Here is a 230,076-nt window from a genome sequence, read left to right as displayed (position 1 = left end):
TCGGCAGGAGGACGTAGAGCAGCGCCACCATTTCGGTGAGCGGAAAGAGGATGGTTGCGCAGAAGACCATCACCGCGACGATCTGCATGTCCTCGTTCCACAGCACCACGAGCGCGCCAAACAGGCTCGACTCGGACGTGATGCCATTGGCGTCGAGCTCGATGATAGGAAACGACTGGGCGATGATGAACGTGACGAGCGCGGCGACCGTCATCGCGCAGATGCGGTCGAGTTGTGCCGAGCTGCTCTGATAGAGGGTGCCGCCGCAGCGCGAACAACGCGCGGACTGTCGCCCAAGGAGGCGAGGCTTGCGGTAGAGCGCGTCGCATTCGTGACACGCGATCAGATTGTCCGGGGCCATGCGGTCGGATGACGCAAAACGACGTGAACGGGGACGAGCAGCGCCGGCGCGGCTGCGCGGTGGCTTCAAACGGGCCTGCGGCGGCCTTGGCGGCCATGTTACCAAAGCCAGAAAGCGGCACGCGTTTGCGACGCCAGCACCGTGGCTGCTCGACGGGTCGTGGAGTGTGCCATGTTTGCCGCACCGGCGTATGCGAGTCCGGCAGGCCAAGCCGGTTAGCGCAAATACGCGCGCGAAATTCCGCCAGGCTTCACGGCCTGCGGCGGCTTGTGCTCGTTTGCAGCCGTTCGGTTATCTTTGTGCTTTGGGCGGCCGTTTGTCGGGCTCGCCTCAAGCGCACCCTCGCGGGCGGGGGCGCGCGCCGACGTACCACGCGCCCGGCTCGGGGATGGTCATGAAAGCAGGAACCAGGCTCAGGCTGGCGAAATCGGCCAGCATCGCGTGCGCGGCGTTTGCCGCGCTGGCGGCGGGCACCGTGGCTACGGTGGGTACGATGGGCATTGCGTGGGCGCAACTCGACACGGGCAAAAGCACGCTGGTGGCGATTTCGCGTCAGCTGGGCGTGTCGGTGGAGGGCAGTTTCACGAAGTTCGACGCGCATATCGACTTCGATCCGGCCAGACCCGACGGCGGCACGGCGCGCCTGACGGTGGACACCGGCAGCTACGATCTGGGAGATTCGACCTATAACGACTCGGTGCGCGGCCCCGCGTGGTTCGACGCGAAGACGTATCCGCAGGCCACGTTCGTCTCGACGGGCGTCGCGGCGACCGCGCCGAATCAGTACAGCGTGAGCGGCAACCTGACGATCAAGGGCCATACGGAAAGCGTCGCCGTGCCCGTCGTGCTCACGCAGCAGGGTGCGACGCAGACCTTCGACGGCACCTTGCCGGTCAATCGACTGTTGTTTGGCATCGGCACGGGCGAGTGGAAAGACACGTCGAAGGTCGCGGACGAAGTGCTGATCAAGTTTCACATCGTCGTCGCGGTGCAGCATGCGGCGCGATAGCGTTTTCTTCGCGATTTTCCTCGCGTTGTCCTCATCACCACCACGTAGCGAAGCAAGGAGGCGTACTTGAACCATCTTGTGTTGAGAAGCGTCATGACCGCCGGGGCCGCCGCGCTGTCGGTCGCCGCATCGTTCGCCCCGTCGATGGCGCAGGCCGCCGACACCTACCAGCTCGATCCCAACCACACGTACCCGAGCTTCGAAGCCGATCACTTCGCCGGGCTCTCAGTCTGGCGCGGCAAGTTCACGAAGACCACGGGCACGGTCACGCTCGACCGTGCAGGCAAGACCGGCACGGTCGACGTGAGCATCGATCCGGCATCGGTGCAGACCGGCAATACCGAACTCGACAAGCATCTGCGCAGCGATGAATTCTTCGACGTCGCGAAGTTTCCCACTGCGACCTACAAGGGCACGCAGATCGTGTTCGACGGCGACACGCCGAAAGAAGTGGTGGGCACGCTCACGCTGCATGGCGTGACGAAGCCGCTGAAGCTGGAGATCGATTCGTTCAAGTGCATGCCGCATCCGATGCTCAAGCGCGAAGTCTGCGGCGTAGAAGCCGAAGCCGAGTTCAATCGCGACGACTTCGGCATGGACATGGGCAAGAAGTACGGCTTCAGCATGAAGACGAAGCTGCATATCCAGGCCGAGGGCATCAAGCAGTAAGCCTGCGCCCGCAGCATCGGGACGAAAAAAAAGCCCCGCGACATTCGCGGGGCTTTGCCATTCGACGAAGGCCAGGCGTTTAAACCTGTGCGCCTGCGTTCGGATCGTTCGGGTCGATCTTGTCCTTCTTGTCCTTGATGAGGTCTTCGCGCTTCACGCCGAGCCACATCGACAGCGAGGCCGCCACGAACACCGACGAGTAGATGCCGAACAGGATACCCACCGTCAGCGCCAGTGCGAAGTAGTGCAGCGTCGGGCCGCCGAAGAAGAACATCGACAGCACCATCATTTCCGTACAGCCGTGGGTGATGATGGTTCGCGACATCGTGCTCGTGATCGCGTGGTTGATGACTTCGACGACGCTCATCTTGCGCTCGCGCCGGAAGGTCTCGCGGATCCGGTCGAAGATAACGACCGACTCGTTGACCGAGTAGCCGAGCACGGCGAGCACCGCCGCGAGCACGGACAGCGAGAACTCCCACTGGAAGAACGCGAAGAAGCCCAGAATGATCACCACGTCGTGCAGGTTGGCGATCACGCCGGCGACGGCGTATTTCCACTCGAAGCGGAACGACAGGTAGATGATGATGCCCGCCACCACGCAGGCGAGCGCGAGCAGGCCGTCGGTGGCGAGTTCCTTGCCCACCTGCGGGCCGACGAATTCCACGCGCTGCAACTGCACTTGCGGATTGTCGGTCTTGAGCGTGTTCATCACCTGGTCGCTCTGCTGCGCCGACGAAAGCCCCTGCTTGATCGGCAGGCGGATCAGCACGTCGCGCGAGGTGCCGAAGTTCTGCACCTGGGCATCGCCGTAGCCGATCTTGCCGAGCGAGTCGCGCACGGGTTCGAGCGGCACCGCCTGCGGATACTGCACTTCGATGACCGTGCCGCCCGTGAACTCAATCGACAGGTGCAGGCCGCGGTGGAACAGGAAGAACACCGCCGCGATGAACGTAATGAAGGAGATCGCGTTGAAGATCAACGCGTGCTTCATGAACGGGATGTCCTTGCGGATGCGGAAAAATTCCATTTTCTAGTCTCCGTATCAGCGGGACGAACCGGTGTTGTCGGGGCTGCTGGGGTCGTTCCGGCGGCGAACCGTCGGCTTCGCGCGCGCGCCGCCCTTGGCGCCGGCCTTCGCGGCCTGACGCTTCGCTGCGCTGGCTGCGTTCGAGGCGAGCGCACGGCCCGTGTCGGTGTCCGTGTCTTCGGCGCTCAGCGCAGGGGCGCCAGCCGTTTCCGGTTCCGGACGCCAGACCTGACCGACGGCCAGCGACTTGAGCTTCTTCTTGCCGCCGTACCAGAGGTTCACGAGACCGCGCGAGAAGAACACCGCCGAGAACATCGACGTGAGAATGCCGATACAGTGCACGATCGCAAAGCCGCGCACCGGGCCCGAACCAAACGCGAGCAGGGCGAGACCGGCGATGAGCGTGGTCACGTTCGAGTCGAGAATCGTCGCCCAGGCGTGCGCGTAGCCGTTCTGGATGGCCAGTTGCGGCGGCGCGCCGTTGCGCAGTTCTTCACGCACACGCTCGTTGATCAGCACGTTCGCGTCGATCGCCATACCGAGCGCGAGCGCGATAGCGGCGATACCCGGCAGCGTCAGCGTGGCCTGCATCATCGACAGCACGGCCACGAGCAGCAGCAGGTTCACCGACAGGCCGATCATCGAGATCAGGCCGAACAGCATGTAGTACGCGAGCATGAACACGGCGATGGCGGCAAAGCCATACACCACCGAGTCAAAGCCCTTGCGGATGTTGTCCGCGCCGAGGCTCGGGCCGACCGTGCGTTCTTCTATGATGTCCATCGGCGCGGCGAGCGAACCGGCGCGCAGCAGCAGCGCGAGATCGGTGGCGGCTTGCGGCGTGGGCTGGCCCGTGATCTGGAAGCGGTCGCCCAGTTCCGACTGGATCGTCGCCACCGTCAGCACTTCGCCCTTGCCCTTTTCGAACAGCACCATGGCCATCGGCTTGCCGATGTTGTCGCGCGAGACTTGGCCCACTGCGCGGCCACCGGCCGAGTCCAGACGGATGTTGACCGACGGACGCTGGTGTTCGTCAAAGCCCGCCGACGCGTCGATGATGCGGTCGCCGGTGAAGATCACCTGCTTGCGCAGCAGCACCGGCGCGGCGTTGCCTTGCGTGAAGAGCTCGTCGCCCGGCGGCACGGGGTCGCCCGGATTCGGATGCAGACCGTTCGGATCGGCGAGGCGCGCTTCGAGCGTCGCGGTACGGCCGATGATGTCCTTCGCCTTCGCGGTGTCCTGCACGCCCGGCAGTTCGACCACGATGCGGTCGTCGCCTTGCTGCTGGATCACGGGCTCGGACACGCCCAGTTCGTTCACGCGGTTGTGCAGCGTCGTGATGTTCTGCTTGAGCGCGGCGTCCTGCACGGCCTTCTTGACCGCCGGCGTGAACGAGCCAACCAGCTGCACGCCGCCTTCAGGATTGTTCTGCGTCGCCCACGTCAGCTCGCCGATGCCGCGCGTGCCCGACAGCGTCTGGAGCGCAGCGCTGGCAACCGACGGATCGGCGAAATTGATCACCACCGTCTGGCCGACGCGGTTCACGCCGCCGTCACGGATATTCTTGTCGCGCAGGAGCGAGCGGGCGTCCGAAGCATCGGAATCGAGCTTCTTGTTGAGCGCGCCGTTCATGTCCACCTGGAGCAGGAAGTGCACGCCGCCGCGCAGGTCCAGACCGAGGTACATCGGCAGTGCGTGCAGCGCCGTCAGCCAGCGCGGCGAGGCGCTTTGCAGGTTCAGCGCGACGATGTACTGCGGATCGGTCGGGTCGGCGTTCAGCGCATGGTTCAGCGCGTCCTTCAGACGCAGCTGGGTGTCCGTATCGGCCACGCGCACGCGGATATTCGCGTTCATCGACGAGTTGTCGAAGGTGACGTCGTCGGCCTTGATGCTGGCGGCAGCAACCGCTGCCTCGACCTGTGCGAGCGTGCCGGAGTCCAGCTTCACGGTGGCTTTACCGCTCGACACCTGGACCGCGGGCGCTTCGCCGAAGAAATTGGGCAATGTGTACACGAGGCCGATGGCGAGCGCCACGACCATCACGACATATTTCCAGAGGGGATAACGGTTCATTGGTTGGCCCAACGGGGGAGGGGAGTTGCCATCTCGATGCGCGCGCGTCCGGCGAGGCCTTCGTGCCGCCCGCTGTGGGTGCAATCAGGGGCCGGGCCGGACGCGCAAGGCCGCAGGGTTAGCCGCGGCCTGAAGTGATCGATCGTCTCGCGCTTACAGCGACTTGATCGTGCCCTTCGGCAGGATGGTCGTAACCGACGACTTCTGCACGGTGACTTCCGTGCCGTCGGCGATTTCGACGCCCACATAGGCTTCATTGACCTTGGTGACCTTGCCGACGATGCCGCCGCTGATAATGACTTCGTCGCCCTTGGCCATGGCGGCGAGCATATTGCGGTGTTCCTTCTGACGCTTCATCTGCGGACGGATCATGATGAAGTACAGCACGGCGAACATCAGGATCAGCGGCAGGAAGCTCATGAGGCTCGATTCTGCGCCGCCTGCTGCGGGTGCTGCGAAGGCATTCGAAATTAACGATAACGACACGTTGGTCTCTCCGTTTATACGATCGGTACGATCAAAGATACGATCAAAAGCGAGCCGGTTATTCTACCACCGGCAACTAACGCGACGATGGCGTCAAATAGGCTTCCCGATCAAGCTGTTAGCCGCATCGCCCCTGCTTTGCCCGCTTGTGCGGGCGAGGCGGGCGCAGCCCTCGACGGTCAGCCGCGTATGACGCAGGGTCGTCGCGAAAGGCAATTGTAAAGTGTGACGGCTTTAGCGGTGGTGCGCCATCGGAAAGCTTCTAAAGCTTGCCGGCGCGCACCTCGATCCCCATTGCCTGGGCTCCCTGGGCTCAGTCCACACCGCGTGCGCGGTTTTCGGCGAAACGCTGACGGAAGGCCGTGAAGGTCTTCGTCTCGATTGCCGTGCGGATCTCGCTCATCAGCTCCAGGTAGTAGTGCAGATTGTGGATCGTGTTGAGCTGCGCGCCGAGGATTTCGCCCACGCGGTGCAGGTGATGCAGGTAGCCGCGCGTGAAGTTGCGGCAGGTGTAGCAGCCGCACTGTTCGTCAAGCGGACGCAGCGAATTCTTGTGCGTGGCGTTGCGGATCTTGATGTCGCCGAAGCGCGTGAAGATCCAGCCGTTGCGCGCATTGCGCGTGGGCATCACGCAGTCGAACATGTCGACGCCCGCGGCCACGCCCGCCACCAGGTCTTCCGGCGTGCCTACGCCCATCAGGTAGTGCGGCTTGTCGGCCGGAAGCTTCGGCGCGATGTGCTCCAGCACGCGCATCATGTCTTCCTTCGGCTCGCCGACCGACAGCCCGCCGATGGCATAGCCGTGGAACGGCATCTGCGACAGGCCAGCCAGCGATTCGTCGCGCAGGTCTTCGAACATGCCGCCCTGCACGATGCCGAACAGCGCATTCGGATTGCCCAGGCGGTTGAATTCGTCGATCGAGCGCTGCGCCCAGCGCATCGACATGCGCATGGAGTCGGCGGCTTCCTTGTGCGTGGTCGGCACGCCCTTGCTCTCATAGGGCGTGCATTCGTCGAACTGCATGACGATGTCCGAGTTCAGCACCTTCTGGATCTGCATCGACACTTCGGGCGAGAGGAACAGCTTGTCGCCGTTCACGGGCGAGGCGAAGCGCACGCCGTCTTCCGAAATCTTGCGCAGGTCGCCGAGCGAGAACACCTGGAAGCCGCCCGAATCCGTGAGGATCGGCCGGTTCCAGCCCATGAAGCGGTGCAGGCCGCCGTGCGCCTCGATCGTTTCCAGACCCGGGCGCAGCCAGAGGTGGAAGGTGTTGCCGAGGATGATCTGCGCCTTCATTTCCTCCAGCTCGCGCGGCTGGGTGGCCTTCACGGTGCCGTAGGTGCCCACGGGCATGAAGATCGGCGTTTCGACCACGCCGTGATTGAGCGTGACGCGGCCGCGGCGCGCGAGGCCGTCGGTGCCGAGCAGTTCGAATTTGAGGCCGTTTTGCGGGCGTTCGCCCAGATAGGCGCCGTGTTCGGCGCGTGCGTTGCTTTGCTGACCGTCGGTCATGCGGTTGACTCCTGTGCTACCGGAAAACAGTCCGGCGCAGATGGTGAAACGCCGCCGCGCTTTATCGACGTCTAATCGACGTTTTATCGATATCGCGCGGCGGCCTGAAATTGGGCGATTTACTGGTTGAGCGCGTCTTCCGTGCGCGTGAGCAACATCGCGTCGCCGTAGCTGAAAAAGCGATAACGCTCGGCAATGGCGTGTTTGTACGCAGCACGAATCGTTTCGATGCCTGCGAACGCGGACACCAGCATCAGCAGCGTCGATTTCGGCAAATGGAAGTTCGTGACCAGCCGGTCGACCACGCGGAACTGATAGCCCGGCGTGATGAAAATATCGGTTTCCGCCTGGGTCGCCGCGAGTTCGCGGCTCTCGTTCGCGGCGTCGCGCGCGGCGGCTTCGAGTGCGCGCATCGACGTCGTGCCCACGGCGATCACGCGGCCACCGCGTGCGCGCGTGGCGGCGATCTTGTCGACGAGCGACTGCGGCAGCTGATACCACTCGCTGTGCATCTTGTGCTCGGCGATGTTTTCCACGCGCACCGGCTGGAACGTGCCCGCGCCCACGTGCAGCGTGAGTGTCGCGCGCTCGACGCCCATCGCGTCGAGTCTGGCGAGCAGCGCGTCGTCGAAGTGCAGACCGGCGGTCGGCGCGGCGACCGCGCCCGGATTCTGCGCGAACACGGTCTGGTAGCGCGTTTCATCGCCGGCGTCGGCGTCATGCGTGATGTAGGGCGGCAGCGGCAGGCGGCCGAACTGCTCGATCAGCGTCAGGCAGTCGTCGGGGAAGTGCAGCGTGTAGAACGGCTCGACGCGCTCGCCGACCGTCACGTCGAATGCATCGGCCAGACGCAGCACCGTGCCGGGAGCGGGGCTCTTGCTCGCGCGGATCTGCGCGAGCGCCGTGCGTGCGCCGGTCAGGCGCTCGACCAGCACTTCGATCTTGCCGCCGCTGGCCTTCTGGCCGAAGAAGCGCGCCTTCAGCACCTTGGTATCGTTGAACACGAGCAGGTCGCCGGGTGCGATGCAGGCGGGCAGGTCGGCGAACGTGCGGTCGGTCAGCCGCGCGGGCTGAACGGAGTTATCGACTTCCAGGAGACGGCTCGCGCTGCGCTCGGGCAGGGCGGTCTGCGCGATCAGCGCTTCGGGAAGCTCGAAATCGAAATCGGAAAGCTTGAACATACGGCCTGATAAAACGGTAAGGCGCCGACGATACGGCGCGGCGACTGGCGGGCGGCGCGGGCGCGTGATGAGCGTGGGCGTCCGCAAACGCCGGACGGTTGCGCCCCAAAAACGGCCTGGATGCCCGCTCGGGCGAAGCGAGCAAGTATGATTGCGGAACCGGCCTGACGGGTGCATCGACACCAGCAGGCCGATGCGCGGACGTGCCGCGCCATGCCGGAAAGCCGATATTGTACTTGTGAAGCAGCCAATGCCCTCGTCCGTTAGCCGAATGATTGCCGAATCCGATCCCGCGAGCGTCCCTGATGACGAAATGCGGGACGAAACGCGCGATGAAGCGCGGGATGACACTCAGCCGGACGCGCGCGCCGAAATGAACGCCGAAATGAACGCAGGAGCGCACGCAGAAGCGCACGACGCCGCGCCGCAAGCGAAAGTGCCGCGCAAGCGTGCGAGCGCAAAGAAAGCCGCTGAAAAAACCGCTGAAAAGGCGGACGACAAGGACAAGCCCAAGCTCACCAAGACCGCCGACCGCCTGGCCAAACTGGGCCTGAAGAGCGCCATCGACCTCGTGCTGCATCTGCCGATGCGCTACGAGGACGAAACCACGCTCACGCCCATTGGCGAGTTGCTGCCCGGCGGCGTCGAGCAGACCGAAGGCGTGGTGTTCGACAACGAAGTCGCCTATCGCCCGCGTCGGCAGCTGGTCGTCAAGCTGCGCGACCACAACGGCGACGAACTGCATCTGCGCTTTCTGAACTTCTACGGCTCGCAGGTCGCGCAAATGGCAGTGGGCAAGCGCCTGCGCGTGCGCGGCGACGTGCGCGGCGGCTTCTTCGGCATGGAGATGGTGCACCCGGCCGTGAAGGTCGTCGAAGGCGATGCGCCGTTGCCGCAGGCGCTCACGCCGGTCTATCCGTCGACGGCGGGCGTGAGCCAGGCGTATCTGCGCAAGGCCATCGACAACGCGCTCTCGCGCGCGCATCTGCCCGAACTGCTGCCCGAGCCCATCGCGCAGGAATTCCTCGCGCCGCTCAACGTGCCAGGCCTCATGGATGCGGTGAAGACGCTGCACCACCCGCCCATCAACGCCGATCAAAACGAGCTGATCGACGGCACGCATCCCGCCTGGACGCGCATCAAATTCGACGAGCTGCTCGCGCAGCAGCTATCGCTCAAGCGCGCGCACGAGGAGCGCCGCACGCGCGCCGCCCCCGCGATGGCGCGTCATGTTGCGGGCCGCAAGAGCGAAGAGACGCTGCTCGCGCGCCTGCGCGAAGCGCTGCCGTTCAAGCTCACGAATGCGCAGGAGCGCGTGGTCGGCGAGATCGCGCAGGACCTGGAAGCGCCGCACCCGATGCAGCGTCTGCTGCAAGGCGATGTGGGCGCGGGCAAGACCGTGGTGGCCGCGCTCGCCGCCGCGCAGGCCATCGACGCCGGTTATCAGGCCGCGCTCATGGCGCCCACCGAAATCCTCGCGGAGCAGCACGCGCGCAAACTGCGCGGCTGGCTAGAGCCGCTGGGCGTGCAGGTGGCGTGGCTCTCGGGCAGCCTCAAGGCCAAGGAAAAGCGCGCTGCGCTGGAAGCCGCGGCGCTCGGCACGGCGAAGCTCGTGATCGGCACGCACGCGATTATTCAGGACGCCGTGGAATTCGCGCGGCTTGGCCTCGTGATCGTCGACGAGCAGCATCGCTTTGGCGTCGAGCAGCGGCTCGCGCTGCGCGCCAAGGCGCAAAACGCGAAGTCGCCCGACGACGCCGCGCGCGAGTTCCAGCCGCATCAGCTGATGATGACGGCGACGCCGATCCCGCGCACGCTCGCGATGACCTACTACGCGGATCTCGAAGTCTCCACCATCGACGAACTGCCGCCAGGCCGCACGCCGATTCTCACCAAGCTCGTCTCCGATGCGCGCCGCGAGGAAGTGATCGCGCGAGTGCGTGCGGCAGCGCTGACGGGGCGGCAGGTGTACTGGGTGTGCCCGCTGATCGAGGAAAGCGAGACGCTGCAACTGCAGACCGCCGTGGAGACCTACGAGACGCTGGTGGCCGCGCTGCCGGAGCTGTCCGTCGGCCTCGTGCACGGGCGGCTCGCATCGGCGGACAAGGCGGCCGTGATGGACGCGTTCTCGCGCAACGAAGTGCAGTTGCTGGTGGCGACCACGGTGATCGAAGTGGGCGTGGACGTGCCCAACGCGTCGCTCATGGTGATCGAGCACGCCGAGCGCTTCGGCCTCGCGCAGTTGCACCAGTTGCGCGGGCGGGTGGGGCGCGGCACGGCGGCGTCGGTGTGCCTGCTGCTTTACACCGGGCCGCTCTCGCTGACCGGGCGCCAGCGTCTGCAGACCATGCGCGAAACCACCGACGGCTTCGAGATCGCCCGCCGGGACCTGGAAATTCGTGGCCCCGGCGAGTTCCTCGGCGCGCGCCAGTCGGGCGCGGCGATGCTGCGTTTCGCGAACCTTGAAAACGACGCATGGCTGATCGAGCCGGCCCGCGAAGCCGCCGAACGCCTGCTGCACGAGTATCCGCACGTGGTCACGCAGCACCTCAATCGCTGGCTCGGCGCGCGCGAGCAGTATCTGAAGGCGTAGGAAACAATCCATTGCCGCCTCGCGCACGCCATCTGCGGAACCTGCGCGCATTCTCACCGTCTGACCCTGTTCATGATCGCGCCCCCGATAGGGGCGTTGATTATTGGCGAATCGCCGCCATAGGTGTATAAGTACAAGCTATTGATTCACCCTTTTCGATTAGTCCCCAATGAAATGACGCTCACTGAATTGAAATACATCGTCGCGGTTGCCCGCGAGCGCCACTTCGGACGGGCCGCCGAAGCCTGCTTCGTGAGCCAGCCGACACTGTCGGTCGCCATCAAGAAACTCGAAGACGAACTGAACGTGCAGATCTTCGAACGCGGCACGAGCGAAGTGAGCGTGACGCCCATCGGCGAGCAGATCGTGACGCAAGCGCAGCGCGTGCTGGAGCAGACGCTCGCGATCAAGGAAATCGCCAAGCAGGGCAAGGATCCGCTGGTCGGGCCGCTGCGTCTGGGTGTGATCTACACGATCGGGCCTTACCTGCTGCCCACGCTGGTCAAGCAGATGATCAAGCGCGTCCCGCAGATGCCGCTGATGCTGCAGGAGAACTACACGCTCAAGCTGATCGAACTGCTCAAGCAGGGCGAAATCGACGTCGCGATCATGGCGCTGCCGTTCGCCGAAACCGGGCTCACGCTGCGTCCGCTCTACGACGAGCCGTTCGTCGTGGCGCTGCCGTCGGGCCACATCTGGGAACAGCGCGACAAGATCGACCCGGAAGATCTCAAGCAGGAAACCATGTTGCTGCTCGGGAGCGGCCACTGCTTCCGCGATCACGTGCTGGGCGTGTGCCCGGAACTGATGCGCTTCTCGCAGAACGCGGACGGCATCCAGAAGACCTTCGAAGGATCGTCGCTGGAAACCATTCGCCATATGGTGGCGAGCGGCGTCGGCATTACGGTGCTGCCGCGCATGTCGGTGACCGAAGTGAAGCCGCACGCTGGCGGCGTCGATTCGGGACTGCTGTCCTACGTGCCGTTCGACGAGCCGGTGCCCGATCGCCGCGTGGTGCTGGCATGGCGCAAGAGCTTCACGCGCATGCCGGCGATCGAGGCGATCGTCGACGCAATCAACGCGTGCGACCTGCCGGGCGTGAAGAAGATCGAGGCGCCCGCCGAAGCGGCCTGATGCCTGTCTAGCTGGATGCGCCGCGCTTCATGCGCGGCGTTTTCGTTTCTCTGGTGCGGCGTTCGCCCGCCTGCTTCCCTGTCCTGATCCTTTGCTGCGGCTGTATTAAGGCCCCGATAAGCCACACCTATTCGATAGATATAATAAATTAATTTATATTTATCGATAGCTATTGATAGAGTCTCACTCAACCGCGAATAACAACCGCAGGCAGAAGCAGGGAGCCGCGGCGGGGCGCAGACCGCCTCGCCGCACCAGACATCCAGGCAACTAGGCAAACCTAGGCAAACCTAGGGAAACGCAGGAACCGCAAGGAGCACGATCATGACCAGAACGATGACGATGACACTCAAGACCGTGGGCGCGGGCCGTGGCGCCGACATGGCGCGTTCGCGTGCGGAAGGTACGCAGATCGTGCGCCGCGTGATTGGCTTCGCGATCCTGTCGAGCGGTTTCGTCGCGATTCTGACGCAAATCCTTGCGCACATCGCGGGGCACTAAGACGAGCGTGCTGCAGAGCCGATCGGCGGGCACGCACGGTGCTTGATCCAGTTGGATTGCGGGGCCGGATGCCCCGGTTTTCTGGCACCGATAAGATAAACTGACGCCCAGTCGAGCGAACGCGCAGCCTTCACCGGCATTGGCTCGGTGATGCGGATAGTGCTTCGTTCCGGATGGGTAGTCTCACTGCAAAAGGAGTCGTCATGGCCAAAAAATCTGCTGTGCAGCACGTGAATATCGGCATTACCGACAAGGATCGCAAGAAGATCGCGGACGGCCTCTCGCATCTGCTCGCTGACACGTACACGCTGTACCTGAAGACGCACAACTTCCACTGGAACGTGACGGGGCCGATGTTCAACACGCTCCATCTGATGTTCGAGACGCAGTACAACGAGCTGGCGCTGGCCGTGGACGCAATCGCCGAGCGTATTCGCGCGCTGGGTGTGCACGCACCGGGCACCTACAAGGACTTCGCGCGGCTCTCGTCGATTCCGGAAGCGGACGGCGTGCCGGCCGCCGAAGACATGATCCGCCAGCTGGTGGAAGGTCAGGAAGCCGTGGTGCGCACCGCGCGCGCGATCTTCCCGGCGACGGAAGCCGCCCACGACGAGCCGACTGCCGACCTGCTCACGCAGCGTATGCAGACGCATGAAAAGACGGCGTGGATGCTGCGTTCGATGCTGGCTTGAGGCTGGCTTGAGCCTGAATTGATTGCTGATTCGTTGAAAAGCCCGCTGGCTGGCCCAGCGGGCTTTTTGTTTCTGGCGCGCCGATATTGCCCGATTTCCCGCGCATCGGGCGGGCGAAGCTGACGGCGGCCTGCCGCATGCGTGGCCTACAATAGCGCATCGACTTTTCCGCCTTTTGCGCTTCTACTGCCCCGAACATGCTCGCCCGACTTCCGCTCTATCTGCGCCTCGTCCGCATGGACAAGCCGATCGGCAGCCTGCTGCTGCTGTGGCCGACGCTCAACGCGCTATGGATCGCCTCGAACGGCCATCCGTCGCTTTCGCTGCTGGTGATCTTCACGCTCGGCACCGTGCTGATGCGCTCGGCGGGCTGTGCGATCAACGATTACGCCGACCGCGACTTCGACCGCCACGTCAAGCGCACGGCGGAGCGGCCCATCACCTCGGGGCGCATCCGGGCGTGGGAAGCGGTGGCGATTGCCGCGGGTCTCGCGATCGTCTCCTTCCTGCTGATCCTGCCGCTGAACGCGCTCACGAAGGAACTGTCGGTGGTCGCGCTGTTCGTGGCGGGTTCGTATCCGTTCACCAAGCGCTTTTTCGCGATTCCGCAGGCGTATCTGGGCATCGCGTTCGGCTTTGGCATCCCGATGGCGTTCGCCGCCATTCAGGATCATGTGCCGATGCTCGCGTGGATCATGCTGATCGCGAATGTGTTCTGGTCGGTGGCCTATGACACCGAATACGCGATGGTCGATCGCGACGACGATATCAAGATCGGCATCCGCACCTCGGCGCTCACGTTTGGCCGCTTTGACGTGCTCGCGATCATGCTCTGCTACGCATTCACGCTCGGCATCTACGTCTGGGTGGGGCTCACGCAGCAATTCGGCGTGCTCTACTGGCTCGGCTGGGCGGCGGCCGCGGGCTGCGCGGTCTATCACTACTCGCTGATCAAGGATCGCGAGCGCATGCCGTGCTTCGCCGCGTTCCGTCACAACAACTGGCTGGGCGGTGCGCTGTTCGTCGGTATCGCGGCGCATTACGCGGCGGCGGGCATGTAAGCCTCGTCATCGCAGGTTCCAGATGTGAAAAAGCGCCGGGTTCGATCAACCCGGCGCTTTTTCATTTCAGCCGAAACCGCACTTATTGCGCGCCGAATTCCTTGCCCATTTCCTTCGCGCGCGCATCGGCGGCGAGCGCGCCGCGCACGATCGCGTCCTTGATCCCCGATGCGTCAAACGAGGCGAGCGCCGCCGCCGTCGTGCCGCCCTTGGACGTCACGCGCTCGCGCAGCACGGCAGGCGGTTCGTCAGAATTGAGCGCCAGTTGCGCCGCGCCCGTGAAGGTCGCGATGGCGAGCGCGCGGCCCTGTTGCTCGTCCATGCCGAGCTGACGCGCGGCTTCTTCGAGCGCCTCGATGAAATAGAACACATAGGCCGGGCCGCTGCCCGAGATCGCCGTGACGGCGTCGATCTTGCCTTCGTCGTCGAACCATACCGTCTGGCCGACCGCACCCAGTACGTTCGATGCGAGTTCGCGGCCTGCCTCGTCCACGCCGTTGCTCGCGACCAGACCCGTCGCACCCATGCCGATCAGCGCAGGCGTGTTGGGCATCGTGCGCACGACGCGCGCGTGGCCGCCGAGCCAGCGCGACAGATCGTCGATACGGATACCGGCCATGATGCTGATGACGACCTGGTGCGCGCCCAGATGCGGCGCGAGGCCTTCGGCAACTGCCTTGGCGATCTGCGGTTTGACCGCGATCAGAACCGCGTCATAGGCCGCGAGCGCACTGTCCGCTGCTGCGCCCGTTTGCACGCCGAACTGGTCGGCGGTGCGCTTGCGCGCGTCTTCGTTCGGATCGATCGCATACAGATTCGCGGCCGGGACGCCCTTGCGGATGAGGCCGCCGATGAGTGCAGCGGCCATGTTGCCGCCGCCGATGAAGGCAATTTTCATGGTGTTGGAGTGCGTCAGTGAATCGGTGGGTCAGTCGGTAAATCAGTGAGAGTAATCGCGTGCGCCGAAGATCGCGGTGCCGACGCGCACGATGGTCGCGCCTTCGAGCACCGCTGCTTCGAGATCCGCCGACATGCCCATCGAGAGCGTGTCGAGCGCGAGGCCGTCGGCGCGCAGCGCTTCGAACAGCTCGCGCAGGCGGCGATGTGGCGCGCGCTGTGCGTCGAGCGTCTGCGCCGGTTCGGGAATCGACATCAGCCCGCGCAGGCGCAGATTGGGCAGCGCGGCGATCGCATGCGCGACCTGCGCGGCTTCTTGCGGCGCGACGCCGCTTTTGGAGTCTTCGCCGCTCACGTTGACCTGCAGGCAGACGTTGAGCGGCGCCATATCGGCCGGGCGCTGCTCGGACAGGCGTTGCGCGATCTTCAGGCGGTCGACCGAATGCACCCAGTCGAAACGCTCCGCCACGGGGCGCGTCTTGTTCGATTGCAGCGGCCCGATGAAATGCCATTCGATGTCCGCCCGCAGGTCGGCGAGCGCCTCGATCTTGTCCACGGCTTCCTGCACATAGTTTTCGCCGAACGCTCGCTGGCCTGCCGCGTGGGCGGCGCGCACGTCCCCGGCCGGGAAAGTCTTGGACACCGCAAGGAGCGCGACCGACTCCGGCGCGCGCTGCGCATTGTGGGCGGCAGCGTCGATGCGTTGCAGGACGGCTTCGAGGTGGTGGGCGAGATCGGTCATGTGAATTCTGGCCGGCCGCGCTGCGCTGCCCGCGGCCGCGCACTGGGTTAGGCGCACTGAAAACGAACGAGGCCAATTATACGGACTGCGTGCGGCGCGAGGCGTGCGCCAAAAGTCATAGGCCGAATGGCCGACTGTCGGGGCGCGCGGCGTTCCGTTAGGCTCGGGATGTTACCGGGGGACGGTAAAAGTGCAACCAGGGTTCAGCCGGGGTGCAACCCGCCTGACCCGCATGTCCATGTTCGTCAATTGGCCGCCAGCATATGCTCAACCAGCTCGATCCAGTGCGTGACCGGAATCTTCGTGCCGCTTTGCAGATGCGCGATGCAGCCGATATTCGCCGATACGATCACCTGCGGCTCCAGCGCCTTGAGCCGGTCGACTTTCTGGTTGCGCAGCGTGTAGGAAAGACGCGGCTGCGTGATCGAATACGTGCCGGCGGAGCCGCAGCACAGGTGACTGTCGGCGGGCAGGCGCACCTCCAGGCCCAGCGCGCCCAGCACTTTCTCCACGCCGCCGCGCAGTTGCTGGCCGTGCTGCAACGTGCAGGGCGGGTGGTACGCAACCGTATGAATGCCCCGTCGGCGCGTGGCCGCCACCAGCCTTTCTTCGAAGGCGGGCAGGATTTCGCTGAGATCGCGCGTGAGGCTGGCGATGCGCTGCGCCTTGCTCGCGTAGGCCGGATCGTTGCGCATGAGGTGCGCGTACTCCTTGACCGTCGCGCCGCAGCCCGAGGCATTCATCACGATCGCTTCGGCGCCTTGCTCGACATAGGGCCACCAGGCGTCGATGTTCGTGCGCACGTCGTCGAGCGCATCGTCGGTGTAGCCCATATGCAGACGGATCGCACCGCAGCAGCCTGCCTGCGGCGCGACGAGGGTTTCGATGCCAAGCGCGTCAAGCACGCGCGCCGTCGCCGTGTTGATATTGGGCATCATCGAAGGCTGCACGCAGCCCGCGAGCATGAGCATCTTGCGCTCGTGCTTTGCGCTCGGCCAGGCGAGCGGGCGCTGACGCACCGGCACCTTGTCGCGCAGGCGCCTGGGCAGCAGGGCGCGCACCTGCTGGGCCACGCGCATGGCGGGCGAGAACAGCATCCGGCGCGGCAGGAAGCCCGCAAGGAAGCGGCGTGTCAGGCGCTGGCGCAGCGGGCGCGGCACCAACTGCTCGGCATGCTTGCGGCCGACCTCCACGAGCCGCCCGTACTGCACGCCGGACGGGCAGGTCGTTTCGCAGCTGCGGCAGGTCAGGCAGCGATCCAGATGAGTGAGCGTACTCTTCGTCACCGGCGCGCCTTCCACCATCTGTTTCATCAGATAGATGCGCCCGCGCGGGCCGTCCAGTTCGTCGCCGAGCAACTGGTAGGTCGGGCAGGTCGCGGTGCAGAAGCCGCAATGCACGCACTTGCGCAGGATCGCGTCGGCTTCGTCGCCGTCGGGGGTGTTGCGAATGAAGTCCGCGAGGTTCGTCTGCATCGCCGCGTGAAGGTCTGGTCAGAAGTCGGAATACAGGCGGCCGCGATTGAAGATGCGGGCCGGGTCGAACGCGGCCTTCAGGCCGCGATGGATCTTCATGAGCGGTGCGGGCAGCGGCGTGAACACGCCCGCGCTGCGGTCGTAGCCGCGGCCGGTGCGGAAAATGGTTGCGTGGCCGCCCGCCTGTTTCGCGGTGATGCGCACGGTCTGTGCATCGGTTTCGGTGATCCACCAGCGCTGCGCGCCGCCCCATTCCATCAACTGCGCGCCGGGCAGCTGCAGCGGCTCGGCGATCGATGGCAAGGCGAGGCGCCAGAGCGCGGCGTCGGGCGCGATCGAGGCGAAGAACGGATCGCTCTGCTCGCGCAAGCCGGCCCAGAAGCGTTCGGCCTCCACGGCGTCGACGACTTCGCCGCCAAGCGAGGTTCGCGCGGCTTTCACGCCGGCTTCCGCGCCGGCCAGGCGCACGGCAAGCGTGCCGTTGCGCCATGCGCTGCCCGTGATAGGCAGCGGGCGGCCGCCCCATTCGTTGAGCTTGCGCACGGCGTCGGTGCCGTTCATGTCGAAGCGCAGCGTGGCTTCGGCCTGCGGCACCGGCAGCACTTTGACGGACAGCTCCAGAATCAGGCCGAGCGTGCCGAGCGAACCCGCCAGCAGGCGCGAGACGTCGTACCCAGCCACGTTCTTCACGACCTGGCCGCCGAAGTGCAGCACCGCGCCGTGCCCGTTCATGATGACGGCGCCCAGCACGAAGTCGCGCGCGGCGCCCGCACTTGCGCGGCGCGGCCCGGCCAGACCCGCCGCGATGCAGCCGCCGAAGGTGGCCTGCGGGCCGAAGTGAGGCGGCTCGAAGGCCAGCATCTGGCCATGCGTGGCGAGCGCATGTTCGATTTCGAGAAGCGGTGTGCCCGCGCGCGCCGTGATTACCAGCTCCGCAGGGTCGTACGCGATGATGCCCCGATGCGCGCGCGTATCGAGCACCTCGCCTTCGAGCGCCTGGCCGTACCAGTCCTTGGTGCCGCCGCCGCGTATGCGCAACGGCTTGCCGTCGGCGCTCGCGGCGCGGACGCGCTCAGACCAGACCGCGACGATGTCGTCCTCTTGCATGCTTCCCATGGCGTGTTTCTTGGCGCGTTCGTTCAGGCGCTAGCTGGCGCGGTTGTCGTTGTGGCTCGTTCGATTGTACTGACGCGTCCCGTGCTGACAACCAGGGGCACGCCCGCATGGCGGCGCGCGCCGAAAGCGGGCGCAACGCCCGCGCGACGCGTCGCGACGCACGCGATAACGCACGTCACACCGCGCGCCGCTCATAGCGCAACGCGTGGTGCGATCGGGCGAGAATCAGAAACGCGGAATATCGGGATGTGGCAGCAGATTGCCGCGCACGTGCATGCGCCCGTACTCGGCGCAGCGCGCCCGCGTGGGAATACCCTTATCGGGATTAAGCAGCCTGGCCGGGTCGAACGCGTGCTTCACAGCATGGAACGCGTCGCGCTCTTCCGGCGAGAACTGCACGCACATCGAATTGATCTTTTCGATGCCCACGCCATGCTCGCCCGTGACCGTGCCGCCCAGCTCGACGCAGGTTTCGAGAATGTCCGAGCCGAAGGCCTCCGCGCGGTGCCATTCGTCCTGGTCGTTGCCGTTGAAGAGAATCAGCGGGTGCATGTTGCCGTCGCCCGCGTGGAACACGTTGATGCAGCGCAGCTTGTACTGCTGCTCCATCTCGTGGATGCGAGCAAGCAGCGGGCCGATTGCGCGGCGCGGCACCGTGCCGTCCATGCAGTAATAGTCGGGCGAGATGCGTCCGGCGGCGGGGAACGCGTTCTTGCGGCCCGACCAGAAGCGCAGGCGTTCTTCCTCGGTGCGCGAAATCTGGATGCGCGTTGCGCCATGCTCGCGCAGCACGGCGGTCGTGCGCGCGATTTCCTCGGCGACTTCTTCGGGCGTGCCGTCGGCTTCGCACAGCAGGATCGCGGCGGCGTCGAGGTCGTAGCCCGCCTTGACGAACTCTTCGACCGCTTGCGTGGCCGGTTTGTCCATCATCTCCAGCCCCGCAGGGATGATGCCCGAGGCAATGATGCCCGCTACGGCGTCGCCGCCTTTCACGACATCGTCGAAGCTCGCCATGATGACCTGCGCGGTCTGCGGGCGCGGGATCAACTTGACGGTGACTTCGGTGACGATTGCGAACATGCCTTCGCTGCCGATCATCACGGCGAGCAGGTCGAGGCCAGGCGCATCGGGTGCGAGCGAACCGAATTCGACGATCTCGCCGTCCATCGTGACCGCGCGCACGCGCAGCACGTTATGCACGGTGAGGCCGTACTTGAGGCAATGCACGCCACCCGAGTTCTCGGAGACATTGCCGCCGATCGTGCAGGCGATCTGCGACGACGGATCGGGCGCGTAGTAGAGGCCGTAGGGCGCGGCGGCGTCGGACACCGCGAGGTTGCGCACGCCCGGCTGCACGGTGGCCGTGCGCGCGTAAGGATCGACTTCGAGAATGCGCCGGAAGCGCGCCAGCGACAGCACGATGCCGTGGCGAATCGGCATGGCGCCGCCCGACAGGCCCGTGCCCGCGCCGCGCGGCACGACCGGCACGTCCAGGCGGCGGCAGATCTGCACGATGCGCTGCACCTGCGATTCGGTTTCCGGCAGCGCGACCGCAAGCGGCAGGCGACGATAGGCGGCGAGGCCGTCGCACTCGTAGGCGACCGTGTCTTCCTCGCGGTGCAGCAGGCAATGCGCGGGCAGCACGGCCATCAGCGCCTGCACGACTTCGCGCTGGCGCTGCGCGAGGGCTTCTGGCGTGAGTTCCGGGGCTTCGCCGGGAATCATTGCCGTGTTCGCATCCGGTGCGTTCATGTCTGCTCCTCGTTGACTGTTTCCGGATCAGGCGGCCCAGCTGAAAATCTTGCCCGGATTCATGAGGTTGTGCGGATCGAGCGCGTGCTTGATGGCGCGCATGGTGTCGATCGTGTCCGCGCCGTGTTCCTCGATAAGGAAGTCCATCTTGTGCAGGCCCACGCCGTGCTCGCCCGTGCAGGTGCCGTCCATGCGGATCGCGCGCTGCACGATGCGGTGGTTCAGGCGCTCGGCTTCGTCGATTTCCTCGGGCTTGTCCGGATCGATCAGGATTGCCACATGAAAATTGCCGTCGCCCACATGGCCGACAATCGGGCAAGGCAGCGGCGACGCCATCAGGTCGGCTTCGGTTTCCACCACGCATTCAGCGAGGCGCGAGATCGGCACGCATACGTCGGTCGTCACCGCGCGGCAGCCAGGCCTCAGTTGCAGCATCGCGAAGTAGGCGCTGTGACGCGCGTTCCACAGACGGCTGCGGTCTTCGGGGCGGGTGGCCCATTCGAAGCCTTCACCGCCGTTTTGCGCCGCGATCTCCTGCACGAGCTGCGCCTGTTCGGCGACACCGGCTTCGGTACCGTGGAACTCGAAGAACAGCGTGTGCTTTTCGCGCAGCGTCAGGTTCGAATGCTTGTTGATTGCACGCACCGCGAGCGCGTCGATGAACTCCACGCGCGCGATCGGCACGCCGATCTGAATGGTTTCGATCACGCTGCGCACGGCTTCGGCCATCGACGGGAATGCGCAGATCGCCGCCGACACTGCTTCCGGCTGCGGATAGAGCCGCACCGTGATTTCGGTGATGATGCCGAGCGTGCCTTCGGAGCCCACGAACAGCCGCGTGAGGTCGTAGCCCGCCGACGACTTGCGTGCGCGCGTGCCGGTCTTGATGACGCGGCCGTCGGCGAGCACGGCGCTCAGGCCGAGTACGTTCTCGCGCATCGTGCCGTAGCGCACGGCGTTGGTGCCCGAGGCGCGCGTCGCCGACATGCCGCCGATGCTCGCGTCCGCACCCGGATCGATCGGGAAGAACAGGCCCGTGTCGCGCAGCGCTTCGTTGAGTTGCTTGCGCGAAATGCCCGGCTCGACCGTGACGGTCAGGTCTTCAGCGTTGATCGCGAGCACGCGATTCATCTGCGAAAGATCGATCGAGACGCCGCCCTGCACGGCCAGCAGATGGCCTTCGAGCGACGAACCGTTGCCGTAGGGGATGATCGGCACACCGTATTGGGCGCACAGTTTGACGATGGCCTGGACTTCTTCGGTGCTATGCGCGTAGACGACGGCGTCGGGCAGTTGCGGGTCGAAGCGCGATTCGTCGCGGCCATGATGGGCGCGCACGGCTTCGGAGGTGGAGACGCGCTCGCCGACGGCGTTGCGCAGGCTGTCAAGGAGATCGGCGGGGAACGGGCGACGTTCGAGCGTCGGCGGCGCGGGATGATTCACGCGGGGGTCTCCTTATTGGACATGATCAGGACATGCTCTTTGGCGCACTGCTTCGAACGGTCGATTCTACGCTCAACGTTCCGGCCTGAGAGGCGGGGACAGCCCGGGGGGGCGCCGCATTGCTGCGCTGCACGATTCGCGAGGGGCCCGCACGCGAGACAATCGCATCTTTGCTGCTTTACGATTCTGGATTCTGGAGAGACACATATGGGCAATCGCCTGAGCAAGATCGCCACGCGCACCGGCGACGACGGTACGACCGGCCTCGGCGACGGCAGCCGCGTGCGCAAGGACGATGCGCGCATCGCCGCGATCGGCGACGTCGACGAACTGAACTCGAACATCGGTGTGCTGCTTTGCGAGACGTTGCCCGACGACGTGCGCGCCGCACTCACCGCGATCCAGCACGACCTGTTCGATCTGGGCGGCGAGCTTTGCATGCCCGGCCATACGATCGTCACGGACGCGCACCTCGCGCGGCTCGACGACTGGCTCGCCGGGTACAACGCGACGCTTCCGCCGCTCAAGGAGTTCATCCTGCCCGCCGGTTCGCGCGCGGCGTCGCTCGCACATGTCTGCCGTACGGTCTGCCGGCGCGCGGAGCGGGCAATCGTTGCGCTGGGTGCGGAGCAGGACGACGCCGCCTCAGGCGCAGCGCTCGCGCAAACGCCGCGCCGCTACGTGAACCGGCTTTCCGATCTGCTGTTCGTGCTGGCGCGCGTGCTCAACCGCGCGGCGGGTGGCAGCGACGTCCTCTGGCGTCATGATCGCGGCCTGACGGACGAGCCGTCCCGCAACGAATAAAAGGGCGCAATTATGGCGCAGCGGCCCAAAAGCGCTGCGCCAGCGCATTTGCTGGGGTGCGACAAATTGCCCGGACAGCCTGCCTCGTTAAAGATGTATCTTATGTGCATCTTTAACGAGGAGAAGCCGCAATGACCGCGCTCACCGCCGACCAGATCGCCCGCGTCAAGGCCACCGCGCCCGTTTTCGCCGAGCATGGCCCGACCATCACGAAGCACTTCTATCAGCGCATGTTCAATGCGCATCCGGAGCTGAAGAACCTCTTCAACCAGACGCACCAGCAAAGCGGCAGCCAGCCGGAAACGCTGGCGCGCGCGGTCTACGCCTACGCGGCGAACATCGACAATCTGGGCGCGCTGGGCGGCGCGGTCACGCATATCGCGCACAAGCACGCGAGCCTGAACATCCGCCCGGAACACTATCCGATCGTCGGTCGTCATCTGCTTGGCGCAGTGGTCGATGTGCTGGGCGATGCCGTCGATCAGCCGACGCTCGACGCGTGGACGGTGGCGTACGAGCAGCTCGCGCAGATCATGATCGGCGTGGAAGCGAAGCTCTATGAGGCGGCGCCGTGGAGCGGTTTCCGTCCGTTCAAGGTCGTGCGCAAGCAGGTCGAAAGCGACGAGATCACCTCGTTCTATCTCGCTCCCGCCGACGGCTCGCCCGCAGGCGGTTTCGAGCCGGGCCAGTATGTGAGCGTGACGCGCTTCGTCGACAAGCTTGGCGTCGATCAGCCGCGTCAGTACAGCCTGTCCGACGCGCCGCATGGCCGCTGGCTGCGGATTTCGGTGAAGCGCGAAAAGGGTGGCAGCGGTTCGGGCGCCGTGCAGCCGGGCCACGTGTCGAACCTGATGCACGACGGCGTCGAGCAGGGCGCGATCGTCCACGTCAGTGCGCCGATGGGCGAATTCAAGCTCGATCGCCAGAAGACCACGCCGGTCGTGCTGATCAGCGGCGGCGTCGGCATTACGCCGATGGCGTCGATGCTGGCAACGCTGATGGCCGAGCGCAGCGAACGCCAGGTCACGTTCGTGCATGCCTGCCGCAATGGCCGCGTGCATGCGTTCCGCGACTGGCTGCGCCGCAGCGCCGCCGAGCATCCGAACCTCAAGCGCGCGGTGTTCTTCGAGGCCGTGGGCGCGGACGATCAGCCGGGCCAGGATTATGACTTCGAAGGCCGCGTCGATATCGCGCGCATCGAAGCCGACGTGATGCTGCCCGATGCCGATTACTACATCTGCGGCCCGGTCGCCTTCATGCGCGCGCAGCGCGAGGCGCTGGTGGCGCGCGGCGTGGACGCATCGCGCATCCACACGGAAATCTTCGGTTCGGGGATGCTCGATTGAGCGCGAACAAGTGCGATTGATCGCGACCGAGCGCCCATGAGCAGTCGCAAAAAAGCCCGGCCAGGGTAAAAACTGGCCGGGCTTTTTCACGTCATCACGCTTCTAGCGCAGCCGGTCAGTTGCCGCTGCCGCGCGCAATCCGGCGCTGCTTGACCGCTTCGGCGAGCCCTTCGAGCACGCCCACGCTTTCGTCCCAGCTAATGCACGCATCGGTGATGCTCTGGCCGTAGGTCAGCTCGCAGCCTTCCTTCAGATCCTGGCGGCCCGCCACGAGGTGCGATTCCACCATCACGCCGACGATGCGCTCGTCGCCGCCCGCAATCTGGCGGCCGATATCGGCGCAGACGGGGATCTGGTTTTCGTGCTTCTTCGAGCTGTTCGCGTGGCTCGCGTCGATCATCAGACGCGCGGCGAGACCCGCCTTGCCGATGTCGTTGCACGCCGCGTTGACGCTTTCCGCGTCATAGTTCGGCGTCTTGCCGCCGCGCAGGATCACGTGGCAGTCCTCATTGCCTGCGGTCGACACGATGGCCGAATGGCCGCCCTTCGTCACCGACAGGAAATGGTGCGGCTGCGACGCGGCCTTGATCGCATCGACGGCGATCTTGACGTTGCCGTCCGTGCCGTTCTTGAAACCGACCGGGCAGGAGAGACCCGAGGCCAGTTCGCGGTGCACCTGCGACTCGGTCGTGCGCGCGCCGATCGCGCCCCACGAGATCAGGTCGGCGATGTACTGCGGGCTGATCATGTCGAGGTATTCGGTGCCCGCCGGCAGGCCGAGTTCGTTGATCGACACGAGCAGCTCGCGCGCGGTGCGCAGGCCGTCGTTGATCTTGAAGCTGTTGTCCATGAACGGGTCGTTGATGAGACCCTTCCAGCCCACCGTCGTGCGCGGCTTTTCGAAGTAAACGCGCATCACGATTTCCAGCTCGTTCTTGAAGCGTTCGCGCTCCTGCACCAGCTTCTTCGCGTAGTCGATCGCGGCCTTGGTGTCGTGGATCGAGCACGGGCCGATCACCACGACGAGGCGGTCATCCATGCCGTGCAGGATGCGATGCAGCGCGCGGCGCGATTCGAAGATCAGCGTGGAAGCGGCTTCCGAGCACGGGAATTCGCGGATCAGGTGTGCGGGCGGCGTGAGTTCCTTGAGCTCGCGAATGCGGACATCGTCGGTGTTGTGCGGGGGCATGTTGTTTTCTCCTGATCCTGTGTAGCGTGCTTCGCGAGGCGAAACGGCGGCAATCTGCTAGATGAAAGTGAGGCTCGTATGAGTGAAGGCCAAAGAAGCCAGACGAAAAAAAACCGCCAGGCTTTGCTGGCGGTTTCTCGTTTGTTCGGGGTCCTGCGCGTACTATCAACCCTCTCGATCCGCCAGCGGTCTGAGATACCAAAAGAAGTAAAAGTAAAACTTCGTGGCGAACATGGCGAAATCGGTTCGTTGCGTCGAAAAGGGTGATTGCCTTTATAACCCGGCCTTCTTCAGGCTGGCAAGCGGGTTGCGCAGAAAAAGCGGGTGATTCGCGAAAAATCCAGTCTCGATGCAGGAATCCCGCATGGCGATGCGGATTTCCCGCATCGCCATGCATGAAGCCTGCGTATCGGCTTCACGCCGACCGGCCAGATAAAAGCGTCAGACCGTGCCGCCGACCGTCATGCGGTCGATGCGCAGCGTCGGCTGGCCGACGCCCACCGGCACGCTCTGGCCCTCCTTGCCGCACACGCCCACGCCCGAATCCAGGCGCATGTCGTTGCCGATCATGCTCACGTACTTGAGCGATTCCGGGCCGCTGCCGATCAGCGTCGCGCCCTTCACGGGGTAGGTGATCTTGCCGTCTTCGATCATGTAGGCCTCGGAGGCCGAGAACACGAACTTGCCGTTGGTGATGTCCACCTGGCCGCCGCCGAAGTTCACCGCATACAGGCCGTTTTTCACCGATGCGAGAATTTCCTGCGGATCCTTGTCGCCGTTGAGCATGTACGTGTTGGTCATGCGCGGCATCGGCAGGGCGGCGTAGGATTCGCGGCGCGCGTTGCCGGTCACGGGCATCTTCATCAGGCGCGCATTGAGCGAGTCCTGGATGTAGCCCTTGAGAATGCCGTCCTCGATCAGCGTCGTGCACTGCGTCGGGTTGCCTTCGTCGTCGATGTTGAGCGAGCCGCGGCGGTTGGGGATCGTGCCGTCGTCCACCACCGTGACGCCCTTGGCGGCCACACGCTCGCCGATCTGCCCCGCGAACGCCGACGAACCCTTGCGGTTGAAGTCGCCTTCCAGACCGTGGCCGATCGCCTCGTGCAGCAGCACGCCGGGCCAGCCCGGGCCGAGCACGACGGTCATTGCGCCTGCCGGAGCCGGACGCGCTTCGAGGTTCACGAGCGCCGCATGCACGGCGTCGTCGACGTACTTCGAGAGCACGTCGTCGGTGAAATAGCCGTAGTCGTAGCGACCGCCGCCGCCGCCGTTGCCGATCTCGCGGCGGCCGTTCTGCTCGGCGATCACCGTGACGGACACGCGCACGAGCGGGCGGATATCGGCCGCCAGCACGCCGTCGCTGCGCGCGACCAGCACGACGTCATATTCGCCGGCGAGCGCGGCCATCACCTGGGTGATGCGCGGGTCGCGGCTGCGCGCCATCTGCTCGACGCGCTCAAGCAGCTTGACCTTTTCGGTGGCGTCGAGCGAGGCGAGCGGATCGGACGGCAGGTACAGATCGCGGCCCGCCACGCCCTTGAGCGAAGTGGCCACCTGGATCTTCTGCTTGCCGCCGCCGGCCTTGGCGATCGAGCGCGTGGCGATGGCCGCCTGGCGGATCGCTTCGGGCGAAAGATCGTCTGAGTACGCGAAAGCGGTGCGCTCGCCGGACACGGCGCGCACGCCGACGCCCTGGTCGATGCTGAAACTGCCCGACTTGACGATGCCTTCCTCCAGGCTCCATGCCTCGCTGCGGGTGGCCTGGAAGTAGAGATCGGCGTAATCGACGCGGTGCGTGAAAATCTCGCCGAGCGTGCGCGTGAGCAGCGCCTCGTCGAGGCCGTAGGGCGCGAGGAGCACTTCCTTCGCGGTCGCCAGATTGCGGATGCCGGGTTCGATGATGTTCATGCGCTCAATATGGAAGTTTCGGATGGCTGGGTTCGGCTTATTCGGCAGATTCGGGCGCGGTACGGCGAAATCAAGACGCCCTGGGTCGCTGAGTAGTGGTGTCGTTGTTGGCTTGAATCGATGCTTGCTTGAATCGATACGTCAGTTGCAGTCCAGCACGCGATGCCGCCACGCGGGCAGGCTCGCGCGTACGGCGGCGATGCGATCGAGGTCGATATCGCCGATCACGACGCCGGGATTCTCGTCGAGCACATCGACGATTTCGCCCCATGGGTCGATCAGCATGCTGTGGCCCCACGTGCGGCGGCCGTTCTCATGCGTGCCGCCTTGCGCCGCGGCCAGCACATAGCACTGGTTTTCGACGGCGCGCGCGCGCAGCAGCGTCTGCCAGTGCGCGCGGCCCGTGGTGTAGGTGAACGCCGACGGCACGACCATCAGCGCGCAGTCGCCCATGCGCCGGTACAGCTCGGGAAAGCGCAGATCGTAGCAGACCGACAGTCCGGTCTTGCCGAACGGCGCGTCGAAGGTGCTGACCTCCGTGCCGGGGCGGATCGTGCGTGCTTCGTCGAACGATTCGGCGCCTTTCTCGAAGCTGAACAGATGGATCTTGTCGTAGCGCGCGCGCTCGGCGCCGCTTGGATCGAACACGAGCGTGGTGTTGAGCACGCGGTTCTCTTCGGGCGCCTTGAGCGGCAGCGTACCGCCGATGATCCACACGTTGTGACGCTTTGCGGCATCGGCGAGAAAGTGCTGGATCGGGCCGTCGCCGTACGGCTCGCGCACGGCGAGCTTGTCGCTGTCCTTGTGGCCCATGAAGCAGAAGTATTCGGGCAGCAGCACGAGCTGTGCGCCTTGCGCGGCGGCATCGGCGATCAGACGATCGGCGTCGGCGCGATTGCGCGCGACGTCGGGCGTGCTGACCATCTGCAACGCGGCGACCCGGAACGGCGTGACCGGGGCGCTGCGCGCTGCGGAAGAAGAAGTTTCGCTCATCGACGGCTCTTGATTGGACTGAAGATGGGGCCCGGAGCGGCAGAGCAGGGCGCTGCGCGATTCGCCTCATGAAGCCGCATCACGCATGCCCGTTGACGACGATCAACTGCATTAACAGACGATCTGGAACTCAATGCGCCGCCGCCGGAACCTGCGCGTCCATCTTACCCTGATCGCCATGCAGTCGCTCGACGTGCGGTTTGGCCCACGAACCGGTGATCGCGTAGTCGCGCGCGAACGCCGTCTCGACCGTGTGGGAGAGCGCCACGTCGCCGATCAGCGCGCCCAGACCCAGCAGCGGATTGATGATCGCCGCCACCACCACGCCCGCGCCCGCGCTGACCGTCGGCACGACGTGCACGCGCAGGTCCTGGGTTTTCTGCGCGAGGTCGACGCTGCCTGCCATCTGCGCGCGGCCCGGCGCGGTCACCAGCTTGAAGTCGTTGGTGCGGCCGATGCCGTTCTGGATCTGCGCGTTGCCGGTGACGCTCGTGAACGGCAGGCCTTCGCCGATCACGTCGCGGAAATCCATGCTCGCGTAACGCGCGAGGCTTTGCAGGCTCAACACACCGAGCAGCGTCGCCACGCCCTGGTGGATCTTGAGGATTTCGCCGTGGTGCAGATCGAGTGCGAGGCTGCCGTTGAGCGTCGGGAAATCGACCTTGTTCGGGCCGCCGCGCCATTCCAGGTTGCCGCTCAAGGTGCCCTTGCCGCCCTTGATCGCATGCTCGACGCCCGCGCGTTCGAGCAGGTCGCCCGCATCTACGATGTCCAGATGGAAGTCGAGCGCGGTGCGGCGCGGCGTCTGCGCAAGGCCGCCGGCGGTGTCGGCGGGCGCGGTTTCGTCGCCGATGGCGCGCCAGTTCTCGGTCGCGGTGAAGTGACCGCCCGGATTGACGATGTCGAGCGTGTCGAGTTGCCAGACCGGCACGCCGTTCTCTTCGAAGTTGTGCGCATTGATCTGCAGGCGGCCGAAATCGCGTCCGCGCACGATCAACTGGTTCACGATCAGGTCGATCGACGGCATGTTCTGCGCGGGCTGCGAGACGGCCTGGCCGAGCAGGTCGTTCTCGGTGGCGGCGGGCACGATGAGGCGCGCGAGCCGCGCTTCGAGCGTGCCGGGCGAGCCTGGCACCGCGCCCGGCTTCCACGAGACGTGGCCGGAGACCTGGTTCGAGGCGACATTGGCCTGCCACTGGTTGGCGTCACGCGAAGCACCGACGATCACGTTTTCCCAGTGGCGCTTGAGCAGCGTGAGCGTGCCGACGTGAACCGCGAAGCGCGACGGCACGTAGGACGCGAACGCGCCGCCAGGGGCGAGCGGCGACGAAGCCGCTTGCGGCGCGCTGGCGGCAGCAGTTGCCGCGGCAGTCGCCGAAGCCGCGGGTGCGCTAGCCGCAGCGGCAGGAACAGCGGGATTGGCCGCGGCCGTGCCGCGAAGCTCCTGCACCACGCGCCGCCACGCATCGGCATCGAACGACGGCAGGTCGACCGCTGCGGTCACGCCGTCGGAGGGCAGATCGGCGGGCTTGTTCATGCCGATCGCGCCGCGCACGACTTCAGGCACATGACCCGGATTGCGGCGCAGCACATACCGCGCGGCTAGCGGCCCGAGCGTGAGTTCGGCGTGCTGGAACGCGGCGGCGTCGCTGGCGGCCAGCATCGCCGAAGCCGGATCGTCGCCGGGGCCGGGCTGCAAGGCGAACCGCAGCGGCATCGGCGTGCCTGCCGTCTTGCCGAACGGCGCGGGCAGGTCGATCGCAAGATCGGTGAGATCGGAGCTGGCCTTCACGTCGGGCAGGTGGCCGCGCGCGCCCGTCACCGACAGCGAATAGGGCGCCGCGCCCGAGAAGCGGCCGAGCACCGCCGCCGCCGTGCCGTGCAGGTTCAGGCCGCGCGCCGCATCCACGGCCACGTCGCCCGCCACGTTGACGTCGTAGCGTCCGTCCTCGCGCATGCCGCCGCTCGCGCGCAGGTCGCCGCCGAGGAAGCGACCCGTCAGGTGCTCGACCTGGGCGCTGCGGTTCGTGAAGCGCACCCGGCCGTTGAGGTTCGACAGCGGCGGCACGTTGTGCGCGGCGAGCGTGTTGTTCTCGAAGCCGATCGCGCCCGCCACCGCCACCTTCGGCATGGGCTTGCGCGGGATCGTGAGCTTGAGCGCGAGCGTGGCCGGCCCTTGCGCCTCGATCTTCTGCGCCGCGTGTTTCGACATCGCGCCCAGCGAGCTGTTATCGGCGTAATCGAGCAGGTCGGCGAGCGGCCCGCGCCCTGCGCCTTCGATCACGAGATCGGAGCCCTTCACGCCCAGCTCGTCGATGCGCCCGCTCACGTCGTTCAGCACGAAGCGGCGGTAGTGGCCGCGCGTGACGTCGAAACGCAGCTTGTTTTCCGCGAGCTTGAAGGTGCCGTCGATGCCGTCGAACGCCGGCCAGACATTGGGCGCGCCGTTGCGCATTTTCTTCGGCGGGAACGGCGACGGGTCGAAGCGCCCGTTCGCGAACGGCGCGACGATGCGGAACTGCCCGGCGCCCGGGTCGCGCGAGTAGGGGAAGAGGGCGAGGTCGCCGTGAATCTCGATGGTCGCGCCCTTCGAGATGCCCGCTTGCAGGCCGTGGCCCAGGTAGGTGCGGGTCTTCTCGCTGATGCTGGTGGGCAGGTAGCGCGGGATCGCCTTGACCTGCGCCTGGTCGAAATGCGCCACGAGGTCGAGCGCGCCGCGTCCGTGGCCGGGGTTGCGGTAGTGCGCGGTCATCTTCGCGCGGGCGTCGGCGTTCTGCACGCCCAGCTCCGTCACGTTGACGTCGAAGGCCTTGAGCTTGTCGCCGGGCTGGCGCTGCGCCGCCACCGTCCATCTGGCCGCGCCCCACAGGCGGTCGAAACGCAGGCGCGGATCGTCGAACACGCCGGGCAGCGTGATGGCGGCGTCGGCGCTGTCGAACTTGATTGCGCCTTGCGATTCGTCGGCGTCAATGCGCCCCGAGAGGTTTTCGACGCCCGGCAGGCCCGCGCGCGGGTGGTTGCGCGGCGTGAGGCCCGGGCCCGGCTCCTGGGCCGCGACGCTGAAGCCTTGCAGGTCGCCGTTGAAGCGGTAGTGCAGCAGCGGCTCGGCGCTGGTGCTGCGTTGCTCGGCGGCGGCTTCGCCCGATTCGGGTTTGGCGCGCTCCATCGCCAGATCGTAGTTGGCGACGAGGCCGCGCGGATTGAAGCGCACGAGGGCAGTCTGCACGCGGCCCGGCAGGGGCACGGCGCGCATGAATTCAGCGAGGATGCCCAGGTCGATGCGGTCGCCGCTCACCGAAAAGAGCTGGCCGCTTTGCAGCGTCTGCTGGCGGAAGTGCGCGTCGAGGTGATCGAAGGTGAGCGAGCGCGTGAGCGGCGTGCCGTCGTCGAGCGGCGGCTGGCCCAGTTCCGCGCGCAGGTCGCGCAGTTGCAGCGTGTAGTCGCCGGGTGCGAGACCCATGCGCCAGTTGAAGTTTGCAATCGGCAGATCGAGGCGCGGCTGGGTCGGCTTCACGCGCAGCGCGACGTCGTTGCCGCTGAGTACGCCGTCGGCGGACACAATGCGGCCGTTCTCGAAGTTCGCCCAGATGGCGTTATCGATGCGGCCTGCATAAGTCGTGATCGGCAGCGGAACGTACTGGGCGAGCGTCGGAAGGTCGACGGGCCCGGTCGAGATATAGGCGCTGCCGCTCCAGGTGTTCGGCTTGCCCGCGGGCGCAAAGCGCGTGTGCTTGAACTGCGCGCGGAAGTCGAGCGGCCCGTGCAGCACGGTGCCCTCGGCGGGCGCCTGCAAGGCGAGGTGATGGTCGTAGCCGTCGTTGAGGATCGCCAGGCGGATGTTCGACAGGCGCAATTCGGGCACGTCGCGTGTGGCGTCGCGCCAGCGCAGCGTGCCGCCGCGCAGCACGATGGCCTGCTGGCGCATCAGCCAGGTCGTGAAGGTGGCGTTGCCGGTGTGGGCGGTCGGCACCGGCACGCCGGCGACGGTCAGGGTGCCGTCGTCCTCGCGCGCGATCGACACGTCCGGGTTCTCGACGATCACGCTCGACAGCAGCGGCTCCAGCATCACCGCCGAGCGCCAGGCGACCGAGGCCGTCGCGTGCGGGACGTTCAGCGCGAGATTGCCGTGGCGGTCGCGGATCGTCAGGTTGGCGACGTCGATGCCGGGCTGAAAGCCCGACCAGTGCGGCGAGAGCTTGCCGATGCGGAAATCGGCGTGAATCTTGTCGGAGACGAGCTTTTCGATGCGCGGACGGAAATCGTCCACGTGGGGCAGCACGACATAGCGTAGCCCGAGCAGCAGCACGGCGACGATGAAGTAGAAGACGAGCGCGATGCACGCCAGTACGCGCAGCGTGTGGCGCAGTACCGGATGATGATGTTGCGGGCCCGCGTCTGCGCTTTCCCGGCTGGCATGTCCGGTATGAGGCGGGCCGGCGGGTTCGTTGCGCTCGGACATGCTGCGGCGGGTGGGGTATGGTAGCGTTGCGTTCTGACGTCGAAATGTATCACACGGGGCCGTGGGGCCGGCCATCCGGGGAAGCCGGGATGGCTGCCGGCGAGGCTTTGCAGGCCGCCGCACACACGAAAAAATTGCACGTCGGCATGACGATCAAGCGCGTTCGGCGCGCGATGGCCGCTATAGCCGTCATCGACAGGCCTGCCGAAATTTCTTGCCTTCCATTCCCCGCGCGGTTCACCGATTTTCCCGCCTGGCTAGAGCCTTCATGACTGACATTCCTCTCCTGAGTTCCAGTTATTCGCGCTATGCGGCGCGCGTCTACGCCGCCCGTCCCGAGTTGGCCAACGAGGTCGCGTCGCTTGCCGTCGCGCCGATCACGCGCGAGCGCATCGTCGCGCGGCTCGACGCCTTGTGTGTGCAAGCAAGCAGCAATCCTGACGCGCGCGACGCTTCCACGGCCCCCGCGCTCACCGACGAGCAACTGAAGAAAGCGCTGCGTCAACTGCGCGCCGAAGTGATCTGCGCGGTGATGGAGCGCGACCTGGCCCGTAGCGCCGATGTCGGCGAAGTCACGGGCACCATGACCGATCTGGCCGAAGTGACGATCCAGCGCGCGCTGGAGGTCGTCAGCGCTGACCTGGAAGCGCTGTTCGGCGAGCCGCGCGGCCCCAACGGCGAGCGCCTGACGCTCGGCGTGGTCGGCATGGGCAAGCTCGGCGGGCGCGAGCTCAACGTCTCGTCGGACATCGACCTGATCTTCGTCTACGAGGACGACGGCGAAACCACCGGCGCCCAGCGCTCGCCCATCGCCACCCAGGATTACTTCACGCGCGTGGGCAAGCGGCTGATCGGCGCGCTGTCGGACGTGACGGCGGACGGCTTCGTGTTTCGCGTCGACATGCGCCTGCGCCCGAACGGCGATTCGGGGCCGCTCGTGTGCAGCCTCGGCATGCTAGAAGAGTATTTCTACGTGCAGGGCCGCGAGTGGGAGCGCTACGCGTGGATCAAGGGGCGGCTGGTTTCGGAGCGCGAAAGCGACAGCGCCCAGCGGCTCGCCACACAGCTCGACGCGCTGGTGAAGCCGTTCGTCTATCGGCGTTACCTGGATTTCGGCGTGATCAGCGCGATCCGCTCGCTGCATGTGCAGATTCGCCAGGAGGCGCAGCGCCGCGCCATGATGCGCCCCGACAAGGCCGACGACATCAAGCTCGGACGCGGCGGGATCCGCGAAATCGAGTTCAGCGCCCAGGTGTTCCAGCTGATTCGCGGCGGCCAGGACGCGGGCTTTCGGGTGCGCCCGACGCTTGCCGTGCTCGGCTACGCGGCCGCGCGCGGACTGATTGCGCCCGAGGTCAGCCACGACCTCACGCTCGCCTACAACTTCCTGCGCGAGCTCGAACATCGCCTGCAATACCGCGACGATGCGCAGACGCACGCGATGCCCGTCGATGAAACCGAGCGCGCGGCGCTCGCGCAGTCGATGGGTTACGCCGATTACGCGGCGCTGATGGCCGTGCTCGAAGCGCACCGCGAGAAGGTGGAGCACCAGTTCGTCCAGATTTTCTCCGACAAGGTCGGCGGCGAAAGCGGCTGCGGCGCGCCCGAGGATGGCGTGGCGGCCTGGGTCTGGAGCGGCGCGCTCGCGGAAGAGGGCGCCGACGGCGACCTGCTCGCGCGCCTGGCGGAACTCGGCATCGACGACCCGGCGCCGTTGCTCGCGCGCCTGCGCGGGCTGTGGCAGTCGTCGCGCTACACGGGCCTGCCCGAGAAAAGCCGCGAGCGCTTTGACAGCGTCGCGAAGCGTGCGCTCGAAGCCGCGCGCACGATGGAGCCGCGCGAGCGGCGCGGCGACACGCTCGCGCGCATGTTCGACCTGCTCGAAGCCGTGATCCGGCGCGGCGCGTACCTCGCGCTGCTCACCGAATACCCCGACGCGCTCAACCGGGTGCTCAAGGTGCTGGGTGCGTCGCGCTGGGCCGCGGGCTACCTGATCCGCCACCCCCAGCTGCTCGACGAACTGCTCGACGACGAAGCGATTTCCTCGCCGTTCGACTGGCCGGAGTTCTCGCGCCTGTTGCGCGCGCGTCTGGCCGCCGCCGCCGACGTCGAGCAGCAGATGGACTTGCTGCGCCACGCGCACCAGGCCGAAGTGTTCCGCATCCTGCTCAACGACCTGGCCGGGCGGCTGTCGGTGGAGCACGTGAGCGACCGGCTGTCCGAGCTCGCCGATGCAGTGCTCGACGTCACCATCGAAACGGTCTGGAAGCAGTTCGCGAAGCGCCATCGCGAGGTGCCGCGCTTCGCGGCGATCGCTTACGGCAAGCTGGGCGGCAAGGAACTGGGCTACGCCTCGGATCTCGACATCATCTTCCTCTACGACGACGAGGACGAGCGCGCCGCCGAAATCTACGCGGCGTTCGCACGCCGCCTGATTACCTGGCTCACCACGGCGACGGGCGCGGGCACGCTGTTCGACGTCGACCTGCGCCTGCGGCCCAATGGCGAATCGGGGCTGCTCGTGACCGATCTGGACTCGTTCCGCCGCTACCAGTTGCGCGAGGGCGATGCGGCCAATACGGCGTGGGTGTGGGAGCACCAGGCGCTCACGCGCGCGCGCTTTTCGGCGGGCGACGTGGCCATCGGCGATGCATTCGAGGCGATCCGCGTGCAGGTGCTGACGACCCCGCGCGACGCCGCGCCGCTCGCGCAGGAAATCGTCGAGATGCGCCAGCGCGTCGAGGACGGCCACCCGAACCGCACCGCGCTGTTCGATCTCAAGCACGACCGCGGCGGCATGGTCGATATCGAGTTCACGGTGCAGTACTGGGTGCTGCTGCACGCCGCGCAGGATCCGGAGCTGATCCGCAACACCGGCAATATCGCGCTGCTGCGCGAGGTGTCGCGCTTCGGGCTGATGAGCGAAGCGGAAGCCGACGCCGTGGGTTCGGCGTATCGGCTGTATCGCAAGCTCCAGCATCAGCTGCGGCTGGACGGGATGGAGACGGCGCGGGTCGATCCGGCGCGCGTGGAGGCCGAGCGCGAGGTCGTGCTCGCGCTGTGGAAGCGGGTGTTTGGGGAAAGCTGAGGGGCTGACGCCGGAGCGCTCGCTCAATGCAAAAACGGCCTCTATGCGAGGCCGTTTTTTATGTCCAATTGCTCCAGTTCCGCGAAGACGTCGCTAGCCGGAATCACGCGCCCAGCTTCGATTTCCTGACGTCCCAACGCGAGAAGTTTCAGCAATGATTCGCGTTGCTCCGCTTCTCGTACCTCGATTCCGAAGTTGCCGCTCGCAGCGTCGATGTCCTGACCGTTGAGCGGTTTGATCTGACCTGGTTTCATCTGGACTCTCCCGGCTATCAAGCCGCCAGCATCTCCTTCGCATGTCGCCGCGTGGTCGCGGTGATCTCCAGGCCGCCCAGCATGCGCGCGACTTCCTCGACGCGGCTCGTCCTGTCGAGCGCCGTGACCGCCGAGACCGTGCCGCCGTTGCCGTCGCCGGCCTTGGCCACCTGGAAGTGCTGGTCGCCGCGCGCCGCAACCTGCGGCAAGTGCGTGACGCACAGCACCTGGCGCGCTTGCCCGAGCTGATGCAGCAGGCGCCCGACCACTTCGGCGACGCCGCCGCCAATGCCGGTGTCCACTTCGTCGAAGATCAGCGTGGGCGTGGGGCTGGCGGCGCTCGCGATCACCGCGAGCGCAAGACTGATACGCGCGAGTTCGCCGCCCGAGGCGATCTTCGCGAGCGGACGCAGCGGCACGCCCGCGTGGCCCGCAACGCGGAATTCGATCTGCTCCAGACCGTGCGCGCCGCCGACCGGCTCGCCGTTGCCGCTATTGCCGCCGAGCGGCACCAGCGCGACTTCGAAACTGCCGCCCGCCATCGAAAGTTCCTGCATGCCCTGCGTGACCGCCGCGCCCAGCGCCTGCGCGGCGCCCGCGCGCGCGACCGAAAGCTGGCGCGCTTCGACCATATACGCTTCGTGCGCCTTGTCGGCGGCGGCGCGCAGCGCGTCGAGATCGGACGCGGCGTCGAGCAGCGCCAGTTGCTGGCGGCGCGATGCGTGCTCGGTGGGCAGCGCTTCCGGTTGCAGGCGGAATTTGCGCGACGCCGAATGCAGTGCGTCCATGCGCCGTTCGACCTGCGCGAGCCGGTTCGGGTCGAGTTCGAGCCGCTGCGCGTAATGCGACAGCGAGTAGGCCGCTTCCTGAAGCTGGATCGTCGCCGGTTCGAGCGCGGCGAGCGCGTCGCCTAGCGCGCCATCGACTTCGGCCAGGTCGCGCAGCTTCGAGACGATGGAGTTCAGACTCGAAATCATCGCGTCGTCGGATTCGGACAGCGCGACGAGCGCGCCTTGCACACCTTCGATCAGGTTCGCGGAATTCGACAGGCGCGTGTGCTCCGCGCTCACGTCTTCCCATTCGCCGGGCTGCGGTGCGAGCTTGTCCAGTTCGGCGAGTTGCCAGGCGAGCCGCTCGCGTTCAAGTTGCTGTTCGCGCTCGCGTGCTTGCGCGGTCTGCACGGCGAAGCGCGCATCGCGGGCGTCGCGCCAGGCGCGCGTGACGCGCGAGGCCAGTTCCAGCAGGCCCGCATGCGTGTCGAACAGTTCGCGCTGGGCGTCCGGGCGCATCAGCAGTTGATGGGCATGCTGGCCGTGAATGTCGACGAGCCGCTCGCCGATGTCGCGCAGCTGCGCGAGCGTCGCGGGCGTGCCGTTGATGAAGGCGCGCGAGCGCCCGCCACTGTCGACCACGCGGCGCAGGATCACGCCGTTTTCGGCATCGCTGTTGGCGAGCGCCTGCTCTTCGAGCCAGGCCGCGACGTGCGGCGGCGCATCGAATTCGGCGGTGATGTCGGCGCGGCTCTCGCCCGCGCGCACCACGCCCGCGTCGGCGCGCGCGCCCAGTGTGAGCGCGAGGGCGTCGATGAGGATCGACTTGCCCGCGCCGGTCTCACCGGAAAACACGGTGAAGCCGCTGTCGAATTCGAGGTCGAGCGCGGCGACGATCACGAAGTCGCGAATCGAGAGATGACGGAGCATGGCGTCTTGAATCTGGCGGTTGGCGATGGCGCCGGGTCGATGGTTCGTAGCTTGTGCGGGTTGTCGCGGCTGCGGGAAAAACGCGCGCGGCGCGACAACTTCAGTGCATCAGTCCTGCGGTTCGCTCGGCAGGTTCTGCAGTGCGGGCGGCTCGTTCCAGTGCAGCTTCTGGCGCAGCGTCCGGTAGTAGCTGTAGCCGACCGGATGCAGGAACGGCACGGTATGGCGCGAGCGGCGCACTTCGATCACGTCGTTGAGTTCGACTGCCGTGAACGACTGCATGTCGAAGTTCACGTTGACGTCGCGGCCCGCGACGATCTGGATGCTCACCTTGCAGTCGTCGGGCAGCACGATCGGGCGGTTCGACAGGGCGTGCGGCGCGATCGGCACGAGCACGATGCCTTGCAGCTGGGGATGCAGGATCGGCCCCTGCGACGACAGCGCATAGGCGGTCGAGCCGGTAGGCGTCGCGACGATCAGGCCGTCCGAGCGCTGGTTGTACATGAAACGGCCGTCCACATGCACGCGCAGTTCCGCCATGCCCGAAAAGCCGCTGCGGTTCACGACCACGTCGTTGAACGCGAGCGCGTGGTAGATCGGGTCGCCGTCGCGCATGATGCGCGATTCGAGCAGTGAGCGCTCCTCGCGCTCGAAGCTGCCTGCGAGCAGTTGCGGCACGATCTCCTGCATATCGGAGAACGGGATGTCGGTGATGAAGCCCAGGCGGCCGTGGTTGATGCCGATGAGCGGCGTGCGATAAGGCGCGAGCTGGCGGCCGATGCCGAGCATCGTGCCGTCGCCGCCCAACACGACGGCCACGTCCGCGCGCGCGCCGATTTCGGCGATCTGCAGCGTGGGATAGCCGCTTGAGCCAATCTCCTGGGCGGTCTGCGCTTCGAATACGACGTCGAAGCCGCGCTGGGAGATGGTCTGGGCGAGCGCCGTCAGCGGCTCGCCAATGCCTTGCGTATTGCTGCGCCCAACGAGCGCAACCGTTTTGAACTGGCTCTGGATCTTCTGGATCTGCATGCCCGCATTACACCATAGTCAGTGCACGAAAAGAACCACACAACCGCGCTCATGCCCAATGGGCGCGGGCCAGGCCGCCCGGACGCAGACGGCGGTGACACGGCGTTGACATCTGCGTGACCTGTAGATGACCGCGCGGCACGCCTGCGCCCGCGCGCGTACTCGCCGCCAACCCGGCATTAGGCTAGAATTTTCAGTCATGCTAGATCCCCGCGCACAAACCCTCCTCAAAACGCTGATCGAGCGCTACATCGCCGAAGGTCAGCCGGTCGGCTCGCGCACGCTGTCGCGTTACTCCGGGCTCGAACTGAGCCCGGCGACGATCCGCAACGTGATGTCCGACCTGGAGGAGCTGGGGCTCGTCTCCAGCCCGCACACCTCGGCGGGGCGCGTGCCCACGCCGCGCGGCTATCGTCTGTTCGTCGACACCATGCTCACCGTCGAGCCCACCGCCGACGAGGACGCCCTCACGCGCGCGGTCAAGACGACGCTGCGTCCAGGCGAGCCGCAGAAGGTTGTCGCAGCGGCGGCCAGCGTGCTGTCCAACCTTTCGCAGTTCGCGGGCGTGGTGCTGACGCCGCGCCGCAGCCACGTATTCAAGCAGATCGAGTTCATGCGCCTGTCGGACAAGCGCATCCTGCTCATCATCGTGACGCCCGAAGGCGACGTGCAGAATCGCATCATGGCGACCCAGCGCGACTTCACGCCTTCAGAGCTGATCGAAGCGTCCAATTACATCAACGCGCATTTCGCGGGCCTCTCCTTCGACGAGGTGCGCCGCCGCCTGCGCGAGGAAATCGACGCCCTGCGCGGCGACATGACGACGCTCATGCACGCGGCCGTGACCGCGAGCACCGAGGAATCCGATACCGGCGAGACCGTGCTGATTTCGGGCGAGCGCAACCTGCTCGAAGTGGCCGATCTTTCGTCGGACATGGCGCGCCTGCGCAAGCTTTTCGACGTGTTCGACCAGAAAACCAGCCTGCTGCAACTGCTGGACGTGTCGAGCCATGCCCAGGGCGTGCAGATCTTCATTGGCGGCGAGTCGCAGCTCGTGCCGATCGAGGAAATGAGCGTGGTGACCGCGCCGTATGAAGTCAACGGCAAGATTGTTGGCACGCTGGGCGTGATCGGCCCCACGCGCATGGCCTACAACCGCGTCATTCCGATCGTCGATATCACCGCGCGCCTGCTGTCGCTCACGCTCAGCCAGAACTGAGTGCCTGTCTCAACCCGTCTGCACGCATCATCGCCCGAAGCGCTGTCCCGCGCCATTAGCCAAATGGCCAACGCGGACGCGCGCGAGCCGGGGCAGGCGACGCCTGGCCCGCCCGCTATAATGCGCACTTGTGCAACCGTTGCCGCGCCCCGCGCGTGGCGCCCCTGATCGCCTATGCGTTTCGACCTCGAGCGGCCCTTGCAGTCCGCTGTCGCGCATCGTGTCGCGGTGCTGCTCATCAATCTCGGCACCCCCGACGCGCCCACGCCGCGCGCCGTGCGCCGCTATCTCGCGCAGTTTCTGTCCGACCCGCGCGTGGTCGAGATTCCTGCGCCCATCTGGCAGGTGATCCTGCGCGCGCTGATCCTGCCGCTGCGCGGCCGTTCATCGGCGAAGAAGTACGCGGCAGTCTGGACGCCCGAGGGCTCGCCGCTGCGCGTCCATACGCAGAAGCAGACCGACGGCCTGCGCCATCTGCTGCAAATCAACGATTACACCGTGCTCGTCGATTACGCGATGCGCTACGGCACCCCCGACATCCCCGCGATCCTCAATCAGCTCAAGCTGGCGGGCGCGGAGCGCATCCTGCTCATGCCGATGTACCCGCAGTACTCGGCCTCGACGACCGCCACCGCGTTCGATGCCGCGTTTGCTGCATTGCGGCGAATGCGCAATCAGCCCGAAATCCGCACGGTGCGTGGCTACCACGATCATCCGGCCTATATCGGCGCGCTGGCGGCCCAGGTGCAGCAGTACTGGCAGGCCCATGGCCGTCCTGATTTCGCATCGGGCGACCGTCTCGTGCTGAGCTTCCACGGCGTGCCGAGCCGCACGCTCGATCTCGGCGACCCGTACCACGATCAATGCCAGCAGACCGCTTCGCTGCTCATGCACGCGCTGGGTCTCTCGACGGTCGAGTGCAGGGTGACGTTCCAGTCGCGCTTTGGCCGCGCGCAGTGGTTGCAGCCGTACACCGCGCCCACGCTCAAGGAGCTCGGGCAGGGTGGGGTGCGCCGCGCCGACGTGTTCTGCCCCGGTTTCACGGCCGATTGTCTGGAAACCATCGAGGAAATCGGCATGGAAGTGCGCGACGAATTCCTGCACGGCGGCGGCAAGGAGTTCCACCGTATTCCGTGCTTGAACAACTCGCCGGCGTGGATTTCGGCGCTGGGAGAGATCGTTGCGCAGAACCTGCAAGGCTGGCCGGTGCAGGCGCCTGCACACGCGGGCGCCGCGGCCTGACAGGGCGCCGCTGCACGGGATTGCCGCAGAAGGAATGTCAGCAGGAAGTCACGAATGAACTACAAGATTTCGACCGAACCCGGCGCGCGCCTGCGCATCGACAAATGGCTCTGGGCGGCGCGCTTTTTCAAGACGCGCTCGCTTGCAACCGATGCGGTCGGCAAAGGCCACGTGCGCATTGGCGGCGAGGCGGTCAAGGCGTCGAAGGACGTGCGCGTGGGCGATCGCGTCGAAGTCGAAATCGATCACGTGCGCTGGGAAATCGACGTGCTGGGAATCTGCGAAGTGCGCGGCCCCGCGAGCATCGCGCAGTCGCTTTATGCGGAAACCGAGGCAAGCCGCGTGGCACGCGTGGCGGAACAGGAGCGGCGCAGGCTCTTTCGCGAGCCGGCCTCCGCGTTGCACGGCAGGCCGACCAAGCGCGACCGGCGCACTATCGACAAACTTTCGCGTGAGGATTGAAGAGCGCTTCCATCGTGGCGTGAGCGCTCCCATATTCCGTGGTGTTGTCGTTCACGGCGCCCGACATGCAGATGGTGGTGGTTCCGGCGATGAGTACCAGAGCGACCACCGAGATGGCAAAGGTCAGTTTCACGGTACTCCCCAGGGGATCGCAGCAAAACGGCCAGTCATATGACCCGTTGTGGTGCGTGCGGGCCGGTTCGGTGGGGTGCTGAAAGCTTCGGGTAAACACCCCGTGAGCAGCACCTGTTCCTGAGTGTAGGTCAGCCGCGCGACGCACTCAATTCGATTTTTTGCGCGGTGCAGTAATGGTTGTAACCGGCGGTTTCGGCACTTTGACGTTTGTCTAAAAAAGCCCCCCGAAGCCCTTGAAACAAGCGAGCCGGCACCCATGTGCTGTCGCAATGTACGAAGCATCTGTCGCGCTGCTGCAACACGCCGCGCACAGCAGGATCGGACGATCCGCGCTTCGTCCCTTTTTACTATTCAACGACGTTCAGCGACATGGAAAACACGCAAGAGAACCCGACGAGCCAGAACCCCACGCCCGCGGACGAGGCGTCGCAAGCCGCTGCCGCCGCCCAGCAGCAGGCAAACGAAGCCGGCGCGCCGGCACCGGAAGGCGCGGACGCCGCGCTGGCCGAAGCCCAGGCGAAGATCGCCGAGCTGCAGGACGCGTTCATCCGCGCCAAGGCCGAGACGGAAAACGTCCGCCGCCGCGCGCAGGAAGACGTCACCAAGGCGCACAAGTTCGCGATCGAAAGCTTCGCAGAACACCTGCTGCCCGTGGTCGACAGCCTGGAGGCCGCGCTCGCGCACGGCTCGGACGACCTGGCCAAGGTCAACGAAGGCGTCGAGCTCACGCTCAAGCAACTCTCCGGCGCGCTGGAGAAGGGCAAGGTTGTCGCGATCAACCCGGTCGGCGAGAAGTTCGACCCGCATCGCCACCAGGCCATCTCGATGGTGCCGTCCGAGCAGGACGCCAACACGGTCGTGACCGTGCTGCAAAAGGGCTATGTGATCGCCGAGCGTGTGCTGCGCCCGGCGCTGGTGACGGTTTCCCAGCCGAAGTAAGCACGCGTAGCACGCAGCCGGAAATTTCGGCCGTCGCGGGCAGGCTAAATAACCTGCCCGGATTGGTCGATAACTGCCGTAACCGGCCGCCCGAATACCGCTTCAAACGGCCTTCATGAAAGGCATTCGAAAGCGAAAGGTGGCGCATGGCTCCGAACATCGCGAAAATGCGCCGCCGAATGCAGGAAATTGAAAAAAATTAACGAACGCATAGCCCAAAGCTCTTGAAAACGCCGTCTCGGCACTTATTTGGGCAGCAGTTCTGAATTTATTGAGGCGACACGCCAGCCACTGGATGAGCGGCGGCCGCCACAGCGGATCAAATTGGAGAATTGAGAAAAATGGGCAAAATCATCGGTATCGACCTCGGCACCACGAACTCGTGCGTGGCGCTGATGGAAGGCAATCAGGTCAAGGTGATCGAGAACTCGGAAGGCGCCCGTACGACGCCGTCGATCATCGCCTACATGGACGACAACGAAGTGCTGGTCGGCGCACCGGCCAAGCGCCAGTCGGTCACGAACCCGCGTAACACGCTGTACGCAGTCAAGCGCCTGATCGGCCGCCGCTTCGACGAAAAGGAAGTGCAGAAGGACATCAACCTGATGCCTTACCAGATCGTCAAGCACGACAACGGCGACGCATGGGTTGCCGCGCACGGCCAGAACCTCGCACCGTCGCAGGTTTCGGCAGAAGTGCTGCGCAAGATGAAGAAGACCGCTGAAGACTACCTCGGCGAGCCGGTCACGGAAGCCGTGATCACGGTTCCCGCGTACTTCAACGACAGCCAGCGTCAAGCGACCAAGGACGCAGGCCGCATCGCCGGTCTGGAAGTCAAGCGCATCATCAACGAGCCGACCGCAGCCGCACTGGCTTTCGGCCTGGACAAGGCTGAAAAGGGCGACCGCAAGATCGCCGTGTTCGACCTCGGCGGCGGCACGTTCGACATCTCGATCATCGAAATCGCAGACGTGGACGGCGAAATGCAGTTCGAAGTGCTCTCGACCAACGGCGACACGTTCCTCGGCGGCGAAGACTTCGACCAGCGCATCATCGATTACATCATCGGCGAATTCAAGAAAGAGCAGGGCGTCGATCTGTCGAAGGACGTGCTCGCGCTGCAACGCCTGAAGGAAGCGGCTGAAAAGGCCAAGATCGAACTGTCGTCGGGCCAGCAGACCGAAATCAACCTGCCGTACATCACGGCAGACGCATCGGGCCCGAAGCACTTGAACCTGAAGATCACGCGCGCCAAGCTGGAAGCGCTGGTCGAAGACCTGATCGAGCGCACCATCGAGCCGTGCCGCGTCGCGATCAAGGACGCAGGCGTGAAGGTCGGCGACATCGACGACGTGATTCTCGTCGGCGGCCAGACGCGTATGCCGAAGGTGCAGGAGAAGGTCAAGGAGTTCTTCGGCAAGGATCCGCGCCGTGACGTGAACCCGGACGAAGCCGTGGCCGTTGGCGCCGCGATTCAAGGCCAGGTTCTGTCGGGCGACCGCAAGGACGTGCTGCTCCTCGACGTGACCCCGCTGTCGCTCGGTATCGAGACGCTCGGCGGCGTGATGACGAAGATGATCAACAAGAACACCACGATCCCGACCAAGCACGCTCAGGTCTACTCGACGGCTGACGACAGCCAGTCGGCCGTGACGATCAAGGTGTTCCAGGGCGAACGCGAAATGGCAGCGGGCAACAAGCTGCTGGGCGAGTTCAACCTCGAAGGCATCCCGCCCGCACCGCGTGGCGTGCCGCAGATCGAAGTGAGCTTCGACATCGACGCGAACGGTATTCTGCACGTCGGCGCGAAGGACAAGGCGACCGGCAAGGAAAACCGCATCACGATCAAGGCGAACTCGGGTCTGTCCGAAGCCGAAATCGAGAAGATGGTGAAGGACGCCGAAGCGAACGCGGAAGAAGATCACCGTCTGCGTGAGCTGGCCGACGCGCGCAACCAGGGCGATGCGCTGGTGCACAGCACGAAGAAGGCCGTGGCCGAGTACGGCGACAAGATCGACGCGTCCGAAAAGGACAAGATCGAAGCCGCGCTGAAGGAGCTCGAAGACACGCTGAAGGATTCGTCGGCTGACAAGGCGACGATCGACGCGAAGGTCGAGGCGCTGTCTACGGCTTCGCAGAAGCTCGGCGAAAAGATGTACGCCGACATGCAGGCACAGCAGGCAGGTGCCGCGGGCGCGGCAGGTGCGGCTGGTGCAGGTGCAGCCGGTGCCGAGCAAGGCGCGCAGAACCACGCCGACGACGTCGTCGACGCCGAGTTCAAGGAAGTCAAGAAGGACTAAGTGTCCACCTGCTTCGGTCACGGCCTCACGGTTGCGGCCGAAGCGGCAAGGACGGCAGCGGCCGCATCGGTTACGATGCGCTCTGCATTGCAGCGCCTGGCGAGCCTTCACGGCTCTCCGGGCACATTTGTTTTATGGAGGCCGTTCTTTTTCAGGGGCCGCAAGCGCGTAAAGATCGCGTGCGCGGGGTTCAAAAAGAGCGGCTAACGGGTCACGAGATCCAGCATTCAAGAGGAGCCGGCGTGCGCGCAGCGTGCGCCCGGCGTTGAACCGATATGGCGAAACGGGATTACTACGAGGTTCTGGGCGTCGCGAAGAACGCGAGCGACGACGAAATCAAGAAGGCGTATCGCAAGCTGGCGATGAAGTACCACCCCGACCGCAATCCGGACAACAAGGATGCGGAAGAGCATTTCAAGGAGGTCAAAGAGGCCTATGAAATGCTGTCGGACTCGCAAAAGCGCGGCGCTTACGACCAGTACGGCCATGCGGGTGTCGATCCCAACATGGGCGGCGCGGGTGCGCAGGGCTTCGGCGGTTTCGCGGACGCCTTCGGCGACATCTTCGGCGATATCTTCGGCCAGGCAGCAGGTGGCCGCGGCGGCCAGCGCAGCGGCCCGCAGGTGTATCGCGGCGCAGACCTGCGCTACAGCATGGAAATCACGCTGGAGCAGGCGGCCCACGGCTACGAAACGCAGATCCGCGTGCCGGGCTGGAGCAGCTGCGAAGTCTGCCACGGCTCGGGCGCGAAGCCCGGCACCAAGCCGGAAACCTGCCCGACCTGCCATGGTTCGGGTTCGGTGCGCATGTCGCAGGGCTTTTTCAGCATCCAGCAGACTTGCCCGAAGTGCCACGGCACCGGTTCCTACATCCCCGAGCCCTGCACGTCGTGCCACGGCGCCGGCAAGGTGAAGGAAACCAAGACGCTGGAAGTGAAGATTCCGGCGGGCATCGACGACGGCATGCGTATCCGCTCGGCTGGCAACGGCGAGCCGGGTATCAACGGCGGCCCATCGGGCGACCTGTACGTCGAAATTCACATCAAGCAGCACGGTGTCTTCGAGCGTGACGGCGACGATCTGCATTGCCAGATGCCGATTCCGTTCGCGACGGCGGCGCTCGGCGGCGAGATCGAAGTCCCCACGCTGGCGGGCCGCGCGACCTTCCCGGTTCCCGAAGGCACGCAGTCGGGCAAGACCTTCCGTCTGCGCGGCAAGGGCATCAAGGGTCTGCGTTCGAGCATCGCGGGCGACCTGTACGTGCACGTCCAGGTGGAAACGCCGGTCAAGCTCACCGAGCACCAGCGCGAGCTGCTCCAGCAGTTCGAGAAGTCGCTCGTGGAAGGCGGCTCGCGTCACAGCCCGCAAAGCAAGAGCTGGTTCGACCGCGTGAAGAGCTTCTTCGATTGATGTGCGGTTTTCGGGGCGCGCTGGATGGCCCGCGTGCTCCGGATCGCTGGCAGTACAGGTAGTCAAACAATGGCAGTCAATCCAGGCGGCGCGGTGTTCGCGCTGCTCGACGATGGCGACTCGACGGCGGCGAGCCGTTCGAGCCGGCTTTATACGGGCTTCGTGCGCGAACTGGCGTGCGAGCGTCCGGCCGATCTCGACGCGGTGAACGAGCAGGTGCGTGCCGCGCAGAACGCGGGGCTGCATAGCCTCGTGCTCGGCGACTACGACTTCGGGCGCGCGCTTGTGCTCGGTGCGCAGAATGCCGTCGCTTCGTCCTCGTCGTCCGTTTCATCTTCAGAAACGCAGCCCGGCCATGCCGCGCTGCGTTTTTTATTGTTCGAACGCTGCGAGACATTCTCGCGCGACGAAGCCGACGCGTGGCTCGCCGCGCGTGAGGGCAACGGGGCAGTCTGCGATACGCCGCACCCGGCAGGCATTGCAGGCGTGACGATGGGCGTCGACCGCGAGCGCTTCGAGCGCGATATCGGCTCAGTGCAGGACGCGCTGCGCATCGGCGACTCGTACCAGATCAACTATACGTACCGGCTCGGCTTCGAGGCGTTCGGCTCGCCCGTCGCGCTTTATCGGCGTTTGCGCGAGCGTCAGCGCGTGCGCTTTGGCGCGCTCATCGCGCTGCCGGGCGACCGCTGGGTGCTGTCGTGCTCGCCGGAACTGTTCGTCGAGAAGCGCGGCGAAACGTTGCGCGCGAAACCGATGAAGGGCACCGCCGCGCGCTGGGCCGATCCGGCCGAGGACGCTGCCGCCGCGAAGTTTCTCGCCAACGATCCCAAGAATCGCGCCGAAAACGTGATGATCGTCGACCTGCTGCGCAACGACATTTCCCGCGTGGCGCAGACGGGCTCGGTGCGCGTGCCGGCGTTGTTCAGCGTCGAGCCTTACGCATCGGTTTGGCAGATGACGTCGACGGTCGAAGCGAAGCTGCGCGACGGCACGACCTTCGCCGACGCAATGCGTGCGCTGTTTCCCTGCGGCTCGATTACGGGCGCGCCCAAGCACCGCACGATGGAGCTGATCGACGCGCTGGAGCATGGGCCGCGCGGCCTGTACACGGGCACGATCGGCTGGCTCGACGCGGCGCGTGAAGGCGAGGCTTGCGGCGATTTTTGCCTGTCGGTCGTGATCCGCACGTTGACGCTCGAAGCCGCCGATGCCGGCGGAAGCGAGATGCGTCGCGGCGAGATGGGCGTGGGCGCGGGCATCGTGCTCGACAGCGTGGCCGCCGACGAATACGAGGAGATGCGTTTGAAAGCCCGTTTCCTGACCGGGGCCGATCCCGGCATCGAACTGTTCGAGACGATGTACGCGACGCGCGCCGAGGGCGTGCGCCACCTCGAACGCCATCTCGTGCGGCTCGCATCGAGCGCGGCGTGGTTCGGCTTTGCGTGCGATGTCGAAGCCTTGCGCGCGCGGCTGGCGCAGGCGTGCGGCGAATGGCCGGATGAGCACGCGCCGCATCGCATGCGCGTCGCGCTCGCCAAGAGCGGCGAAATCACGCTGACGTCCGCGCCGCTCGCGCCACTGGCGCACGACACGGTTGGCGTGCTGCTCGCGCCGGATCACGGCTTCGCGCCGGTCGCGTCCGCCGATGCGCTGCTGCTGCGCAAGTCCACGCGCCGCGCCGAATTCGACCGCGCATGGCGAGAGGCCGAAACACAGGGCGCCTTCGACATGCTGTTTTTCAACGAACGCGGCGAGCTGACCGAAGGCGGGCGCTCGAATGTGTTCGTGAAGCTCGACGGGCAGTGGTTCACGCCGCCGCTCGCTTCGGGCGTGCTGCCGGGCGTGATGCGCGGCGTGCTGCTCGACGACGAGGCGCTCGGCGCGCAGGAGCGCGTGCTCACGCGTGCCGATGTGCTCGAAGCCCAGGCGCTCATGCTGACCAATGCGTTGCGCGGAGCCGTAGCGGCCAGGCTGATCTAACGCCCGACGTCGCCACCGGCAGTCGAGCCCAACAAAAAGCGCGTGCCTCAAAGAGGTCACGCGCTTTTTTCACATCTGCACGAAGCGAAGCGTTCAGCTTCAGAACACGTGCTCGGGGCCCGGGAACGTGCCTTCCTTCACCGCCTTCACATAGGCGCGCACGGCCGATTCGATATTCGGCTGGCCTTCCATGAAGTCCTTCACGAAGCGCGGACGCTTGCCGGGGAAAATGCCCAGCATGTCGTGCAGCACCAGCACCTGACCCGAGCAGTCGAGGCCCGCGCCGATGCCGATGGTCGGAATGCGCAACTGCTTCGTGACTTCCGCGCCGAGCGCCGAGGGCACCGCCTCGATCACCACGAGCTGCGCGCCCGCGTCCTGCAGCGCGATGGCGTCGCGCACGAGCTGGGCCGCTGCCGCATCGGTCTTGCCCTGCACCTTGAAGCCGCCGAACGCATGCACCGACTGCGGCGTGAGGCCGATGTGCGCGCACACCGGCACGGCGCGCTCGACCAGCATCTTGACGGTGGGGGCGAGCCATTCGCCGCCTTCGATCTTGACCATCTGCGCGCCCGCGCGCATGAGCTTCACCGAGCTGGCGAAGGCGTCTTCGGGCGTGCCGAAAGTGCCGAACGGCAGGTCGGCGATGATCAGCGCCTTCGTCTGCGCGCGCGCCACCGACGCCGTGTGATAGGCGATGTCGTCGAGCGTGACGGGCAGGGTCGTCGTGTGGCCCTGGAGCACGTTGCCGAGCGAGTCGCCGATCAGCACGGTATCGACGCCCGCGCGGTCGCACAGCGCCGAGAAGCTGGCGTCGTAGCACGTGAGCATGGCGATCTTTTCGCCCGCGTCGCGCATGGTCTGGAGCTTGGGCACGGTGACCGCGCTGCGGCTCGTTTCCTGCAGGTAAGTCATGGGGAAATCCTGGGGTGATCCTTGTGAGATCCGTTAAGGATGGAGAAACCGGACGGGTGTCGGCCTGGCGAGTGTCAGAGTGTCAGAGCGACATGCCCTTGACGAACGATTCCTTGCGCCCGCGCATCGTTTCGATACGTTCGGCGATCAGCGCAAGGTCTTCGTCGGAGTCGAGCGGATTCAGATTTTCGACGCCGACGGTCAGTACCGGCGCACGGTCGTAATGATAGAAAAATTCGTTGTAGCTGTCGCACAACCCACGCAGGAAGGCGTCGGAGATGTGCTGCTCCACCGGCACCGCGCGCTTCTGGATGCGCGCGAACAGCGCTTCGGGGCTCGCCTGGAGATAGACCACCAGATCGGGCGGCGGCGCCTGTACGGGCAGGCGCGCGGCGAGCGCGCGGTAGAGCGGCAGCTCGTCCTCGGACAGCGTGAGACGTGCGAACACGTCGTTGCGCTCGGCGAGGAAGTTCGTCACGAGCGGCACACCCGCCCCGCGGCGCGCGGCCACGTCGTGCGACAGACGCTCGCGCTGCAACGCGACGGCAAGCTGCGCGGCCAGCGCGTGATGCGAGGCGTCGCGGTAGAAGCGTTCGAGAAAAGGGTTGTCGGCGTGCGACTCGATCAGCGTCTGCATCGACCAGCGTTCGGCGAGGCGCGTGGCCAGCGCGGTCTTGCCCGCGCCGATCGGCCCTTCGATCGCGATGTAGTCGAGTGCCGGACGCGCGGCGCGGGCGGTGACGATGGGCAGGGGCGTGCTCATCGGCAGGTGCCGGCTTTTTTGCCGCCTTCGTCGCTGACGCCGGCGTCGTTGCCTTGCGCGTCGCCGCTATCGGGCGCGCTGCCCAGACACTGGCAGAGCGGCCGGAGCTTTTCGATGCGCTGGTCGGCGACGCCGGGCAGGAACGTGCTGACCACGCCGTGGCCCGGAATCACGAGTTCGGCGTCGATCTCGGCGAGCGGCGCGAGCACGAACGCGCGCACCGTCATGCGCGGGTGCGGCACGATCAGGTCGGGGTCGTCGATCATGGCGTCGCCGAACATCAGCACGTCGATGTCGAGCGTGCGCGGGGCGTTGCGAAAGGGGCGTTCGCGGCCGAAATGATGTTCGATGCGCTGGCACAGGGCGAGCAGATCGTGCGCCGTGAGGCACGTTTCGAGCTTCACGACGCAGTTGAAATAGTCGTCGCCGCCCGCGTCGATCGGCGCGGTGCGGTACAGACTCGATTTGGCGACGATGGTGATGGTGTGCTGTTGCGCAAGACACACCACCGCGTCTTTGAGGGTCTGGCGCGCATCCCCCAGATTTGCGCCGATTCCCAGCCAGGCAAGCGTCATGGCTTCACTTCCTGCGGCTATCGTTGCAAAGGCGCTTGGACTGCGCCCACACTACGCTGCGCCTGCATGGCGTCAGTCCTCGTACGGGCCGTCGTCGCCCCGGTCGTCGTGCGCCGGTTCTGCGCCGGCACTCTCCGTTCCAGCGGCGGCTTCGCCCGTTTTACGGTTTTTTGCGCCGCCACGACGGCGACGCTTACGCGGCGAGCGCTCGCGATTGCTGCCAGCGTTGAGCAGCGTTTCGCGCGCGGTGAGGTCTCCGCTGATGAAGTCAGTCCACCATTGGCCGATTTCGGCGTCGAGCTCGCCCGATTCGCAGCGCAGCAGGAGGAAATCATACCCCGCTCTGAAGCGCGGGTGTTCCAGCAGCTTGATCGCGCTGCGGCCACGCTTTTCGAGGCGCAGTTGCAGGCCCCAGATCTCGCGCATATCGGACGAGAAGCGGCGATGGATCGCCAGCTTCTCAGTCTGCACGTCGATCACGTCGTCCATCGCGCGATTGAGCGCGGGAACCGGGAATTCGCCTTCGGCCGTGTACTGCTGCAAGCGTTGCTGCACGTCGTGCCACAGCAGCGTGGCGAACAGGAAGCCCGGCGAAACCGTCTTGCCCGCGCGCACGCGCGCATCGGTATTCGACAGCGCGAGCGTGATGAAGCGCTCGCCTTGCGGCTGTTCGAGCACCACGTCGAGCAGCGGCAGCAGGCCGTGATGCAGGCCTTCCTTGCGCAGCCAGCGCAGGCATTCGAGCGCGTGGCCCGAGAGCAGCAGCTTGAGCATCTCGTCGAACAGACGCGCCGCAGGCACGTTGTTGATGAGATCGGCCATTTCCTGAATCGGCGCACGCGTGTGTTCTTCGATCTCGAAGCCGAGCTTGGCCGCGAAACGCACCACACGCATCATGCGCACCGGATCCTCGCGATAACGCGTGGCCGGGTCGCCGATCATGCGCAGCAGGCGCGCGCGCATGTCGGCCATGCCGTTGTGGTAGTCCAGCACCGTCTGCGAGGCCGGATCGTAGTACATCGCGTTGATCGTGAAGTCGCGGCGCGTGGCGTCCTCGTGCTGCTCGCCCCAGACGTTGTCGCGCAGCACGCGGCCGCTGGCGTCGACGTGATGGGTCTTGCGGTCGAGTTCGTCGCGGCGCATGCGTTTGGCCGGCGCAGCGCTGGGCGCCGCAGCGGGCGGTGCATCCACCAGCGCGCGGAAGGTCGAGACTTCGATGATTTCCTGGCCGAACTGCACGTGCACGATCTGGAAGCGCCGGCCGATGATGCGCGCGCGGCGGAACAGCTTCTGCACCTGGTCGGGCGTGGCGTCGGTGGCCACGTCGAAATCCTTGGGCGCGACGCCTAGCAGCAGGTCGCGCACCGCGCCGCCGACGATGAACGCGCGAAAGCCCGCTTGCTGCAGGCCTTCGGTCACGCGCACGGCGTTGCGGGAAATCAGCGACGGGTTGATGCCGTGCACGTCGGCGGAAAGAATCACGGGCGCGGTCGGATCGGCAGCGCCTTTGTCACCTTTGGCGCCGCGCGGTTTCGTTTCCTTCTTGACCGTGACGGTCTTGCGGCGCGTGCGGGTGGCGGTGCCGACGGCGGCGTCGCCGTCTTGCTGGGCCGCTGCACGGGCGTCGTTGCCGGATTCGCCTTGAGTCTCAAGGGTGTCGGCGTCGTCCTGGCCGAACAGCTTGCGGATGAATTTCTTGATCACGATACCTGGAACAAATCGAGGATGCGCCAGCCTGCTTTTTGCGCATGGGCGCGCAGGGTGTCGTCGGGGTTGGTCGCGATCGGGTCGGTGACTTTCTCGAGCAACGGAATGTCGTTGTGCGAGTCGCTGTAGAAGTAGCTGCGATCGAAGTCCGACCACGTCTTGCCGAGCGAGGCGAGCCAGGCTTCGACGCGCGTGATCTTGCCTTCGCGGAAGCTCGGCGTGCCGGTCGGGCGGCCGGTGAATGCCGATTCCGGATGGCCGTCCACGGTCTCGACCTCGCACGCGATCAGCTTGTCCACGCCGAAGGCTTCGCCGATGGGCGCCGTGATAAATTCGTTGGTCGCCGTGACCATGCAGACGAGGTCGCCCGCGGCCTTGTGCTCCTGCACGAGTTCGATCGCCACCGGCAGCATGGCCGGCTTGATGACTTCGTGCATGTACTGGTCGTGCCAGGCCTTGAGCTGCTCGCGCGAATGCTTCGCGAGCGGCGTGAGGGCGGCGACGAGATACGCGTTGATGTCGAGCGTGCCGGCCTTGTACTGGCCGTAGAAGAAGTCGTTCTGCTCGGTAAAGCGCTCGGCGTCCACGAGGCCGAGCTTCACCATGAAGCGGCCCCATTCGTGGTCGCTGTCGGTGGGGATCAGCGTGTGATCGAGATCGAAAAGTGCGAGATTAGCCATGGGCGCTCATTTTACTTGAAGCGGGTGAAGCCGTTGCCGGTGCCGGTGTGAGCCGGTGGGGCGGGCTGCTTATCGGATGTGGAATCGGGTGCGGATTCGGCTGCGCCGGGTTTGACTTCCTTTTCAGGCTCGTCGGGGGCGTCGCTGTCCGGTCGGCCGGGCGCTGCCGCAGCGTCGGGCTGCGCTTGCGTCGCCTCGGGCGGGCGGTTCGGATCAACCGGATCGACGGGCACGGCCGGCGGGTCGAGGTCGCCGTTCAGTTCGCCGCTCATTTCGTTGCTGACGTCGGCGTTGACTTCGCCTTGCAGCTCCGTGCCCAGTTCGCGATGCACGACGTGGCGGAATTTGACCCCAAGCTCGCCATCGACGTTGTCGGTCGGCGGCTGGAAGGGCTTGTCGCGCATCGGCTCGCGCGCCTGCAATGCCGGAGCCTTGGGCGCTTCGTAGGCCGGCTCGGCGGATTCCTGCTGCGCGGTGTCCTGCGCCGTGTCCTTCGCGTTTTCCTGCGCGTTTTCCTGGGTCGGGAACAGTTCGAGTTCGACAGTGGCGGGCGTCGGCGCGGATTCCGGGGGCGTATCGTCTTGCCCTTCGCTGAGAGCGGAGAAGTCAGGGACATCAGCCTCTTGCGGCTGCATCGCGAACAGCGCCGCGTCGTCGCCCGCGAGCGCTTCGGGGCTCAGCGGCCCTTCGCCGTTGGCGAGCATCGTGCGCAGCAGCGGCAGCGTCACCGCGCGCTTTTGCTCCAGCGAAAAACGGTCGAGCGCGTCGAGCAGGCGCATCAGGCTCGGCATGTCGCGGCGGAAGTGCGTGAGCAGGTAGGCGGGCACGTCGTCGGCGAGGTTGATGCCGCGCTCGCGCGCCGCCTGCTTGAGCACGGCGGCCTTGCCCGCGTCCGAGAGCGGCGCGAGATGGAACACCAGTCCCCAGCCCAGACGCGTGCGCAGATCCTCGCGCACGGCGAGCCCCATCGGCGGCGCATTGCCGGTGGCGACGAGCGCCGTGGCCGGATGCGAGCGCACCTCGTTGAAGAGGTTGAACAGGGCGATCTGCTGCGCGCCCGAGAGCGAATCGCAGTCGTCCACGGCGTAGATCGTCACGCGCGGATCGAACGTGAAGGCGGCGAGGCCGCTTTGCGGCCCGAGGTAGCGCACGTGGCCCGGCGGCGCTTCATAAGCCAGCGAGCGCAGCAGATGCGAGCGGCCATTGCCGGGCTCGCCCCAGACGTAGAACGTGCGGTCGGCCTTCGGATCGACGCCCGCGGCGAGCGCGGCATCGAGCCCGCGCAGGCGCGCGACCAGCTCCGCGTTGGCGCCGGTGTGGAAGTTGTCGAAGGTCGATGGCGGCGGAGTGCCGAGATCGAGCGTTAGCTGTCGCTGCACGGTATGTCTGGCCGAAGTCGCGGGTCTCTCAGTTTTTGCTCGGTGCCTGCATCAGTTGCGATAGAGCGCGCTGGCGAGATAGCTGCGCCGCAGTTCGCGCAGGGCGATCGAGAGGATCGCACTGGCTGGCAGCGCGAGCAGCACGCCGAAGAACCCGAACAGTTGCCCGAAGGCGAGCAACGCAAAAATCACCGCGAGTGGATGCAGGCCGATGCGCTCGCCAACGAGGCGCGGCGTGAGGAAAAAGCCCTCGAGCACCTGGCCCACGCCGTAGATTACGGCCACTGCGCCAAAACCATACCAGCTACCGAACTGCAGCAGTGCGGCAACCAGTGCGAGCACGAGGCCCGTTGCGTAGCCCAGGTACGGAATCAGTACCGCGAGGCCCGTGAACACGCCGACCGGCAGCGCCACTTCGAAGCCCGCGATCGACAGCGTGATCGCGTAGAACGCCGCGAGAATCGCCATCACCAGCAACTGGCCGCGCAGATATTGCGCCAGCATGCGATCCATTTCGCCGGCCAGCTCCATGGTGCGCGCGAACCAGCGGCGCGGCACGAAGGTCTGCACGCGCGCAAGCATCGCGTTCCAGTCGTACAGCAAATAGAACAGCACGAGCGGCACCAGCACGGCGTTCGAGACGACTTCGATCGCCACGTTGCTGCTGGTGCGGATCGACGTCCACGCGTAGAGCGCAATGGTCTGCGCGCTGCTTTCGACGCGGCTCGTGATCAGGTCGCGCAGGCTCTGGAAGTCGAGCATCTCGTCGCTCACGCCAAGAAACGCGAGCTTGGGCGCGAGCCAGTCGTGCAGATGCGTAATCATCGCGGGCACCTGCTGCTTGAGCTGCGGCCCTTCCTTCTGGATCACGGCGAGCAGCAGCACGACCAGCATCGTCACGACCAGCGCGAAGAACAGGATCATCGTGAGCGCGGCCACGCCGCGCGGCACGCGCCGGCGCACGAGCCACGCGACGCCCGGCTGCAGCACGTACGCGAGCAGGCCGCCGAGCAGAAAGGGCGTGAGCACGGGGCGCAGCAGCCACAGCACGATGCCGAAGGCGAGCGCAAGCGCGGCCCAGATGAAGGCCTGACGTTGGTACGGCGTGAAGATCGGTGTGTTCTGCGACAAAACGTTGTTTTCCGGTTGTAGGGGCGGGCTGGCGAAGTCGTGCGTCGCCGCCGTGTTCCGGCTGGCTTCGGCCGTGTCTCCTGCCCGTTCTGGCGCGCCGCAGCGCGCTTCTCATCCCTGCGTCGTCCCTGCTGTCGCCCCTGTTGTCATCGCGCGCGCCATGCTCGTACCAAAATACTCACCGAGGGCGCGGCGGCGGGGCGTCGTCAATCGGTTAAAATCGCATTTTACCGACCTTCTGGCGCTTCCCCATGAATCAACCGAAATCCGGCCCCGCTAATCAGGAACAAGGCCTCTCCTACGCCGACGCTGGCGTCGACATGGTCGCGGGCGACGCGCTCGTCGATCGCATCAAGCCGTTTGCGAAGAAGACCCTGCGCGAAGGCGTGATGGGCGGCATCGGCGGATTCGGCGCACTGTTCGAAGTGCCCAAGCGTTACAAGGAACCCGTGCTGGTTTCGGGCACGGACGGCGTGGGCACCAAGCTGCGCCTCGCGTTTCATCTGAACAAACATGACACGGTCGGCCAGGATCTCGTCGCGATGAGCGTCAACGACATCCTCGTGCAAGGCGCCGAGCCGCTGTTCTTCCTCGACTACTTTGCCTGCGGCAAGCTGGACGTCGATACGGCGGCCACCGTCGTGCAGGGCATCGCACAAGGTTGCGAACTGTCGGGCTGCGCGCTGATCGGCGGCGAAACGGCCGAAATGCCGGGCATGTACCCGGACGGCGAATACGATCTGGCTGGCTTCGCGGTCGGCGCGGTCGAAAAGAGCAAGATCATCGACGGCAGCACCATCACCCCGGGCGACGTGGTGCTGGGCCTGGCATCGAGCGGCATCCACTCGAACGGCTTCTCGCTCGTGCGCAAGATCATCGAGCGCGCGAACCCGGACTTGAACGCCGACTTCGACGGCCGCTCGCTGGGCGACGCGCTGATGGCCCCGACGCGCATCTACGTGAAGCCGCTGCTCAAGCTGATGGAAACCATCACTGTGAAGGGCATGGCGCACATCACCGGCGGCGGCCTGGTCGAAAACATTCCGCGCGTGCTGCGCGACGGCCTCACGGCTGAACTGGATCACAGCGCATGGCCGCTGCCGCCGCTGTTCTCGTGGCTGCAGAAGGAAGGCGGCGTCGCCGACGCGGAAATGCACCGCGTGTTCAACTGCGGCATCGGCATGGTCGTGGTCGTGGCGGCCGATCAGGCTGACGCGGCAGCAGCGCAGCTGGCCGCAGCAGGCGAGCAGGTCTGGAAGATCGGCTTCGTGCGCGAAAGCAAGGAAGGCGAAGCGCAGACCGTGGTGGTCTAAGCGTTCGCGTCTCACGCATCAAAAAGCCCGCCTGAAGCGATTCAGGCGGGCTTTTTTTCATGGCGCGCGCAAAAAAGCGTCAAAGCACCGTGCGCACGTGCCAAAGCTCCGGAAACAGCACCACATCGAGCATCTTGCGCAGATACGGCGCGCCGTTGGTGCCGCCCGTGCCCTGCTTGAAGCCGATGATGCGTTCCACCGTCGTCACATGGCGGAAGCGCCACTGCCGGAACGCGTCCTCCAGATCGACGAGTTCTTCGGCCATTTCGTAGAGATCCCAGTGCTTCGAGGGATCGCGGTAAATCTCCAGCCACGCCGCTTCGACCGTCTTGTCGTGCTCGGTTGCCTGGCTCCAGTCGCGCGAGAGGCGCTCGGGCGCGATCGCGAAACCGCGCCGCGCCAGCAGGCGGATCACCTCGTCGTAGAACGACGGCGCATCGAGCGTCGCCTTCACCTGCGCGTGAATTTCGGGCCGGTGCTCGTGCGGCTTGAGCATCTGCGCGTTCTTGTTGCCGAGCAGGAACTCGATCATGCGGTACTGGTACGACTGGAAGCCCGAGGACGCGCCCAGGTACGGGCGCATCGCCGTGTATTCGGACGGCGTGAGCGTCGACAGCACGCTCCACGCCTGCACCAGCTGCTCCAGGATGCGCGAGACGCGCGCGAGCTGCTTGAACGCGGGCGGCAGCTCGTCGCGGTGCACGTTGGCGAGCGCTGCGCGCAGCTCGTAGAGCGCGAGCTTCATCCACAGCTCGCTGGTCTGATGCTGGACGATGAACAGCATCTCGTTGTGATCGGGCGAGAGCGGATGCTGCGCGTTCAGCACGGCATCGAGGCCGAGGTAATCGCCGTAGCTCATCGACTTCGAGAAGTCGAGCTGCGCGTCGTGCCAGCCGTCGCCTTTTTCTGCATCGGCGTGAGCGGGCTGCGCCGCTTGAGCCGATGGCGTCATCGTCGCGCCATGGCCAAACGGACAACCGCCGCGCGGCGTCTCGTTTGGCGTGCGCTGGGCACTCGTATCGTCAGGCACGCCCGGAATCTGCATATGGTCGGTCATCGCGCGCTCCTCAGGTCACCGCGCCGCGTGCGGCGAATTCGGGCTTGCGCCAGTACTCGGTCGCGAGCACGTCGCGCAGCGTTTCCACGGCGTCCCAGACATCGACGTAACGCACGTAAAGCGGCGTGAAGCCGAAGCGCAGCACGTGCGGCTCGCGATAGTCGCCGATCACGCCGCGCGCGATCAGCGCCTGCATGACCTCATAGCCATGCGGATGCTCGAAGCTCACATGCGAGCCGCGCTGCGCGTGCTCGCGCGGCGTGACGAGCGTGAGGTCGAGCCCGGCGCAGCGCGTCTCCACCAGTTCGATGAAGAGATCGGTGAGCGCGAGCGACTTGCGGCGGATCGCCTGCATATCGGTTTGCAGGAACACGTCGAGACCGCATTCGATCAGCGCCATCGACACGATCGGCTGCGTGCCGCACAGATAGCGGCCGATGCCGTCGTCGGGGCGGTACGTCGGGTTCATTTCGAACGGCGACTTGTGGCCCCACCAGCCCGACAGCGGCTGCGAAAAAGTGTTCTGGTTGCGTTTGGGCACCCACACGAAGCCCGGCGAGCCGGGGCCGCCGTTCAGGTACTTGTAGGTGCAGCCGACTGCGTAATCCGCGTTCACGCCGTTCAGGTCGACCGGCACCGCGCCCGCCGAGTGCGCCAGATCCCACAGCGCTAGCGCGCCTTGCGCGTGGATGTGTTCGGTGAGTGCGCGCATGTCGTGCATCTCGCCGGTGCGGTAGTTGACGTGCGTGATCATCGCCACGGCCACGTCGTCGCGGATCGCGGCGGGCAGCTCCGACGGATCGTCCACGAGGCGCAGCTCGTAGCCACGGTCGAGCTGCTCGATCAGGCCTTGCGCGATGTACAGGTCGCTCGGGAAATTCGAGCGCTCGGAGACGATCACGCGGCGCTTCGGGTCGCGCTCGTTCTGCACGCGCAGCGCGGCGGACAGCGCCTTGAACAGATTGATCGAGATGGTGTCGGTGACGACCACTTCGTCTTCGGCCGCACCGATCAGCGGGGCGAGCTTGTTGCCAAGGCGCCGCGGCAGCGCGAACCAGCCCGCCGTGTTCCAGCTGCGGATCAGGCCTTCACCCCATTCGCCGCCGATCACGGCCTGCGCCCGCGCGGCGCAGGCCTGCGGCGGCACGCCCAGCGAGTTGCCGTCGAGGTAGATGGTCTCGGGGGCGAGCGTGAATTGCTCGCGCAGAGGTGCGAGCGGGTCGGCGCGGTCGGCGGCCAGGGCGTCGTTACGGTTGTTCATGTCGGTGCTGATACCTGAAGTTGTCTCGGGCGATTACGGTGCAATGGGCGCGCAATCGGTGTTTTTGGTGCGTTATTTATTGCGGCAGGGTGCGCAGCACGGCGCGCACGGGGCTGGCGTCGAGCGTCGCGAATTTCAGCGGCAGCGCGATCAGCTCGTATTCGCCGGGCGCGATGTCGTCGAGCACCACGCCTTCGAGGATCGCCATGCGATGCGCGCGAATGCGGTGATGCGCGTCCATCGTCTTCGACTCCTGCGGGTCGAGCGAAGGCGTGTCGATGCCGATGAGCCGCACGCCGTGCGCGGCGAGCAACTCGATCGTCTCAGGCGCGACCGCGCAGAACGCGCTGTCCCAGCGATCCTGCGGCGCGTGCGCATAGGTGCGCAGCAGCACGCGCGGTGGCACGCCGTCGAGTGCAGTTTTTACATGGTCGGGCAGCACCAGCGGCGACGCGCCGATGCAATGAATCACGCGACATTGGCCGATATAGGTATCGAGCGGCACCTCGCCGATGGGCGCGCCTTCGGCGTCGTAGTGCAGCGGGGCGTCGGTGTGCGCGCCCGTGTGCGGCGACAGCGTCACGCGCGCCACGTTGACCGGCGAGCCGGCTTCCATGCGCCAGACACGTTCGACGTTCACAGTCGTGTCGCCCGGCCAGACGGGCGTCGCGGGGTGGATCGGGGGGGAAATATCCCAGAGCGTATTCATCTCGATGACAGGGGTGTCGGTGTATTTTTCGAATGATAGGCAACCCACTGCGAAATGTGCTTGCGAAAAAAACGCCTTAGGCTACAGTTCTTGGCACATAATTTGTTACAAGAGGGGAAAGGGGACCAAATATGAACGCTATCTCGCTCGACGCAACCGATTGCCGGATTCTTTCCGTTCTTCAGAACGAGGGCCGCATCAGCAACCTCGATCTGGCCGAACGCATTTCGCTGTCGCCATCCGCGTGTCTGCGGCGGCTACGCCTGCTGGAAGAGCAGGGCGTGGTCGAGCGCTACCGCGCCAGCCTGAACCGGGAGATTCTCGGCTTCGAGATGGAGGCTTTCGTGCAGGTTTCGATGCGCAACGACCAGGAGAGCTGGCACGAGCGCTTCGTGACGGCGCTGCGCGACTGGCCCGAGGTGGTGGGCGCGTATGTGGTGACGGGGGAGACGCACTATCTGCTGCGCGTGCTCGCGCACAACCTCAAGCACTACTCGGATTTCGTGCTCAACAAGCTGTATAAGGCGCCGGGCGTCATGGATATTCGCTCGAATATCGTGCTCACGACGCTCAAGGTGGAAGCGGGCGTGCCCGTCGACCTGATCGCGCAGCGCGGCGAACCGAAGGCGAACTGAGGTTTTTTCGACGGCTTGAAGTTGTCCGGCCGTCTGGCCGCCCGGCGTGCGCCGGGCTGGCCGCGATCAGGCGCTCAAAGCGGTTCGATCTGATGAAAGCCGCCGCCATGGAACACCAGCGGCGAAGCCTGATCGAGGTCTTCGCGCACGCCGCAGCGCTCCACTTCGCCGACGAAGATGACGTGATCGCCTTCGTCGTAGCGGCTGCGGTTGTGGCACTCGAACCAGGCGATGGCGCCGTCGAGCACCGGCATGCCGCTGTCGCCGGCCGCATGCGAGACGCCTTCGAAGCGGTCGCCCTTCACAGTCGCAAAACGCTTGCACAGGTCGAGCTGCGACGCGGCGAGCACATTCACCACATAATGGCTGTTGCTGCGGAACACCGGCATCGACGCCGAACGCGTCGCGAGGCTCCAGAGCACGAGCGGCGGATCGAGCGACACCGAGTTGAACGAACTGGCCGTAATGCCGATGAGCTGGCCGTCGGGCGCGCGCGTCGTGATGACCGTCACGCCGGTCGCGAACTGGCCGAGCGCGCGGCGGAAAGCGGCGGCGTCGAAGTTGGGCGGGCTGGCGCGGCGGGTCATGGCTGCACGCCCTCTGTCGTTGCGGAAGTCGGAATGAACGTCATGTGGAATTTCGGCGAATTGCCCCAATTTTAGCGAAAAGCGGCGCGCGGCTGGGTTTATACCCACTCGCGCAGCGGTTACCGCGAAATGCACGCGCGGCGCGCACGGCGCGAGCGCCATTGTCAAAGGAGAGTTGAGCATGAGTCAGACGATCGAAACGGCCACCCTGGGCGGCGGATGTTTCTGGTGCCTGGAAGCGGTCTATCTGCGTGTGGACGGCGTGAGCGCGGTGGAATCGGGCTATGCGGGCGGCCAGACGCTCAATCCGACCTACGAGCAGGTGTGTGACGGCGTGACCGGCCACGCCGAAGTCGTGAAGGTCGACTTCGATCCCGCAAAGATCAGCTACCGCGAGATCCTCGACATCTTCTTCGCGATTCACGATCCGACCCAGTTGAACCGTCAGGGCAACGACGTCGGCACGCAGTATCGCTCGGCGATCTTCACGCATTCGCCGCAACAGGCGGAAATCGCGGAGCAGGCAATCCGCGAACTGGCCGCCGAAGGCGTCTACGACGGCAAGATCGTCACCCAGGTGCTGCCGCTCGACGGCAACTATTTCCCCGCCGAGGCGTATCACCAGAACTACTTCGCGCAGCATCCGGATCAAGGCTATTGCGCGTTCGTGGTCGCGCCGAAGGTGGCGAAGTTCCGCCAGAAGTTCGCGCATCGGCTCAAGGCCTGAGCGCCTTGTGCGTCGATAAGGCCAGGTAGATTGCAGTAGCGGGCGTGGTTCGAGACATCGGGCCACGCCTTTTTTATTGCCCGGACTCTTCGGCTTCCGAACGCAGCCGCGCCATTTCGTCGGCGATTGCGCGTGCGAGCTTCTGGCAGGTCAGCGGCGCCGATCCTTCGGCCTTGTTGTTGGTCGTGATCAGCACGGGCTGGCCCGCGATCGCGTAGCGCGCGGCCAGTTCGGCGAGCGTGTCGCGCGTGTGCGGGTCTTCGTCGACCAGCTTGTCGAACGGTTCGTAGCGCGCCTTGGCCTGTTCGTACTTGAAGCCGCTGTGCAGGCTCCAGCGCACGATCAGCGGCCCGGCGGGCGCTTCGCCGTCCATCAGCGCGAGCGCGGCCGCCTGGCGCAACGGGTCGGGCATGCGCGCGTGCAGCCCGACGCAGTAGCGCACGCCCGCCGCCCGCAGCGCGCGCACGAAGCGCGGCGTAAGCAGGATGCCGTCGCGGATCTCGACGGCGTAGCAGGTCGCGTCGCCGGGCGCGGCGTCCGGCGGCGGCGCGGGCAGCGGCGGCAGCGCGGCGAGAAACACCGACAGCCGCTCGACGAACACGGCGGGATCGGCGAGCAGCTGATCGGGCAGCGGCGGAAACTGGAACACCAGCGCGCCCGCCTTCCGGCCGAGGCCCGCAAGGCACGGCTCGACGAATTCGCGCGCGGCCATTTCCGCGTTCAGGAAGCACGGGTTGGCCGAAACCGGCTCGCCGCGATCGCCGCGCACGCTGGCGTCGGTGATGAGCGCGGGCGCCTTGACGATGAAGCGGAAGTGATCCGGCACCTGCTGGGCGTAACGCAGATAGTCGGTGACGGTGAGCGGCGCGTAGAACGAGCGGTCGATGCTCACCGAACGCAGCAGCGGATGCACGCCATACGCCGCGAGGCCGTCGCGCGCGAGCTTCGAATTGCTGTAGTCGTCGCCGTAGACGATGCCGTTCCAGCCCGGAAACGACCACGACGAAGTGCCCAGACGCACGCTGGCGGGCAGATCGGCGGCGAGGTCGAGCACGTCCTGCGTGGGCTCGGCGGGCAGGACGCCGCGCGCGCGGCGCTTCGGGGCGGCAGGGTCGGTCGATTTCTGCGGGTTCGCGGGGCGTTCGGCCGTGTCCGCTTCGGCAGATGCCGCGCGTGCGGCGCGCTTTGGCGGCGGTTCGGGCGGCACGAAGCCGAACAGATCGGTTTGCGCTGCCGGTGTTTGCGTCGGGCGCTCGACCGGTGCCGCACGCCTCGACGCCGTCCGTGTCGCATTGCGCGCGGCACGCGGCGCCGCGGCTTCGCCATCATTGTCCAGCGCCCCGAAAAGGCCGTCGTCGCGTTCGTTCATGCAGGTTTCAAAGGGGCGGGTGAGGGCCGTGGGGCGAACTGATCGAACCGGCCGCCCGCCTCACTCGCCGGGGTGCATCAGAGCGGCTACTCGTGCTTCTCGTACATGTAGCGGCGCGACCAGGGCAGCGTCGTCGCGCTGCGGCCGGCCTTGCGGCAGACGATCTGGTAAATCGACACATCGTCGTGCTCGAACGCGTAGGCGCAGCCTGCCAGATAGACGCGCCAGATGCGGAATTTCTCATCGTCGACGAGCTGTTTCGCTTCTTGCGCGCGCGCCTCGAAGTTGTCGGCCCACAGGTCGAGCGTGTGCGCATAGTGACGGCGCAGGCTCTCCACGTCAACCGCTTCCAGGCCGCCGCGCTGCGCCGCTTCAAGCGCCAGGCTGATATGCGGCAGCTCGCCGTCGGGGAACACGTAGCGGTCGATGAACTCGCCGCCGCCGAGCGCCGTCTCGCCGCTCTGCGCATCCGACGACGTGATGCCGTGGTTCATGGCGATGCCGTCGTCGGCGAGCAGCTCGCGCACTTTCGTGAAGTAGCCGGGCAGGTTCTTGCGCCCGACGTGCTCGAACATGCCCACGCTCGTGATGCGGTCGAACTGGCCCTGGACGTCGCGATAGTCCTGCAGGCGGATTTCGATGCGATCCTGCAGGCCCGCGTCCTTCACCCGCTGCGTGGCGAGATCGAACTGGTTCTGCGAAAGCGTCACGCCCACGCAGCGCGCGCCGAACTTCTGCGCCGCGCGCAGCACGAGCGCGCCCCAGCCGCAGCCGATATCGAGCAGCGTCTGGCCTTCCTTCAACTGGATCTTGGTGAGGATGTGGTCGATCTTCTTGATCTGCGCAGTGGCGAGATCCTCGTCGCCGTTCTCGAAGTACGCGCACGAATAGACCATGTTCTCGTCGAGCCAGAGCTTGTAGAACTCGTTCGAGACGTCGTAGTGATACTGGATGGCTTTTTTGTCGGTGCTTTTCGAGTGCGTGAAGTAGCGGCGCACACGCGCGAGCTTGCTGGCGCTCGTGACCGTGCTGCGCGCGAGCGAGTAGCCGATGTTGATGATGTCGGCGACCTTGCCCTCGATATCGATTTTGCCCTTCACATAGGCCTCGCCGAGATTGTCGAGGCTCGGTTCGAGCAGAAGCGGCAGCGCCGACGCGCTATTGACCTTGAGCGTGACCTGCGGCGCGGCGAAGTGGCCGAAATCGTATTGCTGGCCGCTCCACAGCACGAGCCGGGCGGGCAGGTTGGCCTTGCTACGCACTTCGTCGACCCACTGTGCGAGTTTTTTCTCCCAGAACATGCGTTTCTCTCCGTGTCGATTGAACGGCAACAGCCGAAAGACAAAAGCGAATTGCGATGCGTGATACCAGGTAACCAGGCAAAATTCAGGCAAAAACGAAGCAGGACTGCGACTGACGCGACGCTGGCCAGCTTCGAGAAGCGGACAGTGCGCTTGAATCGGGTGATGCGGGTGAGGCTACGTATTGCTGTTAAAGCAGAAAACACCGCGGCGCACCCGGCAGGCGCGCCGCTGGAACGGCAGGATCAGGGCGCGAGCCGTTCGATGTTCCACGCCGCGCCTGGCTGCGCGCTGTCACGCGTGTAGCGCAGGCGATCGTGCAGGCGCGACGGGCGGCCTTGCCAGAATTCAATGGCGCTCGGCACGAGGCGATAGCCGCCCCAATGCGGCGGGCGCGGCGGCGCGTCGCCATACTGTGCGCTGATTTCGCGCTCGCGCGCTTCGAGCTGCGCGCGGCTGTCGATCACCGTGCTCTGCTCCGATGCCCACGCGCCGATGCGCGAACCCAGCGGGCGCGACTGGAAGTAAGCGTCGCTTTCGGCATCGCTGGTTTTTTCAACGCGGCCTTCGATACGGACCTGGCGCTCCAGCTCGATCCAGTGGAACAGCAGCGCGGCGTGCGGATTGGCGCTCAGCTCGCGGCCCTTGCGGCTCTCGTAATTGGTGAAGAACACGAAGCCGCGTTCGTCCACGCCCTTGATCAGCAGGATGCGCGCGGCCGGACGGCCTTCGGCGTCCACGGTCGCGACGGTCATCGCGTTAGGTTCAGGCAGTTGCGCGTCAAGGGCCTGGGCAAACCAGGTCTGGAACTGGCGGATCGGGTCGGCGTCGACGTCGGCGGCGTCGAGCGAGCCGAGCGAATAGTTCTTGCGGAGATCGGCGAGGGAGGTCATTTTTTATGCAGACGCTTCAGTGCGGACAAGTATAACCAGAATGCGGGGCCGGATGCGGCGGGCAGGCCGGGCGCGCGGGGCCAGGTGGAGCCTGGGCCCAAGTCGGCGCGATCAGGCAAAATACGGGTCTTGCCAGGGCCGTGACAGTCTGCGATCGGTCCGCTTTCGATCGATTACCGTCATGTCCAGTACACCGCTTTCCGCTTCGACCGCCTCGTTCACACCTGCGGCCGAACCCGCCGATCTTACCGCGCCCGACGCGGCCGATGTCGCCGACCGGGCGCGCCGCTTCGGCGGCGTGGCGCGGCTTTACGGCGCACCCGCGCTTGAGGCGTTCGAGCGCGCGCATGTTGCCGTCATCGGCATTGGCGGCGTGGGCTCGTGGATCGCGGAGGCGCTCGCGCGCAGCGCGATCGGCACGCTCACGCTGATCGACCTCGACAACGTGGCCGAGAGCAACACCAACCGCCAGATCCACGCGCTCGACGGCAACTACGGCAAGCCGAAAGTCGAGGCCATGGCCGAGCGCATCAAGCTCATCAATCCGGATTGCGACGTGCGCCTCGTGGAGGATTTCGTCGAGCCGTCGAATTTCGACGCGCTGCTCGGCGGCGGCTTCGACTATGTGATCGATGCGATCGACAGCGTGCGCACCAAGACCGCGCTGATCGCCTGGTGCGTCGAGCATCGGGTGCCGCTTATCACCGTGGGTGGCGCGGGCGGGCAACTGGATCCGACGCGCATTCGCATCGACGACCTGGCGCTCACGATTCAGGATCCGCTGCTGTCCAAGGTGCGTGGGCAACTGCGCAAACACCACGGTTTTCCGCGCGGCCCAAAGGCGCGTTTCAAGGTGAGCGCCGTGTACTCGGACGAACCGCTGATCTATCCGGAAGCGGCGGTGTGCGATGTCGATACCGAGGCTGAGCACGTTACGACGTCGCCGGGTCATCACGGCCCGGTGGGGCTGAACTGCGCGGGCTTTGGTTCGAGCGTGTGCGTGACGGCGAGCTTTGGTTTCGCTGCGGCGGCGTACGTGCTGCGCACGCTGGCGCATCAGGCGAATTCGCGTTGAGAGGAGTTGGCGCGCATTACCGGCACTAACGGTTTTGCGCCGCGCAAGAAGTTTGATCTCGCAAAGCTTTTGATGCTTCGGAGTTCTGTGTTGTTCGCGAAATGGACGGTGGCGTCGTTGTAGCATCGTGCGACGCGCTGAAACTTACTTCGCAGGCGTGCGAACCTTTTGACCCGCGTTGTTGGGTTCGATCAGGCTTAAGCAATGGCACGCCATGTCTACAACTTCTTCGTCCGCGTGTTGATCTACGTGCTGCCGTTCTGGCTGGCAGGTTTTGAATACACGGTTCATCAGTCGCTGAAGGAACGCGATCCCGAAGCCTTTCTCGCGCCTGCGTTGATGCTTGGCGCTATTGCTTTGCTGATACCGCTGTGTCTCGCGCGCAAGGAGCCGCATCGACGCGAGTCGTGGTTCGTACGCTTCAAATATCGTTGCGACATCGTTTTGATTGCGCTTGCTGCGGCGCTGGCGCTATTCGGTATGCCGCTGTGGCACCATATCCTTGGCGTGTCGCTCGGCGCAACGTTCGAGGTATGGCCAACCTTGATGCTGTGTGGGTGGACCGCCGCGAAGTCGGATTCGATGGTCTATTATTTTTCCGCCGTTGGATTAAGCGAACTCAAGCGACTAACAACATGATGACGAATCTCGTGTGGAATTTTTCGCATAACTACGGCGTGCTGATTATCGCCGGTATCACTTTCTGCATTGTCCAGGCGCTCTCGTATCTGTTCCGGCGCTATGCCGCCGTGCATGAACGCCGCGCATCGGTGATTCACGTGCCGGTGGGAGCGGGGACCGACGTGATCGTACGTGAAGAGTTCGATCGTACCGTCAAGGCGCTTGTCGCAGTCATGCGCAAGCGGGAGACGGCACGCAGCAAGCTACAGGCTCAGTTCAAAGGACGCACGGGTTACGCTGCGCATCACGGCGTGCAATCGGCGGCTTACGTCGGCAGCCTGCGGCATAGCCGCAAAACACGCCCCGGCTGAACGCGATTTCCGCAGCGCCCAGAAAAAAGCCCGCTAAATTCGCGGGCTTTTTTGCTTGGTCGGCTGGGCGGATCAGTTCAGCGTCGCGCTCAACTTGCGTCGCCATTCGCTCACCAGTTGCGGCTGGTGTTCGGCTAGACCGAACACCGACAGCATGGTCTTGCGACCGATGTCGTCGCGGAACGTGCGATCGCGCTTCACGATCTCCAGCAGATGCTCCAGCGCGCCAGCGTACTTGCGGCGCGCAATCAGTGCGCTCGCCAGATCGAAGCGTGCTTCCAGGTCATCGGGATGCGCGCTCACCTGAGCCTCCAGCGCGTCGGTGGGCGGCAAGTCCGCGGCGGCGTCCAGTGCGTCCAGGCGCGTCTTCAGCGCGTTAAAGCGCGCGTCGATGCCCTGCGTGGTCTTCGGCGAAAGCAGCTCGACTTCCTTGTGCGCTTCGTCGGCGCGATTGTCGGCGAGCAGCATCTCGATCAGATCCATGCGCGCTTCGTCGAAACCCGGATCGTAGGCAAGCGCCGCTTGCAGCGCTTCATATGCGTCTTCGCGTCGGCCATCGGCGAGCGCGTCCTGCGCGGCGATGCGCGCGGCCTGGGCCGAATCGGGGATCAGGCGGTCGAGAAATTCGCGCAGCTGGCCTTCGGGCAGCACGCCGATGAACTGATCCACGGCCTGGCGATCCGCGAACGCGACGACGTGCGGAATGCTGCGCACCTGGAAGTGCGCAGCCAGTTCCTGGTTTTCGTCGACGTTGACCTTGACGAGCTTCCATTTGCCCGCGTATTCGGCCTCCAGCTTTTCGAGCATCGGGCCCAGCGTCTTGCACGGGCCGCACCACGGCGCCCAGAAGTCGACCAGCACGGGCGCAAGCGCCGATGCCTCGATCACGTCCTTTTCAAAAGTGGCCAGAGTGGTATCCATTGCGTCCTCGTTAGGAAAATTCCGTCTCGCGCGAAGATGGGGGCGAAACGCTGCGCTTCAATGCGCCGTCAGTCGCCTTCAGCGCTTCGTCGGTGCATCGTCGGTGCGTTGTCAGTGCGCGGGCTTTTTCTCGGGTAGCGGAATCCATTCCGTCTCGCCCGGCACCTGCCCCATTTTCTGGCGCGTCCAGGCGGCTTTCGCGGCTTCGATCTTTTCGCGCGAGCTGGCCACGAAATTCCATTCGATGAAGCGCTCGCCCGCGAGCTTTTCGCCGCCGAGCAGCATCACGCGCGCACCGTTCGTGCTCGAAAGCGTGACGGTTTCGCCGGGCACCAGCACGGCCATCGTGTGCTGTTCGAGCGGCGTGCCGTCGATCGACAGATCGCCTTCGACGAGATAGACGCCGCGCTCCTCGTGCTCCGCATCGAGCGCGATGGCGCTGCCCGGCGCGAAATCGGCGGCCACGTAGAGCGTGCCGGAGAACGTCTTGACGGGCGCCGTCGCGCCGAACGCGGTGCCCGCGATCACGCACATCGACACGCCGTTGCGTTCGAGCTTCGGCAGCGTCGCGGCTTCGTGGTGGAAGAACGACGGATCGGTGTCCTCGTGCTCAAGCGGCAGCGCGACCCAGGTCTGGATGCCGTGCATCGTCAGGCTGCCGTCGCGGCTTTCCTCGGGCGTGCGCTCCGAATGGACGATGCCGCGTCCCGCCGTCATCCAGTTGACGTCGCCGGGCAGGATTTTCTGATTCGAGCCGAGCGAATCGCGGTGCATCAGCGCGCCGTCATACAGGTACGTGACCGTGGCGAGGCCGATATGCGGGTGCGGACGCACATCGACGCCCGCGCCGGCCGCGAGCGTGGCCGGGCCCATGTGGTCGAAAAAGATGAACGGCCCGACGAGGCGCGCGGCCATGGCGGGCAGCACGCGACGCACGTAGAGATTGCCGATGTCGCGCTGGTGAGGCTTGAGGACCGCTTTGATCGATGAGGACATGGACGCTTCCTTGATGAACCGGACGGTACGAATGCGAATGGGGGAATGCCGCAGGCGGCGCAAGCGCTTGAACAACGCGCTGCCGCGCTGGCAGGCGCTCATTCTAACGCTCGATCTGACGGTATGCCGTTAAGCCCGTGTAAGGCCGTGCCCGACGCGGGAGCGACGCAACCGTTAAACTTACAGATTCATTTGACAGAACAATAACCGGAGCTGGAGATGTCGCCGAAGGACCTGTTGCTCGCGCTGGTCGTGGTGCTCGCGTGGGGCGTGAATTTCGTCGTGATCAAGGTGGGCCTGCATGGCGTGCCGCCCTTGCTGCTCGGCGCGCTCCGCTTCACGCTGGCGGCGTTCCCGGCGGTGCTGTTCGTGAAACGCCCGAAGCTGCCGCTGCGCTGGCTGCTCGCCTATGGCGCGACGATCTCGTTCGGCCAGTTCGCGTTCCTGTTCACGGCGATGTATGTGGGCATGCCCGCGGGTCTCGCTTCGGTCGTGCTGCAGGCGCAGGCCTTTTTCACGCTGGTGTTCGCGGCGTTTTTCCTCGGCGAGCGCTTTCGCGCGCAGAACGTCGTCGGCCTGCTGATCGCGGCGGGCGGGCTGGCGTTGATCGGCCTGCAATCGTCGGCGGGCGGCGCGAGCGCGCAGGTCATGACCGTGGCCGGCTTCGTGCTCACGCTCTGCGCGGCCTGCATGTGGGCGCTCGGCAATATCGTCACGAAGAAGGTGGGCAAGATCGACCTCGTGGGCCTCGTGGTGTGGGGGAGCCTGATCCCGCCGCTGCCGTTCTTCGTGCTCTCGTATTTCATGGAAGGGCCGCAGCGCATCGAAGCCGCGCTGACCAGCATCGGCATGGCGTCGATTGGCGCGATCGTCTATCTGGCGTTCATCGCGACGATCCTGGGCTATAGCCTCTGGAGCCGCCTGCTCTCGAAGTACCCGGCTAGCCAGGTCGCGCCATTCTCGCTGCTCGTGCCGATCGTCGGGCTGGCTTCGGCGGCGCTGCTGCTCGGCGAGCGTCTCACGGCCGCACAGGTGGGCGGCGCAGCGCTCGTGATGGCGGGGCTGATCGTGAACGTGTTCGGCGGGTGGGTGAAGCAGCGGTTTTCGCCGGTGCGTACCTGAGCGCGAACGTCGCTAGTTTCGCCAGTTGTGTAAAGAAAAACGCCGCGCAATCCTCGAAGGATGCGCGGCGTTTTTACGTACGCAGCAGCGGGGGCCGCTTACGTCATACGGTTCTTCGCCAGCGGCGGATTGGCCGCGAAATAGCGCTTGATGCCCTTGAGAATCGCGTTGGCCATCTTGTCGCGATAGGCGTCGTCGTTGAGCCTCGACTCTTCTTCCGGGTTGCTGATGAACGCCGTCTCTACGAGGATCGATGGGATGTCAGGCGCTTTGAGCACCGCGAAACCCGCCTGCTCGACCGACCCCTTATGCAGATGGTTGATCTCGCCGACTTCGTTCAGCACGAAGTTGCCATAGCGCATCGAGTCGCGGATCTGCGCGGTCGTCGACATATCGAACAGTGCGCGGTTCACGGCGGCGTCCGCCGTCTGCACGCTGATGCCGCCGATCTGGTCTGACGAGTTCTCCTTGTTCGCCATCCAGCGCGCGGCCGCGCTCGACGCACCGTGCTCCGACAACGCGAACACCGACGAGCCGCGCGCGGAAGGCGTCGTGAAAGCGTCCGCGTGGATCGATACGAACAGGTCTGCGCCCACGCGGCGCGCCTTCTGCACGCGCACGTTCAGCGGCACGAAGAAGTCGGCGTCGCGCGTCATCATCGAGCGCATGTTGGGCTGGGCGTCGATCTTTGCGCGCAGCTTCTTGGCGATATCGAGCGCGACGTGCTTTTCATACGTGCCCGCGCTGCCGATCGCGCCCGGATCTTCGCCGCCGTGACCGGGGTCGATCGCCACGGTCAGCAGGCGCGTGGTGCCGCCCTTGTTCGACTTCGGCGTGGTGAAGCCGTAGTTGTCGTCGCTCTTGTCGTCGCTTTTGTCGGCGTCGTCGTCGCGGTTCTGGGCGACGACGGGCGGCTTCGGCGCGGGCTTGGGCTTCACGATGACCGCAGGCGGCACCGGCGGCGTGGGCCGGGGCGCGCCCGACGCGTCGTTCTGCGCGTAGCGCTGGAAGAAGGCGTCGCTGTTGTCGTGCGCGGGCGGCGTGTTGGGGCCGGCGAGCGCCGAAGGCGTCGAGGGCGCGCTGTCACGCATCGCCTGGTGCGCGTCGAGCTGCTGCTGCTTGTGCTCGGTCTGCGCGAGCAGATCCATCAGCGGATCGGGCGCGACAGCCGGATACAGGTCGAACACGAGCCGGTACTTGTACGAGCCGACCGGCTGCAGCGTGAACACCTGCGGCTTGACCGTGCCCTTGAGGTCGAACACCATGCGCACGACGTGCGGCTGATATTGGCCGACGCGCACCGCCTGGATCTGCGGATCGTTCGGCGTGATCTTGGAGACGAGGTTCTTCAGCGCATCGTCGAGATCGAGGCCGTTCAGGTCGACGACGAGCCGGTCGGGGTTCTGCAGCAGCGTCTGCGTGTTGGTGAGCGGCTGATCGGATTCGATGGTGACGCGCGTGTAATCGCGCGCGGGCCACACGCGCACGCCCATCACCGAGGTCGCCCACGCGAGGCGCGGGGCGGCAAGTCCCAGCACCAGCGACGACGCGCCCGCTTTCAGGATCTGCCGGCGCCGCCAGTTGTGCGTGGCGGTGGCGGCCGACTCGATCGAGCGGAACGGTTTAATTAACATCTTTCTAGACATGCCTTTCCTGATGCGCTGTATGCGTAGGCGGTGAGCACGCGGCCTTCACCGTGCGGGCCGGGTTCGAGCTGAAACACGAGATCCGGCACGCCGAGCAGGCCACCCGCGCGTTGCGGCCATTCGACGAGACAGACCGCGCCTTGCGCGAAATACTCGCGAAAGCCGGCGTCGGCCCATTCGGCCGGGTCGCTGAATCGATACAGATCGAAGTGATAGAGCTGGAGTTCCCGGCCTGACGCGGCGGGCTGCACGGTGTAAGGCTCGACGAGCGTATAAGTGGGGCTGCGCACGCGGCCCGTATGGCCGAGCGCACGCAGCGCGGCGCGCACGAGCGAGGTCTTGCCCGCGCCCAGGTCGCCGAGCAACTGCACGTGCAGGCCCGCGAATCCGGGCGTGGACGCCTGCTCCAGGGCGTCGGTCTGGCTGGGTTCCTGAGTGCGCAGGGCGTCGAGCGCGTGCGCAAAGCGTGCGCCGAACGCATCGGTGGCGGTTTCGTCCGCGAGCTCGAAGCGGCGTTCGAGCAGAGGGGGAACGGCGGGCAAGCTCGCGTTGAGCTGTTCGGGCGTGTCGGGCATTCTCGTAAAATGGCGTGATGAACCCCTTGCTTTCCCCCTCGAACGAGGCGCGCACATTGAACGCAGCGGCCGCATCGAATCCGTCGAACGTGGCGTCAACTATGGCGTCGGGCGCCGACGCGGCTCATCGTGAGCCGTCCGCCGCGCTCGACGAGGCGGCGCTGGCCGCGCTCGCGGCGCGTATCCGTGCATGGGGGCAGGAGTTGGGGTTCGGTGCAATCGGCATCAGCGACACCGACCTGTCCCATGCCGAGGCGGGCCTTGCCGCGTGGCTCGAAGCGGGCTGCCACGGCGAAATGGATTATATGGCCAAACATGGCATGAAACGCGCGCGGCCCGCCGAGCTTGTGGCCGGTACGCGACGTGTCATCACGGCCCGCATGGCGTATTTACCGGCCTCGACGCTCGAAGGCGCGGCCGACGCGAATGCATCGGGAAAGACGCCCGAAAGTGCCTCGCAAGACTGGCGCAGCCGCGAGCACGCGCGCCTGGCCGACCCGCACGCGGCCGTCGTGTCGGTCTATGCGCGCGGCCGCGACTATCACAAGGTCATGCGCGCGCGCCTGCAGCAACTCGCCGAGCGCATCGAAGCGGAAATCGGCGCCTTCGGATTTCGCGTCTTCACGGACTCCGCGCCGGTGCTCGAAGTCGAGCTCGCGCAAAAGGCCGGCATCGGCTGGCGCGGCAAGCACACGCTGCTGCTGCAAAGCGACGCGGGTTCGCTGTTTTTCCTCGGCGAGATTTACGTCGATATCCCGCTGCCGACCGACGCCGACGATCCCGCTTCCGCCGCGCCCGAAACGCCTGGCGCGCATTGCGGCAGTTGCACGCGCTGCATCGGCGCGTGCCCGACGGGCGCGATTACCGGGCCGTATCGCGTCGATGCGCGGCGCTGCATTTCCTACCTGACGATCGAACTGAAGGGCAGCATTCCGCTGGACATGCGCGAGCCGATCGGCAATCGCGTCTATGGCTGCGACGATTGCCAGCTCGTGTGTCCGTGGAACAAGTTCGCGCAGGCTGCGCCGGTCGCCGATTTCGACGTGCGCCACGGGCTCGATCGCGCGAGTCTGGTCGAGCTGTTCGGCTGGAGCGCAGCCCAGTTCGACGAGCGCATGCAGGGCAGCGCGATCCGGCGCATTGGCTACGAAAGCTGGCTGCGCAATATCGCCGTGGGAATGGGCAATGCGCTGCGCAATCCGGCTTCGAGCGATGCGCCCGAGCGGCGCGAAGCCATCGTGGCGGCGCTGCGCGCACGGGCGCATGACGAATCGGCGATTGTGCGCGAACATGTCGAGTGGGCGCTGGAAGCGGCCTGATCCCGGCGGCCCGGATGATTCAAGGAGAGCGGCGATGATGAAAGCATCGGCATCGTATTCACTGTGGGACGACGCGGAAGATGCGGCGATGCGCGAAGCCGCGCATGTGCCTGCCGCAGCGCCGAAGCCCGCGCGCGAGCCCGCACGTGAGCCTAGCCGGCAGGCGTTGCGCAAGATCGCGCCGCGCAACTACAACGCCGTGATCGACGCGCCGTTCGGCAAGGTGGGCATCGTGACGGGCGAGGACGGCGTGCGCGACATCGTGTATTTGCCGGGCGACACGCCGGGCCTGGCGCCCAATTCAGAACTCGCGGAACGGGCCGCCGTGCAGATCGAGCGCTACCTGAACGATGCGGCCGCACCGTTCGATCTGCCGCTCGCGCCGCTCGGCACCGATTTTCAGCGCCGCGTGTGGGACGGCATCTGCTCGATCGGCCTCGGCAGCGTGCTCACCTACGGCGAACTGGCCAGACGCGTGGGCACCATCAACGCGCGCGCGGTGGGGCAGGCCTGCGGCTCGAACTACTTTCCGATCGTGATTCCGTGCCATCGCGTGGTCTCGGCGAGCGGCATCGGCGGCTTCTCGCATCATGGCGGCGATGGATTTTTCCGCGACGTGAAGCGCTGGCTGCTCGCGCACGAAGGCGTCACGATCCGATGAGCGCGCTGAAAACGCCGCGCAACACCCGAACGACATGAACGATCAGCACGAGATACACGAAGACCCCGACGAAGATTTCGCCGACGAGCACCGCGACGAGCACGACGACGCTTTTGCCGATGAACCGGCAGACGCTGCGGACGTTGCCGACGCTGCGGACGACGCGGAACTCACGCCAGCTGCGACGCAGGCGCTCGCCGCAAGCCAGCTTGGCATCGACACGTTCTGCGACGCGATGTGGCTCGAACACAATCTCTCGCGCAACACGCTCGACGCTTATCGGCGCGATCTGCGGCTCTTTGCCGAATGGCTTGCGCGCGTGCGCGAACATGGCCTCGACACCGTGCAGGAAGACGACCTGATCGCCTACAGCGCGCGCCGCAAGGACGACAAATCGACCTCGGCGAACCGGCGGCTGTCGGTGTTTCGCCGCTACTACGGCTGGGGGCTGCGCGAGCAACGCGTGAGCGCCGACCCGACCGTGCGGATCCGCTCGGCGAAACAGGCGCCGCGCTTTCCGACCACGCTCACCGAAGCCCAGGTCGAGGCGCTGCTCGGCGCGCCCGATGTCGCCACGCCGCTCGGCCTGCGCGATCGTACGATGCTCGAACTGATGTACGCGAGCGGCCTGCGCGTGACCGAACTCGTCACGCTCAAGACCGTCGAGGTCGGCCTGAACGAGGGCGTCGTGCGCGTGCTGGGCAAGGGTTCGAAGGAGCGCCTGATTCCCTTCGGCGAAGAGGCGTCGGCGTGGATCACGCGTTACCTGCGCGAATCGCGGCCCGCGCTGCTGGGCGCGCGCACGAGCGATGCGCTGTTCGTCACCGCGCGCGCCGAAGGCATGACGCGCCAGCAGTTCTGGCACATCATCAAGCGCCACGCGCTCAATGCGGGCGTGCACGCGCCGCTCTCGCCGCACACGCTGCGGCATGCATTTGCGACCCACTTGCTCAATCACGGCGCCGACCTGCGCGTGGTGCAACTGCTGCTCGGCCACAGCGATATTTCGACGACGCAGATCTACACGCACGTCGCGCGCGAACGCCTGCGCCTGCTGCACGCGAAGCATCACCCGCGCGGCTGAGGCCGGTTCACGCGCGGCCAGGCGGTATCGTCCGGCGTTGCGCATTAAAATGCGCGCCATGAGCAAATCGAAACACGTCTCCGAAACGCCCGCCACGCAGATGCTGCGCCGCGCGGGCGTCGCGTTCGGCGAGCACCCCTATGAGTACGTCGAGCACGGCGGCACGGAAGAATCCGCGCGCCAGCTTGGCGTGGACGAACATCGCGTCGTCAAGACGCTCGTGATGGAGGACGAACGCGCCAAGCCGCTGATCGTCCTGATGCACGGCGACCGCAAGGTGTCGACCAAGAACCTCGCGCGGCAGATCGGCGCAAAAAGCGTCGAGCCCTGCAAGCCGGAAGTCGCGAACCGCCATTCGGGCTATCTGGTCGGCGGAACCTCGCCGTTCGGCACGAAGAAGGCGATGCCGGTCTATGTCGAGTCGACGATCCTCGAACTCGACCAGGTCTGGCTCAACGGCGGCAAGCGCGGGTACCTGGTGAGCCTTGCGCCCGACGTGCTCACGACGCTGCTGGGCGCGAAGCCGGTGCAGTGCGCGCTGGCTGATTGACGGGATAAAACCCGAGTTCGTTCCCTGGTTTCCCTGGGTTTGCCCCGTATAGCCGGGATTGAGCGCGAAAGCCCGCGCGCGCTTCGGTAGAATGAGCGCCTTCGCGCGCGCTGCGCTTCGTTCCGCTGTTTTCCTCTCCTTCGGGTTTCGTGCATGTACAACCTGTTAGTCGCCGTCGCCGCCTATCTGATCGGCTCGGTATCGTTCGCCGTGATCGTGAGCGCCGTCATGGGTCTCGACGATCCGCGCTCCTATGGCTCCGGCAATCCGGGCGCGACCAACGTGCTGCGCAGCGGCAACAAGAAGGCCGCCATCCTCACGCTGATCGGCGACGCGTTCAAGGGCTGGCTCGCCGTGTGGCTGGCGGCACGCTTCGCGCCGCAATTCGGCCTGGGTGAAACCGCCGTGGCGCTGGCCGCGATTGCGGTGTTCCTCGGCCATCTGTATCCGGTGTTCTTCCGCTTCCAGGGCGGCAAGGGCGTGGCGACCGCTGCGGGCGTGCTGCTCGCCGTGAATCCGGTGCTCGGCGGGCTGACGCTGCTGACCTGGCTGATCGTCGCGTTCTTCACGCGCTATTCGTCGCTGGCGGCGCTGGCCGCTGCCGTGTTCGCGCCGCTCTTCGACGTGTTCATGTTCGGCGCGCACGTGATGGCGCTCGCGATCCTGGCCATGAGCGTGCTGCTGTTCTGGCGTCATCGCGCAAATATCGGCAAGCTGATGAACGGCACCGAAAGCCGCATCGGCGATAAAAAGAAAGCGGCTGCCGCGAGCAAATAAGCGCTGCTTCACGACACTCCGCCTCCCCAATAACGGCCTGCCATTCGCGCAGGCCGTTTTGTTTTTGTCTTTCGATTGGCTTGCGAATAAATGCTCGCCGGATCAAAGGCTTATCTGGCCCCATCTCGACGCGCGCATGCCCTTTTTTGCGCCGCTTCCTACCCCGATAAACCCTACTCAAGTCGCCCGCCGTGGCCGCCGTAAACGCAGGAGTCGCACACGCATCTCATGGCGAGTCATACGGTTTAGCAGTCTGATTCACGTTCATCCACACGGCGCTTTTCCATTCTTTTTCCCACCATGTTTTCCTCCATTCGCGCGCGCATCGTCGCGCTCTGCGTCGTTATCGTCGTCGCGGCGCTCGCAGCCAATACCGCGCTCGACTATTTCGTTGCGAACTCGCACAACAAGGATTCGATCGACGCGACGCTCACCGCCGTCGAGAACAGCCATGCCGAAGGCATCGGCGACTGGGTCGCGACGCATGCGCAAATGATCGAATCGCTCCAGGACGCCGTGCTGCAACCCGATCCCGTGCCGATGCTCAAGCAGATCGCGACGGCGGGCGGCTTCACCAACGTCTACGTCGGTTACGCCGACAAGACCGCGAAGTTCTCCGACGCGACCGGCATTCCGCCCGATTACGACCCGACCGGGCGCCCCTGGTACAAGCAGGCCGTGGCGGCGGGCAAGGGCGTGGTGACGCCGCCTTACGTCGATGTGGGCACCGGCAAGCTGGTGGTGGCGTTCGCCACGCCCGTGATCCGCGACGGCCAGGTCAAGGGCGTGATTTCCGGCGACGTGGCGATGGACAGCGTGATCGCCAACGTGCGCTCGATTCATCCGACGCCGGCGAGCTTCGGCATGCTGGTCGACAGCACGGGCGCAATCGTCGCGCACGACGACGCCAAGCTCACGCTCAAGCCGGTCACGGACGTTGCACCGAGCCTGTCCGGCGATAAGCTCGCCACGCTGTTCGCGGCCACCCGGCCGATGCCGGTCGACGTGAATGGCGACATCAAGCTGATGCGCGCGCAGGCGATCGCGGGCACGGACTGGCGCGTGATCGTCGCGTTCGACCGCGCCGATGCGCTGGCGGGCATGCGCTCGCTGCTGACGGTGTCGCTGATCACGCTGGTGGTGATCGCGGTGGTGGCGGCGCTGGTGGTGGGCGCGGCGACTTCGGTGTCGTTCAAGCGCCTCTCCAGCGTGCGCGATGCGATGGACGCGATCAGCGCAGGCGAGGGCGACCTCACGCAGCGCCTGCCCGTCACCGGCAACGACGAAGTCGCGCAGATCGCGCGCTCGTTCAACGGCTTCATGGACAAATTGCGCGACGTGATGCGCCATATCCGCGATGCGAGCCAGTCCGTGCGCACCGCGAGCGACGAGATCGCGGCGGGCAACGTCGACCTGTCGGGCCGCACCGAATCGGCGGCGGCGAGCCTCGAAGAAACGGCGGCCTCGATGGAGGAAATCACGGCGACGGTCGCGCAGTCGGCCAATGCGGCGCAACAGGCCGATATCACGGCGAATTCGGCGTCGACGGTGGCGTCGCGCGGCGGCGCGGTGATCAGCGACGTGGTCGATACGATGGGCGCGATCGAAAAGGCGTCGGTGAAGATCGCCGACATCATCGGCGTGATCGACGGGATCGCGTTCCAGACCAATATTCTCGCGCTCAATGCGGCGGTGGAAGCGGCGCGCGCGGGCGAGCAGGGCCGCGGCTTCGCGGTGGTCGCGGGCGAAGTGCGCAGCCTCGCGCAGCGCAGCGCGCAGGCGGCGCGCGAAATCAAGGGGCTGATCGAATCGACGGTGGCGAGCGTGAACTCGGGCTCGCAACTCGTGCGCCGCGCGGGCGAAACGATGGACGAGATCGTGGCGAACGTCTCGAACGTGACGACCATCATTTCGGAAGTGACCAACGCGGCCGGCGAACAGACGCGCGGGATTCAGGAAGTGAACCGCGCGGTGAGCCAGCTCGACGAGATGGTGCAGCAGAACGCGGCGCTGGTGGAGCAATCGACGGCGGCGGCTGCGGCGCTGCGCAGCCAGGCGGTGAATCTCGCCGATGCGGTGGGGCAGTTCAAGCTCGACTGATGAGCCCGGGAGGGCTGGCGAAAGTGGAAAAACGGCGCTGCGGCGCCGTTTTTTTTCGCTTGTTGTGGGCGGGTGGGTTGGGGCTGGCGTTGGCCGTCTGGCCGAGGTTTCAGGCGATTCGCGAATGCTTATGCTGGGCTTCGATCGCGTTTGTCTTAGGCTTTGTTCCAGCGCAAATAGAGGCTGTGGCTTTGGCGGGACGGGACGCTCCAGCAACCCCGCATTCGGTTAATTTCGAAGACCCCAATGCCGATAGTTCTTCGTATTTCAGGCGCGTGTGTGCGAATCCATTCGAATGACCATGATCCGCCCCATGTTCATGTCGAGACTTCGGACGGCAAGTGTGTTCTGGATCTCAACTGCCCGGACGGGCCGCCGGTTTTGCGCGATCGCACGCCGCTTACACCTCACGGCGTCGGGCGCTTCATTAAGGCCCTGCAACCGGAGATCGGGCACCTTTGCTGGCACTGGAAACAAATAGACTTCAGGAGATCTCAAACATGGCTCTCTTCACACGTGAGCAGTACGAAGCCGCAGGGCGCGCGGGAGAAAGAGTTCCGGTCGCGGTCGCCGCGCGCTACAACCGCACGAACCGCAAACTCGAAATCTCGTACGCGCACGGCGTAGACATCGCGGTGCCGATCATCCTGATCCAGGAGTTTCACTTCATGCCGACGTGGCCAACGCCGTCGCAACTGGCGAGAATCGAAATCTGGGGCGCGGGATCGTCGATCTACTTTCCGCGTCTGGGCGAAGCGGTCTGGGCACCGGGGCTGCTCAACGGTGCGTACGGATCGAAGATCTGGATGGAGGAGGTGACGCTCGCCACCGCGCCCCTCAGGGCGAAAGCGAGAGCCAGGATCGTGCGCGAAAAGGGTCGCCAGACGGGGCTCTTGCGCCAGAAGTCCACCACGCCGCTGGAGCTTGAACTTGAACGAAGGGCATAACGGCGCCTATGTTCAACTCGTCGATTCGCTGATTTGACGCGCGCGCGAAGCGCAAGGAGACCGCCATGAATCAGGACGCAAACCCAGCAGGCGAATCGCGCTTCGTCTACGTGACCTATATCCGCGCAACCCCCGACGAACTCTGGACGGCGCTCACGAGCCGCGCGTTCACGGCGCGTTACTGGTACGGCATGCATCACGAAAGCGACTGGCAGGCGGGCTCGCCGTGGTCGCTGCATTTCGCCGATGGTCGCGTGGCGGATTCGGGCGAGATCATGGCGGCGGACAAGCCGCATCGGCTCGTGATCCGTTGGCGCAATGTGTTCCGCCCGGCATTGAGCGAAGAGGGCGATTCCCTCTGCACGCTGGAAATCGAGGCGGTGGAGCAGGCCGTGAAGCTCACGCTCACGCATCGGATGGACTGCCCGGGCTCGAAGTTCATCGAGGCCGTCTCGGACGGCTGGCCGCGCATCCTGTCGAACCTGAAGACCCTGCTGGAGACGGGCGAGGTGTTGATGCCGCTCGTCGCGACGGGCGCCTAGTCCCGTCGCAACAGACTCACGCAGCGGCGCGCGACAAAATCAGTCGCGGAAGTTGTTGAAGTCGAGCGGCGTGTCGGTCACGTCCTTGCGCAGCATGGCGATCACGCTTTGCAGGTCGTCGCGCTTGGTGCCCGTCACGCGCACGGCGTCGCCCTGGATGCTGGCCTGCACCTTGATCTTGCTGTCCTTCACGAGGCGCACGATCTTCTTGGCGAGGTCGCCCGAGACGCCCTTCTTCACGGTGATGAGCTGCTTGACCTTGTCCCCGCCGATCTTTTCGATCTTGCCGTAGTCGAGGAAGCGCACGTCCACATTGCGCTTGGCCATTTTCGAAATCAGCACGTCCTTCACCTGGCCGAGCTTGAAATCGTCGTCGGCGAACGCGGTCAGCTCGCGTTCCTTCTGCTCGACGCGCGCATCCGAGCCCTTGAAGTCGAAGCGCGTGGAGATCTCCTTGTTGGATTGCTCGATCGCGTTCTTCACTTCGATCATGTTGGCTTCGCTGACGACGTCAAACGATGGCATTGCTTTCTCCCAAAGGTGCGAGCGCCGCGGTTGGCGTTATTGGGACGCGCCACGCACTCGCTATAATCACGGATCGCGCCATTTTACCGGCGCAGCCGTGTTTGCCCAAGGTTGCACGCCGCGTGCCGCCTGACGCCGTCAGCCTGTGCTGCACGCCTCGATTCGCATTTCTATCCCGTTTCCGTCCCGTTTCCGTCCCGATTTTTCCCGATGTCCGCTTCCCTCGCGACCGCCCATCCGTCCCCCGTCTGGTTCACCGCTGGCTATCCGCTGCGCGCGCATAACACCTTCGGCTTCGACGTGCGTGCGCGTCTGGCGTGCCGCATCGAGCACGAAGCCGATCTGGCAAACGCGCTGGGCGACCCGCGCGCGGCCGGTCTGTCTACGCTTGTGCTGGGCGGCGGCAGCAATGTCGTGCTCACGCGCGACTTCGACGGTCTCGTGCTGCTGGTCGCGCTGGCGGGCAAGCGCGTCGTGCTCGAAGACGACGACGCGTGGTACGTGGAAGCCGCCGCGGGCGAGAACTGGCACGACTTCGTGGCGTGGACGCTCGAAGCAGGCATGCCGGGCCTCGAAAACCTCGCGCTGATTCCGGGCACGGTCGGCGCCGCGCCGATCCAGAACATCGGCGCCTACGGGCTCGAAATGGCCGAGCGCTGCGCGCGCGTACGCGCGATCGAGCTCGAAACCGGCACGCCGTACGAATTCGACGCCGCCGATTGCCGCTTTGGCTATCGCGACAGCTTCTTCAAGCGCGAAGGGCGCGACCGCTTCGTGATTACCGCGGTGACGTTCCGCTTGCCGAAAGTCTGGCGCGCGAACGCCGGTTACGCCGATCTCGCGCGCGAACTCGCGCAACGCGGCCTGACCGAAGCGCGGCACGCACGCGATGTGTTCGACGCCGTGGTGGCCGTGCGCCGCGCCAAGCTGCCCGACCCGCTCGAACTGGGCAACGCGGGCAGCTTCTTCAAGAATCCGGTGATCGAGCCTGAGCAGTTCGACGCGCTCGTGCTGCGCGAGCCGCAGGTCGTCTCGTATGCGCAGGCCGATGGCCGCGTCAAGCTGGCGGCCGGCTGGCTGATCGATCAATGTGGCTGGAAGGGTCGCGCGCTGGGCGCAGCGGCGGTGCATGAACGCCAGGCGCTCGTGCTGGTCAATCGCGGCACCGCGTGCGGCACCGACATCCTCAAGCTGGCTCAGGCGATCCAGGCCGATGTGCTGGCGCGTTTCGGCGTGGAGCTGGAGCAGGAACCGATCAGCCTCTAGGCGTCCTGAAAAACGCCTGATCCGCAAAAGAACGCCGCGTCTTCACACGCGGCGTTTTGCATTTCAGGCCGCGCTGTTCTGCGCGTCGAACACCGGCCCCTGCACGAAGCGCACGTCGTACTGCTGCAATTGTTCGAACTGCTGCAGATCCATTACGCGGTTGAAAATCAGCGGAATGCGCAGCCGCGCCGCATAGCTCACCAGCGGCTTGACCATCGAGTCGCGCAGCGCCGAACTCGCATCCATCTTCACGAAATCGAGCCGCGCCATATCCGACACCGACAGGATCTGCCCGGCGTTGGGCAGGTTGCCCGCCACCTTGAATCCATAGCGCTGATAGCTCTTCGTCAGATAGCCGACGAAGGTGCGATGCGCGACCGCCGCCGCCGGCAACTCGATCACCACGCGCCCGGGATTGAGCCCGAACGACACCAGCACGTTCGAGAAGTGGCGGCCGTGATCGTATTTCACGCTCTTGAGCAGGCGCTCGTGCACGCGCAGGAACAGCAGGCCGTGCTGCTGCGAGCCCAGAAAGTTGATCGTATGCAGCGCCCGCACGCAGCGGTCGAGCGCCACGAGTTCGGGATCGTCGAGCGTGTCGGAGAACGGATCGAAGCGCGCGATCTTGCCGTCGACTTCGCGCAGCGTCACCGCCTGATAACCCAGTTCGTCGCCAAAGCGCGCCGCCGATGCGATATCGGCCGTGAGCGACTGCGCGCCGCCGTGCACGCTGATGTCGTAGATCGGCTCGTAGGCGCTGAGCATTTCCACGCCACGGCGGCGCGCGACGGCTTCGGCGCGGTGCGTGCCTGTCCCCATCGCCAGATGCTCGCCGAGAAAGGGATGGCTGGCGGAGCGGGCAACAAGCTCGGGAATGGTCGGAGCGATCATGACGCGATGAAATAAACCAGGTCGGAAAAAAGAGGCGCGCGGCCACGGGGCCGCATGACTTGATGGTAGCAGCCCAGGACGCCGCAGCATGCACTGATTGGTGATAACGATATCCGCCGGGAAGGCTTGCAAGGCTTGGGCTCGCAGCAAAACGACCGGCTCCCAGGGTTTACGTGCAATTTCACTAATCATAATCCGTTTTACTATTCGTAAATCGTACGACGTTGACGCCAAAGAAGAAGGGCGCGCGCCAGACCCGGATTCCGCAGAGAACATGGAGAGACAGTGATGAACGCACCCTTGCCCGGCCCGTCACAGATGCCGCCGACGCCCCAGACGCTGCGCGCGGGCGTTCAGGGCCATGACGGCTACCTGAGCGGCTTCGCCAACGAATTCGCAACCGAGGCGCTGCCGGGCGCGTTGCCCACCGCGCAGAACTCGCCGCAGCGCTGCGCCTATGGCCTTTACGCCGAGCAGCTCTCGGGCACGGCCTTCACCGCGCCACGCTCGCACAACCGCCGCTCTTGGCTCTATCGCATCCGGCCGGGCGCGGTGCACCAGCCGTTCACGCCGCTCGTGGTGAAAGCGGGCGGTGAGGGTGGCGCGGGCCCGCGCCTCGTCGCCGATTTCGGCGATGTGCCGCCCACGCCGCCCAACCAGTTGCGCTGGGACGCATTGCCGATGCCCACCGCGCCGACCGATTTCATCGACGGCTGGGTGACGATGGCGGGCAACGGCTCGGCGGCGTCGATGAGCGGCTGCGCGATTCATCTGTACGCGGCCAACCGCTCGATGCAGAACCGCTTCTTCTACAACACCGACGGCGAGCTGCTGATCGTCCCGCAGCAGGGGCGTCTGTCGATCGCGACGGAAATGGGCCAGCTCGACATCGAGCCATTCGAGATCGCCGTGATTCCGCGCGGCGTGCGCTTCACGGTCGCGCTGCCCGATGGCGAGGCGCGCGGCTATATCTGCGAGAACTTCGGCGCGCTGCTGCGTTTGCCGGATCTGGGCGTGATCGGCTCGAACGGCCTTGCCAACCCGCGCGATTTCCTCACGCCGGTCGCGGCCTATGAAGACCGCGAAGGCCAGTTCGAACTCGTCACCAAGCTCAACGGCCTGCTCTGGCGCGCGGACATCGGCCACTCGCCGCTCGACGTGGTGGCGTGGCACGGCAATTACGCGCCCTACAAGTACGACCTGCGCCGCTACAACACGATCGGCTCGATCAGCTACGACCATCCGGATCCGTCGATCTTCCTCGTGCTGCATTCGCCGACCGACACGCCGGGCGTCGATGCGATCGACTTCGTGATCTTCCCGCCGCGCTGGCTGGCGGCCGAGAACACCTTCCGCCCGCCCTGGTATCACCGCAACGTGGCGAGCGAGTTCATGGGCCTCGTGCACGGCGTCTACGACGCCAAGGCCGAGGGCTTCGTGCCGGGCGGCGCGAGCCTGCACAACTGCATGTCGGGCCACGGCCCCGATGCCGAGACCTTCGAGAAAGCCTCGAACGCCGATACGAGCCAGCCGCACAAGGTCGGCGACACGATGGCGTTCATGTTCGAGACCCGCACGCTGATCCGCCCGACGCGCCATGCGCTCGAAACGAGCCAGTTGCAGGCGCATTACTACGAGTGCTGGCAAGGCCTCAAGAAACACTTCAATCCGGAGCAGCAATGAACCACCCCACCACCCGTGATCTGCAGGCGACGCTCGATCCGCAGCGCAAGAGCTGGATCGACAGCGCGAACGATGCGGCCTGCGATTTTCCGATCCAGAACCTGCCGTTTGGCGTGTTCAGCACTGCGCAGGACGCGCAGGCGCGCGTGGGCGTCGCGATCGGCGACCAGGTGCTGGATCTGGCCGTGCTGCACGACGCCGGTCTGCTGCGCCTTTCCGCGGGCCAGGGCGCAAATGTCTTTGCACGCGCTGCGTTGAACGACTTCATCGCGCTTGGCCGCGACGCGTGGCGCAGCGTGCGCGTACAGCTATCGTCGTTGCTCGCGACAGAAACTGCGACGTTGCGCGACGACGCGGCTTTGCGCGCCCGCGCGTTCGTGAAGCTCGCCGACGCGAAGCTGCACCTGCCCGTGGAGATTCCCGGCTACACCGACTTCTATTCGTCGAAAGAGCACGCGACCAATGTTGGATCGATGTTTCGCGATCCGAAGAATGCGCTGCTGCCGAACTGGTCTGAAATGCCGATCGGCTACAACGGCCGGGCGTCGTCGGTGGTGGTGAGCGGCACGCCGGTACGGCGTCCTAACGGTCAGCTGAAGCTGCCAGACCAGGAGCGTCCGGTGTTCGGTGCGTGCCGCAAGCTCGATATCGAACTGGAGACGGGCTTTATCGTCGGGCGCGGCAATGCGCTGGGCGAGCCGGTCGCCTGCGAGGACGCCGAGGCGCATATCTTCGGCATGGTGCTGCTCAATGACTGGAGCGCGCGCGATATCCAGCAATGGGAATATGTGCCGCTCGGGCCGTTCAACGCGAAGACCTTTGCGACCACGATCTCGCCTTGGGTCGTGACGCTGGACGCGCTTGAGCCGTTTCGCGTCGCGCAGCCGGTGCAGGAACCGCAGCCGCTCGAATACCTGCGCCACGCGGGCCATCATGGCTTCGATATCGCGCTGGAGGTGTTGCTGCGGCCCGAAGGCGCCAGCGAGGCGACGACGATCGCGCGCACCAACTTCCGCCACATGTACTGGACGATGGCGCAGCAGCTCGCGCATCACACGGTGGCGGGCTGCAACACACGCGTGGGCGACCTGATGGGTTCGGGAACGATCTCCGGGCCGACGCCCGATTCGTTCGGCAGCCTGCTCGAACTCACCTGGAACGCGAAGCACCCGCTCGAATTGAAGACGGGCGGCACGCGCGGCTTTATCGAAGACGGCGACGAGCTGACGCTGGCTGGCTGGTGCCAGGGCGACGGCTATCGCGTGGGCTTCGGTGAGTGCGTGGGCAAGATTTTGCCCGCGGCGCGCTGAGGTCGGCGCGCATTCCGTGACTGAGACATGGCGGCCACTCTGGCCGCCATTTTCATTCCAGACGCCGCTTTGGCGATCAAATCAAAAAATATCGGAGACATTGACGTGAATTCACCCGCCCCCTCTGTCGATATTCCGGCGCTCATCGACGCCAGCAAGCTCAGCCGCTTTCAGGTCTGGATCTTCGTGCTCGTCGGCTTGACCGTCGTGATGGACGGCTTCGACGTGCAGGCGATGGGCTTTGTTGCGCCAGCCATCATCAAGGAGTGGGGCGTGCAGCGCTCGGCGCTGGGCCCGGTGTTTGGCGCAGGCCTCTTCGGCATGCTGGTCGGCTCGCTGAGCCTGAGCGTGCTCGCCGACAAGATCGGACGCCGCCCCGTCTTGCTGGGCGCCAGTCTCTTTTTCGCCGCCTGCATGCTGGCCACCGCCTGGACGACCACCATCACGCAATTGCAGGCGATTCGCTTCATTACCGGGCTGGGGCTGGGCGCGATCATGCCCAATGCGATGGCGCTAGTCGGCGAATACAGCCCCAAACGCAGCCGCGTGACGCTGATGATGCTGGTGTCGTGCGGCTTCACGCTGGGCGCGGTGCTGGGCGGCCTGCTGTCCGCGGCGATGATCCCGATGTTCGGCTGGCGCGCGGTGTTCTATCTGGGCGCGGCCATTCCGCTGGCGATGGCGGTGCTGATGTACCTGCACGTGCCGGAATCGCTGCAGTTCATGGTGCTTCAGGGCAAGCGGCGCGACCAGGTGGCGCACTATCTGCGCCAGATCGCACCGGACTTCGTGGCCGACGCCAGCACGCAATATCGCGTGCCCGAAACCGCCCACAAGGGCGCCCCCGTGGGCGAGCTGTTTCGCGAGGCCCGGGCGCTGACGACCGTGCTGCTGTGGATCGTGAATTTCATGAACCTGCTGAACCTCTACTTCCTGTCCAACTGGCTGCCGACGATTGCCGTGAGCGCGGGGATGTCGACGCAAACCGCAGTGCTGGTGGGCACGGCGCTGCAGGTCGGCGGCGTTCTGGGCACGGTGCTGATGGGGCCGCTGATCGACCGGATTGGCTTCTACAAGCTGCTCGCGCCGTCATTCGGTCTCGCGGCGATCACGATTGCGCTGATCGGGCAGCCCGGCATCGCGCTGCCGATCCTGTTCGTCCTCGTCGTCATCACGGGCTTTTGCATTGTTGGCGGTCAGCCCGCCGTCAACGCGCTGGCCGCCACCTACTATCCGACTTCGCTGCGCTCGACCGGCATCGGCTGGAGCCTGGGCGTCGGGCGCATTGGCTCGATCGTCGGCCCGGTTCTGGGCGGCGAGCTGATTCGCCGCAACTGGTCGAATAGCGACATTTTCCTGGTGGTCGCCGTGCCCGCTGCCGTGTCGGCAATCGTGCTGCTCATCATGGCGCGGGCCGGAAACAGGAAGCCGATCGAGAAGGGCGTCCTGTCACATTGATCGCACTGATCACATTGACGCCCTTCGCGACGCCTCGACGCTGAAGCGCTACGCGCGCGCGGTTCCCACGCCGCGCGAGCGCTCCCAGCGCAACGCGGCGAGAAACACCAGCGCGCAGGCGAACAGCACCCAGAGCATCGAGTCGCGCCCGGCATGCTGCATCAGCGCGCCCGTCACGATCGGGCCGCCGAAACTGGCCGCGCTCCACGAAGCGCTCACCAGCGCACTGGCGGACACCAGTGCGACGCCTTCAAACCGCTCCCCGCACGCCACGATCGCAAGCGTATAGATCGACCCCGCCGCCGCGCCGAGCACGAACAGCAGCGGCCACCGCAGCCACGGCATTTCCACCACGAACGGCAGCAACGGCAACAGCGCTACGACGATCACGCCCATGAGCGCATGCACGCGCTCGCGCCCGAGCCGATCCGCCAGCCAGCCAATCGGAAACTGCATGGTCGTATCGCCGAGCAGCACCACCGAAGCAAACAGCACCGCCTCCTCGCTGCCGATCCCATGGCCGATCGCAAACAGCGGCAGCAACGACAGCGCCAGCGTATCGAACAGCGCGAAAAACCCGGTGGCGATAATCAGCGCGGGCATTTTCGGCAGCACATGGCGCCAGCTGCCGTGCGGCTCGTGCAGGTCGGAAGTGTGGGGACTGGAGCGGATCGCGGCGAGCATCGGCAGCGCGACCAGAAAAATCGCGCCGCAGATCGCAAAACGCCACGCGGTGTAATCGGCGAGCTGGCTCACCAGCACCGGCCCCGACATCTGGAACAGCGTAAAGGTCGTCGCGTAGATGGCGACCACGCGGCCGCGATTGGAGTCGTCGGCGAGTTCGTTCACCCATGCTTCGCCGATCGTGAACAGCAGCATGAGCGCCGCGCCGCAGATCATGCGCAGCACGCCCCACAACCACAGGTTCTCGCAGCACTGCATGAGCGCGGTGGCGACGGCCACGGCCAGCACGGAGCCGACGATCACCTGCCGCGAGCCGAAGCGCGAGGCAATCCACGCGGTCATCGGCACGACGATCAGGCCGCCGAGCGCCTGGGCAGCGGTGAGCAGGCCGACTACGGTCGCGCCATAGCCGGCGTCGGTGAGGGCGAGCGCAGTAAGCGGGAGCGTCGCGCCGGAGCCGAGGCCGACCACGGCCACGCTCAGGATCAGCGCGAGGAAATCGCGGGTGAGGACGGTTTTCATCGGGCGCAATGCTACTACGCCGCTTGTTGCGACCGTGTGGAAAAAGCCTTCTTGCGGGTCAGATCGCCGAGGTCGGGCCAGCCGGCGCCGTGCGGCGGCGCGCGCGCCGGTCGAGCTGTGCCGACACGAACGTGAGGCCAAGCGCGGCCAGCGCCATCAGCAGGCCGACCCACGGCAGCGTCGTGAGCGCGGCGCCCGAGCCGATCGCCACGCCGCCGATCCACGCGCCGCCCGCGTTGCCGAGATTGAACGCGCCCTGATTGAGCGTCGAGGCCAGGTTAGGCGCTTCGCTCGCGCGGTTCACGATCAGCATCTGCAGCGGCGGCACGATGGCGAACGCCAGGATGCCCCAGACGAAGATCGTCGCGCTGGCCATGATCGGGTCGTGCATGGTCGCCGAGAACACCGCGAGCACCACGCCGATCATCGCGAGGAACACGAGCAGCGAGCGCATCAGCTTCCAGTCCGCGAGCTTGCCGCCCAGCGTGCTGCCCACCGTCAGGCCGAGGCCGAACAGCAGCAGCACGAAGGTGACTTCGTGCGGCGAGAAGCCGGTGACGTCTTCGAGGATCGGCGTGATGTAGGTGAACACCGAGAACAAACTCGCCGACGCCAGCACGCTGATGCCCAGCACCATCAGCACCTGCGGGTTCTTGAGCACGCTGAATTCGTGCACGAGGCTCGCCTTCTGCATTTCGATGTGCTTCGGCAGGCAGACCTGCAACGCCAGCGCGGCAAGCAGGCCAATGCCGGTCACGGCCCAGAAGGTCGTGCGCCAGCCGGCCAGCTGGCCGAGCGCGGTGCCCAGCGGCACGCCCAGCACGTTGGCGAGCGTGAGGCCCGTGAACATCAGCGCGATCGCCTGGGCGCGCCGGTTGGGCGCGACGAGCCCCGCCGCCACGACCGAGCCGATGCCGAAGAACGCGCCATGGCAGAACGCCGTGACGATGCGCGCGGCCATCAGGATCGAATAGTTGGGCGCGAGCGCGCATAGCAGGTTGCCGACGATGAAGATGCCGATCAGGCGCATGAGCGCCGCCTTGCGCGGCACGTTGGCAATGGCGATGGCGACGATGGGCGCGCCGATCGTCACGCCCAGCGCATAGGCCGACACCAGCATCCCCGCCGCCGGAATCGACACGCTGAGGTCGCGCGCGACATCGGGCAGCAGGCCCATGATGACGAATTCGGTGGTACCGATACCAAACGCGGCGACGGCAAGGGCGAGGAGGGGCAGTGGCATGGCTGTGTGGCTGGCGTGATCAGACTAGATCGGGGGCTGGATCCCGCACGCGCAGGCGTGTTGCAGGCGCGGCACAGGAGTCAACCCGGAATTGTACTGAAATGCGCCTTGGCGCATGCGACACCCTTTTCTTGCGTTCTTCTTACGCAACACCGCCCGTCTGCCGGTTGCCTTGACGATTTCTTCAGGTTACGTCCATGGCGCGCGGCGGGCGCGGGCCGCACCATGCGTCCACGAACCCGCCTGCGTCCGCCGCCGTGGCCGATGCGCTTTTCGGGGAGGCGGCCGCAGACCCGCCCAGGTTTCAACAGCGTCCCCGCACACTTTCACCCAGCTCCCACGACAGGCCCGTTTCGTCCGCACCGCGCATGGCGGCCGCCTCGCATGCGCTTTCTTCTCCTGGAGCGATGACATGAACACGCTGAATACCGTACGCATCGCGGTGGCCTGCTCGGCCGCCTTGTTCGCAGGACTCGCGCTGGCCGATTCGTCGTCCGATCCGTCGCAGGGCGCCCCTTCGGCTTCGCAGGACGTGGGCGGCACGCCCATGACCAACAGCGCCTCGGGCGCGCCGATGGCGCTCACGCACGCGCAGGTCTATCAGGACCTGGTGCGTTCGGAAAAATCGGGTGAACGCGATCGACTGAACAACGACATCTATCACGGCAACTAGGACGAGCCGCAGGCAGAACGTCTATCCAGGGGCCGGTACGCAGCCCGGTTACTGCGTCCGGCCCTCGCCAACCAGCTGTTCGATTCTTCTCATGCGCCCGCCCGGGCGATAGGGCTGAAACCACGGATTCACGCGCAGCTCGCACAGGCGCGAACTGCGCTCGGCGAGCGCTGCATCGAGCCAGTGGAACATCTCGTCGGGCTGGCCAAGGCGCGCGTAGATTTCGGCGATCAGTAGCGGCGAGGTGTACTGGCTGCGCCGCCTGGCCAGCAGATCGTCGCGATACCAGCGCAGCACCGCGTCGTAGCCGCCCGCTTCCCATTGCGCGCGGATCGTCGCTGCGCGCGCGTGCAGATTGCAGCGCACGAGCGCCTCGACCGTCGCATCGACGGCCTGCGCGTGGAGCCGCTTCACCTCGAAGGCCGTCGCAAGCAACTGGTACGCGAGCGGCGAATACTCCATGTGGCCCGGCGCAAGATAGTCGCTCACCACCTCCTCGTGGCGTCCCGCGAGAATCATGCCGAAGGCGCGCGAGCCCTGAAACGCCAGCGGATCGATGTGTTCGGCGCGCGCCATTTCGACTTCGCCCTCGGCGCGCCGGCCCGCCGACATCAGCAGTCGCGCATAGAGCCGGTGCGCCTCCGGATAGCTCGGGTTGCGCCGCAGCGCCTCCTTGAAGCCGGCTTCGGCGCGTGCCCAGTCCCATTCGAAGAAGTAGCGCACGGCCGCGAGCGCGTGGTGCGCCTCTGGCAGATCGGGGTCGAGTTCGAGCGCGTTATGCGCGAGCGCGCGCGCAATCGGCCAGCCGTCGTCGGGCGAGAACATGCCGTGCACGACCGCCGCGCCGTAGTAGTTCGACAGACCGGCGTAGCCCAGCGCGTAGTTCGGATCGTGTTCGAGCGCGGTTTCGAAATAGGCGCGGCTGCGCGCGAAGTCCTCGCCGTCGATGCTGTGATGCGCGCAGAACGACGCATCGAAATGCACGCGCCGATACCAGAAGTAGCGCCCGCGCACATAGGCGTCGTGCGCGGCGGGATCGACCGGCAGGCGCCGCGCGAGCAGCGAGCGCTGCTGCTCCGAGAGCGTCGTCGCAAGATCCTGCGCGAGCGCGGCGGCGGCCTCCTTGAGGATGTCGAGCGCGCCTGGCGAGACCGGCTCGTGCGCGCGGCTCCAGATCTGCACTTCATCGGCGCAGCGGATCAGGCGCGTGAGGATGCGCGCGCGCGGCCCTTCGCGCGAGAGCGAACCTTCGAGCACATAGTCGAGCTTGAGCTCGCGCGCGATCTCGCCAATGCTTTTGGCGGTGTCGCGATAACGCGCTGCGGTGGTGCGCGCAATCAGGCGCAGACGTTCCGCGCCGAGTGCGCCGAGCGTCGCCGAGATTTCATCGGCGAGCGCGCTGCACAGGTGTTCCTGATGCGCGTCGTCGGTGAGGTTTGCAAACGGCAGCACGAGCACGCGCACCGCACGATGCGCGCGCGGCGCGTCGATGGCGTCGGCGGTTGCGAGGCTCGCGAAATCTGCACCGTCGAACCGATAGCCCTTGCCCTTCACGGTCACGAGATGACGCGGCTTGAGCGGATCGTCGGCGAGTGCGATGCGGATCTTGCGGATCGCGGTGTTGATGCCGTTTTCGGTGTCGCGATAGGGGTTGCCGTGCCAGAGGCGTTCGACGATATCGGCGCGCGAGATCAGCTCGCCGTGACGCGACGCGAGCAGGATCAACAGATCCATCGGCAGGCGTTCGAGCCGGACTTGCTCACCGGCGCGGCGGAGCTGGTAGCGCTCGACGTCGAGTTCGAAGTCCGCGAATCGGATGATTCGATCCGTCGGCATGGAAGATCCCCTGATGCGGCATCATGGGTTGCGCGCGCGGCGGCGTCTTGTCCGGGGGAGAACCCTTCGTGGTGCGGATTGCGCAACGCTTGCGCAGGGTGCGAAGGGGCAAGTTGGGGCGGGCGGCGCGGGCGTTGTTGTTGCTTCGGTAGCGCAGTTATTGCATGCGTTCACGCTGCCACGCACGCGCACAGATACGCGAGGTCTGTCTGATTTAATCTAGCGGCTCGCGCCGCCGCGTTCAAGCCAATCCGCATCAATCGTCGAACGATGTGCCGTGACGGCCCGCGCCCGACGCGAAACGCGCGGCCATCGCGAGACCTTCGTCGAGCACCGCGCGATAGCCGCCCGCGCCTTCGCGGCGCAGGGCTTGCGCCAGGTCGGCAAGCTCGCTGTTTTCCAGCGCCGAGCGGCGATCCGCGAGCAGCGCCGCCTGCGGAAAGGCCGCGAGTCGTGCGGCCAGCGCTTCGGCTTCGGCACGCGCGGCGCCGGGCGGCACCACGCGGTTCGCCAGGCCGAACGACAACGCTTCCTGCGCATCCACGGCGCGTCCCGTGAGGATCAGGTCGAGCGCGCGCGACAGGCCGATCAGGCGCGGCAGGCGCACCGTGCCGCCATCGATCAGCGGCACGCCCACGCGGCGACAGAACACGCCCAGTACGGCGTTTTGTTCGATGACCCGCAGATCGCAGAACAACGCGAGTTCCAGGCCTCCTGCCACGGCGTATCCTGAAACGGCCGCAATCACAGGCTTGTTCAGCAGCATGCGGGTCGGGCCGAGCGGGCCGGGGCCGCTGCCGTCGGCGTGGACTTCGTTGCGGCGCGCATCGTCGTTGAGTGCGCCGAGATCGGCGCCCGCGCAGAAGGTGCCGCCTGCGCCGAACAGCACGCCTGCACGCCAGTGCGGATTCGATTCGAAACGTGTAAAGGCGGCGGCGAGCGCATCGGCGACGGCGCGGTCGATTGCATTGCGTTGCGCGGGGCGGTCGAGCACGACGGTTGCAACATGGCCGCGCGATTCGATGCGTACATGTGGGCCGAATGTTTCGATACGCTGGTCGCAGGAGGTGTCGTCACTGGCGGCGTCTTGAGTGTCCATTAGCGGCTTCCCGGATGAACCCACACTGCGTGCATTCACGCGGCATAGGTCACGAAATAGTCACGAATCCCTCGTAGCTTAGGCCGCTTTTCCTCCCTGCGAGAGCCGCATTACCTGCATGCCGAAGACGTCCATGTCCACGCCCCCCGAGATGCCTTCGATTCCATCGCCGTCATTGCAGACGGCAAGCGGCCCGGTCTGGGTCGTGCCATTGCCAGATCATCAAGCCTTCGACCATGTGCGCTTCAAGCGCGTCTTCACGACCGACGGCACGCGCCACGAAGTGGTGCTCGTCGATCTCCACAAGCTGCTGCTTTGCGCGAACCGCGACGATACCGATTACGTGCTCAAGCCCGTCGACGACTGGCACGTGGGCAAGGTGCGCGGCATCCGCGAGTTCCTCGATCCGCGCAACGAGCGCGTGCCCCAAATGCCTTATGTGACGATCACGAAGCGGCGCGCGGGTGGCCTGGCCGGTTGGCTTGGCGTGGCGCACGTGGGCGTGGTGGCGTTTCGCAACGGCCAGCATCGCGCGCGCTACCTGGCGTGGGCCGGGGCGATCTGGCTGCCGGTGGAGGTGCACGAGCGCGAAGCGCCGCTGCTGCGCGAACTGTGCGGCGCGGTGGGCGTGGACAATGCGCAGGACGATGCGTTGTCGCACGCACGCTGAGCGCCGGTCGACTTGCGACTGAGCGTCGACAAGGAAAAGGGCGCTTGCGCGCCCCGATGCGAGAAAAAGGGCGCTCGCGCGCCCTGGTGCGAAAGCGCCGGTGCGACCTTGCCAGGCTAGCTGTGCATGAGCATGGGCGCGTCGGCGGCCCGTGCGGTATGTCGCGCGAGCGGCGCCGGTTTTTCTTCGCAGGCCTGCTGAAAGTGCTCGATGGTGTAATCGACGAAGCGCAGCGTCTTCGCAGGCAGGTACTGGCGGCGCGGATAGACGATGGCCATGCTGGCCTGCGCGTCCTCGATCTCATAGCTGGGCAACAGGCGCACGAGCGTGCCTGCAGCCAGGTCGTCGGCGACCAGCGGTGCGGGCACGACCGCCACGCCCATGCCCGCGAGCGCCGCAAGCCGCACCATCAGCATGTTGTTGACCGCATAGCCGGGCTGCAGCGTGACCTGCTGCGCGCTCTCGCCGGGCCGCGCGAACAGCCAGCTCACGCTGCGCTCCTCGGGCGGCAGCGTCACGGCTGCGTGCTGTTCCAGTTGTTCGGGCGTGAGCGGTTCACCATGTTCGGCAAGCCAGGCCGGCGAAGCGCAGGGCACGAACGCCGTGGTGCCCAGCGCATGTTCGACGAAATCGCCGGCGCGCGTGGCGCACGCCGCGACGATGCCCACATCGAAGCCGTCTTCGAGCAACTCGGTGTGCTTTTCGGCCAGCGTGAGGCGCACGTTCACGCGCGGATACAGCCGGCGAAAGCCGTCGATGAGCGGCGTGAGCGTGGCGAGCGACAGCGCGCCCGCCGCCATCACGCGCAGCGTGCCGCTGGGCTCGCGCTCGGTGTGGGCGAGCGAATCTTCCAGGTGATCGAGTTCTTCAAGCACGCTCTTGCAACCTTCGAGGTAGCGCAGACCTGCTTCGGTCAGCGAAAGATTGCGCGTGGTGCGATTGATGAGGCGCGTATGCAGGTGCGCTTCGAGCATCGCGATCGAGCGGGTGACGAGCGCATTCGAGACATCGAGTTGCTGGGCGGCGCGGCGAAAGCTCTGCGACTCCGCAACCCTGACGAAGACGCGCATGGCGTGTATCTGGTTCATCGATTTCGCCTCGTATGCTGGTGCGTGTGCCGGTTGAATGGGCGTTACACGGACTTTAAGCGGCTAAAGCCGGGGATCCAATGTAACGCGGAATCCCGATGAGCGGACAGCGATCGTGCACGAAAATAATATTGACAGTCGTTGGGAATTACAATATTTATCTCAAACGGTCGGGCTGTTTCCTGCCTGTTAAAAAATCCAGCAACAACTGGCACGGGAATTGTGAGAGTCGATTTGCCGCGTCATGCCACGATTTCCAGATCACACAAAATGCTGCCGGAAATGGATTGAATTTACGCACATGCGGCCGGGAAAAGACTTTTCATTTGGCCGTTGCACACACTCGCGACAGTGTTTTTCGCAGTCTGCTATTTTGTCCCGCTGAATACGGTTGTTTTCAATCCTTTGTCGTCGTGCTTTGTCTTTGTGGGGTGCAGGGCGGCTTCACATTTTTAACATAAACGGCGGATAAGGATTGATTTGGGCTTTTATTGCGCATTGCGCAAATAAACGGCGGGCGCAAGGTTAAAGGCGTGCATGCCGTACGCATGCTCTTTTAAGCGCTTTTGGGAAGAAAATACGTAAATCGGCAGACCAGACATGATCGTCGAATTGCTGAAGTCGCAACCCGAGATTGCCCTGTTCGTGAGCCTTGCGCTCGGTTATCTAATTGGTTCAATTCGCTTCGGCCCGATATCGCTTGGCGGCGTATGCGGCACGCTGATTGTTGCGCTCGTACTCGGCCAGACGGGCGCGCGCATCGCCCCCGATCTCAAGAACGTGGCGTTCGCACTATTCATCTTCGCGCTCGGCTTCACGGGCGGCCCGCAGTTCTTCGCAAACGTTGGGCGCGGCTGGCGTTACGGACTGCTGTCGATTGTCGAGATCGTCTCCGTCATGACGCTCGTGATGATTGCAGTCGTCCTGATGAAACTCGACGCGGGCACCGCCGCCGGGCTGCTGGCGGGCGCGGCCACCGAATCCGCAGTGATCGGCACGGCGTCTGAAGCGATCGCGAAGCTGGGGCTGTCCGACGCCCAGGTCAGCACGATGCAGGCGCATATCGTCACGGCCTATAGCGTGAGCTACCTCTTTGGCCTCATCACCATCGTGCTGTTCACGAGCCAGGTTGCGCCGCTCATCATGCGCGTGAACCTGCGCGAGGAAGCCGCGCGCCTCTTTCGCAAGCTCGGCGGCGACGGCGTGCTCGACGAGGGCCAGCGGCTCGCGCTGCCCGCGCTCGTGGGCCGCACCTTCGAAGTGGGGCCGGCCGCGGGCACCCAGGTCGCCGCCTTCGAGGCGCGCTTCGGCAACAACGTGACGATCGAGCGCGTGCTGCGCGAAAAACGCCAGCTCGTCGCCGATGCGCAGTTCGTGCTGCAAGCGGGCGATGTGGTGATGATCGCGGGACGGCGCGAATCGATTGTCGAAGCATCCGCGCTGCTCGGCGCCGAAGTCTCCGGCGAGGCCTTCACGAAGCTGCTCGCGCAGCGCGTTGACGTGATGCTCACGCGCCGCGAAGCCAATGGCCTCACGCTTGCCCAGCTGCGCGAGCGCGCTTCGCCCGAGGACGCGCGCGGCATCTATGTGGGCGCGATCACGCGGCTCGACACCACGGTGCCCGCGCTGCCCGGCACGGTCGTGCATCGCGGCGACGTGCTCACGCTGGTCGGCGCGCCCTCCGACGTCGCGCGCGGCGCGAAGCGTCTGGGTTACGTGATCCAGCAGACCCAGAAAACCGATTTCGTGTACCTGGGGCTCGGCGTGCTGGTCGGCATGATGATCGGGCGCCTGGGCGTCAATGTAGGGGGCGTAGCGCTCGTGCTCGGCACGGGCGGCGGCTGCCTGCTCTCGGGCCTGTTCTTCGGCTGGTTGCGCTCGCATTTTCCCGTGGTCGGCTCGCTGCCATCGGCGGCGGCGCAGGTGCTCAAGGACTTCGGCCTCGCCACGTTCATCGCGGCCGTGGGGCTGTCGGCCGGCCCGGACGCCATCAAGCTCGTGCGCGAATACGGTCTCGCGCTGCCGCTCGCCGGCATCCTGATGGTGCTGATTCCGGGCCTTCTCTCTCTCTGGATCGGGCGCATGTTTCTCAAGCTCGAAGCGCCGATGCTGCTCGGCGCGATTGCAGGTCAGCAGTGCAGCACGCCGGCGATCAGTGCGCTCGTCGGCGTCACCGGCAATTCGACGCCGGTGATCGGTTACACGATCACTTACGCGCTGTCGAATATCTTGTTGCCGCTCATGGGGCCCGTGGTGGTCGGGCTCGCGACGAAGTTCGGCTGACGCTGGCACACGCCCGCGCGGTCGTTCTCATGCGGCGGCAACAGAGCATCACACACCTACCCATGCGAGGGCACGATGGAATGGCTACATGACATCTTTCACAAATCCCCTGAAATCGCCTTGTTTCTCTCGCTGGCCGTCGGTTACTGGATCGGCCAGATCAACTTCGGGAAGTTTCAGCTAGGCGGCGTGGGCGGGTCGCTGCTCGCCGCGGTCGTGGTCAGCCAGGTGGGCGTGACGATCGATAACGGCGTGAAATCGGTGATGTTCGCCGTCTTCATCTACGCCGTGGGCTACGACTCGGGGCCGGGCTTCTTCAACTCGCTGAACCGCAAGACGCTGCGCGAAATCGCCATGGCCGTGTTCATGGCGCTCGCGGGCCTCTTCACGGTGCTGGTGTGCGCGAAGCTGTTCCACCTCAACAAGGGCCTCGCTGCCGGTCTCGCCGCGGGCGGCATGACGCAGTCGGCCATCATCGGCACGGCGGGCGACGCCATCGCGCGGCTGGGTCTGCCCGCCGATCAGGTCAAGGCGATGCAGGCCGACGTCGCGATCGGCTATGCGGTGACCTATGTGTTCGGTTCGCTCGGCGCGATCATCGTCTGCGTGAACATCCTGCCGAAGTTCATGGGCCGCAGCCTCAAGGACGCCTCGCAGGACGCCGAGCGCGAAATGGCGGGCGGCGGCGGGTCGTCGGGGCCGGGCCAGGTGACGGCGCTGCCGGAACTGTTCGGGCGCGTGTTCCGCGTCGAAGCCGCCGCGGGCAAGACGGTCAAGCAGCTCGAATCGGCGGAGAACGATTTCGTCGCCATCGAGAAGATCCGCCGCGCGGGCAAGATCGTCGATTCGACGCCGGATTTCGTGCTCAGCCGCGACGACCTCGTGCTGGTCGTGGGTCGCCGCGAGCAGATGGTCGAAGTGGGCGCGCTGATCGGGCCCGAGGTGCCGGATTCGGGCGGCATGAGCCTCGTGCTGCAGACGCGCCAGCTCGTCTTCACGAAGAAGGGCATGAACCACACGACGATCGCCGAAGTCCGCAAGAACGTCGATCACGACATGCGCCACGGCGTCTATATCGAGAAGATCGAGCGCGCGGGCCAGCCGGTGCCGGTGCTGCCGCAGACGCAGCTCGAACACGGCGACGTCATCACGATCTACGGCACGGCCACCGACACCAAGCGCGCCGTGCAGGAAGCCGGTTACGAGCTTGCCTGGAGCAACAAGACCGACTTCATCTACATGGGCGTGGGTCTCGTGCTGGGCCTGCTGGTCGGCCTGATCGTCGTGAACGTGGCGGGCATTCCGCTCACGCTGGGCTCGGGCGGCGGCTGCCTGCTGGCGGGCCTGGTGTTCGGCTGGATGCGGGGCAAGCATCCGATGTACGGCGTGATGCCGCCGGCCGCCTCGCAACTGCTCAAGGACTTCGGGCTTGCGGCGTTCGTGGCGGTGGTGGGGCTGAATTCGGGGCTGCAGGCCGTGGTGACGATCAAGCAGAGCGGCATCACGATCTTCCTGCTCGGCGTGGTGGTGACCATCGTGCCGCTGATCCTCACGATGCTGTTTGGCCGCTACGTGCTCAAGTACAACAACGCGGCGATTCTCGCGGGCGCGCTGTCCGGCTCGCGCAGTGCGAACCCGGCTTTCGGCGGCATTCTCGACAAGGCCGAGAGCGCCGTGCCGACCGTGCCGTTCGCCATCACCTACGCGATCGCGAACGTGCTGCTCACGCTGCTTGGGCCGCTCGTGGTCGGGCTGGCATGAGGTGAGTCAAGGCAATGAAGTCGATGCGGGCCGCGCGCGTCGTTTGAACGCGCGACGGCTTGCCTGAATTGAACAAGTCTTGAACAAGACGCGGGTCGAATCGCGTGCCGTCGCGCAATGAGTGCAATGCGCGCAAAAGCGGCGGCACGCTCAATGTCTTCCACTGGAGAGCATCATGGCAAAAGGTAAAGGCAACGGTAACGGTTCGAAGGAAAAGTCGGGCATCGACGCACTGAGCCCGTTCGAGCTCAAGGACGAACTCATCAAGGCCGCGGGCGGCGGCGCCACCGAGCGCCCGGCCAATCTCGCCATGCTCAACGCCGGGCGCGGCAACCCCAACTTCCTCGCGACGATTCCGCGCCACGGCTTCTGGCAACTGGGCCTGTTCGCGATGCGCGAATCGGAACGCTCGTTCTCCTACATGCCCGAAGGCGTGGGCGGCTTCCCGCAGCGCGACGGCATCGTCGAGCGCTTCGACCAGTTCCTGCGCGAGAACAAGGGCCAGCCCGGCATCGACTTCATCGGCGGCGCGGTGTCGTATGTGCGCGACCAGCTCGGGCTGTCGGCGGGCGACTTCCTCTACGAAATGTGCGAAGGCATCCTGGCCTGCAACTACCCGGTACCTGACCGCATGCTCAAGCTGTCGGAAATCATCGTCGGGCAGTACCTGCGCCGCGAGATGATCGGCAAGCATCCGTTTGTCGGCGAGTTCGACGTGTTCGCGGTCGAAGGCGGCACCGCGGCCATGACGTACATCTTCAACACGATGCGCGAGAACTTCCTGATCAAGGCGGGCGACACCATCGCGCTGGGCATGCCGATCTTCACGCCCTACATCGAGATCCCCGAACTCAACGACTACCAGCTCAACGTCGTGCACCTGGATGCGACGGTCGAGAACAACTGGCAGTACTCGAAGAAGGAACTCGACAAGCTGCGCGACCCGAAGGTGAAGGCGTTCTTCCTCGTGAATCCGAGCAACCCGCCGTCGGTGAAGATCGACGACGAAAGCCTCGAATACATCGCGGAGATCATCAAGGAACGCCCCGACCTGATCCTGCTGACCGACGACGTGTACGGCACTTTCGCCGACAACTTCGTCTCGCTCTTTGCGCTCGCGCCGAAGAACACGATTCTCGTGTACTCCTACTCGAAGTACTTCGGTGCGACGGGCTGGCGCCTGGGCGCGATCGCGACGCATCGCGACAACGTGCTGGACGCCACGCTCGCGAAGCTGCCCAAGGAAGAGAAGAAGATCCTGCACAAGCGCTACGAGTCGATCACGACCGAGCCTGACCAGCTCAAGTTCATCGACCGTCTGGTGGCCGACAGCCGCACCGTCGCGCTCAACCACACGGCCGGTCTGTCGACGCCGCAGCAGGTGCAGATGGTGCTGTTCTCGCTGTTCTCGCTGATGGACACGCCGGACGCCTACAAGAACGCACTCAAGCGCCTGATCCGCAGCCGCAAGCGCGCGCTCTTCGAAGAGATGGGCATTGCCATCGACGAGGCCGATCCGAACCAGGTCGATTACTACACGATCATCGACATGGAGTTCCTGGGCGAGAAGCGCTTTGGCCGCGAGTTCGTCGACTGGCTGCTCAAGCAGGTGCAGCCGAACGAGCTGCTGTTCCGTCTGGCGGCGGAGGCGCGCGTCGTGCTGCTGCCGGGCAAGGGCTTCGGCACGGCGCATCCGTCGGGCCGCGTGTCGCTCGCGAACCTGAACGAATCGGATTACCGCAAGATCGGCCGCGCGATGCGCAAGCTCAGCGAGGAGTACGTGCACCGCTACAACGAGGAAACGGGCAAGAAGCTCGACCCGAGCGCCGTGAAGAAGTAAGGCAGGGCGATAGACGTGTGGCGGCGCTTTCGCGCGTCGCCAGGCGCAAAAAAACCGCATCGGGCTGGCTGCCCGGTGCGGTTTTTTTATGGTGCGGGAATGGCGCTGAGCGTTATTGCGCGTCCGATGTGACCGGCTGGGCGAGCGCCGCTTCGCGCACGCTCTTGCGATGCAGCGAGACGGACAGCGCCACGGCTGCCGCGGCGGCGATGGCGGCGAACAGGAACACCGAGCCGTAGCCGAACACGTTCGCCACATAACCGGCCAGCGGCCCGGTGATGCCAAGCGACAGGTCGAGGAACACCGAGTACGCCGACAGCGCCGCCCCACGGCTTGCGGCGGGCACGAGGCCGACCGCTTCGACGCCCAGCGCCGGGAACACCAGCGCGAAGCCGAAGCCCGTGAGCGCCGCACCGAGCAGCGCAACGTGCGGCGTGGGCGACAGCCACAGCAGCAGCAGGCCGACACACTCGCACGAGAACGAGGCAATTGCCACGCGGAAGCCGCCAAAGGTCTTGATCGTGTTGGCGAACAGCAGACGCGCGCCAATGAACATCAGGCCGAACACCGTCAGCGAAAACGCCGCGTTGGGCCAGTGGCGCGCCGCGTAGAACAGCGTGATGAAGGTGGCGATCGAGCCAAAGCCCGCCGAGCCGAGCGCGAGTCCCAGGCCATGCGGCAGCACGCGCTTGACCACGCTGCGATACGACATGCGCTCGCCGTGCACGAGCGGCACCGGCGCGATCGGGCGTGCGAGCCAGAAGCCCAGCGCCGCGAGCGCGATCACCGACACGCCCAGCATCCAGTAGCCCAGGTAATGCGCCATTTCCACGCCGACCGGCGCGCCCAGCGCCAGCGCGCCATAGGTGGCGATGCCGTTCCACGAAATCACCTTGGCGTTGTGCGCGGTGCCCACGCGGCCAATGCCCCAGAGGATCGCGCCGGTGCCGCACAGGCTTTCGCCGCAGCCGAGCAGCAGGCGGCTCGCGATCAGCAGCGTGAGCGAGAGGCCGGGCCAGTGATCGACGAGCGTGGCGAGCAGCAGCATGACGCCGCTTGCGCCGCAGATCGTCAGGCCGATGCTGACGGTCTTCTTCGGCCCGAGCGTGTCCGCCGAACGTCCGGCCAGCGCCCGCGAGCAGAGCGTCGCGATGTATTGCACGCTGATCGCCGCGCCCGCGACGACGGTGCTGAAACCGAGGTCGTTGTGCACGTAGCCCGGCAGCACGGCCAGCGGAATGCCGATGGTCAGGTAGCAGATGAAGGTGAAAAAGACGACCGGAATGATCTGCATGGTCGTCGACAACCCGGAGCGCGGGAGCGCTGAATCAGCGGACATGGGGAAAACGCGGATAGATAACGGCGGGAAAGGTCAGATTGTCCCATGGAACCGGTTCTTATGCAGACGTTGAAAAGGCTGGGCGTTGGGCGTATCCCACGGTTTTTTCGCGCACTGCCGACGCATATTGCGCGCAGCCGGCACATAACCGGCGTGTCAACAGAGGGACATCCGCGTGAGCGGAAATAGCCGGAGTTGGGCGCGGGTTGGTCGGAATTGAAGCGCAGCGGGCATGAACTACGCTTAAAGAAAGACGGGCTGCCGCTTTATGGTGCACGATCAGGGCGCATTCGATGGCGTATTCGCAAGAAAATCAATGATATGAGCGCAAATCGGCCATTGCGCTATAAGCGCCGCACCACGACGAAGCGCCGATTTATCGCCGCGACGATATATCCCCCATGTACTTGCTGCTATGGGATCTCAATATTGGCGGTGATAGTTTTCGAACCGTCCACTGAAAGAATGCGCGGCGCGCGCTTTGGGCACCTCGGGACGCTCCGCAATCCGCCTCCCGCGCGCCGCAGAAACACGACGAGACAGACATCATGAGTGAGCCGATCCGCTTCTATCACCGCAACGCGATTCGCGAAGTCAGCGACGCGGGCGTCACCCGCAGCGTTCTCCAGTATCTGCGCGAAGATGCGCGCTGCACCGGCACCAAGGAGGGCTGTGCCGAAGGCGACTGCGGCGCGTGCACGGTCGTGGTCGGCGAGCGCAATGCCGAAGGCGGCGTGAGCTTCAAGGCCGTCAACGCCTGCATCCAGTTCCTGCCGACGCTCGACGGCAAAGCGCTGTTCACCGTCGAAGACCTGCGCCAGCCCGACGGCTCGCTGCATCCCGTGCAGCAGGCGATGGTCGATTGCCACGGCTCGCAGTGCGGTTTCTGCACGCCGGGTTTCGTGATGTCGATGTGGGCGCTCTATGAAAAGCATGGTCACGAGCACGCTGGCGCGCCCGGCGGCTGCGCAGGCAAGAGCGCCTGCAGCACGCCGTCGCGCGACGACATCGCCAACGCGCTCACCGGCAACCTGTGCCGCTGCACCGGCTATCGCCCGATCCTGGATTCCGCCGAGCAGATGTTCAAGCTCGAAGGGCCGAAGGCGCCCATCGACGTGAAGGCGCTGAGCAACACGCTCGCGACGATCGAGCGCAAGGACACCTTCCATTACGAGCACAAGGGCCAGCAATACGACGCGCCGCGCACCGTGGATGCGCTCGCCGCGATCAAGGAAGCGCGCCCGGACACGCGCATTCTCGCGGGCAGCACCGATATCGGCCTGTGGGTCACCAAGCAGATGCGCGAGCTGGGCAACGTCGTCTACGTCGGCCAGATCGACGCGATGCGCGAGATCGCCGTGAGCGACGCGTTCATCGAAATCGGCGCGGCCGTGAGCGTCGAGCGCGCGTATGCGGAACTGGCGAAGCACTATCCCGAGCTGGAAGAAATGTGGCTGCGTTTCGCCTCGCTGCCGATCCGCAACGCGGGCACCATCGGCGGCAACGTGGCGAACGGCTCGCCGATCGGCGACTCGATGCCGGGCCTGATCGCGCTGGGCGCACGCGTGGTGCTGCGCGGCGGCGACGTCGAACGCGAGATGCCGCTCGAAGACCTCTATCTGGCGTACCAGAAGAAAGACATGGCCGAGCACGAATTCGTGCTCGCGCTGAAAGTGCCGACGCGCACCGGCGCGCGTGCGAACCTGAAGTTCCGCACCTACAAGGTGTCCAAGCGTTTCGACTCGGATATTTCGGCCGTGTGCGCCGCGTTCGCCTTCATCGCCGATGGCGACACGGTTCGCGAGCCGCGCATCGCCTTCGGCGGCATGGCTGCCACGCCGAAGCGCGCGACCCACACCGAAGCCGTGCTTGCCGACGCGCAATGGCACGAAGCCACGGCGCAGGCCGCGATGATCGCGATGGGCAACGACTACGCGCCGCTTTCGGACATGCGCGCGACCAGCGACTATCGACTCGAAGCCGCGAAGAACACGCTTTACCGTTTCTGGCTGGAGACCCGTCCGCACAATCCGCTCGCCCCGCAGGCGATCAATGTGCGCGCCGTGGCGGCGGAAACCGCTTAAGTCATCAGGAAACGGAAAAAGTTACGGAGAACGAAACCATGAACCAGCAAGCCGAACCGTTCCTGGAAGAAGCCAAGGCGCGTGAACCTTTCGCACAGGTGCACGTCTCGCGCCCGCATGAATCCGCGCATCTGCACGTGAGCGGACGCGCCACCTACACCGACGATATCCCGACCGTCGCGGGCACGCTGCACGCCGCGCTCGGGCTGTCGCAAAAGCCGCACGCGCGCATCGTGTCGATGAATCTCGCGAAAGTGCGCGCGACGCCGGGCGTGGTCGCCGTGTTGACCGCCGAAGATATCCCCGGCGTGAACGACTGCGGCCCGATCATCCACGACGATCCCGTGCTGGCCGACGGCATCGTGCAGTTCGTGGGCCAGCCCATGTTCATCGTCGTGGCGACGTCGCACGATATCGCGCGCCTCGCCGCGCGCCGCGCCGAAGTGCAGTACGAAGAACTCCCGCCGATCCTCACGGCGCAGCAGGCGCGCGCCGCGAACCAGTCGGTGCTGCCGCCGATGAAGCTCGCGCGCGGCGAAGCCTCCACGCGCGCCGCCCGCGCCGCGCATCGCCATGAAGGCGAGATGCTGCTGGGCGGCCAGGAGCAGTTCTATCTGGAAGGGCAGATCGCCTACGCCGTGCCGAAGGACGACGACGGCATGCACGTGTGGTGCTCGACGCAGCACCCGAGCGAAATGCAGCATCTGGTCGCGCACGTGCTGGGCGTGGCCTCGCACAACGTGCTGGTGGAATGCCGGCGCATGGGCGGCGGCTTCGGCGGCAAGGAATCGCAGTCGGGCATTTTCGCGTGCTGCGCGGCGCTGGCCGCGTGGAAGCTGCTGTGCCCCGTGAAGCTGCGTCCCGACCGCGACGACGACATGATGATCACGGGCAAGCGTCACGACTTCCACTACACGTATGAAGTGGGCTACGACGATCAAGGCACGATCGAAGGCGTGAGCGTCGACATGACGTCGCGTTGCGGCTTCTCGGCCGACCTGTCCGGCCCGGTGATGACGCGCGCGGTCTGCCACTTCGACAACGCCTACTGGCTGCCCGACGTGTCGATCTCGGGCTTCTGCGGCAAGACCAACACGCAGTCGAACACGGCGTTCCGTGGCTTCGGCGGCCCGCAAGGCGCGTTCGCGATCGAATACATCATGGACGATGTGTCGCGCTCGCTCGGCCTCGATCCGCTCGACGTGCGCAAGCGCAATCTCTACGGCAAGACCGAGAACAACGAGACGCCCTACGGCCAGACCATCGAAGACAACGTGATTCACGAGTTGATGGACGAACTCGTGGAGACGAGCGGCTATCGCGCGCGCCGCGCAGCGATCCGCGAATTCAACGCGAACAACGAGGTGCTCAAGAAGGGCATTGCGATCACGCCGTGCAAGTTCGGCATCGCATTCAACGTCACGCACTTCAACCAGGCCGGCGCGCTGGTGCATATCTATACCGATGGCTCCGTGCTCGTGAACCACGGCGGCACCGAGATGGGCCAGGGCCTCAACACCAAGGTCGCGCAGGTCGTGGCGCATGAACTCGGCATCGAGTTTGGCCGCGTGCGCGTGACGGCGACGGACACCAGCAAGGTGGCCAACACGTCGGCGACGGCGGCATCGACGGGCAGCGACCTGAACGGCAAGGCCGCCCAGGACGCCGCGCGCCAGTTGCGCGAACGCCTGGCATCGCTCGCGGCCACGACCTGGGGCAAGGGCAAGGTCAACGCAGCGGACGTGCGTTTTGCGAATGACTGCGCAATCGTCGGCGACGAAGTCGTGCCGTTCGGCACGCTGGTGCAGAAGGCCTATCTCGCGCGCGTGCAGTTGTGGTCGGACGGCTTCTATGCCACGCCCAAGCTTTACTGGGATCAAGCGACGCTGCGCGGACGGCCGTTCTTCTACTACTCGTATGGCGCGGCGGTCTCCGAAGTCGTGATCGACACGCTGACCGGCGAAATGCGCGTGCTGCGCGCCGACGCGCTGCATGACGTGGGCGCATCGCTGAACCCGGCGCTCGACGTGGGGCAGGTGGAAGGCGGCTTCATTCAGGGCATGGGCTGGCTCACCACGGAAGAACTCTGGTGGAAGCCGGACGGCAAGCTGATGACGCACGCGCCGTCCACCTACAAGATTCCGACCGTGAACGACACGCCGCCGGAATTCAGCGTGAAGCTGTTCAAGAACCGCAACGCCGAGGACAGCATCCATCGCTCGAAGGCCGTGGGCGAGCCGCCGCTCCTGCTGCCGTTCTCGGTGTTCTTCGCGATCCGCGACGCCGTGGCGAGCGTGGCCGATTACCGCTTCAACCCGCCGATGAACGCACCCGCGACCGCCGAGGAAATCCTCAAGGGCGTGCGCGCGGTACGGACGATGGCGCGCGGTTAAGGCGACGAGAGCGAGAGAGGAGCGCGATATGCGTAGTCATCCGAATCATTGCGTGAATGTCGACAGCCACGGCCGGGTCGTGATCGGCCGGCGCAGCACGCCGGTGCCGCAGTACGGGCCGATGCATGTCGTGCTGTTCGGCGCGGGGCACGTGGGGCATGCGCTCGTGACGCTGCTCGGCATGCTGCCGTGCGTCGTGCAGTGGGTCGACGAGCGCGACGAGCTCTTCCCCGACGAGGTGCCCGCGAACGTGCAGGTCGAGGCGACCGACACGCCCGCGGCCATCGTCGACGAAGCGCCGCCCGGCGCGTACTTCATCGTGATGACGCATAACCACGCGCTTGATTTCGAGCTCTCGGAGCGCATCATGCGGCGGCGCGATTTTGCGTGGTTTGGCCTGATCGGTTCGCAGACCAAGCGCGTGAAGTTCGAGCGCCGCCTGATCGAGCGCGGTGTGGCCGCCGAACGCATGGGCGAGATCACCTGCCCGATCGGCGTGAAGGGGATCGTGGACAAGGCGCCGTCTTCGATTGCCGTGGCCGTGGCCGCGCAGTTGATGCAGATGCGCCTGGCGCTGCCGAACGAAGTGCATCGCGAGACGTTCGCGCAGGCGTAATCGATTCGAAAGAGGACAAAAGAGCAGGCTGGCAAAACGATGCGTACGCCAATGTAGCAAGCGCATCAATTTGCTTTTGGACTTCGCAACAGCTTCAATGAACTGGGCGGCCATGCGTTTTGCGTGGCCGCCCAGTTTGTTTTGTGCTGCTGCATGACGTAGAAGAGGTTCAATATGACAGTCACGCTCGCAAGCCTTGCGTTCGCCATCGCGGCGCTCGCTTCCTCCACGGCCTTCGCCGACGGCACCACGCCGCTCACGCACGACGAACTCCAGCAGCTCATGCCAGGCGCACAGGTGCAGATTACTTACGCGGATGGCTCGACCACGCTCTGGAAAGACGCCGATGACGGCAGCGTCGAAGCGGTCTGGACGTCGGGCTTCACGTCATCGAAGCATTATTCGTCGCCCGGCACCGGCACCTGGAAAATCTCCGACGACGGCAAGTATTGCAGCCATGTTCAATGGCGCAGGAACGTGTCCGACTGGTGCAGCCCGGTCGTCAAGGGCGACGACGGCGAACTCGCGCTCGCGAACCATCCCGACTGGAAAATGAAAGTGTCGAAATGAACGCGAAAGCGTTCGCGTGAAGATTGGTTTGCAATCCGAACGATAGGCGCGGTTGCGAACGACGTCAGGCTTCTTCCTGCGTCGATGCCGAAGCCGAAACGGCCTGCACAACCGGCTTGCTGCGCGTGCCCGAAGCCCCGCGCTTGCTTGCGCCGCTCGCACGCTTGCCGCCGCGCACGGTCAACGACGCCGACACGCCTTCGATCAGGTCGCGCAGCCAGTGCACGTCGCTGGGCCTGTCCGGCTGCGGGTGCCACATCTGATAGCAGCGGATGCGCGGAAACGCGAACGGCGGCTCCGCCACGGCAATCGGCAGCAGGCCCGCGTAGTGCGTGGCGAAACGGCGCGTCGTGGTGAAGATCAGATCCGATTGCAGCAGCACCTGCGGCACGAGCCCGAAGTAGGGCAGCGTCGCCACGATGCGCCGGTGCGCGCGGGCCTTCGCGAAGCCGATATCGATGGGGCTGGCGTTGGCGCCCGTATAAGGCGTGGGCGCGAGATGCCCGGCCGCCAGATAGGCCTCGCGCGTGAGCGGGCCGCGCGCGAGCGGGTGATCGGCGCGCATCATGCACACGATGCGATCCGTGAACAGGTCGCTGCGCGAGAAGCGCGCATCGGGCTTCGGCCAGTTGCCGATCACGATGTCGAGCTCGCCGGCCTCCAGCGCGCCGTAGTGGTCGAGCGTGGGCGACAGCGACAGGATCTCCAGCCGTGCTGCGGGCGCCGCTTCGCGGAACCAAGCGATCAGCGTCGGCATGAAGAAGTCGTTGAGATAGTCGGGCGCGGCCACACGGAAGGTGCGCCTGGAGCGCTCCGGGTCGAAGTCGCCGTGCGGCGTGGCGACGAAATCCACGTCGCGCAGCACGCGCTGGGCGTGCGCGAGCAGCGACTCGCCGTATTCGGTCGGCACCATGCCGGCCTTGCCGCGCACGAGAATCGGGTCGCCGAGGATCTCGCGCAGCCGCCGCAGCGCCGTGCTGATGGCCGGCTGGGTCTGGTTCAGCCGCAGCGCGGCCTGCGTGACGCTGCGCTCGACCAGCAGCGTGCGCAGCACGCGCACGAGCCAGATGTCGAGGGAAAGGGCAGTGTCGTCCATGTAATGCAAAGGTGTGGGGATTCGGCGTGCAGTGCGGCGCGAAGCGGGCGTGAAAAGCCGCGTGGGGAGCGGCTGCCGTGCCGTGCGCGCACGGCTTCAGGCATAACCTTATGCCGCCGCGCGCCGCGCCGCCATAGGGCGCGCCCTATGGCGGCCATCAGGCGCGCCGCCGCGAGCTCGCCCGATGCGGAACCGGCCCTGAATCAGCCCTGAACCGGGCCGGATTCAGCCCTGATTCAAGCGGGTTTGACGCGGGCTTTCAGGCAGCTTCCGGGCTGGCCAAACCCGAAGGCAGCGTGCTGATGCGCTTGACCTCGCGCGAGTCGAGCCAGTTGGGCGTGCGGGCGCAATAGAGCACCATCGGCAGCGCGTCTTCGCCCCAGAACAGCTGCTTGTTCATCCAGAAAGTCGGCACGCCGAACACGCCCATCGAAATCGCGTCGTTGGTGTAGCGGCGCAGTTGCGCGCGCACCGCTTCTTCTTCGATCAGCGCTTCGCCGTGCGCAATGCCCACGCGCTCGCACAGCTGCTCGAAGCCTTCCTCGCTCGACGGGTCGCGGCCTTCGCGCCAGATGAAGCGGAAAATCTCGCGCACGCAGGCGAACTCGCCGCCCGCCGCAATCGCCAGCAGCATCGGCTTGACCGAGTCGAACGGATGCGCGGGCGGCATCTTCAGCGGAATGCCGAGCTGTTCCGCGCGAAAGAGGGCGTGGCGGTAGGTGAAGATGCGCTTGGCGGGAATCGCGCCGCCATAGGGCGTGCCCCAATGGCGATAGAGGTCGCTGAGCAGCACCGGCGTCGGCACGAAGTCGAACCCTGGCCACTTGTCGTACTGCTCCAGCAGCAGATACGAGAACGGCGACACGAAGTCGTAGAACCAGGCCGGCTGGTTGGCGTCGATGCCGCTGATCATGCTGTTCCTCCGAGATGAGCCTCATGCGGGCCGCACCGGCGGCCCGTCGTTCGAGTATTGACTGTATTCGTTTGCGCGTGCTGCTTTTTTGCCTCGGGACTTTCCGCACGTGACGGTTCGAAACATTTGTCCTGCTGCGTTTGTGCGGCCGATCATGACCTGCCGCACTTGTCCTGCTTACGTGCGGATCGCCGGTTCGCTGGCGTCCGGGTTTGTCCCATCCTTGCCGCTGTTTTCATCGCCGCTTTCGCCGCTGTCCTCACTTCTGGCTTCGAGCTTTTCGCGCACGGCCAGCAGCCGCTCGCGCACGAAGCCGATATGTTCGCGCAGCACGTAAAACTGCCCCGCATACGCCAGCGGCATCTTCATGCCGTTCACCGACTCCTCGATCTTGTCGAGCTGGCGCATGAGCGAGCGGCGCTCGTCGGGCGAGTTGTCGGCGAGCGCGGCGCGCTCCAGCGCAATCAGCGAGCCATACCAGCGATAGATCCGCGATTTTACCCGCCAGGCGTAGAGGCCAGGCACGAGACGCAGCCCCGGAATCAGCACCACGATGACCGGCACCAGCACGACCAGCAGCCGGTCGGCGAGGCTCGCGAGCCAGAACGGCAGCAGGCGATACAGGAAACTCTTGCCCGACTTGTAGTAGCGCGCGGCATCGTCGCTGATCGGGAAATCCTGCGCGCGCGGCGCCGGAAATTCGCCCGCGCGCTGCAGCAGCGTCGAGCGGCCATGCACCTCCTTGGCCGCTTCGACGAGCAGGTCGGAGAGCGCGGGATGCAGCGAGTCGCGCGCGACCAGTTCAGCGGTTGGCGCGATGAAGTGCAGCGGCGCGGCGGGCAGGTTGCGCCCGAAGTCGAACGCGCCCATCGGGATCGTGATGGCCGTGAGATACGGGAAGCGGCGCGCGTAGGCGTCGGCCTGGGCGAAGTCGAAAAAGCGCACGCCCGGCATGCGCATGAGGCGGCCCATGACCGGCGGCTGGGCGGAGTCTCCCGCCAGGAACGCCACGTCGATCTTGCCCTCCACCAGCGCGTGCGCGGCGTCGTCGCCGGACATCGGCAGCAGTTGCGTCTTGCCGCCCGGTTCGATGCCGTTGGCCTTGAGCAGCGCGAGCGCGAGTTCGCGCGTGCCGCTGCCTTCCGCGCCGATGGCGAGGCGCTCGCCCTCGAATTGCGACAGGCGCGTGACCGGCGGCCCGTGATAGAAGACCGCGAGCGGCACATAGGCCACGCTGCCCAGCGAGACCAGTCCCTGCGGCACCTTGTTGGTCGCGAGACCGTCCTGCACGAACGCGACATCGACATGCGAGGCCGGGTCTGACAGGCGCGCGAGATTTTGCGCCGAGCCTTCCGATTCGAGCACGTCGAGCGTGATGTTGTTGCGCGCGAGGATCGTCTTGTACTTCTGCGCGGCGTTCCAGAAGGTGCTGCCCTTGGGGCCCGCGCTCATCGTCAGGGTGCTGGGCGGCGCGGGCTGGATCAGCCGCACGGCGAGCCAGATGGCCGCCACGCTCACCAGCAGGATGGGGCCGAACGAGACAGCCAGGTCGCGCCACGAAATCGCCACGAAGCGCGCGACGAGACGTACAGGAGGTTTGCGGCCGGAGGGGGACTTCATCGGGGAGTGGTGGGCCTCGGGAGGTTCGGGTCGTGCGGCGCCTCGGTTTGCCCGCTGCCCGCCGATGTTACATGAGAATGGCGGCTCTAGCGCCATGAAGCGAGGCGTGGCGCGCACGCCGCGCCGGCCGCTAAAAACTTTGCGCTCGGGCCCCGCCCAGGCTAAATTGTGGGTCGCTGCGGCGCGCTCAGGCGCGCGGCGGCCGGAGTCGAGCAAATCGACCGTGACTAGACCGTTACTATCCAGAAGCTGTTCAAGCAGCTCGAAGAAGCTTCACGGCAACCGGTGAAAGTGTCGCTATGTGTGCCAGCGGCGCCGGCGTGTCGCTTCGCACAACCGAATCCTTGCCTCTCGCAGCAGCGTGTCCTGACCATGGCAGTGTCTCGACGCGCGTACGCGCTCGCATGCCTGCCCGTGGGTGTCGTACCGAAGCCGTCAGACTGGGCGGGCCGCAGCACCGCGTCCGGCTCCAGCAAGAGGCGGTCCATTTTCGCCACGTGGCTTGGGCCATGAGCGAAGCAACGTGTGAAGCAACAACGCGATAGTAACAAGGAGAAAATATGAAATCGGTCGCTATTCTGAAGACTCTGGCCGCTGTGGCCTGCGTGACGGTCGCATGCAGCGTGTATGCCCAGGACACCTCGGCGAGCGGCGCGGCCGCCATGACGTCGGCGGCTCCGGCCCCGTCGGCCAAGAAGGTCGACCGCAAGCTCGGCTACACGGTTCGCAAGGCGCTGTCGAAGGCACAAGGCCTCGACGTGTCGAACATCACTGTGCGCTCGCGCTCGGGCGCCGTCACGCTGACGGGCTCGGTTCCGACGCAGGGTCAGATCGACCAGGCAGGCCAGGTCGCGCAAGGCGTGGCAGGCGTGAAGTCGGTGACGAACAAGCTGTCGGTCATGCAGCAGTAATTGCTTCAGGCTGGTCTCGAACCAGCCAGGCACCGCAAGAACGGGCTCCGGCGCATCGCCGGGGCCCGTTTTTTTTGGACTCGTTTTTTCGGACTCGCTTTTTTCGGACTATTTACGCGGGGAATGGCGGATGCGCGCGATAAATGTGAACTGACACACAGCTTTCGCGTGTTTGGGGGTATATCTTGCACTCATGCAGACCCCACGAGTCCTCTTGTGGCTCCTTGCCGGACACTGTCATGACCATTCACACCTACACCGATTTGCCGCTCGTCGATCGCGCGGCGTTCGAGCTGGCCTGCGCGCGGCACGGCTTCGCTCCGATCCACTTCGACGTGAGCGGCGAAACCGATCCCGACGATCCCGAGCATGGCGACTTGCTGATCGTGCGGCGCGGCGCGTGGGCCCAGGCCTACCGCATCGACGCGCGCGGGCAGTGGCTGCGCCAGTTCGAGACCGACCTGAACGGCCGCTTCTTCAGCCGGGCGCCGCACGCCTGAGCCGAAGGTCGTCGATAAAACGGGGAAACACGCGCGGCGCGACGGCCGCGCGGAGTGTTTTTATGCGCTGATCCGGGCGATCAGGCGCATTTCAGGCGCATTTCGGGCCCAGTTCAAGCCAGCACGAGACGCATGCCCACGAGCGTGAGCGTGGCGGCCAGCAGCATGCGCAGCAGCTTTTCAGGCGCGCGCGAGGAAAGCATGCTGCCGATGGCGATGCCGGGCAGCGAGCCGCACAGCAGCGACAGCAGCATCGACCAGTCGATCGAGCCGAGCAGCCAGTGCCCCGCGCCCGCAAGCAGCGTGAGCGGCACCGCGTGAGCGACATCGGAACCGACAATGCGCACCGTCGGCAGCGCCGGATACAGCAGCAACAGCACCGTCACGCCGATCGCACCCGCGCCCACCGAGGTCAGCGACACCAGCGCGCCCAGGATCGCACCCGTCAGGATCGTGAAGAGCAGCGTGCGTTTCTCGCTCGGCCCATGCCGATGGCGCGCCGCGAAGGCCGCCAGTTGCGGGCGAAACAGCAGCGCGACCGCGGTAATCAGCAGCGCCGCGCCCAGCACCGCCTGGATCAGGTGCCCGGCGCGCGGCGTGTCCATGCCGTAGCGGTGCAGCAGGATCAGCGTGATCGTGGCCGCCGGCACGCTGCCGGCCGCAAGCCGTAGCGTCACGCGCCAGTCCACCGAACCCTTGAGCCCATGCACCAGCGTGCCCGCCGATTTGGTCGCGGCGGCGTAGAGCAGGTCGGTGCCGACCGCCGTGGCGGGGTGGACGTTGAAGAGCAGCACGAGGATCGGCGTCATCAGCGAGCCGCCGCCAACGCCAGTCAAGCCGACCAGGAAACCGACCGCGAGGCCGGACAGCGAATACAGCGGTTCGATATGAGGTAGGGACATCGCGGCGGCGCGGATCGCGCGCGGGGCGCGCGTCTCACGGGAAAAGAATGCGGGTCTAGCTACATGCCTCGCGGATGACGCGGCGTCGCGACACGGGCCCATGACCGTCGATCAGTCGATTCACAGTCGATTCGGTCAGGCGCGCGTCAGGCTGGACAGCGGCAAAGTCTGGCGGCGAAAGTCCGCTATTGTCGCAAAACCGGCGGCCTGGCGCAGGGGATCGATGAAATCTTCCTGAAATTTTCTGGTACGGTTTGATTCCCCCGGCGGTCGTGAAGGCTCAGACCGCTGCCGCGAGATGCGTCAATCCAACCCGAACGCCTATGAATTCCGGCATCGCCTACGCCCTGTCCGCCTTCGTCATGTGGGGCCTCTTTCCGGTCTACTTCAAGACGCTGCACCAGATCCCCGCGCTCGAAATGCTCGCGCATCGCATGGCCTGGTCGCTCGTGTTCATCCTGGGCGTGCTGGTCGTGCGGCATCACTGGAGCTGGCTGCGGCCCGCGCTGCGCGACCGGCGTCTCGTCGCGCGCTTCGCCGCGAGCGCCGTGCTGCTGTCGGCCAACTGGGGCATCTATATCTGGGCCGTGAACGCCGGGCACATCGTCGAAGCGAGTCTCGGTTACTTCATCAATCCGCTCATCAATGTCGTGTTCGGCTATGCGTTCCTGCGCGAACGCATGCGGCCGCTGCAATGGTGCGCGGTGGCGATCGCGACGCTGGGCGTGATCTGGCTGACCTGGCAGAACGGTACGCCGCCGTGGATCAGCCTCGCGCTCGCGGCGACCTTCGGCGGCTATGGGCTGCTGCGCAAGACCGCGCAGCTCGGCGCGCTCGAAGGGCTGACGCTCGAAACGGTGCTGCTGTTTCCGGTGGCGCTCGTGTATCTGACGATCATCGGGCTGACGGGCGCGAGTCACTTTGCGCATGCGTCGCTCGGCCTGCAACTGCTGCTGGCCGCCGCCGGGCCGATCACCGCGGTGCCGCTGCTGCTGTTCGCGGCGGCCGCGCGGCGCATCCCCCTGTCGATGCTCGGGCTGATCCAGTACGTCACGCCCACGCTGCAACTGCTCACGGGCGTGCTGATCTACAGCGAGCCGTTCGGGTCGGTGCGCGCGATCGGTTATGGCGCGATCTGGGTCGCGCTCGCGCTTTATTCGTTCGAAGGCTTGCGCGGCACGCTGGCGGCGGCGCGGGCGGCGCGCGTTGCCGACTGACGCGTCCGGGCTGGCGCGATGGCGCAGGCGTATGCGACGATGTGCCGGAAGCAGGCAGAGCAATTAAAGCAATCAAGGCACGAGAACTGGAGACACCCGCGCATGAGCAACGAAGCCGTTCATCGATTCGAAGACGCTTTTGCGCCGCGCATTGCCGCGAAGCTGGCGAAGCATTTCGGGCCGACGGTGCAAGTCGATGTCGTGCCCAATGAAGGTCATGGCCGCCCCACGCGCGTGCGCCTGCGCGGCGAGCCTGGTGAGGCGCGCCACGCCTATGCGTACGCGTTGAACGTGTCGCTGACCTGGGACGTCGACGAGATCGAGCGCCTGATGGAACCCGGCGGCGAGGCGCGTTTCGCGCATTACCTGGAAGCGACGGTGCGCAAGATGGCGGCGTGGCAGACGGCGCGTCCGGTGGACTTCTCGACGCGCACGCAGGGCGAGCCGGAAATCCTGATCGGCGGGCTGGATTTCGAGGGCTGAGTCCGGGGGCTGAATTCGAGAGATGAGTTCGAGGACTGAATTCGAGGGCTGAGCCGGCGTCAGGCCACCAGCGCATGAACGGCCTTCACCGCCATGCCGATTGCCACGCAGCCGGCGAACACCGCGAACGACTGCTGCAAGCGCGCGCCGCTCACATGACGCGCGAAGCTGCGGCCCACGAGCATCCCGGCGAGCGCGCCCGCCGCGAACGGCAGCGCGTTGACCCAGAGCATGTGCCCGCTGGCAGCGGAGGCCGCCACGCCTGAAATCGACACCAGCGCGATCACGGCAAGCGAAGTCGCGACAATGCCTTGCATCGGAATATCGGAGGCGCGCTTGAGCGCCGGCACGATCACAAATCCGCCGCCCACGCCGAGCAGGCCCGAAAGAAAGCCCGCCATCGCCCCCGAAAGCGCGAGCGCCCGCGCACAGGGTGCAGTCCAGTCGAGCTTGCCGCGTTCCAGGTTGAGCCGGCAGGGCAGATCGGAAGGACAAGGTTCGGCGCCACCGTGAAGGTCGTGCGCCGCACTCGCGGCCGGCTGGTTGAACATGCGCCAGGCCACGCGCGTGAGCACCAGCGCGAACACCAGCATGAGCGGCGCGTCCGGCACGCGATGCGCGACCCACAGCCCGGCAGGCGAGATCACCGCGCCCGAGCACGCCATCAGCGCGGCGGCCTTGTAGCGCACCTTGCCCTCGCGCAGCGCGAGCAGCGCGCCAATGCCCGCCGCGAGCGCCACCGCGAACAACCCGATGGGCGCGGCCTGCGCCACGCTCAAGCCGAGGCCGAACACCAGCAGCGGCACCGCGACAATCGCGCCGCCCGCGCCCGTCAGTGCGAGGATGAGCCCGACGACCGAGCCAAGCGCGGCGCTCACGAGCAGGGCGGTATCCATGGTGCGGGGCTCCTTTTTATCGATGTCGGATGCGCGGCGAGCGGCTTAGCCTTGCGTATCGCTGGCCGTCGCGCCCGTGAACCATTCGCGGCCCTTGAGCATGCCGCTCCAGTAGAAGCGCGGCAGCACGCTTGCCTTGAGGAACCACATCAGGCGGCGCGGGCGCGTCGGGTCGAGCGGGAAAGTCGGCAGCAGCTTGCCGCCGTAGCCGAACTCGGCGAGCACGACCTTGCCTTTCTCGACCGTGAGCGGGCACGAACCATAACCATCGTAGCGATAGCGCATCTCCACATGCGCACGCGCGGCCAGCAGGTTCTCGGCGACGATCACGGCCTGCTTGCGCGCTGCCGCACCGGTCTTCGCATTGGGCGCGGAACACACGTCGCCAAGCGAAAACACGTTGGGCCAGCGGGGATGCTGGAGCGTCGCATGATCGACTTCGCACCAGCCCGCCGCATCGGCGAGATCGCTTTCGCGGATGAAGTCGGGCGCGACCTGCGGCGGCACGACGTGGATCATGTCGAAGCGCTTGTCGACGCGCGTGACGTTGCCGTCGGCGTCCTTCACTTCGAAGGTGGCCTTGCGCGCCGGGCCGTCGATGGCGACCAGGTTCGAGCTGAATTCGAGCTGCGCGTTATAGCGCTTCACGTACGCCATGAGCGGCGGCACGAACGTCGGCACGCCGAACAGCACCGCGCCCGCCAGGTCGAATTCGACCTTCACCTTCGGCAGCACGCCGCGCTTCATCCAGTGATCGCAGGCGAGATACATGGCTTTCTGCGGCGCGCCCGCGCACTTGATCGGCATGGCCGGCTGCGTGAAGAGCGCCGTGCCGCTCTGCATTTTCTGCACGAGCTCCCACGTGTAGGGCGCGAGGTCGTAGCGGTAGTTCGAGGTCACGCCATTCTTGCCGAGCGTCTCCTGCAGGCCCGCGATGCGCTCCCACGCCAGACGCAGCCCCGGTGCGACGATCAACTGCTTGTACGCGACGGTGTCGCCGTTGCTCAGGTGCACGAGGTTCTGCGCAGGCTCGACGCGCGCGGCGCCCGCGCGGATCCACGTCGCGCCTTGCGGCATGACGCTGGCCATCGCACGGCGCGTCTTTTTCACGTCGAACGCGCCGCCGCCCACCAGCGTCCAGGCGGGCTGATAGTCGTGATGCTCGTTCGGCTCGACGATGGCGATGCGCAGGTCGCGGCGGCGGCGCAGCAGGCTCGACGTCACGCTGATGCCTGCCAGTCCGCCGCCGATCACGACGACGTCCCAGGGTTCCGGGTCGCTGACCGTGCGGGGAGCCGATGCGGCAACGGGCGCGGCCACGGCGGCCGCCTGCGCGAACTGCCACAGATTGGTCGCGCGGTTGCCGGTGCGGCAGTAGGCGAGCACGGGCGCGGGCAGGTCGGCGAGCAGTTGCGCGAACTGCGCGACCTCGTCGGGGCCGATCTTGCCGGGCGTGACGGGCAGGTAGGCGAACTGGAGACCGAGTTGTTCCGCGGCGGCGCGAATCTCAGCGGATGCCGGCTGCGTCGGGCCGCCTTCGCCGTCGGGCCGGTTGCAGATGAGCGAGCGGAAGCCTGCGGCCGCGATGGCGGCGAGATCGGCGGGCGTGATCTGGTCGGCGCTCGCGAAGCGCGCGTCGTGTTGCACGAGTTGCATAAGCTCGAAAACTCCTGGTGTGGCTGAATGTTTTTCTGCGGCGTGGGGCGCTGGCGTTTATGCCTTGCGCGCCGGGTTTGCCGGGGTTGCCTTCAGTCGGCCGCAATAAAGGCTGGAAAGCGTCTGCATCACCTGGATGACCTCGGTGCTCGCGAGACGGTAGTAGATGTACTTGCCTTCGCGGCGCGTCTCGACGAGGCCTTCCTCGCGCAGCACGCCCAGGTGCTGCGACAGACTCGGCTGATGCACGCCGACGAGATCTTCCAGCTCGCCGACATTGCGCTCGCCCTCGGTGAGCTGGCACAGCAGCAGCAAACGGTCTTCGTGCGCGAGCGCCTTGAGCAGCGCGCAGCACTTTTCGGCGGATTCGCGCAGTGCGGCGAGCGCATCGGGCGTGATAGGGGAGTTCATAGGCGGGTCACCGGAGCGATGAGCAGAGCGATGTGCGACATCATGGAGCAGCGGTCAGTTTATTGACAAACATTATATCGATTCATAATATGTGCCTCAATAGAATATGCGCTACAGGGAGTCACCGATGTCCGCACCCGCCGCCAGATCGCCAGCCGAAGCCGCTACGCTCGTCGAGCCGTTCTTCGACCCGGTCACCTCCACCGTCACTTACGTCGTGCATTCGGGGCGCGGCTCGGCGTGCGCGATCGTCGATCCGGTGCTGGACTACGACCCGAAGTCGGGCCGCACGTCCACGGAATCGGCGCAACGCGTGATCGCTTTCGTGCGCGAATACGGGCTGAGCGTGGACTGGCTGCTGGAGACTCACGCGCACGCGGATCATCTGTCCGCCGCGCCGTTCCTGCGCCAGGAACTGGGCGGCAAAATCGCCATCGGCGAGCACATTCGCATGGTGCAGGGCGTGTTCGGCAAGGTCTTCAATCTGCACGGCGCGCTGGCGGCCGACGGCAGCGAGTTCGACCATCTCTTCACCGACGAAGAAATCTTCCACGTCGGCCCGCTGGAAGCACGCGCGATGCACGTGCCCGGCCACACGCCTGCCGATCTCGCCTATCGGATCGGCGACGCGGTGTTCGTCGGCGACACGATGTTCATGCCGGATGTCGGCTCGGCGCGCTGCGATTTTCCGGGCGGCGACGCGCACACGCTCTACCGCTCGGTGCGCAAGCTGCTCGACCTGCCGGGCGACACGCGCCTCTACATGTGCCACGACTACCCGCCCGAATCGCGCGGCCCGAGCTTCCAGAGCACCGTCAGCGCCCAGCGCGAGGGCAACATCCACCTGAACGACAGCGTGAGCGAGGACGCCTTCGTGCAGATGCGCAGCGCCCGCGACCGCACGCTCGCCATGCCGAACCTGATCCTGCCGTCGATCCAGGTGAATATCCGCGCAGGCCGCCTGCCCGAGCCCGAGGACAACGGCGTGCGCTACCTGAAGATCCCGCTCGACGCGCTCTGATCCAAAGCGTCGTCCAGCATCAAAACGGCCTGCCTTCGCGCAGGCCGTTTGCATGGGCGCTTGCAGGACGCGGCGCGGGCTTTGTCCGAAATTCGAAAGCATCTGTCCACTCAACTGCGTCCTGGCAATCTAGACTGGCTCCATATCGCAAGCAGCCTTCCCACCGATCAGCGGAGTCCACCATGAAAGCCATCCAGTTCAAGACCTTCGGCAAGCCTGACGTCCTCGAACTCGTCGACCTGCCCACGCCCACGCCCGCCGAGGGCAACGCGCTCGTGCACGTGAAGAGTGCGTCGGTGAACCCGAGCGACGTGAAGAACGTCTCCGGCCACTTCGACCACACGGTATTGCCGCGCGTGCCGGGCCGCGACTTCAGCGGCGTGGTCGTGGCGGGCCCCGACGAGTGGATCGGCGCCGAAGTCTGGGGCACGGGCGGCGACATCGGCTTCACGCGCAACGGCACGCACGCCGAATTCATCGAGATCCCGGTCGCGGCGCTCGCGCGCAAGCCGAAGTCGCTCTCGCATGCGCAGGCCGCGTCGATCGGCGTGAATTTTGTGGTGGGCTGGCTGGGCACCGTCGATTACGCGCAGTTGAGCGCGGGCGAAACGATCGCCGTGATCGGCGTGTCGGGCGGCGTGGGCGGGGCGGTCACGCAGATCGCCAAGGCGCGCGGGGCGCGCGTGATCGGCGTCGGGCGCGAGGCGCCGGATGCGGATTCGCCCGCCGCGCGCCTGATCGACGCTTTCGTGCCGATGGACGGCGACACGGCCGCCAAGGTGCGCGAACTCACGGGCGGCGCGGGCGCGGACGTCGTCTATGACGCAGTGGGCGGCGTGGCGTTCGAGCTGGCGCTGTCGCTCGTCAAGCGCCGTGGCCGTGTGGTCGAGATCAGCGCCACGGGCAAGCGCCGCGTGGAGTTCGACCTGATCGACTTCTATCACAACGAAACGCAGCTGCTGGGCGCGGACAGCGCGAAGCTCGGCGTCGCCGAAGCCGCGCCGATCATGCAGGCGCTGGCCGATGCCTTCGATGCAGGCAAGTTCGCCGCGCCCGTCGTGGCCGAGCGGTTCGCGCTCGAACGCGCGCAGGACGCCTATGCGGCTGTGGCGGCGGGCACGCGCGGGCGCGTCGTCATCGACATGGCCTGAGCACAGCTCAAACGCGATTCAGACTGGGGAACCCGCCATGAAGGCTTATCTGGTTTCGTTGGCCGTGGGCGCGCTCGCGGGCCTGCTTTACAGCGTGCTCGACGTCAAGTCGCCCGCGCCGCCCACCATCGCGCTGGTCGGCCTGCTGGGCATGCTCGCGGGCGAACATGCCATCGGCTTCGTGCGCAGCTGCATCGCGCATCTGGCGGGCTGATTTTGTGGGCTGACGCGGGCCGATTCTGCAGGCTGATTTCGCAGGCTCACGACTGGGCGTCAGGTCTGCGCGCGCACCAGCCGCTCGGGGAAGTGCGTGCGCAACGTCCGGGCGTCTAGCAGCGCGAGATCCTTGTCGAGTTCCAGCGTGACGAGGTTCTTCGTCTGCGGGTCGAGCGCCTTGCGCAGCACGCCGAGAAAAGCGGGCGGCGCGGCCAGCACGAGCGTGCCGTAGCGGCCGTCGTTGCGCGCCTTCGTGAGCGTGGTCGCGACCTGCGCGGCGAAGATCGTCGACTGGTGCTCGTGATGGGCGGTATCGGGGTCGCTCGACTGGCGGCCCGCCGTGGAGCGCTCGGTGCGGCCCGAGCGGTCGCTCACGAGGCTTTGCTCAGGCACGCGGCTTTCGGGATGCAGCAGCGTCTCGATTTCCTCGATGGCGCCCAGCGGATTCTCTGTCGTAAAGATGCGCGCGGTGACGCGATTGGCGACGACGACCCAGATCGACTTCGACATGCTTGTCTCCCTGCCGGTGCTTCGGCGTGGCCTGACGAATCACGCAAGCCGTGGTCGAAGCGATGAGTGGACTCGCGCGGCGCGGCGCGAATCTCAAGGGTAGCGCTTTCGCGGCTCACGCCGGCGCACGGTGCACGAACTTTGTTCCTGGGAGCGCGTCGAGCGTCCCTCGATAAAAGGGGGCGCAAAGCGGTAGAAGCAGAAGGGCCGCTCGCGCATCGATCAGGAATCGAGCGGGAGCGGCCCTGGTGGCGTCAGGCGCAGCGAAAGGTTAGTGCTTACTTCGCCTTGTCCGCCGAATTGGTGATGGCGTTGCCGCCCTTCGAGATATCTTCGCCCGCGCCCGCAATGGTGTTGCACGCGGCCAGCGTGACGGCGAAGAGGGCAAGGGCAAACGCAAGGTAACGCTTCATGTGGCTCATGTCGGCTCTCCTTTTGATGGAATCCCCAGCAACGGACACAACGCATGATGCCCGGCACCGCGCGCGGTCATCGAAGCGATTGTACGCGCGAACCGGGGCCACATGCGCCGGCGTGCCGACGTGAGCGGTCAGGTGCGCCGATGCTTGCGCACCACCAGCCACTTCGGCGAACGGAAGCGCACGATGCTCACGTAGAGCCACACGTAAGTGAGCGCGAACACCACCACGAAGCAGAACAGATGCAGCGTGTGGCGCCAGAACAGCGTGGCCGGAATCACGGCGACGAGGCACAGCAGCCACAGATACGGCGACGTCAGCGAATTGCGGCGCGTCAGCTCACGCGCGGTGCGCGCGCCGACCGCCCAGCGCATCAAGCGCTTGTAGACGAGCATGTGCAGATGCACGCCGTCGGGAATGCCGGGCGACATGCCGCGCACGAACTTCTTCCGGTAGATCGAAAAACAGGTCTCGAAGATCGGGTACATGAACAGCAGCACCGGATACCAGGCCGAGACATCGCGATTGCGCATCACCAGCAGGATCGACAGTTCGGCCAGCATGAAGCCGATGAAGTACGCGCCGCCGTCACCGAGGAAAATCAGCCCGGCCGGGAAATTCCACATGAAGAAGCCGAGCACCGCGCCCATCATGATGAACGACGCCGAGAGCACCACCGGATCGTGCACCTGGAACGCCACGTAGGCGAGCGAGGCGAACATCATGAACGCGACCATCGAGGCCAGGCCGTTGAAGCCGTCGATGATATTGACGGCATTGGCGAGCGCTGCGACCGCGAGCACGGTGATGACGCACGAAATCGCCGCGTAGGAGAGCAGGAAATCGAGCGGCGGCACGCTGATGCGCGTGACCGCGATGCCCAGCAGGAAATACGCGAGCGCGGCGGCGGCCATGGTGCAGATCAGGCGCGCGAGCGGCGAGACCTTCTTGGTCAGGTCTTCGACGAGCCCCGAGGCGAACGCGGGCAGCCCGCACGCGACAATGCCCAGAATGCCGCCCGAAACTGCCGGGTACGCGCCATGCAGCTGCGCAGCGGCGACGATCAGCCCCGCCAGGATGCCGGTTCCGCCGATGCGCGGCACGGGACGCGCGTGAAATTTCTGCACGCCTTCGAGATCCGAGTCGACGGAAAACCTTTCATGCAGATGCGCATAACGCACGATCAGCAGCGTGACCAGCAGTGAGACGATGAAGCCAAGTGCGAAACTAAGCATGAAAGGTAAACGCAGGGCGCAAAAGGAGAATGCGGGATTATACAAAGGCGGCGCGACGTGCCAGGTGTGCGTTCGATATGCGTTCGATATGCGCTTGATGTGCAATCGATGCGCAATTGATGTATGCCGACACCGCGCCGGAAATGATTGGACAGCAGGAAGTTTCCGGCATCGCCTCGGAGCCGCCAGGCCCGCATGATAGTATGGCCGCCCGCAGCGTCATGCGTATCGTCATGCGCCTGTCGCGAGCATCGCCAGACTGGCCTTGACGGCTGCGCCAACTCACACGTTCCATGTGCCGCAGCCTGCGTGGCGCGCACATTTCAGAGCCGATGAATCAGGATAACGAACCCGCCGACCAGGCGACACGCGAAGGGCAGGCCGCCCACGAGGCTGCGCGGCCGCTCGTGTCGATGCTGCTGATCACCTACAACCAGGCCGGTGTGATCGCCGACGCCATCGCTGGCGCGCTCGCGCAGACGTATTCGCCGCTCGAAATCCTGATCTCCGACGACTGCTCGACGGACGCCACCTGGGCCGCCGTCGAAGCCGCCACGCGCGACTACCGCGGCCCGCATCGGCTCGTGCTCAACCGCAACGAACGCAACGCGGGCATCACGGCGCATCTCTCGCAACTCGCGGCGATGAGCCACGGCGAACTGCTGGTCGTGACGGCGGGCGACGACATCTCGGTGCCCGAGCGCTGTGCGCGCCTCGTCGAGTGCTGGAATACGCTGGAGCGCCGCGTTGACCTGATCGCCTCCGATCTCGTGGAGATCGACAGCGCCTCGCCGGACGCGGGCCGTATTGCGCCGACCGATCTCGGCCAGTACCGCCACTTCGACGATTGGGAGCGCGAGCGTCCGTGGGTCGTGGGCGCGTCGCACGCGTGGTCGCGACGCCTGTTCGAGCGCTTCGGGCCGATGCTGCCCGGCGCGATGGCCGAAGACCAGATCATGACGTTCCGCGCCGTGATGACGGGCGGCGCTTACAGCCTTCGCGAGCCGCTCGTGCGTTACCGGCGCGGCGGCCTGTCGGGCAAGAAGCGCTTTCGCACGGTCGAGCAGTTCATCGCACGCGTGAAGCTCACGACCGCGTTCGGACTCGCCGAATCGGAGCAGTTCCAGCGCGACGCGCAGATCGCAGGCGTCGCAGACAAAATGCGCGCGCTGCTCGTGCCCAAGCTCGCGCGCGAGCATTACGCGCGTGACGTGTTCGCGAACAAGGGGATTGGCGCGAAGCTCGCTTTGCTGCTGGGCACGAAGGGCGTCAAGATGGGCTTCAAGCTGCGCATGTTCCTCTACGCCGCGTGTCCGTGCGTGTACCGGCCGTTCTTTGCGGTGCGCAATCTCGTGAAGGGCAAGTAACCGAACTCGGCAGCGGGGAGTTCAACCGCCGGGCTTCGGGCTCGACATCACGTCGAGCAGGATCACGTGATCCGGCACATCCAGTGTCATCTTCAGCGGCGCATCGACGTGCATTTGCGGATCGGCGGAAACCGTCGGATCGTAAAGCGCGGCGCTGCGCATCGCATGCTCGAACTCCACCTGCACCTTCACGCTGCCCGCGTTCAGCGGCTTGCCGGTCGCGCGATCCCAGAAGGGCACTTCGTTCCAGAGCGCAAGCAGGTAATGGCCATTGCCTCCGGCGAGCAGCAGGCTGCGCGCGGACTCCGGCATGCCGCGCAATGCGTAGGATGGCGAATCATTCGTCGGCGATCCTGCCGACGCGGCCCGCAGGATCGCCGTGAGGTTGCGGATCGTGCTTGCGGCGGGCTTGGGCGTGTGGTCGTTGCGGAACAGGCCGAAGTGCATCTCGCCGTTCGCATTCTGTGGATCGGGTTTTTCGTCGAGCAATTCGTAGATATAGGTGCGCGTCACGCCCAGGCTTGCGGCATCGAAGAGTCCGTTGAGCACGCCCTTGGCCTGGCTCGGCTCGTCCACGCCGATGCGCACCCAGCCCGCCTGGGCAATGGTGAAATAGCCGAACTCCGTCACCACGAGCGGCAGCCCGAATTTACGCAGGCCATCGAGGCTCCACGCGAACCACTTGTCGCCGTTGGCATTCCACGCCGGTTGCTCGCCGTTTTGCGGATAGACATGCTGGTTCGCGTAATCGGCGGCGCCCGCGCGCGTGCTCACATGCGCGACGTCGTAGCCCGTCAGGTCGTACACGGGCACGTTCGCGAAGCGCGCGTTGCCGTGCACATGCTGATAGATCGCCTGCTGCGCGGCGAAGCCCGCCGGCTCGCCGGTGAGCCCGTTGTAGTGCACCGGAAAGTTGTTGATCTCGTTGAAGCCTTCCACGGCGGCGACGCTGCGGGGCGCGGCGGCATCGAAACGCTCAAGCTGAAGCAGCGAATCCGCGACGTCGGGGCGGATCACGAAACTGAACTTCACGCCCTGCTGCGCGAGCCAGACATAGCTCGACAACGGCGCCGATGTTCCCGGCGTGCCTTCGCGCACGTGCCGTACGCCGATCCACGCCAGATCGGCGGCTACCTTGCGCACGTCGGCATAGGCGCCATCGGTGTAGTCGATGTGGGTGTTCACGGCGATGCTGTCGAGGAAGGCATCCGAGCGCAGCGGCTGCGCATTGGACGGCGCCTGAGCGTGCGCCAACGGCGAACCAATCGAGGCAATCGAACCAATCATCAGCATGCCGAACGATAGGGCCATGGCCCAACGGAAAGTCGTGCCGTTCACGTTCAGTTTCCTTGTGCCCAGCGCCGCGTGACGTTGCGCAGCGAGGCCAGCGCGCCGACGACCCGCGCGAACGCCTGCGGTTCGCTGCGCGCCGTCCACCCAAGCGAGACCGCCGTCATGCCGATCCACGCCGCGATAAAGGGCCAGCTGAGGGGGGCGAACAGCAGCGTTGCGACATACGCCAGGGCGACGATCAGCGCAGGAGCGAGCAGAGGACGGGCAGGGCGGGCGTCGAGCTTCGCGGCATGAAACAGCAGCACGCCGTCGAGCAAGCAGCGCGCGCTCCACGCCAGCGCCGCGCCCAGCACGCCGAAGCTGTGCATCGCCCACCACAGCAGCGCGAAGAACGGCAGCATCTCATAGGCCTGGAAGCGCGCGACGATCCCTGGACGCCCGGTGGCCTGCAAATGGCACGCCGCGATCGATGCGAGGGAGTTGATCCAGATGCCCAGCAGGATCGTTTCGCCCACCGACGCCGCGTGAGACGTGAATTCCTGGCCGACCCAGAGCGTGAGAAACGGATGCATGAGGAACATGCCGAACACGGTCATCGGCGTGAGCGCGGCGGCGAGGCCGCGAATCGTGCTGGCGGAGAGTTCCGCGGCGTGCGCCGCATCGAGCGAGGACAGCCGCGGAAACAGCGTGCGCGTGAGCACGCTCGGCAGCAGTTTCACGCGCCCGGCCAGATTGAACGGCACCTGATACCAGGTGACGGCCTGCGGCCCGAGCGCGCTGCCGATCATGAGACGGTCGGCGGTCTCCAGCAGCGGCTGCGCGAGGCTCGTCACGCTGATCCACGCGCCGTACGACATCAGCTTGCTCACCAGCGCGCGGCGCGGGCCGCCCGCGAAACGCAGCGGAAAAATGCGCCAGACCACCACCGCGTTCAGCGCGAGCGCGGCCATGCCCGCCACCAGCGTGCCGTACACGAGATGGCGCAGGCTCGGCCCGAACAGCAGCGCCGCGCCCAGCGGGACGAGCTGATAGAGCAGCGTGACGGGCATTTGCACCGCATTGAGTGCGCCGAAGCGCTCGCGCCCGATCATCGCGCCGTTGAACACGCTGATGAGATTCGACAGCGGCACGAGGCAGGCCACGACGGGCAGCGCAGGCATCAGTTCGGCGGCGAGCGCCGGGCCCATGTCGAAGTGGCCGATCAGCACTTGCAGCAGGCCGTAAAGCAGCACGCCGCCCGTGACGCCAAGCGCGGCGTTCACGACCAGCGCCGTCCACAGCACCGATTCGCGCTCGGCGTGGGTGGCTTCGGAGAGCTGCGCGACGCGGTTGGACGTCGCGGAAGACAGGCCCAGATCGAGAAAGCCGAAATAGCCCTGCACCATCCAGACGATCGCAAGCACGCCGTAGCGCGCGGCGCCAATGTGCTGGAGGTAGATGGGCGTGGTGACGAGCGCGACCAGCATCGGCAGGAGGCTGCCGACGAGGTTGAACGTGGCGCTGCGTTTGAGGCTGGGCCTGGCGGTCATGATGCGTCCATCGCGCCGTGGGCGCGGTGCTGGGCGCGATCGGGTCGCGCTGTTATGGTCGTGCGGTCCTGTGCGTGGCGGCGCGGCGCATCGCAGTCGATCTGAACAGGCGATCGGGACATACGGGTCGCGTGCGCGCCAACGACGCGTGCCCCCATTCTGGACGCGCGAAGCGGGGGCGTTTGTGCGACGGCGCACGGAGCGGCGCGGGGCTTGAAATTAAATTTCCCTTACGTTGCATTTCCGCTGTATCTGGCGGCCGCATGTCCCGGCACAGCGCTCGCCCCGAGCCGACCCTTGAGCAAAGAGGCATTCCATGAAACCTGTCGTTTTCGAAGGCGCGTTCGGCTGGCTGCATCCCGCTGACGGCAGCACAGGGGTCGTGCTCTGCAATCCGTTCGGCTATGACGCGCTCTGCACGCATCGCGGCTGGCGCAAACTGGCCGAGCGCCTGGCCGCCGCCGGGCTGCCGGCATTGCGCTTCGACTATCCGGGCACCGGCGACGCCGCCGGCATGGAAGACGATCCGGGCCGTGTGGAAGCGTGGCTCGACAGCATCGGCGCGGCCGTGCGCCATCTGCGCGCGTTCAAGGGCGTCACGCGCGTTGCGCTCGTGGGCCTGCGGCTGGGCGCGACGCTGGCCGCCGTCGCCGCGCAACGTATCGGCGCGTCGGGCGAGGGCGTCGACGACCTCGTGCTGCTGGCGCCGCCGGTGACGGGCCGCCGCTATATCCGCGAACTGCGCGCCCATCGGCAAGGCTGGCTGAGCACGTCGGCGGGCATGGGCGCCGTGCCGATCGCCGACGACGCGGCCTATGTCGAGGCGTTCGGCTTCGGCCTGCATGGCGACGATATCGCCGTGCTGTCGGGGCTCGACCTGATGCGCGCGAAAGCTGCACCGGCGCGCCGCGTGCTGCTGCTCGATTCGAGCGGCTCGAATCTCGCGGCGTCGCTGGCGGCGCACTATGCGTCGCTCGGCGCACAGGTCGAACAAAGCGGCTTCGAGGAATCGGATCGCTTTTTTCTCGAAGCGCTGTATAGCGAGGAGCCAGTCGACGCTTTCGCGCACGTGAGCGCGTGGCTCGCGCAAGACCTGGAACGTGCGCCGAAGAGCCAGGCCGCTGCATCGCCCGCTGCATCGCCCGACGCACAGCCTTATCTGCGCCTCGATCGCCACGGCGCGACGGAGCGGCCCGTCAGCTTCGGCCATTGCTTCGGCATGCATTGCGAACCCGATACGCCGCAGCCAGGCGCGCCCGCCGTGCTGCTCATCAACACGGGCGCGGCGCACCACATCGGCGACGGACGCATTGCCGTGCTGCTCGCGCGGCGGCTCGCGCAGCAGGGGATCGCGTCGCTGCGCATGGATATCGGCGGCCTGGGCGATGCGCAGCCGAGCGCGCCCGAGGTCAATCTCGACGTGCTCTATTCGACGGCGCTGCGCGACGACGCGGCCAGCGGCGCGGACTGGCTCGCCGCGCGCGGCCACGCCCGGATTGCGGCGTTCGGCGTATGCGGCGGCGCGTTCGTGAGCCTGCATGTAAGCGGTGTGCACCCGAACATCGTCGCCGCGTATGGCGTGAATCTCCAGAAGTTCACCTGGGACGGCGCGGCGCGCTCGCCTGGCGAGCAGCGCATGGTGTCGTCGAAGACCTACCTGCGCGCCGTCCTGAGCGCCGACAAATGGAAACGCGCCTTGCGCGGCCAGACCGATAGCAGTCCGTTGCGCATCGCCGCCGTGCTCGCCAAACGCATTGCGCGCCGCGCGTTGCGCTCGGCCACGCAGGCCGTCGCGCGCGGCATGGGACGTCCCGTGGCGGCCAACGAGGCCTGCGTGCTGCTGCACGCCATCGACGCGAAGCAGGTGCAACTACGCCTCGTGTACGGCGAATACGACAGCGGGCTCGAAGAAGCGAAGCTGCAACTGGGGGCGTCGCTTGCCGCGCTCAAGGCCGTGCCGAACGTGCACGCGCTGACCTTGCCGGGCCTCGATCATGCGCTTTTCACGCGCGAGGCGCGCAATGCGGTGATCGCCGATTTCGAAGCGTGGCTGGGCGCGGAGTCGATGCGCGAAGCCGTCGCTGCCCCGGCGTCGGCGCAGACCCGCGCGAATGCGATGACCCTGCCGCTCACGGGTGCACCTGCCGTGACGCGCATCGGCTCACCGGCGCGTAGCTGACACCACCGCCGCGCAAAGCAAAACCGCCCGTCGAAACGGGCGGCTTTTTTTGCAATCCGGAAAATGCCTTCAACGATAGAACGTCGCCGCTGACGCATTGATCGCGCGTACCTCGCCGTCGGGCGCGCGCGTGTCGATATCGGCGTCTGCATCGAGTGGAACCAGATCGATCGTGACAGGCCGCCCCGGCGCGAGCGGGAACCAGTCGCGGCGCGCGCGATAGTGCGCATCGGCGATATGCACGCCGCGCGCAAAGCGGCGCGCCTCCACCACCAGTTGCCAGCCGTGTTCGGCGCGCTGCGGCGTCGCCACGATGCCCAGGTCGTGCCGCTCCAGCGCGCGCCGTTCGGGCAGGTGGAAGGCCTCGGAGATCACCGCGCCGCTTGCGGGGTCGCGCAGCGTGACGAGCGTGACGTCGTGCGTGCGCGGCCCGAAGCGATACGCGTGCGTGAAATCGAAGAAGCGTCCGAGCAGGTCGGCGGCGCTCACACGCTGCACGCTGCGCGGCGCGAGTTCGACTTCGCGCGACGCGTGCACGACGCTCACCGCGCCGTCGCGCAGGCAGACGAGTTCGAGCTGCAACGCTAGCGCCTGGTCGCGCTCGTTGACCAGATGAATGTCGAGGCCGTTGAGCCCTTCATCGGTGATGACGGCCTGCACTGGGTTCAGCACCTGCGCGAGCGCATGCCACGCGCTCTTGGGCCGCCCGCATGCGTCGATCACGCCCCAGCCCGCACCCGCGCGCAGATCCTGCAGTTGCCACACAAGGCCGCCGCCGCACGACGATCCGGCGCGGCGCCATTCGGAGAATACGTCGATCATCAGTTCGGCGACCACGGCGCGCGACAAGTCCAGATAGCGCTGCGGATCTTCGTAGCGCACGCTCGACGGTTCGACGCCGAATAGCGTACGCACGTAATGATCGCGCACGTCGTCGAAATCCCAGCCCGCGCCCGGATCGCGCGGCACCGCGTTTTTCCAGCGCGGATCGTGCGCGTGGATCGTGCCGAGCGCATCGTGCAGCGTCGCGTCGTCGGGCACGTTGGCGAATGCAAGGCACTCCGAAGCAAAGCGCACCTGCGAGCGGCGCACGTCGTCGAGCGGGCGCTGATACGCGCTCACGCCGTAGTAGTGCGTGACGCCCGTGCGCGTCGAAAACGGCCAGGTGCCCCCCGACGGCGAGTTTGTCACATACGCCACGTCGGGCCGCTCGCGCGCGACGATGGCGGGCAGCTGCTGCGTGAACAGCGCCTGCTCGCGCATCTCGGGCGGCAGGCCGAACATCGCGCCTTGCTGGTCGGCTTCGCTGCCGCCGCAGACCACGGCAAGCGCCGCATAACGGCGCGTGCGCGCGAGGAACTGCGTGGCCTCGGTTTCGACTTCGGCGGTAAAGGCCGCATCGGTCGGGTAATCGAAATTGGCAAACGCGAAGTCCTGCCACACGAGTACGCCGTAAGCGTCGGCGAGCCGATAGAACGCGTCCGACTCATAGACCATGGTGCCGCCCACGCGGATCATGTTCATGCCCGCGTCGCGCGCGAGCGCGAAGGTGTGCGCAAGCTGCGCCTCGCTGCCCGCGAGCGTGACGAGATCGGCGCTCGTCCAGCAGGCGCCCCGACAGAACACCGGCGTGCCGTTGATGCGCAGCGCGAAGCCCGCGCCGTCGGCGCCGCGATCGACCTCCAGGCTGCGAAAGCCCACCTCGCCGAGCGCGATTTCACGCTGCGCCAGTCGCAACGTCAAAGCATGACGCGTGGGGGAGCCATGCGTATGCGGCCACCAGCGTTCGACCTTGGGCACGCGCAGCGTGCCGCGCAATGTCTGCGCGTCTTGCCAGGCGAGCGAGACTTCCGCGCCCGAGCAATGCAGCGTCGCGGGCTGCGTGCCGTCGTGCGCGTGCACGAATCGCAGCGTCACATCGACGATGCCGTCGTCGCCGTCCATCGTCGTGGCGATATCGGCGTGATCGAAAGCGTCGGGCGCATCGCTGAGCACCTCGATGGGCCGCCACGGCCCCGCCGCGTGCACGGACGGGCACCAGCCCGGCATATGGCCAAGCAGCGTGGTGCGCACGTTGCGCAACGCTGGCGGCGAGACCAGCCGCGGACGCCAGCGCGCCCGCGTGCGCCGCGCACCGAGCGCGGCGTCCAGCGAGCGGAAGCACAGCGCGAGCGTGGCCGTGCCGTGCAATTCGAATTCGAGGTTGTGCGCGACGAACATCGACGCAGATTCGAGCAGCAGTGTGTCGTCGAGCCAGACTTCGGCGATCGACGCGAGACCGTGCAGCCGCAGTCGTCGCGTGCCGACGCCGTCGAGCGTCGTGCGATACCAGTGATCCTGGGAGGCGAGGGGCGGCGCGTGTTCGATATCGAGCTTGCCCGCCGCGCGCAAGGCCGATGCGACCGTGCCGGGCACTGGCGCGTCGAGCCAGTCGGCCGCGTTCGTGCAAGCATCCAGCGCCGATGGCAGGTCGCACGCGCCTGCAAGCGTCGACACGCAACGCCACTGCGCGTCGAGCGGCGCGGGCCACAGATCGTCGCCAGCCTGCAAGCAGGCAGGGACAGACGCGGGCGCGCCTTGCGGCACGTCCGCGCCCAGTTCGTTCGAATCGTTGGGCAGATTTCGCACGCGTTGTCCCCCGGCGGACTTTTTTAGTCAGGCAACTTCAAGACGCAGTTCAAAGCATCAATGCGGCCAGCGGCTCCAGCGTCTGCGCGTAGTTCGCCTCCAGCACGTCGAAGCAGTCGTCGCAGGTGTCGCGGCGATTGCGCGCCATCGCACGCACGAGGCGGAACTGCATCACCATCGCCTCGGACGCCACCTTCTGCGCGGCCTCGGCGATCTCGTGCGGGATCGCCACACCGTTCGCGTCGAGCCACAGCAGGTACTTCGACAGGAACTCGAAGTTCGCGCCAAGCTGCCGCATCAGGTTGAACGAGTACGGATGGAAGAAGCGTTCGCCGCGTTCGAGCAGCATGTCGAGCTGGGCGGGAAACGCCGTGCGCCATTCCGTGACCGGATTGCGCGCGGGCCGCCGCAGAAGATGCGCGCGCAACAATTCGGCGGAACCGTGCGCGAGCGCCTCGCCTTCTAGCGGCGCCCGCACGCGCTTGGCGAATTCCGCATACGGGTAGAGCAGGTCGGCCTGACCGGCGAAGTGCGGCAGCTTGCGGAACACGCCGTCGTAGTCCTCGCCGTCGAGCGTGTGATAGCCCGTGTTGTGGAAATAGCCGAGCCGCTTGCCCGCCGGGTCGATGAAATCGATCCCCACGCTGGTCTTCGGATGCTCGCGGCGGTACGAGGTCGCGCGCGTGTTCGGCAGGTAGAAGCCGTCCACTTCGACGAGCACGGTGTGTCCGCGCTGCGTCTGCGCAAGCACGCGGTCTTCGAGCGAGTCGTAGATCGCCAGCTCCGTCACCTGGGTGCCGTAGAGCCGCTCGATATCTTCGAGCGGGAACTTGAAGAACGTGAACTGATCGCCCTCAAAGTCCTGCGTCACCGTGAAGGCGAGCGCCGCGCGCGGATCGAAACCCATGCCGTGCAGCAGCTCGATCCACAGATCGACGTAGCAGTTGGTTTCGACCCACACGCGCTCGCCCTGGTGCAGCGCGTGCGATGCGTGCTCGCGTGGGGCGGCCGCGGTTCTGGCCTCGGTTCCCACTTCGGTCACCGCGGCGTTGGCGGTGGGCGCGTTCATACACCCGTCTCCGCGAGGCCGCGCTGGATGCGCGCCTGGGTGTCGCCCCACAGCAGCGCGCGCACGTCGTCGGGCCAGGCGGCGACGTCGAGTCCGTGATGGCGGAACAGCGCGAGCGTGATGCGCTCCATGCCGAAGCCGACGCAACCCGTATGCGCAGTCGTGCCGTCCTCGCATTCGATCTTCCAGATGCCGCCGAAGTGATCCATGTGATAGTTGAACGACAGGCATGCCGTCTTGCTATCGGGATTCGCCACGGGGATCAGCAGTTCGAACTTGAGCGCCTGGGCGCGCTGGCTGTCCGCGACGATCTTGCCGCCGCGCCCGAAGAACGGGTCGTTGGCGAGATCGACGTCGACCGGCAGCGCGAGCAGCGACACCAGCAGCGAGCCGCGATCGATCCACATCTGGCGGAACGCCATCACCTGCTCGGGGTTGCCCAGGCGCACATACTCGCGCTGGCGGAACATCTGCATGCGCGCCGGGTCGAGCGACGGCTCGTGACGGAAGCAGTACGAGAGCACGTCGATGGTGCGGCCGTTCGCGGGCAGCGGGCCGCGCCGCGCCATGACCGGATAGATCGGATAGCAGGCCGCCGGGGTCAGCACCACGCGGGTGGGCTTTTGCTGCTCCATCCAGGCGGTGTCGCGGTCGTCGTCGCTCTTTTCCATGGCGTCGTCGAGGCAGCGCAACAGGCGCATCTGGCCCGACTCGTTGCCGCAGAACGAATGGATCGTGCCGGCCAGTTGCGGGAAGTTCTTCAGGTACTCGCTGTCCTCGAAGTCGGTGCGGCGCATCGCGGGCGGAAAGCGCAGCACTTCGGGATCCTGATCGGCGCCCAGGTGCGTGATCGCCACGTTCAGGCGATCGACTACGTCCTCGAACACCTGGCTGCGGCCATAGAGGCCGTTTTCGCCGGTGTCGATCAACAGGCCGCTGGCGATCAGCTCGTCGCGAAAGCTCGGAGCGGGCGCGTCGGTCGACGTCGCGGCTTGCAGCGCGGCGGTTTCGGTCATCGTGTTCATGTCAGGCTCTCCCCGGGCCGGTCGGCCGCTGCGCGAGCAGGAGGCTCGCGGTGTTCTGGGCAATGCGGTCGTTGTTGATCATGAGCGGCGCCGAGTGCAGGTCGCGCAGGTGGCGGCCCACGCTGTATTCGGTGCCGTTCTTGTAGCCGGCCATGCCGCAGATCATCAGCACTTCCTGGACGACGAGCAGCGCCGTCGCCGAAATGCTGGTCTTGAGCGTGTTCATGTCCGACGCGTAGTGCAGCTGGGCGGACAGCGGTGTGTCGGCGTCGCAGCCTGCTGCGCGTGCGAGATGCGCGGCGTGCGCGGCGTCGAGCGCCACCTTCAGGCGCGCCTGCATCATCTGCAGCAGGCCGACCGCTTCGGCCAGACGCATGCCCGCGGGCGGCACCGAACCGGGCTTGGCGCGCGCCTGGGCGCGGAAGAACGCCTTGGCGCGATTCACCGCGTCGCTTGCGACGCCCGTCCACACGGCGGCCCACAGCGTGTGCGAGACGGGCAGCATGGTCTGGTCGGCGATTTCGGCGAAAGGCGTGGGCAGGATCTGTTCCGCGCCGCCTGCGGCGACGAGCCGGAAGCCTTCGCTGCAGGTGCCGCGCATGCCCATCGAGTCCCACGTGCCGCGCTTTTCCAGTTCGAGGTCGCCGAGCAGCGTGACGATCAGCACCTGGTCGGAGGCGGGCGACTCGGCGGTGCGCCGCGCGGTGACGAGAATGCCGTCCGCGTGCGCGCCGTAGGAGATCGTCGGCGCCATCTTTTCGATGTGAAAGCGGCCTTCCTGGACGTCGACCGCGCAGGCGCTCGTGCGCATGCTGCCGCCGATGTTTTCCTCGGACGTCGCCGATGCCAGCAGCCATTGCTGCTCGACAAGCTGCGCGAGCACATGCTGATGCCAGGGCATGTCGGCGCCGTGCTCCAGGATGCAGGCCACCTGGATCTGGTGCATCGCGTAGATCATCGCGGTGGACGCGCAGCCGTGCGCGAGCGTCTCGCACAGTGTCGCGAGTTCCGCGAGCGAGAGGCCCGGGCCGCCAAAGCGCGGCGGCACCATCACGGAGAGCAGGCGTTCGCTCTTGAGCGCGTCGAAGGCTTCGACCGGAAAGCGCGCGTTGCGATCGACGTGATCGGCGTGTTGTGCGGCGATCACGGCGACGCGCTGCGCGGCTTCGCGCCAGCTCGCGGCGGTATCGACCGCGTCGATTACCTGGGAATCCGCAGCATCTGCGCTGGCGGCTTCGGCAAGTGCACGACGTTCCGGTTCGACGGCTGCGTCGGTGAGCGGGGCGTTCATGCTGCCGCCTTCGCCTGTTGCAGCTCGGTCACGGCGGCAGCAAGCGAGTCGATGCTCGAAAAGAGACGGCGCGTGAGCATGCGGTCGGGAATTTCGATCCCGAATTCGTCTTCGATCGCGAGCATCAAGTGCACGGTCGCCAGCGAAGAAAGGCCCGCGGCGTAGAGATCGGCGTCGTCGGCCAGCGTGTCGGCCGGCACATCGAGACGGGCCGATTCGGAAAGAATGCGTCGCAGTGCGTTTTTCATGGAAAAGTGCCCCCTCATGTGAATAGCGCCTCGGTTCGTGCGCGGTTTCGACGGTCCATGCCAGTACGTGAGTCACGCGGCAGTTGCCCGTATTTAACGGAATACCGCGTGTGAGCGTCCGTGCGGCAGCGCACCCAGGAGCGGTTTCGCCACGCGCTGTGCGTGCTGGCCGCGATCGTTGCGAGGGCATTGCCGACGAACGTGAGATTGCGCTCAAAGCGCCCCGAAAGTGTGTGTGCGCCCGTACAGATGCAGCGAGGGCGCTGCGATCTAATGAGCGCCATGCCCGCCGCCACGGGCCGCGAGCGCCTTGTGCGCCGCACCGCAGGCCGCCCGGCGCGCAACCCGCAGCACGCGCGCAAGAGGTCGGCCGCACCAACAGGACTCGCACACGCCGCTTGACTCGTTCCGCTCGCGCACGCGCCGCTTCGGCCGATACGCGACCCAGGGTTTTCCGTACCTCACTGGAGGGGCGTAATGGACATGCATCTGCCGCTTGATCAGGTCAACCAGCGAGCGTGGACGACGCGCGACGCGTTCCGCGAATTCACACTAGAGAAGGCATGGACTGACGCAGGCGAGCAAGCGGCGTTTGCGCGCATCGCGAGCGAATGCCGCGGCCAGCCCTTGCTCGATATCGGTATAGGCGCAGGCCGTACCGTGCCGCTCATGATGCAGATGTCGTCTGACTATACGGGCATCGACTACACCGCCGTGCTGCTGGAAAAGTCGCGCGCGCGCTTCCCGGGCGTCGACCTGCGCCATATGGATGCGCGCGACATGTCGGCGCTGCCCGACGACCACTACGCGCTCACGGCGTTCAGCTGGAACGGCATCGATTGCGTCGAATACGCCGACCGCGAGCGGATCCTGCGCGAAATGCACCGCGTGACGCGCCCCGGCGGCCTCGTGCTGTTCTCGTCGCACAATCGCGGCGGCCCCGGCTTCGACGAAACGCCCTGGCAACTGCTGCCGCGCCCGTGCGTGAACCCGCTGCGTTTTGGCTGGCGCACGCTGCGCGCCGCGCGCCTGATGCCGCTGGCGATCTGGAACTATCGGCGCAATGCGCGGCTGCATCGCGATTACGAGGGCTATTCGATCCGCACGGCCGCCGCGCATTACTTCGGCATTGTGATCGTCTACACCACGTTGCCCGAGCAGCGTCGCCAACTGGAAGCCATGGGCTTCGAGGTGGAGGCGGTCTATGGCAGCTGCGAAGGCGACCTGATCGCCCGCGAGCAGACGACGAGCGACGCATGGTGGCTGCATTTCATCGCACGCAAGGTGCGCTGAGACCGGCTTGTGCCTGGTAGCGTCTGGAAGGAGAACAACCATGAATGCACGCTCACTCGCGTTGAACGAAGCGGTGGCGCCGGAACAACCGCGTGCGGAGGCCGCGCCGCCGCTGTTCGACGAGCGGCGTCTGCGCACGGCGCTCGGTCGCTTCGCGACGGGCGTGGTGGTGATCTCGACGGGCAGCGGCGACTCGCTGCATGCGATGACGGCCAACGCGTTCATGTCGGGCTCGCTGCGCCCGCCGCTCGTGGTGGTGTCGGTGGGCCATCGCGCGCGCATGCACGATCGTCTGATGAGCACCGAGCGCTTCGGCGTGAGCGTGCTCTCCGACGAGCAGGAGCCGCATAGCCGTCACTTCGCCGGTGAGCCGCAAAGCTGGCTCGCGCCGCGCTTCACGGAAGTCGACGGCCTGCAAGGCGTCGTGCTGCTCGAACGCGCGGTCGCGCGTTTCGCGTTGCGCATGAGCGACCGGCACGCGTGCGGCGACCACACGCTGTTCGTGGGCGAGGTGCTGGCTTTCTCGCTCGACGAGCGCGCGCCGCTGGTGTTCTTCGGCGGGCGTTATGGGGGCGTCGCGCAGGCGTCATGACGCGCTTGACTGCTTTTTTCAGGCATCGAAATGACGCAAGGGAAGTAACGGAAAGGCCGCCCGAGGGCGGCCTTGTTCATTGCGCAATTCAGTTCGTCAGATCGCGAGCATCATTAGCACCGCGCACAGGCCGATCACGGCGCAGCTCACGCCGTCCTTGAAGGTGAACACGATCGGGTCGTCGTGCATCTTGCCGCGAAACGCCAGCATCCACATGCGGCTCACCCAGTAGAGCGTGAGCGCGAACACGGCCCATAGCAGCTTCGGATGATGGTAGAGCAGGGCGAGGTCGGGCGAATTCATGTAGAGCGCGAGCACCAGCACGGAAAGATAGGCCGCCGCCGTGCCGAACGAGCGCAGGATCGACATGTCCTGGGTGATATAGCCACGGCCCGCCGCTTCGGTCTTGCCTTGCTGGAGCATCGTTTCGAGTTCGACGTAGCGCTTGAGCATGGCGAGGCTCAGGAAGATCGGCACGCAAAAGAGAATCAGCCAGTAGGACAGCGGAATCATGTTGCATTCGCCGCCCGCGATCACGCGCACCGTATAGAGGCAGGCGAGCGTGAACACGTCGATGAGCGTGAGGCGCTTGAGCACGAACGAATAAGCCACCGTTGCCGCCATGTAGGCGAGCAGGACGGCCATGAACTGCCACGGCAGCAGGGTTGCCAGCCCGAGCCCCGCACCGAGCAGGAGCACGGTGAGCACGATGCCGAGCTTGAGCCGCAGCCTGCCGGACGCGAAGGGCCGCGTGCGCTTGCGCGCGTGGCGGCGGTCGGCGTCCAGGTCGAGCATGTCGTTGAGCAGGTACACCGACGATGCGCTCAGGGAAAACGACGCGAACGCGATGCATGCGGCCAGCACGGCCTGCAGGTCGGTGAAGCGATGGGCCGTGAAAAGCGGCACGAAGATCAGCACGTTCTTGATCCACTGATGCACGCGCATCTCCTTGAGCACGAGCGGAACCAGCCGGCGCTTTTCCTCGAAGAAGATGATTTCCGTGTTGACCTTCTGCGCCGCACGCGCGATCTGGCGGTCGCCCACCACGATCGCCTGGCGTGCGCGCTTCCACACAGGTACGTCGGCGCGCGCGTCGCCGCAGTAGTCGAAGCCCTGTTCGCCGAACTGGTCGACGAGCGCGTTGGCCTTGTTCTGGCCGCGCAGGTTCATGCTGCCGTTGCTCGCCAGCACACCGCTGAAGAGTCCGAAGTGCGCCGCGACTTCGCTTGCAAAGCGCTGGTTCGCCGCGGTGCACAGATAGAGCTGGCGTCCCGCCGAGCGTGCGTCGCGCAGGTATTCCAGCAACTGCGGGTTATAGGGCAGCACACCCACGTCGAGCGTCACGCGCTGCGCGATCTGCTCTTTCATGTAGGCCTTGCCGCGCAGCAGCCAGAAGCAGCACAGAAAGATCGCGAGCGGGTTTTGCTTCAGTAGTACGAAGAAACTTTCGAGCAGGAGATCGGCGCGGGTGAGCGTGCCGTCCAGATCGACGCACAGCGGGATCGTCGGGTTTGACATGGCGTGCCTCATGGGGAGCAGGGCGGCAGTGCGCGCGGCAGGCATGAAGGGCGATGCGGCGCACCATGTTGAACGTACCTCGGTGTTCGATCATCGGCGGCAGGCGCACAGGCGTCTGTTCGCCAGCGCGCACGGCGTGTCTCGTGCGAACACTTCAGGCACACCTCGGGCAAAAACCTCAGGCAAAAACGAAGCGCTTGTCGAGCTGATACTTGGTGAAATAGCCAAGCACGAGCCCGAGCGCACCGCCCGCAAGGCGCGCGATTTCCGTATGAAACAGCGCCTGGGCGCCGAACTCCATCGACCAGAAGATCGCCGTCGTGATGAGTCCCATCGCGACATAGCGCGAGAAGGTTTCGACGCCGTGCGCGACGCTTTGATGCTCGTAGCGAAAGATCCACACCTTGTCGAGCGCGTATTTGATGACGAGGCCCACGCCCGTGCCGACGCACAGCGCGCCCGTGATCGGAAACGGCCCGCTGTAGACGAGCCACACCAGCTTCTGGCTTCCCAGATTGCCTGCCATCGAAATCAGCGCGAACAGCGTGTACCAGGCGACGAGCGAAGTCCGTGAAGCGGCGATCGTGTTCATAGCGATACCCGTTTGAAGACGAAGCGAGGCAACGAGCGGATCAGGAGCATGATCGCGCTCCAGAACCACGGTGTGTAAAGCGTGTCCTTGCCGCGCGCGACGGCGCGCACGATATCGGCGGCGACGCGCTCGGGCGAGGCCACGAGCGGCCGCGGCAACGCGAGGCCCGCCGTCATCGGCGTGGCGACGAAGCCGGGCTTGATCGTCAGCACGCGCACGCCGGCCTTGAAGAGCCGCACGCGCAGGCCTTCGCAGAACGTCGTGACGGCGGCCTTGGCGGCGCCGTACAGGTAGTTCGAGGCGCGCCCGCGCTCGCCCGCCACCGAGGAGATCACGGCGAGCGTGCCGCTGCGTTGCGCTTCGAGGATGGGCGCGATCAGCGTGAGCAGGGCGATCGTCGAAAGCGCATTGGTCGTGAATTCGCGCACGGCCACATTGACGTCGCGCTCGCACAGCGCCTGGTCGGCCAGCGTGCCGTGCGCGATCAGCACAACGTCGATGCGGCCGAGCGCCGCGCGCGCGGCGTTGAGCATCGCCGTGTGCTGTGCGCGATTGTTGACGTCGAATCGGCGCGTATGCACTTCTTTCGCGCCGCGCACACGCAGGTCGCGCGCGACGGCGTCGAGACGCGCCGCCTGGCGGCCCGCCAGAAACAGGCGCGCGCCCTTCAGGGCCCAGCGATGCGCGCAAGCAGCCGCGATGGCGGACGATGCGCCAATGATCAGGATGTTTTTCATGACTGGGTGGTTCGTTGCCAGAAACGCGACATCAGCGCGGGATCGCGATGCCGCTCCAGTTCCTCCCACGCGGGGTAGGCCGCGCGAAAGTGCTCGCTGCTCATATGGGCGTCCTTCGCCGGATACTGGCGGCCGCGCGCTTCGGCGACGATGGCGTCGAGCCGCGCAAAGAGCGCCGTGTTGCGGCGCGCATCCTGAGGAAAGTCGAGCGCGAGCGAGACGCCGCGCATCGGGAACGACAACAGGCCCGGCGAGACCAGCGCGCCGCAGCGCTTGAGCACCGCGAGAAACGAGCCGCTGCCGCTCGCGGCAATCGTCTGCAGGATCGCGTGCAGCGCGTCGCGCGCGTTGGCTTCGGGCAGTACGCATTGATGCTGCTGGAAGCCGCGCCGCCCGTAGAGGCGATTCCAGTTGCGGATGTTGTCGAGCGGGAAAAAGAAGCTTGCCGGATCCACGCGCGCGAGTTCGATGCCGCGCCGCTGCCGCCGGTAGTAAAGCGCATTGAACGCGCGCACCGTGACGCTGTTGATCGGCGAGAGCGGCGGCACGAAGGGCACGTCGCGCGTGCGTTGCACGGGCATCGAAAAGTCGCCGTCGTTCGCGTGGCTGCCGCAGGTGTAGATGCCGCGGCCGAGCGCGGCGCCACGCGCAAGACAGTCCACCCAGGCCACGCTGTATTCGTGTGTGGATTCGCGCCCGCGCGAGAGCGCGAGGAAATCGTCGAGATTGCCGTAACGCATGCGCGAGACATTCAGGTGGCTCGAACGCACCGCCATCAGCTGGATCTCGACCCATTCGATCACGCCGGTCAGGCCGAGCCCGCCGATGGTCGCGCGAAACAGGTTGGCCTCTTCGTCGGCGGTGCATTCGAGTGCGGGGCGATCCGAGCGCAGCAGCGAAAAGCGCCTTACGTGGCGCCCGAAGGTGCCGCGCACGTGATGGTTCTTGCCGTGCACATCGTTGGCCACCGCGCCGCCGAGTGTGGCGAACTGGGTGCCTGGCGCGACCGGCAGCATCCAGCCCTGCGGCAGCGTGATGGCGAGCAGTTCGCCGAGCGTCATGCCTGCTTCGGCGCGCACGACGCCGCTCTCCCAGTCCGCGTCGATGAAGCGCGCGAGGCCCCGCATCGGCAGCACATGGTCGGTGGCCGCGAGACAACTGTCGCCATAGCTGCGTCCATTGCCGAACGGGAGCGTGCTGCCCATACGCTCGCGCGCGTCGTCGAGGCGCGCACGCACGGTGTCGCGCCACACCAGCGGCTCATTCGACTGGGGCGCATTGGGATAGCGTCCCCACGATTGCAACTTCGACGCGCTCATGGACGGCCTGGAAGATGGGCAGCAGATGGACAACGGACGCACAGCACACGCACAGCACATGCACAACGGACGCACCGCGCACGCGCAACCGGTGGACAACGCCTCGCATCGTGGCAGAGTGCTGCACTGCAAACCGTTAGGCAGACCACAAACAAAATTCGCCGGGTGGCGCAGGCCTGCGCGCTTTGCCCTGGCCGTGCGTGGCGAATCGTGCGTCATCCAACAGACGTCGGCAGGCGCGATGCGCAGACTGAGTCGGTGTGATGGATGTTCGCGTCCCGCCTCGTCTCGCTGCGCGGCCACTCTGTGCCGCTTTCGCAAACCGCTGCCGCACGACCCTGCGGCAAACGACATCAAGCGCAATCGACATGGATACTGCTGTCGCCGCCCGCAGACCGGGCATGTGGATCGTCGTGCCCGCGTTGGCGATCGTGCTGCTCGCGATCGATACGCTGCCCTATGTGCCGCTGCAGGACTTCAACGATTGGGCCTACCAGGGCTACATCGTCGCGCAGATGATGCAGGGGCACCTCAACGACGCGTTCTTTTTCGCGCACTATCCGGTGCCCAACAGCACCGTGCAGGCGCTGCTGAGTCTGCTCAATCTCATCCTCTCGCCGATTCCGGCTTCGCGCGTCGTTGCCAGCTTTTATGTCATTGCGGCGGTGGCGCTCGCCTGGCAACTGGCAAGGAAGCTGTCGGCAACGCAGACCGTACGCTACTTCCTCGTGCTGCTCGTGTGCGTCTACTTCAATACGCCGTTCTGGAACGGCTATATGAACTATCAGTTCGGCATCCTGCTGTTTTCGTGGTGGCTGCTGCTCGAACGCCCGACGCGCGCGAAGCCGCTCTGGGTGCTGGCATTTACCGTTGGCGCCTTCTTTACGCATGCCGTGATCTGGGCGTCGATTCTTCTGATGATCGCGCTCGACGCGCTGCGCCGCCGCCGCTTCGCGCCTTGCCTGCCTGCGCTTGTCTCGCTGGGACTATTCGTCTGGTATGTGCTGTGCAAGCCCGCGCCCACCGTGCCCGATCCCGGCCACCACGCCGGACTCGCGCAGGCGCTCGGCTACAAGCTCTATACGCTGGCGAAACTTGGCCCTTACCACAACTTCATCTACGCGAACGGTGCGACCAGCACGCTGGAGTCGCTGGCGTACTACGTCGGCGTGAGTGCGAATTTCGCGGTCGCGGCGGGCCTGCTGTATCTGCTGGGGGCCGTCCTGTGGCGCTCGTTCAGCCGCCGTGTTGCGTGGCCTCATGTGTCTGACGAAACGCTCGGCGCGATGGTGCTGATGGTGCTGTTCGCGCTGATGCCGCAAGTCATGGCCGATGTCGTCAACCCGGGGGAGCGCATGCTGTATCCCGCGATCCTGCTCGTGTTGTTTGGCGTAGGGGAGTCGCGCGCGATGAAATGGCTCGCGTGTTCCGCGCTCGTGCTCGCATTCTGCGCGCTGGGTCTCGTCGCCAACAGCGCGCGCCTGACCTCCGATACGGCGCTTGCCGATGCCGGCCCAGGCGTGACGAAGCGCGTGATGTTCGGCAGCCGCCCCGACGAATTCGCCAATATCCTGCCGATTTCGCAGGGACGCTTGCCGATCCGCACGATCGGCTTCGAAACGAGCTTTCTCTTCAATACGCCCGGCGCGACCGGCGTCGTGCACTGAAACGCGTTGCACCCGTAAAAATCCCCGTAAAAGAGCCGTGTTTTGTGCGCTTGCCCACGTAGGCGCACGACTCGCGCATGGGCGCGCGGCCCGCCCGGCGAGGATCGCAAACCGTTGGTGGGGTTGCGCACGGAATGGCAGCGCCGCTGCCCGTAATTTGTCGATGTGGGCCTGGACATCAATCAATGGTGCCGGGATCCGGGGGCCGAGGACCAGCGTGAATAGCCCCCAGGCATGCTGCGCGAACAGAGGGATCTGCAAGCGGCATCAGGCGCAGGCGAAGAACGGGGTGTAGCGATACCTGTTCTGCGTTTGAACCCGATGGACGTTGCGGACGGCGCGACAGCATCGCACTTGAGAGAAGGGGGCTAACACTTTCACAGTTCACGCCACGTCTTGGGGTAGGCAAATGTCCGAGCTAGTCCATCGTGCGATCGATGTCGCACTTATCGTGCTAGGCGCGTTCGGCGCGCTGCATCTGAATCTGAATCTCCCCGACGTGGGCACGGCGCACCGTCTCGATCCCACGCTCGTCGCTTTCGTCGCCGCGCTCGCGCTGTCTGTGTTTCCCGCGTGCGGCACCTATCCGTCGCGCGGCAGCCGTTCGGTGATGAGCGTGGCGAGCCGCACCGCGTTTGCGTGGCTCGCCGTGCAGCTCTGCGGTCTCGCCCTGCTGTACGCGCTGCATCGCGACCATCTGGTGTCGATGCCGTGGTTCATCTACTGGACGCTGACCACGGGTCTCGCGCTGCTTGCTTCGCACACGTTGTTCGTCGGCTTTGGCGCGGCGCGTGGGGCAGGGGCAGGCGTGCGGACGGGTGGCGTGGGTGGCGTGGGTCGCGACGCGCTGGATGCGCTCGAATTGCCCTCGCGCACCGACGCGCTGCGTCACGCCGTCAAGCGTGCATTCGACGTGGTGGGTGGTCTCGTGCTGATCGTGCTGCTGCTGCCGACGCTCGTCACGATCGGCCTGATCGTGAAGCGCGACGGCGGCCCGGCGATCTACGGCCATACGCGCGTGGGCCGCAACGGCAAGAAGTTTCGTTGCCTGAAGTTCCGCTCGATGGTCGTGAACTCGGACGAGGTGCTCAAGCAGCTGCTCGCCACCGACCCGGTCGCGCGCGCTGAATGGGAACGCGAATTCAAGCTCAAGGACGACGTGCGGGTCACGCGCATCGGCCGCTTCCTGCGCCGCTCCAGTCTCGACGAGCTGCCGCAGCTCTGGAACGTGGTGCGCGGCGAGATGAGCCTCGTTGGCCCGCGTCCCATCATCGACCAGGAACTGGAGCGCTACGGCGCGAACAGCAAGTACTACCTGATGGCGACGCCCGGCATCACCGGCCTGTGGCAGGTGAGCGGTCGCTGCGAGACCGACTACGCGACGCGCGTGTCGCTCGACGTGACGTATGTGCAGAACTGGTCGCTGCATCGGGACATTGAGATTCTCTTCAAGACGCTCTTCGTGGTGATCCGGGGAACCGGCGCCTATTGAACCTGGCGAATCTGGCGTAACGAAACAAGAAAAACTGAAAACGGCGAAGGCCAATCAGGGCGGAGACGGCAGGAGACGGCAGGAGACGGCTTCAGGCAGCAAGCAACATCGAGCAGCAAGCAACACCGCAAAGAAAAACAACTACAGGCAGGGGAAGGCGAGCCGGATCGCTCCGCATGGAGCACCGGTCATCGGGTTTGCCGGCTGGAATCCGTGGCGCGCTGGACGCCACGGGACGGCCAAACGCAATTGGGGGTGGGACGATGTTAATCGGCAAAGCAGGTGGGGCGTGGGTGGGCGCATGCTTGGCCCGTGTGCGCAAGGCGCGCATACGGATGGGCTGGCAGCGCGTGCACGAAAGATTACCGATGGGGCTGGCGTCGGCGCTCGCGGCCGCGACGCTGGCCGGCTGCGCGTTGTCGCCAGGCATGTCGTTTAGCGGCATGCCGTCGGATGGGGGCGCGTATGGCAACGCTAACGCAAGCACTAACGCAGGCGCGATGGCGACCGGGCCGGGCGGCACGAGCGTCGCCGCGACCGCGCTCGCGAAGCAGGGTGTCGATGGCGCGCCGTCCGGCTCGCTCATCGAGATCACGCGCGAGCTGGTCGAGAAGGAGCGGGCCCTGCGGCCGACTGGCGTGCCGACCGACGTGACGCAGATGTTCGCCAAGGCCGCGCCGTACGAGGTCGGGCCCGGCGACATCCTGAGCATCGTGGTGTGGGATCACCCCGAGCTGAACATGCCCGGAGCGGCGGGCGGCGCGGGCCCGGATGCGTCGGGCGCCAATTCGATCGCGCAGGGCTACACCGTCGATACCAACGGCTACATCCAGTACGCCTACATCGGCCCGCTCAAGGTGCAGGGGCTCACCGAAATGGGCGTGCGCGACGCGCTCGCGGTGAAGCTCGCGAAATACGTGCGCCAGCCGCAGGTCACGGTGCGCATCCAGACCTATCGCAGCAAGCGCGTCTATCTGGACGGCGAGGTGAAGACGCCAGGCGTGCAGGTGCTCAACGACATGCCGATGACGCTGCCCGAAGCGATCAACCGCGCAGGCGGCTTCACCGACAAGGCCGATCGCTCGCAGGTCGCGGTCACGCGCGGCGACAACACCGTGGTGGTGGACATGCCCGACATGATCCGCAAGGGCGTGAATCCCGATCGCATCATCCTGCGCGACGGCGACCTCGTGCGCGTCTATTCGGGCGTGGACAGCAAGGTGTTCGTGATGGGCGAAGTGCAGAAGCCCGGCGGCGTGATGTTCAACAACGGGCGCATGTCGCTGAACCAGGCGCTCGGCGACGCGGGCGGCATCAGCCAGGTGTCGGGCGATGCTTCGCAGGTCTACGTGGTGCGCGGGCGCGACGCGGCGAAGCCGGTGGTCTATCACCTCGACGCCTCATCGGCCTCGGCGATGGCCACGGCCGACGCGTTCGAAATGAGGCCCAACGACGTGGTCTTCGTCGATGCGTCCGCGCTCGTGAAGTGGAGCCGCGTGATCGGGTTGATTCTGCCGGCCACCCAGGCCGCGGCTGCGGGCCGCGCGGTGGGCTACTAAGCGAATAACGGGAATTCAGGACGCCTTGCGCCTCGAATGGCAGCACCGGCGTCGATGGAGAGAACAGATGAACCAGCGTGATTACCTGCTCGACGGCCCCGCCGAACCCGGCTTGCCTGCACCGCCCGAGGGCGGTCATATCGGCGGCGTGCTCGACACCCTGTATCAGAGCCGCAAGACCATCGCCATCGTCACGGCGCTGTTCGGGATGGTGGGCGGCGCGTATGCGCTGCTTGCGCGCCCGGTCTATCAGTCCGACATCCTGATCCAGGTGGAGGACAGCCAGAACTCGGCCAAGAGCGCGCTCGCCGACCTGTCGTCGATGTTCGCGGTGAAGACGGCGGCCTCGGCGGAAATCGAGGTGCTGCGCTCGCGCATGATCGTCTCGCGCGCCGTCGAAGCCACCCAGCTTTATCTCGACGTCACGCCGCGCTACTTCCCGGTGGTCGGCCAGTGGATCGCGCAGCACCTGCATGTGTCGAACTGGTCGGGCTGGGGCGGCTACGCGTGGGGCGACGAGGGCATCGACATCGCGCGCTTCGACGTGCCCGACCGGCTGCACGGCGCCCGCTTCAGGCTGACTGCGAAAGAAGACGGCGAGTACACGCTCGAACACAACGGCGTCGAACTGACGGGCCATGTCGGCGTGCCGCTGCATGCGGCCGTGGCGGGCGGGGCGGTCGACCTGCTCGTGCGCGCCATCGATGCGCGTCCCGGCGTGAGCTTCCAGCTCGTGCGCAACTCGGAGCTTGCCGCGATCCAGGCGCTGCAGGCGGGCCTGCTGATCTCCGAAAAAGGTAAGGAATCCGACGTGATCGGCGTGGCGCTGGAAGGCGGCGACCCGGCCAAGACGAGCGCGATCCTCAACGCGATCGGCAGCGAATATGTGCGCCAGAACGCCCAGCGCACCCAGGAAGAGGCCGAAAAGCAGATCGCCTTCCTCGACAAGCAGTTGCCGGAACTGAAGACGCAGCTCGAAAAAGCCGAAAGCGAATTCAACGCGTTCCGCTCGGCGCACGGCGCGGTCGACCTGAGCGCCGAAGCCACGGCGCTGCTGCAAAGCTCGTCGCTCGCGCAGTCGCGCATCGCCGACCTGAAGCAGACGCGCGCGCAGTTGATGGCGCGCTTCACGCCCGACAATCCGGCCGTTATCGCCATCGACGGCCAGATCGACGAGGCGCAGAAGGCGCTCGCGCAACTGGCCGCGCAGACGCGTCAGCTGCCGCCGCTCGAACAGGGCGTGCTGCGCCTGCAGCGCGAGGTGCAGGTCGATACGAACATCTACACGAACCTGCTCAACAACCGCGAGCAGCTGCGCCTGCTCAAGGCCGGCAAGGTGTCGAACGTGCGCCTGATCGACACCGCGGCGACGCCTGAAAGCCCGATCCGGCCGAAGCGTCCGTTCATCGTTGTGGCGGCGCTGCTCACGGGGCTGTTCCTGAGCGTCGCGCTCTCGCTCGTCAAGCGCAAGCTCAATAGCGGCATTGCCGTGGCCGACGAAATCGAAGTGGGCACCGGCCTCACGGTCTACGCCGCCGTGCCGCGCAGCCGCGTGCAGCAGACGCTCACGCGCCGCCTGCCGGTGAGCGCGCAGGGTGCGAACACGGTGCTGGCGCATATGGCCTCGTTCGACGCGGCGGTGGAGAGCCTGCGCAGCTTCCGCAGCGCGCTGGAGTTCGCGCTGGAAGAAGCCACCAATCGCATCGTGCTGCTGGCGGGGCCGACGCCGGTGGTCGGCAAGTCGTTTGTCTCGGTGAACCTGGCGGCGCTGCTGGGCGCGTCGGGCAAGCGCGTGCTGCTGGTCGACGCCGACCTGCGGCGCGGCTCGCTCAATCGCCACGTGGGCGTGCCGTGCAGCCCCGGCATCACCGATATCGTCGAGCACGACGGCAACTACGACGGCGTGATCCATCGCCAGGTCATGCCGGGCGTGGACTTCGTCGCCAACGGCGGCTATGTGACCAACGCGAGCGAGCTGCTCAAGAGCCGCAGCTTCCAGCACTTCACGCAATGGGCCGACGGCGAATACGACGTTGTCCTGATCGATGCGCCGCCGATCCTGCCGGTGGCGGACTCGGGCATCGTCGCCAATCTCGCGGGCACGGTGTTCCTGATCGCGCGCTATGGCGTCACGAGCGTGTCGGAGCTGCGCGAGTCGGTGCGCCGCTTCGAGCAGATCGGCGTGCCGATCCGCGGCGTGATCTTCAACGATATGACCTCGCGGCCGGGCAGGTACGGCAGCGAATACGCGGCCTATGGCTATTCGAGCTACGGCGAACCGCAAGGCGGCATCGTCACCCGGAGCTGATCCCATGAAGGACATCACCGTTGTCATCGGCAATTACAACTATGCGCGCTTCCTGCGCGAAGCCATCGAGTCCGCGCTCGCCAACGCGAGCGAGCGCGTGCGCGTGCTGGTGATCGACGACGGTTCCACCGACGGTTCGCGCGCCATCATCGAAAGCTACGGCGATCGGCTGATGCCTGTGTTCAAGGAGAACCAGGGGCAGTCGTCGGTGTACAACCTCGGGCTCGAACTCGTGCAGACCGAGTACGTGCTGTTCCTCGATTCCGACGACGTGCTCTATCCGGGGGCGCTCGACGCGGTGCTGCGCGCCTTCGAGTCCGGCGAGTTCGCCAAGGTGCAGTTCCCGCTCGACGTCATCAACGAGGAGGGGGCGCGCACCGGCGTGCGCGTGCCGCATTCGACGCCGCCGCGCGATTGCGGCGCGTTGCTGCGCCAGGGCTGGCTCTATCCGTCGCCGCCCGCGTCGGGCAACGCGTATCGCGTGAGCGCGCTGCGATCGGTGTTTCCGATTCCGATGTCCACGCAGCACCGCAAGGCCGCCGACTTCTTTGCGATCTACGGCATCGCGCTCACGGGCGCGATCTGCGCGCTCGACGCGCCGTTCGGCGGCTATCGCGTGCATCGCAAGGCCGCGGACAGGAGCAGTGCGACGCGCGGCCACGCGAGTCTCGCGCTGGGCAACTGCGAGAACGTGAGCGAAGTCGAGCGCTCGTTTCCGTGGCGCTGGGAGACCCTGCGCTTCATGGTGCGCACGCGCCTGCACGAGGAGCTGCCCGCGCGCTTCATCGACTTCTCGTTCGAAAAGAACCGCCTGTGCGTGCGGCTCTACGATGCGCCGACGCTCGAACGCTGGCGCTGGCTGACGTTCGAATCGCGCCGGTACTTTGCCGCGCTCCTGCTCAATCCGTTCTGGGGGCCGGGCAAGAAAATCGCGGCGCTGGGCCTCACGCTGAGCTGCCTCGTGCCGTCGCGCGGGCTCAATCACTACGTGCTGCGTTACATCTCGAACCCGGCCGCGCGCGCGGCGGGCGGCGCCGCGCTGGACGCCGCCGATCCGCACCGCTCCGCGGCTGCGGGCGGTTGAGGAGCGGCGCGATGAACGTTCCTGTCCTGCCGATGCATCTGCAACGCCCGCTGGCGATCAATGGCCGCTTTCTGGGCCGCCGCGCCACCGGCGTCGACCGGTTCGCGTTCGAGACCGTGCGGGCGCTCGATGCGCTGATCGAGGCTGGCGCGCCGCAGGTCGCCGGACTGCGCGCCGAGATCGTGGTGCCGCAGGCGCTCGCGGATCTCGCCAATCCGTTTCGCCATGTCACGCTGCGCGCGAGCGGCAAGGGCGGCGGCCTGCGCTGGGAGCAGTTCGCGCTGCCGCAGGCGGCGGCCGGCCGGCTGCTGCTGAACCTGTGCAACTCGGGGCCGCTGCTGTACCGCAAGCAGGTGACCGTGCTGCACGACGCCGCGCCCGCGCGCGTGCCGGACAGCTACAGCCGGCCGTTCGTGGCGTGGTACCGGCTGATGGCGCCGAGCATCGGGCGCGTCGCGCGCCGCGTCATCACCGTGTCCGAATTCTCGCGGCGCGAACTGTGCGACGCGTACCGCATTCCGCTCGGCAAGATCGGCGTGGTGCAGGAAAGCGGCGAGCACATGCTGCGCGTGAACGAGGCGCAAGCAGCGCACGTGCCGTTCGCCGATGCAGGCGACCCCGCCAATGCACGCCCCTTCGTGCTCGCCGTGGGCAGCACGAACCGGCACAAGAACTTCCAGCTGGTCGCGCAGGCCGCGCAACTGATCCGCGATGCGCGTTTCGACATCGTGGTGGTGGGCGGCGGCGATGCGCGCGTGTATGGCGCATCGGGCGGCAAGCTGCCCGAGTTTGTCAGGCACCTGGGCTACGTGAGCGACGAGGAGCTCGTCTCGCTGTATCGCCGCGCGGCGTGCTTTGTTTATCCGTCCCGTTATGAAGGCTTCGGCCTGCCGCCCGTCGAGGCGCTGGCGCTCGGTTGCCCCGTGATCGCATCGCGTCTGCCCTCGGTGGTGGAAGCGTGCGGCGACGCGGTGCTCTACACCTCGCCCGACGATCCCGCGCAGCTTGCTGCGCTGCTCGAACGCGTCACCGCCGACGCCGCGCTGCGCGACACGCTGCGCGAACGCGGCGCGCAACGCACGGCCGCGCTCACGTGGCGCGCCACCGCTGTCAAGTTGATGGAGGAGATCTCGCCATGGCTCATGTAGTCCACGCCAACGCGGCTGCCAATGTGTTTGCGAATGCCGATGCAGCCGCAGACGATGTGCGCCGCTTCGGCAAGGTGGCCATTGTCCATGACTGGCTCGTCGCCTATGCCGGTTCGGAGAAGGTGCTCGAACAGATCATCCAGATGTTCCCCAATGCCGATCTTTTCAGCATCGTCGACTTCTTTCCCGAGCAGCTGCGCGGCGTGCTCGGCGGCAAGCGCGCGAAGACGTCGTTCATCCAGCGCCTGCCGCGCGCGAAGTCGAAGTTCCGCGCCTACCTGCCGCTCATGCCGCTGGCCGTCGAGCAGTTCGACCTGTCGAGCTACGACCTGGTGATCACGTCGAATCACGCCGTCGCCAAGGGCGTGCTGACCGGGCCGCATCAGGTGCATGTGAGCTACGTGCATTCGCCGATCCGCTACGCGTGGGATCTGCAGCACCAGTATCTCGCCGAAGCGGGCATTCAGCGCGGCGTCAAGAGCTGGCTCGCGCGCAGCCTGCTGCACTACATGCGCATCTGGGACCAGCGCACGGCGCACGGCGTGGATGCCTTCGTCGCCAATTCGGCGTTCGTGGGGCGGCGCATCCGCAAGGTGTACGGCTGCGAGGCCGAGGTGGTCTATCCGCCCGTCGATGTCGAGCGCTTCGGCTTGAGCGCGCATCACGAGGACTTCTACCTGATCGCCTCGCGCATGGTGCCGTACAAGCGCATTCCGCTGATCGTCGAAGCGTTCGCGGCCATGCCCGACAAGCGCCTCGTGGTGATCGGCGACGGCCCGGACTTCGAGCGCGCCAAGGCGCTCGCCACGCCCAACGTCACGCTGCTCGGCTTCCAGCCGGACAGCGCGCTGGTCGACTACATGCAGCGCGCGAAGGCGTTCGTGTTCGCGGCGGAAGAGGACTTCGGGATTTCGGTGGTGGAGGCGCAGGCCTGCGGCACGCCGGTGATCGCGTACGGGCGCGGCGGCGCGTGCGAAACCGTGATCGAGTCGCACGATCCCGAAGCCGCCACGGGGCTCTTTTTCGAGGAGCAAAGCGTGGAGTCGATCGTCGAGGCGGTCGCGCGTTTCGAGGCGCATGCGCCGTTTCGCGCGGACGTGTGCCGCCGCAACGCGCAGCGCTTTACCGCCGAGCGCTTCCGGCGCGATTTCCTCGACATCGTCGAGCGCGCCTTCGAAACGAGCCGCGGCGTGGCCAACGTGCCCGCATTGTTCCGGCGCTGGCGCTCGGCTTGAGCGAGGCGCGCGGCCTCAAGGCCATCAACAGCATTCGACAACCACGCAGTCAACAATATCGGGGTAACGCATGAAGAGGTACGTGATCGTCGCGACCAAAGGCCGGCCGGCCGAAACCGCAACGCTGCTCGATTATCTGTATGACCAGGAAGCGCGGCCGCACGGCGTCTATATCGTCGGCGCGAGTGCGGCCGACCTGCCGGAGGTGGAGGGGCACCCGTTGCTGGCCTGTGCCGACGTCAAGCTGCTGATCGCGCGCGGCTCCGGCCTCACGACGCAGCGCAACGCGGGTATCGACGCGCTGCTCAAGTTCGTCGGCGCGGGGCGGCACGGCGAGGCGACGGGCGAGCCGTGGTTCGTGAGTTTCTTCGACGACGATTTTCGCCCGCATCGCAGCTGGCTCAAGGCCTGCCAGGCGCTGTTCGAGGAGAACCCGGACGTGATCGGCATGACGGGCCAGGTGCTCGCCGATGGCGTGAAGGACGGCGGCCTGAATGAAGACGAGGCGCGTGCGTATCTCGCGGGCGAGCTGCCGCCGCAGGAGCACTGGGCCTCGGGCGCGCAGCGCCGCGAGCTTGGCTGCGCCTACGGCTGCAACATGGCGTTTGTCGACCGGGTGATGCGCGATTGCCGCTTCGACGAGGCGCTGCCGCTGTACGGCTGGCAGGAGGACTACGACTTTACGGTGCGTGCACGCGCGCATGGCACGGCGGTGTACGAACCGACTTGCCTGGGCGTGCATATGGGCGTGAAGAGCGGGCGCACGTCCGGTGTGCGGCTGGGCTATTCGCAGATCGCCAATCCGATCTATCTCGCGCGCAAGCACACCATGCATCCACGGCGCGCGTGCAGTTTCATCTCGCGCCATCTGTGCTCGAACCTCTATCACAGTGTGCGCGGCAATGGGCTGTTCGACTATCGCGGGCGGCTCAAGGGCAACGTGCTGGCGTTCGTGGATATCGTCAAAGGCATCATTCACCCGCAGCGGATTCTCGAACTTTGAGCGCGCACGTGGGGTAACGAACGGCGGCGGCGCGCCAGCCGCCGCAACATCATGCGACGAAGCGCGCTGCGGCGCGCGCACTCGCAGATGGGGGCAGAAGTGGGACTTACCGCATACGGCATCATCGTGTTCATCGCCGGGCTGCTGGCGCTCAATGCTTCGTATCGCTGGTCGATGTACGGGCTGGTGATCTTCAGCCTGCTCGCCTGCGCGTCGGCGCTCGTGCTCGGCGGCATCGGCATCATGCCGGCCAATCTGTTCCTGATTTTCTTCGCGATCCGCGCATTCAATCTGGGCGGCGGCAAGACCCTGCTGGAAGGCGTGTCGATCGGCAAGCCGGGCTTCTGGCTGCTGTGCACCTGCCTGTGGGGCGTGTTCGGCGCCATCGTGCTGCCGCGCGTGCTGGGCGGCAGCACGCTCGTATTCACGATCGACCGCAATGCCGATCCGAACTCAGCGGGGCTGTTGCAGCCGCTCGGGCCGGTCTCGGGCAATCTCTCGCAGGCGGTCTACTGTGTGGGCGATCTTGTGGTGTTCGCCTGCATGTACGTGTTCCTCAAGTGTCGCAATGCCTACGATGTGCTCGCCAAGGCCGTGCTCGCGCTGACCGCGCTCGATGTGCTTGCCGCCGTGGTCGATCTTGGCTCGCATATGGTGGGCATCGACGCGCTGGCCTTCGTCAAGACCGCGGACTTCGCGTATTTCAACGGCTCGGAGCTGGGCGGCATGCTGCGCATCAGCGGCACCTTCAGCGAGACGTCCGCGTTCGCCTATTTCACGCTCCAGCTGTTCGCGTTCTGCACGAGCCTCTGGCTGGTTGGCTATCGCCGCAAGACGGCGGGCGCGCTTGCGGCGATGACCGGCATGCTGCTGCTGATTTCCACTTCGGGCAGCGCTTACGTGGGCCTCGGCGGTTACCTGGCCGTGCTGTTCTTCAGCCGCCCGGGCCGCATTGCGAAGTCCGCCAATGCGCGCAAGGCGCGGATGTGGACGCTGATGGCGTGCCTGGGCGTGCTGGCCGCGCTCTATATCGTGCTGTTCATGCCGGGCGTGGTGCGCGCGCTCAGCGACTTCGCCGAGGCGACCGTGCTGAGCAAGGCCGACAGCCAGTCCGGCGTCGAGCGTTCGAGCTTCAATACCCAGGCGTTCACGAACTTTCTGGATACCTATGGCATTGGCGTGGGGCTGGGCAGCGTGCGCGTGTCGAGCTTCGTGATGGTCGTGCTCGCCTGCCTGGGCGTGGTCGGTTCGCTGTGCTATTCGATTTTCCTCGCGAAATGCACGCTCATGCCGATTCCGCGCGACTATCCGCTTGCCGATCGCGCCGTGAGTTATGCGGCCCGGCACGGTATGTATGCGGCGCTGATCGTGGCGTCGGTGTCGGCGTCGATCTTCGATCTGGGCGTGTGCTTTTACGTGCTGGCGGCAGCGGCGGGCGGTTTGCAGGTGCGTGCGCGCCGCCGCGCGAGTGTGCCGGTGCAGCGGCGCGCCAATGTCATCGACGATCCGGGGCTGGTGACGCCTGTGGTGCCTTTAACGTCTGTGACGCCTGTGACGCCGCAGGCTTCTGCGGCTGCGGTGGCCGCCGCTGGGCGTAAGCCTGGGCGCGGCACGGGTGGCACATTGCGGCGGGGGTTTTCGCGGGGGCGCATGGCGGCTCGTTAGCGCGTCGCGCTTGCAAGGATGAAGTGGGAAGGGCCGTCAGCATCTGGCGGCCCTTTTTCATGTCGACGGCTGCGGCTTAATCGGCGCCAGGGAAACGTCAAGCTTGAAGTCGATGCAGGCGGCTGGCTGGCGACGCGCTGTCGTGGTGGCGGTTCTTCGACGGCGCGTCAGGTGTGCGACCGGTTCAATCGGCTGAATCGGCTTTAATGGCCCAATCGGCCCAATCGGCCCAATCGGCCCAATCGGCCCAATCGGCCCGTCGCGCACACACACGCCTAGCGCGCGGCGGCTTCCGGCATCGGCGTGCCGTCTGCGCGCGCAGCATCGCGCGCTCGTGCGAGCCGTTTGCGAGTCCAGCGGATCGCGGGCCGCTCGACGCCGTGCCACGACAGCCAGGCACACGCGTAAATCACGGGCGCGGCGATCAGCAGCGCGCTCAGATGATCGAGCGAGGGCGCGAGATGCGCGACGCTTTGCTGGATCGGAAAGCCATAAATGTAGATGCCGAACGAGTAGTCGTTGCGCGGCGCGAAGCGATGCAGCAGCGGCGTCGTGCCGAACCACAGCACGCCATAGGCGAAGGCCAGATAGAACACGGGCTGCGCGAGCGGCGTGCCGCGCAGGCCCAGGTAAGCGGCGCACAACGCCGCCGCGCCCCAGCCATTGATGTCCACGCGCTCGCGCCACGCGTACAGCAGCATGCCGGCCATGAAGACCGGCTCCGGAAAGAACGCGTAGCCGCCGGGCTTGTCGGCGAGATTGCGCAGCGACACATAAAAGTGCGGCGCTAGATGCGGATGCACGAGAAACGGAATCATCCCGATCAGCACGGCCACGCACATGCCGCGCCGCGTGCGCAGCAGGCCGAGCATGCCGGTGACGAGCACGACGAAGTAGTAGCGCACTTCGATCGGCAGCGTCCAGAGCGGCTCGCAGATCGAGGTGAAGCGGTTGTGCTCGAACACGCCCGGCGCCTGGATGCGCTTGCCCAGTACGATGGTCGAGAAGGTGTCGAGATTGCCCCACGTCATCGGCGAGGAGAAGTAGCGATGCAAGGGCAGCGTCGTGAAGAGCGGCCCGAGCACGAACATCACGAATAGCGCACCGCCCGCGACGGCGGGCCAGATCCGCGAGGCGCGCAGTGCGAGAAAGCGCATCGGCGAGCGTTGCCGGTCGAAGCTCGCGGTCACGAGCATGCCGCTGAGCAGAAAGAACGCGAAGACGCCAAGGCTGCCCGAATAGTCGAAGCCGAGCAGGGCGGTCGCCAGGTCGGTATGGCCGTCCGGTTGCTGGAGCACGAACGAATGCCCGTACACGACCGCCGATGCGGCAAGCAGGCGAACCAGATCGAAGTTGTTGCGCTCGCGCGCGAGTGCATTCGACAGCAGGGACATACGGCGAGCTCCGGAAGGCGGGGGCAGGGATGCCGAAAACGCGGCTTGTGCCTTGCGCGTAGTGTGCGCGTGCAGCGCGCACGCGACTGTGCGTTGCGCCACGTGGCGCGCGAGCGCGCTTGCCTGCGCCGCCCGCGTGTGCTGCAGCGCACGCTGCGTGCGCAAGCCGCGGCGCGAAGGCGCCGCTTGCGTGAGGTAAGCAACAGTGCGCCAGCGCCACGTCGCTACGATGTGCGGCATTCCGTGGGGTATTCCCATGCAACGTCGATGGCGACGCAACGAGGCGAACGACAATGAGCGCACGACCCGCAACGCCAGCAGGCGCTTCCTCACCCCGCCCGGCTGGCAAGGCAGCGCAGAGCTACCGTCCCGATATCGACGGTTTGCGCGCGCTTGCGGTCGCCGCCGTGGTGGTCTTCCATGCGTTCCCGGATGCGCTCGCGGGCGGCTTCGTCGGCGTCGATATCTTCTTTGCGATCTCCGGTTATCTGATCTCGCAGCACATCATCGAGACGCTCGACCAGAATCGCTTCAGCCTGATCGACTTCTACTCGCGGCGGATCAAGCGCATCTATCCCGCGCTCATCATCGTGCTGATCGCGAGCCTCGCGGCCGGGCTCGTGCTGATGGCTTCGGGCGAACTCGCGCGGCTCGCGCGCGATGCGCTGGCGAGCGTGGCGTTCGTCGCCAACATCTACTTCTATACGACCCAGGACTACTTCACGCAGGGCGCGTCGGCGAGCGCGCTGCTGCATTTGTGGTCGCTCGGCGTCGAGGAGCAGTACTACATCGTCTGGCCAGTCGCGCTCCTTCTGCTGTGGAAATTCACGAGCCGGCGCGTGGCGACGCTGCTCATTCTCGCGGCAATCCTGCTCTCGCTCGCTAGCAGCGTCTACCTGAGCGCGACGCACGCAAGCGCCGCGTTTTATCTCCCCGTCACGCGTTTCTGGGAGTTGCTGTTCGGCTCGACGCTCGCATGGGTCGAGTTTCTTGCGGCGCATCGGCGCGTAGCGGGCCAGCAACCTGGCGCTGCGCACGCGGCGCTGCGCAACCTGGCTGCGCTTGCGGGCCTCGTGCTGATCGCGGCTAGCCTCGTGTTGTTCGATCCGAAGACGGTATTTCCGGGTTGGCGTGCGGCGCTGCCGGCTGGCGGCGCGACCCTCGTGATCGCGGCGGGCGCACAGGCGTGGCTCAACCGGCGCGTGCTGTCGCTGCGCCCGTTCGTCTATATCGGGCTGATCAGCTACCCGCTCTATTTGTGGCATTGGCCGATTCTCGTCTTCGTGCGACTGCTGAGCAGCGGCGCGCCGACGACCGCGATGCTGCTGATGGCCGTCGTGGGCGCCCTCGCGCTCTCGGCGATGACATTCAACTTCATCGAGGCGCCCGCGCGTTTCAGCACGCCCGCACGGCGCTATCCGCTGCGCGTGGCCAGTGCGCTGTTCGCGGTGATGATGGGCATTGGCCTGTCCAGCTATGCGATCTCGCGCGATAACGGTCTGCCCGACCGTTTCCCCGATGCCAGCTATGGCGCGCATCAGGAACACTGGACGTTCACGGATGCGTGCAAGCAGGCGTTCCCGGGCTCCGACTTCTGCATCCAGCCAGCACCGGGGCGTCGCAATGTGGTGGCGCTGCTGGGCGACAGCCACGCGAATCACTACTACGAAGGGCTTCAGAGCGCGCTTGCCGGTGTGGATGCCCACGCAGGCGTGCTTGCGGTCGGCAGCGGTAACTGCCCGCCGTTCTACGGCGTGGACATTCACCTGGGCGGCTACGTGAAGCACTGCGCCGCGCTGTTCGACGGCGTGCTCGACTATGTGGCGAAGTCGAACGATATCCATACGGTGATCCTGTCGAGCTATGCGATCTCTTCGATTACCGGCGGCTTCGACTACGACGCTGGCGGCTATATCAAGCTCGTCGCAACCAGTGCGGCTGCCGACGGGCAAGCTGCGCCGCCGTCGCGCGCCACTGCGAATCTCGACGTTTATCTGGCCGGGCTTGAGCGCACACTCGGCAAACTCACGGCGGCGGGCAAGAGCGTCGTGTTCGTCCTCGACACGCCGGAGCTGGACTTCGATCCGAACACCTGCGTGCGTCGGCCGGTGCAGATTTCGGTGCGCTCGCCCTGTGCGGTGCCGCGTGCGAAGGTCGAGCAACGGCTGGAGGCAACGCAGATGCGCATACGCGCGGTGCTCGCGAAGTTTCCCGCCGTGAAGGTGTTCAACCCGCTGCCGCTGCTGTGCGACGCCAGCAACTGCTACGCGCGCCAGGGCGCGGAGTTTTTTTACGCCGATCGCGACCATCTCTCGTCAGACGGCTCGCGCTATATCGGCAAGTGGCTGCTGCGCGATGTGGAGGCGAGGAACGGCACATGAGCGCTGCCCATGCGCGCAGCGCGCCGGAGCAGAAAGCCCGCAGCGATGCGGGCTTTTCTTTGTGGGCGCTACGGGGTTGGCGCGCGGCTTCCGGCGGCTGATGAAAGCTTTTTGGAAGGAATTTGCCGCGTGCGTTTGGGGAATTCCCTGGGGCGGCGATTTGACATGCTGTTACAAATTGCTGCTCCGGGGTTCGTGTTGATGCGCGCCCGATGAACAGGCTGGGGTGGCGAAGCGGTTATCGCCTAGTGCTTTGTTTTGTCTGGCTTTTTCTGCTTCGATCGTCCCCTCTCCAGGTCTCCCGGACGCCCCCGAACCCTGCTTCGGGGCCCGATCAGCACCCCAAAAAAACCCTTCTGGCCCGTTCTTGAATTTGTCACTACCCGTCCATATAATTAGCACTCACCGCATGAGAGTGCTAACAACGCTCGGTGCAAACATACCGCTGGCTGACGGTTATCGGCAGCCAGGTTTTCTTGAGTCTCTTCAAGTCCAAATCAAGAGAGGATCTATCCATGAACCTTCGTCCTTTGCATGATCGCGTGATCGTCAAGCGCCTGGATCAAGAAACCAAGACCGCTTCGGGCATCGTGATCCCGGACGCAGCGGCAGAAAAGCCGGATCAAGGTGAAGTCCTGGCCACGGGCCCGGGCAAGCGTGACGACAAGGGCTCCCTGATCGCACTCGACGTCAAGGTCGGCGATCGCGTCCTGTTCGGCAAGTACGCTGGCCAGACCGTCAAGGTCGATGGCAACGAACTGCTCGTGATGCGCGAAGAAGACATCATGGCCGTGGTGCAGAAGTAAGCTCAGCCCACCGCACATTCATCAAGAATTCAAGGAGTTAGAAGATGGCAGCTAAAGACGTCGTGTTCGGCGATTCCGCCCGTTCCAAGATGGTTGAAGGCGTGAACATTCTCGCCAACGCAGTGAAGGTCACGCTGGGCCCGAAGGGTCGCAACGTGGTGCTCGAGCGCTCGTTCGGCGGCCCGACGGTCACCAAGGACGGTGTCTCGGTCGCGAAGGAAATCGAGCTGAAAGACAAGCTCCAGAACATGGGCGCGCAAATGGTCAAGGAAGTTGCTTCCAAGACCAGCGACAACGCAGGCGACGGCACGACGACGGCAACCGTCCTCGCGCAATCGATCGTTCGCGAAGGCATGAAGTACGTCGCATCGGGCATGAACCCGATGGATCTGAAGCGCGGCATCGACAAGGCAGTGGCCGCTGCAATCGAAGAACTGCGCAAGCTGAGCAAGCCCTGCACGACCAACAAGGAAATCGCGCAAGTCGGCTCGATCTCGGCGAACAGCGATTCGTCGATCGGCGACCGTATCGCTGAAGCGATGGACAAGGTCGGCAAGGAAGGCGTCATCACCGTTGAAGACGGCAAGTCGCTGCAAGACGAACTCGAAGTCGTCGAAGGTATGCAGTTCGACCGCGGCTACCTGTCGCCGTACTTCATCAACAACCCGGACAAGCAAGTCGCCGTCCTGGACAACCCGTTTGTCCTGCTGTTCGACAAGAAGATCTCGAACATCCGCGATCTGCTGCCGGTTCTGGAACAAGTCGCGAAGGCTGGCCGTCCGCTGCTGATCATCGCTGAAGACGTCGAAGGCGAAGCTCTGGCTACGCTGGTCGTCAACAACATCCGCGGCATCCTGAAGACCGTTGCTGTCAAGGCTCCGGGCTTCGGCGACCGTCGCAAGGCGATGCTGGAAGACATCGCGATCCTGACCGGCGGTCAGGTCATCGCTGAAGAAACCGGCCTGACGCTCGAAAAGGCAACGCTGGCCGAACTCGGTCAAGCGAAGCGTATCGAAGTGGGCAAGGAAAACACGACGATCATCGACGGCGCAGGCGAAGCCGCAAGCATCGAAGCGCGCGTCAAGCAAATCCGCACGCAGATCGAAGAAGCGACGTCGGACTACGACCGTGAAAAGCTGCAAGAGCGCGTTGCCAAGCTGGCAGGCGGCGTTGCAGTGATCAAGGTCGGCGCTGCGACCGAAGTCGAAATGAAGGAAAAGAAGGCACGCGTGGAAGACGCGCTGCACGCAACCCGCGCTGCCGTTGAAGAAGGCATCGTCCCGGGCGGCGGCGTGGCACTGATCCGTGCTCGCGTTGCTGTGACGGGCCTGAAGGGCGCCAACGCAGACCAGGACGCAGGTATCAAGATCGTCCTGCGCGCAATGGAAGAGCCGCTGCGCCAGATCGTCACCAACGGTGGCGAAGAAGCGTCGGTCGTCGTGGCAGCAGTTGCTCAAGGTTCGGGCAACTACGGCTACAACGCAGCGACGGGCGAGTACGTCGACATGGTTGAAGCTGGCGTGGTCGACCCGACGAAGGTTACGCGCACCGCACTGCAAAACGCAGCGTCGGTCGCTGGCCTGCTCCTGACGACGGACGCAGCTGTTGCCGAAATCGCCAAGGAAGATGCACCGATGGCCGGCGGCATGCCTGGCGGCATGGGCGGCATGGGCATGGACATGTAAGCACAGGCTCACGCCTGATTACATCGAAGTGCAGGGGAGCGCATCGCAAGATGCACTCTCCGCCCAAACAAAAAACCCGCAGCGATGCGGGTTTTTTTATGCGCGCGAGAAATAGCCAGTTAGAGCCGGCTAGCGCGGTGCGCTTTTACTTCTCCTTCCCGTAGCGTCGGCGAATCACATAGAGCGGCCTGCGTTTCGATTCCAGATAGATCCGGCCGATGTATTCGCCGATCACGCCAATGCCGATCATCTGCACGCCGCTGAAAAACAGTAGCGACACGAAGATCGACGCATAGCCCGGCACGTCGATGCCGCGCACCAGCGTGCGCACGATCAGGTACGCCGCGTAGAGAAACGCCGTCACGGCCACGAGCAGGCCGAAATACGTCCACATGCGCAAGGGCACCGTGCTGAAGCTCGTAATGCCTTCGAGCGCGAAATTCCACAGCTTCCAGCCCGAAAACTTGGTCTCGCCCGCGACGCGCGAGTTGCGCACGTAGGTGACTTCGGCGGTACGAAAGCCGACCCATGCGAACAGGCCCTTCATGAAGCGGCGCGATTCCGGCAGCGCGTTGAGCGTGTCCACGACCTCGCGCGTCATCAGGCGAAAGTCGCCGACGTTTTCCGGGATCTTCACATCGGCGAGCTTGTTGTGCAGGCGATAGAAGCTCACCGCCGACTGGCGTTTCAGGTACGTGTCCGAGCTGCGATCCGAGCGTTTCGCGAGCACGACGTCATAGCCCTCGCGCCATTTGCTCACGAGCAGCGAGATGACTTCGGGCGGATCCTGCAAATCGGCGTCGAAGGGCACGACGATGTCGCCGCGCGATTCGGTCAGTCCGGCGGACAGCGCGGCTTCCTTGCCGAAGTTGCGCGAGAGATCGATCACGCGCACGCGCGCATCGGCATCGGCGGCGTCGACGAGCAGCGCCAGCGTGCGGTCTTTGCTGCCGTCGTTGACGCACACGATTTCGAAGTCGAGCTCGCTGGTCGCGCCGATGGCTTCGAGCGCCGGGACGACCTCGGCGAAGAAGGCCGGAATGGCGTCTTCTTCGTTATAGAAAGGTACGACCAGTGACAGGAGAGTGCGGGACATTGGTCTGCCGTGAGTAGGGGGTGCCCGTGCCGATCATGACGTGTTGTCTCGCAATTTGCTGCGAGTTTTTACGCGTCTGGGGTTACGCGGGCGGTTTTATCTTTATTTGGAGGCCGGCAGTATACCCCCTTGTAATTATCTGTAATTGCGATTCCCGGTTCCGTGGCGTGAGCCGCCATGCGGCGCAGCGCGGGCGTGACACCCGCATATCTACTCAACGCCGCGAGCCGCGTTGCGTTGCCTTAGTGCCGCGCCTCGCCAGCGGGCGGGGTCTTGCCCGGGCCATCGCCATCGTCGGTGGCGTCTTCGCTGTCCTCGTCGTCGTTGCTGCGCGCCCAGAAGAAGCGGTCGGGCACCCACGCGCCCATGCCGGGGCGGAATGCGCTCTGCATGGCCTGGTAGAGATACTCCTGCGCTTCGCGCACCGCTTCGGGCGGCTCCTGGCCGTTCGCGAGCAACGCCGCAATGGCTGTGCCGAGCGTGTCGGTCACGCCCATCATCGGCTGGTTCGTGCGATCCCAAAGATCCTGGCGGATCTGGCCTTCTTCGCTGTAGAGCGTGTTGACCACGCGATGCGAGCCCGTTTCCATCGACAGGATGTATTCGCAGCCGCTCGCGAGCAGTTGCGAGATCGCGGCGTCGATGCCGGGCGGCTCGGAATCGCCGTCCGGTTGCGCGAGTGCGAGCAGCACGGACACATCGGCGACGAGCAGCGTGGTTTGCGGCACCAGCAGGTCGGTGACGGTCTCGCGCAGTTCGTCGGCGGCCAGCACGTGTTCGTCGTCGAGCGTGAAGTCGGGGGCGAGCACGAGCGGCACTTCGTCGTAATCGGCGACGACTTCGGCGATCGCGCTGACGACTTCGGCACGCGCACCCGCGCCGACCTTGAAGGCCGCCACGGGCATGTCTTCGAGCAGCATGCGCGCCTGGCTCGCGACGGTCTCGGGATCGAGGCCGGTGACTTCGTCGCAACCGGCCGAGTCGCGCACGGTGTAACCCGTGAGCACGCTGACGCCGTGACAGCCCATGCTCGCGAGCGTGAGCAGGTCGGCTTGCAGGCCGCTGCCGCCGGTCGGATCGGAAAGGCCGAAGGAAAGGACGATGGGAGGGGTGTCGCCGGGCATGGACGTTGACGCGAAAAGAAGGGTTGGCTCGTTGCGGCTGCTTGGGTGTTGCTGTTGCGTGACTGGTCGCTTCAATTATGCCGTCTCGGGCGCGCAGCGGGGGACGGATGACCCGCTCGCGGCGAGGGATTTTTCCGCCTTGACCTCGCACCGGGCGAGCGCCATGCCCTTGTCACGGTTGCTAGGCATAAAAACGGCAACACGGTACCATCATGGGTCTTATTACCTGGCAGTTCCCCTGGCAGTTTTCCCGACCGTTCGCGTTCGCTCCACCGAGGGCAGGGCGCACGGTATTTTGGACTTTTCGACGCGGCATAAGAATGGAATATAGAAGCTGGATGTGCCTGATCTGCGGCTGGATCTACGATGAAGAAGCCGGTTTGCCAGACGAAGGCATTGCGCCGGGCACGCGCTGGGAGGATGTGCCGATCAACTGGACGTGCCCTGAGTGCGGCGCGCGCAAGGAAGACTTCGAGATGGTTCAGATCTGAGGCCAGCCTCGATTGCGCCGAAGCGTGGCGCGGTGGGCGTCTCGTGCGCCCCGCGCCTGCTGCTTGAGCTTCGGTTTGAGTGACGACCTTGCCGTGATCCTGCGGTGATGCCGGTGCCAGCCGGTGCATCGGTCAGTCGCTGCATGCGGTTTTCAAACCTCATGCGATGTGGCGTTCGGCGCAAGCGGTGCGCACGCGGCGCGCTAATTGCTATGCGCGTTCTGCATCGCGTGCAGGCGGGGCGGCTGGCCAGCCAGGCGCCTCGGTGATGGGAAATCTGTCATTGTCGGGCGTTGAAGTCACGTTGTCGTCCCCATTGCACAGGATCGTCTGCATCAGTTCGCAACCGTTTCCGGCGCTGCCTTTGTCTCATGACTCCTCATTCCTCGTCAGCTCCCTTCGAAGCGCTGCCTAATCCGCGTGGCGGCCATGTGCCGTTTGCTCATGCCGCGCTGGCGCAGGCCAGTCAGGCGCTCGACGAGCAGCGCGATGTTGCGCGACCCTTGCGCCAGGCGGTGCGTACGCTGCGCGACGCGGGCTGGCTGGCGGCGGCGCGTTTCGCCGATACCTTGCTGCTCGCCTCGCCGCTGGCGCTGGCGGCGAACGTGCCCACGCCGCCGCCGCCCGGCATGCCGCCGCGGCCCGCCCTGGAGCACGACGGCCCCGACGACAGCCGGATCCGCGAGGTGTTTCGCAACGCGTTGACCGACCTGGCGGCTGCGCTGGAGCGTCACAACCTGCGCGAACTGGCGTGTTCGCCGACGCTTTACGCACATCAGCGCACCCTGGTCGAGGCGCTGGCGGAACACGCGCCCGGCGTGTCGCTCGCGTTTGAGGATGTGGCGCTGCATGGCCGTCCCATCGCCGTCGCGACGCTGCACGCGCAGCCCACGCAGCGTCTCGCGCAGGCGCGCGCGCGCTTCGAAGCCGCGCTGCTGCCCGCGCTGAAGATGCGCCAGGGCAACGGCAACCGCACCGCCGATGCACTTGCCGAGGCGGCTTTCGGCGAAATGGACGCCTGTTTCGCCGAACTCACCACCGACGATCCCTACGACTTCTGGCGTCTTGCGTCTGCCTGTGCCCGCGTACTGCGGCGCGGCATGAACTTTTGGGGCGACCAGGATGTGCGCCGTTTCTACGCGCGCTGCAACCTGCTGATCGGTGAGCATGCGCGGGGTTTGCGCGTGGTTCCGCAGTCGTTCGTGCGCACGTCGCTCGCGCTGTTGTGGCGCGATTACGCGCTGTTTGGCGCGGCAGCGGAAGATACCGCCGATGTCGATTTGCTGCACGACTATGGCCTGACCGTGGACTGGCATGTCGCGGGCACGCAGGACTCCGAGGCGCTCTGGGAAGCCGAAAGCGCGCAGGCCGATGCGCTGGCCACGCGTGTCGCGCCGACGCGCGACCTGGGTGCGCTGGTCGTCAACGGCAACGCCTACGAAGATTTTCTGCAGACCGCCGATGCCGCGATGCTCGCGCTCGGCACCCAGGCGCGCGCGCTTTCGCTGCGCCCCGAAGGCACGCCCCCCGATCCGGCGGCGGCGCTGGTGGCGGCGGAATCGGCGTACCGGATCGGCGCTGCGGCCTGGGCGCTGGGGCTGGGCCACGTCGGGCTGCTGGCCGATGCGCTCGGGCTGGCGTGGCGCTGCACCGCGCACGCGGCCGTTGCGGGCAGCAAGCACGCGGGCTCCAATGCCGCGGCGGCCGAGCCGTCGAGCGCCCCCGATTTCGACGCCATCGACCAGGCCAACGAGGCCTTGCGCGCGATGCTGCACAAGGTCGCGGCGGGCGTCGCGCAGCCCGATGCGAGCGCCACGGTGCGCGCGCTCGGCGCCGCGATCGTCCATGGCGCCGGCGGCGCAGCCGGGGCGGCGGTAGCTGCGGCGCCACTCGCGGCGCGCTAGTTGAAAGCGTGGCGGCGATGCCGGCAAGGCGGTGCCCAATCCGCGTTGCAGGCCCGCCGCGCCAGCATGTTAGAGTGAGCCATTCCCCGCGCTACGGTAAGCCCCAGAGGCTGCCGGAAGGCCAGGCAGGCCACCGCCAATCCGTATCGTCTTTGCTAGAATTCAAACCATGTCCAAAAGTAACGATCGCATTAATCTGACCAATCAGTTCCTGATCGCCATGCCCAACATGGCGGATCCCACGTTTTCAGGAACGGTGGTCTACCTTTGCGATCATTCCGAGCGCGGCGCGCTTGGTCTCGTGATAAACCGTCCCACCGACATCGACCTCGAAGCGCTGTTCTCGCGCATCGACCTCAAGCTGGAAATCGAACCGCTGCTGCACGTGCCCGTCTACTTCGGCGGCCCGGTGCAGACCGAGCGCGGCTTCGTGCTGCACGCGCCCATGACGGGCACGAACTACACGTCGTCGATGTCGGTGCCGGGCGGGCTCGAAATGACCACTTCGAAGGACGTGCTCGAAGCGGTCGCCAGCGGCACCGGCCCCGACCAGTTCCTGCTCACGCTCGGCCATGCCGGCTGGGGCGCGGGCCAGCTAGAGGACGAAATCTCGAAGAACGGCTGGCTCACCGTCGAAGCCGACCCGAAGATCGTCTTCGAAGTGCCCGCCGAAGAGCGTTTCGAAGCGGCGCTCGCGCTGCTCGGCATTTCCTCGGCGATGCTCTCGGGCGAAGCGGGTCACGCATGAGCGTGGTGGGGCGCAACGCCGCCGAGGCGACCCTGCTGGCCTTCGATTACGGTGAAAAACGCATTGGCGTGGCGCTGGGCAACGTGCTCACGCGCAGCGCCCGCGCGCTCACTGTGATCCAGAACCGCAGCATCGATTCCCGTTTTGAAGCCGTGGCCGCGCTCTTGCGCGAATGGCAGCCCGACCGCCTCGTGGTCGGACTGCCGAGCCATCCGGACGGCACGCCGCACGTCATGACGAAGCAGGCGAAGCGCTTTGGCAACCAGCTCAATGGCCGCTTTCAGCTGCCCGTCGAGTGGGTGGACGAGCGCTATTCGTCGGTCGACGCCGAGTCGCGCCTGCGCGAGCGCGGCGAGCGTGCCGAGCACGTGGACGCCGAAGCCGCCTGCGTGATCCTCCAGCAATACCTCGACGAACTCCCTTCCGCCTGAGCGCAGTCAAGGTGATGTGTCTACCCCGCTTGACGCGCCGCGCCGCACACCTTTTGAGATTGACCCCGCAAGCCATTCGCGCAGGACTCCAGCAATGAATTCACAGCCCACGCCCGCACCGGCCGCAGCCGCACATGCCGCCGATGCCGCCGACAAGCGTTATCGCTACGGCTTCCTCAAAGGCAATCCGCAGCTCACGAAAAACGGCGAACTCAAGCATCTGCTTTCGATCGAGGGCCTGCCGCGCGCGATCCTCAACCAGGTGCTCGACACGGCCACGCAGTTCGTGAGCGCCACCGACGGGGACATCAAGAACGTGCCGCTGCTGCGCGGCAAGTCGGTGTTCAACCTGTTCTTCGAGAACTCGACGCGCACGCGCACGACCTTCGAGATCGCCGCCAAGCGCCTGTCGGCGGACGTGCTGAACCTGAACATCAACGCATCGTCGACGAGCAAGGGCGAATCGCTGCTCGACACCATCGGCAACCTCTCGGCGATGCATGCCGATATGTTCGTCGTGCGCCATGCGTCGAGCGGCGCGCCGTATCTGATCGCCGAGCATTGCGCGCCGCACGTGCACGTGATCAACGCCGGCGACGGCCGCCATGCGCACCCGACGCAGGGCCTGCTCGACATGTACACGATCCGCCACTACAAGCGCGATTTCACGAATCTGCGCGTGGCGATCGTCGGCGACATTCTGCATTCGCGCGTGGCGCGCTCGGACATTCATGCGCTGACGACGCTCGGCGTGCCGGAAGTGCGGGCAATCGGCCCGCGCACGCTGCTGCCGGGCGGTCTCGAACAGATGGGCGTGCGCGTGTTCCACAACCTCGACGAAGGGTTGAAGGGCGTGGACGTCATCATCATGCTGCGCCTGCAGAACGAACGCATGAGCGGTGCGCTGCTGCCTTCGGCGCAGGAGTATTTCAAGAGCTGGGGCCTCACGCCCGAGCGGCTCGCGCTCGCCGCGCCCGATGCGATCGTGATGCATCCGGGGCCGATGAATCGTGGCGTCGAAATCGACTCGCAGGTCGCGGACGGCCCGCAGTCGGTGATCCTCGATCAGGTGAGTTTCGGCATCGCGGTGCGCATGGCGGTCATGGGCATCGTCGCGGGCGAAAAGATGACTGGCGGCGCGAAAAGCGGCGCTGGTAGCAACACATAACGCGGGGCAGCATGAAGATTCATATTCAAGGCGGCACGCTGATCGACCCGGTCGCGGGCACCGAACAGCAGCAGGACGTTTTCATCGACGCGGGCATGATCGCCGCATTGGGCACGGCGCCCGCGGGTTTCATCGCGGACAGGACGATCGATGCGCGCGGTCTGATGGTCGCGCCCGGTTTCGTCGACCTGAGCGCGCGGCTGCGCGAGCCAGGCTACGAGCACAAGGCCACGCTCGATTCGGAAATGCACGCGGCGCTCGCGGGCGGCGTGACGACGCTCGTGTGCCCGCCGGACACCGATCCGGTGCTCGACGAAGCGGGCCTCGTCGAGATGCTCAAGTACCGCGCGGGCAAGCTCGAACGTGCGCACGTGCATCCGCTCGGCGCGCTGACGGTGGGCCTCAAGGGCGCGGTCATCACCGAGATGGTGTCGCTCACCGAAGCAGGCTGCATCGGCTTCACGCAGGTCGATTCGCCGATCGCCGATACCCAGGTGCTGCTGCGCGCGCTCCAGTACGCGAGCACGTATGGCTACCCGGTGTGGCTGCGCCCGCAGGATCCGTTTCTGTCGAAGGGCGGCGTGGCCGCGAGCGGCGCGCTGGCGTCGCGCCTGGGGCTGTCGGGCGTGCCGGTCAGCGCGGAAACCATCGCGCTCTTTACGCTGTTCGAGCTGATGCGCGTGACGGGCGCACGCGTGCACGTGCAGCACCTGTCGTCGGCGGCGGGCGTGGCGCTGGTGCGCTCGGCCAAGGCTGAAGGGCTGCCGCTGACCTGCGACGTCACCGCGAACCATCTGCACCTGACCGATACCGATATCGGCTACTTCGACGCGCAGTTCCGCCTCGATCCGCCGCTGCGCCAGCAGCGCGACCGCGACGCGCTGCGCGCGGGCGTGCTGGACGGCACCATCGACGCGATCTGCTCGCAGCACACGCCCGTGGACGACGACGAAAAGCTGCTGCCGTTCGCGGAAGCGACGCCGGGCGCAACGGGGTTGGAGCTGCTGCTGTCGCTGACACTCAAATGGGCGCAGGAAGAGAACGTGCCGCTCGCGAAGGCGCTGGCGAGCATCACGTCGGCGCCGTCTGCGGTCGTCGGCAAGGATGCGGGACGCCTGAGCGTGGGCGCGAGCGCCGACCTCTGCGTGTTCGACGCACACGCGCACTGGCAGGTCGAACCGCGCGCGCTGCGCAGCCAGGGGCACAATACGCCGTTCCTCGGCTACGAACTGCCCGCCGTGGTGCGTGCGACGGTGGTGGCGGGGCGCGTCGGTTTCGAGCGCAACGCAGCAGGCCACTGAGAACCCGCAAGCCGACCTCGACTTCGATATCGACCCAGCCATGAGTCTTTTCTTTCGCAAAGCCCGTCTGCTCGGCCATCTGCTGCGCGGCGCCTGGACTGTCGGCGTGCGCTTTCCGCGCGCCACGCCCGCGCAACGCCAGGCGCTGAACCGCGCCTGGTCGCTCAAGATGCTCGCCCTGTGCGGCATGAAGCTCGTTGTGCATAACGACTCGGCGCGGCTGGACGCGGGCGCGCTCGTCGTCAGCAACCATATTTCGTGGATCGACATTTACGTGATCAACGCGTGGCGGCCGACGCCGTTCGTCTCGAAGGCCGAAGTGCGCAGCTGGCCGCTGATCGGCTGGTTCGCGGCGAATCTCGATACCGTGTTCATCGAGCGCGAGAAGCGCAGCGAGGCGCGGCGCATCATGCACGAACTGTCGTCGCGGCTGGAGCGCGGCGAGCTGATGTGCGTGTTCCCCGAAGGCACGACCACCGACGGGCTCGCGCTCAAGCCGTTCCATTCGAATATGTTCCAGGCGCCGGTGTCGGCGGGGCGGCCGGTGCAGCCGGTCTGCATCATGTACGAGGATGCGCAGGGTCGCCAGTCGATCGCGCCGGCGTATATCGACGATCTGTCGCTCAAGGATTCGCTTGACGCGATGCTCAAGGCCGGGCCGATTACGGCGCACGTCTATGTGGGCGAAGCGCTGGAGCCGGGCGACGATCGGCGCAAGCTGGCGGCGCGGGCGCAGGAGTCGGTGGGCGCGGCGCTGGAGGCAATGCGCACCGAGGCGTCGGTGGGCGTCGGCCAGCGCGTCTGAGACGGCGCAGAGCGGCGTAGATCGACTTAGATCGACTTAGATCGACGTAGGGCGGCGCCAGGCCATCATCATCGGATCATCGAAAGCAGGACAGTCATCATGGATCGTACGGAACTCGGCGCGCTCATCGCGGCGCGTCTTGAATCGGAGCGCGCACGGCTGCGCGAGCAATGGACGCAGACGGCGCCCATCCAGCATTTCCATATCGACGATGTGTTGCCGGAATCGGTTGCCCGCGAGATTCGCGCGGGCTTCCCCGATGCGTCGAAGATGATGCTGCGCAAGAGCCTGCGCGAACTCAAGTACGTATCGGCGCAGATGGACGCGCACGCGCCGCTGCTCGAAGAGATCATCTTCGCGTTCCAGGCGCCGCGCGTCGTGGAACTCATCAAGGAGATCACGGGGCTGCGCTCGCTGTATCCGGACGAGCACCTGTACGCGGGCGGCATCTCGATGATGGGGCCGGGCCACTTCCTCAACCCGCACCTGGACAACTCGCACGACAAGGATCGCGAGCACTATCGTGTGCTCAATCTGCTCTACTACGTATCGCCGGACTGGTCGCAGGAGAAGGGCGGCAATCTGGAGGTGTGGCCGCAGGGCACCAAGGCGGAGCCGACCACCATCGTCAGCCGCTTCAACCGGCTCGCCGTGATGGTGACGAACCAGCACTCATGGCATTCGGTGTCGAAGAACGTGAGCGACGAGCAGCGTTGCTGCGTGTCGAATTACTACTTCTCCGATCATCCCGTTGGCGACGATGAGTACTTTCATCCGACGTCGTTTCGCGGCCGGCCCGAGCAGCCCGTGCGCGATGTGGTGCTGCAGGCCGATGCCGCGGCGCGCGGTTTCGTGCGCCGGGTCTTCCCCAAGGGCGTGAAGGCGACGACGCACGTGTACAACAAGAAGCGCTGAGGCGGCGCTTCAGGCGGCTTCAGGCCGATACCGCGCGGCAGTTCGGGCAGGCCACCTGGGTGAGGATGCGCTGATAAGGATCGCTGGCGAGACTCACCGCCGACAGCCGCTCGCCCCACACGCAGCCCGAATCCAGGCCGATGACGTTCTTGCGCAAGGTCAGCCCAAGCGCCGCCCAGTGCCCGAACACGACGGTGATGTCCGAGGTCTTGCGCCCCGGCACGTCGAACCACGGCATATAACCCGGCGGCGCGGAATCCAGTCCGCCACTCGTGCTGAAATCCATCGTGCCGTCTTCGCTGCAAAAGCGCATGCGCGTGAGCGCGCTGCAGGTCAGGCGCAGCCTGTCGATGCCCTTCAGTTCTTTCGACCAGCGATTCGGTTCGTTGCCGTAGAGGCCCGCGAGCGTCTCTTTCCAGTTGTCGCGGCGCAGCGCCTGTTGCAGTTCGTGCGCAAGCTCCAGCGTCAGGTCAAGGCTCCACTGCGGCAACACGCCCGCATGCACCATCAGCATGCCGCGCTCGTAGTGCGCGATCGGGCGATGACGCACCCAGTGCAGCAAATCCTCGGCATCGGGTGCAGCAAGAATGGCGTCGATGGTGTCGCCCTTTTTCGACTTGCGAATGCCCGCCGAAACCGACAGCAAATGCAGGTCGTGATTGCCGAGCACAGCCACGCCGCGATCGCCGAGCGCAATCACTTCGCGCAGCGTCTCAAGCGATGCGGGCCCGCGATTGATGAGGTCGCCCGCAAACCATAGCGGTGTATTGGAAGAGGGGGCGGCCTTGGCGAGCAACTCCCGGAACGGGGTCAGACAACCCTGAAGGTCGCCGAAAGCGAGAGGCGGCGGGAACGGCGCTTGCTTGGTCATTGAATCTGAATCAGTTGCAGTCAATTGCAATTCGATGGCGGAGGATGCCGGGGACAAGAGGGTGACGGTATCACAGGAAAACGATTGCCGCGTGATCGTGGATGACAATCAGAAAGCCAACGCGCGTCGCAGTCAATTGTCTGAAAAATATGGGCGAGAAAGAAAGCAAAGCCGCTTTGTCAAGCTGTTTCAAGATGTTAGAGGTATGGTTTTCGTTCGGTCTGTCCGTATAATTGTCACGATATAACCAGAGCGAAAAGCGTATGCTGCGCGGATAAAAGCGGCATTTCCCTCGCAATAAGTCCATTTTTACAGCATCCTTTCGTGCGTTTGGCTGCCGGGGGCCTTTGGGTTAGACGGCCAGGCGCATTACCATCACACGCCTAAAAAGGAATTCCATGATCCTGGTAACGGGCGGTGCCGGCTTTATCGGCGCCAACTTTGTGCTTGACTGGTTCCGTCAATCCGACGAAGCCGTTCTGAACGTAGACAAGCTGACCTACGCGGGCAATCTCGGCACGCTGCAATCGCTCCAGGGCAATCCGAATCACGTGTTCGCGCGCGTGGACATCTGCGATCGCGCCGCGCTTGACGCGCTGCTCGCCGAGCACAAGCCGCGCGCCGTGCTGCACTTCGCCGCGGAAAGCCACGTCGACCGATCGATCCACGGCCCGGCTGATTTTGTTCAGACCAATGTGGTCGGCACGTTCACGCTGCTCGAAGCCACCCGCCAGTACTGGAATACCTTGCCGGAAGCCGAAAAAGCGGCCTTCCGCTTCCTGCATGTCTCGACCGACGAAGTGTTCGGCTCGCTTTCCGCGACCGATCCGCAGTTCTCGGAAACCACGCCGTACGCGCCCAACAGCCCGTACTCGGCGACCAAGGCAGGTTCCGACCATCTCGTGCGTGCGTATCACCATACGTACGGCCTGCCGGTTCTCACGACCAACTGCTCGAACAACTACGGCCCGTACCAGTTCCCCGAAAAGCTCATCCCGCTGATGATCGCCAATGCGCTGTCGGGCAAGCCGCTGCCGGTCTACGGCGACGGTCAGAACGTGCGCGACTGGCTCTACGTGGGCGACCATTGCAGCGCGATCCGCGAAGTGCTCGCGCGCGGCCAGAGCGGCGAGACGTACAACGTCGGCGGCTGGAACGAGAAAAAGAACCTCGAAGTCGTGCACACGCTGTGCGACCTGCTCGACAAGCTGCGCCCGAAGGCCGCAGGCTCGTACCGCGACCAGATCACCTACGTGACGGATCGCCCCGGACATGACCGCCGCTACGCGATCGACGCGCGCAAGCTCGAACGCGAACTGGGCTGGAAGCCGGCCGAGACCTTCGAAACCGGTCTCGCGAAGACGGTGCAGTGGTACCTGGACAACCAGGCGTGGGCCGACGAAGTCGCTTCGGGCGAATATCGCAAGTGGGTCGAAACCAACTACGCGCAGCGTACGTAAAGGCAGGCGCACGACATGGCACGCAAAGGCATTATTCTCGCTGGCGGTTCCGGCACGCGGCTCTATCCGATCACCCACGCGGTGTCGAAACAGCTGTTGCCCGTGTACGACAAGCCGATGATCTACTACCCGCTGTCGACGCTGATGATCGCGGGTATTCGCGATGTGCTCATCATCTCGACGCCGCAGGACACGCCGCGCTTCGAGTCGATGCTCGGCGACGGCAGCCAGTGGGGCATGAACATCCAGTACGCGGTGCAGCCGTCCCCGGACGGTCTCGCGCAGGCGTTCATCATCGGCAAGGAGTTCGTCGGCAACGATCCGTCGGCGCTGATTCTTGGCGACAACATTTTCTACGGCCACGACCTCGCGAAGCAGCTCGAACGCGCCACGGCGCAGGAATCGGGCGCGACGGTGTTCGCCTATCACGTGCAGGATCCCGAGCGCTACGGCGTGGTCGAATTCGACAAGGGCTTCCGCGCGCTGTCGATCGAAGAAAAGCCCGCCAAGCCGCGTTCGAACTACGCGGTCACGGGCCTGTACTTCTACGACAACCGCGTGTGCGACATCGCGGCGGACATCAAGCCGTCGCCGCGCGGCGAACTGGAGATCACGGACGTGAACTCGCGCTATCTCGCCGATGGCGCGCTCAACGTCGAGATCATGGGCCGCGGCTTCGCGTGGCTCGACACCGGCACGCACGATTCGCTGATCGAAGCGGCGACCTTTATCGCCACGCTGCAAAAGCGTCAGGGCCTGGTGGTCGCGTGTCCGGAAGAGATTGCATATCGCCGGCAATGGATTGACGCAGAACAACTGCAGAAGCTCGCTGCGCCGCTCTCGAAGAACGGCTACGGCAAGTATTTGTTGAACATTCTTACGGACCAGGTCGCATGGCCATCACGGTAACGGCAACGGCACTGCCCGAAGTCAAGATCATCGAGCCGAAGGTGTTCGGCGACGCGCGCGGCTATTTCTACGAAAGTTTTAACGGCCGCGAATTCGCGGAACTCGTGGAGCCGGGCGTGGAGTTCGTGCAGGACAACCATTCGCGCTCGGCGAAGGGCGTGCTGCGCGGCCTGCACTACCAGATCCAGCATGCGCAGGGCAAGCTCGTGCGCGTGGTGGAAGGCGAAGTGTTCGACGTGGCCGTCGATATCCGCAGGAGCTCGCCGAATTTCGGCAAATGGGTGGGCGTGCATCTGTCGACGGAGAACCATCGGCAGTTGTGGGTGCCGCCGGGTTTCGCGCACGGCTTTGTCGTGCTGTCGGAGTCGGCGCAGTTCCTCTACAAGACGACCGACTACTGGTATCCGGAGCACGAGCGCAGCCTCGCGTGGAACGATCCGGCCATCGGCATCGAATGGCCGATCGACTTCGAGCCGCTGCTGGCCGCCAAGGACGCGGCGGGCAAGAAGCTGGCCGAAGCCGATGTCTTTGCGTGAGGACGTGATGGATCAGCAAGCCACCATTCTCGTCACGGGCGTCAACGGTCAGGTTGGCTATGAGTTGCTGCGCACGTTGCAGGGGCTCGGGCGCGTGGTCGGCCTCGACCGCGCCGCGCTCGACCTGAGCGACCTCGACCGCGTGCGCGCGGTCGTGCGCGAGCACAAGCCGTCGATCATCGTGAATCCGGCGGCCTACACAGCTGTGGACAAGGCCGAAACGGACGAAGCCACGGCGCGACGCCTGAACGCCGAAGCGCCCGCGGTGCTGGCGGAAGAAGCGGCGCGCTGCGGCGCGGCGCTGATCCACTATTCGACCGACTACGTGTTCGACGGCGCGAAGGACGGCGCCTATGTCGAAGACGACGCAACGAATCCGCAGAACGTCTACGGGCTGACCAAGCTCGAAGGCGAGCAGGCGATCGCGGCGAGCGGCTGCGCGCATCTGGTGCTGCGCACGAGCTGGGTGTATGGGCGTCGCGGCAAGAATTTTTTGCTGACGATGCTCAAGCTCGGCGCGGAGCGTCCGGAGCTGCGCGTCGTGGCCGACCAGATCGGCGCGCCGACGTGGTCGAATTCGATCGCGACGGTGACGGCGCATATCGTCGCGCAGGGTCTCGCGGCCCAGCGTGGCGGCGACGCCAACTGGTGGCGCGAGCGCTCGGGTGTCTATCACTTCAGCGCGACGGGCGAGACTTCGTGGCATGGCTTCGCCGAAGCGATTTTCGACGCTGCGATGGGTGAGAAGGCGCCGAAGGTGCTGCCGATTCCGGCCAGCGACTACCCGGTGCCTGCAAAGCGGCCTGCGAATTCGCGCATGGCGACCGACAAGCTTGCGCGCACGTTTGGCGTGCAATTGCCGTCATGGGACGAGGCGCTTCGCCTTTGCCTCGCGGATTGATGGACGCGACGGCGGGTGGCAGTGGCGCAGTCGGTACGGTCGTGGTGTTCTATCGGCCGGACGTGGACTGCGTTGTGCGGGCGAACCGTCTGGCGAGCTACGGCCCGTGCGTGGTTGTCGATAACAGCGAGGAACTGTGCGATGCGGCCTCCCTCGGGCTGGATCCGCGCGTTACGTACCTTCCCAACGGTGCAAATCTCGGCATTGCGACCGCGCTCAATCAGGGCGTCGAAGCACTGATCGCGCTGGGTTGCACGAGCGCGATCCTGTTCGATCAGGATAGCGAACCGTCTGAATCCTTGCTCCTTGAACTGCCGGCGCAACTTGCGCGAGCCAATGCAGCAGGCGAGCGCGTGGCCGTTGTTGGGCCCGCGTATGAAGATGCGCGTTTGCGCGGGGTCGCGCCGTTTGTCCGGTTTCAATGGTTCCAGTTTGGACGGATCGAGCCGGTGGGCGATGCGCCAATCGACGTCGATTTCCTGATTACCTCGGGTTCGTGCATCAACCTCAGGTACTGGTCGGCGATAGGCCCGATGGACGATGCGCTCTTTATCGATTTTGTCGATCTGGAGTGGTGCGTACGGGCGAAGCGAAAAGGCTATCGCGTGCTCGGGCTGCCCTGGGTACGCATGCGTCATGAACTCGGTGGCGAGCCTGTTCGCGTGCTGGGGCGTGCGTATCCGATGCACGGCCCGCTGCGTCACTACTACCAGTTCAGGAACGTAATCGCGCTGGTGAAACGCTCCTCGATGCCCGCGAAGTGGAAGAGCGCAGAGCTCATCAAGCTGCCCGTGCGTATCGTGGTCTATTGTTTCTTCCCCAACAAGCGCCGCGAGCATTTGCGCATGGTGTGGCGAGGCGTTCTGGATGGGCTGTCTGGCCGCCTCGGCGCGTATCGACGGCACTAGGCAGGCTGGCGCCGCTGGACGGCGCTTGCCATGACCGTGACCGTTTCAATCGGGTAGCTGCGTGCGCGGCGGCTCGGCGAGGCTGAACGGCAGAACCTGGGTGCTCAACGACAGGTTCGGATTGTAGGCCGGATCATTTTCGAGCTGGCCCTTCCAGCGCTGCTCCATCAAACGGACTTCGTTCGAAAAGCGCCGATATTTCTCCGGCGCCATGTCCGAGCCCCGGGTCGCGGACTCGTAGTGGTAAAGCTCCGCATGCGGCGTCCACACATTGCGGTAACCGGCTTCTCGCACACGCAGGCAAAAATCGACGTCGTTAAACGCGACCTGGAGCGCCTCATCGAGGCCGCCCACCTCGTCGTAGATTGATTTGCGGATGACGAGGCACGCGGCGGTGACCGCCGACAGATTCTGCGTGACCAATGCGCGATCGAAATAGCCCGCGTCGCCCTTCGCCAGCATGTGATGTACATGGCCGCCTACGCCGCCCAGGCCGATCAGGACGCCGCCGTGCTGAAGCCGGTCGTTCGGGTACCAGAGCGCCGCGCCAATGGCGCCATTGCCGGGCTGGCACGCCAGGCCGACCATTTCATCGAGCCAGTCCGGGGAGATGACCTCTGTGTCGTTATTGAGCAGGCACAGATATTCTCCGCTCGCCTGCGCCGCCGCCCGGTTATTGAGCGCGGAGAAGTTGAACGGCGAGTCATCCCTGAGCACGCGCACGTTCGGCAACTCGCTGATCTTTTCGAAATACTCAAGGGTTTCGCGAAGCTCGCTGCCGTTGTCGATGACGAGGATCTCGTAATTCGGATACGTCGTCTTTTCAAGCACGCTATCGATACATTGACGCAACAGGTCGACGCCGTCACGAGTCGGAATCAACAGCGAAACCCTGGGGGCAGGATTCGGGATCGCATAGCGCACCTGCAACACGGCCGGGCTGCCTGAAGTCAGCGACACCGTCGCCTCCACACCACGGCGTTCGAGATGTTCGGCGACCGCGCGAGTCATCTGTTCACCCGGACGTTTCAACGATGGCGGGGCAATCGAATCGGCCGATGGGCTGCGGCGGTGGCAGAGTACGTGTGCAATATGGATCACGCTTGCGTTGCCGACGCGTTCGACACCACGCAGTGCAAGATCGTGATAACGGCAATCCTCGAAACCAGGCCTGAAGCCGCCCATCTCGCGCACCAGCGCCGTGTCGTACACGGCCAGATGTGAACACGCATCCAATGCGAGAAACAGTTCCGGGTTCCAGTCGCTTTTGAAATGCGGCGCCGTGCGCTTGCGATCCGCGCTCAACTGGTCTTCATCGCTGTAGAAGATCCGGCCGTGCGGATACTGGTCGATGGATTGCGCAACCATGAACAAGGCGTGCTCGGGCAGCACGTCGTGCTCGTCGAGGAGAACAACGAAATCCCCGTGGGCAAGTTCCAGCGCGCTGTTATCGACTTCCCAGCCTGCGCGATTCTCTGGATGCACGATCGCCTTGATCCTGGCGTCACGCTGCGATTCGCCGTCAAGAAATGCTCGCACTTGTTCCGCGATGTCTGCGTTGGCGGCGATGCAGAACTCCCAGTTCGGGTAGATCTGCCCCTGAACCGACCGGATCATTTCGCGCAGGTTTTGCAGGTCACCGTCACGCACTGAGACAACGACCGAAAGCAGTGGCCGATGCGTCCAGGCCGACGTGCGCTTGCGCATCTCGTCCCTGATGGCAGGGGTAAGCGTGTCGTATTGGGCGATCCACTTCTGGTAGTCGCGTTGCGATGTCTGGCCGAATCCCGTGCCACTTGCCGCGACGCGGCGCAGTCTCTTCAGGAACCCCGTCAAACCTTCGTCTCGTACGACACGCACACCATAGGCCAGCAGGTTGCGCGGGCCGCCGTGCATGTGAATGAGCCGGCGGCCGGTCTCCACCAGCTTTTGTGGAATATTTTTCGGCGCTGCAGTCGGTGTATCCGGTACTTCGGATTCGGCCGCCGGCGCAGGCTGCTTCGGCGTGTCCACTTCGTACGACTGAGTATGACTGGAGGCTTTCGTGTTTGGATCGTTCGTCATAGTCGTCGTTGGGCGTGCGCCGTTACTGGGTTCAAGTCGCGCGACGCAAAAAGGATGTGTCACGCGTCGGCTCTCGCGCCTGGGGTGTCAAGCTCGGTACGGGCTCACGCCGTTGGCGGGCGCCGCCAGCGTGCGTTCCGGGCCAACGCGCACGTCACGTTTCCTCGATCACTTCCTGTGTGTAGAGTTTGACGTTCGCCATCGGAAGGCCAACGAGGCCGGTCGTGACGCTGGCCGTTTCCGATTTGATGATCAGGGCATCGTGCACGCAGTCCAGTACGACAGGCGTCTCGCCAGCCCTGTCTGCGACGAGGACAGTGATTGCGTAGTCGCCGGGCGGCAGAATCGGCATTTCGAAGAGAAATTCGGCGAAGAGCAGGTCGCTGGCCCCGTTTGCCACCTGGGTTTTGGTGAGCGAGGTATCGTCGCCAAAGAGAGGCTGGCCGAGTCGATCCTTGAGGAAGAAAGCAACGACCGGTGCGCCATGTGCGCCATGCCTCGTGCTGACGCGCAGCAGCACGCGTTCGCGACCGACGACCCAGGTGACTGCTCCGCCTTGCTCGTTGGTCAACTGCACCGACTCGATCAACGTCGTCGTGCGTTGCGTCCCGAGGTCGTGCGGATCGATGCAGAAGTTCGTGATCTTCGTCGCCGTTGCGTCGGGCGTTTTGAGGAATCGTTGTCGCTGATCTGCGCTTTGCGAGGAGGCCGCCGAGGTGGCTGCGATCAGGGAGGCTTGCATACGCTCCGCCGATTCGTCCTGGTCGTTCCGGGACGCGTTCGCTTGTCGCTCGTAGAAGGCCTCGAAATAGCGGGTGCAAACATCCTTTGCAGCACCCATGTCGCGGACGTCGCCGCGATCCAGCCAGATCACGCGTTTGCACAAGCTGCGCACAGCAGACGAGTCGTGGCTCACGAAAAGGACGGTTCCGTTCTGCTGGAAACGGCGCAGGAAGCGCATGCACTTTTGCGTGAAAAACGCGTCGCCTACCGCGAGCGCTTCGTCGATCACCAGAATGTCGGCATCGACGTGCGCGATGACCGCAAATGCCAGGCGCACGAACATTCCGCTCGAATACGTCTTGACCGGCTGATCGATAAAGCGGCCGATCTCGGCGAACTCGATGATCGTTTCAAGGCGTTCGTCGATCTGGTCGCGCGTCAGGCCATGCAATTGCCCGTTGATATAGATGTTTTCGCGGCCAGTGTATTCGGCGTCGAAGCCCGAGCCGAGTTCGAGCAGCGCAGCAATCCGGCCAGCCGTGTGTATCGTGCCCTCGGTAGGGGCGAGCGTGCCGCAAATGATCTGCAGCAGCGTGCTCTTGCCGGAGCCGTTGCGTCCGATGATGCCGACCGTTTCGCCTCGGGCAATCTCGAAGTCCACGCCTTTGAGCGCCCAGAATACGCGGACGCATTCTTGTGAGCGCCGCTGAAAGAAGCGTCGTAGCGGTGAGGCAGGTGCGAGCCTGCCGAGCAGCGCAAATACGCTGCGCTTCAGTCGATCGGAGGGCTTTTCGTAAGACTCGAAGCCCTTCTTGATCGAGTGCGCGCGGATTGCAATGTCAGATGACATCGGCAAATCCTCGTCGGGTCTTCTGGAAACAGGCGAAGCCGATCCAGGCAACCGAGATAGCGATAAGCGAATAGATGGCCCAGTGACCCCACATGATCGACTGGCCCCAGACGAGAACGTCGCGGCCCTGCTCGATCGGGTAGGTCAGCGGGTTCAAGTAGACGAACGGGCGGAAGCGTTCGGGCAACGACGACACCGGGAAGAAGATCGGCGACAGGAACATCAAGCCGGTAATCAGGATGCCGATCGTCTGGCCGATGTCGCGCAGATAGACGCCAGTGGCCGCGAGGATCCAGCTGAAGCCGAGAATGAACACACAAAGCGGTGCAAGCACGACCGGGAACAGGAATGCGGTCGGCGGGACGTGGCCCGCGATCAGCCACTCGGCCAGCAGCAGGATGAAGCCGCTGACACAGAGGTGAAAGAGCGCGGAAAGCAGCGCTACGCACGGCAGTATCTCAAGCGGGAAGACGATCTTCTTCACGAAGTTCGAATGCGAAAGGATCAGCGTCGGCGCCCGGCTGATGCACTCCGAGAAGAGGTTGAACATGATCATCCCGGAGAACAGGACGACGGCGAATTCGCCTTTGGACGCGGTCTGCGTGCCCGTGCCACCCCAACGCGAGTTGAACACTTCGCTGAACACGAAGGTGTAGATGCTCAGCATGAAGAGCGGGGTCGCGAGTGACCAGAAGATTCCGAGGAATGAACCCTTGTAGCGCCCTACGGCGTCGCGCCGCGCGAGATCCAGCATGAGGCGCCGATTCTTCACCAGCGATGCAGCGAGGCATCGCGGCGAAACGCTAAAGCTATGCATATATTGGTGATCGATTCAAGCGAAAGTAGCTACGGGGGAAGGGACACAACCTGATTGCGCGCCCGATGCGTAAGCCATTGATTTTTGACATGTTGGCCGATGCAGCCGGAATCAGACGCAGGCCCTGGGCCAGGCCCTGAACCGGGTCGCTGCGGCATGTGCGTCGTACGCTAGCCATTATCGATTATCTCATACGCTCCGACCGACTAGCCCCGTCTTCGCTGTGTTGTCAAAGTGTAACTCTTGCAATGAAATGCTGGCCCGCAAGGCCCGTCTGGCGCGGTCGTTTACGTTCGCGGGGCACCGTCCCGTGGGACTGAATCGGTCAATCGCAGGCGAATGGGCCCGTGCTCGATCGCGATGCGTCTCATATCGTGAAACGCTCGAATCGTTGTAAAATTATCGCTTTATGTACGCCGCCGCCGAGTGGCTGGTCAATCGCTCGCCAACGCACGCGATAGTGCGGGGGCTATGAAAAAAAGTGCGCCCGGCTGGGGAAAGTTTACATGTCTGAAAATTTGGTGATCGAAGCTTTGGGCGTCAGCAAAGGCTTCCATTCCTACGAGCAACCCGCCGACCGATTGCGGCGCGGCGTGCTGGGGATGGCGGCACGGCTGGCGCCGGGCGCTGCCGCGCGCCGCGCCGCGCTTCGCCGGGCCGATGCGCTGTCGAACACCTTCTGGGCGCTGCACGACGTGAGCTTTACGGTCGCCGAGGGCGAGACGGTCGGGATCATCGGTCGAAACGGCTCCGGCAAGAGCACGCTGCTCCAGATCGTGTGCGGAACACTCGCGCCGTCGGGCGGCACAGTAAACGTTCAAGGTCGCGTGGCGGCATTGCTCGAGCTGGGCTCGGGTTTCGACGTCGAGTACACGGGGCGTGAGAACATCTATCTCAACGCGCAGCTGTATGGCCTGACGCGTGCACAGATTGACGAGCGCTACGACGATATCGTCGCGTTCGCGGACATTGGGGACTTCATCGAACAGCCGGTGAAGACTTACTCGAGCGGCATGTTTGTCCGTCTCGCGTTTGCGGTGATCGCACACGTCGATGCGGATATCCTGGTGATCGACGAGGCGCTCGCCGTGGGCGACGCGTTCTTCAATCAGAAGTGCTTCCGGTTTTTGCATGAATTTCGTAAGCACGGAACGATCCTGTTCGTCAGCCACGATACCTCGACGATCAGAAAGCTCTGTTCGAAAGTGATCTGGATCGATCAGGGCCATGTCATGGCCTCGGGCAATCCCGATGAGGTCTGCGCCGCCTACCTCGAAGCCCGCTACACGGGCACCGGCACGCCGGAGGCTGCGGGGCCGCAGCTGACGTCGCAGCCTCGCGCCGCCGAACTCGACGAGCGCCGCGAACTGATCAATGCCTCCGCGCTGCGTAACGACATCGAGGTGATGGCGTTCAACAGCGATTCGCAGGCGTTCGGATCGGGCGGGGCGCAGATCGCCGACGTCGCGTTGCTCGACGAGGCGAAGCGCAGGCTCGATTGGGTCGTCGGTGGAGAGCCGGTTACGCTGCGGGTAGCGGTGGTGACGCGCGTGCCGCTGGTCTCGCCGATCGTCGGGTTCTACCTGAAGAACGATCGCGGCCAGGATCTGTTCGGCGAAAATACCTTCGTGACATTTGCGGACCAGCCGGTCGAGTGTGCTGCGAACGAGACTTTGTATGCGGAGTTCTCGTTTGTGATGCCCATGCTGCCGGTCGGAGACTTTTCGATCAACGTCGCGGTGGCGGAAGGTACGCAGTACAACCACATTCAACTTCATTGGGTCCACGACGCGCTCCCGCTAAGGGTACATGCGTCCCGGGTGGAGCACGCCCTGCTTGGGATCCCGATGCTTCACCTCGGCATGTCGGCGCAATAGCCGATGAATGGGGAGCTAGCCCGGCTGCGCGACGCGTGCCGGCAGCGAACACCACATGACTTTTGTGTAATCCACGTGCTTGATTCAAGCACCGTCAGCCTGTAGAGCGGAATTTACCTATGACCAAGCAAGTCCGAACGTTTCGGTTCAAGGGCGCGGAGAACGGTCACGAGTTTACCGGGGAGCGATATCTTCCTGGCGTGGCCGGCCCCATCCAGTACGAGCACTACCATCGCTATCTCTTTTCTGCCTTGCTCTGCGAGGGTAAGGAGGTGCTCGATATTGCTTCTGGCGAGGGCTATGGTTCGGCGGTGCTGGCGCAGTCGGCCAAATCGGTCGTCGGCGTGGATATTGACCCGAAAGCCGTCGAGAACGCCCGTGCACGCTATGGCGACCGCGCCAACCTGCGCTACGAGCATGGCAGCGCGACGGCGATCCCGCTCCCGGACGCTTCGGTCGATATTCTCAATTCTTTCGAGACGCTCGAACACTTCCACGAGCATGAAGCCTTCATGAAGGAGGCGCGGCGCGTACTTCGGCCAAACGGGTTGATGATCATTTCGACGCCGAATCGTCCGATTTATTCGCCTGCCGGATCGCCCCCCAACGAGTACCACGTTCGCGAGCTCGACCGGCAGGAGTTCGTCGACTGGCTCAAGACCGGATTCAAGAACTTCGTCCTCTACGAACAGAAGCCGACTGCCGGCTCGATGCTGTTCCGCGAGGGGCGCCAGGGCCCGCGCGAGGTGAGGTACTGGAACGAGACCAGCGTCGGCGAATATCAATCGGGCTCATCGTTGATCGATCCGGTGTATTTCGTCGCCATCGTGTCCGATGGGCCGCTGCCCGATCCCGACGACGATGTGCTCGAAGGCAGCTTCTCTTTCGCGCGCTACGACAACGAGCGTAACGCCCAGATCGGACGCCTGACGGTCGAGACGGTCAGGTTGACCAACGAAGTGCTCAAGCGCGATGACGAAGTCGGTCGACTGACGGTGGAAGCCGTTCGTCTGAACAATGAGATCATCGCCCGCAACGAAACGATTGCCGGGCTGTCGAGCGATCTCTCCAGCCGCAAAGACGAGATTGCCGACCTGAATGGCGAACTGGTCATCCGGAACAATCAGGTCGACGAGCTGAACAACGAGAAGACGCGCTTGAGCAACCTGCTTCATGAGCAGGGCGCAAAGGTCGATGCGATGCGCAGGCAGATGGACGAGATACTGCGTTCCGCGTCCTGGCGCGTGACGAAGCCGTTGCGGTTTGCGTCGCGTCGTCTGCGTCCGGTGCGACGCGGCGCGCCAGCGAGCGCCCAGGACGTGCGCGACAGTGGCAATGCGGCCCCGTCGGTGCGCATGCCGGCGATCCCCAGGTCGTCGGCGCCGTTCGAGCAGGCTGCTCACGCGCGTGCCACCATCGTGGTGGTCGCGTCCGGCGGCGCTGATGATCTGGATCGCTGTCTTGCGGCGTTGAGCGCTTATACGACGAAAATTCCCTATCGCGTCGTGGTCGTTGGCGCATCTCATCCGCAGATCGAAGCGCGCTACGGCGTGCAGGCCTTGTCGGATCGAGACGCAGACAAGTCGCTCGCCGCGCTTCGCGATGGCGTGGGCGCGATCGACAGCGAGTTCGTCGTGCTGCTGTCTGACGACCTGATTGCGCATCCGGACTGGCTCGCTGCGGTCGATGAAGCGTTTGTGCGCTTTCCCGATGCTGCTGCCGTTTCCGCGTTGATTCTCGACGAGTCCGGACGAGTCAAGGCAGCCGGTGCGTCGATCGGCGAAGATGCGCGTTTGCATCCGAACTGCGCCGGGTTGGAGCCGACCGATCCTAAGGTCAATGCGGTGATGCGTGTCGCGTGCTCGGCACCGGGCTTCGTTGCGCTTCGCAAGGCAGCCTGGGAGCGTATCTCGCCGGCCTTCGTCGCTGAAGCGCCGTTCCAGGCCGGGCTCGTCTCGATCGGCTTGCTGTTGGCGGATCTCAACGAGAACACCTATTCGCAGCCCTTTGCGCGCTTCACGCAACTGCCGGCTTCGCGTTCGACGGGTCTTGCCGCTCCGGACGCCTGGGATGAAGCTCATCAGCGCTGGGCATTGCGCCAGCGTTACGAAAGCAAGTTCGCCGGCTCCGGCGTCCATGGCGACGTGGTCACGCTGGCCCAGCGACCCAAGATCGTCATGGTCGACGCGTTCGTGCCGAAGCCCGATCAGGATTCGGGATCGGCGGACGTGTACTGGTATTTGCGGATTTTCCATGCGTTCGGCTTCCAGGTCAGCTTCATCGCTGCGTTCGAGCAGGCGCCGGTCGAGCATTACGCCGATGCGCTGCGGCGTTGGGGCGCTCGCGTGCAGTACGCGACGGATCTTGCTTCGCTCAATCGCCTCGTGATCGAGGAAGCGAAGGATGCCGCGGTCGTGCTGGTGCAACGCGTCATCGTCGCCCGGCACATCGTCGAGCCGCTGCGCACGCAGGCGCCCAACGCCAAGGTGATCTTCGGCACGGTGGATCTGCACTATCTGCGCGAAGAACGTGCGGCCATTCACGCGCGTTCGGCGCAGGCGCTCGACGATGCGCTGATGCTTCGTCGCGAGGAAATCCGCGCGGTGAACCTGTCCGACGCGACGATTGTGGTGAGCCGACTCGAAAGCGATATCGTCAAGAGCTTCGTGCCGTCCGCGAACGTGCATCGCATCCCGATTCCGCGCCTGCCGACGCGTTCGAGCGCCGGATTCGACGAGCGCCGCGGCGTCGTATTCGTCGGTGGTTTCGCGCATCTGCCGAACATCGATGCGGTCAACTTCCTCGTCAAGGAAATCTGGCCGTTGGTGAGAAAGCAGTTGCCCGATGCGGTGCTGACGGTCGTCGGCAGCAATGTCACCCCCGAAGTCAAGGCGCTCGACGATGCGAAGTCAGGCGTGAAGATCGTTGGCTTCGTCGAGAACCTCGACGATGTGCTGGGCACCGCGCGGCTGTCGATCGCCCCGTTGCGCTACGGCGCCGGTATCAAGGGCAAGGTGGTGTCGAGCTTGCTGCATGGACTGCCGTGCGTGCTGACGAAGATCGCGAGCGAAGGCATGGGCCTGGTTGACGGCGAAGAAGTGCTCGAAGGCGAGACGGCCGCCGAACTGGCGGATGCCATCGTCAGGCTTCATGAAGACGCACAGTTGTGGACGCGCATTGCCGATGCAGGTTTTGCTGCCGCCACCGCGGAATATTCGGTCGAGCGGGTGGCTGCGAAATTGTCGGAGCTGCTGGATTCAGTCGGCGTAACCGACAGTTCGCGCGTACTTCGTTCCGACGCCTTCAGTGTGCGTTGACCCTAATTACCCGGATCACCCGTAAAACTCATGTTTCAAACCGTACTGTCGCTTTTCAGGAAGTCACCGCCGCCTCGCACCGATGGCCGTCTGGGTGTCTTGATCGAACTCGCTTCTTTCGACAAAGGGGGGCTCGAGAAGGTCGTGCTCGACTCCGCCATCGCGTTTGACCGGAACCGCTTCGACGTGACCATCGTGACGCCTGGCACGGTCGGCCATCTCGGGGCGGTCGCGAGAAACGCCGGACTGCGGGTGATCGGTTTGCCTTCGCGTAACCCGCTGCCCGCGTACGAGCGCCTGCTCAAGGAATTGCACATCGATGTAGCGATGTCGCACTTCTCGCATACTGGCTATGAGCTGTTTGCGCGCCACCGGATTCCGAACATCACGTTCATCCACAACGTCTACGCGTTCTTCTCGAAAGAGCAGGCCGATGCGTTCGAACGCAACGACCGGTATGTCGACTGCTACATCTCGGTGTCGCAGAACGCAACGCGCTTCGCAGTCCAGAATCTGGGTGTGGATGCGCAAAAGGTCATCACGGTGCCGAACGGGCTCATCATTTCCGAGCACGAAGCGCGCGACAAGAAGCCGGTCAAGCTCACCCGCGCCGAACTCGGTCTTGCTGATACCGACTACGTGTTCGCGAACATCGCGTCGTACAACCTGCACAAGGGGCACTACGTGATGGCCGATGCCATGCGGCATCTGCTGCAGCGTCGCCGCGACGTGAAGATCCTGTGCGTCGGCAATGTTGTCTACCCGCCTCATGTCGAGGCGCTGCGAAACTATCTGGCGGAGCATGGGCTCGAGCAGCACATCCTGATGCCGGGCTATTTCCCGGACGTCGAGGACGTGCATCGCGTCACGGACGCGTTCCTGTTGCCTTCGTTCATTGAAGGGTGGAGTATCGCGATGAACGAGGCGATGTTCTACCAGAAGCCCATGATTCTCACGGATACGGGGGCTTCGGCAGAGGTCATCGAAGACAACGACATTGGCATTCTCGTGCAGAACGAGTACGGCGGCACACCGAACCTGAACTCGAAGCTGCTCGACGAACTGGCCTATGCGCCGCGCAGCTATGCGATCGCGCCTGTACTGGCCGACGCGATGGACAACATGGCGTCGAACCGCGACGCATGGCGTGAAAAGGCGGCCGCTGGACGCCGCAAGATCTACGAGCGATTTGACTTCTCGAATATCGTTAAGCGCTACGAAGAGATCATTGAGACCGTGGTCAAGAAAAGCAGTCGCTAATATTCAAGGGAACACATGCTCGAGCCAGTCAAGCGAGTCTATCGTTTTATCCGATGGCGTTTTAAGCCCGCTCTCTGCTTTTATCTTGGCAATCACCTGTTCATGAACTACATGCCGTACGGGATCAGGCATTGGTTTCTGCGGCGTTTTTGCCAGGTCAGGATCGGGAGTGATTCGAGCATCGCGATGGGGTGCTTCGTAACGGGTTACCACATCGCGATCGGCAACAATACCGTGATCAATCGCTATACCTATCTGGACGGGCGCGTGCCGTTGACGATCGGCAACAACGTCAATATTTCGCACTACACGCTCATTCAGACACTGACGCATGATCCGCAGAACCCGGATTTTGTCTGCCTGTGCAAGCCAGTGGTCATCGAAGACCACGTATGGGTTGGCGCTCGCGCGATCATCAGCCCGGGGGTGCGCATTGGCGAAGGTGCGGTGATCGGCGCGGGCTCTGTTGTCACGCGCGATGTCGAGCCCTACACGATCGTTGCTGGTAATCCCGCTCGTTTCATCAAGGAGCGTTCGCGTGATTTGCGCTACAAATCACGCTACTTTCCGTTCTTTGATACCGATATACAATAGCCGGCATCGGTTGCCCCGCATTCGAATTGCCGCTACCCATTTTTCCGAACATGCCGCTCTTCAAATCACGCCGCGCGTCGGCGCCGTTGACGACCCCATCCATTTCCGTGGTGGTGCCCCTCTATAACCATGCCCGTTATATCGAGGCTGCGCTCGACAGCGTACTGACGCAAACTTCGCCAGCGGACGAGATCATCCTGATCGACGACGGATCGTCGGACAATGGTTTCGAGCTCGCAGAACGGGTATTGGCGAAGGTGCCGAATGCAAAGGCTTACAAGCAGCAAAACGCGGGTGCGCACAACACCATCAATCGTGCGATTGGCATGTGCCGCGGCGACTATGTCGCCGTCCTGAATTCCGATGACGTGTTTGCGCCAACGAAGCTTGAGCGCTGCCGCGTGATCGCTGGCGAGCGGCCTGGAACCGGGCTCATTGCGGGCGCGCCCGGAATCATGGATGACAACAGCGTCAAGCAAAAGGGCGGTGTTGCAATCGACTGGCTCGGGCGTGCGCGACAATTCCTCGATGAAACAAAGCTGCCCCAGCTCGCGTTGCTGAACGAGAACTTTGTTGCGACGACATCGAACATGGTTTTCACGCGTGAACTGTGGGAGGCGGCGGGTGGGTTCCAGCCGCTGCGCTATTGCCACGACCTCGATTTCCTGATGTTTGCGTATGCGCATAGTTCGGTGTTCCTCGACAGCGAACATGAGCACATCGTCTATCGTGTGCACGAGAAGAACACGATCAAGGAAGACCTGAGTGGCGTGCGCGTCGAAATCGCAGCCGTGATTGCACAGGCACTTTACGCCTCCGGCCCCCGCATTTTTTCGGCTGGCCTTGGCGGGAACGATCTGGCGGCTTTTCAGACTTTCCTGCGGAACAAGCAGATGACGGAAATGCTGTGCTTTTTCCAGACCGTCCTGCCCGCGTTCGCGACGCGCGCTGCGTTTTATGAGTACGCGGCAGCCACTTCCAATGCACCGTCATTTCGGGCGGCCGTCACTAGCTGATCGTCGAGCGTCTGTCCGACCGCTGTTCTCCGACTCAATAGATCAATATCCTCATGAACTCGACCGTCCTACCTTCATCGCACGCCGCTGCGCGACCGACCGCCCAGATACCGCTCCAGGCGGTGATTCTTGCCGGTGGGTCGGGAACGCGCCTGTGGCCGCTGTCGCGGGAGCATTTCCCCAAGCAGCTCATCGAACTGCTCGGCGACGAATCGCTGCTCCAGTCGACGGCGCGTCGCCTGGATGCGCTCCAGAACAGCCGGCCAGTCGCAGATGAAGTGTTGGTCGTATGCGGTGAAGAACACCGGTTCACCACGGCGGAGCAGATGCGGCGTGTGGGACGGCAAAGCCGGATCATCCTTGAGCCGGTCGGCCGCAATACCGCTCCGGCGCTCACGTGTGCTGCGCTCGAACTCGTCGAGGGCGGCAAGGATGCGGTCATGGTGGTGATGCCCGCCGACCACGCCATCGTTGACGCAGCAGCGTTTGCTAAAACGGTCGCCGTCGCCGCCGACTACGCAGCAGAGGGCGCGGTCGTGACGATGGGCATTGTGCCGACGCGGCCGGATACCGGTTATGGCTACATCAAGGTCGGAGCAACGGCGGGCGAGCAGGGCGGTTACAGCCTCGAGGGTTTCGTCGAAAAGCCGGGCAAAGAGTTGGCGCAGACCTACGTGAGCTCGGGCGAATACCTGTGGAATAGCGGCATTTTTATCCTTCGGGCGTCCGTCTGGCTGAAGCTGATTGAGCATTTCCGCCCGTTGATCGCAGACGCCGCGCGACGCGCGTTTGCGGCGTCCAGTTCAGACCGCGACTTCCTTCGTCTGGGCCAGAGCGAATTTGTCGAGTGCCCATCCGAGTCGATCGACTTCGCCGTGATGGAGCATCTCGGCGAACTGTCATCTTCCGTCAGCGGCGTCGTGGTGCCTTTGCAGGCAGGCTGGTCGGATGTCGGTTCGTGGGACGCGATCTGGGATCTGCTGCCCAAGGATGCATCGGGTAACGTCGCGCGTGGCCGGGCCATGTTCGAAGGCGCAGTCAATACGTTGACCCACTCCGAAGGGGGCCGCCTGATCGCCTGCGTCGGCACGGAGGATCTCGTCGTGGTGGAAACGCCGGACGCCATTCTGGTCGCGAAGACTTCGGAAGTGCAGCGGGTCAAGAATATCGTGGCGCGCCTGAAGGCGGAAAATGCCGCCGAGGCGCACTACCACCGCAAGGTCTACCGGCCGTGGGGCTACTACGACTCGATCGACGGCGACCGCGGATTCCAGGTAAAGCGTATCGTCGTCAATCCCGGCGGCCGCCTGTCTTTGCAGATGCACCATCATCGAGCGGAGCATTGGATCGTTGTCAGCGGAACGGCGCTTGTCACGCGTGGCGACGAGTCTTTCCTGCTTTCCGAGAACGAGTCCACGTTCATTCCGCTGGGACAGACTCATCGGCTTGAAAATCCGGGCAAGATTCCGCTGTCGATGATCGAAGTCCAGTCGGGCAGCTATCTGGGCGAAGACGATATCGTGCGCTTCGACGATACCTACGGGCGCAAATAAAGCTATTTAAGGGCGCGTTAGACGCGCCCTTTTTTTACAGATAGCCAAAAGCGCTGAGCGCCTCAGCTGCGGTTGCCTCGCAGTGTTCCCTCAGGCGCGGCGCCAGCTCAGTTTGCCAGGAGGTGGTGCGCTCCTGGAGGAAAGGCTTGGCGAGATTGGTGTGGCTTTGGTCGTTGCGCAACATCGGCGCACGCTTGCTGTTGTCCAGCATCGCCTCTTCAAACTCCAGGCCAAGGAATTCCGACGTTTTCGCGAGCGAGTTGCGGGGATCCAGCACGAGATCTTCGTAGCGCACCAGAAGATAGTTAGGACGACCGACCATGGTCTTGTGCAGATGCAGATTCGTGTAATTCCACAAGCGCGGGAAATATTCTTCGATACCCGCCGGCGCCCACGACACTTGATCCAGTGACGAGAGCACACCGCGCACGTCGCGCACGATATGAACGAATTTAATGTCGGAATCAAGCAAGGAGACCTGTTCGAGCTTGCGGATCGACAGTAAGTCGTCCGGCGTCTTGTCGCCGCTGATCACTTTGCCCGCATTGCGCGCGATGCGGCCATAGATTGCATTCAATACGCCGGCCAGCGTCGGCGCTGCGGTTTCAAGCACCTCGCCGACTTCGATCTTGCTGATATAGGGTTCGAGGACTTCTGCGTAGTCGTCGGTCGACGTGATGATTTCAGCAATGAGGCGCCGAGCCAACGGCCAGTCGCTGATGCAGCCAATCACATGAGCGACCGGGCTGATAAAAGTCGTCTGGTTTGGGATAAAAATGCCGCTATGAAGGTTTAGGGATTCCTTGTATAGCGTCGTGCCCGAGCGCGGGGAGCCAAATAAAATGAACATAAAACTTACTCCCTAATAACCTGGCGTCAGGCGTTAAAAGGCGGATTCCGCGAATATGGATAGTGCAATCTATCACAGCGGGCTAGAGCATCGCAGAAGCCGCGGTCGATACGCCTATCAATCTGCTTTCATTTCCTTTCTGCCGCAGAGCGCGGCATTGCCCTGGCGGTGGGTGTTGGCCGCCGCGCGATACGCCTGGCGTGGTATCACGTCGAAACGGTAGCGAAACGGTAGCGAAACGTTACCGAAACGGTTCGTAATGCGCGAGATGGATGCATTGCATTTTATTGTCGAGCGTCGCATGGGCTGAACCTGCTGCCGGATATAATCCGCGGAACCAAGCGCCGAGGCTGATATTGAAAAAAGTTCAAGTCGTCAATGCCGCATTCCTGATTGCTGCTGTTCTCGCCATTGGCGTGTTCGGTGTTGCGACGTGGCTTGCTGTGCAATATGCCACGCAGCCGATCCTCGGATTTCATTCGTTCCGGCAAACGCAGACCGCGTTGACCGCCTGGTCGGCGTGTCGCGATGGGTGGTCGCTGGCATACGGAACGCCCGTCGCCGGCTATCCGTGGGCCATTCCGTTCGAGTTCCCGATCTATCAGTGGATCGTCGCAGGCATTGCCTGCCCGATGGGACTCGCGCTTGATCCTGTCGGGCGCCTCGTCAGCTACCTGTTCTGGGTTCTATGCCTTTGGCCCGCGTGGCTTGTTTGCCGCCGGCTGTTTGCAGCACGAGCGCCGCTCTACTTCTGTACGTTCACCGCGCTCTTCCTGTCTGCACCGCTCTACCTCTTCTGGGGGCGCTCCTTCCTGATGGAGACCGCCGCGTTGTTCTTTTCGCTGAGCTATCTGGCTTACGCGATTGAGATGATTGCCGGCGAGGATCGCTGGCGCGACGCAGTGATGACGTTCGTCTTCTTGACGCTCGCGCTTTTGCAGAAGTCGACAACGGTGCTCCCGCTCATGCTGGTGGGCTTCGTCTATCTGCGTAGCGCCTGGCCGTTGCGGTTGCGCTCCACGATGCTCTGGAAGGGGTTGCTTGCCTTTGGCCTGTCGTTCCTGATCGGTGTCGCGTGGGTGAAATTCTCTGATGCAGTCAAGATGCACAACGCGATGGGTTCGATGTTGACCTCATCGCAAACCACGCTCTGGAATTTTGGTCAGCTGAAGATGCGCTATTCGGCAGCGCTTTGGGGTGACGTGATCTGGAAGCGCGTAGCCAGTGAAAATATCGGCGGCTACGTGGGCGTGGCGGCAATCGCTATCGCGCTGCTCTTCTGCCGTGGGCGGCGCGCGATTATCCTGGTCGGGCTTGGGCTGTATCTGTTGTACTTCATGGTGTTCGAGAACCTCCTGTTCGTCCACGACTACTACCCGATGTCGAACACCGTCTATCTGGTGTTCGCACTGGCAGTGTCGATTGGCGCACTGATGGAGCGAGGAGGAGCAGGCAGTGTGCTCGGCGCGGCGATGCTCGCGGGAGTCGTTGTGATCGGGCTGGCAGGTTATTTCACCGGCCCGCGCTTCGAGGCGGAGCGCCATGTCTACAACGACGACGATCCCATTTTGTCAGTCGCAAAATTTCTTCGTGAGCACACGGCGCCTACCGATCCGATCCTGGTGTATGGCGACGACTGGAGCAGCGAGATTCCGTACTACGGTGAACGGCGCGGATTTGTCGTTCCGCGCTGGTTCCCCGGATATCTGGACACGATCAGGAATCCCGAGCGATATCTGGATCGCGGCCAGAGTGCGATTGTGCTCTGCGGCGCAGCGCGCAATGACGCGCGACTTGTCGGGCAGATGGCGTCGCTCTATGCGAGCTGGCCCAGGGCACATCTTGACCAGTGCGATGTGTATTTGCGTGCCGCGCCGGCGAAGTAGCGCGCAGACTGGCGACCTGCGTGAAGAGCCGCCTCCCGGCGGCCCAACGTCTAGTGCTTGAAGCTGAACTTGCTGTGCCCGATATAGCTGGAGAACACCGGCACGATGACCCCGATAAGGTGAGCGACATCGCGGTCGTGCCAGTGCATACCCAGTTTCGGGAAGACGTACCAGGCGAGTCCCACGCTGACCAGCCACGTTTGCGCCACCGCCACGAGATTGACGAGCGTGAAGAAGAACGCGGATCGATGCGTAGACTGGGTGCTTTCCTTGAAGACGAACAGTTTCGCGAGCACGAACGCCGTGATCATGCCCGTGATGTACGCCACCACGATGGCCGCCGAATACGGCATCCAGTGGTTGTAGAGGATGCGGCTGCTCCAGTTCACGGCAGCCGCGAAGCCGCCGGTCAGCAGGAATATCAGGAATTTCTGCGAAACAAAGCCGTTCCTGACCGGCGCTTGCACATGCGTCATACCATTTTCGCCATCTTGCGCGACAGCCCGATGCTTTCGGAGATGCCGCGGTCTTCCGGGTAGTAGTACGAGGTGTCCGCCACGAGCAGGCCCTTGACTGGCAACTGGATCGGCGGCAGGCGATCGAGATAGCCTGGCTCGCAGATCGGCTGCGCGAAACGATAGCGGCTCGCGCGCACGTCGATGAAGTCGTCCGGCGTGAGCGCGGGATTGATCTTCATGAGGTAGCGTTTCACCTTGTCGGTGAACGCGGAATCCGGTTCCTGATATTTCGGATGCTCGCCCGGCACGTAGAACGGCACGTAGACGATGTGGTGGTCGAGCGGGCGCAGGTTCGTATATTCGACGATACCGGGAATGTCCATCTCGGGGTCGTTCGTATTGAGCCAGAAGTTCTCGGTCACGCGCTTCTTGAGCTTGGCAATCACGCACACGACCGCGACGTTCTTCTTGCTGCTGAACGCGTTCAGGATGTCGGCGGGCAGGTCGGGCATCACGCGCGGCACGTAGGGCAGCGGAATCGTGCTGATAACCTTGTCGAACGCGTGGAACTCGCCGCCTGCCTCGATCCCCTTGACCGCGCCGTTTTCCATCACGACCTTCTGCACCGGCGTCCCGAGACGGAATTCGCCGCCGTTGGCTTCGATGTAGGCGCGCATGCCGTTGAGCAGCGTGTCCGAGCCGCCTTCGAGATAACCCAGCTTCTCGCGGAAGAGGTTGTAGCGCGAGCGCCCGATGCGTCGGATGCGGCTCCAGATCCATGCAGCGGAAAGATTATCGGCGTAGTCGTAGAACTTGTAGTCGAACAGACGCCGCCAGAGCACTTCCCAGGCTTCGTCGCCGATCCAGCGTCGAATCCAGCTCGTGGCTTCGACGTGATCGAGCGGCTTCCAGTCGTTGCGCTTGGTCGACAGGAACGCATGCAGACCGTAGCGGAACTTGGCCGCGAAACTCAGGCCTTTGAACTTGAGCAATGCGACGGGATTGCCCCAGGGCTGCACATGGCCCTGATAGAAGTAGCCCATCTTCGTTTCGCACCACTTCATCTTGTCTTCAATGCCGAGCTCGCGCAGCACTTCCAGGAATGCGTGATCCGAGATCGCATGGAAGTGGTAGTAGCGTTCGATCGACAGGCCGCCGAAATCGAAACACGCGGCCATGCCGCCTACGCGGTCGTCGGCCTCGAAAATAACCGGCTTGCGGCCGTCCTTGACCAACTGGTAGGCGGCCCCCAGGCCCATCGGCCCTGCGCCGAGGACGGCAATGCGATCTGCACTCATCTTTCTTCAGAACTCCAGCGCGATGTGGCTATAGGTGGGGTCATTGAACGTTTCGTCCATGGCGTTGGCGAACGGCGTCGCGCGAATGCCGAAGGTTCCTTCCCAGTCGATCACTTCGAACTCGTCGCCGGCTGTTAGCGCCTTGAGTTGATCGGCGGTGAACGGCGGGTTCTTGTCGAACAATGCGTAGACTTTTAGCAGCACGTAGAAGAGGCCATAAGGAATCTTCACGATCGCGCAGCGTGCCTTCGTTGCGCGCTTGATCTGGCGGATGATGTCGATGTAATCGACGCGCTCCAGGCCGCTGATGTTGTACGCCTGCCCCTTGATGCGCGAGTCGATGCTGCTGATGATCACGTTGCAGAAGTCGCCGACATAGAGCGGCTGGCGCATGTATTTTCCGCTGCCGGGAATGGGGAAGACCGGCACGCGCTGCATGAAGCGTGAGAGCCAGCCAAGGTGCTTGCGGTCGAACCAGCCGAACATCAGCGTCGGACGCAGCACGACGCAGTCGATACCCGACGCAACGACAATTTCTTCCTGTTCGCGCTTGGTTTCCGTGTACCAGTCGTCGCCCACGGAATTCACCACCGACGAGCTGATATGAACGGTGTAAGGAATCTTGTAGCGCTTGATGACATCGAGAATGTTGCGGGTCGACGTGATGTTGTTGCGCACGAAAGGCTCGTGTGTGGGCGCACCGATCTGCGCCTGCAGCATCACGACGACGTCCGCGCCTTCGAAGTGCTGTGCCCAGTCGCCCGGTTCGGCGAGGTCGGCGTAGATCGCCGTGACGTCCGGATGCACACTGCGCAGGATGTCGAGATTCGCCTTGAACTTGTCGATCACGACGAGATTGGTGTAGCCGCGCGCCTTGAGCCGGGCGACCAGGTTCTGGCCGACAAGGCCAGCACCGCCGGGAAGAAGAATGCGAGTCTGGTTCATGCGATTGCGGATAAATAGATGCGCTTCGTGAGATGCCGTGGGTGCGCTTAGAGCGACGCCCGCTTGAAGAGGAATTTTGGTACGGAACGGATGATCAGCATGATCAGCGACCAGAAACACGGCGTGTAGAGCACGTCCTTGCGCTTCTCGATGGCGCGCGTGATGTCGGCCGCGACCTTATCAGGCGTCGCAACGAGCGGGCCCGGCAGCGGCAGGCCTTCGGTCATCGGCGTCGCAACAAAGCCGGGCTTGATCGTCACCACGTGCGCTCCCGCCTTGAACAGGCGGGCATTCAGGCCTTCGCAGAAGGCTGAAAGTGCGGCCTTCGCGCTGCCATACAAATAGTTCGACGGACGGCCGCGATCGCCCGCCACCGACGAGATGACCGCAATCGTGCCGCTACGCTGTGCTTCGACCACGTTCGCGATCGGCGTCAGCAGGCCGATGATCGACGTGACATTGGTGTTGAACTCGCGCATGGCCACCGCAGCGTCGGCCTGGCACTGGGCCTGGTCGGGGAGCGTGCCCGGAGCGACGAGCACGATGTCGAGCGTGCCGAGTTCGGCTTTGCACTGATCGAGCATGGCGGCGTGGCGCTCGACGTCATTGACGTCGAGCTGGTAGCACGTCGCGAGCTTCGCGCCGCGCGAGTTGAGGTCGGCGGCGACCTGTTCGAGCCGTTCGCCGTTGCGTGCCACGAGGAAAAAGCGCGCACCTTGTGCGGCCCAGCGCCGCGCGCAAGCCGTCGCGATCGCCGAGGTTGCGCCAATGATCAGAATGTTCTTCATGTTCGAGTCGTTCTCTCCCAGAACCGCGACAGCATCGCGGGATCTCGCAGGTTCTCCAGTTGCTTCCATTGCGGATAGGCGGCCTGAAAATCGGCGCCGGACATGTGGGCGTCCTTGGCCGGATACAGGCGGCCACGTGCTGCGCGGACAATTGCATCGAGGCGCGTGAAAAGCCGCGCGTTCAGCGCATCGCGCTGCGGAAAATCGAGCGCGAGCGACGTGCCCTCGCGCGGAAACGACAGCAGCCCTGGCGAGCGGATATCCCCGCAGCGCTTGAGCACCGCCAGAAATGATCCGGTGCCGCTCGCGGCGATCGCGTCGAGAATCTCGCGCGTGGCCTCGCGTGCGGCCTCGGGCGGCACGACGCACTGATATTGCTGGAAGCCGCGTCGCCCGTAGATCCGGTTCCACTCAAGCAGGCTATCGAGCGGATAAAAGTACGCATCGTAGCTGACTTTGCTGCGCTTCTCGCCTTGTGGCTGGCGGTGATAGTACAAACCGTTGAAGCTGCGCAGCGTGAGCGGATTAAAGATGGAAACCGGTAGCGTCATGGGCACGGTGCGCTTCTTGCGGCGGTCGACTTCGAGCGGGCCGTCTTCAGCGTGATCGCCCACCATGAAGATACCGCGCCCGAGCGCCGCACCACGGCTCTGGCAATCCACCCATGCGACGCTGTATTCGTGCAGTGGGTCGAGTCGCTCCGAGAGCGCGAAGAATTCGTCGAGGTTCTGGAAGCGCAGCGTGGTGACGTCGATCTGGCTTGAGCGGATCGGCATGAGCTGGATCTCGGCCCACAGGATCAGGCCGGTGAGCCCCAGTCCGCCGATCGTGGCTGCGAAGAATTCGGCGTGTTCGTCAGGTGCGCACTCCAGCATGCTACCGTCGCTGCGGGCAAGCCCGAAGCGACGCACGTGGCGGCCAAATGTGCCGCGCACATGATGATTCTTGCCGTGGACGTCGTTTGCGATCGCGCCGCCGAGGGTTGCGTATTTGGTGCCGGGCGTGACCGGCAGCATCCAGCCGCGCGGTATCGCCACCTCCAGGATCTGTTCTAGCGTGACACCGGGTTCGGCCCGCAGGACGCCGGTAGTCCAGTCCGCTGATATCAGTCGATCGAGCGGCAATGTTTGCAACACGTGCCCGGAAGCCGCAAGACAGCTGTCGCCGTAGCTGCGTCCGTTGCCAAACACGAGCGTGCTGCCGTGCGCGTCGTGCAGTTCGCGCCATGCCGCGGCCGCCCGGTCGCGCCACGCCAGGGCGTGGGCTTGTTGTGCAAAAGCGGGGTAGCGACCCCAGGACATTACTTTGCTCATCGCTCAGGTCGCTGCCCAGAAGACGATGCCACAGAGCAGCACCACGGCGAGGCTCACGCGGTCGCGGGCTGCGAATACGATCGGATCGTCATGCATCAAGCCGCGGTGCGCAATGATCCACGTCCGGCTGACCCAGTAGAGCAGCAGCGGACAGGCGAGCCAGATGATCTGCGCGTGACGATACAGTTTGGCCGTATTGCCATCCTGGATGTACATGGCCAGCACGAGCACCGAAAGGTAGCCCGCACTGGTGCCCAGCGACGAGATGAGCGGCAGGTCGCTCGACACATAGCCGCGCCCGCGTGTTTTGACTAGCCCACGAGCCTGCATCGAATACAGTTCAGCGTAGCGTTTCACGAGCGCAAGGCTCAGGAAAATGAACATCGAGAACGCCAGGAGCCAGAACGTGAGATGTCCCCCGATGGCCGCCGTTCCTGCCACGATGCGAATGGTGTAGAGCATGGCCAGCACGACGACATCGACCATGACCTGACGTTTGAGGTACATCGAGTACGCGAGCGTCAAAGCGTAATAGCCCAGCAGTACGGCGCCGAACCGCCACGGAAGGAAGAGGGCGGTTAGCGCGAAGGCGCCCACGAGCAGGACAGGAAGTAGGGCGATCCCCCACGTGAGGGGCAGCGCGCCTGAGGCAAGCGGACGTTTGCGCTTGGTGGGGTGGTGCCGGTCGTCCTCAAGGTCGAGCAGGTCGTTGAGCAGGTACACGCTCGACGCGCACAGGCCGAACGCCAGGAATGCCACCAATGCCGCCGCGATGAGCGTGGGATGGGACAGTTTGTGAGCCGCAAGCAAAGGCAGGAAAATCAGCAGGTTTTTCAGCCATTGATGCAAGCGCAACGATTTGCTCCACGTCTTGAGCGTGGGCGGTCTCGACTCGATGACGCGCTCGACGTTGCCGATCTTGCGCGCGGCGCGCTCGACGCCGCTTGACGGGTTGACTACGTACGCACGGGCTGCTGATTGCCACACAGCAATGTCGTCATGCGAATTGCCGGCGTAGTCGAAGTTCTTTTCGCCGAATTCGGCGATCAGCTTGTCGCGTTTGCGATGCGCGGAGAGATTGACGCCGTTGGCGGTCGCGAAAGTCTGGTCAAACAGGCCGAGATGATCGGCAATTGCATGCGCATAGCGCTCGTGGCTGGCGGTGGCAAGCACAAGCGCACGGCCGGACTCCCGTTCTTCCCGTAGCCATGTCAGCACCTGCGGGTCATACGGCAAGACAGTCACATCAACATTGGTATTTTCTGCCAGCCCGGCTTTGAGGGCCGGTTTGCCGCCACGCGCGAGCCACAGCAGTGGACGATAAAAGCGATGCGGTGCCGATGTCAGGTAAGCAAAGCCCGATTCAACGAGTACATCGGAACGGATCAACGTTCCATCCAAATCAACAACGAGTGGTCTGTTGCTCATAGCGTCGGTCAGCGGGCAACTTCTAGATATAAATGGGTTGTTGGCAGGCGCGGTGGCGCCAACGTGCGCCCAGGTCGGAGCGGAACCTGCGGAATATACCCGCATCTTTCGGTCCCGTTACATTTGTATCAAGTTATTTGTCGATCACGCCAGATCCCGGGCGCAAAAAAAGTCTTACCAATTGCGACGCTGTTCCCTCGTATTTCGTTGGGGTTAAGCCCAGACAGGGAAGGCAGTCGCTGGAGTTTGCCACCCTTGCAATCAGGGGCCGGGCGCCAGACGTCGGGCTGTCGCGGCATCAAACGACTTGTTCATCGGTATGGCGCAGTAGCGCCCTGGTGCATTTTCGCCGAATGCCTGGATCGTGTCGCCCGAGGGGCGGTTGAAGAATCCGACCCAGCCGCCGTCGCGTTCCTGCGATCCAGTCAGCGCCTTCAGGTCAGGGCGTCGCGCCCCCGTGACGGCCGTTCCGAGCACGTGACCACTCAAGTCGGCGAGCACGATCGATTTGACATACTTGCTGGTTTGGGGATCGAACATCCAGCCTGTGGCGGCAAAGCGGTCAGGTGTATCCGTAGCGTTGATACTATCGATCGCTCCGATGCAGCTTGCGGTTGCAGAAACAGTCGAAGGCGGCACGGCAAAGTCGGTTTGTCCTGCTGAGAAAATCGACAAGCCGCTGGCTTCGGCGGGCATGGCCACCGATTTCAACCCTTGCGGATCCGGATAGAGCACTCGCGTATAGGCCCCGTCATAGACATGGGCGCGCAATGCCAGTCCAGCGATTTGCTTCGCATACCAAAGGTCATGCGACGAATGGAAAACCGTCCGCTGTGCGACTGCGACCATCGCAAAAGCGACCGCAAACGCGCCGGCAATCCACCTGCGCTTGAGGCGCTGTGTTTCGTTGAGCCACAGAAACGCGCCCAGAGCCGCCGTCATCAGCAGCGGCGCGGTGGTGTAACGCGACGATGTCGCCGTCTCGAGTCCGAAGCCGACACGTCCCGCCGCGGTGATTAGCGCGTTCCCGGCGACGAAAACGGCCATTGCAAGCAGGGCGGAGGCGGTCGCGGTACGACCGCGCAATGCCAGCCAGGCCCCGTAGCCGAGTCCGGCGATCAGCACGGCGCCCCAGACGAGGCCCGCAACCGTCCCAAGGCTTGCCCAGGTAGCGGGTGAGCCGACGTAGAGCAACCCATAGGTCAGGACGCCGGCTGGATGATGCAGCAGCGCGTCGCTAATCCCGCCATTCGGCGCAGACGAATGCCAATGCGTGAAGTACGCCAGCCAGATCGCCAGTGTCGCGAGCACAAGAGCCGCGCCACGGGCATACGTCGTGCGCAGATAGGCCGCCTGTGCGACGAGAACCGGCGCGGTAAGGACGCCGCTCGCCATCGACAGGGCCGACATGATCGATGCGCCGATGGCTGCTGCGAACCAGCCGCACGACGCCGTTGTCGCTCCGCGGTGGCGTGCCGTTTCGCTGAGATCCAGTGCGTGAAAGGCACACAGGGCGAAAAGGTAGACGGCGAACCATTGATTCTGGAAGCCCCAGGTAAAGTTCTCAGCCTGCATCCACGAAAAGCTGAAGGCGAGCGCACCGCCCGCGGCAATCATCTGAAACTGGCGCGATTGCCCGGCACGTCGCGTCGCGATGCGATAGAGCAGGAGCGCGAGCAGGGCCGCCAGTACGATATTCGCGGCGAGATCCAGCACATTACGTCCGCCGAAATAGCGCACGTCCGCGAAAAAGATCAGTCGAGAGAAGAACAGCCGGTGTTCGTTATGCAAGCCGAAGAATGCCGTCCATGGATGGTCGAACGCATCCATGTAGAAGCCGAGCGTGCCGTCCCATTGATCGCCGTAGGGAACGGGCGAAAAGTGCAGCACGACGCCGAGACAGGTCGTGATGAACGTGAGGGCGCCAAGCACGAGGACGACCTGCGGCCAGTAATTGCGCTTCTTCGATTTTTGCGATGCCACGGCAAGCTTGTAGTGAGTTATCAGGTTTGGGTTGATAGGCGTCCCAGCTCCCCCTGCGCGGGCCTTGGCGCATAAGGGGCGCGACCCGCAAGCTGCCCCGGGTCGGGCGCTACTCTACATTCGTCATACCGAGGGCACAACCATTCGTTGCGCGCAATGTTCCCGTGCTGTACTGTCCGACCCCGGTAACAAAAGGAAAGCCGGGTTGCCCGAAAGTGTCGTTTTCAAGCACACTAGCTAACTTTTAGCCGACCCCTTTTAAGGCGGATAACGCGCCAGTAGCGCCCAATCGTTGTATTTCCAGATGACAGTGAGTACGGTATCCAGCATGGATCACGGCGTGGTGTCCGTTTCAGTGGTTGTGTTTCATCCCAACCAGCAACTTCTAGCCAGAACGTTTGACAGTCTCGCCAAAGCTGGTGCCGCGTTGGTACGCGCCAGACCGGATCTGTCGATCTGTCTCTTTCTGGTCGATAACGGCGGCATGCCGGACGTGCGCGACAATCTCGCCGTCCTGTCGCAAGCGGGCATCGGCAGCACGGTGCTCAGTGGTCAAGGCAACGTTGGCTATGGTCGCGGGCACAATCGTGCGATCGAGCAGGTGGCGAGCCGCTATCACCTCGTGCTGAATCCCGACGTGGATCTCGAACCCGGCGCGTTGCTGGAGGCGATCGAGTTCATGGACGCCCATCCGGACGCAGGCCTGCTGACGCCTGCCATCGTCGACGACGAAGGTCACCTTCAATATCTTTGCCGCCAGTTCCCGACGATCATCGACTTGTTCGTGCGCGGATTCCTGCCGCGTGCAGCTCGCCGCCCATTCCAGGCGCGCCTCGCGCGTTACGAAATGCGCGCCCAGATCAATGAGCGCGACACGATCTGGGATCCGCCGATCGTCAGCGGCTGCTTCATGTTGTTCCGCACGGACGTGCTCAAGAAACTCATGGGTTTCGATGCACGCTACTTCCTCTATTTCGAGGACTACGACCTGAGTCTGCGTACGCACGATGTCGCACGCGTCGTCTATGCGCCTGCTGTGCGGGTGCTGCATCACGGCGGCGGGGCGTCCCGCAAGGGCATGGCGCATATCCGGATGTTTGCTGCGTCGGCGTTCAAGTTTTATAACCGGTTCGGATGGAAGTGGTTGTGAGCAGCATATTGGTGACAGGAGCGAATGGGCTGGTTGGGCGCGCGTTGTGCCGCGCGCTCGTACGCGAAGGTCACGAAGTGACCGCACTTGTGCGGCAGCGCGCAGCCGACCTGACTGGTGTGCGTGAATGGATCCACACTGGCGCGGATTTCGCAGGGCTTGAGCAAGCGTGGCCGCAGGGCTGCACGCCCGACTGCGTCGTTCACCTTGCAGCGCGCGTCCATGTAATGCGTGACGAGGCGCCGGATCCGCTCGCGGCGTTCGTCGCAACCAACGTCGACGGTACGCTGCGAGTGGCCCGAGCGGCGCTGGCGCGCGGCGCGCGGCGATTCGTATTCGTCAGCAGCATCAAGGCTGTCGCGGAGTCGGATGGCGGTGCGCCGTTGAGCGAATCGACGCCGCCCTTGCCGCTTGATCCCTATGGATGGTCGAAGCGCAACGCCGAAGAGGCGCTGTGGCAGTTGGGTCGCGACACCGGCATGGAGATTGTCGTGGTGCGGCCGCCTCTGGTCTATGGCCCCGGCGTGCGCGCCAATTTCCTGCAGATGATGAACGCAGTGGCGCGCGGCATACCGCTTCCGCTTGGTCTTGTCGATGCGCGTCGCAGCCTCGTCTATACCGATAATCTTGCCGATGCGCTGTTGCGTTGTGCAACTCACGAGCGCGCTGCCAACCTCTGCTTTCACGTGGCGGACGACGAAGACCTGTCTGTCGCCCAGTTGCTGCGCGCGCTGGGACGGCATCTCGCGAAGCCTGCCCGGCTGGTTCCAGTGCCGCCGCGCCTGCTACGCATGGCCGGCGCCCTGGCGGGTCGCTCCGCCCAGATCGAGCGGCTGACGACGAGTCTGCGGGTCGACGCCTCGCGTATTCGCGAGCAGCTCGGCTGGTATCCGCCTACGACACTTGAAGCGGGCCTTGAGGCGACCGTGCGCTGGTACCGTTCGACGCACGAAGTACGCGGAGAGCATAAATCTTGATAGCACATGCATCGAATTCGTTGCTGCTGACGCTGGGCGCGATCTGCCTCGTCTGCGCCACGCTCTGTGTGGTCATTCTTGCGTTCCTGCTCAAGAGCGGGTTGGCCTGGAAGCTTGCCACCGACATTCCCAACGAGCGCTCCCTGCACGTTCGGCCGACGCCGCGTGTGGGAGGGTGGGGCCTCGTCCCTGTGCTTGTCGTGGCGACGCTGCTCATGGCGCCCTCGCTGTGGCTGATCGCGCTCGGCGCGGTCTTTCTCGCAGCGGTCTCGCAAATAGACGACCGTCGCGGGCTGCCAGCGCGTGTGCGCTTCGCCGCCCACTTTCTTGCGGTCTTGATGGTCATTGTGATCTATCCCGCCCCGATTCCCTGGTGGTGCGCCGCGATCATCGCGTTCCTGATGCTATGGCTGGTCAATCTCTACAATTTCATGGACGGCGCAGATGGCCTCGCGGGCGGAATGGCGCTCTTTGGCTTCGGCGGTTACGCCATCGCAGCACTCGCCGGCCCGCATCCGGTCATCGCGCTGAGCTGGGCGAGTGTCGCAGTCGCTGGCGCGGCGCTGGGTTTTCTGATGTTGAACTTTCACCCCGCGAAGATTTTCCTCGGTGATGCAGGTTCGATACCGTTGGGTTTTTTGGCTGGCGCGCTTGGCTATTGGGGCTGGCGCCAGGGCGCCTGGCCTGTCTGGTTTCCGGCGCTGGTTTTCTCGCCCTTTATCGGCGATGCATCGGTGACCTTAATACGGCGGCTCGCGCGAGGGGAAAAATTTTGGCAGGCCCATCGCGAGCATTATTATCAACGCATGGTTCGCCTCGGGGAGAGTCACGCCGCAATGGCAGTGAAGTGGTATGTTGTGATGTTCATCGGCATAATAATTGCTCTTCTGGCTTTGGAGAGTTCCCCGGCCTTGCAGTGGGGAATCGTGGCGGGTTGGGCTGTCGTTCTAGCTCTGTTGGGCGCGGTGGTCGATGCGCGCTGGCGTAACTTTCAGTTCCTTACCAGACAATCTGAGGTCGACGCTGATGCTTCGCAATAAAGCCTCATGGCTCTCTTTCAGCGCCTTTCTGTTCGATGTCGGAGCAGTAGCGGCCGCCTGGCTTGTAGCGTATCTCTTGCGCTTTAACGCAGCCGTGCCTGCGGAGTTCTGGCGCGGCGCCGTCCATACCTTGATCTGGGTGTTGCCGGTTTACGCAGCAATGTTCCGTATCTTCGGCCTGTATCGTGGGATGTGGGTGTTCGCGAGCCTGCCGGATCTGATGCGTATTTCGAAGTCGATCCTGTCGGCGGCGTTGTTCGTGATGATCATATCGGTCATGTTGCAGCCCGCGCCGATCATTCCGCGCTCCGTTCTGATCGTCTCGCCGCTTCTGCTGTTTTTCGTGATGGGCGGCGCACGTGCGCTCTATCGTGCGACCAAGGAGTTCTATCTGTATGGCGGCCTTGTTGCGCAAGGCAAGCCGGTTATCGTCGTCGGTGCAGGGGGCGCTGGGGCGAGTCTCGCGCGCGAGCTCTCGCGTTCGGCCGAATGGCGACTCGTTGGCCTCCTCGACGATGATCCCGCAAAACAGGGCCGTGAGATCTATGGCTACAAGGTGCTGGGCGCCATCGGCGATATCGAGCACTGGGCAAGCACGTTGCGTTGTGAGTTCGCCATCATTGCCATTCCGTCGGCGTCGACCGAAGTGCAGCGCCGCGCTGCCACGCAATGCGTGCGCGCCGGCGTCAAGGCATTGCTGTTGCCGTCTTTGACGGAACTCACGCCGGGACAAGGTTTTTTGTCCCAGATTCGCAATATCGATCTCGAAGATTTGTTGGGACGTGAGGCGGTGAAGATCGACACGCCGCACGTTGAAGCGCTGCTCAGCGGCCGCGTCGTCATGGTGACCGGTGCGGGCGGCTCGATCGGGTCTGAGCTCTGCCGGCAGATTTTGCGTTTTGCTCCCGCACAACTCGTTGCGCTGGACTTGTCCGAATTTTCGATGTACCGGCTCACGGAAGAGATTCGCGAGCGTTTTCCAGAGTTATCGGTTGTGCCGATCATTGGCGATGCAAAGGACGCATTGCTGCTCGATCAGGTGATGGCGCGCTACACGCCGCACATCGTGTTCCATGCGGCGGCCTACAAGCATGTGCCACTGATGGAGGAGCTCAACGCCTGGCAGGCGATTCGCAATAACGTGCTCGGAACCTACCGGGTCGCGCGCGCGGCGATCAAGCATCAGGTGCGCCATTTCGTGCTGATCTCGACCGACAAGGCAGTCAACCCCACGAACGTGATGGGCGCGAGCAAGCGCCTGGCCGAAATGGCTTGCCAGGCACTCCAGCAGGCCAGCGAGCGTACGCAGTTTGAGACGGTGCGTTTTGGCAATGTGCTGGGCAGCGCGGGGAGCGTCATTCCCAAGTTTCAGCAACAGATTGCGAAGGGCGGCCCTGTCACGGTCACGCACCCGGAAATTACACGCTTCTTCATGACGATTCCGGAAGCCTCGCAGCTCGTGCTGCAGGCATCGAGCATGGGGCATGGCGGGGAGATTTTCATTCTCGACATGGGCAAGCCGGTCAAGATCGTCGATCTTGCGCGCGATTTGATCCGCTTGTATGGCTTCTCGGAAGAGCAGATTCGCGTGGTATTTACGGGTTTGCGGCCGGGCGAAAAGCTGTACGAAGAGCTCCTCGCCGACGATGAAACCACGACGCGCACGCCGCACCCGAAGCTACGCATCGCACGGGCACGCGAGGTGCCGGACAACCTTCTCGACGAGTTGTTGCCGTGGCTCATGCAACATCGCGTACCCAGCGACGACGAAGTGCGCCGCGACCTGCGACGTTGGGTGCCGGAGTATCAGCCGGCAGTCAAGCCGACGCTGCAAGCCGTCAGCGGCGGCTCGATCCGCGCAGTGAGCTGAATCGATGCGAGGGCAGCGCATGCCTGGCATGCGTGGCCCTCGTGGCCTGTCTTGTAGATTGGGAGAGGCGGGAGAGTGGGATAGCCGTTGCTCAGGCGACTCTCTGGTCGTCGTGGCTAGCGCTCATGTGATGGACGCGCGCGAGGTATTCGATGATGCCGTCGACGCAACTGTCGACAGACGCACGTTGCGTGTACAAGGTGATATCGGGGCGTTGCGGCGAGTGATAAGGCGAGCCAATGCCCGTGAATTGCGGGATTTCACCTCGACGCGCGCGCTTGTACAAGCCTTTCGGATCGCGCTTTTCGCACACGTCCAGCGGCGTATCGACAAACACTTCCACGAACCGGTTTTCGCCCACGATGCGGCGCGCATTCGCACGATGCTCGGGATCGGGCGATATCGTCGCGGTGACGGCGACAAATCCTTCCTGACAAAACAACGCCGCGACATGAGCGACGCGGCGTAGATTTTCAGTGCGTTCGGCTTCACTGAAACCGAGATCGGAATTGAGACCCAGGCGTAACACGTCGCCATCGAGCATCGTTGCGGGCACAGCAAACGTTTGCAGTCGATCGACAAGTGCGCGGGCAATGGTCGACTTGCCCGCACCGGACATGCCTGTGAACCAGACGACAACACCTGACGTACCGGTTTTCACGCTTTTGAGCCCCATTAAATAAAAATGCCTTAATGGAGCAATTTTAGCGTTGATGTCGTTGTTGTAACGTCGCCGTAATAAAACGCTACAAATTTCAAGGTGTGTAAATGTTTGTGACCCGAGTGACTGCGTAGGGGCTGGTCACTCAAACCCACGCGGATTATTTTCCTGCCAGCGCCAGTGGTCGACGCACATGCGCTCGATACCAAACTGCGCCTTCCAGCCAATCAGCTTTTCCGCCGTCGCGGGGTTCGCATAGCACTCGGCGATATCGCCGGGGCGGCGCGCCACGATCTCATACGGCACCGGCTTGCCCGAAGCCGCTTCGAACGCCTTCACCACTTCCAGCACGCTATAGCCGCGACCGGTGCCCAGGTTCACCGTGAAGCCCTCGTCGCGCGCAACCAGTGCATCGAGTGCCTTCAGATGGCCTTGCGCCAGATCGACCACATGGATGTAGTCGCGCACGCCCGTGCCGTCCGGTGTCGGGTAATCGCCGCCGAACACACGCAGCTTCTCCAGCTTGCCCACCGCGACCTGCGCGACGTACGGCATGAGGTTGTTCGGAATGCCGGCCGGATCTTCGCCGATCAAGCCGCTTTCGTGCGCACCCACCGGGTTGAAGTAGCGCAGCACGGCGATGCGCCACGACGGATCGGAAATCACCACGTCGCGCAGTACCTGCTCGGCGATCAGCTTGGACTGGCCGTACGGATTGGTCGCGGAAAGCGGGAACGTTTCGTCGATGGGCGAGCGCTCGGGCACGCCATATACCGTTGCCGACGAACTGAACACGAACTGCTTCACGCCATGCTGACGCATCACGTCGAGCACGACGAGCAGGCCGTCGAGATTGTTGCGGTAATACTCGATGGGCTTGGCGACCGACTCGCCCACGGCTTTCAGCGCGGCGAAGTGGATCACGCCCGTGATCTTGTGGGCTTCGAAGATGCGCGTGAGCGCCTGGGCGTCGCGCACATCGGCGTTATAGAACGCAACGGGCTTGCCGGTAATGCGCTTGACGCGCGCCAGCGACTCCTCACGGCTGTTGACGAGATTGTCGACGGCGACCACGTCGTAACCGCCGTTGAGCAGCTCAACGCAGGTGTGCGAGCCGATGAAGCCTGCGCCGCCCGTGACGAGGATCGTGCCTTTGGAGTGAGTCGCTGCCATGCTGTATTCCCTGTGCTCTCAATTTATCTAGTTAGAAAGTCGATCCGGTAATGTCCTGGATCAAGCCCCGGTAGCGTTGTACCACAACCCGTTCGTCGAATTCTTTCTCGATTTTTTTCCGTCCGCGCGTGGCCATTGACTCGCGTTCTGAAGGGGACATATCGAGCATTCTTGCCAGCGAGGCCGCGAGCGACGCCGCGTCGCGCGCCGCGCAGAGCAAGCCGTTTTCGCCATCGGCGACGACTTCGCGGCAGCCCGGCACATCGGTGGCCACGATCGGGCGGCCCATCGCGCTCGCCTCCATCAGCGTGCGCGGCACGCCTTCGCGATAAGAGGGCAGGACTACGCAATCGGCGTCGGCGATGTAGGGGCGCACGTCTGCCGTTTCGCCCAGATACTCGATCACGCCTTCGCGCTCCCATGCGGCGACTTCCTCGCGCGTGATCGCGCTGGGGTTGTCGACGCCAACCGGGCCGAGCAGTTTGAAACGCGCCTGCGGATAGCGCGCGCGCAACTGACGCGCGGCTTCGACGTACTCGCCCACGCCCTTGTCCCACAGCAGTCGGCCGATCAGCACGAATGCAAATTCGTTGCGCTGTGGCAGCGGCGCGAAGGCGAAATCTTCGAGATCGACGCCTTCTCCGTGCAGCAGCCGCGCGCGTTCGGGGTGCGCAAGCAGGTTCTCTTCGCGGAAGGCGGTTTCGTCGTCGCGATTCAGGAACCAGACTTCGCGCGGGAATCGAAACGCGAAACGATAAAGCCGCTTGGCGACCTGAGCGGCGCGGCTCTTCTGGATGAACACATAGCCCAGGCCCGTCGTGACCGCCAGCGATGGCACGCGTGCGAGCCAGGCCGCGACCGAGCCGTAGATATTCGGCTTGATCGTGTAGTGGAAGACGACGTCGGGTTTGAGCGCGCGATAGTGCTTGAAGAGCGCGAGGAGCGTGCGCAGATCGTGCAGCGGATTGGTGCCTTTCGAGGCGACCGGCAGGTCGATGCACTCGCAACCCATCTGCGCGAGCGGCTCGAAGGTGCGATCACGCGGCGCGATGATGCTCACCCGTGCGCCGCTTTGCGTCAGTGCGCGCAACAGTCCGCGTCGATAGGTGTAGATCGCCCACGCGGTGTTGCAGACGAGGGCGACGTGGAGACGTCGTGAGTCCGCTGGGATGCGAGCCGTGGTGGCCGTCGGTTTTGCGTTGGCTTGCAAGGGGGCTAGATAGAGAAATGTTGCTGAAAGGGGCGGGCGTGCCCGAACCGCTCATAGTTTACCGGGAAAGGAGCCTACCGCCCGCGAGCGACAGTGGACGCTGGGCGGCAGGCCGAAACGTCCCGCTATCGTCGCTCGATCGTGGAGTCTTCTTCAACGCTCCAATGCACGAAGGACTCGCTCCACGCATTCATCCACGGAGATGCCGTCCGCATTGAGAACCAGATCGGCTTGCTCGGGAGCTTCGTATGCGCTGCCGATTCCTGTGAGATTCGGCAACTGTCCGCTGCGTGACTTTTTGTAGAGACCCTTGGGGTCGCGCTGTTCACAGACGTCTAGCGGCGTGCTTACGTGGACTTCCACGAATCGATCTGCGCCAATCAGCTCACGCGCCATGGCGCGCTCACGACGGAAAGGGGAAATGAATGCAGTGAGCACGGTCAAGCCGGCATCCAGCATCAGTTTTGCGACCTCGGCGATGCGGCGAATGTTCTCTACGCGATCGGCGTCGTCGAAGCCGAGATTCTTGTTGAGCCCCTGACGGATATTGTCGCCGTCGAGAATGTATGTCCGCCGGCCTGCTGCGAACAGCTCCTGTTCAACCGCATTCGCAATCGTAGACTTGCCTGACCCGGACAGACCGGTGAACCAGATGACTTTGCCGGCATAGCCGTTCATTCGTTCGCGGTCTTCGCGCGTAATGCTGAGCGGCTGCCGATGAACATTCTGCGAGCGGCGCAGGCTAAATTGAATCATGCCGACCGCAACGGTGTTCTTCGTGAAGCTATCGACGAGAAGAAAACTGCCCAGCGTCCGCGATGATCCATAAGGTGCGAACGCAACAGGTTTGCCTGTGGCGATGTTGACGACAGCGACTTCATTCAATGCGATTTCGCGGGCCGATTCGGCGGCTTGCGTATCGACGTTGATGCGATGTTTGATCGTCGTAATGGATGCGCTTTGCCATTGACTTGCCAATTTCATCTCGTAATTGCGGCCTGTCAGTCCCGGCTCCTCATGCATCCAGATGATGGTCGCCTTGAAGTGGTCGCCAAGCTCGACAGGTTCCGACGCAAGCGATAGGACATCGCCGCGCGAAACGTCAGTCGCGCGATCCAGAACCAGCGTAATTGCATCGCCCGTGCGAGCCTCCTGTGCATCGCCGTTGAATGTCACGATTGCAGCGACCTTCGCGCACTGCCCCGACGCGGCGATGCGGACTTCGTCGCCACGTCGCACAACGCCCGACGCGACCGTGCCGGCCATGCCGCGAGCATCCGCGGTGGCGCGATTGATCCACTGAACCGGGAAGGCGAACGCAGCTTCGCATGGCGGTGCGGTGTCCAGGGTCTCCAGGCAACCGAGCAGTGTCGGCCCGCTATACCAGCGCATGCGGGTCGAACGCGTCGCAACGTTGTCGCCGTGCAGTGCTGCTAGCGGTATGCAGGCGACTTCCTCAATCCGCAGCGACTGCGCGATCTGCCGGAAATCCTGTTCCACGGCTTCAAACCGGCTGCGCTCGAAACCCACCAGATCCATTTTGTTGACGGCCAGCACCATACGGCGCACGCCGAGCAGCGAAGCGAGCAATACATGCCTGCGCGTTTGCGTCTGGACGCCGTGGCGCGCATCCACGAGCACGATGGCGACGTCGGCCGTTGAGGCCGCGGTCGCCATGTTGCGGGTGTACTTCTCGTGCCCTGGCGTGTCGGCAACGATGAACCTGCGGTGCCGGGTAGCGAAAAAGCGATAGGCGACGTCGATCGTCATGCCCTGTTCGCGTTCGGCCGAGAGGCCATCCACGAGAAGCGTAAAGTCGATGGCGTCACTCGGGCTCGCGCGCATCGCAGATTCAGTTTCAAGGCTTGCCAGCTGGTCGTCGAAAAGCTGTTGCGCATCCCATAGCAGCCGTCCGATGAGCGTGCTCTTGCCGTCTCCCATGCTGCCGCAGGTCATGAAGCGCAGCGTGTCCAACTGTGGCTGCTCGTCGAGCCACGTCTGAATGTCAGTCGTGGGTTCGCTCGCTCTGAGGGGGCGAAGCGGCGTAGTGCCGATTTTGCGTTGGCGAGCCATCAAAAATACCCTTGCTGCTTTTTTCTTTCCATACTGCCCGTCTTTTCCCCGTCGATCTCGCGGCCTTGATGTTCGGATTGCCTTGCGTTGACTAGCTCAAGCAGGACGTCGTCGACGGTGGCGGCGTCGGATTCGATTGCCCCCGTTAGTGGATAGCACCCGAGCGTGCGAAAGCGGATGTTGCGAATCTGGATTTCGTCGTCGGCCAGGATCTGACAGCGTTCGTCGTCGACCATCATGATCATGCCGTCGCGTATCACAACCGGCCGTGGCTTCGCAAAATAAAGCTGTACGACCGGAATGCTTTCTTCGCGGATGTACTGCCAGATGTCGAGCTCGCTCCAGTTCGACAATGGAAAAACCCGAATGCTTTCGCCTCGATTCTTGCGGGTGTTGTAGAGACTCCAGAATTCAGGGCGCTGATTCTTTGGATCCCACCGATGCGTCTCCGAGCGCAACGAAAACACGCGTTCTTTCGCGCGCGATCTTTCCTCATCGCGCCGTGCGCCACAGAACACGACGTCGAAATGGTTCTGCTCGAGTGCCTGTTTCAGGCCCTCGGTTTTCGTGATGTCGATGTAATGGGCCGTGCCGTGATCGAACGGGTTGATGTTCCTCGCTCTCGCTTCAGGATTGACATGCGTGAGCAGTCGCATTCCCGTGGTCTGCGCAACGCTGTCACGGAATTGATACATGGATTGGAACTTCCATTGCGTATCCACGTGCAGAAGCGGAAATGGCGGCGGTGCTGGGTAGAACGCTTTGCGGGCGAGATGCAGCATCACACTGCTGTCCTTGCCGGCCGAATAGAGCATGACCGGATTCTCCGCCTCCGCGACGGCCTCGCGCAGCATGAAGATGCTCTCGTTTTCGAGGCGTCGCAGGTGCGCGGAGAGCGCTCGACGCAGCGGCTTGTCGAGAGGTGGCGTATCGGGGGCCGGCCGGTAGATCTGCGGCACGAATTCGATGGAGGCGTCTGAGGGGGCGTCTCTGAGCAAGCCGGCGAGCGGCCCGGATGGCAGCACGGTGATGCTGCGCTGGATGTGCTGCTGGACGCGCTGCAACGCCTCGCGCGCGCCGCGCGCGTCCGGCTGCGAGGGCAGCGGCAGCCAATAGCGGGCGCCCCGCGCGTCGTTGGCGTGCAGACACGGCTGGCCGTCGGGAAGCGGAGCCAATTGTGCGAAGAGGATGAGGCGACGCTGCCTGCGCGCCTGTTCTACCGCCCAGGTCGCGAGTGGCCCAATTGCGGTTCGTCCCAATTCATCGACGAGGGCATGCGCGTCGAGCTCTGGCGGAAGGATGCGCAGGTCGTGCAGGCGCCGCTCTGCAGTCCGCTTGCTTTCCGTGCCCGTCAGCGTGCTCAGGTGATGAAAGGCGCTTTTTGTGGACCAGACTTGAGAGGCATTCAGGCCAGATAGGTCAATCATTGCTGCTTGTCGTAATGTGCAAAAAATGTACCGATCTGCTTTTTGTCGAACATTGTTTTGGGGATGATATTTTATTTTTTGGAAAATGTGCAAATTGCGTCACATAAAATTCACCGTGCATCTTGACTCGATCAAGTTTGTTGTCGGTGCGCGACGTGAGGAGCCTTTTCCCATGTTTTGCTTCTGATAAGATCTGGACAGTTGTGGTAAGCTTTGGAAAGTTTTGTAAATTCCGATTTTTGCGCGAAATACTTTAAATCGATGTTAAATCGTTCGATTTGTTGTGTCGTGTCAAAAAGACGAAGTTATAAATAATTAAAAGGCTGGCTGGATCTAGCTAAATACGATTTGTTCAAGCTGTTATGGAGCAAACGTCGGGGTCTTCATCTTCGAATTTCATCCTGTTCCCGGACACCTGGGTGCTCCGGGTGTGCAGCGCGACATGAATCCCCGGTATTGCCAATTCGGTTAAGGCTGCTCGCGCACGTTAATTTTTTAATGTTGCGTTTGATCTGTCGGAAAACGTGGTGAAGGTGTTCTTCTGATGCAACAGTTCTCGATTCATCCTCGTGAGCTTGCGGCCAGCCTTTGGCGGAATCGCACGCTTATCAGAGTGTCCGTGAGGCGCGAAGTACTGGGCCGGTACAGAGGGTCGTTTCTAGGCATCTTCTGGTCCTTCTTCAACCCGCTGCTCATGCTTGCCGTGTACACCGTCGTTTTCAGCGGGGTATTCAAGGCGCGCTGGAACTCCGCAAGCACGTCCAAGACCGAATTCGCGCTCGTGCTGTTCGCGGGGCTCATGCTGTTCAATCTCTTCTCAGAGTGTGTCAACCGTGCGCCGGGGCTCGTCATGAGCAACCCGAACTACGTGAAGAAGGTGGTGTTCCCGCTGGAAATACTCCCTTGGGTCAGTATGGGCGGGGCACTGTTTCACGGTGCAATCAGCCTGCTCGTCTGGTTGATCGCCTACTGCATCCTGTTTGGCATGCCGCACGCAACGGTGCTGCTGCTGCCGCTCGTAGTGATTCCCTTTTTGCTTCTCACAATGGGGTTGAGTTGGGCGCTTGCATCTCTTGGGGTGTATTTGCGTGATGTGTCCCAGGTCATCGGCATTGTGACGACCGTTTTAATGTTCCTGTCGCCGATTTTCTATCCGGCGTCTTCATTGCCGGAAGCGTATCGGACATTGATTTATATCAATCCTTTAACGTCGGCGATTGAATCGGTGCGCGATGTGCTGTATTGGGGAAAGCTTCCCGACCTCACGTCGCTCGGTATTTATCTGGTGATCGGGGCATTGAGCGCCTGGTTAGGCTTCGCCTGGTTTCAAAAGACACGTAAGGGATTTGCGGATGTCCTCTGATATCGCGATCAAGGTCGAGAATCTCAGCAAGCGCTATCAAATCTACGATCAGCCACGAGATCGCCTGAAGCAGTTCGTCCTCCCGCGCGTTCGAGGCATGCTAGGCGCGCCGGCGACACAGTATTTCCGCGAATTCTGGGCGCTGCGTGACGTTTCCTTCGAGGTCAAGCGCGGCGAGACCGTCGGCATCATCGGGCGTAACGGCAGTGGAAAGTCGACGCTCCTGCAGATGATCTGCGGCACGCTCAATCCGACCGAGGGCTCAGTGAAGGCGAGCGGCCGCATTGCGGCTCTGCTGGAGCTCGGTTCGGGCTTCAACCCTGAGTTCACCGGGCGCGAAAACGTCTTTCTGAATGCGGCGGTGCTCGGGCTGACGCATGAGGAAGTCGAGGCGTGTTTCGACGACATCGTCTCCTTTGCCGACATCGGCCATTTCCTCGATCAGCCTGTCAAGAACTATTCGAGCGGCATGGTCGTGCGCCTTGCGTTTGCCATTCAGGCGATGATCAACCCAGACATCTTTGTCGTGGACGAGGCGCTCGCAGTCGGTGACGAGAAGTTTCAGCGCAAGTGTTTCGCGCGTCTGGAGGATCTGAAAAGCCGTGGAACCTCGATTCTGTTCGTGTCGCATTCGGCAGCGAGCATCATCGAATTGTGTGAGCGGTCACTTCTCCTGGATTCCGGCCGGCGCATCATGTATGGCGCGGCGCCTCAGTCAGTGAGGGCTTATCAGAAGCTCCTCTATGCGCCGCGCGCCGAATACGAGAGCCTGATCGAGCACTATCTGGCAGCAGACCGCAGTGAGCAACGCGACTCGCAGCAGGTCAGCGAGCAGACGGTGGCGTCCGTTGCGGAAGCCGCAGTCCCCGCTCCCACGGAAAGTGTCGCGACGTTCGATCCGGGCCTTGTGCCCGACACGACGACCAGCTATCCGTCGCAGGGCGCCGAGATTCGTTCGATTGCTTTTCGTGACGCGAAGGGCCAAAAGGTCAATGTCCTGCAGCCCGGCGAAGCTTACGTTCTGGAGATGTCCGGCGCATTCATGCAGGACTTCGCAGGCGTGTACTTCGGCATCCATATTCGCAATATCCAGGGCGCCGTGATAACGGGGCAGAGGTTCCCGGAGGAAGGTCAGTACGTGACCGAGGCGCGCGCGGGCACGGAGTTCAAGGTGAACTTTACCTTCACGATGAACCTGATCCAGGGCGCCTATTTTGCTGGCGGCGGGATCTGGTCCATGGAGGAACCTTCGTGCGCGCATCGCGTCCTCGACGCCATCATGTTCCGTGTCGCTCCCACGGCCAAGCAGAAGTCCTTCGGCTACGTAGACCTTGCGGGAAGTGAGCCGACGCTGAATCTGATGGAGTCCTGCCCGGCATGAACAAGCATCTGGTCGGGCTAGGCGACTCGCATCTCGAAGCGCTTGCATTCGCGGCCGACCTCAACCTGTTGAACGTCGACAGTCGCCACTTCTCCATCGTGCCAGGCGCAACGGCCGTCGGGTTGAGAAATCCCAATTCCTTGACTAACGCGATCACGATATTCAAGGAAGCACTGCAGCGTCAGCCGAAGGATGCCTACATCGTCGTTCACCTCGGCGAGGTGGACTGCGGTTTCGTCATGTGGTGGCGTGCACAGCAGAACGGCGAGAGCGTAGAGGCGCAGTTCCGCGAATCATTGGCCGCCTATCGCGAGTTTCTCGTAGAAGTCCGTGACATGGGCTTCACGAGGCTGTGTGTGACCGGTGCGAGCCTGCCCACCATCGGCGACGGTGTGAACATGGGCGACGTCGCCAACAAGCGCAGCGAGATCTCGGTCAGTTTGCACGACCGCACAGCGTTGACGACTCGCTACAACAAAGCACTTGCGGAGCTCGCAGCCGAGCTCGATCTCCGTTATTTCGACGTCGCAGAGGCGACGCTTGATCGCTCAAGTGGTTTGGTACACGAATTTTTCAAGAATCCCGATCCGACTGATCACCATCTGGACAAGTCCAGGGTGGCCGGGATCTGGGCGCTGAGCTGCAACGCATTCGTCGCCGGATGCCCTTGAAAGTGACAATGTTTTGGGAAGGATTGAGGTACGGGATATGAGTGACGTTGTAGATGAAAAGCTGGCTGGGCAGGAGAAGTTATTCGAGTTCCTGCGTTGGAATAGCTATCGCTCTGAGCGCCGCAAGCTCCTGTATGTAGCGACACCCAAGGTCGCCTGCACCTCCCTGAAATGGTGGTTTGCCGCGCTCGAAGGCTACGCGCAGGCATTGCACGACATCAACGACAGTTCGGAATCCGATCCGGATCTCGTCGTCCACGAATCCCATAAGGTTGCTCCCCACGTCACGGGTCTGGTGAAAGAGCAGCTCATTGGAGCATTGACCTCCGATGAGTATTTCCGCTTTGCGCTCGTGAGAAATCCCTATAAACGGATCTTCTCAGCCTGGCAGTCAAAGCTGGTTCTGCAGGAGCCCCTGCAGGTCGGCCGCTATCTCAGCTTCGACTTTTTCCACTTGCCGATGAAATCGCGGCAGGACATCGCGCCTGCGTTTGAGGCGTTCCTCGAGCATCTCGCCGCTAACGAAGCGCCGTCGTTCTGGGATCATCACTGGGTGCCCCAGGTGTCCATCCTGAGGCCGGACGTCATCGACTACTCGCAGATCGCGAAAATCGAGGATTCGGCGCAATTCAGCAAGACTTTGCAGGGCTGGCTCGGCGATCACACGCCGGATCCCTTCGCGGTACACCGGGCCAACGAGAGCCTGATTCCTTTCCAGCCGGAGTTCCTGACTGCGCGCAGCGCCGAACTGCTGCGCGTCATGTATGCGAACGACTTCGAGGCGTTCGGCTATGACACGCGGGTGCCCGACGCGAAGGAGAGCTTCTCGGAGGCTGAAGCGACGGTCGCATTGAAGGCCGTTCATCTCCTTCGGGCAAGGCACACGCAATTGGGGCAGCGTCTTGGGCATATCGCCCGCCTCCAGGCTGAATCGCAGGATCGCGGGGCGAAAGTCGATTGGCTGCATCAGGCTGTTGCCGAACGCGACGCGCGGATCGGCGAGCTGAACAGCGCGGTTGGCGAGGAAGCCGGGCAGGTCGAAGCGTTACAGCGGTCTATCGCCGAGCGTGACGCGCAGATCGGTGATCTTCACGGCACGGTTGCCGCGCGTGACGCACAACTCGGCGCTGTCCAGGATGCCGCCGGAGAGCACCGCCAACAGATCGACCTGCTTCAGGACGTTGTTGCGCAGCACGTTGCGCATCTGGCGCAGCTCGCCGGGACAATCGCCGAACGTGAGAAGGTCAATCGCAACCTGAGCCGCGCGGTTACGGAGCGCGACGTGCAGGTTTCCAGCCTGAACCGGCAGGTCATCGAACGTAGCGCACAGGTCGTCTCGTTGAACAAGACCGTTGCCGCAGCAGAAAGCAGGATCGCATCGCTCACGCACGACGTGGCGCAAGGCGTTGCGCGTCTCGCAGAGCGCGAAGCGCATGGGGCGCACCTTGAACATGTCCTTCGCGAGCGCGAAGGACATGTTGCTGCCCTGACCGATCAACTGGACGCGAGCAACGCGCTGGTTGCCGCAGAGCGTGGCCGACTGCAGGAAGTTTTTGCTTCACGCACATGGCGACTGGCTGTTGGCATCCGCAAGGGGGCGACTGCTTATCGGCACGCGCTCGGCGCGCTGCCGGTGGCGCGTTTTCGTCGTACTTTGCAGACAAAAGCCGCTGCGCGCACGCTCCGCAACAGTCAACTGTTCGACAGTGCTTACTATGTCGAGCAGAACCCGGACGTGCGTACTGCCGGGATCGATCCGGTTCTGCACTATCTCGCTCACGGATGGCGCGAGCAGCGCAACCCATCGCCTCTTTTCAATACGGCACAGTATCTGGCGGACAGTCCCGATGTCGCGCAGGTCGGCATGGAGCCTCTGACGCACTACCTGCGTTTCGGTCAGGCGGAAGGCCGTAACGTGTGTCGCCTGCTGCCCGCCGAAGGCGAGGCGGACACTCGCACGCCGTCCGTCGAGCAAGAGGTGGCGCAACTGGAGGCCGTGCAGCTGGCTGCCGAGCCCGTTGCGCATGATCCGCATAGTGATCGCATCAACGACGAAGTCGCGGTCATCGAACAATCGGGTCTGTTCGACACGTCCTATTACGCATCGGTGAATCCGGATCTCGCCGGGCTGTCGCCGCAAGCACTGATCCGGCATTACTGCGAGCATGGTTGGCGCGAAGGCCGTAAGCCAGCCGACGATTTCGACACGCGGTACTACCTGCAGACCTACAAGGACATCCAGGCAGCGGGCATCAATCCGTTCTGGCACTACGCGATTGCCGGTGCGAAAGAGTGCCGGCACGCAGCGCCGCCGCTCAAGGATGTCCACGAAGATGAGATTCTCTTCGGCAAGATCGAGCCCGACGTCAAGCTGGTCGCCTTCTATAAGTCATTCGACTGGAGTGCAGTGCGCGCCGGGCGGCCGCTCTTCAAAGGCCACGTGCAGCCTGTTACGCCGAGTGACGTGCTGGGATTCTATGACCCGCAGGATCGCGACGTCATGTTGCGCCAAATGCGGATCGCGCGCGCCCACGGCATCCACGCTTTTTGCTTTGACCTTCGCGCGAGCGAAGACGGCATCGCGCAGGCTGAGCCCGTGGATGGATTCCTCGCAACCGACTGCGCCGATATTCGCTTCTGCGTGAACATCGAAGCCGACATGCCTGATCGCGCCTCGGTGCTGGCAAAGCGTCTTGCGCATGTCGTCGCCGATCGCCGCTACATGCGCTTCGGTGCGAAGCCCGTCGTTCTCGTCAGCATTCACTGCGAATCCCAGGACGCTGCAGCCTTCCTCGCGCGACTGCGCCTGGGGCTGGCAGAGCAGGGCGTACCCGTGCCGTATTTCATCGGTCGCTGGACATCGGCGCGCGATGAGGCTGCGCACGCTGCACTCGACGAAATTGTCGACGCAGCGCTGGATTTGCCCGCGGCGTCGGAGGTCGGGCAGTTCGTTGGGCGCAAGTTCAATGACGTGAACGTGGTTCCCTACAGCGTCGTCGCGGGTGCCGGAATTGCCCGCATCGCGCAATCGACGGGAGAGGTGCACGCGCGCTACCCGGTCGTCACGCTCGCGCGCGACAACACGGCTACGGCGCCGGCGAATGCGGTCGTCTATACCCGGTTCGACGTCAAGGACTATCGTCGCTGGCTTGACGCGGCAATTGAGGGAACCCGGACGTCGCATTCCGACGGTCAACGTGCCGTCTTCCTGGATGCCTGGAATGACTGGAACGAAGGTGTTGCCCTCGAACCCGACAGCAGGACGGGCTTTAGTTCCCTGAACGAGACGTCGCGCGCGCTTACCGGTATTGCGCCGGGCCAGGCTATGCCGAAAGTTTCGGTCATCGTGCCGAACTACAACCACGCCCCGTTCCTGAGGCGGCGGCTCGACAGTATTTACGGGCAGACCTACAAGAACATCGAAGTCCTGCTGCTGGACGATTGCTCTCCCGACGAAAGCCGCGCGGTGCTGGACGAATACGCCGCGGCTTATCCCGAGGTTACGCGTACCCTTTACAACACCACGAATTCCGGCGGTGTTTTCCGCCAGTGGGCGAAGGGGATTCAGGCAGCGAGCGGAAAGCTCGTGTGGGTTGCCGAGAGCGACGATTACTGCGACGAACATTTCCTCGAACGGCTCGTGCGCTGTTTTGACGACGAGGCGGTTCTGCTCGCCTATGGGTACTCGCAGTTCGTGGACCGCGACGAGGACCCTATCGAGGGCGACTTCCATTTGTACCTGAGCGACCTCGAAGGCGCGGACAAGTGGAAGGGCAACTATCTCGAGACTGCGCACAACGAAGTCAAGACGGCACTCGGCATCAAGAACACGATTCCGAACGCAAGCAGCGTGCTGTTCCGTCGACCGGTCGACCTGCCGCTGCTGCAGGACGAGTCGTGGCTGTCGATGCGCGTCGCCGGCGACTGGGTGTTCTATCTCCACGTGCTGCGCGGCGGCAAGATCGCCTATCGCAGCGACGCGATCAACTTCTTCCGGCGCTATCCCGGCAGCACGGCGGATACGACCTATAAGAAGGAAATCTTCTATCGCGAAGTGGGCCTGGCAAGTCGTACTGCTGCTGAACTCTACGATGTTCCGCTGGAAGTGCTCGAACGCTGCCGCAAAGGCTACGAAGACTTCTACTGGAAGATGGTTGGCCGCGATTACGAAGAATTTCTGCGCTGGTATGACTATCTGTCAGTGCTTCAGGCGCGGCAGCGTCGTGTTCCGAACATCATCGTCTCAACGATGGGCTTCAGCCCCGGCGGCGCAGAGATTCTGCCGATTCGCATCGCCAACGAACTCAAGCGCCAGGGACATTCGGTTCTGCTGCTCAACACGGGCCTGATGAGCTTTTTCGACCGGATCCGCGGCATGGTGCGCAACGACGTACCTGTGGTGGAGACGGCGGATCTCGGCGAGACGCGCGAGGTTATCCGGCAGTTCGGCATTGAGGCGCTCAACTCGCATCATTGGCACATCCAGAAGTACCCGTTCCAGGTGCCGGACGTGTTCGATGAACTGCGCGTTCATGTTGCATCGCTGCACGGCATGATTGAGCACGATGCGTTCGGCGTAACGGACGAACAGCTCTTGCAGGCGGATGAGAAGGTCACGAACTGGGTCTTCACGGCCAACAAGAACGTCGTCCCGTTTGCCGACGCAGGACTCTATGACGAGGCCTCCACGCGCTTCGTCAAGATCGCCAACGGCATGATGGCGCCGACGATCACGCCGGTGAGCCGTGCGCAAATGCAAATCCCGGACGATGCCTTTGTATTGTGTTGCGTGAGTCGCGCCATTGAGGACAAGGGCTGGGCCGAAGCCATTGAGGCGGTCGCACGTGCGCGCAAGCTGTCCAGTCGCGACATTCGCCTGGTTCTCGTCGGCAACGGTCCTGTCTACGACGAGTATTGCCAGACAGGTGTGGACGATTTCGTCTACCTGGCAGGCTTTTCGGAAAACTCCGTCGGCCATTATGCGTCTGCGGACGTGGGCATCATGCTCACCAAATTCAAGTCAGAGAGCTTCCCGCTGACGATCGTGGACTGTCTGTTCGCGGGCAAGCCCTATATCGCCTCGGACGTCGGCGATATCCGGAACATGCTGACACAGGGGCAGGACGTTGCCGGTGCAGTTGTCGAGCTTGAAGACTGGGAAGTGCCGGTCGATACGGTTGCGCAGATCATTGCCGCATTCGCCTCGGAGAAACAGAAATACCTGGACGCTTGCGCATTGGTGGGCGATGTCGCGAAGCGCTACAAGATCGATGTCGTGACGTCGAAATACGTCGATCTTTTCAATGCTGCGCGTCATGACGAACGGTTCGGCGCGCACCGCCGTCATCGCAAACTCGTGGTTGAAGGTAGCTGATTGAGTGGTCGGTAGCGTGTACTTCCTCTGCGTAGAGGCGAGGGAGCGTCTGTAACCTGGTTGGGGCGCGTCGGCATCCATGAGATGACGCCGGGCATTCACTCGATGGTAGAAAAACAATGAAGAACTACGTCGTTGCTAAGCAGTCCACGGTGCCCAGGCGATGTCTCGTTTTGGGTGGACGCGGTTTTATCGGTTCGCACCTGACGCGGGCTTTGCTTGCCCAGGGCCACGCAGTGCGTTGCTTCGGCCGGTATGGTTCTGGCGCCCTGGACGATGAGCTCGCGAACCACCCGAACTACGATCACTTCGAGGGCGATTTCAACTCGGCGGCGGATCTGGCGCGTGCGCTGGAAGGGATGGACACGTGTTTTCATCTGGTCTCCACCACGCTGCCGAAGTCGTCGAATGCCGACCCGCTCTTCGACGTGGAAAGCAACGTGCTCGGCACCGTGCGTCTGCTTACGCTCGCGGTGAAAGCGCGCTTGCGCAAGGTCGTTTTCGTCTCATCGGGCGGCACCGTTTACGGCATTCCCGAAAGCGTGCCGATTCACGAGACGCATCCGACCGATCCAGTTTGCTCCTATGGCATCGCCAAGCTGGCCATCGAGAAATACCTCGCGCTGTTTCACGCGCAGCACGGTCTCGACTATGCGGTTCTGAGGCTGGCCAACCCCTATGGAGAAGGTCAGCGTATCGAGTCCAGCCAGGGCGCCGTGGCAGTCTTCCTCGGCAAGATGCTGCGTGGCGAGCCCGTGGAGGTCTGGGGCGACGGCTCGGTGATTCGCGACTACATTCACATTGACGATGTCGTCGATGTGCTGCTGCCCATGTTGGAGTACCAGGGGCCGGAGCGCGTGTTCAACATCGGATCGGGGCGCGGTCACAGCATTAACCAGGTGCTCGACGCGCTGGAGCGTGCAGTGGGCAGCGATGTGGCGCGGCGGTATCGTCCTGGTCGTTCATTCGACGTGCCGGAGAGCGTGCTCAGTATTGAACGAGCGCGACGCGCGCTCGGCTGGTCGCCGAAAGTTGATTTCCAGCAAGGCGTCGAGCGTTTTGCGGCGTGGATGAAAACCCAGCTTGCTGAGCAATTGGAACAGGTGGAGCGAGCTTGAAGTGCAGTGCGTTTCCAGGCGCTGTCGGCATGCAAGATGGCAATTCGATATTGCACGTGATGCCACACCGCAGCGTAGCCTGCCTGCCGGATCCGAATCGATCCGCATGCGTCTGGAGCCGCGCGCGAAGCCGTAGTTAGAGGGGAGGCACGCTGCCGCGCGTGCAATGTTCCTGTAAACTTGGCGGCGCATCGCCAGCTTTCATGCTGCCTGCGCCCCTCGTCCAGCAACGCCCCCGACCATGCTCCGATCCCTTGCCGCCCTGCTGATTTTCCAGTGCCTCGGCGAGAGCGTTTCCTACGTTTTCTCGCTTCCCGTTCCCGGCCCCGTGATCGGCATGTTGCTGCTGTTCGCCTTTGCGATGATGCGGCCCGCCGCCGCCGCGGCGATCGAACCCACCGCGCTTGAACTGCTGCGCCATCTCTCGTTGCTCTTCATCCCGGCAGGCGTGGGCATCATGGTGTCGGCGCAGGCGGTGCGCGGCGAAGCGTTCGCCGTGATCGCGAGTCTCGTGCTCAGCACGACGCTCGGCATCGCCGTTACTGCGCTCGTCACGCGTGCATTGTTGCGTCGGCAACGAAGCCGCAACGTCGAGGAGGGCGCATCGTGAACGCGCATCTGCCGCTCGACAAGCTCGACGCTATCTGGGTTTATCTCGCCGCATCGCCGCTGCTTGGCCTCACGCTCACGCTGGTCGCGTATCTGATCGCGCTGAACGTCTACGCGCGCGCAAAGCACAATCCGCTTGCGAACCCCGTGCTGATCGCCGTGGCGATCGTGGTCGTCGCGCTCAAGCTCACCGATACGCCGTATCGCGTTTATTTCGGCGGCGCGCAGTTCGTGCACTTCCTGCTCGGGCCCGCGACGGTTGCGCTCGCGTTGCCGCTCTATCGGCAGTGGGACAAGTTGCGGCGCACTGCGCTGCCTTTGCTGTGCGGCCTCGTTGCCGGGTCGCTGACGGCGATTGTGTCAGCAGTTGGGATTGCTAAGTTACTGGGCGCGACGCCGCAGACATTGGCCTCGCTCGCGCCGAAGTCGGTGACCACGCCGATCGCGATGGCCGTCGCCGAAAAGGTCGGCGGGATTCCGTCGTTGACTGCGGTGCTGGTGATCTCGACGGGCGTGTTCGGCGCCGTGACGGCGCGCTGGATTCTCAACGCCGTGGGCGTGCGCGAAACCGAAGTGCGCGGCTTTGCAATTGGCGTTGCGTCGCACGGCATCGGCACCGCGCGCGCGTTTCAGGTGAGCGAGGAAATGGGCGCGTTCGCGGGCCTTGGGATGGGCCTGAACGGCGTGTTCACGGCGTTTGTCGTGCCGGTGCTGCTGCCGGTCTTGCTGCGCTGGATCTAGCCACGCGCAAACAGCGCGCGCTTTACCTTCTGCAAGGCGCCATAAGGCGTCACGAAATGCAGCAGGTTTTTAGCAAGGCCGGCCCAGTCGCGCCAGTTCAGCACGTTCAGATAACGCGCCTGCAAACGCAGGGTCGAAACGATCTGCTTGCGCCGCTTCGTCGCGCTGATGCCGCCTTCGTTGAGCTCGTAATAGAGCCCAAGCTCCGGCAGGTTCGCGCAGTCGTAGCGCTCCATCAGACGCAGGAACAGGTCGAGATCTTCGGCGGCCGGATATTGCAGGCGATAGTTGCCCACATCGAGCACCGCATCGATGCGCAACATCACCGACGGATGCACGAGCGGCGAGCGCAGCATGCGCGTCTTGCGCAGCGTGCGTGCGTCGGCGGCGGGGCGCAGCATGAACAGCGGCGCGCCCGCGCGACTGACCACCTGCGTCCACGTGCCAAGCGCTGCAACGCGAGGCTCCGCTTCCATGCGCACGCGCTGCTTCTCCAGCCGATGAGGTGCGGCAAGATCGCCCGCATCGATACGCGCCGCGTAACGAAACCCGCGCTCAGCCAGCGCATTGATACCGGCTTCGAGCGCGCGCTCGATGCCGCCGTTCTTCGCCATGCGCAGCACGTCGATCTGCATGCCCGGCACCTCGGGCGCGACGATGGGTGGCGTGCTGCCGTCATCGACGATCAGTGCATAAACCGGCGCGTCTTCCGCGAACGAGGCCAGCGTGCGCTCGACATCGGCCTGGCCGTTGTAGGCGGGCATGAGCACGGCGACGTCAGCCAGTGAGCCCATGCGGGCCAGGTTCGGAGCAGCGGGGGAGTTCGTCATGAAGCCAGCTTGAAACGGATGTAATAGAAGTTCACGCAGGCCGCCGCGAGATAGCCAATCGCCAGACCTACCAGCGCGCCATACGCGCCCATGCGCGGGATCGCCACGAGGTTCACGACGAACGCCACCGCGAGCGCGAGCAGCCATTTGGCGAGCAGAACGAACTTGGCCTGATATTTGAGCACGACGAGGTTGCCGATCGCCTCGATGCCGGCGGGCAGCGACAGCCACACGGCCCAGCGGAAGATGCCAACCGCCTGCGCGTAGTCCGGCCCGAACACGCGATGAATGATGAAGCCCGCGAGCGCGTCGAGCACGAGCGCGCCCGCCACCATCAGCGCGGCCGTCATCGCGAACAGGCGCACGAGATTGCGCTTGAGCTGCGCGGCCTCCTGCACGCGATAGACGAATGCCGGTGCGATGGTCTGCGAGAGCATCAGCGCGAGCGTGATCCAGTTTTCGTTGAGCTGCTGCGCGGCGGAATAGCGCCCGAGATCGGCGAAGGAAATCGTGCGCTCAAGCATCAGCCGGTCGAGCTTGAGGAACAGGTACATGCAGATCAGGCCGAGCCAGAACACCGTGCCCGCCGTCGCGAAATGCCTGAAAAGCGCGCGGTCGACGTGCCAGCCGAGCTTGCCGCCGTGGCGGCTGCGGTAATAGAGCACGAGCGCCGCGCCAATCGCTGCCGATTCAATCGCCCACAGCCAGCCGAAGCTGCCCGGCGTGAACGCCGCGCGCGCGAGCAGAAACACGAGCAGCGCCTTCACGACGGCGGTGCTCATGCTCGCAAGCAATTGCGGCTTGCTGTACGTCATGCTCTGCAGCCACGCATTGATGACGCCGACAAACGGCTCGCGAAACAGCATGGTGACGGCCAGGCCCGCGAGCATCGCACCGACCATCGGATCGGTCGCGCCCATCGCGATCCCGCCCCATGTCACCAGCAAAGCCACCGTCGATACGCCAATGCGCAGCGCAAACGCGCTGCCGAGCACCGTGCCGGTTTCCTCGCGCGGTTTGTTCACAATGGTGGGCACGAGGATTTCGGCGCCGCAGACCCAGGTGATGGGTGCGAGCACGAGCAGCAGCGTGTTGGCGTACTGCCATTTGCCGAACACGTCCGGGCCGAAATAGCGCGCCAGCACGCCGCTGATGACGATGGCCACGGCGATCTGCGTGATGCGTTCGAGGCCCAGCCAGATGATGTTGGCAAACGCGCGCGCGACGTCGGGATTGGCGAAGCGTTTGAGGCTCAGCATGTGGTGCGCGCGCCGTTGATCGACCGGGCACGCGGCGTGCGCGCGAGGAGCGCCGAACCGGTTTCCGATGCAATATGCAAATCGCGCAGAGCGGATCCCGGGGAGCCGGGAACAGCCGCCAGCGTGCGCGCGGATTTTGTCTTCTGGAAGAAACGGCGGGGCATTAAAATGGGTGCGTAACCTTCGGCGGACGCCGAAAACCCGCAATTATAGTTTGTAACGGATCCCTCTTTTCGTAACTGCCGGTGCCGTTCCGGTATCAAAACATGTTACGAATAGACCCCCGACTTTTCATCGCACGGTGAGCCTCATCATGATTTCTCAATCGATTTTCAAGGCCTATGACATTCGCGGCGTGATCGGCAAGACGCTCGACACGGATACGGCGCGCGCCATCGGCCAGGCGTTTGGCAGCGAGGTGCGTGCGCAGGGCGGCGACGCGGTGGTGATCGCGCGCGACGGCCGCCTGTCGGGCCCCGATCTTTCGGCGGCGCTCGCCGACGGCCTGCGCGCCGCGGGCGTCGACGTCGTCAACGTGGGCATGGTTCCCACGCCGGTCGGCTACTTCGCGGCCAGCGTGCCGCTGAACCTGCCCACGGGCGCGCGCAGCGTCGATTCGTGCATCGTCGTGACGGGCAGCCACAACCCGCCCGACTACAACGGCTTCAAGATGGTGCTGCGCGGCAAGGCCATCTATGGCGACCAGATCCAGGCGCTCTATCAGCGCATCGTCGACCAACGTTTCGAAACCGGCGCGGGCACCTATGCCGATTACGACATCGCCGATGAATACATCGCGCGCATCGTCGGCGACGTGAAGCTCGCCCGCCCGCTGAAGATCGTGGTCGACACCGGCAACGGCGTCGCGGGCGAACTCGCGCCGCGCCTGTTCAAGGCGATGGGCTGCGAACTCGTCGAACTGTTCACGGAAGTGGACGGCACCTTCCCGAACCACCACCCGGATCCGGCGCACCCGGAAAACCTCCAGGACGTGATTCGCGCGCTCAAGGAAACGGACGCCGAAATCGGCTTCGCATTCGATGGTGACGGCGATCGCCTGGGCGTGGTGACCAAGGACGGCCAGATCATTTATCCGGATCGCCAGCTGATGCTGTTCGCCGAGGAAGTGCTCTCGCGCAACCCGGGCAAGCAGATCATTTACGACGTCAAGTGCACGCGTAACCTGGCGAAGTGGGTCAAGGCCAAGGGCGGCGAGCCGCTGATGTGGAAGACCGGCCACTCGCTCGTGAAGGCGAAGCTGCGCGAAACCGGCGCGCCGCTGGCGGGCGAAATGAGCGGCCACGTGTTCTTCAAGGATCGCTGGTACGGCTTCGACGACGGTCTTTATACGGGCGCGCGTCTGCTGGAAATCCTCGCGCGCGTGCAGGATCCGAGCAAGCTGCTCAACGACCTGCCGAACTCGACGGCCACGCCGGAACTGCAACTGAAGCTCGAAGAAGGCGAAAACTTCGTGCTGATCGGCAAGCTCCAGCAAAACGCGAAGTTCACGGGCGCCGACGAAGTCATCACCATCGACGGCCTGCGCGTGGAGTATCCGGACGGTTTCGGTCTGGCGCGTTCGTCGAACACCACGCCGGTGGTCGTGATGCGCTTCGAAGCCGACAACGACGCCGCGCTTGCGCGCATCCAGGCCGACTTCAAGCGCGTGATCCTGGCCGAAAAGCCGGACGCGAAGCTGCCGTTCTAAGGTTTGTCAGGCGCACAAGCGTCTGATCTGAAGTCCCAGCGGCGCCGTGCGGTTTTCCCCGCCCGGCGCCGCGGCGTTTGGGGCAGCCGTTTTGTGGTGGCCACGAGCGCTTCGAAAGGGCAGGGAAGGCAGTTCTGGCGGTTATTTCCGCACTTTTCCCCTGCTTTTTCGCTCAACTTCCCGCGGCGCGCTAAAATTGCGCACCTTTTTTAACCCGTCCGCCGGAATCAACCCGAGTTTGCCTTGAGCGTGCAAAAGATCCTCATAGTGCGCGTGTCGTCGCTGGGCGACGTCGTCCACAACATGCCCGCCATCGCCGACATCCGGCGACGGTATCCCGACGCGCAGATCGACTGGCTCGTCGAGGAAAGTTTCCAGTCGCTCGTCGAGCTGGTGGACGGCGTGCGCCGCGCGATCCCGTTCTCGCTGCGCCGCTGGCGCAAGCGCCTGCTGTCCGGGGCCAACTGGCGCGAGATCGGCGCGTTTCGCCGGGCGCTGGCCGCCGAGAAATACGACCTCGTGATCGACTGCCAGGGGCTCATCAAGACCGCCTGGGTCGCGAGCTGGGCGCGCGGGCCGCTGGTCGGTCTGGGCAACCGCACGGACGGCGCGGGTTACGAATGGCCCGTGCGCTTCTTCTACGACCGCTCGATCCGCATCGAGCCGCGCACCCACGTGGTCGAGCGCACGCGTCAACTCGTGGCGGGCGCACTCGACCTGCCGCCGCCGTCGCCGCAGGACGACATCGAATTCGGTCTCGACACCTACCGCGCCGCGCAGGCGCTGGCGGCCCTCGGCCTGAACCTGCCGGTGCCCTATGTGGTGTTCGTGCACGCAACGTCCCGCGCCGACAAGCAATGGCCCGACGCGCACTGGATCGAACTGGGCCAGGCGCTGGTGCGCCGCGGCGCGTCGCTCGTGCTGCCGTGGGGCAGCGACGCCGAGCGCGCGACGAGCGAGCGCCTCGCGCGCGAATTCGGCGAAGCAGCCATCGTGCCGCCGAAGCTCTCGCTGCCCGCCGTGGTCGGCCTGATCGACGGCGCGGCGGCGACGGTGGGCGTCGATACCGGCCTCGTGCACATCGCGGCGGCGCTGAAGCGCCCGACCGTCGAGTTGTACAATTTCGCGACCGCCTGGCGCACCGGCGGCTACTGGTCGCCGAATGTCGTCAATATCGGCACCGCGGGGCAGCCGCCAACGCTCGCCCAGGTCAAGGGCGCGCTGGCAGGCTTCGGCCTGCTTTGAGGCAACGCAAGACA

Annotated in this window: 189 protein-coding genes and 2 pseudogenes (1 of these 191 cut by a window edge); 103 read left to right on the top strand and 88 right to left on the bottom strand. The window is 64.7% G+C overall.

What is annotated here, in order from left to right:
* On the bottom strand, positions 1-361 hold the 5' portion of the coding sequence (locus tag BBA01S_RS41080; RefSeq protein ID WP_084162104.1) for a paraquat-inducible protein A. The gene continues 536 nt to the left of window position 1, outside the view; the window shows 361 of its 897 coding nt (coding positions 1-361); it begins with the start codon at positions 359-361; its stop codon lies beyond the left edge, outside the window.
* Between the two features lie 493 nt (positions 362-854).
* Between BBA01S_RS41080 and BBA01S_RS13035 the strand changes: the two genes are divergently transcribed.
* Together BBA01S_RS13035 and BBA01S_RS13030 are read left to right on the top strand one after the other, a co-directional pair.
* Complete coding sequence (locus BBA01S_RS13035) at positions 855-1,370, top strand: YceI family protein (protein WP_042297003.1); 516 nt, start codon at positions 855-857, stop codon at positions 1,368-1,370.
* A gap of 93 nt (positions 1,371-1,463) precedes the next feature.
* On the top strand, positions 1,464-2,039 hold the full coding sequence (locus BBA01S_RS13030; RefSeq protein ID WP_027816834.1) for a YceI family protein: 576 nt from the start codon (positions 1,464-1,466) through the stop codon (positions 2,037-2,039).
* Between the two features lie 79 nt (positions 2,040-2,118).
* On the opposite strand, the gene secF is transcribed toward BBA01S_RS13030, so the two are convergent.
* The 5 genes from secF to queA all read right to left on the bottom strand — a co-directional run bounded on the left by secF (position 2,119) and on the right by queA (position 8,322).
* On the bottom strand, positions 2,119-3,069 hold the full coding sequence (gene secF / locus BBA01S_RS13025; RefSeq protein ID WP_027816833.1) for a protein translocase subunit SecF: 951 nt from the start codon (positions 3,067-3,069) through the stop codon (positions 2,119-2,121).
* A gap of 15 nt (positions 3,070-3,084) precedes the next feature.
* Positions 3,085-5,142: a protein translocase subunit SecD gene (gene secD, locus BBA01S_RS13020; protein WP_027816832.1), complete on the bottom strand. Its 2,058-nt coding sequence runs from the start codon at positions 5,140-5,142 to the stop codon at positions 3,085-3,087.
* Between the two features lie 153 nt (positions 5,143-5,295).
* The gene (gene yajC, locus BBA01S_RS41075) at positions 5,296-5,562 is read right to left on the bottom strand and encodes a preprotein translocase subunit YajC (protein ID WP_042296938.1); all 267 of its coding nucleotides are present in this window, start codon (positions 5,560-5,562) and stop codon (positions 5,296-5,298) included.
* A 379-nt stretch (positions 5,563-5,941) separates the two neighbouring features.
* Positions 5,942-7,141 carry a tRNA guanosine(34) transglycosylase Tgt gene (gene tgt / locus BBA01S_RS13010; RefSeq protein WP_027816830.1) on the bottom strand — a complete coding sequence of 400 codons (1,200 nt, stop codon included), beginning with the start codon at positions 7,139-7,141 and terminating at the stop codon, positions 5,942-5,944.
* Between the two features lie 119 nt (positions 7,142-7,260).
* Positions 7,261-8,322, bottom strand: a complete 1,062-nt coding sequence (gene queA / locus BBA01S_RS13005) for a tRNA preQ1(34) S-adenosylmethionine ribosyltransferase-isomerase QueA (RefSeq protein ID WP_027816829.1) — start codon at positions 8,320-8,322, stop codon at positions 7,261-7,263.
* Between the two features lie 250 nt (positions 8,323-8,572).
* On the opposite strand from queA, the gene recG reads away from it, so the two are divergent.
* The 5 genes from recG (at position 8,573) to ubiA (ending at position 14,303) form a co-directional block, all read left to right on the top strand.
* Positions 8,573-10,915 carry an ATP-dependent DNA helicase RecG gene (recG, locus tag BBA01S_RS13000; protein WP_042296936.1) on the top strand — a complete coding sequence of 781 codons (2,343 nt, stop codon included), beginning with the start codon at positions 8,573-8,575 and terminating at the stop codon, positions 10,913-10,915.
* A gap of 174 nt (positions 10,916-11,089) precedes the next feature.
* Positions 11,090-12,049, top strand: coding sequence for a hydrogen peroxide-inducible genes activator (locus BBA01S_RS12995; protein WP_027816827.1), 960 nt, complete (start codon positions 11,090-11,092; stop codon positions 12,047-12,049).
* A 324-nt stretch (positions 12,050-12,373) separates the two neighbouring features.
* Positions 12,374-12,550 carry a hypothetical protein gene (locus BBA01S_RS46800; protein ID WP_156965929.1) on the top strand — a complete coding sequence of 59 codons (177 nt, stop codon included), beginning with the start codon at positions 12,374-12,376 and terminating at the stop codon, positions 12,548-12,550.
* 203 nt (positions 12,551-12,753) lie between these two features.
* Positions 12,754-13,242, top strand: coding sequence for a Dps family protein (locus BBA01S_RS12985; protein WP_027816826.1), 489 nt, complete (start codon positions 12,754-12,756; stop codon positions 13,240-13,242).
* Positions 13,243-13,439: 197 nt separating this feature from the next.
* Positions 13,440-14,303, top strand: coding sequence for a 4-hydroxybenzoate octaprenyltransferase (gene ubiA / locus BBA01S_RS12980; RefSeq protein ID WP_027816825.1), 864 nt, complete (start codon positions 13,440-13,442; stop codon positions 14,301-14,303).
* 82 nt (positions 14,304-14,385) lie between these two features.
* Here ubiA and proC read toward each other — a convergent pair whose 3' ends face one another.
* The 6 genes from proC to BBA01S_RS12950 form a co-directional block, all read right to left on the bottom strand.
* The gene (gene proC / locus BBA01S_RS12975; RefSeq protein ID WP_027816824.1) at positions 14,386-15,201 is read right to left on the bottom strand and encodes a pyrroline-5-carboxylate reductase; all 816 of its coding nucleotides are present in this window, start codon (positions 15,199-15,201) and stop codon (positions 14,386-14,388) included.
* Positions 15,202-15,243: 42 nt separating this feature from the next.
* Positions 15,244-15,942: a YggS family pyridoxal phosphate-dependent enzyme gene (locus BBA01S_RS12970; protein WP_027816823.1), complete on the bottom strand. Its 699-nt coding sequence runs from the start codon at positions 15,940-15,942 to the stop codon at positions 15,244-15,246.
* Positions 15,943-16,187: 245 nt separating this feature from the next.
* Positions 16,188-17,417: a glycolate oxidase subunit GlcF gene (glcF, locus tag BBA01S_RS12965; RefSeq protein WP_027816822.1), complete on the bottom strand. Its 1,230-nt coding sequence runs from the start codon at positions 17,415-17,417 to the stop codon at positions 16,188-16,190.
* An 18-nt stretch (positions 17,418-17,435) separates the two neighbouring features.
* The gene (glcE, locus tag BBA01S_RS12960) at positions 17,436-18,524 is read right to left on the bottom strand and encodes a glycolate oxidase subunit GlcE (protein ID WP_027816821.1); all 1,089 of its coding nucleotides are present in this window, start codon (positions 18,522-18,524) and stop codon (positions 17,436-17,438) included.
* A gap of 234 nt (positions 18,525-18,758) precedes the next feature.
* Positions 18,759-20,285, bottom strand: a complete 1,527-nt coding sequence (locus BBA01S_RS12955) for an FAD-linked oxidase C-terminal domain-containing protein (RefSeq protein ID WP_042296933.1) — start codon at positions 20,283-20,285, stop codon at positions 18,759-18,761.
* A gap of 27 nt (positions 20,286-20,312) precedes the next feature.
* Positions 20,313-21,728 (bottom strand): FAD-binding oxidoreductase, encoded by a 1,416-nt coding sequence (locus BBA01S_RS12950; protein ID WP_027816819.1) that lies wholly within the window; start codon positions 21,726-21,728, stop codon positions 20,313-20,315.
* A 207-nt stretch (positions 21,729-21,935) separates the two neighbouring features.
* Between BBA01S_RS12950 and BBA01S_RS12945 the strand changes: the two genes are divergently transcribed.
* Positions 21,936-22,532: a cob(I)yrinic acid a,c-diamide adenosyltransferase gene (locus BBA01S_RS12945; RefSeq protein WP_027816818.1), complete on the top strand. Its 597-nt coding sequence runs from the start codon at positions 21,936-21,938 to the stop codon at positions 22,530-22,532.
* A gap of 131 nt (positions 22,533-22,663) precedes the next feature.
* Positions 22,664-23,878, top strand: coding sequence for an NO-inducible flavohemoprotein (hmpA, locus tag BBA01S_RS12940; RefSeq protein WP_027816817.1), 1,215 nt, complete (start codon positions 22,664-22,666; stop codon positions 23,876-23,878).
* Between the two features lie 115 nt (positions 23,879-23,993).
* On the opposite strand, the gene aroG is transcribed toward hmpA, so the two are convergent.
* A complete protein-coding gene (gene aroG / locus BBA01S_RS12935; protein ID WP_027816816.1) occupies positions 23,994-25,067 on the bottom strand; it encodes a 3-deoxy-7-phosphoheptulonate synthase AroG in 1,074 nt (357 codons plus the stop codon).
* A 78-nt stretch (positions 25,068-25,145) separates the two neighbouring features.
* Here aroG and BBA01S_RS46795 point away from each other — a divergent pair, with 78 nt between their 5' ends.
* The gene (locus BBA01S_RS46795) at positions 25,146-25,334 is read left to right on the top strand and encodes a hypothetical protein (RefSeq protein WP_156965928.1); all 189 of its coding nucleotides are present in this window, start codon (positions 25,146-25,148) and stop codon (positions 25,332-25,334) included.
* Positions 25,335-25,508: 174 nt separating this feature from the next.
* On the opposite strand, the gene tldD is transcribed toward BBA01S_RS46795, so the two are convergent.
* The 3 genes from tldD to BBA01S_RS12915 form a co-directional block, all read right to left on the bottom strand.
* Positions 25,509-26,975 (bottom strand): metalloprotease TldD, encoded by a 1,467-nt coding sequence (gene tldD, locus BBA01S_RS12925; RefSeq protein WP_027816815.1) that lies wholly within the window; start codon positions 26,973-26,975, stop codon positions 25,509-25,511.
* Between the two features lie 141 nt (positions 26,976-27,116).
* Positions 27,117-27,968 (bottom strand): carbon-nitrogen hydrolase family protein, encoded by an 852-nt coding sequence (locus tag BBA01S_RS12920; protein WP_027816814.1) that lies wholly within the window; start codon positions 27,966-27,968, stop codon positions 27,117-27,119.
* Positions 27,969-28,098: 130 nt separating this feature from the next.
* A complete protein-coding gene (locus tag BBA01S_RS12915) occupies positions 28,099-32,427 on the bottom strand; it encodes a YhdP family phospholipid transporter (protein WP_027816813.1) in 4,329 nt (1,442 codons plus the stop codon).
* Positions 32,428-32,695: 268 nt separating this feature from the next.
* Here BBA01S_RS12915 and glnE point away from each other — a divergent pair, with 268 nt between their 5' ends.
* Positions 32,696-35,515, top strand: coding sequence for a bifunctional [glutamate--ammonia ligase]-adenylyl-L-tyrosine phosphorylase/[glutamate--ammonia-ligase] adenylyltransferase (gene glnE, locus BBA01S_RS12905; RefSeq protein WP_027816811.1), 2,820 nt, complete (start codon positions 32,696-32,698; stop codon positions 35,513-35,515).
* A 41-nt stretch (positions 35,516-35,556) separates the two neighbouring features.
* On the opposite strand, the gene BBA01S_RS41070 is transcribed toward glnE, so the two are convergent.
* The 3 genes from BBA01S_RS41070 to BBA01S_RS12890 all read right to left on the bottom strand — a co-directional run bounded on the left by BBA01S_RS41070 (position 35,557) and on the right by BBA01S_RS12890 (position 38,498).
* On the bottom strand, positions 35,557-35,769 hold the full coding sequence (locus BBA01S_RS41070; protein ID WP_042296929.1) for a hypothetical protein: 213 nt from the start codon (positions 35,767-35,769) through the stop codon (positions 35,557-35,559).
* Between the two features lie 17 nt (positions 35,770-35,786).
* Positions 35,787-37,469, bottom strand: coding sequence for a DNA repair protein RecN (recN, locus tag BBA01S_RS12895; protein WP_027816810.1), 1,683 nt, complete (start codon positions 37,467-37,469; stop codon positions 35,787-35,789).
* A gap of 108 nt (positions 37,470-37,577) precedes the next feature.
* Complete coding sequence (locus tag BBA01S_RS12890; protein ID WP_027816809.1) at positions 37,578-38,498, bottom strand: NAD kinase; 921 nt, start codon at positions 38,496-38,498, stop codon at positions 37,578-37,580.
* 199 nt (positions 38,499-38,697) lie between these two features.
* Here BBA01S_RS12890 and hrcA point away from each other — a divergent pair, with 199 nt between their 5' ends.
* The 7 genes from hrcA to pabB all read left to right on the top strand — a co-directional run bounded on the left by hrcA (position 38,698) and on the right by pabB (position 48,187).
* A complete protein-coding gene (hrcA, locus tag BBA01S_RS12885) occupies positions 38,698-39,717 on the top strand; it encodes a heat-inducible transcriptional repressor HrcA (protein WP_027816808.1) in 1,020 nt (339 codons plus the stop codon).
* 174 nt (positions 39,718-39,891) lie between these two features.
* Positions 39,892-40,959 carry a ferrochelatase gene (gene hemH / locus BBA01S_RS12880; protein ID WP_027816807.1) on the top strand — a complete coding sequence of 356 codons (1,068 nt, stop codon included), beginning with the start codon at positions 39,892-39,894 and terminating at the stop codon, positions 40,957-40,959.
* Between the two features lie 54 nt (positions 40,960-41,013).
* Positions 41,014-41,421, top strand: coding sequence for an RNA-binding S4 domain-containing protein (locus BBA01S_RS12875; protein WP_027816806.1), 408 nt, complete (start codon positions 41,014-41,016; stop codon positions 41,419-41,421).
* A gap of 504 nt (positions 41,422-41,925) precedes the next feature.
* Positions 41,926-42,495: a nucleotide exchange factor GrpE gene (gene grpE, locus BBA01S_RS12865; RefSeq protein ID WP_027816805.1), complete on the top strand. Its 570-nt coding sequence runs from the start codon at positions 41,926-41,928 to the stop codon at positions 42,493-42,495.
* Between the two features lie 341 nt (positions 42,496-42,836).
* Positions 42,837-44,795: a molecular chaperone DnaK gene (gene dnaK, locus BBA01S_RS12860; protein ID WP_027816804.1), complete on the top strand. Its 1,959-nt coding sequence runs from the start codon at positions 42,837-42,839 to the stop codon at positions 44,793-44,795.
* Between the two features lie 275 nt (positions 44,796-45,070).
* The gene (gene dnaJ / locus BBA01S_RS12855) at positions 45,071-46,204 is read left to right on the top strand and encodes a molecular chaperone DnaJ (protein ID WP_027816803.1); all 1,134 of its coding nucleotides are present in this window, start codon (positions 45,071-45,073) and stop codon (positions 46,202-46,204) included.
* 69 nt (positions 46,205-46,273) lie between these two features.
* Positions 46,274-48,187 carry an aminodeoxychorismate synthase component I gene (pabB, locus tag BBA01S_RS12850; RefSeq protein ID WP_027816802.1) on the top strand — a complete coding sequence of 638 codons (1,914 nt, stop codon included), beginning with the start codon at positions 46,274-46,276 and terminating at the stop codon, positions 48,185-48,187.
* A gap of 99 nt (positions 48,188-48,286) precedes the next feature.
* Here pabB and panB read toward each other — a convergent pair whose 3' ends face one another.
* The 7 genes and pseudogenes from panB to BBA01S_RS12815 form a co-directional block, all read right to left on the bottom strand.
* Positions 48,287-49,102 carry a 3-methyl-2-oxobutanoate hydroxymethyltransferase gene (gene panB / locus BBA01S_RS12845; protein WP_027816801.1) on the bottom strand — a complete coding sequence of 272 codons (816 nt, stop codon included), beginning with the start codon at positions 49,100-49,102 and terminating at the stop codon, positions 48,287-48,289.
* An 82-nt stretch (positions 49,103-49,184) separates the two neighbouring features.
* Positions 49,185-49,865, bottom strand: a complete 681-nt coding sequence (locus BBA01S_RS12840) for a deoxynucleoside kinase (protein ID WP_042296926.1) — start codon at positions 49,863-49,865, stop codon at positions 49,185-49,187.
* Positions 49,862-50,440 carry a 2-amino-4-hydroxy-6-hydroxymethyldihydropteridine diphosphokinase gene (gene folK / locus BBA01S_RS12835; RefSeq protein WP_027816799.1) on the bottom strand — a complete coding sequence of 193 codons (579 nt, stop codon included), beginning with the start codon at positions 50,438-50,440 and terminating at the stop codon, positions 49,862-49,864. Before folK ends, BBA01S_RS12840 begins: the two co-directional genes overlap by 4 nt.
* A 72-nt stretch (positions 50,441-50,512) precedes the next feature.
* Positions 50,513-52,144 carry a polynucleotide adenylyltransferase PcnB gene (gene pcnB / locus BBA01S_RS12830; RefSeq protein WP_027816798.1) on the bottom strand — a complete coding sequence of 544 codons (1,632 nt, stop codon included), beginning with the start codon at positions 52,142-52,144 and terminating at the stop codon, positions 50,513-50,515.
* Positions 52,141-52,827, bottom strand: coding sequence for a histidinol-phosphatase (locus BBA01S_RS12825; protein ID WP_027816797.1), 687 nt, complete (start codon positions 52,825-52,827; stop codon positions 52,141-52,143). The genes pcnB and BBA01S_RS12825 overlap by 4 nt, the downstream gene beginning before the upstream one ends.
* Positions 52,828-53,513: 686 nt before the next feature.
* A pseudogene (gene hda, locus BBA01S_RS41065) lies at positions 53,514-54,206 on the bottom strand (DnaA regulatory inactivator Hda); the annotation flags it as partial.
* Between the two features lie 51 nt (positions 54,207-54,257).
* Complete coding sequence (locus tag BBA01S_RS12815) at positions 54,258-55,337, bottom strand: AI-2E family transporter (RefSeq protein ID WP_027816796.1); 1,080 nt, start codon at positions 55,335-55,337, stop codon at positions 54,258-54,260.
* Positions 55,338-55,588: 251 nt separating this feature from the next.
* Here BBA01S_RS12815 and purM point away from each other — a divergent pair, with 251 nt between their 5' ends.
* Positions 55,589-56,650 carry a phosphoribosylformylglycinamidine cyclo-ligase gene (gene purM, locus BBA01S_RS12810; RefSeq protein ID WP_027816795.1) on the top strand — a complete coding sequence of 354 codons (1,062 nt, stop codon included), beginning with the start codon at positions 55,589-55,591 and terminating at the stop codon, positions 56,648-56,650.
* Between the two features lie 79 nt (positions 56,651-56,729).
* Here purM and kynA read toward each other — a convergent pair whose 3' ends face one another.
* The 3 genes from kynA to kynB form a co-directional block, all read right to left on the bottom strand.
* Positions 56,730-57,707: a tryptophan 2,3-dioxygenase gene (gene kynA / locus BBA01S_RS12805; protein WP_027816794.1), complete on the bottom strand. Its 978-nt coding sequence runs from the start codon at positions 57,705-57,707 to the stop codon at positions 56,730-56,732.
* Positions 57,708-57,717: 10 nt separating this feature from the next.
* Positions 57,718-58,968, bottom strand: coding sequence for a kynureninase (kynU, locus tag BBA01S_RS12800; RefSeq protein ID WP_027816793.1), 1,251 nt, complete (start codon positions 58,966-58,968; stop codon positions 57,718-57,720).
* Between the two features lie 76 nt (positions 58,969-59,044).
* Complete coding sequence (gene kynB / locus BBA01S_RS12795) at positions 59,045-59,677, bottom strand: arylformamidase (RefSeq protein ID WP_027816792.1); 633 nt, start codon at positions 59,675-59,677, stop codon at positions 59,045-59,047.
* Positions 59,678-59,808: 131 nt separating this feature from the next.
* Here kynB and BBA01S_RS12790 point away from each other — a divergent pair, with 131 nt between their 5' ends.
* Positions 59,809-60,312, top strand: a complete 504-nt coding sequence (locus BBA01S_RS12790; protein WP_027816791.1) for an Lrp/AsnC family transcriptional regulator — start codon at positions 59,809-59,811, stop codon at positions 60,310-60,312.
* A gap of 74 nt (positions 60,313-60,386) precedes the next feature.
* Here the strand turns inward: BBA01S_RS12790 and BBA01S_RS12785 are convergent, their stop codons facing one another.
* Positions 60,387-60,899, bottom strand: a complete 513-nt coding sequence (locus BBA01S_RS12785; protein WP_027816790.1) for a flavin reductase family protein — start codon at positions 60,897-60,899, stop codon at positions 60,387-60,389.
* Positions 60,900-61,080: 181 nt separating this feature from the next.
* Here BBA01S_RS12785 and msrA point away from each other — a divergent pair, with 181 nt between their 5' ends.
* A complete protein-coding gene (gene msrA, locus BBA01S_RS12780; protein ID WP_027816789.1) occupies positions 61,081-61,626 on the top strand; it encodes a peptide-methionine (S)-S-oxide reductase MsrA in 546 nt (181 codons plus the stop codon).
* Between the two features lie 73 nt (positions 61,627-61,699).
* Here the strand turns inward: msrA and BBA01S_RS12775 are convergent, their stop codons facing one another.
* The 3 genes from BBA01S_RS12775 to pdxH all read right to left on the bottom strand — a co-directional run bounded on the left by BBA01S_RS12775 (position 61,700) and on the right by pdxH (position 65,189).
* Positions 61,700-62,995 carry a DUF72 domain-containing protein gene (locus BBA01S_RS12775; protein ID WP_084162098.1) on the bottom strand — a complete coding sequence of 432 codons (1,296 nt, stop codon included), beginning with the start codon at positions 62,993-62,995 and terminating at the stop codon, positions 61,700-61,702.
* Between the two features lie 86 nt (positions 62,996-63,081).
* Entirely contained in the window at positions 63,082-64,296 is a 1,215-nt protein-coding gene (locus BBA01S_RS12770; protein ID WP_027816787.1) for an SAM-dependent methyltransferase, read from the bottom strand.
* A 245-nt stretch (positions 64,297-64,541) separates the two neighbouring features.
* Positions 64,542-65,189: a pyridoxamine 5'-phosphate oxidase gene (gene pdxH / locus BBA01S_RS12765; RefSeq protein ID WP_027816786.1), complete on the bottom strand. Its 648-nt coding sequence runs from the start codon at positions 65,187-65,189 to the stop codon at positions 64,542-64,544.
* Positions 65,190-65,370: 181 nt separating this feature from the next.
* Between pdxH and tcdA the strand changes: the two genes are divergently transcribed.
* The 3 genes from tcdA (at position 65,371) to BBA01S_RS12745 (ending at position 67,256) form a co-directional block, all read left to right on the top strand.
* Complete coding sequence (tcdA, locus tag BBA01S_RS12760; protein WP_042296922.1) at positions 65,371-66,264, top strand: tRNA cyclic N6-threonylcarbamoyladenosine(37) synthase TcdA; 894 nt, start codon at positions 65,371-65,373, stop codon at positions 66,262-66,264.
* Between the two features lie 204 nt (positions 66,265-66,468).
* Positions 66,469-66,903, top strand: a complete 435-nt coding sequence (locus tag BBA01S_RS12750; RefSeq protein WP_027816784.1) for a hypothetical protein — start codon at positions 66,469-66,471, stop codon at positions 66,901-66,903.
* Positions 66,900-67,256 carry a hypothetical protein gene (locus BBA01S_RS12745; protein ID WP_027816783.1) on the top strand — a complete coding sequence of 119 codons (357 nt, stop codon included), beginning with the start codon at positions 66,900-66,902 and terminating at the stop codon, positions 67,254-67,256. The genes BBA01S_RS12750 and BBA01S_RS12745 overlap by 4 nt, the downstream gene beginning before the upstream one ends.
* Positions 67,257-67,328: 72 nt before the next feature.
* On the opposite strand, the gene trxA is transcribed toward BBA01S_RS12745, so the two are convergent.
* Positions 67,329-68,177, bottom strand: a complete 849-nt coding sequence (gene trxA / locus BBA01S_RS12740) for a thioredoxin (protein ID WP_027816782.1) — start codon at positions 68,175-68,177, stop codon at positions 67,329-67,331.
* A 111-nt stretch (positions 68,178-68,288) separates the two neighbouring features.
* Entirely contained in the window at positions 68,289-69,173 is an 885-nt protein-coding gene (locus BBA01S_RS12735) for a pirin family protein (RefSeq protein WP_027816781.1), read from the bottom strand.
* Positions 69,174-69,392: 219 nt separating this feature from the next.
* Between BBA01S_RS12735 and BBA01S_RS12730 the strand changes: the two genes are divergently transcribed.
* On the top strand, positions 69,393-70,295 hold the full coding sequence (locus BBA01S_RS12730; RefSeq protein WP_027816780.1) for an EamA family transporter: 903 nt from the start codon (positions 69,393-69,395) through the stop codon (positions 70,293-70,295).
* A 98-nt stretch (positions 70,296-70,393) separates the two neighbouring features.
* Here the strand turns inward: BBA01S_RS12730 and BBA01S_RS12725 are convergent, their stop codons facing one another.
* Together BBA01S_RS12725 and tsaE are read right to left on the bottom strand one after the other, a co-directional pair.
* A complete protein-coding gene (locus BBA01S_RS12725) occupies positions 70,394-71,941 on the bottom strand; it encodes an N-acetylmuramoyl-L-alanine amidase (RefSeq protein WP_027816779.1) in 1,548 nt (515 codons plus the stop codon).
* On the bottom strand, positions 71,923-72,516 hold the full coding sequence (gene tsaE, locus BBA01S_RS12720; RefSeq protein ID WP_027816886.1) for a tRNA (adenosine(37)-N6)-threonylcarbamoyltransferase complex ATPase subunit type 1 TsaE: 594 nt from the start codon (positions 72,514-72,516) through the stop codon (positions 71,923-71,925). The genes BBA01S_RS12725 and tsaE overlap by 19 nt, the downstream gene beginning before the upstream one ends.
* A gap of 101 nt (positions 72,517-72,617) precedes the next feature.
* On the opposite strand from tsaE, the gene queG reads away from it, so the two are divergent.
* The 9 genes and pseudogenes from queG to BBA01S_RS12675 all read left to right on the top strand — a co-directional run bounded on the left by queG (position 72,618) and on the right by BBA01S_RS12675 (position 80,496).
* Positions 72,618-73,835 (top strand): tRNA epoxyqueuosine(34) reductase QueG, encoded by a 1,218-nt coding sequence (gene queG, locus BBA01S_RS12715; RefSeq protein WP_027816778.1) that lies wholly within the window; start codon positions 72,618-72,620, stop codon positions 73,833-73,835.
* Positions 73,836-73,923: 88 nt separating this feature from the next.
* A complete protein-coding gene (locus BBA01S_RS12710; protein ID WP_084162122.1) occupies positions 73,924-74,496 on the top strand; it encodes a methylated-DNA--[protein]-cysteine S-methyltransferase in 573 nt (190 codons plus the stop codon).
* 34 nt (positions 74,497-74,530) lie between these two features.
* Positions 74,531-75,580 carry a site-specific tyrosine recombinase XerD gene (gene xerD / locus BBA01S_RS41060; RefSeq protein WP_084162096.1) on the top strand — a complete coding sequence of 350 codons (1,050 nt, stop codon included), beginning with the start codon at positions 74,531-74,533 and terminating at the stop codon, positions 75,578-75,580.
* Between the two features lie 58 nt (positions 75,581-75,638).
* Entirely contained in the window at positions 75,639-76,130 is a 492-nt protein-coding gene (gene ybaK / locus BBA01S_RS12700) for a Cys-tRNA(Pro) deacylase (RefSeq protein WP_027816776.1), read from the top strand.
* A 153-nt stretch (positions 76,131-76,283) separates the two neighbouring features.
* Positions 76,284-76,907, top strand: a complete 624-nt coding sequence (gene plsY, locus BBA01S_RS12695; protein ID WP_027816775.1) for a glycerol-3-phosphate 1-O-acyltransferase PlsY — start codon at positions 76,284-76,286, stop codon at positions 76,905-76,907.
* A 300-nt stretch (positions 76,908-77,207) separates the two neighbouring features.
* Positions 77,208-79,007, top strand: coding sequence for a methyl-accepting chemotaxis protein (locus BBA01S_RS12690; RefSeq protein ID WP_027816774.1), 1,800 nt, complete (start codon positions 77,208-77,210; stop codon positions 79,005-79,007).
* A 246-nt stretch (positions 79,008-79,253) separates the two neighbouring features.
* Positions 79,254-79,361: pseudogene (locus BBA01S_RS48640) on the top strand (DUF4160 domain-containing protein); the annotation flags it as partial.
* Positions 79,362-79,507: 146 nt separating this feature from the next.
* Positions 79,508-79,954: a DUF2442 domain-containing protein gene (locus BBA01S_RS48075; protein WP_052391740.1), complete on the top strand. Its 447-nt coding sequence runs from the start codon at positions 79,508-79,510 to the stop codon at positions 79,952-79,954.
* A gap of 65 nt (positions 79,955-80,019) precedes the next feature.
* Positions 80,020-80,496 carry an SRPBCC family protein gene (locus BBA01S_RS12675; RefSeq protein ID WP_042296918.1) on the top strand — a complete coding sequence of 159 codons (477 nt, stop codon included), beginning with the start codon at positions 80,020-80,022 and terminating at the stop codon, positions 80,494-80,496.
* 39 nt (positions 80,497-80,535) lie between these two features.
* Here BBA01S_RS12675 and BBA01S_RS12670 read toward each other — a convergent pair whose 3' ends face one another.
* Positions 80,536-81,021 carry a YajQ family cyclic di-GMP-binding protein gene (locus BBA01S_RS12670; protein WP_027816772.1) on the bottom strand — a complete coding sequence of 162 codons (486 nt, stop codon included), beginning with the start codon at positions 81,019-81,021 and terminating at the stop codon, positions 80,536-80,538.
* Between the two features lie 210 nt (positions 81,022-81,231).
* Here BBA01S_RS12670 and murB point away from each other — a divergent pair, with 210 nt between their 5' ends.
* Positions 81,232-82,287, top strand: a complete 1,056-nt coding sequence (murB, locus tag BBA01S_RS12665) for a UDP-N-acetylmuramate dehydrogenase (RefSeq protein ID WP_027816771.1) — start codon at positions 81,232-81,234, stop codon at positions 82,285-82,287.
* 63 nt (positions 82,288-82,350) lie between these two features.
* Here murB and BBA01S_RS12660 read toward each other — a convergent pair whose 3' ends face one another.
* Positions 82,351-83,178 (bottom strand): EAL domain-containing protein, encoded by an 828-nt coding sequence (locus BBA01S_RS12660; RefSeq protein WP_027816770.1) that lies wholly within the window; start codon positions 83,176-83,178, stop codon positions 82,351-82,353.
* Positions 83,179-83,496: 318 nt separating this feature from the next.
* On the opposite strand from BBA01S_RS12660, the gene hmgA reads away from it, so the two are divergent.
* From hmgA to BBA01S_RS12645, 3 genes are all read left to right on the top strand, one after another.
* Entirely contained in the window at positions 83,497-84,861 is a 1,365-nt protein-coding gene (gene hmgA, locus BBA01S_RS12655) for a homogentisate 1,2-dioxygenase (RefSeq protein WP_042296991.1), read from the top strand.
* A complete protein-coding gene (fahA, locus tag BBA01S_RS12650; protein WP_027816768.1) occupies positions 84,858-86,171 on the top strand; it encodes a fumarylacetoacetase in 1,314 nt (437 codons plus the stop codon). The genes hmgA and fahA overlap by 4 nt, the downstream gene beginning before the upstream one ends.
* A gap of 105 nt (positions 86,172-86,276) precedes the next feature.
* Positions 86,277-87,629, top strand: coding sequence for an MFS transporter (locus BBA01S_RS12645; RefSeq protein ID WP_027816767.1), 1,353 nt, complete (start codon positions 86,277-86,279; stop codon positions 87,627-87,629).
* A gap of 48 nt (positions 87,630-87,677) precedes the next feature.
* Here the strand turns inward: BBA01S_RS12645 and BBA01S_RS12640 are convergent, their stop codons facing one another.
* Together BBA01S_RS12640 and BBA01S_RS12635 are read right to left on the bottom strand one after the other, a co-directional pair.
* Positions 87,678-88,835 carry an MFS transporter gene (locus tag BBA01S_RS12640; protein WP_027816766.1) on the bottom strand — a complete coding sequence of 386 codons (1,158 nt, stop codon included), beginning with the start codon at positions 88,833-88,835 and terminating at the stop codon, positions 87,678-87,680.
* Positions 88,836-88,893: 58 nt separating this feature from the next.
* The gene (locus BBA01S_RS12635) at positions 88,894-90,078 is read right to left on the bottom strand and encodes an MFS transporter (RefSeq protein WP_027816765.1); all 1,185 of its coding nucleotides are present in this window, start codon (positions 90,076-90,078) and stop codon (positions 88,894-88,896) included.
* 412 nt (positions 90,079-90,490) lie between these two features.
* Between BBA01S_RS12635 and BBA01S_RS12630 the strand changes: the two genes are divergently transcribed.
* Positions 90,491-90,751, top strand: coding sequence for a hypothetical protein (locus BBA01S_RS12630; protein WP_052391739.1), 261 nt, complete (start codon positions 90,491-90,493; stop codon positions 90,749-90,751).
* Positions 90,752-90,799: 48 nt separating this feature from the next.
* Here the strand turns inward: BBA01S_RS12630 and BBA01S_RS12625 are convergent, their stop codons facing one another.
* On the bottom strand, positions 90,800-92,587 hold the full coding sequence (locus tag BBA01S_RS12625; protein WP_027816763.1) for a winged helix-turn-helix domain-containing protein: 1,788 nt from the start codon (positions 92,585-92,587) through the stop codon (positions 90,800-90,802).
* A gap of 256 nt (positions 92,588-92,843) precedes the next feature.
* Positions 92,844-93,686 carry a crotonase/enoyl-CoA hydratase family protein gene (locus BBA01S_RS12620; RefSeq protein ID WP_042296914.1) on the bottom strand — a complete coding sequence of 281 codons (843 nt, stop codon included), beginning with the start codon at positions 93,684-93,686 and terminating at the stop codon, positions 92,844-92,846.
* A gap of 133 nt (positions 93,687-93,819) precedes the next feature.
* Between BBA01S_RS12620 and BBA01S_RS41050 the strand changes: the two genes are divergently transcribed.
* Positions 93,820-94,356 carry a plasmid fertility inhibition factor family protein gene (locus BBA01S_RS41050; protein ID WP_042296912.1) on the top strand — a complete coding sequence of 179 codons (537 nt, stop codon included), beginning with the start codon at positions 93,820-93,822 and terminating at the stop codon, positions 94,354-94,356.
* 116 nt (positions 94,357-94,472) lie between these two features.
* On the opposite strand, the gene BBA01S_RS41045 is transcribed toward BBA01S_RS41050, so the two are convergent.
* Entirely contained in the window at positions 94,473-95,444 is a 972-nt protein-coding gene (locus BBA01S_RS41045; RefSeq protein WP_084162092.1) for a LysR family transcriptional regulator, read from the bottom strand.
* A 600-nt stretch (positions 95,445-96,044) separates the two neighbouring features.
* Between BBA01S_RS41045 and aspT (BBA01S_RS12605) the strand changes: the two genes are divergently transcribed.
* The 3 genes from aspT (BBA01S_RS12605) (at position 96,045) to BBA01S_RS12595 (ending at position 101,328) form a co-directional block, all read left to right on the top strand.
* The gene (gene aspT, locus BBA01S_RS12605) at positions 96,045-97,727 is read left to right on the top strand and encodes an aspartate-alanine antiporter (RefSeq protein ID WP_027816761.1); all 1,683 of its coding nucleotides are present in this window, start codon (positions 96,045-96,047) and stop codon (positions 97,725-97,727) included.
* A gap of 75 nt (positions 97,728-97,802) precedes the next feature.
* Positions 97,803-99,488 (top strand): aspartate-alanine antiporter, encoded by a 1,686-nt coding sequence (gene aspT / locus BBA01S_RS12600; protein ID WP_027816760.1) that lies wholly within the window; start codon positions 97,803-97,805, stop codon positions 99,486-99,488.
* Between the two features lie 175 nt (positions 99,489-99,663).
* On the top strand, positions 99,664-101,328 hold the full coding sequence (locus tag BBA01S_RS12595) for a bifunctional aspartate transaminase/aspartate 4-decarboxylase (RefSeq protein ID WP_027816759.1): 1,665 nt from the start codon (positions 99,664-99,666) through the stop codon (positions 101,326-101,328).
* 112 nt (positions 101,329-101,440) lie between these two features.
* Here the strand turns inward: BBA01S_RS12595 and BBA01S_RS12590 are convergent, their stop codons facing one another.
* Complete coding sequence (locus tag BBA01S_RS12590; RefSeq protein ID WP_027816758.1) at positions 101,441-102,667, bottom strand: MFS transporter; 1,227 nt, start codon at positions 102,665-102,667, stop codon at positions 101,441-101,443.
* A gap of 548 nt (positions 102,668-103,215) precedes the next feature.
* On the opposite strand from BBA01S_RS12590, the gene xdhA reads away from it, so the two are divergent.
* The 4 genes from xdhA to BBA01S_RS12570 all read left to right on the top strand — a co-directional run bounded on the left by xdhA (position 103,216) and on the right by BBA01S_RS12570 (position 108,330).
* Positions 103,216-104,751 (top strand): xanthine dehydrogenase small subunit, encoded by a 1,536-nt coding sequence (gene xdhA, locus BBA01S_RS12585; RefSeq protein ID WP_027816757.1) that lies wholly within the window; start codon positions 103,216-103,218, stop codon positions 104,749-104,751.
* A gap of 38 nt (positions 104,752-104,789) precedes the next feature.
* Complete coding sequence (gene xdhB, locus BBA01S_RS12580) at positions 104,790-107,144, top strand: xanthine dehydrogenase molybdopterin binding subunit (protein ID WP_027816756.1); 2,355 nt, start codon at positions 104,790-104,792, stop codon at positions 107,142-107,144.
* A gap of 28 nt (positions 107,145-107,172) precedes the next feature.
* Entirely contained in the window at positions 107,173-107,760 is a 588-nt protein-coding gene (gene xdhC, locus BBA01S_RS41040) for a xanthine dehydrogenase accessory protein XdhC (protein ID WP_042296909.1), read from the top strand.
* A gap of 174 nt (positions 107,761-107,934) precedes the next feature.
* On the top strand, positions 107,935-108,330 hold the full coding sequence (locus BBA01S_RS12570; protein WP_027816755.1) for a DUF995 domain-containing protein: 396 nt from the start codon (positions 107,935-107,937) through the stop codon (positions 108,328-108,330).
* Positions 108,331-108,394: 64 nt separating this feature from the next.
* Here BBA01S_RS12570 and BBA01S_RS41035 read toward each other — a convergent pair whose 3' ends face one another.
* The 3 genes from BBA01S_RS41035 to BBA01S_RS41030 all read right to left on the bottom strand — a co-directional run bounded on the left by BBA01S_RS41035 (position 108,395) and on the right by BBA01S_RS41030 (position 111,959).
* Positions 108,395-109,426 carry a LysR family transcriptional regulator gene (locus tag BBA01S_RS41035; RefSeq protein WP_042296907.1) on the bottom strand — a complete coding sequence of 344 codons (1,032 nt, stop codon included), beginning with the start codon at positions 109,424-109,426 and terminating at the stop codon, positions 108,395-108,397.
* Between the two features lie 259 nt (positions 109,427-109,685).
* Entirely contained in the window at positions 109,686-110,339 is a 654-nt protein-coding gene (locus BBA01S_RS12560; protein ID WP_027816754.1) for a 2-hydroxychromene-2-carboxylate isomerase, read from the bottom strand.
* 177 nt (positions 110,340-110,516) lie between these two features.
* Positions 110,517-111,959, bottom strand: a complete 1,443-nt coding sequence (locus tag BBA01S_RS41030) for a TAXI family TRAP transporter solute-binding subunit (protein WP_042296905.1) — start codon at positions 111,957-111,959, stop codon at positions 110,517-110,519.
* Positions 111,960-112,519: 560 nt separating this feature from the next.
* Between BBA01S_RS41030 and BBA01S_RS12550 the strand changes: the two genes are divergently transcribed.
* On the top strand, positions 112,520-112,870 hold the full coding sequence (locus BBA01S_RS12550; protein WP_027816753.1) for a BON domain-containing protein: 351 nt from the start codon (positions 112,520-112,522) through the stop codon (positions 112,868-112,870).
* A 239-nt stretch (positions 112,871-113,109) separates the two neighbouring features.
* Positions 113,110-113,370, top strand: a complete 261-nt coding sequence (locus BBA01S_RS12545) for a hypothetical protein (protein ID WP_027816752.1) — start codon at positions 113,110-113,112, stop codon at positions 113,368-113,370.
* A 113-nt stretch (positions 113,371-113,483) separates the two neighbouring features.
* Here BBA01S_RS12545 and BBA01S_RS12540 read toward each other — a convergent pair whose 3' ends face one another.
* Complete coding sequence (locus tag BBA01S_RS12540) at positions 113,484-114,272, bottom strand: sulfite exporter TauE/SafE family protein (protein ID WP_027816751.1); 789 nt, start codon at positions 114,270-114,272, stop codon at positions 113,484-113,486.
* A 323-nt stretch (positions 114,273-114,595) separates the two neighbouring features.
* Here BBA01S_RS12540 and rarD point away from each other — a divergent pair, with 323 nt between their 5' ends.
* Entirely contained in the window at positions 114,596-115,489 is an 894-nt protein-coding gene (rarD, locus tag BBA01S_RS12535) for an EamA family transporter RarD (RefSeq protein WP_027816750.1), read from the top strand.
* A 102-nt stretch (positions 115,490-115,591) separates the two neighbouring features.
* A complete protein-coding gene (locus tag BBA01S_RS12530) occupies positions 115,592-115,972 on the top strand; it encodes a DUF5594 family protein (RefSeq protein ID WP_027816749.1) in 381 nt (126 codons plus the stop codon).
* 59 nt (positions 115,973-116,031) lie between these two features.
* Here the strand turns inward: BBA01S_RS12530 and BBA01S_RS12525 are convergent, their stop codons facing one another.
* The 3 genes from BBA01S_RS12525 to BBA01S_RS12515 are packed head-to-tail and all read right to left on the bottom strand — an operon-like array spanning position 116,032 to position 118,935.
* Positions 116,032-116,868, bottom strand: a complete 837-nt coding sequence (locus BBA01S_RS12525; protein WP_027816748.1) for a sulfite exporter TauE/SafE family protein — start codon at positions 116,866-116,868, stop codon at positions 116,032-116,034.
* A 45-nt stretch (positions 116,869-116,913) separates the two neighbouring features.
* Positions 116,914-118,524 (bottom strand): bifunctional protein tyrosine phosphatase family protein/NAD(P)/FAD-dependent oxidoreductase, encoded by a 1,611-nt coding sequence (locus BBA01S_RS41025; protein ID WP_062863696.1) that lies wholly within the window; start codon positions 118,522-118,524, stop codon positions 116,914-116,916.
* A 57-nt stretch (positions 118,525-118,581) separates the two neighbouring features.
* Positions 118,582-118,935 (bottom strand): ArsR/SmtB family transcription factor, encoded by a 354-nt coding sequence (locus tag BBA01S_RS12515; protein WP_027816747.1) that lies wholly within the window; start codon positions 118,933-118,935, stop codon positions 118,582-118,584.
* 127 nt (positions 118,936-119,062) lie between these two features.
* On the opposite strand from BBA01S_RS12515, the gene BBA01S_RS41020 reads away from it, so the two are divergent.
* The 3 genes from BBA01S_RS41020 (at position 119,063) to BBA01S_RS41015 (ending at position 121,321) form a co-directional block, all read left to right on the top strand.
* Positions 119,063-119,956: an MBL fold metallo-hydrolase gene (locus tag BBA01S_RS41020; RefSeq protein ID WP_042296903.1), complete on the top strand. Its 894-nt coding sequence runs from the start codon at positions 119,063-119,065 to the stop codon at positions 119,954-119,956.
* Positions 119,957-120,138: 182 nt separating this feature from the next.
* The gene (locus tag BBA01S_RS12505; RefSeq protein ID WP_027816746.1) at positions 120,139-121,107 is read left to right on the top strand and encodes a quinone oxidoreductase family protein; all 969 of its coding nucleotides are present in this window, start codon (positions 120,139-120,141) and stop codon (positions 121,105-121,107) included.
* Between the two features lie 37 nt (positions 121,108-121,144).
* Positions 121,145-121,321 carry a DUF1427 family protein gene (locus BBA01S_RS41015; protein WP_042296900.1) on the top strand — a complete coding sequence of 59 codons (177 nt, stop codon included), beginning with the start codon at positions 121,145-121,147 and terminating at the stop codon, positions 121,319-121,321.
* Positions 121,322-121,380: 59 nt separating this feature from the next.
* On the opposite strand, the gene BBA01S_RS12495 is transcribed toward BBA01S_RS41015, so the two are convergent.
* From BBA01S_RS12495 to BBA01S_RS12485, 3 genes are all read right to left on the bottom strand, one after another.
* Positions 121,381-121,833: a host attachment protein gene (locus BBA01S_RS12495; protein ID WP_027816745.1), complete on the bottom strand. Its 453-nt coding sequence runs from the start codon at positions 121,831-121,833 to the stop codon at positions 121,381-121,383.
* 278 nt (positions 121,834-122,111) lie between these two features.
* The gene (locus BBA01S_RS12490) at positions 122,112-122,246 is read right to left on the bottom strand and encodes an entericidin A/B family lipoprotein (protein WP_027816744.1); all 135 of its coding nucleotides are present in this window, start codon (positions 122,244-122,246) and stop codon (positions 122,112-122,114) included.
* A 137-nt stretch (positions 122,247-122,383) separates the two neighbouring features.
* The gene (locus BBA01S_RS12485; protein ID WP_027816743.1) at positions 122,384-123,487 is read right to left on the bottom strand and encodes an MraY family glycosyltransferase; all 1,104 of its coding nucleotides are present in this window, start codon (positions 123,485-123,487) and stop codon (positions 122,384-122,386) included.
* Positions 123,488-123,819: 332 nt separating this feature from the next.
* Between BBA01S_RS12485 and BBA01S_RS12475 the strand changes: the two genes are divergently transcribed.
* Positions 123,820-124,854: a glycosyltransferase family 2 protein gene (locus BBA01S_RS12475; RefSeq protein WP_027816742.1), complete on the top strand. Its 1,035-nt coding sequence runs from the start codon at positions 123,820-123,822 to the stop codon at positions 124,852-124,854.
* A 21-nt stretch (positions 124,855-124,875) separates the two neighbouring features.
* Here BBA01S_RS12475 and BBA01S_RS12470 read toward each other — a convergent pair whose 3' ends face one another.
* Together BBA01S_RS12470 and BBA01S_RS41010 are read right to left on the bottom strand one after the other, a co-directional pair.
* A complete protein-coding gene (locus BBA01S_RS12470) occupies positions 124,876-126,192 on the bottom strand; it encodes a glycoside hydrolase 5 family protein (protein WP_245641487.1) in 1,317 nt (438 codons plus the stop codon).
* A 2-nt stretch (positions 126,193-126,194) separates the two neighbouring features.
* Complete coding sequence (locus tag BBA01S_RS41010; protein WP_052391736.1) at positions 126,195-127,676, bottom strand: flippase; 1,482 nt, start codon at positions 127,674-127,676, stop codon at positions 126,195-126,197.
* A gap of 316 nt (positions 127,677-127,992) precedes the next feature.
* Between BBA01S_RS41010 and BBA01S_RS41005 the strand changes: the two genes are divergently transcribed.
* On the top strand, positions 127,993-129,855 hold the full coding sequence (locus tag BBA01S_RS41005) for an alpha/beta hydrolase family protein (RefSeq protein ID WP_042296898.1): 1,863 nt from the start codon (positions 127,993-127,995) through the stop codon (positions 129,853-129,855).
* A gap of 69 nt (positions 129,856-129,924) precedes the next feature.
* Here the strand turns inward: BBA01S_RS41005 and BBA01S_RS41000 are convergent, their stop codons facing one another.
* From BBA01S_RS41000 to BBA01S_RS12435, 5 genes are all read right to left on the bottom strand, one after another.
* Positions 129,925-132,441: a glycosyl hydrolase 2 galactose-binding domain-containing protein gene (locus BBA01S_RS41000; RefSeq protein ID WP_245641492.1), complete on the bottom strand. Its 2,517-nt coding sequence runs from the start codon at positions 132,439-132,441 to the stop codon at positions 129,925-129,927.
* A gap of 91 nt (positions 132,442-132,532) precedes the next feature.
* Entirely contained in the window at positions 132,533-133,552 is a 1,020-nt protein-coding gene (locus BBA01S_RS12450; RefSeq protein WP_027816740.1) for a DUF1839 family protein, read from the bottom strand.
* Positions 133,549-134,577: an amino acid--[acyl-carrier-protein] ligase gene (locus BBA01S_RS12445; protein ID WP_027816739.1), complete on the bottom strand. Its 1,029-nt coding sequence runs from the start codon at positions 134,575-134,577 to the stop codon at positions 133,549-133,551. Before BBA01S_RS12445 ends, BBA01S_RS12450 begins: the two co-directional genes overlap by 4 nt.
* Position 134,578: 1 nt before the next feature.
* Positions 134,579-135,868, bottom strand: coding sequence for an acyl-CoA dehydrogenase family protein (locus tag BBA01S_RS12440; protein WP_027816738.1), 1,290 nt, complete (start codon positions 135,866-135,868; stop codon positions 134,579-134,581).
* On the bottom strand, positions 135,865-136,116 hold the full coding sequence (locus BBA01S_RS12435; protein ID WP_027816737.1) for an acyl carrier protein: 252 nt from the start codon (positions 136,114-136,116) through the stop codon (positions 135,865-135,867). The genes BBA01S_RS12440 and BBA01S_RS12435 overlap by 4 nt, the downstream gene beginning before the upstream one ends.
* Positions 136,117-136,593: 477 nt before the next feature.
* On the opposite strand from BBA01S_RS12435, the gene BBA01S_RS12430 reads away from it, so the two are divergent.
* Positions 136,594-137,409 (top strand): class I SAM-dependent methyltransferase, encoded by an 816-nt coding sequence (locus BBA01S_RS12430; RefSeq protein ID WP_027816736.1) that lies wholly within the window; start codon positions 136,594-136,596, stop codon positions 137,407-137,409.
* Positions 137,410-137,449: 40 nt separating this feature from the next.
* Complete coding sequence (locus BBA01S_RS12425; RefSeq protein WP_027816735.1) at positions 137,450-138,001, top strand: flavin reductase family protein; 552 nt, start codon at positions 137,450-137,452, stop codon at positions 137,999-138,001.
* 96 nt (positions 138,002-138,097) lie between these two features.
* Here the strand turns inward: BBA01S_RS12425 and BBA01S_RS12420 are convergent, their stop codons facing one another.
* From BBA01S_RS12420 to BBA01S_RS12405, 4 genes are all read right to left on the bottom strand, one after another.
* On the bottom strand, positions 138,098-139,519 hold the full coding sequence (locus BBA01S_RS12420) for a UbiA family prenyltransferase (protein ID WP_027816734.1): 1,422 nt from the start codon (positions 139,517-139,519) through the stop codon (positions 138,098-138,100).
* Between the two features lie 178 nt (positions 139,520-139,697).
* Positions 139,698-140,111, bottom strand: coding sequence for a GtrA family protein (locus tag BBA01S_RS12415; protein ID WP_174479169.1), 414 nt, complete (start codon positions 140,109-140,111; stop codon positions 139,698-139,700).
* Positions 140,108-140,848, bottom strand: a complete 741-nt coding sequence (locus BBA01S_RS12410) for an SDR family oxidoreductase (protein WP_027816732.1) — start codon at positions 140,846-140,848, stop codon at positions 140,108-140,110. The genes BBA01S_RS12415 and BBA01S_RS12410 overlap by 4 nt, the downstream gene beginning before the upstream one ends.
* On the bottom strand, positions 140,845-142,167 hold the full coding sequence (locus BBA01S_RS12405) for an FAD-binding oxidoreductase (protein WP_027816731.1): 1,323 nt from the start codon (positions 142,165-142,167) through the stop codon (positions 140,845-140,847). Before BBA01S_RS12405 ends, BBA01S_RS12410 begins: the two co-directional genes overlap by 4 nt.
* A 368-nt stretch (positions 142,168-142,535) precedes the next feature.
* On the opposite strand from BBA01S_RS12405, the gene BBA01S_RS12400 reads away from it, so the two are divergent.
* From BBA01S_RS12400 to BBA01S_RS40985, 9 genes are all read left to right on the top strand, one after another.
* Positions 142,536-143,834, top strand: coding sequence for a hypothetical protein (locus BBA01S_RS12400; protein WP_156965924.1), 1,299 nt, complete (start codon positions 142,536-142,538; stop codon positions 143,832-143,834).
* 409 nt (positions 143,835-144,243) lie between these two features.
* A complete protein-coding gene (locus tag BBA01S_RS12395) occupies positions 144,244-145,326 on the top strand; it encodes a sugar transferase (RefSeq protein ID WP_027816729.1) in 1,083 nt (360 codons plus the stop codon).
* Positions 145,327-145,694: 368 nt separating this feature from the next.
* Entirely contained in the window at positions 145,695-146,885 is a 1,191-nt protein-coding gene (locus tag BBA01S_RS40995) for a polysaccharide biosynthesis/export family protein (protein WP_052391735.1), read from the top strand.
* A gap of 67 nt (positions 146,886-146,952) precedes the next feature.
* On the top strand, positions 146,953-149,193 hold the full coding sequence (locus BBA01S_RS12385) for a GNVR domain-containing protein (protein ID WP_027816728.1): 2,241 nt from the start codon (positions 146,953-146,955) through the stop codon (positions 149,191-149,193).
* 4 nt (positions 149,194-149,197) lie between these two features.
* Positions 149,198-150,277: a glycosyltransferase family 2 protein gene (locus tag BBA01S_RS40990; RefSeq protein ID WP_042296890.1), complete on the top strand. Its 1,080-nt coding sequence runs from the start codon at positions 149,198-149,200 to the stop codon at positions 150,275-150,277.
* Positions 150,278-150,288: 11 nt separating this feature from the next.
* Positions 150,289-151,425: a glycosyltransferase family 4 protein gene (locus BBA01S_RS12375; protein ID WP_245641486.1), complete on the top strand. Its 1,137-nt coding sequence runs from the start codon at positions 150,289-150,291 to the stop codon at positions 151,423-151,425.
* Positions 151,413-152,660, top strand: a complete 1,248-nt coding sequence (locus BBA01S_RS12370; protein WP_027816726.1) for a glycosyltransferase family 4 protein — start codon at positions 151,413-151,415, stop codon at positions 152,658-152,660. The genes BBA01S_RS12375 and BBA01S_RS12370 overlap by 13 nt, the downstream gene beginning before the upstream one ends.
* Before the next feature lie 70 nt (positions 152,661-152,730).
* Entirely contained in the window at positions 152,731-153,663 is a 933-nt protein-coding gene (locus BBA01S_RS12365; RefSeq protein ID WP_027816725.1) for a glycosyltransferase family 2 protein, read from the top strand.
* 99 nt (positions 153,664-153,762) lie between these two features.
* Positions 153,763-155,328 (top strand): O-antigen ligase family protein, encoded by a 1,566-nt coding sequence (locus BBA01S_RS40985; RefSeq protein WP_245641485.1) that lies wholly within the window; start codon positions 153,763-153,765, stop codon positions 155,326-155,328.
* Positions 155,329-155,603: 275 nt separating this feature from the next.
* On the opposite strand, the gene BBA01S_RS12355 is transcribed toward BBA01S_RS40985, so the two are convergent.
* Positions 155,604-156,722 carry an acyltransferase family protein gene (locus BBA01S_RS12355; protein WP_027816724.1) on the bottom strand — a complete coding sequence of 373 codons (1,119 nt, stop codon included), beginning with the start codon at positions 156,720-156,722 and terminating at the stop codon, positions 155,604-155,606.
* Positions 156,723-157,015: 293 nt separating this feature from the next.
* Here BBA01S_RS12355 and BBA01S_RS12350 point away from each other — a divergent pair, with 293 nt between their 5' ends.
* The 3 genes from BBA01S_RS12350 (at position 157,016) to groL (ending at position 161,594) form a co-directional block, all read left to right on the top strand.
* On the top strand, positions 157,016-159,103 hold the full coding sequence (locus tag BBA01S_RS12350) for an acyltransferase family protein (protein WP_084162084.1): 2,088 nt from the start codon (positions 157,016-157,018) through the stop codon (positions 159,101-159,103).
* Between the two features lie 515 nt (positions 159,104-159,618).
* Positions 159,619-159,909, top strand: coding sequence for a co-chaperone GroES (locus tag BBA01S_RS12345; RefSeq protein WP_027816722.1), 291 nt, complete (start codon positions 159,619-159,621; stop codon positions 159,907-159,909).
* Between the two features lie 44 nt (positions 159,910-159,953).
* Positions 159,954-161,594 (top strand): chaperonin GroEL, encoded by a 1,641-nt coding sequence (gene groL, locus BBA01S_RS12340; RefSeq protein ID WP_027816721.1) that lies wholly within the window; start codon positions 159,954-159,956, stop codon positions 161,592-161,594.
* A gap of 145 nt (positions 161,595-161,739) precedes the next feature.
* Here the strand turns inward: groL and BBA01S_RS40980 are convergent, their stop codons facing one another.
* Together BBA01S_RS40980 and thiD are read right to left on the bottom strand one after the other, a co-directional pair.
* A complete protein-coding gene (locus BBA01S_RS40980) occupies positions 161,740-162,690 on the bottom strand; it encodes a glycosyltransferase family 2 protein (protein WP_042296889.1) in 951 nt (316 codons plus the stop codon).
* A 242-nt stretch (positions 162,691-162,932) separates the two neighbouring features.
* Positions 162,933-163,814 carry a bifunctional hydroxymethylpyrimidine kinase/phosphomethylpyrimidine kinase gene (thiD, locus tag BBA01S_RS12330; RefSeq protein WP_027816720.1) on the bottom strand — a complete coding sequence of 294 codons (882 nt, stop codon included), beginning with the start codon at positions 163,812-163,814 and terminating at the stop codon, positions 162,933-162,935.
* 320 nt (positions 163,815-164,134) lie between these two features.
* Here thiD and BBA01S_RS12325 point away from each other — a divergent pair, with 320 nt between their 5' ends.
* The 8 genes from BBA01S_RS12325 to BBA01S_RS12290 all read left to right on the top strand — a co-directional run bounded on the left by BBA01S_RS12325 (position 164,135) and on the right by BBA01S_RS12290 (position 171,577).
* Positions 164,135-164,305 carry a rubredoxin gene (locus tag BBA01S_RS12325; RefSeq protein ID WP_008342674.1) on the top strand — a complete coding sequence of 57 codons (171 nt, stop codon included), beginning with the start codon at positions 164,135-164,137 and terminating at the stop codon, positions 164,303-164,305.
* Positions 164,306-164,676: 371 nt separating this feature from the next.
* Complete coding sequence (locus BBA01S_RS40975; protein WP_042296888.1) at positions 164,677-166,209, top strand: hypothetical protein; 1,533 nt, start codon at positions 164,677-164,679, stop codon at positions 166,207-166,209.
* A 169-nt stretch (positions 166,210-166,378) separates the two neighbouring features.
* The gene (locus tag BBA01S_RS12315) at positions 166,379-166,957 is read left to right on the top strand and encodes a YqgE/AlgH family protein (protein WP_027816719.1); all 579 of its coding nucleotides are present in this window, start codon (positions 166,379-166,381) and stop codon (positions 166,955-166,957) included.
* Complete coding sequence (gene ruvX, locus BBA01S_RS12310; RefSeq protein ID WP_174479168.1) at positions 166,954-167,388, top strand: Holliday junction resolvase RuvX; 435 nt, start codon at positions 166,954-166,956, stop codon at positions 167,386-167,388. The genes BBA01S_RS12315 and ruvX overlap by 4 nt, the downstream gene beginning before the upstream one ends.
* A gap of 94 nt (positions 167,389-167,482) precedes the next feature.
* A complete protein-coding gene (locus BBA01S_RS40970) occupies positions 167,483-168,556 on the top strand; it encodes an aspartate carbamoyltransferase catalytic subunit (RefSeq protein WP_042296887.1) in 1,074 nt (357 codons plus the stop codon).
* Between the two features lie 11 nt (positions 168,557-168,567).
* On the top strand, positions 168,568-169,857 hold the full coding sequence (locus BBA01S_RS12300; protein WP_027816717.1) for a dihydroorotase: 1,290 nt from the start codon (positions 168,568-168,570) through the stop codon (positions 169,855-169,857).
* A 40-nt stretch (positions 169,858-169,897) separates the two neighbouring features.
* Positions 169,898-170,662: a lysophospholipid acyltransferase family protein gene (locus BBA01S_RS40965; protein WP_042296886.1), complete on the top strand. Its 765-nt coding sequence runs from the start codon at positions 169,898-169,900 to the stop codon at positions 170,660-170,662.
* A gap of 99 nt (positions 170,663-170,761) precedes the next feature.
* The gene (locus BBA01S_RS12290; RefSeq protein ID WP_027816716.1) at positions 170,762-171,577 is read left to right on the top strand and encodes a 2OG-Fe(II) oxygenase; all 816 of its coding nucleotides are present in this window, start codon (positions 170,762-170,764) and stop codon (positions 171,575-171,577) included.
* Positions 171,578-171,596: 19 nt separating this feature from the next.
* Here BBA01S_RS12290 and BBA01S_RS12285 read toward each other — a convergent pair whose 3' ends face one another.
* On the bottom strand, positions 171,597-172,448 hold the full coding sequence (locus BBA01S_RS12285; protein WP_027816715.1) for a symmetrical bis(5'-nucleosyl)-tetraphosphatase: 852 nt from the start codon (positions 172,446-172,448) through the stop codon (positions 171,597-171,599).
* A gap of 398 nt (positions 172,449-172,846) precedes the next feature.
* On the opposite strand from BBA01S_RS12285, the gene rfbB reads away from it, so the two are divergent.
* Genes rfbB through BBA01S_RS12255 form a run of 5 tightly spaced genes read left to right on the top strand, consistent with a single transcriptional unit; the run spans position 172,847 to position 177,162 of the window.
* Positions 172,847-173,908: a dTDP-glucose 4,6-dehydratase gene (gene rfbB / locus BBA01S_RS12275; protein ID WP_027816713.1), complete on the top strand. Its 1,062-nt coding sequence runs from the start codon at positions 172,847-172,849 to the stop codon at positions 173,906-173,908.
* A gap of 15 nt (positions 173,909-173,923) precedes the next feature.
* Complete coding sequence (gene rfbA / locus BBA01S_RS12270) at positions 173,924-174,817, top strand: glucose-1-phosphate thymidylyltransferase RfbA (protein WP_027816712.1); 894 nt, start codon at positions 173,924-173,926, stop codon at positions 174,815-174,817.
* Positions 174,802-175,353, top strand: a complete 552-nt coding sequence (rfbC, locus tag BBA01S_RS12265; RefSeq protein WP_027816711.1) for a dTDP-4-dehydrorhamnose 3,5-epimerase — start codon at positions 174,802-174,804, stop codon at positions 175,351-175,353. The genes rfbA and rfbC overlap by 16 nt, the downstream gene beginning before the upstream one ends.
* 7 nt (positions 175,354-175,360) lie before the next feature.
* On the top strand, positions 175,361-176,254 hold the full coding sequence (gene rfbD, locus BBA01S_RS12260) for a dTDP-4-dehydrorhamnose reductase (RefSeq protein ID WP_062863695.1): 894 nt from the start codon (positions 175,361-175,363) through the stop codon (positions 176,252-176,254).
* Positions 176,254-177,162 carry a glycosyltransferase family 2 protein gene (locus tag BBA01S_RS12255; protein ID WP_027816709.1) on the top strand — a complete coding sequence of 303 codons (909 nt, stop codon included), beginning with the start codon at positions 176,254-176,256 and terminating at the stop codon, positions 177,160-177,162. The genes rfbD and BBA01S_RS12255 overlap by 1 nt, the downstream gene beginning before the upstream one ends.
* Before the next feature lie 45 nt (positions 177,163-177,207).
* Here BBA01S_RS12255 and BBA01S_RS12250 read toward each other — a convergent pair whose 3' ends face one another.
* From BBA01S_RS12250 to BBA01S_RS12240, 3 genes are all read right to left on the bottom strand, one after another.
* Positions 177,208-179,226 carry a glycosyltransferase family 2 protein gene (locus BBA01S_RS12250; RefSeq protein WP_042296881.1) on the bottom strand — a complete coding sequence of 673 codons (2,019 nt, stop codon included), beginning with the start codon at positions 179,224-179,226 and terminating at the stop codon, positions 177,208-177,210.
* 154 nt (positions 179,227-179,380) lie between these two features.
* Entirely contained in the window at positions 179,381-180,799 is a 1,419-nt protein-coding gene (locus BBA01S_RS48635; RefSeq protein ID WP_027816707.1) for an ABC transporter ATP-binding protein, read from the bottom strand.
* Positions 180,789-181,616 (bottom strand): ABC transporter permease, encoded by an 828-nt coding sequence (locus BBA01S_RS12240; RefSeq protein WP_027816706.1) that lies wholly within the window; start codon positions 181,614-181,616, stop codon positions 180,789-180,791. Before BBA01S_RS12240 ends, BBA01S_RS48635 begins: the two co-directional genes overlap by 11 nt.
* Before the next feature lie 506 nt (positions 181,617-182,122).
* Here BBA01S_RS12240 and BBA01S_RS12235 point away from each other — a divergent pair.
* From BBA01S_RS12235 to BBA01S_RS12210, 6 genes are all read left to right on the top strand, one after another.
* Entirely contained in the window at positions 182,123-183,493 is a 1,371-nt protein-coding gene (locus tag BBA01S_RS12235) for an ABC transporter ATP-binding protein (protein ID WP_027816705.1), read from the top strand.
* A 119-nt stretch (positions 183,494-183,612) separates the two neighbouring features.
* Positions 183,613-186,810, top strand: coding sequence for a methyltransferase domain-containing protein (locus tag BBA01S_RS12230; RefSeq protein ID WP_027816704.1), 3,198 nt, complete (start codon positions 183,613-183,615; stop codon positions 186,808-186,810).
* 30 nt (positions 186,811-186,840) lie between these two features.
* On the top strand, positions 186,841-188,070 hold the full coding sequence (locus BBA01S_RS12225) for a glycosyltransferase family 4 protein (RefSeq protein WP_027816703.1): 1,230 nt from the start codon (positions 186,841-186,843) through the stop codon (positions 188,068-188,070).
* 15 nt (positions 188,071-188,085) lie between these two features.
* Complete coding sequence (locus BBA01S_RS12220; RefSeq protein ID WP_027816702.1) at positions 188,086-188,664, top strand: acyltransferase; 579 nt, start codon at positions 188,086-188,088, stop codon at positions 188,662-188,664.
* A gap of 50 nt (positions 188,665-188,714) precedes the next feature.
* Positions 188,715-189,680, top strand: a complete 966-nt coding sequence (locus tag BBA01S_RS12215; protein ID WP_027816701.1) for a glycosyltransferase family 2 protein — start codon at positions 188,715-188,717, stop codon at positions 189,678-189,680.
* A 53-nt stretch (positions 189,681-189,733) separates the two neighbouring features.
* Positions 189,734-191,233: a mannose-1-phosphate guanylyltransferase/mannose-6-phosphate isomerase gene (locus tag BBA01S_RS12210; protein WP_027816700.1), complete on the top strand. Its 1,500-nt coding sequence runs from the start codon at positions 189,734-189,736 to the stop codon at positions 191,231-191,233.
* 34 nt (positions 191,234-191,267) lie between these two features.
* Here BBA01S_RS12210 and BBA01S_RS12205 read toward each other — a convergent pair whose 3' ends face one another.
* Positions 191,268-192,083, bottom strand: coding sequence for a sulfotransferase family protein (locus BBA01S_RS12205; protein ID WP_027816699.1), 816 nt, complete (start codon positions 192,081-192,083; stop codon positions 191,268-191,270).
* Positions 192,084-192,370: 287 nt separating this feature from the next.
* Here BBA01S_RS12205 and BBA01S_RS12200 point away from each other — a divergent pair, with 287 nt between their 5' ends.
* Positions 192,371-193,969, top strand: coding sequence for a glycosyltransferase family protein (locus tag BBA01S_RS12200; RefSeq protein ID WP_156965923.1), 1,599 nt, complete (start codon positions 192,371-192,373; stop codon positions 193,967-193,969).
* Between the two features lie 50 nt (positions 193,970-194,019).
* On the opposite strand, the gene BBA01S_RS12195 is transcribed toward BBA01S_RS12200, so the two are convergent.
* The 7 genes from BBA01S_RS12195 to BBA01S_RS40955 form a co-directional block, all read right to left on the bottom strand.
* On the bottom strand, positions 194,020-194,445 hold the full coding sequence (locus BBA01S_RS12195; protein ID WP_027816697.1) for a GtrA family protein: 426 nt from the start codon (positions 194,443-194,445) through the stop codon (positions 194,020-194,022).
* Positions 194,442-195,725, bottom strand: coding sequence for an NAD(P)/FAD-dependent oxidoreductase (locus BBA01S_RS12190; protein ID WP_027816696.1), 1,284 nt, complete (start codon positions 195,723-195,725; stop codon positions 194,442-194,444). The genes BBA01S_RS12195 and BBA01S_RS12190 overlap by 4 nt, the downstream gene beginning before the upstream one ends.
* 6 nt (positions 195,726-195,731) lie before the next feature.
* Entirely contained in the window at positions 195,732-196,670 is a 939-nt protein-coding gene (locus tag BBA01S_RS12185) for an NAD-dependent epimerase/dehydratase family protein (RefSeq protein WP_027816695.1), read from the bottom strand.
* Between the two features lie 47 nt (positions 196,671-196,717).
* The gene (locus BBA01S_RS12180) at positions 196,718-197,458 is read right to left on the bottom strand and encodes an SDR family oxidoreductase (RefSeq protein ID WP_027816694.1); all 741 of its coding nucleotides are present in this window, start codon (positions 197,456-197,458) and stop codon (positions 196,718-196,720) included.
* Entirely contained in the window at positions 197,455-198,771 is a 1,317-nt protein-coding gene (locus tag BBA01S_RS12175) for an FAD-binding oxidoreductase (protein WP_027816693.1), read from the bottom strand. Before BBA01S_RS12175 ends, BBA01S_RS12180 begins: the two co-directional genes overlap by 4 nt.
* Positions 198,772-198,774: 3 nt before the next feature.
* Positions 198,775-200,199 (bottom strand): UbiA family prenyltransferase, encoded by a 1,425-nt coding sequence (locus BBA01S_RS12170; protein WP_027816692.1) that lies wholly within the window; start codon positions 200,197-200,199, stop codon positions 198,775-198,777.
* 261 nt (positions 200,200-200,460) lie between these two features.
* Positions 200,461-202,182 (bottom strand): hypothetical protein, encoded by a 1,722-nt coding sequence (locus BBA01S_RS40955; RefSeq protein ID WP_042296877.1) that lies wholly within the window; start codon positions 202,180-202,182, stop codon positions 200,461-200,463.
* Between the two features lie 304 nt (positions 202,183-202,486).
* Between BBA01S_RS40955 and BBA01S_RS12160 the strand changes: the two genes are divergently transcribed.
* From BBA01S_RS12160 to BBA01S_RS12145, 4 genes are read left to right on the top strand one after another with little or no spacing between them, the layout of a single operon-like run.
* Positions 202,487-203,332 carry a glycosyltransferase family 2 protein gene (locus tag BBA01S_RS12160; protein WP_027816691.1) on the top strand — a complete coding sequence of 282 codons (846 nt, stop codon included), beginning with the start codon at positions 202,487-202,489 and terminating at the stop codon, positions 203,330-203,332.
* A complete protein-coding gene (locus BBA01S_RS12155; protein ID WP_027816690.1) occupies positions 203,329-204,309 on the top strand; it encodes an NAD-dependent epimerase/dehydratase family protein in 981 nt (326 codons plus the stop codon). The genes BBA01S_RS12160 and BBA01S_RS12155 overlap by 4 nt, the downstream gene beginning before the upstream one ends.
* Before the next feature lie 20 nt (positions 204,310-204,329).
* Positions 204,330-205,349, top strand: coding sequence for an MraY family glycosyltransferase (locus BBA01S_RS12150; RefSeq protein ID WP_407668305.1), 1,020 nt, complete (start codon positions 204,330-204,332; stop codon positions 205,347-205,349).
* Entirely contained in the window at positions 205,336-207,219 is a 1,884-nt protein-coding gene (locus tag BBA01S_RS12145; RefSeq protein ID WP_027816688.1) for a polysaccharide biosynthesis protein, read from the top strand. The genes BBA01S_RS12150 and BBA01S_RS12145 overlap by 14 nt, the downstream gene beginning before the upstream one ends.
* Before the next feature lie 91 nt (positions 207,220-207,310).
* Here BBA01S_RS12145 and cysC (BBA01S_RS12140) read toward each other — a convergent pair whose 3' ends face one another.
* The 5 genes from cysC (BBA01S_RS12140) to cysD all read right to left on the bottom strand — a co-directional run bounded on the left by cysC (BBA01S_RS12140) (position 207,311) and on the right by cysD (position 213,244).
* Positions 207,311-207,895 carry an adenylyl-sulfate kinase gene (gene cysC / locus BBA01S_RS12140; RefSeq protein ID WP_027816687.1) on the bottom strand — a complete coding sequence of 195 codons (585 nt, stop codon included), beginning with the start codon at positions 207,893-207,895 and terminating at the stop codon, positions 207,311-207,313.
* 126 nt (positions 207,896-208,021) lie between these two features.
* Positions 208,022-209,053: a UDP-glucose 4-epimerase GalE gene (gene galE / locus BBA01S_RS12135; RefSeq protein WP_027816686.1), complete on the bottom strand. Its 1,032-nt coding sequence runs from the start codon at positions 209,051-209,053 to the stop codon at positions 208,022-208,024.
* Between the two features lie 31 nt (positions 209,054-209,084).
* Positions 209,085-210,224: a glycosyltransferase family 4 protein gene (locus BBA01S_RS12130; protein ID WP_027816685.1), complete on the bottom strand. Its 1,140-nt coding sequence runs from the start codon at positions 210,222-210,224 to the stop codon at positions 209,085-209,087.
* Between the two features lie 192 nt (positions 210,225-210,416).
* On the bottom strand, positions 210,417-212,336 hold the full coding sequence (gene cysC / locus BBA01S_RS12125) for an adenylyl-sulfate kinase (RefSeq protein WP_084162082.1): 1,920 nt from the start codon (positions 212,334-212,336) through the stop codon (positions 210,417-210,419).
* The gene (gene cysD / locus BBA01S_RS48070) at positions 212,336-213,244 is read right to left on the bottom strand and encodes a sulfate adenylyltransferase subunit CysD (RefSeq protein ID WP_281176965.1); all 909 of its coding nucleotides are present in this window, start codon (positions 213,242-213,244) and stop codon (positions 212,336-212,338) included. The genes cysC (BBA01S_RS12125) and cysD overlap by 1 nt, the downstream gene beginning before the upstream one ends.
* Positions 213,245-214,307: 1,063 nt before the next feature.
* Here cysD and BBA01S_RS12115 point away from each other — a divergent pair.
* The 7 genes from BBA01S_RS12115 to BBA01S_RS12080 all read left to right on the top strand — a co-directional run bounded on the left by BBA01S_RS12115 (position 214,308) and on the right by BBA01S_RS12080 (position 225,020).
* Positions 214,308-215,126 carry an ABC transporter permease gene (locus BBA01S_RS12115; RefSeq protein ID WP_027816682.1) on the top strand — a complete coding sequence of 273 codons (819 nt, stop codon included), beginning with the start codon at positions 214,308-214,310 and terminating at the stop codon, positions 215,124-215,126.
* Entirely contained in the window at positions 215,116-216,507 is a 1,392-nt protein-coding gene (locus BBA01S_RS12110; protein ID WP_027816681.1) for an ABC transporter ATP-binding protein, read from the top strand. The genes BBA01S_RS12115 and BBA01S_RS12110 overlap by 11 nt, the downstream gene beginning before the upstream one ends.
* On the top strand, positions 216,504-217,178 hold the full coding sequence (locus tag BBA01S_RS12105; RefSeq protein ID WP_042296874.1) for a hypothetical protein: 675 nt from the start codon (positions 216,504-216,506) through the stop codon (positions 217,176-217,178). The genes BBA01S_RS12110 and BBA01S_RS12105 overlap by 4 nt, the downstream gene beginning before the upstream one ends.
* Before the next feature lie 37 nt (positions 217,179-217,215).
* On the top strand, positions 217,216-222,552 hold the full coding sequence (locus BBA01S_RS45135; RefSeq protein WP_052391733.1) for a glycoside hydrolase family 99-like domain-containing protein: 5,337 nt from the start codon (positions 217,216-217,218) through the stop codon (positions 222,550-222,552).
* 119 nt (positions 222,553-222,671) lie between these two features.
* Positions 222,672-223,670 carry an NAD-dependent epimerase/dehydratase family protein gene (locus tag BBA01S_RS12090; protein WP_042296872.1) on the top strand — a complete coding sequence of 333 codons (999 nt, stop codon included), beginning with the start codon at positions 222,672-222,674 and terminating at the stop codon, positions 223,668-223,670.
* Between the two features lie 241 nt (positions 223,671-223,911).
* Positions 223,912-224,280 carry a CidA/LrgA family protein gene (locus BBA01S_RS12085; protein ID WP_027816678.1) on the top strand — a complete coding sequence of 123 codons (369 nt, stop codon included), beginning with the start codon at positions 223,912-223,914 and terminating at the stop codon, positions 224,278-224,280.
* Positions 224,277-225,020 (top strand): LrgB family protein, encoded by a 744-nt coding sequence (locus tag BBA01S_RS12080; protein ID WP_245641483.1) that lies wholly within the window; start codon positions 224,277-224,279, stop codon positions 225,018-225,020. The genes BBA01S_RS12085 and BBA01S_RS12080 overlap by 4 nt, the downstream gene beginning before the upstream one ends.
* Here the strand turns inward: BBA01S_RS12080 and BBA01S_RS12075 are convergent.
* Both BBA01S_RS12075 and BBA01S_RS12070 read right to left on the bottom strand, forming a co-directional pair.
* Complete coding sequence (locus BBA01S_RS12075; RefSeq protein ID WP_027816676.1) at positions 225,017-225,850, bottom strand: glycosyltransferase; 834 nt, start codon at positions 225,848-225,850, stop codon at positions 225,017-225,019. The genes BBA01S_RS12080 and BBA01S_RS12075 overlap by 4 nt on opposite strands.
* Positions 225,847-227,109 (bottom strand): oligosaccharide flippase family protein, encoded by a 1,263-nt coding sequence (locus tag BBA01S_RS12070; RefSeq protein WP_027816675.1) that lies wholly within the window; start codon positions 227,107-227,109, stop codon positions 225,847-225,849. Before BBA01S_RS12070 ends, BBA01S_RS12075 begins: the two co-directional genes overlap by 4 nt.
* Positions 227,110-227,422: 313 nt before the next feature.
* On the opposite strand from BBA01S_RS12070, the gene BBA01S_RS12065 reads away from it, so the two are divergent.
* The gene (locus BBA01S_RS12065) at positions 227,423-228,817 is read left to right on the top strand and encodes a phosphomannomutase/phosphoglucomutase (protein ID WP_027816674.1); all 1,395 of its coding nucleotides are present in this window, start codon (positions 227,423-227,425) and stop codon (positions 228,815-228,817) included.
* Between the two features lie 243 nt (positions 228,818-229,060).
* A complete protein-coding gene (gene waaC, locus BBA01S_RS12060) occupies positions 229,061-230,062 on the top strand; it encodes a lipopolysaccharide heptosyltransferase I (protein ID WP_052391732.1) in 1,002 nt (333 codons plus the stop codon).
* Positions 230,063-230,076: the final 14 nt, after the last annotated feature.

Origin of the sequence: Paraburkholderia bannensis NBRC 103871 (assembly GCF_000685015.1) — a bacterium.
GTDB lineage: Bacteria > Pseudomonadota > Gammaproteobacteria > Burkholderiales > Burkholderiaceae > Paraburkholderia > Paraburkholderia bannensis.
Note: the sequence above shows the minus strand (reverse complement) of the source record. Positions and strands in the feature narration are given on the sequence as shown.

Excerpts from the sequence above, each read along its gene's own strand:
- BBA01S_RS13035 (WP_042297003.1), top strand. The coding sequence starts at position 855 with ATGGGCATTGCGTGGGCGCAACTCGACACGGGCAAAAGCACGCTGGTG.
- BBA01S_RS13030 (WP_027816834.1), top strand. The coding sequence starts at position 1,464 with ATGACCGCCGGGGCCGCCGCGCTGTCGGTCGCCGCATCGTTCGCCCCG.
- secF (WP_027816833.1), bottom strand. The coding sequence starts at position 3,069 with ATGGAATTTTTCCGCATCCGCAAGGACATCCCGTTCATGAAGCACGCG.
- secD (WP_027816832.1), bottom strand. The coding sequence starts at position 5,142 with ATGAACCGTTATCCCCTCTGGAAATATGTCGTGATGGTCGTGGCGCTC.
- yajC (WP_042296938.1), bottom strand. The coding sequence starts at position 5,562 with ATGAGCTTCCTGCCGCTGATCCTGATGTTCGCCGTGCTGTACTTCATC.
- tgt (WP_027816830.1), bottom strand. The coding sequence starts at position 7,141 with ATGACCGACGGTCAGCAAAGCAACGCACGCGCCGAACACGGCGCCTAT.
- queA (WP_027816829.1), bottom strand. The coding sequence starts at position 8,322 with ATGTTCAAGCTTTCCGATTTCGATTTCGAGCTTCCCGAAGCGCTGATC.
- recG (WP_042296936.1), top strand. The coding sequence starts at position 8,573 with ATGCCCTCGTCCGTTAGCCGAATGATTGCCGAATCCGATCCCGCGAGC.
- BBA01S_RS12995 (WP_027816827.1), top strand. The coding sequence starts at position 11,090 with ATGACGCTCACTGAATTGAAATACATCGTCGCGGTTGCCCGCGAGCGC.
- BBA01S_RS46800 (WP_156965929.1), top strand. The coding sequence starts at position 12,374 with ATGACCAGAACGATGACGATGACACTCAAGACCGTGGGCGCGGGCCGT.
- BBA01S_RS12985 (WP_027816826.1), top strand. The coding sequence starts at position 12,754 with ATGGCCAAAAAATCTGCTGTGCAGCACGTGAATATCGGCATTACCGAC.
- ubiA (WP_027816825.1), top strand. The coding sequence starts at position 13,440 with ATGCTCGCCCGACTTCCGCTCTATCTGCGCCTCGTCCGCATGGACAAG.
- proC (WP_027816824.1), bottom strand. The coding sequence starts at position 15,201 with ATGAAAATTGCCTTCATCGGCGGCGGCAACATGGCCGCTGCACTCATC.
- BBA01S_RS12970 (WP_027816823.1), bottom strand. The coding sequence starts at position 15,942 with ATGACCGATCTCGCCCACCACCTCGAAGCCGTCCTGCAACGCATCGAC.
- glcF (WP_027816822.1), bottom strand. The coding sequence starts at position 17,417 with ATGCAGACGAACCTCGCGGACTTCATTCGCAACACCCCCGACGGCGAC.
- glcE (WP_027816821.1), bottom strand. The coding sequence starts at position 18,524 with ATGCAAGAGGACGACATCGTCGCGGTCTGGTCTGAGCGCGTCCGCGCC.
- BBA01S_RS12955 (WP_042296933.1), bottom strand. The coding sequence starts at position 20,285 with ATGAACGCACCGGATGCGAACACGGCAATGATTCCCGGCGAAGCCCCG.
- BBA01S_RS12945 (WP_027816818.1), top strand. The coding sequence starts at position 21,936 with ATGGGCAATCGCCTGAGCAAGATCGCCACGCGCACCGGCGACGACGGT.
- hmpA (WP_027816817.1), top strand. The coding sequence starts at position 22,664 with ATGACCGCGCTCACCGCCGACCAGATCGCCCGCGTCAAGGCCACCGCG.
- aroG (WP_027816816.1), bottom strand. The coding sequence starts at position 25,067 with ATGCCCCCGCACAACACCGACGATGTCCGCATTCGCGAGCTCAAGGAA.
- BBA01S_RS46795 (WP_156965928.1), top strand. The coding sequence starts at position 25,146 with ATGAGTGAAGGCCAAAGAAGCCAGACGAAAAAAAACCGCCAGGCTTTG.
- tldD (WP_027816815.1), bottom strand. The coding sequence starts at position 26,975 with ATGAACATCATCGAACCCGGCATCCGCAATCTGGCGACCGCGAAGGAA.
- BBA01S_RS12920 (WP_027816814.1), bottom strand. The coding sequence starts at position 27,968 with ATGAGCGAAACTTCTTCTTCCGCAGCGCGCAGCGCCCCGGTCACGCCG.
- BBA01S_RS12915 (WP_027816813.1), bottom strand. The coding sequence starts at position 32,427 with ATGTCCGAGCGCAACGAACCCGCCGGCCCGCCTCATACCGGACATGCC.
- glnE (WP_027816811.1), top strand. The coding sequence starts at position 32,696 with ATGACTGACATTCCTCTCCTGAGTTCCAGTTATTCGCGCTATGCGGCG.
- BBA01S_RS41070 (WP_042296929.1), bottom strand. The coding sequence starts at position 35,769 with ATGAAACCAGGTCAGATCAAACCGCTCAACGGTCAGGACATCGACGCT.
- recN (WP_027816810.1), bottom strand. The coding sequence starts at position 37,469 with ATGCTCCGTCATCTCTCGATTCGCGACTTCGTGATCGTCGCCGCGCTC.
- BBA01S_RS12890 (WP_027816809.1), bottom strand. The coding sequence starts at position 38,498 with ATGCAGATCCAGAAGATCCAGAGCCAGTTCAAAACGGTTGCGCTCGTT.
- hrcA (WP_027816808.1), top strand. The coding sequence starts at position 38,698 with ATGCTAGATCCCCGCGCACAAACCCTCCTCAAAACGCTGATCGAGCGC.
- hemH (WP_027816807.1), top strand. The coding sequence starts at position 39,892 with ATGCGTTTCGACCTCGAGCGGCCCTTGCAGTCCGCTGTCGCGCATCGT.
- BBA01S_RS12875 (WP_027816806.1), top strand. The coding sequence starts at position 41,014 with ATGAACTACAAGATTTCGACCGAACCCGGCGCGCGCCTGCGCATCGAC.
- grpE (WP_027816805.1), top strand. The coding sequence starts at position 41,926 with ATGGAAAACACGCAAGAGAACCCGACGAGCCAGAACCCCACGCCCGCG.
- dnaK (WP_027816804.1), top strand. The coding sequence starts at position 42,837 with ATGGGCAAAATCATCGGTATCGACCTCGGCACCACGAACTCGTGCGTG.
- dnaJ (WP_027816803.1), top strand. The coding sequence starts at position 45,071 with ATGGCGAAACGGGATTACTACGAGGTTCTGGGCGTCGCGAAGAACGCG.
- pabB (WP_027816802.1), top strand. The coding sequence starts at position 46,274 with ATGGCAGTCAATCCAGGCGGCGCGGTGTTCGCGCTGCTCGACGATGGC.
- panB (WP_027816801.1), bottom strand. The coding sequence starts at position 49,102 with ATGACTTACCTGCAGGAAACGAGCCGCAGCGCGGTCACCGTGCCCAAG.
- BBA01S_RS12840 (WP_042296926.1), bottom strand. The coding sequence starts at position 49,865 with ATGAGCACGCCCCTGCCCATCGTCACCGCCCGCGCCGCGCGTCCGGCA.
- folK (WP_027816799.1), bottom strand. The coding sequence starts at position 50,440 with ATGACGCTTGCCTGGCTGGGAATCGGCGCAAATCTGGGGGATGCGCGC.
- BBA01S_RS12825 (WP_027816797.1), bottom strand. The coding sequence starts at position 52,827 with ATGGCTAATCTCGCACTTTTCGATCTCGATCACACGCTGATCCCCACC.
- purM (WP_027816795.1), top strand. The coding sequence starts at position 55,589 with ATGAATCAACCGAAATCCGGCCCCGCTAATCAGGAACAAGGCCTCTCC.
- kynA (WP_027816794.1), bottom strand. The coding sequence starts at position 57,707 with ATGACCGACCATATGCAGATTCCGGGCGTGCCTGACGATACGAGTGCC.
- kynU (WP_027816793.1), bottom strand. The coding sequence starts at position 58,968 with ATGAACAACCGTAACGACGCCCTGGCCGCCGACCGCGCCGACCCGCTC.
- kynB (WP_027816792.1), bottom strand. The coding sequence starts at position 59,677 with ATGAATACGCTCTGGGATATTTCCCCCCCGATCCACCCCGCGACGCCC.
- BBA01S_RS12790 (WP_027816791.1), top strand. The coding sequence starts at position 59,809 with ATGAACGCTATCTCGCTCGACGCAACCGATTGCCGGATTCTTTCCGTT.
- BBA01S_RS12785 (WP_027816790.1), bottom strand. The coding sequence starts at position 60,899 with ATGACCCGCCGCGCCAGCCCGCCCAACTTCGACGCCGCCGCTTTCCGC.
- msrA (WP_027816789.1), top strand. The coding sequence starts at position 61,081 with ATGAGTCAGACGATCGAAACGGCCACCCTGGGCGGCGGATGTTTCTGG.
- BBA01S_RS12775 (WP_084162098.1), bottom strand. The coding sequence starts at position 62,995 with ATGAACGAACGCGACGACGGCCTTTTCGGGGCGCTGGACAATGATGGC.
- BBA01S_RS12770 (WP_027816787.1), bottom strand. The coding sequence starts at position 64,296 with ATGTTCTGGGAGAAAAAACTCGCACAGTGGGTCGACGAAGTGCGTAGC.
- pdxH (WP_027816786.1), bottom strand. The coding sequence starts at position 65,189 with ATGACCTCCCTCGCCGATCTCCGCAAGAACTATTCGCTCGGCTCGCTC.
- tcdA (WP_042296922.1), top strand. The coding sequence starts at position 65,371 with ATGTCCAGTACACCGCTTTCCGCTTCGACCGCCTCGTTCACACCTGCG.
- BBA01S_RS12750 (WP_027816784.1), top strand. The coding sequence starts at position 66,469 with ATGGCACGCCATGTCTACAACTTCTTCGTCCGCGTGTTGATCTACGTG.
- BBA01S_RS12745 (WP_027816783.1), top strand. The coding sequence starts at position 66,900 with ATGATGACGAATCTCGTGTGGAATTTTTCGCATAACTACGGCGTGCTG.
- trxA (WP_027816782.1), bottom strand. The coding sequence starts at position 68,177 with ATGGATACCACTCTGGCCACTTTTGAAAAGGACGTGATCGAGGCATCG.
- BBA01S_RS12735 (WP_027816781.1), bottom strand. The coding sequence starts at position 69,173 with ATGTCCTCATCGATCAAAGCGGTCCTCAAGCCTCACCAGCGCGACATC.
- BBA01S_RS12730 (WP_027816780.1), top strand. The coding sequence starts at position 69,393 with ATGTCGCCGAAGGACCTGTTGCTCGCGCTGGTCGTGGTGCTCGCGTGG.
- BBA01S_RS12725 (WP_027816779.1), bottom strand. The coding sequence starts at position 71,941 with ATGTCTAGAAAGATGTTAATTAAACCGTTCCGCTCGATCGAGTCGGCC.
- tsaE (WP_027816886.1), bottom strand. The coding sequence starts at position 72,516 with ATGCCCGACACGCCCGAACAGCTCAACGCGAGCTTGCCCGCCGTTCCC.
- queG (WP_027816778.1), top strand. The coding sequence starts at position 72,618 with ATGGCGTCGGGCGCCGACGCGGCTCATCGTGAGCCGTCCGCCGCGCTC.
- BBA01S_RS12710 (WP_084162122.1), top strand. The coding sequence starts at position 73,924 with ATGCGCGAAGCCGCGCATGTGCCTGCCGCAGCGCCGAAGCCCGCGCGC.
- xerD (WP_084162096.1), top strand. The coding sequence starts at position 74,531 with ATGAACGATCAGCACGAGATACACGAAGACCCCGACGAAGATTTCGCC.
- ybaK (WP_027816776.1), top strand. The coding sequence starts at position 75,639 with ATGAGCAAATCGAAACACGTCTCCGAAACGCCCGCCACGCAGATGCTG.
- plsY (WP_027816775.1), top strand. The coding sequence starts at position 76,284 with ATGTACAACCTGTTAGTCGCCGTCGCCGCCTATCTGATCGGCTCGGTA.
- BBA01S_RS12690 (WP_027816774.1), top strand. The coding sequence starts at position 77,208 with ATGTTTTCCTCCATTCGCGCGCGCATCGTCGCGCTCTGCGTCGTTATC.
- BBA01S_RS48075 (WP_052391740.1), top strand. The coding sequence starts at position 79,508 with ATGGCTCTCTTCACACGTGAGCAGTACGAAGCCGCAGGGCGCGCGGGA.
- BBA01S_RS12675 (WP_042296918.1), top strand. The coding sequence starts at position 80,020 with ATGAATCAGGACGCAAACCCAGCAGGCGAATCGCGCTTCGTCTACGTG.
- BBA01S_RS12670 (WP_027816772.1), bottom strand. The coding sequence starts at position 81,021 with ATGCCATCGTTTGACGTCGTCAGCGAAGCCAACATGATCGAAGTGAAG.
- murB (WP_027816771.1), top strand. The coding sequence starts at position 81,232 with ATGTCCGCTTCCCTCGCGACCGCCCATCCGTCCCCCGTCTGGTTCACC.
- BBA01S_RS12660 (WP_027816770.1), bottom strand. The coding sequence starts at position 83,178 with ATGATCGCTCCGACCATTCCCGAGCTTGTTGCCCGCTCCGCCAGCCAT.
- hmgA (WP_042296991.1), top strand. The coding sequence starts at position 83,497 with ATGCCGCCGACGCCCCAGACGCTGCGCGCGGGCGTTCAGGGCCATGAC.
- fahA (WP_027816768.1), top strand. The coding sequence starts at position 84,858 with ATGAACCACCCCACCACCCGTGATCTGCAGGCGACGCTCGATCCGCAG.
- BBA01S_RS12640 (WP_027816766.1), bottom strand. The coding sequence starts at position 88,835 with ATGAAAACCGTCCTCACCCGCGATTTCCTCGCGCTGATCCTGAGCGTG.
- BBA01S_RS12635 (WP_027816765.1), bottom strand. The coding sequence starts at position 90,078 with ATGCCACTGCCCCTCCTCGCCCTTGCCGTCGCCGCGTTTGGTATCGGT.
- BBA01S_RS12630 (WP_052391739.1), top strand. The coding sequence starts at position 90,491 with ATGAACACGCTGAATACCGTACGCATCGCGGTGGCCTGCTCGGCCGCC.
- BBA01S_RS12625 (WP_027816763.1), bottom strand. The coding sequence starts at position 92,587 with ATGCCGACGGATCGAATCATCCGATTCGCGGACTTCGAACTCGACGTC.
- BBA01S_RS12620 (WP_042296914.1), bottom strand. The coding sequence starts at position 93,686 with ATGGACACTCAAGACGCCGCCAGTGACGACACCTCCTGCGACCAGCGT.
- BBA01S_RS41050 (WP_042296912.1), top strand. The coding sequence starts at position 93,820 with ATGTCCACGCCCCCCGAGATGCCTTCGATTCCATCGCCGTCATTGCAG.
- BBA01S_RS41045 (WP_084162092.1), bottom strand. The coding sequence starts at position 95,444 with ATGAACCAGATACACGCCATGCGCGTCTTCGTCAGGGTTGCGGAGTCG.
- aspT (WP_027816761.1), top strand. The coding sequence starts at position 96,045 with ATGATCGTCGAATTGCTGAAGTCGCAACCCGAGATTGCCCTGTTCGTG.
- aspT (WP_027816760.1), top strand. The coding sequence starts at position 97,803 with ATGGAATGGCTACATGACATCTTTCACAAATCCCCTGAAATCGCCTTG.
- BBA01S_RS12595 (WP_027816759.1), top strand. The coding sequence starts at position 99,664 with ATGGCAAAAGGTAAAGGCAACGGTAACGGTTCGAAGGAAAAGTCGGGC.
- BBA01S_RS12590 (WP_027816758.1), bottom strand. The coding sequence starts at position 102,667 with ATGTCCGCTGATTCAGCGCTCCCGCGCTCCGGGTTGTCGACGACCATG.
- xdhA (WP_027816757.1), top strand. The coding sequence starts at position 103,216 with ATGAGTGAGCCGATCCGCTTCTATCACCGCAACGCGATTCGCGAAGTC.
- xdhB (WP_027816756.1), top strand. The coding sequence starts at position 104,790 with ATGAACCAGCAAGCCGAACCGTTCCTGGAAGAAGCCAAGGCGCGTGAA.
- xdhC (WP_042296909.1), top strand. The coding sequence starts at position 107,173 with ATGCGTAGTCATCCGAATCATTGCGTGAATGTCGACAGCCACGGCCGG.
- BBA01S_RS12570 (WP_027816755.1), top strand. The coding sequence starts at position 107,935 with ATGACAGTCACGCTCGCAAGCCTTGCGTTCGCCATCGCGGCGCTCGCT.
- BBA01S_RS41035 (WP_042296907.1), bottom strand. The coding sequence starts at position 109,426 with ATGGACGACACTGCCCTTTCCCTCGACATCTGGCTCGTGCGCGTGCTG.
- BBA01S_RS12560 (WP_027816754.1), bottom strand. The coding sequence starts at position 110,339 with ATGATCAGCGGCATCGACGCCAACCAGCCGGCCTGGTTCTACGACTTC.
- BBA01S_RS41030 (WP_042296905.1), bottom strand. The coding sequence starts at position 111,959 with ATGAAGTCCCCCTCCGGCCGCAAACCTCCTGTACGTCTCGTCGCGCGC.
- BBA01S_RS12550 (WP_027816753.1), top strand. The coding sequence starts at position 112,520 with ATGAAATCGGTCGCTATTCTGAAGACTCTGGCCGCTGTGGCCTGCGTG.
- BBA01S_RS12545 (WP_027816752.1), top strand. The coding sequence starts at position 113,110 with ATGACCATTCACACCTACACCGATTTGCCGCTCGTCGATCGCGCGGCG.
- BBA01S_RS12540 (WP_027816751.1), bottom strand. The coding sequence starts at position 114,272 with ATGTCCCTACCTCATATCGAACCGCTGTATTCGCTGTCCGGCCTCGCG.
- rarD (WP_027816750.1), top strand. The coding sequence starts at position 114,596 with ATGAATTCCGGCATCGCCTACGCCCTGTCCGCCTTCGTCATGTGGGGC.
- BBA01S_RS12530 (WP_027816749.1), top strand. The coding sequence starts at position 115,592 with ATGAGCAACGAAGCCGTTCATCGATTCGAAGACGCTTTTGCGCCGCGC.
- BBA01S_RS12525 (WP_027816748.1), bottom strand. The coding sequence starts at position 116,868 with ATGGATACCGCCCTGCTCGTGAGCGCCGCGCTTGGCTCGGTCGTCGGG.
- BBA01S_RS41025 (WP_062863696.1), bottom strand. The coding sequence starts at position 118,524 with ATGCAACTCGTGCAACACGACGCGCGCTTCGCGAGCGCCGACCAGATC.
- BBA01S_RS12515 (WP_027816747.1), bottom strand. The coding sequence starts at position 118,935 with ATGAACTCCCCTATCACGCCCGATGCGCTCGCCGCACTGCGCGAATCC.
- BBA01S_RS41020 (WP_042296903.1), top strand. The coding sequence starts at position 119,063 with ATGTCCGCACCCGCCGCCAGATCGCCAGCCGAAGCCGCTACGCTCGTC.
- BBA01S_RS12505 (WP_027816746.1), top strand. The coding sequence starts at position 120,139 with ATGAAAGCCATCCAGTTCAAGACCTTCGGCAAGCCTGACGTCCTCGAA.
- BBA01S_RS41015 (WP_042296900.1), top strand. The coding sequence starts at position 121,145 with ATGAAGGCTTATCTGGTTTCGTTGGCCGTGGGCGCGCTCGCGGGCCTG.
- BBA01S_RS12495 (WP_027816745.1), bottom strand. The coding sequence starts at position 121,833 with ATGTCGAAGTCGATCTGGGTCGTCGTCGCCAATCGCGTCACCGCGCGC.
- BBA01S_RS12490 (WP_027816744.1), bottom strand. The coding sequence starts at position 122,246 with ATGAAGCGTTACCTTGCGTTTGCCCTTGCCCTCTTCGCCGTCACGCTG.
- BBA01S_RS12485 (WP_027816743.1), bottom strand. The coding sequence starts at position 123,487 with ATGCTTAGTTTCGCACTTGGCTTCATCGTCTCACTGCTGGTCACGCTG.
- BBA01S_RS12475 (WP_027816742.1), top strand. The coding sequence starts at position 123,820 with ATGAATCAGGATAACGAACCCGCCGACCAGGCGACACGCGAAGGGCAG.
- BBA01S_RS41010 (WP_052391736.1), bottom strand. The coding sequence starts at position 127,676 with ATGACCGCCAGGCCCAGCCTCAAACGCAGCGCCACGTTCAACCTCGTC.
- BBA01S_RS41005 (WP_042296898.1), top strand. The coding sequence starts at position 127,993 with ATGAAACCTGTCGTTTTCGAAGGCGCGTTCGGCTGGCTGCATCCCGCT.
- BBA01S_RS12450 (WP_027816740.1), bottom strand. The coding sequence starts at position 133,552 with ATGAACGCGCCCACCGCCAACGCCGCGGTGACCGAAGTGGGAACCGAG.
- BBA01S_RS12445 (WP_027816739.1), bottom strand. The coding sequence starts at position 134,577 with ATGAACACGATGACCGAAACCGCCGCGCTGCAAGCCGCGACGTCGACC.
- BBA01S_RS12440 (WP_027816738.1), bottom strand. The coding sequence starts at position 135,868 with ATGAACGCCCCGCTCACCGACGCAGCCGTCGAACCGGAACGTCGTGCA.
- BBA01S_RS12435 (WP_027816737.1), bottom strand. The coding sequence starts at position 136,116 with ATGAAAAACGCACTGCGACGCATTCTTTCCGAATCGGCCCGTCTCGAT.
- BBA01S_RS12430 (WP_027816736.1), top strand. The coding sequence starts at position 136,594 with ATGGACATGCATCTGCCGCTTGATCAGGTCAACCAGCGAGCGTGGACG.
- BBA01S_RS12425 (WP_027816735.1), top strand. The coding sequence starts at position 137,450 with ATGAATGCACGCTCACTCGCGTTGAACGAAGCGGTGGCGCCGGAACAA.
- BBA01S_RS12420 (WP_027816734.1), bottom strand. The coding sequence starts at position 139,519 with ATGTCAAACCCGACGATCCCGCTGTGCGTCGATCTGGACGGCACGCTC.
- BBA01S_RS12415 (WP_174479169.1), bottom strand. The coding sequence starts at position 140,111 with ATGAACACGATCGCCGCTTCACGGACTTCGCTCGTCGCCTGGTACACG.
- BBA01S_RS12410 (WP_027816732.1), bottom strand. The coding sequence starts at position 140,848 with ATGAAAAACATCCTGATCATTGGCGCATCGTCCGCCATCGCGGCTGCT.
- BBA01S_RS12405 (WP_027816731.1), bottom strand. The coding sequence starts at position 142,167 with ATGAGCGCGTCGAAGTTGCAATCGTGGGGACGCTATCCCAATGCGCCC.
- BBA01S_RS12400 (WP_156965924.1), top strand. The coding sequence starts at position 142,536 with ATGGATACTGCTGTCGCCGCCCGCAGACCGGGCATGTGGATCGTCGTG.
- BBA01S_RS12395 (WP_027816729.1), top strand. The coding sequence starts at position 144,244 with ATGTCCGAGCTAGTCCATCGTGCGATCGATGTCGCACTTATCGTGCTA.
- BBA01S_RS40995 (WP_052391735.1), top strand. The coding sequence starts at position 145,695 with ATGGGGCTGGCGTCGGCGCTCGCGGCCGCGACGCTGGCCGGCTGCGCG.
- BBA01S_RS12385 (WP_027816728.1), top strand. The coding sequence starts at position 146,953 with ATGAACCAGCGTGATTACCTGCTCGACGGCCCCGCCGAACCCGGCTTG.
- BBA01S_RS40990 (WP_042296890.1), top strand. The coding sequence starts at position 149,198 with ATGAAGGACATCACCGTTGTCATCGGCAATTACAACTATGCGCGCTTC.
- BBA01S_RS12375 (WP_245641486.1), top strand. The coding sequence starts at position 150,289 with ATGAACGTTCCTGTCCTGCCGATGCATCTGCAACGCCCGCTGGCGATC.
- BBA01S_RS12370 (WP_027816726.1), top strand. The coding sequence starts at position 151,413 with ATGGCTCATGTAGTCCACGCCAACGCGGCTGCCAATGTGTTTGCGAAT.
- BBA01S_RS12365 (WP_027816725.1), top strand. The coding sequence starts at position 152,731 with ATGAAGAGGTACGTGATCGTCGCGACCAAAGGCCGGCCGGCCGAAACC.
- BBA01S_RS12355 (WP_027816724.1), bottom strand. The coding sequence starts at position 156,722 with ATGTCCCTGCTGTCGAATGCACTCGCGCGCGAGCGCAACAACTTCGAT.
- BBA01S_RS12350 (WP_084162084.1), top strand. The coding sequence starts at position 157,016 with ATGAGCGCACGACCCGCAACGCCAGCAGGCGCTTCCTCACCCCGCCCG.
- BBA01S_RS12345 (WP_027816722.1), top strand. The coding sequence starts at position 159,619 with ATGAACCTTCGTCCTTTGCATGATCGCGTGATCGTCAAGCGCCTGGAT.
- groL (WP_027816721.1), top strand. The coding sequence starts at position 159,954 with ATGGCAGCTAAAGACGTCGTGTTCGGCGATTCCGCCCGTTCCAAGATG.
- BBA01S_RS40980 (WP_042296889.1), bottom strand. The coding sequence starts at position 162,690 with ATGTCCCGCACTCTCCTGTCACTGGTCGTACCTTTCTATAACGAAGAA.
- thiD (WP_027816720.1), bottom strand. The coding sequence starts at position 163,814 with ATGCCCGGCGACACCCCTCCCATCGTCCTTTCCTTCGGCCTTTCCGAT.
- BBA01S_RS12325 (WP_008342674.1), top strand. The coding sequence starts at position 164,135 with ATGGAATATAGAAGCTGGATGTGCCTGATCTGCGGCTGGATCTACGAT.
- BBA01S_RS40975 (WP_042296888.1), top strand. The coding sequence starts at position 164,677 with ATGACTCCTCATTCCTCGTCAGCTCCCTTCGAAGCGCTGCCTAATCCG.
- BBA01S_RS12315 (WP_027816719.1), top strand. The coding sequence starts at position 166,379 with ATGTCCAAAAGTAACGATCGCATTAATCTGACCAATCAGTTCCTGATC.
- ruvX (WP_174479168.1), top strand. The coding sequence starts at position 166,954 with ATGAGCGTGGTGGGGCGCAACGCCGCCGAGGCGACCCTGCTGGCCTTC.
- BBA01S_RS40970 (WP_042296887.1), top strand. The coding sequence starts at position 167,483 with ATGAATTCACAGCCCACGCCCGCACCGGCCGCAGCCGCACATGCCGCC.
- BBA01S_RS12300 (WP_027816717.1), top strand. The coding sequence starts at position 168,568 with ATGAAGATTCATATTCAAGGCGGCACGCTGATCGACCCGGTCGCGGGC.
- BBA01S_RS40965 (WP_042296886.1), top strand. The coding sequence starts at position 169,898 with ATGAGTCTTTTCTTTCGCAAAGCCCGTCTGCTCGGCCATCTGCTGCGC.
- BBA01S_RS12290 (WP_027816716.1), top strand. The coding sequence starts at position 170,762 with ATGGATCGTACGGAACTCGGCGCGCTCATCGCGGCGCGTCTTGAATCG.
- BBA01S_RS12285 (WP_027816715.1), bottom strand. The coding sequence starts at position 172,448 with ATGACCAAGCAAGCGCCGTTCCCGCCGCCTCTCGCTTTCGGCGACCTT.
- rfbB (WP_027816713.1), top strand. The coding sequence starts at position 172,847 with ATGATCCTGGTAACGGGCGGTGCCGGCTTTATCGGCGCCAACTTTGTG.
- rfbA (WP_027816712.1), top strand. The coding sequence starts at position 173,924 with ATGGCACGCAAAGGCATTATTCTCGCTGGCGGTTCCGGCACGCGGCTC.
- rfbC (WP_027816711.1), top strand. The coding sequence starts at position 174,802 with ATGGCCATCACGGTAACGGCAACGGCACTGCCCGAAGTCAAGATCATC.
- rfbD (WP_062863695.1), top strand. The coding sequence starts at position 175,361 with ATGGATCAGCAAGCCACCATTCTCGTCACGGGCGTCAACGGTCAGGTT.
- BBA01S_RS12255 (WP_027816709.1), top strand. The coding sequence starts at position 176,254 with ATGGACGCGACGGCGGGTGGCAGTGGCGCAGTCGGTACGGTCGTGGTG.
- BBA01S_RS12250 (WP_042296881.1), bottom strand. The coding sequence starts at position 179,226 with ATGACGAACGATCCAAACACGAAAGCCTCCAGTCATACTCAGTCGTAC.
- BBA01S_RS48635 (WP_027816707.1), bottom strand. The coding sequence starts at position 180,799 with ATGTCATCTGACATTGCAATCCGCGCGCACTCGATCAAGAAGGGCTTC.
- BBA01S_RS12240 (WP_027816706.1), bottom strand. The coding sequence starts at position 181,616 with ATGCATAGCTTTAGCGTTTCGCCGCGATGCCTCGCTGCATCGCTGGTG.
- BBA01S_RS12235 (WP_027816705.1), top strand. The coding sequence starts at position 182,123 with ATGTCTGAAAATTTGGTGATCGAAGCTTTGGGCGTCAGCAAAGGCTTC.
- BBA01S_RS12230 (WP_027816704.1), top strand. The coding sequence starts at position 183,613 with ATGACCAAGCAAGTCCGAACGTTTCGGTTCAAGGGCGCGGAGAACGGT.
- BBA01S_RS12225 (WP_027816703.1), top strand. The coding sequence starts at position 186,841 with ATGTTTCAAACCGTACTGTCGCTTTTCAGGAAGTCACCGCCGCCTCGC.
- BBA01S_RS12220 (WP_027816702.1), top strand. The coding sequence starts at position 188,086 with ATGCTCGAGCCAGTCAAGCGAGTCTATCGTTTTATCCGATGGCGTTTT.
- BBA01S_RS12215 (WP_027816701.1), top strand. The coding sequence starts at position 188,715 with ATGCCGCTCTTCAAATCACGCCGCGCGTCGGCGCCGTTGACGACCCCA.
- BBA01S_RS12210 (WP_027816700.1), top strand. The coding sequence starts at position 189,734 with ATGAACTCGACCGTCCTACCTTCATCGCACGCCGCTGCGCGACCGACC.
- BBA01S_RS12205 (WP_027816699.1), bottom strand. The coding sequence starts at position 192,083 with ATGTTCATTTTATTTGGCTCCCCGCGCTCGGGCACGACGCTATACAAG.
- BBA01S_RS12195 (WP_027816697.1), bottom strand. The coding sequence starts at position 194,445 with ATGACGCATGTGCAAGCGCCGGTCAGGAACGGCTTTGTTTCGCAGAAA.
- BBA01S_RS12190 (WP_027816696.1), bottom strand. The coding sequence starts at position 195,725 with ATGAGTGCAGATCGCATTGCCGTCCTCGGCGCAGGGCCGATGGGCCTG.
- BBA01S_RS12185 (WP_027816695.1), bottom strand. The coding sequence starts at position 196,670 with ATGAACCAGACTCGCATTCTTCTTCCCGGCGGTGCTGGCCTTGTCGGC.
- BBA01S_RS12180 (WP_027816694.1), bottom strand. The coding sequence starts at position 197,458 with ATGAAGAACATTCTGATCATTGGCGCAACCTCGGCGATCGCGACGGCT.
- BBA01S_RS12175 (WP_027816693.1), bottom strand. The coding sequence starts at position 198,771 with ATGAGCAAAGTAATGTCCTGGGGTCGCTACCCCGCTTTTGCACAACAA.
- BBA01S_RS12170 (WP_027816692.1), bottom strand. The coding sequence starts at position 200,199 with ATGAGCAACAGACCACTCGTTGTTGATTTGGATGGAACGTTGATCCGT.
- BBA01S_RS12160 (WP_027816691.1), top strand. The coding sequence starts at position 202,487 with ATGACAGTGAGTACGGTATCCAGCATGGATCACGGCGTGGTGTCCGTT.
- BBA01S_RS12145 (WP_027816688.1), top strand. The coding sequence starts at position 205,336 with ATGCTTCGCAATAAAGCCTCATGGCTCTCTTTCAGCGCCTTTCTGTTC.
- cysC (WP_027816687.1), bottom strand. The coding sequence starts at position 207,895 with ATGGGGCTCAAAAGCGTGAAAACCGGTACGTCAGGTGTTGTCGTCTGG.
- galE (WP_027816686.1), bottom strand. The coding sequence starts at position 209,053 with ATGGCAGCGACTCACTCCAAAGGCACGATCCTCGTCACGGGCGGCGCA.
- cysC (WP_084162082.1), bottom strand. The coding sequence starts at position 212,336 with ATGGCTCGCCAACGCAAAATCGGCACTACGCCGCTTCGCCCCCTCAGA.
- BBA01S_RS12115 (WP_027816682.1), top strand. The coding sequence starts at position 214,308 with ATGCAACAGTTCTCGATTCATCCTCGTGAGCTTGCGGCCAGCCTTTGG.
- BBA01S_RS12110 (WP_027816681.1), top strand. The coding sequence starts at position 215,116 with ATGTCCTCTGATATCGCGATCAAGGTCGAGAATCTCAGCAAGCGCTAT.
- BBA01S_RS12105 (WP_042296874.1), top strand. The coding sequence starts at position 216,504 with ATGAACAAGCATCTGGTCGGGCTAGGCGACTCGCATCTCGAAGCGCTT.
- BBA01S_RS45135 (WP_052391733.1), top strand. The coding sequence starts at position 217,216 with ATGAGTGACGTTGTAGATGAAAAGCTGGCTGGGCAGGAGAAGTTATTC.
- BBA01S_RS12090 (WP_042296872.1), top strand. The coding sequence starts at position 222,672 with ATGAAGAACTACGTCGTTGCTAAGCAGTCCACGGTGCCCAGGCGATGT.
- BBA01S_RS12085 (WP_027816678.1), top strand. The coding sequence starts at position 223,912 with ATGCTCCGATCCCTTGCCGCCCTGCTGATTTTCCAGTGCCTCGGCGAG.
- BBA01S_RS12075 (WP_027816676.1), bottom strand. The coding sequence starts at position 225,850 with ATGACGAACTCCCCCGCTGCTCCGAACCTGGCCCGCATGGGCTCACTG.
- BBA01S_RS12070 (WP_027816675.1), bottom strand. The coding sequence starts at position 227,109 with ATGCTGAGCCTCAAACGCTTCGCCAATCCCGACGTCGCGCGCGCGTTT.
- BBA01S_RS12065 (WP_027816674.1), top strand. The coding sequence starts at position 227,423 with ATGATTTCTCAATCGATTTTCAAGGCCTATGACATTCGCGGCGTGATC.